Raw genomic sequence first — 230686 nt, 5'->3', positions numbered from 1 at the left:
CCTGAGACAGTTGTTTACAATGGTTTGGGTAGACGGAAGACTTCTGTAGCTAGGATCTATCTTTACCCAGGACAGGGTCGATTGACGATAAATGATAAATCTTACAGTTCTGCCGACGAGTATTTCAAGGATCAAGTGAGGGCAAGACAAGCTTTTGAACCGCTGGTTGTAACAAAAATGGATGGTAAGTTCGACATTTTGATAAGACTGGAAGGTGGAGGTCTTTCCGGTCAAGCCGGTGCTGTGAGACTTGCATTGGCTCGTGCGCTCATTAAGTTTGATCCAAGCCTTAGACCAGTTTTGAAATCCCAAGAAATGCTCACAAGAGATCCGAGAATGGTTGAGCGTAAGAAATACGGCCTCAAGAAAGCTCGAAGAGCACCTCAGTATTCCAAGCGCTGAACGATTGACGAGGATGTCATGGTTGACATCCTCGCTTTGTTGAACCGTTTTTTCTGTTGGGAAGTCAAATACATTTGGTATTAGACCTCGCAAGTTAGCTGCTTTTTTTCATCCGATGGGAGGAAGGTTTTCTGAAGATTTTCTTAACCCTTTGAACCTTCAAGATGGCGAGCAAAGAAATCATTGAAAAGATTAAGCGTGAGGTAGACATAGTTCAAGTTGTCTCACAATATGTCTCGTTGCAGAAGGTCGGTTCCAGTTACAGAGGATTATGTCCCTTTCACAGCGAGAAGACGCCTTCTTTTCACGTTAACCCTACATTGAAGCTTTACCACTGTTTTGGTTGTGGTGCATCTGGAGATGTCATAAAGTTCGTTCAGGAGATAGAACATATATCTTTCCAAGAGGCTCTGCAAAAACTTGGCCAGATGGTGAACATAAAGGTAGACACAGATGAGAGACATTCTGAAAAAGAGAGATATATATCTCTTCTTTCAAGAATTCACGAGGAGTATAAGAAGCAGTTGCGGCAAAACCCAAATGCCTTAGAGTATCTTTACACTCGGGGATTCAATCAAGAAGAGATCGAAGAATACGATTTTGGTTACTGCCCGACGAATTCAACCTTGGTGTTGCAGATCGCTTCGAAGATTTCTGTGCAAGTACCAAAGCTCTTGGAATACGGTTTGCTGAAAAAGACAAAAGAAGGGTATATCGATCTTTTCGAGGATCGTTTGATAATACCAATAAGAGATGAACTCTCGAGGATCGTAGCCTTTGGTGGAAGAGCAATCGCAAACAGAGAACCAAAGTATCTCAATTCACCAGAGACAAAGTATTTTGCGAAACGTTCTGTGCTTTTCTTGCTTGAAAGAGCAAAGAAGGCTATAAAAGGTGTTGATTTTGCTGTAATAACAGAAGGATACTTCGATGCAATAGCCTTTCACAGAGCTGGCATAAAAAATGCTGTGGCAGTCTTGGGAACTAATCTTTCTAAAGAGCATTTGATAAAATTGGGATCTTTGAGTAAGAACATAATTCTCTGTTTTGATAGTGATGAAGCAGGGCAAAGAGCGACTTTGAAGTCTTTGAAGACACTTATAGATTCATCTTTTGATGTAGCCGTTGCATCTTTTTCTGAAAAAGACCCAGATGAGTTGTACAGAACAGAAGGTTCAGAGGCCTTGAAGAAAGCGTTGAAAAATGCAGTTTCATTTGAAAACTATTTGGTGGATTTCTACTCTAAGATCTTCGATCTATCTTCAACATCTGGTTCGGAAAGATTCTTGGCTCAGATGAAGATCTGGGTGGATTCTTTGCTGAATACTCAGAGAATTGAGAGATATGACAATTTGCTCAAAGTTATCTCTGAGAGAGTAAAGCTTTCGGTTGCTCAGTTGTCCGATTATTTCAGAAGAAGTACTTTTGAAAAACCAGACGCTGGGAAGGTAAATCTTCCAAGCGATGAAGATTATCTCATCTATCTGTACATAACCCAGCAAGATCTGAGAAAAGAGTTGGAAAGAATAGATCGCACAGTGATGAGTGAAAAAACAAGAAGGATAATAGATCTACTCGAAAACAATTCCAACATTGCTGAACAAGATGTGGACATCAGAAAGTACGTTTTCGACCTGATGTCAAAGATACCACCCGGTGATCCGTTGAAGATGTTAGAAGACATAAGAAAGCGTTTTGCAAGAAAAGCAATTGAAAAGCGTTTGTCACAGATAGACGGTAAACTTGCCAATTGCAAGAGTGATGAAGAAAGGGCACAACTCTTGAAAGAGAGGTTGAGGTTGATCGCTTCGATTGGAAGAATCGGAGGTGACCAAGGTGGAAAATGAAGAAGTCATCAAAGAAGAAGAGGAGAAATTAGAAGAAAAAAAGGCTATGACGGGTAAGGAGATCGAGGAGAGAATAAAGAGTTTAATAAAGACTGGGAAGAAAAAAGGATTCGTAACCTACGATGACATAGACAGGGCTTTCCCTGCGGATTACGAAGGGTTCGACACCACTTTGATTGAGCGTATATACGAAGAGCTTGAGAAGAACAAGATCAATATTCAAGACACCGAGCCGGAAGCAGAGGCTTTAGAAGATTTAGAAGAAATCGCTACAGAATCGGAAATTCCAAGCCTCTTAGAAGAAGGACGAGAAGTTTATGACAACGTAGCACTGAAAGACCCCATAAAAATGTATCTGCGCGAAATAGGCAAGATACCTCTGCTGACTCCGTCACAGGAACGAGAACTCGCAAGACGTGCACAGGCTGGAAATGAACGTGCAAAACGAAAGCTCGTTGAGTCAAATCTCAGACTCGTGGTAAGCATAGCAAAGAGATACATAGGTCGTGGTTTGCCATTCTTGGATTTGATCCAGGAAGGTAATATAGGTTTGTTGAAAGCAGTTGAGAAGTTTGACTGGAGAAAAGGTTACAAATTCAGTACCTACGCAACCTGGTGGATCAGACAGGCTATAACTCGAGCGATTGCAGATCAAGCAAGAACTATAAGAATACCAGTGCACATGGTCGAGACCATAAACAAACTGAACCGTCTAACGAGGGAATATTACCAAAAACACGGTGAGCAACCTTCTATGGATGAACTTGCCAAATTGATGGACAGACCAGTTGACAAGATAGAGGAGATACTTCAGGCTTCAAAGGAAACAGTTTCTCTTGAGTCACCAGTTGGTGAAGACGAAGATTCGACTGTTGGCGATTTTGTGGCAGATGAAAATATCGCATCACCAAAGAAAGAAGCAATGAGAATGTTGATGCGCGAAGAACTTGAAAAGGTTCTCAAGACCTTGAACCCACGTGAAGCTATGGTGTTGAAGATGCGGTATGGATTACTCGATGGAAAGGCGAAGACGCTTGAGGAAGTTGGTCAGTATTTCAACGTCACCAGAGAAAGGATAAGACAGATCGAGGTCAAAGCCCTTAGAAAGTTGAGACATCCTTCAAGGAGCAAATATCTCAAGTCTCTCTTCTCTTTGCTCGATCAACAAGGCTGATGTAATATAATTGTGGAGGTGATGTAGAGCTGGCGTCGAAAACTATTGAGGTTCCCGAGAACATAGATATGGTCGCTGTCTTGGGTCAGTACGACAATAGACTCCGTTTTTTGAGGAAAAGATTTTCCGTTAACATAGACGTCTCAGATAAGAGAATCGTTGTAGCTGGTAACGACAATTCTGTTGTTGAAATTGTTGAGGGTATTATTTCACAAGTAGTTACAGCCGCCAAGAAAGGTTATGTGATGGACTGGAATGAATTTGAATCGTTAGTTGATCTCTATTCTTCGTGGGACAGACTCTCAGCTCAGACCACTCAAGAGAGTATCCTATCGGGTAAGATTCGTCCCAAGACAAAAGGTCAGGCAGAATATCTGGAGGCGATGAGAAAATTCGACGTTGTTTTCGCCATAGGTCCTGCTGGCACAGGGAAAACATACCTTGCCGTGGCGATGGCGCTGGATTATCTGAAATCAGGAGCAGTACAGAGGATCATACTCACGAGGCCTGCTGTTGAGGCTGGTGAAAGGCTTGGATTTTTGCCGGGCGATTTGGTAGAAAAGGTAGACCCGTATCTCAGACCAATTTACGATGCGATAATGGATATGATGCCGGCTGAGAAATTTTACACCTATCGACAGAAAGGTGTAATAGAGATTGCACCATTAGCATTCATGCGCGGCCGAACATTGAACAACTGTTTTGTAATACTCGATGAGGCACAGAATGCCACTCATCAGCAGATGAAAATGTTTCTAACGAGAATTGGCTTCAATTCAAAAGCGGTGATCACAGGAGATGTGACTCAGGTGGATATTGACAGAGGGAGTTCAGGGTTGATAGAATGCGAAAGTATACTGAAAGGAATTGAAGGGATATCTTTTGTTTATCTTTCTGAATCTGATGTCGTGAGACACCCTGTTGTAAAACAGATCATAAAGGCATATGAAAACTATGAAAGGAACAAAAATGAAAAGAATAATTGATTTCTTTATGCACAATTGGTTTGACGTTATAGTCGTCCTTCTGTGTTTTCTTGTGCTCTTGTATCCAGCTTTACCCACCTTCTTCGTCTTGGCAAATGGTTATATTGCAACGCTGGTTTTGTGGTTCGTTCTCGTTAAGCCCAAGATAGGGGAAAAACCGTTCAATTTGCACAAATCTTACACGATATTGCTCTACTTCATCGTGATAGTTGGAAGTTTTCTTTCGCGGTTGTTGGTGAAGCAATTTGGCTTTTACTCGTCGCCGTTGTTCATTCCAGTTACCTTAATTGCTCTTTTTTACAACAAAGAGGTTACTTTAATGACATCGGTCTTCTTAGCCGTTCTGTTTTCAACTGCCTTGACTTTCAACGGACTGGGATTTGTTCTGATGCTGACCATCTGCGTTATCAACGCCGTTCTCAGTTCTCAAATTGAAAAACGAATGCAGGTTGCAAGGTCTGCCTTTTTCACGGCTCTGGTCTCGATATTCTTCTATCTGTTGCACGCTAAGATACAAGGTGTAAGACCAGATTTATTGCAGATTGTTACCGCGTTCTTTCTGCCTTTGATTTCGTCTGTTGTCTGCATCGGTCTTCTGCCGTTCATAGAATATGCGAGCATGATATATTCAAACATCGACTTGATAGAACTTGGCAATCTGAACAACCCATTGCTGAAGACTCTTTCTCTTAAGGCACCTGGAACCTACTACCATTCTTCGATGGTCGCCAATCTTGCTGAGGCAGCTGCACAGAGGATAGGAGCGAATGCTGTGCTTGCAAGAATGGCTGCCTATTTTCACGACATAGGTAAGTCGAAAAGACCATATTTTTACACCGAGAACATCTTTGAGAAAAACCCACATGACGAACTGAGTCCTAAGCTGAGCCACCTGATTATCCAAGATCATGTCAAATCAGGCTTGGAGATAGCGAGAAAAAACAGATTACCTTTGCTCATACAAGACGTGATACCCCAACACCACGGTACGAGAGTACAAAGATATTTCTACCACAAGTCGAAGGAATTGGGGGAAAATCTGAGTGAAGATGAGTTCAGATATGTTGGACCAAAACCTCAGTTCAAAGAAGCAGGTATAATAATGCTTGCGGATGCAGTTGAAGCGGCGGCAAGGAGTTTAAAAAACCCGACGGCAGGACGTGTGCAAGCGATGGTTGAAGAAATCGTCTCTGGAATATACAACGAAAGAGAGTTGGACGAATCGGGTTTGACATTGAAAGACCTTGAAGCAATCGCAGAAGAGTTCACAAAGGTCTTGTTGAACATGTTTAAGATGCGCATCGAGTATCCAAAGGAAGAGATAAAGAAGGTGATCAACCTTGCTCAAAATTTCGATAATGAACAGATCAAGAAGTCAGATTAACGAACTCTTGGTCAAAAGGATAGTTAGAAAGATTCTAAAACAGGAAATAGGTGAGGTGCCTGTCAACATTGTTTTTGTTGGGGAAAGGCGTATCAGAAACTTGAACAGGATCTACAGAAAGATCGACCTTGCAACAGATGTTCTCACATTCGTTTACGGCGAGCAAGATCTTTTTGGTGAGATATTCTTGTGCCCAAAGCAGATTGAAAAGAATGCATCAAAGTTCAAACAGCCCTATTCAACTGAATTTAGAAGAGTTTTGATACACGCCTGTCTTCACTTGTGCGGTTATGATCATGAATTGACGGACAACAAGTCAACAGAGATGTTTACCAAGCAAGAAAGGTATCTAAAGGAGGTCGAGAATCTTGATCGTTAGACCATTCAGGGCGCTCAGACCTAAGAAAGACTTTGCTGCAAAGGTGGCTGTTAAGCCATATGATGTCATAAGTTCTGAGGAAGCAAAAAAGATAGTACAACAGAATCCTTATTCCTTTTACAAAGTGACAAAGCCAGAGGTCAACTTCCAAGAGCAGGTAGAATCAAGTAGTGATGAAGCGTTGAGAGTTGCAAAAAAGAACTTGCAATGGTTCATTGATTCAGGGGTATTTCTTCAAGATCGCGAATCTTTCTATGTCTACAAGCAGGTTGCAAAAGACCACACTCAGATCGGTTTGGTTGCAACTTTTTCTGTTGATGAGTATCTCAACGGTTCGATAAAGAAACACGAGCTGACCAGAAAAGACAAAGAAGAAGAGAGGACAAAGCACATATATCACTTGAGAGCTCAAACTGGTCCTGTCTTTCTCATGTATCGTTCCTCTGAAGAGATAGATGGCTTTATGAAAAGTCTTGCGCACGGCGAACCAGAGTACGATTTTCTCGATGAAGATGGAGTAGAACAGATCGTGTACTTGGTTCAGGACGCAGAGAAAATTGAGAAGTTGAAGAATTTGTTCAAGAGGGTCAACAGTTTTTACATTGCCGATGGACACCACCGTGCTGCATCGGCAGTCAGAGTTGCACAACTTCTCAGGCAAGAGAGCGTTTCTTACACAGGAGAAGAGGAATACAATTTCTTCCTTGCCGTTCTATTTCCTCACAAAGATCTACGAATTTATGATTACAACAGGGTCGTCAGGGATTTGAACGGGCTGAGTGAGCAAGAGTTTTTGAAAACGATCAGCCAATCCTTCGAAATAGAACCATCAGAATACAAGTACAAACCACAGGCGAGACACCTATTTGGCATGTACCTTTCCAGAAGATGGTACACTTTGAAGGCGAAGGAGAATCTCATCGACGAATCTGATCCTGTTAAGGCTTTAGATGTGTCAATCTTGCAAGACAATCTTTTGAAACCGATTCTTGGAATAGCAGATCCACGGACTGACAAGAGAATAGACTTCATTGGCGGTATACATGGCTTGGAAGCACTTGAGGAAGCTGTAGACAAGAGAGGATGGGCGGTGGCTTTTTCGTTGTATCCGACGTCAATAGAAGAACTCATGCGTGTCTCGGATGACGGAAAGATAATGCCACCAAAATCAACCTGGTTTGAACCGAAGCTCAAAAGTGGACTTTTTGTTCATTTAGTATGACAGTTTCAGTAAAATTTGAACGCTTGAAAAGAACAAAGTGTCTTAGGTTGAGGAGGTGAGAAAATGTTTTTCTATGACCCAACTTTTATAATTCTTGTGCCTGCTCTTTTATTGGCGATATGGGCGCAGATCAAAGTCAGTGCAGCCTTCTCTGAGTACTCAAAGATAAGGTCTCTCACTGGCTTCACAGGCAGCCAACTTGCCATGAGGTTGCTCGATGGTGCCGGTATCTATGATGTTCGTGTTGAATCGATGCCTGGTCATCTGACCGATCATTACGATCCTCGAACAAAGGTTGTGAGGCTTTCTTCTTCCACCTATGCCAGCCCCTCTGTGGCAGCACTCGGTGTTGTAGCACACGAAATAGGTCATGCAATTCAGCATGCCGAGAAGAACCCAGCTCTTGCTTTCAGAAATCTTCTCGCACCAGTTGCAAACTTAGGTTCTTCTCTTGCTTGGATTTTCTTCATAATCGGTCTTCTTTTTGCACTGCCTGCATTGTGGCAGTTTGGAATCGTACTCTTTGGGCTCGCCGTACTGTTCAGTTTGATTACGCTGCCTGTGGAGTATGACGCAAGCAAAAAGGCTCTGAAACTGCTCAGAGAGAATATCATGATGTCTGAAGAAGAACTCAAGGGCGTGAGAAAGGTTTTGAACGCGGCTGCCTTGACCTATGTAGCGGCAACAGCTATGGCAGTCTTGCAGCTGCTGAGAATGCTCTTGATCGCTGGCGCTTTTGGTAGAAGAGACTGAGACAAAGCCGTGGGGGGTTGTTTTTGAAAAAACTGACGATCAAAGACATCGCTCAGATGGCAGAAGTGTCAATTTCGACTGTTTCGCGTGTCTTAAATGGTAAGAGCAACGTGGATCCACTGCTTCGAGAACGAGTCATGCAGGTGATCAAAGATACAGGGTTTCAGCCAAGCAGTTTTGCTCGGCTTTTCAGAAAAAGTCATGCTCAGATTGGCGTAGTGCTCAATGGTTGGGAGGAAAGTTACCTTAGTGTCTTACAAGGAATCGTTGAACGGTTGTGTGAGAACGGTGTTTTGGTGAACTTGAAAGCGAATCTTGACAGTTCTGCCGATCCTGTTGTGGTGATCTCAGAACGATTCAAGGACCAAGTGAAAGCTTCATTGCTTGTTGGATATGATTCGGTAAGCTCCTCTGTGACCTTCAACCATTCTTCTGCGATGAACAAGATCGTTGAAAGAATGCTCAAGTACAACGCTCGTTCATTCGCGTTCTTGTGCGAAGATCTTTCTAATTACAAATCTTACATGCTCTACACATCGTTCATGAAAGCTATGTTCAACCACAAGATAGAAGACTATGACGTGAGAGTACTGAAAAAACCACAAGAATCGTATGACGCAACCAAGAATCTTTCAACCTTGCCCAACGTCATTCTTTGTAGCAATGATCACATAGCAGTTGGCGTTTTGAAAGCACTCAAAGATGAAGGAATCAAAGTACCAGATCAACTGTCTGTTTTTGGTTATGGAAATCTTTCCTTCTGTGACTTTTTGGATCCACCGCTGTCGAGCGTTGAGTACATGAACCGAGAAGTCGGAGAGATCTGTGCCAATCTTCTCATGAGAATAATCAATGGCGAAGAAATACCAAAGAGAATTGTCCTTGAGGCCAATCTTGTGAAAAGACGGAGTAGCCTATGATGAAGACAAAAGCCACAGTTCTCTTGTTGATCGTTACAGCAGTGTGGGGACTGACCTTTCCGATACAAAAGTTGATCTTGGTGGAAGCCAATCCTTTTTTCTACAACTCTTTGAGATTTCTCACAGCCTTTGTGTTGACTTTAATCTTCTTCAGAAGCAAAATCTCGTGGAAAAAAGCCATAGTACTGGGTCTTTTTCTGGGTGTTGCCTATGCTACCCAGACGAGTGGTTTGAAGATCACCACTTCGACTAAGAGTGGTTTCATAACATCACTTTACATACCGTTTGTACCTTTCTTTTCCTACTTGATAGAGAGAAAAAAACCAACATTTTTTCAGATAATATCTTTTTTAATCTCCGTTGTAGGACTTTACATGCTCAACGATCCAACGCATGATCCTTTCAATTTTGGAGATTTGCTCACTGTAATATGCGCTGTTGCCTTTGCAGTTCATGTTGTCATGGTAACTCATTTTACAGAGAACAATCAAAACGAGATCTCTCTGCTGGCACCACAATTTCTTGTAACCTCTCTCATCAATGGTGCGCTGGCACCGGTCTATGGGGATTTCAAGATAAACCTTGGATTCATCTTTGTGATGATCTTTACAGCGTTGTTTGCAACGATCTTTGCAGTCTGGGTGCAACTCAAATTTCAAAAGTACGTTGGTTCAAACACGGCAGCGCTCATATACGTTGGTGAGCCTATCTTTGCTGCAGTTTCTTCTTTCATCATACTCTCTGAAAAGATGTCTCGTGTGCAATTTTGCGGCATGATCCTACTCGTTAGTGCAATCATTTTGGGCGCGATCAGAAAGGTTTATAATTCCAAGGGGGAGTGATCTGTGTGAGCACGATCTATCAGAGGAGAAGTATAAGGAAGTATCAAGATAAAGATATCGAAGAAGAACTCATCTTGGAGGTTATCAGAGCTGCAATGCATGCACCATCTGCTGGCAACGAACAACCGTGGCATTTTGTTGTTATAAAGGACAGAGAAACCAAAGAAAAGATCGTTCAGTCACACCCTTATGCGAAGATGATCTTAAAAGCTCCCGTCGCTGTGGTAATTTGTGCAGATTTGACACTCGTGAAATTTGGAGAATTTTGGGTACAAGACTGTTCGGCGGCAACTCAGAACATGCTGTTGAGGGCAACCGAAGTTGGTTTGGGAGCCGTGTGGTGTGGTGTCTATCCCGATGAAGCAAGAGTAACAGCATTTGGAAGGATACTGAATCTCCCAAAGAACGTTGTGGCTTTTTCATTGGTTTGCATTGGATATCCTGCTGAAAACCCTGAACCTGTAGACAGATTCAAACAGGAGCGTATCCATTTTGAAAGATGGTGATATGGTGTTCAACAGAACAGTTGCCCTTGAGTCAACGGTTATTGCGCACGGATTACCAAAGCCAAAGAACGTTGAAACTGCGATGGAACTTGAAGCTGTTGTCAGACGGCATGACTGCACGCCAAAAACCATTGCGATTGTGGCTGGTGAGGTAAGAATAGGTTTGAGCAGTGAAGAGATACAGGAGATTGGAACAAGAGAAGACGTTATGAAGGTTGGAGTTTCAGAGATCCCAGTAGCAGTTGCCTTGAAAAGATGGGCTGCCACAACGGTGAGCGCGACAGTGCGTCTGGCTTATCTAAGTGGTATAAAGGTTTTTGCAACTGGCGGCATCGGAGGTGTTCATTCTACGAAAGATTGGGACGTCTCACAAGACTTGATCGAACTTTCACGAACAAGGATGATCGTCGTCTGTGCGGGACCAAAGTCTATCTTAGACCTGAGATCAACTGTGGAGATGCTCGAAACCTTTCAGGTCACGGCAGTTGGCTACAGAACCGACAGACTGCCTGCCTTTTACTGTCGTTCTACGAGCATTCCCATCACAAAGGTTGAAAGCGTTGAAGAAATCGTTTCTATTTTTCTGAGCAAAGAATCCTTTGATTTGCCAGGTTCAGTGCTTGTTTTTAATCCTATACCCGAACGGTACGAGATCGACGAGGTTGAATTCAAAAAGTGGCATCAGTTGGCTGAAAAAGATCTTGAGTGGTCCAATGTGAAAGGCAAGGATCTCACACCGTTTTTACTCTCAAGGTTGGCACATTACTCTGATGGAAGAACAGTTGAGAGTAACATCGAACTTCTTAAGAACAACGTGAATTTGGCATGCCAAATCGTTGATCAACTTTCAAAGATGCAGTAGGGCTTCTTCTGAGTCTTAGCACAGTACATCGCCCTGTCTGCATTGCGCAAGACCTTTTCAAAGTGATCGCCATCTTTGGGATATTCAGCAATCCCAATGTTGCCAGAGATTGTAAAGCTTGCTACATCGATGATTATGGGAACTTCAATCTGCTGAATGATTCTTTGTGCAAATCTTGTAGCTCTCTTTGCAGAGGTATTGGCGAGCAAGAAGACGAACTCGTCTCCCCCTATTCTTGAAACGAAGTCGCTTTTCCTGGTAGATTTCTTCAATCTCTTGGCTATCTCAACCAAAACTCTGTCTCCAATTTCGTGGCTGAAATTATCGTTTATCTGCTTGAAGTTCAGAAGATCTAGATAGAGGACACTGACAGCTTCCTTTCGTCTGTCCGAAGAGGCAAGGATTCTTTCGGCTTCTTCTTGAAGATATCTTCTGTTTGCAAGACCTGTGAGTGGATCGTGGTATGAAAGAAAGCGCATCTGCTGTACTTGATTTTTAATCTGCTCTTCGAGTCTCAGCCTCTCGAAGATCACTCCCAACTGTGCAGCAAAGATCTTCCCCATTTCGATCGATTCGTCATCAAAGATCTTTGAATCTTCAAAGTTGTCGAGGTTGAAAAATCCAACTGTTTGTTCTTGAACGACAATGGGTATGCTCAGCATGACTTTGATCTGCCTGAACTTTCCTGCATCTTCGAGTATCTTTCTTCTTGTTTCATCCAGTTGTTCATTCGCGGAAAAATCAGTGACTATCATGACGTCCTTCGCAAGATGCTGAACTAACTCTTTTTCTTTGAAATGTATCTTTGATAACTCAGAAAGATCATAGCCAACAGCGGCTTTGTAAACAAAAACACCTTTTTCTCTCACCAAAACACTACCTGCCTGCGCTCCTGGAACCGTTTCTACAGCCTTCTCTAACAAGAACTGGTATAGATTCTCGACATCATCTTTGAGAACCTGCGCAACTATCTTCATCACAGCATCTTGGCACTTAGTTTTTCTTGAGAGCTTCTCTGCGATTTTTTTGAATTCAGTCACATCTACCAAGGAAACCAGAAATCTTTTCCCATCAGGAGTTGCTCTTATCCTCGCGATAGTTTCCTTGTGCTGTCCTTCTGAATTCACCAAAGTCAAGTGAAATTCTTTGACCAACTTGTTTTGTTGAAAATCCTCTAACTCTTGAAGATCTTTAAAGTAGAGAAAATCAAGAAAAGATCTTTTCTTTTCTCTGAGCTGTTCTTCTGAAAATCCAAGCAGCCCAAACGCCTCTTTGTTGATCATCTGTATCTTCAACTCTTCATCGAGCACCAAGATCGGAAATCCAGATAACTCAAGAAGTACCAAGAGAAGCTCTTCTGAAAACTCCAGCATTTGAGATCTCCCTACTCTACTGTATGAATCTTCAACATATTCGTCGTCCCAACTATACCGCATGGTGCACCAGAAGTCACAACAACGGTGTCGGAGCTCTCGACATATCCAAGAGATTTAACTCTCTCTACGGCAACATGGATCATTATATCGGTCGAGTGAACTTCAGGAACGAGTATGGGAATGACTCCCCAGACGATCGACAGTTGATTGAAGGTGTTCTGATTGGGCGTTGTGGCTATGATTGGACAGAATGGTCTGAAATGTGACACTCTCCTCGCCGTACTGCCGGAGGCTGTGGAAGTTATGATTGCCTTCGCACCGGTTTCTTTGGCGATGCAGTAGCAAGATCTTGCTATTGCCTCTGAAGGATCTTCAGTTTTCTCAGAGTGTCTTTGCCAGAAAATGAATTCGTGTTCTTTCAGGAATTCTTCTGCATCTTCTATGATTTTGTTCGCCATTTCGACAACTTGAAGTGGGTAATTCCCAACAGCGGTCTCTGATGTAAACAAAAGTGCATCTGCACCATCGAAGACGATGTTTGCCACATCGATGACCTCTGGGCGTGTGGGTAGTTGATCTTCAGTCATTGAACTGAGGATCTGTGTTGCTACGACAGTTGGAACTCCATACTTTGAAGCCACTCTTAGGATCTTTTTTTGAGCAACGGGCAACTGCTCAATGGGGATTTCGACGGCAAGGTCTCCCCTCGCAATTATAATTCCATCACTGTTTTGACAGATCTCTTCAATGTTCTCTAAAGCCTTTTTAGTCTCTATCTTTGTAAGCACACCAGCCACTGGTTCGATTGATTCAATGAATCTCCGTGCTTCCTTCACATCTTTCGCTGATTTCACGAAAGACAAGCAAAAGAAGTTGACCCCTGTTTTTGCACAATTAGATATTATCTTCTTGTCTTCATCAGTCAAGGCTGGAATTGAAAGCTCAGATTCCGGTAGATTAACGCCACTGTTTTTCTTGAACCTTCCGCCCACCTCTACGACACACTCGATCCTCTTGGCAAAGATCTTTGTAACCCTCAACCTTATCTTCCCGTCGTCTATCAGAACTGGATCATCTATTTTGATCTCCTGTGCAAGTCTTGGATAATCAACGCTTATTAACCCCTTTGAAGATAGATTTTCTTCTGTCGTTATGAATACTTTCTCACCTTCGATTAACTCTATGAACTCTTCTTTCTGCTCTCCTGTACGCAGTTTTGGTCCTGGTAAATCGACGATGATTGCAACGGGCAGGGTCATATCTTCTCTGAGTTCTGTGAGTTTTTGAATGAGTTCTCTCAGTTTGTCGATCTTATAGTGAACAGCACTAAGTCTGAAGGCGTTGACGCCTGAGTATATCAGTTTTTTTATCATTTCTATATCTTCTGTCTTTGGACCGATCGTGCATATTATCTTTGACTTTCTCATCCGCACACCTCAAGACAGTAAATGTACCAGATTATACAAAGACATATCTAAGGTTTTTTTCTCTTTGAGCACTTCGGCGATCGGTACTCGCACGATCTTGCCAAGTTGCAATGCAGTCATGACACATTTTTCGCCGTCTATTAAGGCTTTCACGGCTTCCGCACCCATTCGGCTTGCGAGTATTCTGTCGAACACAGTTGGGCTTCCCCCTCTTTGAATGTGACCGAGTATAGACACTCTTGTTTCATAACCAATTCTGTCTTGTAGATTCTTTGCAACCTGGAAGGCTCCTCCCGCACCTTCAGCAACAACTATGATGCAGTTGATCTTCCCTCTCTTTCTCTCTTCGAACAATCTTGTCGCGAGTGCATCCCAGTCAACTGGAATTTCAGGTATAATTACAGCTTCTGAACCTGTTGCGAGGGCACAAGCAACTGCTATGTAACCTGACGATCTACCCATGACTTCAACAATGAAAGCACGCTCGTGTGATGTTGCGGTATCTTTGAGTTTCTGAATGGCTTCAACGACGGTGTTCAAACATGTGTCCACGCCGACACACATGTCGGTGTGTGAGATATCGTTATCGATGGTACCCGGTATTCCGACAACAGGAATGTTGTGTTCTTCATACAACAGTTTTGCTCCTGTTAGGCTTCCTTCCCCTCCTATGACCACAAGTCCCTCTATGCCGGCTCGGTTCATTTGTTGTACTGCCTTTGCTCTACCTTCAGGTGTGTAAAACTCACCACATCTGCTTGTTCTCAGTACAGTTCCGCCCCTTTCCATGATTCCTGCAACATCCGAAAAGCGCATTTCTTTAAAGGCACCATCTATTAGACCGCAGTATCCTCGTTCTATGCCGATTACTTTCAATCCGCTCTTGACACCAAACCTAACGACAGCCCTGATAGTTGCATTCATGCCAGGTGAATCTCCGCCACTGGTCAGCACGCCTATGGTTTTCACTTTTCACACCTCCTGGTGTAGAATTAATACTGAACTGATTATACAACGGGAGGAAGTCACATTGTGGGAAGTTTTGATTGAAGAAGTAGATCTGGCGACGGCCAACATCATCAAGTCTTTGCTTGAAGAAAATGCAATAGAAGTTTTGATAAAACCAGGAAGCTTTGACCCAGTTATCTTTGGACAAGGCGGAATGGTTAAGATACTGGTGATGAAAGATGATTTAGAAAAAGCTCGTCAGATCATCAAGGAGGCGCTTGAAAGTGAAGAGAACCCCTCTGTATGAAAGTCATCTTTCTCTGAAGGCAAAAATGGTGGACTTTGCGGGCTGGGAAATGCCATTGCAGTATGAAGGTATCACTGAAGAAGTCTTGGCTGTAAGAAAGAACGTCGCAGTTTTCGATGTCTCGCACATGGGAGAGATCTTCATCGAAGGGAAGGACACGATCGATTTTGTCGATTTCTTAATGACCAATTCTTTTGCATCTCTGAAGGTTGGTCAAGTCATGTATACGACCATGTGCAACGAAGACGGTGGTATTATAGACGATCTTTTGGTTTACAAGCTGGGTGAAAATCGAGCGATGTTAGTTGTCAATGCAGCCAACACGGAGAAAGATTTTCGGTGGATCCTCAGCAAGGCTTCGACTTATGATGTGAATGTTTCAGATTGTTCGTCACAGTATGGACTTATCGCGATACAGGGGCCTACAAGTGGAGAGTTTTTGAGAAAGTTCGTCCCTGATGTAACGACTTTACCTTACTACACTTTCAGCAGTTATGTGATCTTTGGCAAGAGTTGCATGATTTCTCGTACTGGTTATACAGGAGAAGATGGTTTCGAAATTTACTGCAAATGGAATGACACTCCCTTGATCTGGGACGAACTTCTGTGGCGCGGAGAAGCTTTTGACATCAAACCAGCAGGTCTTGGAGCGAGAGACATTTGCAGGTTAGAGGCTTCTTATATGCTGTATGGGAATGACATCGACGAGGGTACCACACCCTTAGAGGCAGGCTTGTCTTGGGTTGTGAAATTTGAAAAAGACTTCATCGGCAAGGAGAAGCTCTTGAAACAAAAAGAAAGTGGCGTTCAGAAGAGAATAAGAGGCTTAGAAGTCTTAGACAGAAGAATACCACGACACGGTATGGAAGTTTTCAAAGAAGGCAAAAAGATTGGTGTAGTCACCAGTGGAACATTTTCACCAACCTTGGGTAAATCGATCGCACTTGCGATGGTTGATAGTCAAGTGAAGATTGGGGATGAACTTGAAGTCGAAGTGAGAGGAACGAAGATCAAAGCAAAGGTCGTGAAATTACCCTTCTACAAGGGTTCAGTGAAGAGTTTATAGGAGGTGGCGAAGATGAAAAAATACGCAAAGACCCACGAATGGGTTGTGGCAGATGGAAAGATCGCGATTGTTGGCATTACAAATCATGCTCAAGACAAGCTTGGAGATGTGGTCTATGTTGATTTACCTCAAGTTGGCAAGGCTGTCAAAAAAGGTGAAGCTATGATGAGTATCGAGTCAGTAAAAGCCGCGAGCGACATCTATGCACCGGTGAGTGGCAGGGTTGTTGCAGTCAATGAAAAACTGAACAATCAACCAGAGCTCGTGAACAAAGATCCAGAAGGAGAAGGATGGCTTGTCAAGATTGAAATGACAAGCGAATCTGAACTCAATGAACTGTTGAACGAGGAGGAGTACAAGAAACTCTGCGAGGAGGAAGGATGATGCATCCGTTTATTCCTCACACCGATGAAGAAATAAAACAGATGCTGCAAACCGTTGGTGTCAAATCGATTGATGATCTTTATGAAGATATTCCTATTACCGTTAAAGAATTAGATTTGCCAAAGGGTTTAGATGAATTCACCGTACTTTCTTTGTTGAAGACTCTTGCCGCAAGAAACACTGTTGTGGAAAAAAGTAACATATTCATGGGGGCTGGCATCTATGCGCACTACATACCCCAGGTTGTGAGAGCTCTCGCTTCTCGTCCTGAATTTGTCACCGCGTACACGCCATATCAAGCTGAGGTCTCTCAAGGAACATTGCAAGCGCTGTTCGAATATCAAACTATGATATGTGAACTAACGGGTATGGATGTTGCAAACTCTTCGATGTACGATGGTGCTTCAGCACTTGCGGAAGCAATATTAATGGCTCACAGAATAAATGGTAAACGCACCTTTTTGATAAGCGAGGCGGTTCATCCAGAGTATGTTCAAACGAGCAAGACTTATGCGTCTGCACAGAGATTTGTCTTCAAAACAATACCGCTGACACACTCTGGTATGACCGATCTTTCTGCTTTGAGTCAGTCAATCGATGAAGACAGTTGTGCTGTTGTGGTGCAGTATCCGAATTTCTTTGGAATAGTTGAAGATTTGAAGGCGATAAAAGAAGTGATAAAAGATCTTGTCTTCGTAGTCGTTGCTGAGCCATTTGCACTCTCGGTCTTGGAACCACCAGCCACCTTTGGTGCCGACATAGTTGTTGGCGATGGACAGCCGTTGGGTATTGCTATGAACTACGGTGGTCCAACCGTTGGATTTTTCGCAACTCTTGAAAAGCACGTTCGCAAAATGCCAGGTAGGTTGATAGGTGAAACAAAAGACGCCGATGGACAGAAGGGCTATGTGATGATATTACAAACAAGGGAACAACACATTAGAAGAGAAAAGGCAACGTCGAACATATGCACGAACCATGCACTGATGGCTGTTACAAACGCGATATTCATGAGTACTCTTGGACCGAATGGAATGAGACAGGTCGCACAGAGAAGTTATTCGAATGCTCACTATCTTGCTGAGAGATTGATGCAAAAAGGATTCGACTTAGTCTTCGATGGACCGTTTTTCAATGAATTTGTCGTCAAAGTTGGCACTGATTACGACAGAGAATGGAGAAAGATCTTCGAAAAGGGTGTACTTGGTCCACTACCTCTGAGTTGGTATTTTGACAATTACAAAGACTGTGCCCTTGCTTGTGCAACAGAGGTCAATACGAAAGAGAGTATAGACACACTGGTAGAACTCATGGAGCGTGGTGATCTATGACGGTCTTTGAAAAATCCGTTGCCGGTAGAATTGGTTTCAGACTGCCTGATTCGCAGATTGAGGAAAAGAACTTCGATTTTGCCACGCATCTATTGAGAAAGAAATCTTTGGAACTACCTGAACTGAGTGAACCTGACGTGGTCAGACATTACACCAACTTGGCGAGCAAGAACTACTCTGTTGACAAAGGATTCTATCCACTTGGTTCTTGTACAATGAAGTACAATCCCAAGATAAACGAATATGTGGCAAGTATGAAAGGTTTCACCGATATACATCCATATCAACCCTGGGAATTCACACAAGGCGCACTTTCTCTGATGTATGAACTGAAAGAATATCTGTGTAAGATAACTGGCATGGATGAGATGTCCTTGCAACCTGCCGCAGGTGCTCATGGAGAGCTCACTGGTATGTTGATAGCGAGGGCTTATCATCTGTCTCGCGGTGATCTGAAAAGGCACATCGCACTTGTTCCAGACTCTGCCCATGGTACTAACCCAGCCTCTGCAGCTATGGCAGGTTTTGATGTTGTTGAGCTTAAGTCAACACAAGATGGACTTGTCGATCTTGCAGAACTTGAAAGACATTTGAGTGATGAAGTTGCAGTTCTCATGCTTACAAACCCGAACACACTCGGATTGTTTGAAAAAGACATCATGAAGATCTCTCAGATGGTTCATAGCGCAGGTGCACTGTTGTACTACGATGGAGCAAATCTCAACGCAATAATGGGTAAGTTCAGACCAGGAGATATGGGCTTTGACATCGTTCATTTGAATCTGCACAAGACCTTCTCTGCCCCTCATGGGATGGGAGGACCTGGAAGCGGACCAGTAGGTGTGAAAGCCTTCCTTGCAGAATTTCTCCCCATTCCAATAATACGAAAAGACGCTGAAAGGTACTATCCAGATTTTGGTTTACCAAATAGTATTGGCAGAATGAGAAGTTTCTATGGGAATTTTTCAGTGCTCGTGAAGGCTTACACATACATCCTTATGATGGGTAAAGATGGGCTCACCCATGCTTCAGAGATGGCTGTGCTCAACGCTAACTATCTGAGAGCGTTGATCTCTAAGATCTTGAAGATTGCCTCACCGAGAAGGTGCATGCACGAATTTGTAGTAGATGGCAGTCAGTTTGTCAAAGAGACGGGTGTTAAGATTCTCGACGTCGCAAAAAGACTCCTCGATTACGAACTTCATGCTCCTACCGTTTACTTTCCGTTGATAGTCCATGAAGATATGATGATAGAGCCAACAGAAACAGAGAACAAAGAGACCTTGGAGCGCTTTGCACGTGTTCTCGAAAAGGTTGTTGAAGAAGCAAGACACAACCCAGAGATCGTAAAAGGTGCTCCTCATAGGACACCTGTGAAACGACTCGATGATGTGAACGCGACAAAAAAGCCCATCTACAGATGGAAAAAAGAGAACAGCTTATAAGGAATGTCGTCTCTTGGCAAAAGATGGGGGCTGATGCCCCCTTTTTCACAGAGTGTCTTTTCTGTATGTCGTGTTGAACAATGAATCTGGACTGTAAGAAAGAGGTGTTTTGTGTGAAAGCGTTTCTGGTAGATTTTGACGGAACTCTTGCATCCGTTGACGAAAAGACTTTCACAGAGCAGTATTTTTCACAACTCAAAGCCTTTGCTCAAGAAAGATTCTCAGTTGCTATTTCTCCTGAGCAGATTCTCAGGTGTGTTGAACACATCACAAGGTTTGCCGACGGTAAGGTCAACAACTACGATAGATTTCTTTCATGTTTTCAAGCAGAGAGCAATTTACCCGATGTGAGAACGATCTTCAACGAGTTTTACCTCAGTGCGAGCTTCGACACACTCAAGAGGTTGGTGAAGCCAAACTATGGGGTTGTCGAAGTTCTTAAGAGAGCTAAGCAGAATGGATTGATCACAGTTCTTGCGACCAACCCCGTTTTCCCAAAAGTGGCGGTTGTTAAAAGACTCGGATGGATAAACCTCAAAGAAGAAGATTTTGATTTAATCACACACATGGAAAATTTCCATTTCTGTAAGCCAGATCCGAGGTACTACTTGGAGATATGTTCGACGATCAAAGTTAAACCAGAAGATTGTATGATGATTGGGAACGATGAACTCTTAGATAGAGCTTGTGAGCAAGTGAAAATTAGATACACAAAAGTTCAAGAGATTGGTAAAATCCAATTAAGGGGGTGAACAAGATGGTTCCTGCCTTGCTCAGCGAGAGGAAGGTCAACACGACTTTTGCAATCCTTGCGGTGGTTTTTTCGGTCATATCAGGTGTGATAGCAGCTGTTGGTGCTGGTAATTTTCTCATGGGTGCAGTTGAGGGCCTATTTGACTATGGTCATCCGTACGGAAGAATGATCGGAGGTATGGTGATTGTGGTTTTTTCAGGTCTTTTGGGAATACTCTCAGCTATTTTCACACTGATAGTACTCAATCAATGGAGTAGCACACTGAATGAAAACATTCAGAACTCGAAAATACTTTTGGATTACGCAAAGCAGAAAGTTGAAACAGAAAAACAGATGAATTTAGTTGCGCTTCAGAGTCATCTTTCAGTATTGACTTTGAATGTGTGGGCTTACTGGGCTTACCTAATCGTGTACGTGATATCCTTCTTCATACCGATGCTTTCGTTTGTCTTGTGGATCCTTGCAGTGATATTTCTCTCCATATACCTTCAGAGTGTGTTCACAGTGGCAAAAAAGTTGGAAGAGATAAAAAACATCATGTATCCAGTCTTTGGGATCTCTTCACCGATGATGAGCTATATCAAACAGAGGAGTATTGGGGTCTTTATTCTTCTTGTGATTGTGACGCTTGGTATATACTGGTGGTATCTTTTGATAAAGCTTTCTGATGAAATCAATCAGTACATCGATGCAGATCAAAAACTCAGGCAGGCGATAAATCTTTGAGAGTGATGATAGATGTCGATGATGTGTTGACGAACTTCAACAGAGCTTTTTTGAAACTTTGTCATGAAACCTTCGGAACACCAAACGATGTGCAAATCAGGGAATGGGACTTTTACAAATCCGTACCGGGCTTAACTTTTGAAATGGAACAACTGGTTTGGGAGAAGATCGAGCAGACGGTGAACTTCTATGAAACTCTGCCGGCTTATGGGTCGAAAGAAGATTTTCTATCACTCAGGAAGGCAATTCTAGAAGGTAAGCATGAGTTCTATTTTATTACTTCTCGTTTCCCAACAAAAGGAAAGAGTGTTGAAGAACAAACGTGTTCTTGGATTGAACAACACGTTGGTGTACGACCTGTGGTTTTAGTTACGCCAAGAAAGGGAAGGTTGTGCAAGGAACTGGGAATAGAAATCGCCCTCGATGATGCCCCACATCATATAGAAGATTTAGCAAGCCATGGTATCAGAACAGTTGTCATGGACTGGTCGTACAACAGGCATATCAAAGACTTACCACGTGTTAAAAGCCTCGGTGAGTTCATAGAACTTCTTGACGGTGTGAAAAGATAGCGTAGAGGTGATCATGTGATAAGCGCTGTTATCTTCGACATGGATGGTGTTTTGATAGAAACCGAGAGCATATACAAAGAGACATTCAAGACGATTCTTTCCAGATATGGTGTTAACTTCTCAGACAGAGATTTTGCTCAACTCACTGGAAGGACCTTAGAAAAGGGTGGGGCAAGAAATATCATCGATAGATTCAGATTACCGGTCGATGAAAAGACCTTCGTTCAAGATGTCTACAGGATATTCAACCAACTGTCGCGATCGATGAAGCCCAGAGAAGGGGTGGTTGAAGTTCTTGAACTGATGAAAGAATCCGGAGTGAAGATCGCTGTTGCCACGTCAACTGTCAGAGAGATCGCAACGACACGATTAGAAAAATCAGGCCTTGTTAGGTTTTTCAATACTATGGTCTTCGGTGATGAAGTTGAATTCAGCAAACCTGATCCACAAATATATCTTGAGGCTTTGAAAAGACTGGGTACACAGAGTACTGAGACAGTAGTTTTCGAAGATTCTGTCAGCGGAGTTAGGGCTGCCATTCAAGCTAATATACCCTACGTCTTTGGTGTATTGCACGAGCATAATAACGCAGATGATTTAGTGAAAGCTGGTGTCCTCTGTGCAGAGAGACCGCCAGAAATTTTCCACTTTTTCTTCAGGATATGTTGCAAATTAGGAAAAAAATAAGCTATACTCTTGAGTAAGATAGGGGGTGTGAAGATGCCTTGTGCAAAGAACCCGGGTCCAAAGAAACCTGAAGAAAAACCAAAGGAAACAAAAAAGGAAAAACCAAAGAAATGACAAAAACCCCGGCAACTGCCGGGGGTTTTTCATCAGATCTGTGTCACCCATTCATATCTGCTGATGAACTCTTCTGGACTCATCTTTGCAGCAGTTGAGAGTTTGGCAAGGATACTTGGGTTCTGTAAGTCTTTCTTGGTGAGTCTTATCATATAACCTCGTGCCACGCGGTAGTGTTCAGAGTTGATATCAACCATGCGTACCTTAGTGCGACCAGTTGTTGGGTCAGTGAGCTCTTCAAATGGCAAAACTCTTATTCTTCCACTCTCTAAGCAGATCATGCCTCCTGAAAGATTCTTCTCGAAGTCTCCCATCAAGAATCTGATAGCACCATATCCAAGGGTTCTCGTATAGTCAATGTCGAAAGGTACAGGTCTTGCACACCTCAATTCATAACCTAAAGTCACATCTATGATGTTTATCTTTTCACCTCTTTGAGCAAAACGCCTTTGAATCTCGCGCTTTAGGATAGTTGCAAGTGGTATCTCGCTGAGTCTAATATGTCCATGGGGATCTCGCTCGACTGTAACTCCAGGAATTTCCGCCAATTCCTGTGGATCGATCATCTCTCCAATACCTTCTGCTATTATCGCCAGACCATCATTTCTGCCGAGAATTCGTCTCTTCAGCATGGTTGTCTCGAGTATATCGCATACTTCACTCAGCGTTATTCTTTCCTTTCCGAATTCTTCACCAATTATAGTTAAAGCAGCGCTCGCCGACTTGCCAATACCGAGTGCCAAATGTCCTGCCTTCCTTCCCATCGCCACGACAAAATACCATCGGTTTGTTGTCCTTGAATCTTGCATCAAATTGTACACAAGCTCAGTACCTACATGGCGTGCTGTTTCAAAACCAAAAGTCGGCATGCCTCCGGGTAACGGCAAGTCGTTATCGATTGTCTTTGGAACATGAGCCACACGAATTCTGCCTTCGCTTGCTTTGGAAATCGTCGAGGCAGAAAAAGCCGTGTCGTCTCCACCTATCGTGACCAAATGGCTAATCTTCAGTTCATTAAGGCTTTTCAAAACATTCTGAATATCCTCAGTTTTCTTGGTGGGATTTGCCCTTGAGGTCCTCAGAATGGAACCACCTTCAATGTGAATACGCGAAACATCAGAAATGGTCAAAGGGCGGATCATATCAGTTCTGCCTTTCATCAGATGTTCAAAACCATCGTAGATGCCTATTACTTCGAGATCGTTGTTGATTGCTTCGATCGTCACGGCGTTGATGACACTATTGATTCCTGGTGCTGGGCCTCCACCTACGAGTATTCCAACTCTCTCAAGCATCTCAAACACCCCTTCTTGTAGATTTCCTTAAGGGTATTATAACCTATGCTGAGTTATCCTCCGAGCCTTCTTTTTAAATTCATAACTTCAGAGACCTCTTGTTAACAATTTCTTCAACGTTTCTTATTTGAATCTTCAGTCATGGTGATGGTTTGTCGATAGTATCATATTGTCAAAGAGGAGGAAATCATTTGATGATAACAGCAAGTCTTGTGAGACAACTTTCAATAGAGATTGAGAACGCTAAGAAGTGCAGCCGCCCGGTGATCACCCGAGGCGGTGTGCATGCGTTGTAGCACACAGCTTAAAGGGAAAAAAGATCACCGGGCTACCAAAAAGGTAGCCCGGTTTTTTTTAGGAAAACACTAAACTTTGGAAGGAGGAGTTCAGATGGCAGATCTTCAAGTACAGACCACAGATGTCAGCGAAGACCTAACGACAAACGCTATCATCGAATTGATCAGCAAATCGAAGAAAAGGACACCTGTTACCGCCTATGTAAAAGGTGATTTCAGAAAGACTGATTTCGGCAACCTGCAGTTTTTTGGTACAGACAGCTTTGGGATAATCTTCGCCGATTACGAAGAACTCAAAAATTTCCTAAAGCAGAACAGAAACAACATTCAAGACATTCATATCGAGGTGGTTGCAAGGAATTCTGCTCTTCCTTTGGCAGATCTCACAAAGTACAATGCAAGGATAGAACCTGGTGCTATCATCCGCGATCTCGTTCAGATCGAAGATGGAGCTGTCATCATGATGGGTGCTGTGATAAACATAGGGGCAAAGATTGGTGAGAAGACGATGATAGACATGAATGCGGTAATCGGTGGCAGAGCTGTTATTGGTAAAAACTGTCACATTGGTGCTGGAGCAGTTATTGCCGGTGTGATAGAACCACCGAGTGCAAAACCCGTTATCATCGAAGATGACGTAGTTGTTGGTGCCAATGCCGTTGTCTTAGAGGGTGTAACTGTCGGTAGAGGCGCTGTTGTTGCCGCGGGAGCAGTGGTGATAAACGATGTTGAGCCTTTTACCGTTGTTGCAGGTGTTCCGGCGAGGTTCATAAAGAAGGTTGACGAAAAGACAAAGGAAAAAACAAAGATCGTCGAAGCTTTGAGAAATCTGCCAACGGCACAACGGGGGGCATTCTTGTGAATAACTTAGTCGGAGTGTACAAACCTTTTGATCTTCAGATTGATCATGCGAAGGGAATACACATTTATACCAAAGATGGAAGAAGGTTTATCGACACTTTCTCAGGTATTGGGGTACTTGCTTTTGGTCATGCAGATCGAGAGATACAAAGTGCAATGATCAACAAACTGCAAAGATACACACATATCTCGAATTTCTTCGAAGACGAAGATGCACAGACAGTTGCTCAAAAACTTCTGAACATCGTGAAAAGATCTGGAAAGGTTTTCTTTTCAAACTCTGGAACTGAAGCGAATGAAGCAGCAATCAAAGCTGTTAAGAAGATTAGGAAAGGTGCGATCATTTCCTTTGAAGGTAATTTTCACGGTAGAACCCTTGGCTCACTTTCAGTAACTGGTTTTTCAAATCTCAGAGACCAATTTCTTCCACTCTTGCCAGATGTTGTCTTTCTGCCTTTTAACGATCACGATGCCTTCAGAGAATTTGTTCAAGCCAATCAAACAGCAGCCGTTTACGTTGAGTCACTCTTGGGCAGTGGTGGGCTCAGATCGATCACGCAAAAGATGGCGAGGACCATCATGGAGATGAAAGAACGATATGGCTTTTACTTGATCGCAGACGAAGTGCAATCGGGTTTGGGAAGAACGGGGCGTTTCTTTTGCTATGAACACTTTAGTTTAAGACCAGACATTGTCACCGTTGCAAAGTCACTTGGGGGAGGATTACCACTTGGTGCAACTATCTTTCTGGACGATCTTTCTAATGTCTTTGCCTACTCTGAACATGGATCTACCTTTGCGCCCAACCCAGTTGCTCTGGCAGCGGCAAAGGTTGTTCTGGAAAAACTTAACGATCAATTACTTTCAGAAGTCAGGCAAAAAGGTGAATATCTAAAGAACGAACTCAAATCGATAAACAATGGTTTGATAAGAGATGTCAGAGGCCTTGGTTTGATGATTGGTGTCGAGGTGAACGTTGATCCGCAAAGGCTGAAAGAGATTTCCCTGAAGAATGGTTTACTCTTGAATATCGTTACCAAGAATGTCGTGCGTTTCTTACCGCCTTTGAACATCACCTATGAAGAGATAGAGATGATAGTAGAACTTTTTGAGAAAAGTATAAAGGAGGCGGATTTTGAAGGAAGTAGAACTGAGGCATTTTTTGCATCAAAAACCTGAACTTGCCTTTCATGAACATGAGACTCAAAGACTTTTAGTGGAGTACATACACCAGCTTGGATACACCGATCTCAAAGAGGTAGGCACAGGTATTGTCGTGATCAGGAGAGTCTCAGATGGTCCATTTGTTCTGTTGCGTGCAGAAATGGACGCACTACCAATAATCGAGGAAAATGAATGTGACTTTCGTTCTCTCAATTCCTTCATGCATGCCTGTGGACATGATTTTCACATGGCTTGTCTTTGTTATGTCATGCGCAGAGTTTTGGAAAATAACCTGAGAAAAAACTGCGTCTTTGTATTCCAACCTGCTGAAGAGTCTGGAGCGGGGGCAATCGAGATACTGAAATATCTAAAACAGGTTGGACTAAAGATATCTGCGGCAATAGCGATGCACGTCAACGATGAGTACGAAACAGGAACGATTGCTTCGAGAGCTGGTGTGCTCTTCAGTGCTTCTTGTGAAGTAGATGTTGTTTTTAGAGGCATGAGTGCCCATGCAGCCTATCATAAGAAAGGTAGAGATAGCATTCGGGCAGCCGTAGAGTTTCTAAGGCAGACCTATCAAATGAATTGGGATGAGGATTTAGTGTGGTTTGGGAGGATCAACGGCGGGGTTGCCAGAAATGTCGTAGCTGAAAGAACAGTGCTTCAAGGTACAGTCAGATCTGTGAACCTCGAGCGAGTGAAGGAAAGGTTGAGAGATATAGAACTGCTCGCAATGAAGAGCGGTGAATCTACTGGGATCTTGCATGAGCTTCTTATTGGTTCCACTTATAGACAGGTTGAAGTTGACGAAGATCTTCTCTCAATACTGAAAAAGGTTGTCCAAGAAAAAGGTATGTCTTTTCTTGAGTGCGAAAGGAAGTTAACTGCCGAGGATTTTGGCTATTTCTCTGAATACTATCCAACGTTGATGTACTGGTTTGGCACGAAGAAGGAACGATCCTATGGCCTGCACCACCCGAGATTTCTACCACCAGATGAGCTCATCGAACCTGCTGGCGAGGTCATGTACGAAGTACTTGCTCGATTGGTGTGAATCAGATATCATATAACTATTAGGAAATCTTCGAAGGGGGTGCAGACTTTGCTGGCACTGTTCATAGTTGTTGCAATTGCAATAATCTATGTGATTTTTCTGACCTTCAAGATTCTGGATAACAGCCCTGGTAATGAACAGACCATACAGTTGTCAGAAATAATCCAGAAAGGAGCAAGATCTTTTCTAATACAGGAATATGTGGTTTTCTTGCCAGTGGTTCTCTCGTTAGCCTTCTGTTTGTTCATCTTTCTTGGTTGGGTTGTCGCTTTCTCATTTCTAACTGGTGCCCTTTTCTCTACACTCTCGGGATTCTTCGGTATGACGATTGCCACGAAAACCAATGCACGAACGAGCTGGGCAGCTCTATCTGGAATGTCGAGGGCTTTGAAGATAGCCTTCAGTGGCGGTGCGGTGATGGGATTGACCGTTTCGGCTTTGGGTTTGTTCGGTTTAGGATTTGTCTACGAATTGGCAAAGGATATGTCTGTCATCAGTTACTATTCACTCGGAGCCTCCTTTGTAGCACTTTTTGCAAGAGTTGGTGGGGGTATATACACCAAAGCTGCAGACGTTGGAGCAGATATAGTTGGGAAGACCGAGGCAAATCTACCAGAAGATGACCCAAGAAACCCTGCGGTCATAGCTGACAACGTCGGTGATAACGTTGGCGATGTTGCTGGAATGGGAGCTGATTTGTACGAATCTTATGTTGGCTCGATCTTTTCTGCTCTTGCTCTTGGGTCTTTTCTGGGAGACCGAAGAGCCATACAGGTTGTTCTATTTGTGGTGATCTCAGGTTTGGTGAGCTCTCTCTTTTCTGTGATCATCACTACTTTGACGACACAGAGATTCAAAGATTCTGCAACAGCTTTGAGGTTTGGTAGTATTCTGTCAAGTTCTTTGTTGCTGGTTTCGACCTTTGCCTATTCTTTATTCATTTCGTGGTTGAGTGTCTTCTTCGTTGTTTTCTTCGGAGTTATCGTCGGTGTTTTTGTTGGCCTTCTGACAGAGTTGTATACCTCTGGCAAGAGAATAACCAATCTCGCAAAAACAGCATTGACTGGCTCATCCAATATATTGATAAGCGGTCTTGCATTAGGTATGGAATCGACAGCTATCGTAACTGTATTAATAGCTGTTGCGGTGTTACTCTCCTATAAACTGCTCGGGCTGTTCGGGGTTGCGCTTTCTGCGGTTGGTATGCTTGCAACTCTGGGTATGAATCTTTCAATCGACGCTTACGGTCCAATAGCAGATAACGCTGGAGGAATAGCTCAAATGGCAAAACTTGAGGAGAAAGCCAGGCGTGTGACAGACCAACTCGATGCCGTTGGTAACACAACTGCCGCCATGGGTAAAGGCTTTGCCATAACTTCGGCTGCTTTGACTTCCCTCGCACTCTTTTCGAATTACGCCAGTACCACGCATATAGGAACCTTTGATATTAGACAACCTCAACTATTCGTTGGGGCGCTTGTTGGCGCGATGCTCCCATTTCTTTTCTCGGCTTTGACAATGAAGGCAGTTGGTGATGCGGCAGATGAAATGGTACAGGAGATAAGAAGACAGATAAAGGAAATCCCAGGTATCATAACTGGTCAGACACAGCCAGAGTACAACCGATGTATCCAGATAGCTACCAAAGGTGCTTTGAGGAGAATGATTCTTCCATCCCTGCTGGCAGTAATAGCTCCTGTGACAAGTTATCTCGTCTTAGGGGTGGCTGGAACTGCTGGTCTCTTGATAGGGTCCACCGTTTGTGGTGTCATGGTCGCTGTGTTCATGGCGAACTCGGGTGGAGCTTGGGACAACGCAAAAAAATACATAGAAGAAGGACACTTTGGCGGAAAAGGTTCTATCGCTCACATGGCTGCTGTGGTTGGAGACACCGTCGGAGATCCTCTTAAAGACACTGCTGGGCCATCTATAAACATACTCATAAAACTGATGGCGATCACATCGGTTGTCATTGCCACTTTGATGGGGAGGTAGTTCTATGAAGAGGATTGCCATTTTGTGTGTAGGAAATGACTGCCCCGGTTTGAATGCTGCGATCAGGGCAGCAGTGGTGAAGGGTACCGAAATCGGTATTGAGGTCATAGGAGTAAAGGATGGTTTCGAAGGGCTCTTGGCTGACAGAGTCGATGTCATGACGAAGAGTGATGTTTCTGGGATATTGCATCGTGGTGGAACAATTTTAGGAACCTCTCTTTTTGTTCCACAAAGTAATTTGGAGATTGAAAAGGTTGCAAAAAAAGTTGAACAGTATTCGATAACCTCCTTACTGATACTCGGTGGGAGGCTTGGAGCCAAATCGGCACTGAATTTGATGAAGATGAATGTACCATCTGTTCTTGTGCCAGCAACGATCGACAACGATCTATCGTTTACAGATTTCTCGATAGGTTTTTTCACGGCAATTGAACATGTACGTGAAGCGCTTGATGTACTTCACGCAACGGCTGAATCACACCACAGGGTTATGATAGTGGAAACTATGGGAAAGCCGGGTGGATGGATAGCAGTTACAGGTGGACTTGCCGGCGGTGCAGACTACGTTATAACAAATGCAGAATCAGTTGATCCAGATGATCTGCTGAAGAGAATTCGCACTCGATACGAGAGTCAAAAGAAGTTTTCGATAGTGGTTGTTGAAGGTGGAGTAGTCCTTCCCAAGGAGATGTATGAGATCAGTAACGCGAACGAGCAATTACCTCCCGCAGAGGTCGTTGGTATCTTCATTGAAAAACAACTCAAAGACATTGGTATTGAATGGAGGTATACGAACCTTGGTTATCTGCAAAGAGGTGGTAGTCCAGTGTGTATGGACAGAATCATCGCGACCCAAATGTCCACACATGCCGTCGAGATGGTCAAAGCCGCACGAGTATACCGCGCAGTCGGCATGAAGGGACTAACCGTTACGGAGATCCCATACTCAGAGACCATGGTTAACATCAAGATCATAGAAGAACACCTGAGAAATCTGGCTAAGCTTTTCTACTGAGGTGGTTGTGTGAATCTTCTGGAAATCATTGGTCCTGTGATGGTAGGTCCATCCAGTTCCCATACGCTTGGTGCAATGAGAATCTCGAAATTCGTCTATTCGATGGCTGGTGTGATGCCAAGAGTCGTTCAATTCTTTCTTCACGGTTCTTTCGCAGAGACACACAAAGGACATGGTACCGATAAGGCACTTCTTGCTGGCATTATGGGCTTGAAATACGATGATGAGAAGATTAAGGAGTCTTATTCCTTAGCCAGAATGAGAGGACTTGAGTTTTCCTTTGAAAAAGCTGATCTGGGTGCTGTACATCCGAACACCGTTAGAATAAAGGCGCAATGGGCAGGATATGAGAATGAAGTTGAAGGGTGCTCGATAGGCGGTGGAATGATAAAGATTACAAAGATAAACGGTGTTGACTGTGATCTGAATTGGCACTATGACACCTTGATAGTCGTCAACAAAGACGAACCAGGCGCCCTGTCAAAGATATTGAATTCTGTGAATGCCAACATAGCAAATCTTTATTTGAGGAGAATGAATCTTTTGCAATCAAAGGCATTAGCGATAATTGAACTCGATTCTCCAATTGACAAAATCTCTGACCTTCTAAAGGTAGATTCAATTCTCGAGTGGTATTTTGTGCCGAAAGATGATTTTGTATAGAATATTCATAGGATGGTGTAGATGAAATTTGCTGAATTGATAGATTTATACAGGAAAACCAATCAAAAGTTCGATGATGTGATCTTGATATCGCAGATGCTCGAAGATGGCTCAGATCCATTGCAAACCAGGAAGAACGTCGAGAAACTTCTAAAAACAATGCTCGAGATATGTGAAAAAAGTTATGGACGTTCCTACGAGACGTTGACTCATCTTTGCGGTAGCAATGGATTTTTACTGGCAGAACACGAAGCCCAACTCATGGGAGAGTTCAATTACGTGGCGACAGTCGCAGCATTATCTCTTGCTGAGTCAAATGCATCGATGGGCAGAATAGTAGCTTGTCCTACTGCTGGTTCATGTGGAGTTGTACCGGCAATCGTGTATGCCCTCAGAAAGATGAAAAAGATCGAAGAATCAGTCTTAATCGACAGCTTGATCGTAGCTGGTGCTGTGGGTTTATCTGTGGCAAGCACAGTTTCGATTTCTGGTGCTGTTGCTGGTTGCCAAGCTGAAATAGGCACCGCGACAGCCATGGCATCTTCGTTGGTTGTGTACAGTCTTTCGCAAGATCCAGAAAAAGTCTCTCATGCCGCTGCGTTGAGTCTCAAATCGCTCATGGGATTGGTTTGTGATCCAGTTGGTGGTTTTGTCGAGGTACCATGTGTCAAGAGAAATGCCACTGCGGTGAATGTTGCTATTTGTGTTGCTGAGATGGTGCTTGCTGGCATAAAAAGTGTGATACCCTTTGATGAAGTAGTTGAAGCGATGGCAAAGGTTGGTAGATCTATGCCAGAGGAACTTCGAGAAACAGGTCTTGGTGGTGTGGCTTCTACCAAGACGGCACAGCTTTTCACAAAACAGATAAGAGGTGAAAGATTTGAAAGCACAGAATGTTGAGATAACTGAACCAGTTGATCTGTGCCTTAGAAATGGAAAGCTGAACCCCTCGGCACTCGGTTGGTCGAGGAAGCCGATCATCCGTTGCAACCTGAAGGGACACCTGTTCAGAAAAAAGAAATGGAACTACTGGGCAGTTTTCAATGAGGAGTGTCTCTTTTCTGCGACTGTTTCAAATTTAGATTACATTGGAGTGGTATTCTGTTATTTTCTCGATCTCAAGAGTATGGAGTTCTTCGAGAAAACTGTTTCTGTGCCTTTCGGCATTGGTTGTCACTTGCCTGACTCAGTTGACGGTGATGTGTCTTTCAACTCAAAAAAGATGCGGGTCAATTTCAAGAGGCATTCAACTCAAACTTTGATTGAAGCAGAGTTAAAAGCGTCTGAAAACAGCGACTTCAAAGCACGCATTGAAGTCTTTCACGATGATTATGAGTCTCTGAACGTTGTGGTCCCATGGAGTTGGTATAGGTATCAGTACACCAGCAAGGAGTTCTGCTTGCCAGCACGTGGTGAGATCACCTTCAAGGGTAAGAATTATCTGTTGGATCTACAGAACACCTTTGCTGTACTCGATTTCGGTAGGGGTATCTGGCGTTATTCTTCTTTTTGGAACTGGGCGAGTTTTGCGACTCATCTCGCTGACCAAACAACTGTCGGAGTAAATCTTGGGGCTGGATGGACCGACAACACTGGAACAAATGAGAACGCAATATTGCTGAATGGGAAAATCACCAAAGTCTTGAGTGATGTAGCCTTCAAGTATGACAAAAATGATTTGATGAAACCGTGGCACATATACACCAAGGATTCCGATGAGATTGATTTGGAATTTCAACCGATCTTTCGCAGAGTTGCGAAGACAGATCTGCTTATACTTTCTTCTAAGGTGAACCAGATGATAGGTCTCTTCAAAGGTTTTGTCAGAGACGAAAACAGAAAAACTTACATCATCAGAGATGCCTTGGGTTGGGCAGAAGAACATTACGCAAAGTGGTGATCAATCCAGTAAGGCATCGACGAATTGTTTTGCGTCAAATGGTTTGAGATCATCTACACTCTCGCCGATTCCTATGAACTTTATTGGTAGACCAAATTCTTTCTTTATTGCTAACGCGATTCCGCCCTTTGCTGTGCCATCGAGCTTTGTCAGAACAACACCAGTTACGTTGACCATCTCCTTGAAGATCTTTGCTTGAATCAAACCATTTTGTCCTGTTGTTGCATCTATGACTAATAGAACTTCGTGAGGTGCCCCTTCAACGATCTTTCCAACAACTCTGTGCACTTTGCTCAGTTCCTCCATGAGATTTTTCTTAGTATGTAGTCTTCCAGCTGTATCGATTATGACCACATCTTTTTGCTTGGCTTTTGCGTGACTGACTGTATCAAAAGCCACGGCGGCTGAGTCTGCTCCCTCGTTGTGGCTTATCACAGTGCAGCCAATCCTGTTGGCCCACTCTACCAACTGTTCAATCGCGGCAGCTCTGAAGGTATCGGCTGCTCCGAGAACAACTGTTTTCCCAAGCGATTGAAAGTACGCCGCGAGTTTTGCCGCCGTCGTGGTTTTACCAGTTCCGTTTACCCCAACTATTGTGATGACAAATGGTTTTTGATCTTCGAAGTTCAGATTGCTCTCTCCTGAAAGGACTTCGACAAGTATCTCTTTGAGAGCCATAAAGGCATCGTCTGTGTCCTTTTCTCTCAGTTTATCGATTATGTACTGCGTCGTTTGGTATCCAACATCTGCTGCGATCAATCTTTCTTCGAGTTCTTCGATGACTTCATCGCTGATCTTCTTTCCTTTCAAAAGCTGTGAGAGCCCTTCAAAGAAAGTCTTTCTCGCTTTGGCAAGACCTGCTCTGAGCTTTTCAAAAAAACCCATTCTCTACACCTTCTTGTGTGGATCATACTCTTCAAGTATTTTCATCGTACTGCTGACAATTTCATCGATTTGAGCCTTCACAGGCAACTGTCTTGAAGAGTTTCTTGGTTTTATCTCGACGAGACCTTCTGCAAGTGTCTTTCCAAGGGTTATCCTCACAGGGAAACCTATCAAGTCGGCATCCTTGAACTTCACACCCGGTGAAAGATCTCTATCATCCAACAAGACTTCTACACCCTTTTCTATCAGCGTGTTGTGTATCATCTCTCCCATTTTCTTCTGCTCGGCACCTGCCATTGAAACGATCGTTATGATCACCTCAAATGGCGCCACAGATCTTGGCCAGATGATTCCATCTTTGTCGTGCAGCTGTTCTACAACAGCAGCCATTGTTCGAGAAACTCCCCATCCGTAGCATCCCATTATGAAAGGTTTCAACTCTCCGTTTTCGTCCATATACAGTGCATTCATCGATTTTGAGTATTTCGTGCCCAATTTGAAAACATGTCCCAATTCGATTCCTTTCGAACCTGTCAAAGGCGTCCCGCAAGCGGGACAAGGGTCATTTGGTTGAACAACTCTCAGATCTGTGTAAGAGTTCACAGAGAAATCTCTACCCAAGTTGGCGTTGATGTAGTGATAGTTTTCCTTCATACCACCAACCGCAACGTTCTTCATGTACTTGACACCGTGATCTGCGACTATGTAAAGGTTGTCGATCCCAACAGGACCTATGAAACCGATTGGCACTTTGAAGGTTTCAAATACTTCGATTGGTTCAGCGAGTCTGAGTGATTGATCGTTCATGTGAACCTTGAGTTTCTCCAGATTCAAATCTCTGTCTCCTTGAATCAATGCCATTACGAAACCATTTCTACCAACAAAGAGAAGTGATTTCACTATTTGATTTGGTTTAACCTTGAGAAACTCAGATACTTGATCGATTGTTTTCACGTTAGGTGTGTGAACCAACGTCAATGGTTTTTCAGTATCATCGCTTTTTTCATACTCACCTTTGTAAGGAGCCTGTTCGTCGTTAGATGAATAGCCACATTTTTCACATCTGAGCAGATTCGTCTCGCCAACGGGCGCAAAACTCACAAATTCGTGAGATTCGTTACCGCCGATGGCTCCTGAAGCAGCTTCGGTGATGACGTACTTCAAACCTATTCTCTCTGCAATCTTGCTGTAAGCTTTTCTGCAAGCTTCATAAGTTTCGTTCAACGATTCTTGACTGTCGTGAAAACTGTATCCATCTTTCATTATGAACTCTCTGGCTCTGAGTAAGCCAAACCTCGGTCTTATCTCATCTCTGTACTTTGGACCTATCTGATAGAGAAAAACTGGAAGTTGTTTATAGGAGCGAAGTTCATCCTTTATCATGTGTGTAAAAACTTCCTCGTGTGTGGGACCAAGCGTGAACTCTCTTTCGTGTCTATCTTTTAGTTTCATCATCTCTGGACCATAATCATCCCATCGACCAGTGATCTTCCACAGCTCTGCAGGTTGAATGATGGGCATAGAAACTTCCTGAGCTCCTATTGAGTTCATCTCTTCCCTAATTATCTTTTCGATCTTGCTGAGGGTTCTATTTGCCAAAGGAAGATACGAATAAACACCGGCTGCTATTTTTCTGATGAAACCAGCTCTGTAAAGAAGTTCATGACTCACCACCTCTGCATCAGCAGGGGCTTCTTTCAACGTAGGTGCATATATCTCGGAGAATCTCACATCTTACACCTCCATTCTTTGACAAATTATAACAGTTGTCTGTGATAAAATTACTCAGAGACGAGCACTCGGGGGTTATTTTTCTATGAATAAATGTCACGTTGGTGTATTGTCATTGTTGCTGGTTTATTTATTCCTGTCAACGGTACTTGGTGAACAAACTCTAATATTCGTGAGCGGAGATCACTATCCACCCTTTGTCTGGCAGGATGAAAACGGCGATATCGTAGGGATAACTGTTCAGATCTTAGAATTGCTTGAAAGAAAGCTTGGAGTCAAATTTCAAATAAAGCTGATGCCTTTCTCTGAAGCTTTGAAGAGCTTGCAGGATGGTGAAGCAGATATTATAAACTTCATCTTCAAGACGCCAGAACGCGAAAAGCTCTTTCTCTTTTCCAAACCCGTTCTCAATTTGGAAAGCAAGGTTTATTTCAGAAAGGCATTGAATGTAAAAGATTTTGCTGGTCTTACACCTCATTTGGTTGGAGCTGTTGAATCTGATGCGAATGCAGATTTACTGAGACAGAAGAATCCCTCTATCACATTCAAGTACTTCAAGAACAGCGAAGAGCTTATGAGAGCAGCAAAGAACGGCGAAATAGATGCTTTTGTAATGGATAACCTTTTGGCGGAGTATTTTTTGATAAAAGACGGCATATTCCATCAGTTTTCAACCTTACCATTCGTGTCAATTCAGCAAGTGTACTTTGCTTTTCCGCTCAACAAACCACAGGTTGCCGAGCTGATAAACGATGGGCTATCAAAGATCAGCAGAGAAGAACTTCGACAGATATTGGGACCTTTTGTCAAGCCGACCGTTCTCATCCCTGTTTGGGTTTGGTATCTTGTGGCAGCTGGCGGTGGCGGCTTTTTGATTGTGTTTTTGCTTTTGATCTTAATAAATCGTTATTTGGCAAAGGAAGTTGAAAAGAAGACCATAGAACTCAAGAAAAGAAATGAAGAACTCACCTCAGCCAACGAAGAACTCGATGCAATGAATCAAGAGCTCAGAGCATCTTTCCAAGAGATGGAGGCAATGAATGAAGAACTGAATGAGGCTAACAAGAATCTGGAAAAGAAAACAAATCAAGTCTTGGCTTTTCAAGGAGCTTTCATAAAGCTGTTAGATATTTCTTCAAAGATGACCTATGAGAGCATTCAGGAGAAGGATTTTCTCTTTGACTTACTCAGGATCTTCAAAGAATATGCAACGGGATTGAGACACCTTGGTGTAGCACTCAGATCAAGTGAGCAGGGCAAGACCCTCTTTGTGATATGCCATGATGATAGATTCCTTTCCGAAAGGATCGATGAAACAATAGACTTTCAAGACGTATCCTCACGTGAAGTTGTTTTGAGGATTACTTCGCGACTTTGTGGTGAAACAACCTTGCAGGAGAGCTGTCTGTTTCAGAATATAAGTGCACTCAACTCAGTTTACGGTGTTTTGTTCTACACTTTGAAAGATTCAATGGTTTCTGAAAGTGATTTGAGCAAGCTTGCTGGTCTTATCGGCACCTTTCTTTCAATGAGGAGCTACGTGAGAGAGCAAGGACTTTTGCACAAGAAGTTGTTGCTCGTAATGGTCAAGGCTCTGGAGTACTACGATTACTACACAAGGGGACATTCAGAGAATGTGGCAAACCACGCAGCGAATTTTGCAGAAAGATTGAAGCTTGGTAAGGAGTCAATTCGAAAACTTTACTGGGCAGGCTTGGTACACGACACAGGTAAGATCTTTGTTTCACAGCAAATTCTCAACAAGAATGGTTTTCTGTCCAATGAAGAGTATGAGTACGTAAAGATGCATCCAATCAAGAGTTATGAGTTGCTCATCGAAGTTGGTCTGGACGAACTTGCCCGCATTGTCAGGCACCACCACGAAAGATATGACGGTAAAGGCTATCCTGATGGTTTGATGGGTGAACAGATACCCTTTGAATCGAGAATACTGTCACTTGCCGATGCCTTCGACGCGATGACCACAACAAGACCATACAAGAAAGGCATGAGCTTGGCTGAAGCGATTGCTGAGATCAAGCGTTGCAGTGGTACCCAGTTTGATCCAAATCTTGCCAAAGAGTTTATTGCAATGATCGAAGAGGAAAAATTCAAAGAGAGACTGTGAGAAATCATTTAGGCACAATCTTGCCTGTCTTTCTATCCAAAGAGAACTGAGATGGTCCAACTTGATCTTTAATAAGCTCCGATACGATACCAATACCTATGCGCACATTTGGATGACAGATCCTCCTGACTTTGATCGTTGCTCCAAGTTTGACTTTCTCTGTGTTGACGCTCACTTTCAAAATGTTCAATGCATTGCGGACTTTGTGCAGCTGTTTTTCAAAGGCAAATTTGACAGTCTGAATCTTTTGCATAATTGTTCTGATAGATTCTCTTTTGTTCAAATCCTTTGTCTGGAGTAATTGCTTTCTGAAAGACTCTTCAGCAGTCGAGAGTTTGTTTATCTGTTTCATGATTTCCAGCAAGCTACTCTGAAGCTGAATGTATCTTGCTTGATGCTCGTAGTCCACGCCAGCTGACACCTCGGTGCGAATGCCCGTGTTGCACCCGATCTCGCTGGCTTCGATATTCCCAGAAGCTTTCACCACGCCGCCAACTATCACTCCCTTGCCAAATACCTTCACATCTCCATCGCAAACCACAGTACTGTTCATGATGTAATCTTCTATCAAAAGATTTCCCCTGCAGAAAACCTGTGCTTCGTTCAAGAACTTTGCAGTGAAATCCTTCTCGACCTTTATCACACCTTTGCCTCTTGCAAAAACTCCACCCTGAACCATCAGCGATCCAGAACAGTTCACCTGTACTTCCCCCAGCACACCCTGTATCAATACATCGCCCTTCGCATTGATCTTGAAAGGTCCCTCGGCGTTGCCGCGTATGACTACACTCGCATTGAAGTCGATGTTTCCCGTGTTATAGCCAAGATCGTTGTCAATGACAAGCACATTTCTCACATTTATCTTTGAGTTTTTCACATAAGGTTGTCCATCACAACTGGCAAGAATCTTAGTATGATCTGCCGACAGAGTTACATTTTCACCGATGAAACTTGCCAGATTTACATCCTTTGGTCTTTCGATTCTCACCATCTCACCCGTGACTGTCACTCCGTCTTGTCCATATACTGGTTCTTTCTTAACTGCGAGTACATCGCCGCTCTTGCAAGTGAAGATTTTGTAAAATGATGCAGGATCGAATCTCTCATCTTCGACTGGTTTTTCAATGATAAAGCCGGTAACGGGGAAAAGAAATTCAATCGATGCATCGATCGATGGGACTGGCTTCTTTCCGAAGGCGACGGGTACCTCCAAAAAGAGCTTTTGTTCCTTGACGATCTTTTCGATCGCCTCTTCGTCTATGCCGTAGACAACCTTTGCCTGTGCCAGAGCCTGCTTTATTTCTTCAACGGTTGGTAAGACCTTTGTAAACCCAGGAATTATGAAAACAGTCGCAGTCATCTTGTCTTCTGAGATATTCACTTGAACAACAGGTTGTGCATGTTGACTCCCCAACTCACCCAGTTCTGGCACGGAGATAGGTTTGATTTCTACTGAAGTTATTTCCTCCGAAGTTTTCGGTTCTACAGCTTGTATAGGCTTCACATTAGCCTCTATGTGCTCACGTGTTTGTGTTATTTGAATCGTCACCTTGTTGTACCAATCAGAACCATAGTTCTTTTCCAAGATCGCAAGAAGTTCTTCAATGGAATTTGCTATTAGCTTGCTCAATGCTTTCCCCCCCGTTGTTATTTTACAGTAGAATATTTTGTATAATGTCAACTCATCTTAGAGATTCTTTGCTGCGATTTACGGTAAAATATTCAGGAAACGAACTTCTCTGCCGGGAGGGAAGGTTTTGTATAGACTCTTGGTCTGGTTGGTAGTTCTATTCTGGGGCGTTTCGTTTGTTGCAACAAGGGTTGTTGTGTTGTCAATTCCACCGATAACAGCTGCTCTGATTAGATTTCTTATTGCTTCTGTTGCGTTGATGCTTACCACCAGGAAACTGCCAAGATTGAACAACTGGCACACCTTCTTTGCTGGTTTTTGGGGCGTAACGATGTACTTTTTCTTCGAAAACTCAGGTTTGGTCTACACATATCCTACGAATGCTTCGTTGATAGTCTCAAGCGCGCCCATTTTGTACACACTTTTTTCCCATGTGGTTCAAAAGAAGAGAACGACTGTGATGGAATACCTCGCCTCGATCATAGCATTCTTTGGAGTTGCAATCGTTATTCTGAACGGTAGATTCGTTCTCAAGATGAGCTTGAAAGGTGATCTGATGCTCTTAGGAGCAGCTTTTGCGTGGGTCTTCTACACCTATCATGTTGAAAAGATGCCTGAACCCGATTCGTTAACAGGTGTGATGAATATAACTGTGTGGGGTGTTCTAACACTCATTCCTTTTGCAGTTTTTGAAGAAAGACCACAAATCACCCTGACCTTGCCCGTTATCATATCGCTTCTGTACCTTGGGATAATCTGCTCTGGGTTGGCATATGTCTTTTGGAACTTGGGAATTATGCGTGTTGGAGCACGTTATACAACGAACACGATCTATTTCATACCCGTTGTCACGAGCGTAGCTGAAGCACTTCTTTTGAAAAACCTGCCGAATCTTTACACAGTTCTTGGGGGGATCTTGGTACTCTTAGGATTGTGGCTTTTCAACAGAGAGGAAAGGGGGAGAGAAAGTGAAAGCCTTTCTAAGGGTTAGAATGAGCCAGCAAGACGCACACTATGCAGGTGGTCTTGTAGATGGAGCTCGGCTACTTCAATTGATTGGCGATGTTGCCACAGAACTTTTGATCAGGCATGATGGCGATGAAGGGCTTTTTAGAGCCTACGATTCAGTTGAGTTCGTAAAACCTGTCTATGCGGGAGATTATCTCGAAGTTCATGGAGAGATCGTTGAAGTTGGAAATACTTCGAGAAGAATGAAATTTGAAGTCTACAAAGTGATAACCAACGCGAATATACCTGGACATGAATCGGCATGTGAAGTCTTAGACCCTCCACTTTTGGTCGCAAAGGCAAGTGGAACATGTGTTGTGCCAAAGGAGAGACAAAGGAAGGTGAGAAAAGATGGATAAACTCATCATAACGGTTGCAGTTTGTGGAGCCGAAGTCACGAAGAATGATACTCCTTATATCCCCTTGACACCCGAAGAGATAGTACAACAAACTTATGAGTCATATGTCGCAGGTGCAAGTATTGTTCATCTGCACGTAAGAGATGAACAAGGAAGACCTACCCAAGATGCTGGTGTTTTTACGAAGGTTGTGAAGATGATACGAGAAAGATGTCCTGGTATGATTGTTCAAGTCTCCACAGGTGGGGCTGTGTGGATGAGTCCAGAAGAGAGATTGCAGTCTTTACAAGCTCAGCCAGATATGGCTACCCTCACAACTGGTACGGTGAACTTTGGCAACGATGTTTTCATGAACAGCATGCCGATGATCGAAAGATTTGCTGCCGAAATGAAAGAAAGACAGATCATGCCTGAATTTGAATGTTTCGATTTGGGTCACATAAACAATGCGCTTTATCTTGTTAAGAAAGGTTTGATCGAGGGACATCTGCACTTTGACTTCGTGATGGGTGTACCAGGCGGAATAGCCGCAAATGCACGAAATCTTGTGACAATGGTTGATTCATTGCCTCAGGGTGCTACGTGGTCGGTCGCAGGAATCGGTAGGAATGAATTTCCGATGGCTGCAATGGCAATAGCCATGGGTGGACATGTGAGAGTGGGTATGGAGGACAACATATACATATCCAAAGGAGTTCTTGCCAAGTCAAACGCAGAGCTGGTTGAAAAGGTTGTTAGAATCGCAAGAGAACTTCACAGACAGGTTGCAACACCAGACGAGGCAAGAGAAATACTCAAACTGAGGTGAGTAAAGAGATGAAAGTTATCGTCGTCGATTATGGTTCACAGTATACTCAGCTCATTGCAAGGGTTGTCAGAGAATTGGGTTATTACAGTCAGGTAGTGCAGTTCGATGAGATGGTTGATCTTTCAGATGTTGGTGCTGTAGTTCTTTCTGGAGGTCCTGCGAGTGTTTATGAAGAAGATGCACCAAGATTGCCTGTGTGGTTTGATGACTACACCGGTAAGGTACTCGGCATATGCTATGGTATGCAATTGATCTGTCACACCTATGGCGGAGAGGTTGAGCCCGGAAAGGTAGCTGAGTACGGAAGAACTCAAATAGCGATACTGCAACACGATGAAATATTCTTTGGATTGGAAAAAGAACTGATTGTCTGGATGAGCCATGGTGATCATGTCAAAACTCTGCCAAAGGGATTCAAAGTCACCGCACTTTCCAAAGATGGAATCATCGCTTCTGCAACAGATGGGAAAAGATTCTGGCTCTTACAGTTTCATCCAGAGGTGCGCCACACAAATCATGGTAGAGAGATCCTGGAAAACTTTCTTTCTAAGATCTGTGGACTCACACCTGATTGGAATTTGGAAGATTTCCTCAAACAAAAGGTGGAAGAGCTCAAAAAAATATTGGCTGGTAAGAGGGTTATTGCCGCTCTTTCTGGTGGTGTAGATTCCTCTGTTGCATCTGTGCTTGTTCACAGAGCCATTGGAGACAACCTTTTGAATGTCTTTGTCGATCATGGACTTTTGAGAAAGAACGAGGAAAATGACGTTCCCAGAGTTTTCAGGGAAATGCTCGGTTTGAATCTCATCAAAATCGATGCAAGAAAACTTTTTCTTGAGAAACTCGAGGGTGTAACAGACCCTGAAAGAAAGAGAAAGATAATCGGCGAACAGTTCATAAGAGTCTTTGAAAAACAGGCTCAAGAGTACGGTGCAACCCATTTGGTTCAGGGGACTATCTACTCAGATGTCATAGAAAGCGCTCGATCAGGTAAGAAAACAGCTGCGATCAAGAGCCATCACAACGTCGGCGGTCTACCTCGACAGATGAATCTTGAGATCGTCGAACCTCTGAGAAATCTTTTTAAAGACGAAGTAAGAGTGGTGGGGGAAATGCTGGGTATCCCTCGCTCGATCATAAATCGTCAACCTTTCCCCGGTCCTGGTTTGGGGGTGAGGATACTCGGCGAGATAACAGAAGAAAAGTTGGAGATTCTCAAAGAGGCAGACAGCGTTTTCATAGAGGTTCTGAAAGAAACTGGCTGGTACGAAAAAACTTGGCAAGCTTTTGCAGTCCTTTTGCCAGTTCGTTCTGTTGGAGTGCGTGGAGACAACAGGGCATATGAGTATGTCTTGGCTCTCAGGTGTGTTGACAGCGTTGAGGGTATGACCGCAGATTGGTCAAGGCTTCCTTTTGAAGTGCTTGATCTTGCTGCACACAGAATCTTGAACAACGTTAAGGGTATTGGGAGAGTGGTCTACGATATCAGCACAAAACCCCCGGCAACGATCGAGTGGGAATAATCTCAGCCTTTTGACAGCATCGTTTTTCAGGAATTTCACTGTGATCAATTATGATATGTTGCTACAGTTTCGAATGAGAGAGCTTTCTATACCGCTTTTCTCAATTGGTTTTCTTTCCACGTTGAACAGCGGTGTTGGAACTATAGCATCACCTTTTTGGGGTGCTCTGAGTGATGAACTCAAAAGCAGGAAAAAACTTCTCTTGATCTTGTTGAGTATTTCGGCAGTGCTCTTGCCGCTGTATCCACTTGCTAGAAGATCCTATCATTTCTTTTTAATCGGAGCAGTTTTCACATTTCTCTCGTCAGTGTTCGAACCAGTTTGCACCGCTATGCTCATAGATTCTTCTCCAAGAAAGACCTATCTCGCGCTTACTCAGATGAACGTCTTCAACTCTCTTGGTCTGGGCTTAGGTCGAATTCTACTCTCTCCTCTGTTGAATGTTCTTAGTGTTAGTTGGGCGATGAGCAGTCTGTATCTTTTGTCCCTTCTGGTGATTCTTTTCGTTTTTCTGGCACCTGATATTGAGCACAAGAGATACGAGATAGTTCGAACGAATTTGCAGAGGATCTTCTCTGCTCTTACCGCAAAAAAGATTTTGAAAAAGAACAATCTCTGGGCTATGTACCTTGGTTCTTTCTTGAGACAGTTTGGAATTGGTGGTACCTTTGCCCTAATAGCTGTATATCTCACCGAAAACGTTGGATTGACCAGAGGGCAAACGGTCTTACTGGCATCTGCGAATCCGTTCTTGCAAATTCCATCGCACATAATCTTCGGTTGGCTTGTTGGAAAGATCTCTGCAAAGATGGTTGCTGTTTCTGGTATGCTCCTATCGGGATTTGGTTCTATGCTTTTCGCAGTATCGGGAGATTACAGAGTCGTTCTAATGGCGTATGCAGTCTCTGGCATGGGTTTTGGTGCTTTCATAAACGGTGCTACAAACTACGTTTCGCAGAATGTCCCAGAAAACAGACGGGCGGAGTTTCTTGGTTTGCTCACCTCCGCCCGTTCTTTTGGGAGCCTATTTGGGCCAATCGTTGCTGGTTCTCTTGCAGAAATCTCCTTTGTGTTCATGTTTGTTTTCATGGGTGTAGCAATGCTCTTCGGTGGTCTTCTAACATGGGTGTACTGTCAACGCTGATCAGGTCTTTCCTGCATTCGGAACATGTTGGTTCTTTCGTTGTCTGAGATCAATGTCTTTCTGCGGTGTGCAGCATTCAAAGCCATCCTCTTCAGGATTGCGGTGAGGTCGCTCTTTTTGAGAACTTCTTCACCCAAGATCTTTTCAAGAGAGGTCGAAAGGCGAAAGCCGTTTTCCGACTCTGGATCGAAGTAGATTTGATCGATATAATTGCGAGTGATTTGGGGATTGACCTTGCTCAAAAGACCGATTGCGAATTCGATGAAGATGTCTCCTGTCTCTTCTGGCCTCTTAGCGCTAGACAATTTCTCACGGTAGGCACTTTCGATTTCTTTTTCGAGTTTCACAAAGGAAAGAATTTTCTCGCCCTTTCTCATCGGATGGCCCCCTTTCATATTTTGAGATTCAAGAAAGTTGCCATTCCAGCCACAATGATGGCAGCTGTTTCAAATCTCAAGATCTTCCTCCCAAGGCTGAGAAACTCCCCACGCTTTTTGAGAAGCTCGATTTCTTCTTCTGTGAAATCTCCTTCTGGTCCTACAACAATTCTGATCTTTCCCGCGAAATCTCCGATCACTGCCGGTCTACCGCTTTGATGGAGTACTATGGTGCGAAATTCTTCGTCTAAGAAATCAAGGCTTTCTCGAATTTCAAGTTGCGGGAAAAGGTACCTTGCCGCCTGTTTGGCTGAATCTCTTATGACCAATTTGAGTTTGTCCTCTTTCTGCAAGTAAGATCTACTTCGACGTGATTTGTACACCACTACTTTGTCAACACCTATCTCAACTGCCTTTTCTACCAGAAGGCGGAGCCTATCCCAGTTCTCTGAAGCAACACACAGAATGACATCTTCTTCTCTGCGTTCTATCAGTTTAGACTGTTTGATGGTCGCTCGGGATCGATTCTTACCCACTTCAATCAATTCGCATTCGTATAAATTACCATCTCCATCGGTTATCAAAAGCTGTTGCCCAACTATCGCTCTCACAACCTTCAGATGGTGTGTCTCGTGTTCATCGAGTTCAACAGACTCACCAGCTGGTTTGCCATAGAAGAGATGCGGCAATCAACCAAGCACCTCGCAGCCAAGATATGGTTGAAGTGCCTTTGGTACATCTATCTTGCCGTCTACTCTTTGATAGTTCTCAACAATTGCAACCAAGGTTCTTCCGATGGCAACTCCAGAGCCATTCAATGTGTGCACAAAGGAGAGTTTTCCATCTTTTCTTCTGTATCTGATATTTCCCCTTCTCGCCTGGAAATCGGTGTCGTTACTGCAAGAGGAAATCTCTTTGTAAGCGTTGTAAGAAGGGAGCCAAACTTCCAAATCGTATGTTTTGGCTGCTCCAAAACCAAGATCTCCTGTGCAGAGCTGAATTACCCTGTAAGGCAGTTCAAGTCTTTTCAAAACTTCTTCAGCATGCGTGACGAGTTTTTCAAGATCTTCAAAAGAACGTTCTGGTGTCGTCAGCCAGACCAACTCAACTTTGTCGAACTGGTGTTGTCGGATCATACCACGTACGTCTTTACCATAGCTTCCCGCCTCTCTTCTATAACAAGGAGTGTAGGCGGTGTACAGCAGAGGCAATTCTTTTTCTTCGAGGATTTCATCGGACCTCAACGCAACAAGTGGAACCTCCGCGGTTGGTATCAAAAAGAGGTCATCTGAATCTATTCTGTAAGCCTCTTCTTCGAATTTCGGTAATTGTCCTGTTGTTGTCATCGTGCTTCTCTTCACCAAATGTGGTACCCAGACCTCTGTGTAACCATGTTCCTTTGTGTGCAAATCGAGCATGAAATTAACTAAAGCCCTTTCGAGTCTTGCGAAGTCTTTGTACATCACCGTGAACCTTGATCCACTCAGTTTTGCCGCGCGATCGAAATCTATCAATCCCAGAGCTGGACCGATATCCCAGTGCGCTTGAGGGGGGAATTCGAATCTTCTCGGTTCACCCCATCTACGCACCTCAACGTTCTGTGTCTCATCTTTTCCAACGGGAACAGAGCTATCTGGCATATTTGGGATAAACAGAACCATAGTTTCGATTTGCTGTTGTATCTCTTTGAGTTGAGATTCTATAGATTCTATCTGTTCACCTATTTTCTTGCCTTCGCTTACAAGTTGTTCAACGTCTTTTTCACCAGCAGCCTTTTTCTGCGCGACTTGTTTTGAAATGGCATTTCGCTGAGCGCGAAGCTGGTTCACCTGGTTTGTCAAACTACGAGACTTTGAATCAAGCTCGAGTACATCGTCCAAGATCTTGGTGCTGTAATTCCTGTTCAAAAGTGCTTGCTTGACCATCTCTGGTTTCTCACGTATCAATTTGATGTCGATCACTCTATCACTCCTCTACGATCAATTCAACTTTGGCATTCGTTGCAACCATTTTATCATCAGCAGTGGTTATCTTCACGTTGTCAGCCCACATCTTTATGTTTTTCTCGTGATCCACGAGAACAACGTCACCTGTGAGTTCTATCTGGCCGTTTTTCCTATCGTAGAAGAAACTCTTAGCGGTTGCCTCTATCTTGCCTTTGAATATCTTAACTGCATCTTTCGAACCACCTTTGAATACATCTTTGTCGAGATCTATTTCCAGCAGATCGCAGCTCATCAGAATCGTATCACTGCTCTCTTTATCTAATATCTTGGCTTGCACATCCTCTGTCATCGTTCCAGTCTTGAGCTTTATGTCGTATTTCAACTTTGTCGACGTAGCAACTCCATCTTCAAAAAACACCGTCGATTTGTCGGCATCCACCAATCTCCATTCGTTTTGGTATTTCGTCACCTTCATGGAACTGCAGTTGACCCTTATCTTGTCTTCTTCGATCTCCACCTTCACATTTCCTTCATAAAATGCCTGTTCCTTTTCCGGTTTCACATAATCTGCGACAATATGAACGGTTTTCGCAAAATACGAAGTTGCCACAAAACAGAGGATCAAAAGCAGAATTCTCTTCACTTTTTCCACCTCAAAATCCGCCCATGGCGAAGATCACGGCGATTAAACCAACCACAATACCGGCTCCGCCGAGTAGATACGCTGTCATGAGACTGCCTTCAAGATCTTTCTGCTTCAGTTCAAGTTCTGAAATTTTCCTTTGAAGCAAATCAACCTGCGTTCCCTCGATTCTCTGTTCAAGACTCTGCAGGTTCAGCTCAACATTTTCGACTTTCTTCGACACAGATGAAATGGCAGTTTGCAAAGCACTAAGTTCTTCTTTGCTCGCAAGCGTCTCGAGCATTTTCATATTCTGTCTGAGTTCGTCTACCTGGCTCTCAACAGCCATTAAGCTTTGTTCATAATCTGTCAAAGTCTTTTTCTGGATCGACAGTTCGTTCTGAAGACTCTTAGAGAGGATGTCCAACTTTGTCGAAAGATCCAACAGCTTCTGATCGAAGAGTTTTCCTTGAGCGTAGAGCTGAACATTCACATCGTCCTTGAGTTTCTGAATAGCTTGTGTGTTTGCGGAGATCTTTGAAGAAAGCTCATTTGTGTTATTTCTCATACTCGTCAAGGCATTTGACAATGCGGCAATATCACTCGACATACTCGATTGTGTCTGTTCTAACACAGAGATTTTGTTGTTCAAGAGATCCAGATTTTTGTCTGAACTTGCCAGTTGTTTCTGAAGGGATGAGACCAAACCTTCAACTGCACTCATTCTTGAGAACAGAGGTTCATATCGAGCGATTTCTGCTTTTTGATCTTTCAGAGCATCCTCGAATTCCTCGCGAACCTTTGCGTATATCTCTTGTGAAAGATGATCAAATTGATTCTGAATCTTTGTCAGGGCATTTTCAAAATCCTTCATTCTCTGCTCATATGTTTTGTAGGCAGCCTCGATCCCAAGAATCTTGGTTGAAAGTTCTTGCTGATCTTTCTCAAAACTACTCAATTTCTTTGATATGTCTATAAGCTGAAAGTTCTTCAAGATGTTGTACAGATACTGTGCAATGTCAAACCTCGTTGTCAACAGCCCGCCTCTGAAATTACCATTCTCATCCAGTTCCATGATCTTGTTTTCGATCATAAAAGAAACTTGTTCATAGATATCGAGAACTGGTGACACATCCTTGATCTTTATCTCTGCTCCAAAAGATATAACGACGATTACCAAGAAGACAAAAGCGATGGTTTTGCGCACCTTCGTCACCTCCAATTAACGAACGTTGGCAATCTGGCCAGCTTCGATCTGTATTTGGAATTCCTTACCTCCCACTTGCACGGTATAGGTTCCTGGTTTCATTGAATAGAATAACACAGGAGTTAATCCAATGAACTGACCATTAACATAGCATCTGGATACAGCTTCACTGAATATGTTGAGATAGCCATATTCTTCAGATGGCTTGACCAGTGCCAGCACACCTTCTTTGAATTCCAAGGTTCTTTTTAGCGAAGACTGAGAGTGTATTTCAATCGAATGGAATCCTTTCTGCAGATAAGTAATCGCAGGTGGATAAAAGGTAAGACCCTCCACAATGTACTTGACATCTTCCACCTTTGGCATTATGAGTGTTGCAACGTTGAAGTTCACCCTTACTGTATCTGTTTGAGCTAGATCGACTATCCCAGCCCAAGATCGCTCACCAAGCTTTGCTTCGACCCAGTGAAGATCTCCCGAAACTCTGATCTTACCTGAGCCTCTGCCAACAGACAAGCCATCAACACAGACTATGGCATCTTCCGGAGCTTCTATGGTCAAGGTTTTCACGGCTGGCTGTAACGAAAGATTCAGTTCATTCAGACCTTGTTTTGGAGTGAATTCGATCGACTGCTCTTCAAATCCCTCGGCGCTGATTTTCATGTGAAGTTTTTGCAGTGGAAGATTGGTAAAAATGGCAGGTTGAATCTTTCTTTGGTTCTCGTATTCAACAACAGCGTGGTTCGGTACTACGTTAACCTTGATAGTTGCACACGGTATGAGAATGAAGCTGAATAATTGATTTTGATCATTGGTCACATGTATTTCTTCAGTCAATTCAAAAAAGTTCTCTGCACTTAGCCTCAGGGTGTACCTTCCGGGTTTTAGTTCCGTCTGAACAGGAGTTTGACCGACCTTCTGGTTGTTCAGCCAGACCGTCGAAACTGGCTCAGAGTTTATCGTGATCTTAGGTGTTGTACTGAGCTGGTAGATAAGCTGTGTTTTCTCAAAAGGCAGGGCTTTTATGATCTCTGTCACTTTGCAGTATCCATCTCTTTCCAAGGTCAAAGTCTTCTCTCCTGGTTCTAAGACTGTTTCAAGAGGGGTCTTGCCGTAGAAAACACCGTTTATGAAAACGCTCGCCCCTGTTGGTTGTGTATCTATTGCAATTGTAGCTGCAGGTACCATCTGTACATGATAGGTCATCGACGCATCATTCAGCAAAACTTCCTTTGACAGATATCCTGGTTTTGAGAAAACCACGGTGGCTGGCAAGGTTGTTTCAAAAGAACCAAACCCGGTTCTGTCTGTGATCGTCAAAACCGTTTGCTGATATCTAATTTCAACATAACCTGGACTTGTCACCACGTTGATAGCACAGCACGTTAAGCCAAAAAGCAAGAAAACAACTACAAGCTTCTGCACTTTTCGATCTCCTCTTTAAACTTTTGGAGGATCTTGAGAAGCTCAAGTGAATTTGCCTCTCCCATTTTCTCTATAACCTTTCCTATGAACTCAACTCTTTTTTCTATAACGCTTTTCACGACAGTCTTTCCCACTTCTGTCACAGAGATCATGTAAACGCGTTTGTCCTTGCCGCGGACTCTGGAAAGATAACCTGTGTTTTCAAGTCTTTGAACGATGCCACTTAAAGTACTCTTGGCGATTCCAAGGCTCGTACTGAGTTCAGTCATTTTCATTGGTCCTTTGAAGTACAATCTCTGCAAGAGATCGAATTGGGCTGCGGTAATGGGATAATCTTTTAGAACCAGTCTACCCTCAACTTTCACTATGAAGCAGATATCTCTGAGGATCTTTTCGAGTTCGCGCTTCAACCTTCCTCCCCCTTTCTCAAGTTTATTGCTAAGGTCAACTCTCCTTTCGTCTCTTTGAAAGATTCTACAGCACAACTTGTCTTTCCTCTGAACAGCTGTTGAAAGACTTTTGTCAATTCTCTGCCGATAAAGATTTCTCTATCGCCCAAGATGTCAAGCGCTTCTTGCAAAGTTTCTCCTACTCGCATTGCTGATTCAAAGAAGATAAAAACCACATCGTTGTCTTTGAGCTCTCTGAAAAGTCTCCTTCTTTTCTTTCCGCGTGGCAGAAAACCGACGAAAAGCACCTTTGAGCAGTCAAATCCACAGAGCGCTACAGCACTCGTCAAAGCACTTGGACCAGGTACTATGTCCAGTTGAATGTTCTTTTTCCAGCAGGCATCGATCAGTATTCCTCCAGGGTCTGCAACAGCCGGCATCCCCGAATCTGTTACAAGGCAGAGGTGTTTGCCTTGCGATAGAAGGTTCAACAACTTCGGCAGCGATTTCTCTTGATTGTGCACACCATATGAGATGATCTGCCTTGGTTGGATGTGAAAGAATTTCAAGAGCTTCATAGTTCTTCGTGTATCTTCTGCGACTATCACATCTGCCTCTCTGAGTGTCTTAATCGCCCTTATTGTGATGTCCATCATGTTGCCAATAGGTGTGCCGACAACTGTCAATTTCCCTGCCAAATGAAGTCATCCTCTCTTTCAAAGGCAGCCTTCATGAGAGTTTTGTCTACTGACAATGGTTCACTCTTGCCAAAGAGTTTTTCAAACTCTTCTATTAGTCTATCAGCAAGCGCTTCAACGGAAACTTGGTGAAACTCGAACAAGCCAGCCATCTTTCCTCTGAGATTTTTGATGTCTAGATTCAAACAGTTTGCATATTCTTCTACATGTTGTTTCAAAACGATTGAACCGTGTTGGAGAACTGCTCTTTCATTTCTCATCTGAGCGCTACCAACCACTTTTTTGCCATCTACCGTTATTTCATAAGAAGATGGTGCATCAAAACAAGCGGCGGTATTGGATACCGATCTTTTGGTCGGTTGGATTTCTGCATCGTAACCAAAGTGACAAAGAGTGTTCTTGATGCACTCACTTATCATTAGATACGTTTTCAAAACACCTTCTTTTGCGTGAGGATCATCGATGGGTATAGCGACACTGTAAGTCAGCTCATCCCAGTGTAAAACAGCTCTGCCTCCAGTGGGTCTTACAACACAGTCTATGACCTTTTCTTTCATGAATTCGGTGTTCAAGCTCACAGAACGCTGGTGTTTTCCTAAAGACAATGTTGGACGAGCCCATGTGTAAAACCTCAGAATAGGTTCTTTACAGATCTGCGAGAGTACAAAATCTAGTGCCATATTTAACTTACCAGGGAAGTTCCAAGTTCTCAGTATCTTCACTTCTATCGCCTCACAGAGGTTTTTTCAAGATAGCTCCTGCTTTTCTGGGAAAGATCTCTGGCGTCTTTTCTACCTTGTTCAGCACGAGCAGTGTCCTTTTTTCGCCTGTTTTCAATGAATATTCAACCACATCCTGTAGCTCTGCACCGAGAATCTGCATTGCATTTTTCGAGAGCGCATATTCCTCTTTCCAATTTGGTCCTTTGTACAAGAGCAATCTTCCACCTACCTTGCAAAACGGCATACAGAGTTCCAAAAGAATTCTCATGGGTGCGACTGCTCGTGCAGTAACTACATCAAAACTTTCTTTCAACTGTCTTGGCAAATCTTCTGCTCTTGAGCAAATGACTTTTGCGTTGTCAATCTGAAGTTTTTCCACGATCTCTTGTAACCACAGTGCTTTTTTTCTTATAGATTCTACCAGTGTAACACTCACAGAAAACACTATCGCAAAAACAACACCGGGTACGCCACCGCCAGTTCCGATATCAAGGATCTCACCTTGCAGAGATTGAACCGGTATCAAGACATCGGCTATGTGTTTGTGCAAGGCTTCATGATACTTTTTAACCGATGTTAAGTTCATCGGTGCCGTTATGAGATACTCGAGGTATCTGTGGAGCTTTTCAGTTTTCCTTTCTTCGAGTCTTATGGCATATTCGTTCAGGATCTGGTCGATCTCTTTCATACGAAAAAGCTCTTTGTCAACTGGGCTTTGCCCATGTCGTAGGTTTGTCCAAGAGCCAAGACTAAGGCAAGTTCAACTGGTAAACCTGCTTTGACGATCTTTTCACATGTGGTCTTGAGTTCGTATCGTACTCTGACAAATTCGTAAGACAGAACACCTTTTTCAACTTTTATCAGTAGGTAACAAGCCTTAGGGTCGCCATCCTTCGGCCTGCCAACACTTCCCGCGTTGAAGATCATCTTGCCTTTCACATACTTTGCCATTGGTAGATGCGTATGCCCATTGATTATCACATCTGCGTTGACGTTTCTGATGATCTCTTCTAACCTATCTTCCTTTGTTTGTGGGGTTATATACTCGTTCAATTCATTCAACGGACTCCCATGGACCAGCAGGAATTTGAGACCTTCGAATTCTAGTTCCATTCTATGTTTGAGAGAACGAAGATATTCTTTGATCTCTTCTGACGTGTTCTTGATCGTCCAGTCCAGTACGATGTTACCGATCTCTGTTTCTCTACCAGGTCGGTAATCACAACCACAGCTGGATTTTGAATAACCAACACCGTCATCGTAGTTTCCCGCTATTGTTGGTATCTCTAACAGCCTTCTCACTACTTTTTCTGGATCTGCGCCATAGCCCACTAAATCTCCCAAACAGTATACTCTGTCAACATGGCGAGCCTTTATATCACTCATAACTGCATCTAGTGCTTCAAGATTTGCATGTATGTCTGAGATGAAAGCCAGAAGCATCTTACATCGCCCTCCTGAAGAATATTCTACACGACTGTTCACAGCTGACAGAGCGCGAGAAAAACGGTGGCTCAGCCACATTCCTGATGGATATAGGTTAGATAAGGAAACTGAATCAGAAGAGACTTATCTGCTCTTTTTCAGGTAAGCCCTCGAGCTCGACCAAACGCTTGAAGGTTTCCAGATGGGATTTATTGAGTTTGGTGCGCCTGGAGATATCTTCAAGTGAGCTGAAAGGTTTTTCCGCTCTTGCCAAGATTATCGATTCTGCGACGCTGTCACCAAGATTTGGTAATTTGTTGAAGGGTATTCTGAGTTTGCCATTCTCTATCAAAAAGATCTTTGCGTCCGATTTGTTCACGTTCACCGGTAAGAAAGAGTAGCCCCTCAAAAACATCTCAAGCATCAATTCAAGGGTGGTTTCTCTTGCCTTTTCTCTCACATCTTTGTCGATGATCGTCGAAAGTTCTGCCAATTTTTTTCTCACGATCTCTGGTCCTTGGAGTGCAGCCTCGATGTCGAACTCATCACCTTTTAAAGTGAAATAAGCAGAGTAAAAAGCCAGTGGATGATGTACTTTAAAGTATGCTATCCTGAACGCCATGCTCACATATGCCGTTGCATGAGCCTTTGGGAAAAGATATTTGATTCTTTTACAAGATTCGATATACCACTCGGGGACATTGAGTTCTCTCAAGTTCTTTTCATCCTCATCGGAAATACCCTTGCCCTTCCTGACATTCTCCATGATCTTGAAAGCCTTTGATGCATTCATACCCTTTTTTATCAAATAATTCATTATGTCGTCGCGGCAGGCAATGACATCAGACAGAGTCGCTTTTCTTTGCCTTATCCATTCTTGAGCGTTGTTCAACCACACGTCGGTTCCATGAGACAGTCCTGAGATTCTCACAAGCTCTGCAAAGGTTTTGGGCTTTGTTTCGGTCAGCATACCCCGAACGAATTGCGTACCAAACTCTGGAATTCCAAAGGTGCCAACATCTGTGCCGATCTCTTCAGGTCTTATGCCGAGTGGTTCAAGGCTTGAGAAAATCTCCAAAGTTTCTTCATCGTCCATAGGAATCTTCATTGGGTCAATACCCGTTAAGTCCTTTAGAAGCTTTACAAAAGTTGGATCATCATGACCGAGTGCATCTATCTTGACAAGATCATCGTGAATGGACTCGTAGTCAAAGTGGGTCGTTAGAACCAACGCCTCTCTTGTGTTAGCAGGGTACTGTATTGGTGTGAAGTCATAAACCTCGTACTCTTTTGGGATTATCATCAGACCACCTGGATGCTGGCCAGTAGTTCTCTTGACACCTGTTATTGCATTTGCAAGTCGCTCGCTTTCCGCTTTTCTCACCTTTCTGGCAGATTTTTCTTCGTAAGCCCTCACAAAGCCATAGGCAGTCCTTGAAGCTATCGTGTTTATCGTTCCAGCACGATATACGTGTTCTTTACCAAACAGTGTTTCTATGAACCTGTGTGCCTCGTCTTGATAATCACCTGAGAAATTCAAATCAATGTCAGGGACCTTATCTCCCTCGAAGCCCATGAAGGTTTCAAAGGGTATGTCCTGCCCATTTCTGTTGAGTGGCTCTCCACAACTTGGGCAGTCCTTGAAAGGTAGATCATACCCTGAGCCATAACCGTTGTTCTGCACAAATTCTATGTAGTGGCATTTTGCACAGTAGTAGTGTGGTGGTAGTGGATTGACCTCCGTGATGCCCATCAGGAAGGCGACGAAGGAAGATCCTACAGATCCTCGAGAACCTACAACGTAACCATCACTCAAGGATTTGTCGACCATCTTCTTGGCGATGAGATAGAGAACTGCATATCCATGGTTGATTATCGCATCAAGCTCTTTCTGCAGTCTCTTTTCGACGATCTCTGGTAATGGGAAACCGTATAACTCAAGTGCCCTTTGTGTTGCGATCGATCTTACTTGGTCCTCTGCACCTTCTATCTTTGGAGTGTGAAGTTTTTTCTCTAACGGTACAACCCCTTCTATGCCAGAGGCTATTCTATTGGGATATTCCACAACAACCTTGAATGCTTTTTCATCGTCTTGGAAGATTTCTCGTGCTGCTTGAAGCATCTCCTCTGTTGTTCTCAAGTACGCTGCTGGTTGTTCTGGTATGTAGTCTTGTTGAGGAGCCTGAAGAACTGCCCTTATTTTCTCGTCTTCTGGATCGAGGAAATGTACGTCGCCTGTCATAACAACTGGAATGTTTATCCTTTCACAAAGTTGATAGAGTTTCACATAGATCTCCTTGAGTTTTTGTCGGCTCAAACCAAGGTCGTTGTTGATCGGTAGAAGATCAAGAGGCATGATCTCAACGAAATCGTAGAATGCCATTTTTTCTTCTATTTCACTTTCATTGGCACCACCGAGGATCTCTTGGATCAATTCACCACCAACACAACCGCTACCAATTAAAAGTCCATTTCTCAGTGACTGCAGATCACTCTTTGGAATTCGTGGAACGTTGTGGAAATACTTCACATGAGCGTTTGACACGAGTTTGTACAGGTTCTTCAGTCCGTCTTTGTTTTGGACGAGCAAAGTGGCATGAAAAGGCTTCGACTGTCTGAGGATTGAGTCTTTATGGAACGTCTCTATTTCCTTGAAGCTGTTGACATTCTTATCTGCGGCGATCTTTAACAACTCGAGGAAGATCTGCGCCGTGACCTTTGCATCTTCGAGAGCTCTGTGGTGTGAGAACGGACCAATCTTGAAGTGATTTGCGAGTTTTTCGAGGTTGTAATTTGCCAATCTCAAGAGTCTCTTTGCGAGTGCGAGTGTATCCACAACAGGCAACTTCCAACTGAGTTTCATTACTTTGTCGATCCAATGCCGGAGAAATCTGTAGTCGAAGTTCGCATTGTGTGCGACTAAGACGCTATCTCTGCAGAATTCGATGAACTTTGGCAGAACCTCTTCTATTGGGGGTTTGTCTCTTAACATCTCATCGGTTATCTTTGTGAACTGAACGGTGAAAACATTGAGTTTTTCTCTTGGTTTTACGAGGCTTTGGAAACTCTCAGTTATCTGTCCGTTTTCGATCGCTACAGCGCCTATTTCGATTATCTCTGAGAACATCGGGTGAAGCCCTGTGGTCTCGATGTCGAGAACAACAAACCTCTTTGTGTTCAAGTTGATATCATGATCGATGCCGAGTACTATTGGTTCTGAATCGTTTACAATATATGCTTCCAGACCAAATATGGCTTTAATACCCGTCTTCTTACAGGTTTCGTAGAAATATGGTATTCCTTGAACCACACCGTGATCGGTCAGCGCAATGGCTTTCCAGCCCCAAGATGCAGCCCTTTGAACATAATCTTCTATATCGAGAACGCTGTCTAAGTCACTGAGTTTCGAGTGAGCGTGCAACTCAACTCGCTTTTCTGTACAGTTATCAACACGAATCATAGGCTCCATCTTCTGGAATTTCTTGATGTGTAGGACAGGTTCTCCAGATTCATCATACCTCAGCGCACCTTCGAAGAGAGCCCAATCTTTTTCCTGGAAATTCTGAAGAACTTCATCGACTACGCTGTTGAACGCCAGACAAGTGAGTGAATCTTTCTTGTCGGTCAAGTACAGACTCAAAAACCTCTTCTTTCCTTCTCTCAGTTCCATCTTGAATATCTGACCTACGACTTTAGTGTTTTCAGAACTCTCCGGCAGATTAGATGGTGTACAGAAATGTTCCGTCTTTTTTGTTACTCTCTTGTGTTCTTGCTTCTTCACTTCAATCTTTGGTTCTTCCAAAACAATCTTTGGTTCCTCAACCTCTATTTGTATTTGCAAATCCTTACCGAGCAAATCGTTCACAACCCTTTTCACTTGCCCCATCTTGCTGTTGACTCTGTCTTTACCGAACTCGCCGGATACCTTTAGTACAACTTTGTCCTCCTGAACTGTTGCAGACTGAACATAAGGAAAGGCTCCGTTCAGCTCTTTTCTCAGCAATTCGATATCAATGTGATTTCTCAGTGAAGCGGTATGCTGAAAGGTTACGGAGACTTCGAAGAACTCCTCTAATGCAGTTTTAAGCTCCTTAGAGATCTCGATTGGTTTGTCTGTTGTCATCACCAAGGTGTTAGTAATGCAGTCGAAAGAAACCGATCGAACAACACAGTCACAAGAGATTTCAAAACCCATCTTACCGAGAATATCGCTGAGGTTTACGTTCAGATCTTCAAGGCTGACCCTTTTCATTCTTTGAACCTCCGTACGAAGTTCCTCGTAACTGCATGACAATAGGCGATTGCCAGAGCATCAGCAGCATCATCGGGTTTGGGAATCTCCGACAAGTTCAACAAGATCTTCATCCAGTTCTGGACCTCTCTCTTCGTAGCTCTGCCACTCCCAGTGACAGCCTTTTTCACTTCGTGTGGAGCGTATTCATGAATCTCTAAGCCCTTTTGAGCGGCAACGAGCAAGACAATTCCTCTTGCCTCTCCGACGGAGATCGCTGTCGTGACATTTCGAGAAAAAAACAACTTCTCCATGGCAATCTCCTCTGGACTGAATCGATCTACCAACTCGATGAGTTTTTCATATAGAAATTTCAGCCTCAGTGAAATCTTTTCCTCTTTCTTGGTCTGCAACGTTCCGTGACAAAGAGATTCAAAGATATTTCCACTTGCTCTCAGAACGGCGTAACCCAAGATGCCAAAGCCAGGATCTATGCCGAGAATTGTCAAAACCCACACCTCGATTTCTTTGGTAGGCAAACCACATTATAGACCCATATCGGTTGTTGTGTTGTTACTCAACCTTTAAAAATTCTGTGTAGATTCCAAATTCATGGAAAAAATGCTGAGCTTTCCTATTCTCATAACGGTATTGATCAAAAGATAAAACAGAGTTTTTGGACTTCTGCCAAACCAGATTGGTGTTGTGCACAAGATTGTGCAATGAGGATGCGGGCAGATGGTAAAATCATCGTGAATGTTTTCCACACAGTGCCTGATCTATGAATTTGCTCTTTGTGAACGTTGAATCTGTTGGAGGTGTAAGACTTGAAGGCTATCAAATTATCATCGGCCGAAAAGCTCGAGAGAATTACCGAAGGCTTACACGCCAGAAAGATTACGATCAGCGGTCCCTCGACTGGCAAAGCAGAAGCTCATGAATTTCAACACGATCTGTACCTTGCTATAGGTGGCAAAGCCACTGTACAGCTTGGTAAACTGACTGGACAGGTGGAAAAACTGTCCGAAGGCGAATTTCGAAGTAACGAGATGCAGATAGAACAAGAAGTAGTTCTACAGGTCGGTGAGCTGTTGCTGATACCAGCTGGTTTAGGTCACAGGGTCCTTGTCGATGAGTTCTATCAACAGTGGGTTCTAAAGATTGATGCTAAGGGTTGAGGACTAACCTTCGATAACTCGCCACATCTCTTCATCTTTCATAGAACTTGATAAAAGACCGGTGAAAACACGGTACTTTTTCGTGTTGGAAAATCTAATACTTCTGGAAAAAAGACGCAAAATATATTCGACTAAATCGGTGATATAATTCACACAGTACAGTTAATTGGAGGTGCTTGGTTGCAAACCTTTTGGGAACAAGAGTTCAAGTGTCCTGTTTGTTCGAAGAAATTCCATACTCTTCGTCTCTTCAGTAATGCAATCAAAATAAGGGATCGAGACAGTGATATGAAGCCAACCTATGATGGAGTAAATGCACTTTTGTTTCAACTGGTGACCTGCCCAGAATGTTTTTATACAACCTTCGAAGGTGATTTTGAAAATCCTGTACCTCCAGAAAAGCAAAAAATGGTTTCAGAGCTCTGTGAGAGATTGAAGAAAATGATCTCTGTTGATCTCTCAGAGAACAGAACGCTGAAAGATGGTGCGAGTCTGTTCACTGTGGCTGCAGCGATTTATGCGTTGCTTGGTAAGCACTTGAAAGCAGCAGAAGCCTATCTGAAACTTGCATGGCTTTTGAGGGATTTGAATAACTCTGAGGAAGAAAAGAAGGCTCTTTCGGGTGCATTAAAGCATTTCACAGAGAGCTACATGAACGAGGAACTTTCTGAGCAACAACAGATAATGGTTATTTTCTACCTTGGAGAGTTGAATGCACGGCTCTCGAATAAGAGTGAAGCAATCAAGTGGTTCTCGACCTTGATACAGAAGTTTAGCAGTTCGAACTCTGCGTATGTAAAACTTGCACGTAAAGAATGGCAGGAAATTTCAGCGAGGAAGTGAATTATGAAAAAACTGGTATTTCTGCCTTTGATTGTGATTCTTCTGTTTGCGTGCAATCCTTACAATCAGGACCTGATTAACCAGATCAACAGGCGATTGGATGATCTTGAGTACAGGTTATCGCAGATTGAAAGGAACACTATGAACAACCAAAGAGATCTCCAAAACCTGCAGAAAGAGATCTCGAAGATAAACAGTGATGTTGCTGCTGCCAAGCAAGCGATAAACGAACAGAAGAGTATGCCGGTGGTATCGCAGGACGACTTGAAAAACATCTTGGCAAGAATTACTTCACTTGAAATGAGATACAGCCAACTTTCAGCCGCTTTGAACGTCTCAGACATAAGAGAACTCATATACAGATTAGGCGATGTTGAAGTCTCTCAAAAACAACAACAGATGGCATACGAGAGATTTGTTCAACAAACCACACAGCTTCTTGAACAGGTTGATGCCAAACAAATAATCTCAAGGTTGAACAGCCTTGAGAACTCCGTTTCATCGATTTCGAATCAGCTGTCGCAGGCTGTGGAACTCACAACGAGAATAAGGTCTATCGAAAACACCATAGAGAGATTGGCATCTCAAACACCTCAAACGCAATCTTTTGCGGATTTATCCTTTATAGAAACGGAGATTGGTCAGCTGAGATCTGCTTTGAAGGAAACGGAGAGTTCTCTCAGAAGAGATTTTCAAAGATTGCTGGAATCTCAACCAAGACCAGTAGCTGTTGGCTCTTCTGCAGAGTTACAGCAGTACGTTGCCAATACTACAGCATTGGTCAGACAACTTGCAACAGAGCTTGAAGCATTACGTGGTGTTGTACGTGAATATGACAGAGACAGGTTTTTGAAACTCGATCAAGGGTACATAACCTATATCGTCAAGAGCGGTGACACACTCTTAGGCATCTTGCAAGCTTATGGCTTGAAGCAGGACAAATTGAGACAGGTCATGGAATTGAATCAAATTCAAGATGCAAACAGATTGATCGTTGGTCAGAGAATAAAGATTCCCATTGAAGATACGAGTGCCTTGTTCAGATACCCACTGAGTGCCCCGTTGAACCCTCAGGAAGTTGTAGGAGTTTTCTCTGAACCTGCTGGTGGAGGAGTCAGAACAGGTGTAGATATCAAGGTGACTGAGGAAAGAAAGGTTCGTTCAATTCTTCCTGGAAGAGTTACGAGTATCATTCAAGATCAATATGGCTATCACGTCAGAGTAGACCACGGGAATGGAATACTGGCAGTCTATGGGAATCTCAGCCTTATCGAGGTTTCTCAGGGTCAGTGGTTGATGGCAGGGCAGAGTATTGGAACGGTGGAAACTGTTTTTCATTTCGAAATCTGGATAGATGGAGAGCCAAGAGACCCGTTGAGAATCCTCTTGAAGTATGCCGGGAAATTCGAGGCGACGTATTATTCAGAATGGGAAGACGGCAAGTTGCCTGAGCATCCAACCTTTCGGGTAACAGCAACTGGAACGACTCCGAAAGATTGGTGGACGATTGCAGCAGATCCATCGGTTATTCCTCTTGGAAGCATCGTTTATATTCCACAGTTTTCAAATAAACCGAATTATGGCTTCTTCAAAGTTGAAGATACCGGATTAGCCATCAAGAACGATAAGATAGATATTTACACGAGTAGCTTGAAAGAGGCTCTTGTGAACATGAGATCTTATGTAGATGTTTACGTTGTTGCGTCTCAGATCAGATGAAATGGAGGTAGAAGGCATTGGGAATAACGATCAAGAGTGAGTATGCCTTTAAGATTCTTTTAGAGATTGTCGGTTGTGAGAATGTTGAACCACTCTCATTGGCAAGAATACTCACCAAAGTCAAAGTACCTAAGGAGTTTGCAGAAAAGATCATGGTCGAACTCAAAGGTGCCGGAATAATAGAATCAACTCGTGGAAGGAAAGGCGGTTATCGTTTGACTCGACCGGCGGAGAGTATAACTGCTCTTGATGTTGTTAAAGCCGTCGATGAACCAGATAGAATCATAAAATGCACCTTAGATGAAAACTGTTGTGAAGATCCTTCAACGTGTGTTATCCGCAAGATGATCTGGGAAAAACTCAGGGAATCTTTGCAGAAAACACTTGAATCTGTGACGCTCAGAGATATGATAGAAAACTGCCAGAAAGGGTTAAGATCATGAGAAGTATTGTACAAAACATAGCCGATGATTTCTTTGAACTGCTCAGATATGACAAAAAGGATTGGTATTCATACTGGAAAGTCTATCGAGAGAAGCACAAGCCTATTATTGAAAACTACGAAAAAGCATTGAATCTCTCAGAAGAGGAAATCAAAGCACTTCTCTTGCAATTTAGAAGACCAACGCTCGATGCTTTAATGCAATGCTGGCACGAAAAATCTCGAGATCAGAAACTCTGTTGTTCCAAACTCATCTCTCACAGGCATGAACTCTTTGAACTCAACAAAGAGGATTTTTCCATCGTTCTGACCGGTTTGCTTGGAGTCAAAGATTGGGCTGTGGTAGACGGCAATACCGAAAAGGTGATTCTGGTAGATTTGGTGGCACTGTACGAGAAGGGAATAATCGATAGAGTTTGTGAAGTTGCTTTTCAGTCCGTAAAGTCTTTCAGAGATGGGAAGATGTCTGGTAACTATATCTCGAAGCAAGACCTCTTTGAAGACCTCTTGAACCAGATAGAAGAGATATTGAAAGAAGCAGACCTCAACGAATCAATGAAGAGGATCTGTGGACTTTTGTATGGCAACGTTGCGTACTATGATTGGGTTGGTTTTTATCTGGTTGACGAAAACAAGAAAGACGAACTCATACTCGGACCATTCGTTGGAGAACCAACCGAACACGTTAGGATACCCTTCGGCAAAGGCATATGTGGGCAAGCTGCGGCAAGGGGCACAACTTTTATCGTGCAGGATGTTTCCAAAGAAACGAACTACCTTTCTTGTAGTCCGAAGGTCAAGTCTGAGATAGTTGTGCCGATAAAACTGGCTGGAGAGATCTACGGAGAACTAGACATAGACAGCCATATCTTAGAACCATTTGACGAAGAAGACAATCGATTTTTAAACGCCATATGTGAAAAAATATCTCGCAAGATGAGAGGTGATAAAGAGTGGAGTTAAACGACGTTGTTCGGAAAGCCGCAAGAACGCTTGAAACACCGTTTCTGCTTGTCGACTTGGACATCGTAGAGGAGAATTACAAGAAGCTTGCAAAAGCCATACCTGGATGCAAGATCTACTATGCTGTGAAGGCGAACAGTCATCCAAGAATAATCGAAAGATTGAGAGACCTTGGCAGCAACTTTGACGTGGCTTCAATAGGAGAGATAAGAAAGCTACTCGATCTGGGTGTCACGCCGGACAGGATGATCTTTGCAAATCCCATAAAGCGAGAGAAGGATATTGCTGCAGCTTACGATGTTGGCTTAGACCTCTTTGCTGCAGATTCTACTATGGAGCTTGAGAAGATAGCTGAAAATGCGCCTGGTTCTCAAATAGTGATACGTGTTGCCGTTGAAAACACACACAGTGATTGGCCCCTGTCGAGAAAGTTCGGTGTAGACATGTTGGTTGCAGTTGATCTGATTGCCTATGCACAGAAACTCAGGTTAGTACCGGTCGGTGTGAGTTTTCACGTCGGATCGCAAAACTACGATCCTCACAGCTGGTCCAATGCCATTGAAAGGGTTGCGAAGATTTTCTACTGGGCTGACAGGAATTTTGGCATAAACTTGAAGGTTCTCGATATCGGAGGCGGCATACCCGTGAAACACGTCAAACCAATACCAACCGTTGAGGAGATAGGCAATATAGTTCAACAGAGTGTTGGTGAATATCTCTATGGAGTGAAGGACCTTACGATCTTCGCTGAGCCAGGTAGATCGATGGTTGGTAATTCAGCAGTATTAGCCACCAAGGTGCTTTTGAGATGTCAAAGAGGTAGTGAGGAATGGGTCTACATCGATGCTGGTGTCTTTCACGGCTTGATGGAAACGATCGAGAATTTCAGATACGAACTTGTCGTTGATGGAAAGGAAACAGAACAAAAAATACCATTTGTTCTGGCTGGACCAACATGTGATAGCGTTGACAAAGTGTATGATGATGCGATGCTTCCTTACAATATTACACTCGATGATATAATCTATTTCATCAACACCGGTGCCTACACAGTTGAATATGGCACCAATTTCAACGGAATACCATCACCCAAGGTGTATTTCGTGCAAGATCTCAAGTAGTTGAAGCTGGAAGAATCTGCACTAAAACCGTTCTGACTCTGGGACCATCAAATTCACAGAAGAAAACCCTTTGCCAGGTACCCAGAGTCAGTTTCCCATTACTGATTGGTAATGCAAGCGAAGAACCAACTAAGGTTGCTTTTATGTGGGCGTCGGCATTCCCTTCAAGGTGTTTATAGTCTTGATTTCTCGGTATCAGATCAGAGAGTTTGTCGAGTAAATCAACGGCAACCGAGCTATCAGCTCCTTCGTTTATAGTGATAGCAGCAGTTGTATGTGGAACAAAGATTAGACAAATACCTTCTTTCACATTAGACTCATCGACTAGCCTTTGGACATCGTGTGAGATATCCAAAAGTTGTTCTCTCTGAGAAGATTTGACGGTGAAGTTTCTCATACCCTCACCTCATTCAAAGAGAACGTTGGTGATTATGACAATGTACCCATTGTGTTCCTCGAACTCTACCTTCACCCTGTCTTTCTGAACCTTGAATGTATCGCTCACCCAATCCACAATTCTCTCTTTTATCTTCTCTGAGTTTTCCTCGAATTCACTTTTCGGAATTATCTCGGTCACCGCAACGGGTCGTCTGCGTTCTAAGATGGTTTCCAATCTCTTATAAGCTGTTTCTCTACTCTTCTCGCGTCTTCTTCTTTTGAACAATCCAAAGAACCACACGGATCATCATCCCCTTTTCCTACCGAAGAGATTCTTGAAGAACGCAACGAACCCTTTCTCGGTCATCTGTGAAATGTCTTCATCTAATGGCAGTGTTTCTCCTTTGAGACGCCGAGCGATGTTTTCAAAGACTTTGGATACGCTCATATCACCGTTCAAGACAACAGGAAGCCCCTTGTTCGTAGCTATTATCACCTCTTCGGAATCAGGAACTACTCCAACGATCTCCAGTGCCAATGTAGACTCCACGTCTTGCTGAGTGAGCATTTCACCGGCTTTAACCATCTTGATTTTGAACCTGTTGAGTATTACTTTCATAGACTTGTCGTTGAAACCGAAGTTTTCGAGAAGACCTACGACTCTATCGGCATCGGAGATTGCTGGCAGTTCAGGTGTTGTGACTATCAGGGCAAGCTCAGCGGCGGCAACGGCGTTTCTGAAACCTCTCTCGATGCCAGCAGGTGAATCGACCAAGATGTAGTCGAAGACAGGATAGAGTGATTTTACAATTGTTTTCATATCTTCAGGAGACACCATCTCCTTGGTCGCAACTTGCGAGGCAGCAAGCAAATAGAGATTTCTCATCTGTTTATGTCTCACCAAAGCTTCTTGAGCGCTCACCTTTCCGTTAACCACATCCAATAGAGTGTACACAACTCTGTTTTCCAAGCCGAGAACGACATCGAGGTTCTTCAATCCGATATCGGCATCTATCAGGCAAACCTTTTCACCAAGCTTTGCCAACGTACAACCAAGGTTTGCAGTTATCGTAGTCTTACCCACACCACCCTTTCCAGATGTCACTACAATGACCTTTGCCACTCTTTCCACCACCTTCCGAGTGTTGCCAAAAACAGATCTTTTGACTAAATTTTACCACACAGAAAAGTTGCACCCGAAAACGATCTGAATCTTCTTTCAGTTATAGTCATCGAACTCTTCAAAGTCATCGTAATCTTCGAGATCTTCGTAGTCGTCTGCGTCGACAAGTTTTTCGATCTCACCGTCTTCTTCCTCTATATAGTAGTCGCTGTCAATGAGTTCTTTGAGCTCTTCCACACTTGCTTCGGTGAATTCATCTTTGTCAATCAGGAGTTCTTGGACTACATAAGGAACTCCATGCTTTTTCTCATAACCGATGGCGATCAACCGCACCTTTCCCTCATCGGTAAACTTCAATATTTCATAGTCACCGTATGGTTCAAGATGTTCAGAATTCTCAATCAACTCTCTTACGAAATCATCACCAAAGGTGTTTTCAAGATCACTGATCTCCCCACTCTGCAAAAGCTGTTTGAGCAATTTTCTCTCGTCTCTTGTCGTTACATACTTTTCCATCCAAGGTTGCATATGCTCACCTCCATTTAAGGCAAGTATTCCAGCTTACTCAATAGACTTCACACACCTTTATAACGGTTCAACATCGCAAGTAAATTAAACCACAAAAACTCATTTACTTCCACCTTCACTTTAATTAAGGTTTCAAAGAAAACAACAACGACAATTCTGATATGACATAATAACACCACAAAACATATGTTATAGTATTTTCTGAGACAACCACAAAGGAGTGTTTGTTGTGAGACTGTTCATATTTGACGTAGGCGGAGTTCTGTGTAACAACACCTCTGTTGTCCCTTTTATATGCGATTACCTCGGAATGTCCAAGCAGGAATTTCTGAAGTTTGCAAACCAATCAGGTTTAGAGGAAATCCAGACTGGCAAGATCACACCGCAAGAGTTTTGGCAGAGATTTTCTCTTTTAACTGGGAAGATCGTCACAGAGGATCTGTGGGCTAAGTTTTTCAATCCCACGTTGAACCTTGACACAGTCAAAATAGTGGAAGACTTGTCAGAAAATCACAGAGTAGTAGCTGGAACCAACACGATTGAGTCACATTACAATATACACGTAAGACGGGGGGATTATGAATTTTTTCAAGCAGTTTATGCCTCACATTTAATCGGTTTTATGAAACCAGATCAGAGGTTCTATTTGCATATTTTGGAAAAGGAAGGATTTCAACCATCACAAGCAGTTTTCATCGACGATACCAAGGAGAATGTAGAGGCTGCTTCAAGGCTGGGTATTGAGTCGATTCTTTTCATCAACGCAGAAGAACTATGGCAGAAGCTGGAAAATCTTCAGTTCCTGCCAATCAATAGAAAGGGGAGGTCTTCATGAAGCTGAGTTGGAAGATGCTCATGGTGGTATTGCTGCTGGCTGCAACCTTTGTGTTCCCAGCGAAGATCACGATCACCTGGTGGATCAATCCTTGGAGAATAGCACCTCCGGGTCATCCAGCTGACAAACCTCTGACAGGTGAGGAATTCCCCAAGTGGATCTCCGAAGAGTTTATGAAATTGCATCCAGATGTTGAGGTCAAGTATGTTCTTGTGACGAATCAAGAGTATTCACAAAAATTGGCAGCAGCGATAGCAACAAAGACACAACCAGATTTCTTCAAAGGACCTGTCTGGGACAGTCGTTGGGCAAAGAGCGGCTTGTTGGAACCTATCGATGACTATCTTTCCGCAGAAGATTGGGAAGATTTCTATGATCAGTGTCTGAAGGCTGGTTATATCAACGGTAAGCATTACATTTGGCCCTGGGTCTACGGAACGAATGGTATGGGCTCGACGATGCTCTTGTACACACCCGACTTTGAAAAGGCAGGCATAGACTGGCGAAAGATAGTGAACGAAGGCTGGACAATGGAGGAGTTCATCGAAGCTTGCAAGAAATTGACCTACGACAGCGATGGTGATGGACAGATTGATCACTATGCTATAGCACTTGGTGCAAAGGGAGACATGGTTCACAACGTTTTGAACTTCATCTATGCACACGGTGGTAGATTGACCAACGAAGATGAGTCTGAAGTGATCATCAACAGTCCTGAAGCGGTAGCAGGGCTTCAATTTGTTCTTGATCTCATAGAGAAGCACGGAGTTGCCCCAAAGGGTGCCGAAGCTCTTGATATCTACGGTGTCATAAGTCTCTTCCACACCCACAAAGCGAGTATAGGTTTTGGTGGTCCATACGAGATAGGCAGAATCACTCGATATGTCAAGGAAGGGCGTATCTCTGAAGCCTTCTACCCAGTTGTTGCACCGTTCCCACATCTTGCTGGGAAAGACCCAGTTGCCTACGCTCGTGGAAGTGGCTTTATAGTTTTCAAGCAGAGTGATCCGAAGAAAAGGGAAATGGTCTTTGAATTTCTCAGATTCATTACCAATCAGCAGAACATAGCTCTCTTGGAGACACTTCAATACCTCACCGCCAGAAAGTCAGTCAACGAACTTCTGTACAAAGACGATCCATACATGAACGAGCAAGTTAGGAGGTACGCACAGATCATGGACAAATACGGAATTGAATTCTTCGGAAGCGAAGAGTTCCCATGGTCTCAGATGAACGCACACTTTGTAGCTGCACTTGAAGCTACATTTGCAAAAACGAAAACACCTCAGAAGGCTTTGGATGATTTCGTTATAGAGGCAAACAAGATCCTCAAGAAGATCAAATGAAGATGGGACGACCACACGGTCGTCCCTTACATTCTTGCGTGAGGTGATACCGCTTGAGCTTGTTCAAGAGAATTTACAAGAACAGATATGGTTATTTCTTTTTGCTTCCTCACTTTGTCTTTTTCTTCATCTTTTTTCTCGTTCCGGTTGGAAGCGGAGTATATCTCAGCCTGTTCGATTACAATGTTTTCTCGAAGACATTTATTGGTTTGGGAAACTACAAGGAGATTTTCAGCGACTGGTTGTTCAAGAAAGCACTCATCAACACCTTTATCTACACCTTTGGGGTAGTTCCTCTATGGCTTGGCAAGGCGTTGCTTGTCACAGTTCTCATATATCCCTTTCGAAAACCGATTAAGACCTTTTTCAAGACGGTGTTCTATCTTCCCCATGTCACTTCTTCGGTCATTATTTCTCTGATATGGTTGTGGATCTTCAACCCAACCTTTGGTTTGCTGAATTATCTGATGAAATTGTTGGGACTCAGCCCAGTAATCTGGCTTGGGAACAAATTGACAGCGATGCCTTCTCTAATAGCAATGCAAGTGATCATGGGTGGGGGTTCTACAATTGTTTTACTCTCTGCCGCTATGGCTTCGATACCAGAGTACTATTTTGAATCGGCAAAGTTGGAAGGGGCGAATTCGTGGAAGATCTTCACGAAGATCACCATTCCGCTGCTCAAACCAACGATTCTGTATGCATTGGTAATGGGCATGATTGCCAATTTTCAGACCTTTTCAAATATCTACGTCATGACTCAAGGTGGTCCGGAGTTCTCAACGATAACGGTAGCATACCTTGTTTACACTACGGCATTCCGAGACTACAACCTCGGATTGGCATCGGCGATGTCAATGGTGATGTTTGTAATACTCGTTGGACTTGGTATCATTCAATTCAAATGGCTTGGCTCAAATGTTCAATACTGAGGTGATGAGATGAGTAAACTCAATCGAAAAAGATTCGTCAAGAACACAATTTCTCTGATCATCCTTTCGGTACTTGGCTTGATGGCTTTCATACCACTCTATTGGATGATCATAACTGCTTTGAAGCCACCGACTTTGGTTTTGAAGTTTCCTCCAGAAGTCTTTCCTAAGAATATCACCCTTATGAACTTCAAGCAGTTGTTCCAAAGACCGTATGTTCTGAGATGGACGATCAACAGCTCTGTCGTTGCCGGTTCTGTAACGGTTATCAGGATCATTCTGTGCGCGATGGCTGGTTATGCCATCGCAAAGAAAAAATTCCCAGGTGCTAAGATCTTTTTCTGGATATACATCGCTTCGATGATGATACCCAATCAAGTGACCTTGATTCCTCTGTACATAATCGTCTCCAATTTTAAAATGATAAACACCTATTGGGGACTGATCTTACCTGGCATAGCGGCACCATTCGGTGTGTTCTTGATGAGACAGTTCATGGTGACGCTTCCTGATGAGATCATTGAAGCCGCGAAAATAGATGGGGCTACAGAATTTCAAACCTTTTGGAAGATCATCTTTCCCATCTCGAAGCCTGCCATAGCCGTTCTTGGAATCTTCACTTTTGTAAACGAATGGAATGACTTTCTCTGGCCATTGATAGTTACCAACACAACGGCGATGAAGACGCTTCAGGCTGGCCTTGTGATGATCAGAGAGGAAATTCCCATGGAATATGCTCTGCACATGGCGAGTGCAACATATGCCGCTATTCCGATGCTGATAGTCTTCTTCGCCTTCCAAAGGTATTTCTTGCAGGGGATAACTGTTGGAGCAATAAAGTGATTTTGGAGCTTGAGACCTCCAACTGAACAACGGGAGGTCTCATCCTTTTATACCACTGCTCACCAAAGATTTCACAAAAAGATCTTGCAGTGCAAAAAACAGTACGAGTGTTGGAGCCAAAGCTATAACGGTTCCTGCCATTATGATGCCCCAGTTGTTTGAAGACTCCGCGTTGATGATCATATTTATCGCAACTTGAACGGTTTTCATCTTGTCTTCCATTGCAACAATCAGTGGCCATAGGTACATGTTCCATGCGTAAGTAAAGTTTATTATTGCAGCACCTGCAATGATCGGTCTTGAAAGAGGTAGTATAACCTTCACAAAATACTGCATAGAGGTCGCTCCGTCTATTCTTGCGGCATCTTCAAAATCCTTTGGAATAGTTTTGAAATGTTGCTGCATCAGAAAGGTGTTTGTTGCGCTTGCCATGAATGGTACTGTCATCGCCCAGTAAGTGTTAGTCCAGCCAAACCGCGAGACGATCTTGAACAACGGCACAATTAAAACTATCTCAGCGGGGATGAAGAGTGTGGCAAACAAAATGTAAAAGGTTATCTTTGAGCCTCTGAACTGAAAATTGGCATACGCATAGCCAGAAAGGGCGCCGGTAAACAATTTGCCCAGAGTTATCAAAATGGCAATTATTGCACTGTTGAGAATCATTCTTGCAAAGGGGACTATCCTAAAAGCGTCAAGATAGTTCTTTAGATAAACGCCCGCAGGAAAGAACTTTGGCGGGTAAGAAAAAACAAACTCAGGTGGCTGAATACTCATGAAAACAGCCAACAGAATAGGAGCAAAGATCAGCAAGCTTGATAAAATCAAAAGTATTTCAACCACATATGTCTTGATTTTATTCTTTGTAGATCTCTTCACGGTACCACCTCATTGATAGTGAACACGTCTTTGTCCATAGACAAAGTAAATGATTGTGACGATCATCATGGCGGCAAAAAGTACGACATTCTCTGCCGAAGCCAAGCCTGTCTTTTGAAATCTAAAGCCATCCATGAACAATTTGTAGATCATGTTGGTCGTGTACCCACCAGGACCTCCTTTTGTCATGACATCGATGATCGCAAAGGACTGAAAGGTTGAAGAAATAACACTCATGATAACAAGATAAAAGGTTATCGGAGAAACCAATGGAAAGAGTATTTTCCAGACACGTGTCCAGGAATTTGCACCATCTATGATACTTGCCTCGATCACTTCTGAAGAAATACTCTGTAGAGCTGCCAAGTAAAAGATGATATTGAAAGGCAGGGTTTTCCATATCGAGGCAAAGATCAAGGAATAAGCGGCAAAAGGCCTGGTTGTCAACCACTGGGTTTGTATACCGAAGAAGATTCGCATGAGATAATTCACGTGCCCCACAACGGGGTTCAAAAGAAATCCCCATAAAGCACCGGCTACTGCGTGAGACACAGCATAAGGTGCAAAGATCAAGGTTCTGTAAATCCTCGAACCTGGGACCTCTTGATCAAGTAACAAAGCCAAAAAGAAAGACAGAAAGATCGACACGATGACAGTTGTTGTCGTGTAAACGAGTGTGAAGTTCACTGCCATAAGGTAATCTTTATCACTCAGCAAAGAAAGATAATTCTGAAAACCGATGAAGATCCTTCTATTCCCAAAAACCGATACTTTGAAAAAACTCGAATAGAAAGAATCGTATGCAGGCAAGTAAATAAAGATCACTATAACCAAATAAGTTGGTATCAAGAGCAAATACGGTAACAACTTTCTGCGCACTAAGCCACCTCCAAAGGCGGCTCAGAAGAGCCGCCCTTTTCTGAGTACTCAGAAGTATTCCTTTATAGCTTTGTTTGCGTTCTTTTCTGCCTCATCGAGTGCTTGTTTTGGCGTTAAGGTCCCCGAGATCATCTTTTCTACAGCTGTCTCTATCGCGTCTCTGACCTCTGGGAAAGCACCTATAATAGCCCCGTTTGTGTTGTAATTCTGAACACTTGTGAGTAATTGCAGAATGGCGGTCAGATGGTGTGTATTGTTCTTATAATAACCCTGGACTTGAAGCTTCTGTATAGCATCTACCCTGATTGGGAAATAACCCGTTGCTTGATGCCAAATGATCTGTGGTTCGGGCTCAGCAAGGTATTTTACGAGTTTCCATGCCGCCTCGACTTCTGCTTGGTTTTTCTGTTTTATAATCCACAGACTTCCTCCACCGATCACAGCACCACCGCGCGCTGCACCATCGGGCAACGGTAGGAAGGCAGTACCAAGTTCAAAACCTTGCTTTGTAGATTCAGTTATCAGAAGCGCAACATCAGAAGTTGACGAAATCAACATACCAACGGTTTGCGAGATGAATAGTTGTCTTGCTGCTGTCCAGTCTGCGCGTTTTGTGTTGATCATCAGCCCTTCCTTAGTAAGGGTGTTCCAAAGGTTCAAGAAATTCAATGCGGCCTGATTGTTGAAGACCACTTTGGTTGCTTTGGCTGTCCTTCCATTGTTGTTGTCAACGAGCGCTTGATTTTGAAGTGCCATGTACTCTTCGAAGAACCAAGCATACAAGGGCCAAGTAATTCCAGTTCTGATGACATTGCCCTTGTCATCTTTTTTCACCAATTTCCGACAGGCATCGATCAATTCCATGTAGGTTTTGGGGGGATTGTCAGGATCGAGTCCCACTTCTTTGAAGAGAGTCTTGTTGTAATAGAGTAAAGGAGTCGAGCTATTCCAAGGCATCGAATAGAGTTTTCCGCTGATTCTGTAGTAATTTAAGACCTGAGGAAGGAACAGTCCAACATCAAAAGATGGGTCCTTATCAATCAGATCTTGAACAGGCACTATGACCCCGCTGTCGACCATCTTTTGTGTACTTATCTCGTTTAGTTGCACGACGTGTGGTGGGGTACCTGCCTGAACTGCCGCAACGGTTTTTGCCAGTATTTCTTCGTAACTGCCAACGTACTGTACCTCGACTTCAACTTCAGGGTTCAGCTTCATGAATTCATTCACCATGTTCTGAATGACTTCAATGCGCCAACCGCCCATCGCATGCCAGAACTGGATCTTGACCTTTGCGAAAGACACAACTGTCATCAAAATCAACAGCAAAACAGTTACCTTTTTCACCTCATCCACCTCCTTATGGGTATTCAGATTTTCCCGCAAAGATTCAAAAATGCTGTTAAATCTTTTTAAGGTGACTTGAAGCTACGTCATTTCGAGTTGTTCAAATTACTCTCAGGCAAGCCAAGTTTTTCCAAAACAAAGAAGCTTTATTAGCAAGAATGTTTGCCGGAGTTAGAGAGTCTTGTCATCGCTTTCTGAGTTAGAAGCAAAAAACCATACCCCAACATGGGATATGGTTTTCTCCAAGTCTCCACCACATCCACACGGTGTTCTTGATTTTTTAATTATTATATCACACTTGTACTCATAATGTCAATATGTTTATCATATGTTGACAATATCTCGTGATTTTTCACAATCCATTTGGAATAGAAAAAGGGCGAGGTTTAACCTCGCCCTTATACATTTCAACGATTTCACATCTTGACAGTCTCAAGCGTTGAGGATTTCTTCTTCGATCTGTCTACGTAAGTTGTGTGCAGTAGTTCATGAGACACATGACTGAGTGGGTGTTCTAAGAATTCTTCGTACAGCTTCTTGATGGACGGATTTTCGTGTGATTTTCTTATTGTACTTCGTTCGTCTATGGTATAGATGGCTTGCATTCTTTTTGTCAAAACGTCTTTGTCCAGACTCTTGGGTTGTCCACCGCCACCTATACACCCTGTTGGACAAGCCATTATCTCGACAAAATCGTAATACACTTCTCTTGAAGCAATCTTATCAAGCAATTTTCGAACATTTGCACCACCGTGTGCGACTGCTACTCTCAGTGGCTTTCCGTCAAAGTCAATTGTCGCTTCTTTGATACCCTCAAAACCACGAACGTTGTTGAATTCGATCTTTGGTAGTGGTTTGCCCAATCCCAGTTCATACGCTGTTCTCAGTGCCGCTTCCATCACACCACCGGTGACTCCAAAGATTGCAGCAGCACCCGTCGATTCACCGAGTGGATTATCGTATTCTTCATCTGGCAGAGATGCATACGGTATTTTCTTCGTCTTTATAAGTTTGCCGAGTTCACGAGTTGTCAAAACTATATCAACACCAGGCATTTCTTCCACCATGTGTTGTGGTCTTGTTATGTCATCCTTCTTTGCCGTGCACGGCATGATAGAAACGACCAAAATTTTCTCTGGATCGATGCCTTTTTTCTTTGCGAAATATGTTTTCACAAGAGGCCCGAGCATCTGATGGGGAGATTTACACGATGAGAGATTTTTCAAAAACTGTGGATACAGTTTTTCCGCCAAGTTTATCCAAGCTGGGCAACAAGAAGTGAACATGGGGAATGGTCCACCCTTTTTGAGTCTTTCCAAGAATTCAGAACCTTCCTCCATGATTGTGAGGTCTGCTGCGAAATTCGTGTCGAAGACATAATCAAAGCCAAGTCTTCTCAAAGCGGCAACCATCTTTCCTGTAGAGATGCTTCCTGGTTCAAGACCGAATTCTTCTCCGATAGCTACCCTTGTTGCTGGTGCTGTTTGGACTACGAGTACTTTGTCGTGTCTTTCCAGTTCTTCAAGAACTTTTCTTACATTGCTGTTTTCTGTGATTGCACCAACGGGACAAAACGCCGAACACTGCCCACAGGCAATACAATCTGTTTCATAAAGTGGCATTTCAAAGGCTGTTTGAGGTAGTGTTTCAAAGCCCCTGTCAACCATTGAGTAGATATCCATGCCTTGGAGTTCGGAACAAGCCCTGACGCATCTGCCGCACAAAACACATTTTTCAAGGTCTCTCACGACTGCTGGTGAACTGTTGTCGTAAATGGCACTGATTCTCTCTTCAGTGGGAAACGCATCTTTGACATCGTAGCGATAGATGAGATCTTGAAACTCACATCTGCCATTTGCCTCGCAGGTCATGCAGTCCTTCGGGTGTCTGGAGAGCAGCAGAGAAAGGTTAAATTTCACTGCCTTTTCGACTCTATCTGTCTTTGTTCGAATTTTCATACCATCTTGTACCTTTGTTGCGCAAGCTGGTTGCAGGTTTCTTGCTCCTTCTACCTCCACGACACAGACACGACATGCACCTGTGGGCTCAAGTCTTGGATGGTTACAAAGAGTTGGGACGTAAACACCTGCCAGATTGCAAGCTTCTACTATCGAAGACGTTGAAGGTACTTCGTACTTTCTTCCGTTGATCTCAACAACTACGTTAGCCACAATGAACCCTCCTCGCGAGCAGTTTGTTAAAGGATTCACATATATTATAACACAAAGAGGCATCCAATTGGATGCCTCTTCACTCAATGAGCTCCAACGATCTGCTTCTCAAGTTGCTCTTTCGCTATTTTCACATACTCGACAAAGGCATTCGGGTCATTCACGGCGAGTTCTGCAAGCATTTTTCTGTTAACTTGCACATTTGCCAGCTTCAAACCGTGTATGAGCTGGTTATACTTTAATCCATGCTGTCGCGCTGCGATGTTTATCCTGGTAATCCACAGACTTCTGTAATCTCTTTTCTTGATCTTTCTTCCGACGAACGCGTACCATCTTGCTCTATAATAGTGTTGCTTCGCAAGTTTATATCTTCTGCTTATTGCTCCTCTATATCCCTTTGCCGCTTTCAAAAATTTCTCTCTTCTTTTCTTCTTCGCATGCAACGATCTCTTGATTCTCATATTCTGTTTCCTCCTCTCATCTCAAAGCGAGCAATTTCTTGATCCTTTTTTCGTCGCCTTTCCTCAAAACATCTTTCTTTCGCAAAACTCTTAGCGCAGATCTTTTCCTCTTTCCCGTTGTATGCCTGGTTCGAGCGTGATTGTAAAGGACCTTGCCGTTCTTTGTCACTCTGAATCTTTTTGCAGCTGTCTTGCTGACCTTCATTTTAGTTTTTGCCATGAACAAGACCCTCCTTCAAGTATTCTTGGGCTTTAGTTGCATCCACATGTCTCTTCCCTCGAGCTTAGCCTCAGCCTCGACAATGGCTATGTCGTTCACATCGTTTGCAACTTTATCGAGAATCTGTTTTCCTCTGTCTGCGAAGGCAATCTCTCTTCCTCTGAACATGATCGTAACCTTGACTTTGTCTCCATCCTCGAGAAATCTTCTGATGTGCTTCAACTTAGTTTGGTAATCATGTTCATCGATTTTAAGCCGAAATTTCATCTGCTTGATTTCCTGTTGTTTTTGTCTTTTCTTTGCTTCTTTTTGTCTTTTCGACACCTGATACAAGTATTTTCCGAAGTCCATGATCTTTGCCACAGGTGGATCGCTGTTTGGTGATACGAGTACCAAATCTAGTCCTTGTCTTCTCGCAGTTTCAATCGCTTCTCTGGTTGGTAGTACACCGATCTGTTTCCCATCAGAATCTATTACCCTGACTTTGGGATGTTTGATTTGTTCATTTTTCAACATGACCTGTTCCTTTTCTATACTCCCGACCTCCCTATGAGAAATGGCGGGCAAAAAGCCCGCCTCCCGAATTGGATTCGACCAATTTACTGAACCCCTTCGACTGCGTCTTGGGGTGGGAAGCGAAGCTTCCGCTTTGCTGGTGGGCCGTGCAGGATTCGAACCTGCGACCCCCTGATTAAGAGTCAGGTGCTCTACCTGCTGAGCTAACGGCCCGATCTGTCTGGTGCCCCTGGGAGGAATCGAACCTCCATTTACGGATTAGGAATCCGCCGTTCTATCCTTTGAACTACAGGGGCACCGCTTTTTCATTTTATCATTTCGCATTGCGGTTGTCAACACTGTCGAAGAAATCTTATCGTCAGATCAAAAATGAAAAACCCGGGGAACCCCCGGGTTCACAAAGATCGATTCTCATTACTCTTCCTTCCACAGGTGATAGTAATCCTCGCCAGACCTCATAGCGTTGTGGAACCAACCTTTCACCCAGCTTCTCCTGACACTGAAGCCCATGCCTTCGTACAGAGGAACACCAAGGATATTCTTAATTGCGAATGCCTGGACTTGCTCGTAGAGCTTCTGCCTCACTGCTGGATCTGGATGTGTAGCAGCTTCTTCAATTATCTCATTGCAGCTGCGGCCTCCAAGATCTGGGTTTGGTGTTGAGACGAACTTCTTGAAGTTTTCACCTTGAGCGAAACCGTATGTTCCGGCTGAGTGATAGTATGTCTGTATAAAGTTGTGTGGGTCTGGATAATCTGCATGCCATCCTATGATAAATGCAGGCAGATAACCATTTTTGTAAGAAGTCAGATATGTTGGCCATTGCTCACCGCGAACTTCGATTTTGAATTTCGGGTTGATCATTTCGACGTATGTCTTTATCATTTCTGCAACTGTTCTTCTGACTTCATTACCAGTGTTGTACAGCAACGTCAATTTGAATCCTTTCTTCCAAACTTCTCCATTCCATGCCTTCTTGAACTCTTCTGTCGCCTTGGCTATACTGAACTGATAGAGTGGGAAGTTAGGATTGTATCCGATCAAACCTGCTGGCAGGTCAGTCGGTATTCTCTTGCCAAGTCCTCTGAGTACGTCCTTTATAACAGCATCGTAGTTGATGACGTATGCAAAAGCCTTTCTCAGATGTTCATCAGAGAAGAAATCAGGTGGTATACCTTCACCGTCGAGCTTACCAGAACCTATGTATTTACTATCTGGCCTGACATTCCAGTTGAAGTGCAGTGAGTGAACTGTGAGTGTTGAGAATGGTTTTTCTACCACAATGCCTTGAGCATTTTCGATTTGTGGCAGATACAGTGTTGGTACTGCTGCTATATCTGCATCGCCCTTCTCGAGCATGGCTTTCATCGTTGACCATTCACCGACGTTCCAAATGATCACTTTCTTGACCTTTGCTGGACCTCTCCAGTATTGATCAAATCTTTCAAGTGTCACTCTCTGCTGTGCTCTGTCCCACTCGACTACTTTGAACGGACCTGTACCATTCGTTTTTGCGTACAGTGGGGACTTTTCTTTTGGTAGATCATGGTATCTCCACCAGCTGTCTGGTTTGCCATCCCAACAACCCTGTGCGATTGACCATTCTTTGTTCAGGATGGAGCTCCAGTAGCCATAATGACAAATTATGGATAGGAATGGACCAAATGGTCTTGGCATTCGGAAGACCACGTTATCTCCATCAACTTCAATAGCTGGGTCAATGTAGTCTGTGTAGATCTTGATTAAGGTATCTTTGTACTGTGGCAGTGGCTCACCGGTGTTAGAATCGATCATATCGCTGTAAGCTTTACCTGCAATTTTTTCAACGAACTCTTCAAGTGAGTAGACTTCAAAGAGAGCTTCCCACATCATCCACATTGGTCCGCCAGCTGGGTCGAACAAAAGACCTCTCTCAAAGCTGTATTCGACATCTTCTGGCTTGAGTTCAGCACCGTTGTGGAACTTTACGCCTTTTCTGATCGGGAACACAAATGTCTTACCATCGTCCTTGATGAGACCGTTTTCCAGAGTAGGTACCGCCGTGGCAAGTCTTGGTTCATATTCTGTGAGGCTGGAACCTTTGTACTGAATGAGACACTCGTAGACCTCGTTCAAAACTTCACCACTTGCAGTGTCATATGCAAAGTGTGGGTCAAAGGTGTCTGGCTCGCCGGCAAGGTTTAGCTTCACGATAGTGTCTGGATTCTTCACTTCTGCGAATGCCAGCAAAGCTGCCAGAATCAAAAAGAGCGCCAAAAACTTTCTCATCTTCATACCCCCTTGTGATAGGTTTTTCACAACACAAGTATACACCCACTTGAATGAGAATTTCAAGAGAACAGTTTTTGTTGTGGTATTCTATTGAGAAAGGGAGGTTAGAGAGTGATAGCTTTTCTGACAGATTGGTCGTTGAAGAGTTACTATGTAGGTGTCGCAAAGGCAGTTATGAAAAGGATAAACCCAAACGTGGACATCATTGATATCACGCATGATATCAAGCCTTTCGATGTGAGAATGGCTGCCCATGTTCTTCTTAGGGCATCTGCGGATTTCCCGGAGGGTACGATTTTCGTTGCTGTTGTCGATTACGGAGTTGGAACGGCTCGAAAAAGTATCTGCATGAGAACGAAGAACGAGCAGTTCTATGTGGGTCCTGACAATGGCATCTTCACATACGTTGCCCTCCTGTATGGAGTGAAGCAAGTGAGAGAATTGGACAACAAATCCTATCATTACGGATCTTCGAATACCTTTCATGGTCGAGATATCTTTGCTGCAGTGGCCGCACATCTGTCAAGCGGTGTGGCTTTCGAGAAGATAGGCAATGTCCTTCCAAACTACATTGTTTTGCCGGTGAAGATCGCGCAAATTGAAGGAGAGTCAGTTTTGGGAGAAGTGGCTTTCTGTGATGGTTTTGGAAATGTTGAGACAAATATACCAGCCGCTTTTGTGAAGAACCTTGGTTGGGATATCGATGACACTATTGTGCTGAATGACACCTTTCAACTGAGCTATGTCAGGGCTTATGGTGATGTAGAGAAGGGTAAGGCACTCGTTCACATAGACAGTTCTGGGTATCTTGAAATATCGATAAATCAGGGTTCTGCAGCTGAAGTTTTCAACTTAGAAGAAGGAGCTCAAATAAAACTCAGGAGGAGAAAACTTGAGACTAATCGTAGGTCATAAAAACCCAGACTTTGATTGTTTTGCTTCGTGTATAGCGGCTAAGAAACTCTTTCCAGATCACACTGTTCTGCTGAGCGGTATTCCCCAACAGAATCTTGCTCAGTATCTCTCGATATATGAGGAGAGATACCCTTTTCTCACCGAAAGAGATCTTTCAGAGGAGGTTGTTGATTCGCTGATCGTAGTTGACACGGCTTCGAAAGAAAGGTTGGGCGAGAGAGTTCAGATGATTCTGGAGAAGGTTTCTGAGTTGAGAGTGTTTGATCATCATCCTGACATTAAGGAAATATCGATAAAAGGTGAGAGAAAAATAGAGAATGTCGGCGCAACGGTTACTCTGTTGCTCGAAGAGATCAGAAAGAGAAACATTCAAATTGATTCGATTGAGGCAACACTTTTTGCGATTGCGATATACGAAGACACCGGCAATTTGCTCTATACAACTACAACCGTTCGCGACATAGAGGCAATCAAATATCTGTTCCAGAATGGTGCAAATTTGATCGAAGTCTCTGATTTCATAAAGTATGATCTCAATTATGACCAAAAGATGATTTTTGAATCGCTGATATCAAATCTTGAGACCTTACAGATAGATGGAGTCACGGTGAATGTGAGTGTTGCTGAAACCGACAAGTTTGTGGGCGGGCTCAATGCGGTGACCAGCAAACTTTGGTATCTTGAAGGTGTAGAGACGTTGATCTGTATCATAAGAACTGGGAAGAAAACTCATGTTATCGGTAGAACATCGTCTAATGATGTTGATATCGGTGGTCTGATTTCAGAGCTGGGTGGCGGAGGTCATCGAAAAGCGGCAAGCTGTACGCTCAACACACAAGACCTTTCAGAGGTTAAAAGAATCGTCTTGGAATCGTTGAGGAAATATCTCAACACCGGGTTGTGCGCGAAAGATATGATGTCTTTCCCTGTCAGGGTAGCTTATGCCGAAATGACTACAGGTGAAGTCAACAAAATAATGGAGAGAACAGGACACAATGGAATGCCGGTGATTGAGGGAAACAAATTAGTTGGCATTGTGACAAAGAAGGCTGTAGACAGGGCTATGAATCATGGTTTGCAGAATGCGCCAGTAAGATCGATAATGTCAAGCAAACTTGTCGTTGTTTCACCAGAGACGCCCTTGAGCAAGGTTAGGCAGCTTATGATCGAAAACGATATAGGTAGAATACCAGTTATTGATCACGGCATACTCGTTGGAATAATCACGAGAACCGATATCATGAGAGCGAGTTTTTCCGATGCAGTTAAGCGCTTGCCAAGAAAGACAGTTCATGAGAGTACTCAGATAATTTTTTCAGATGTGAGAGAGCTTTTGATAAGCAATCTCCCAAAACGAGTTACAGATCTGCTGCGCACACTTGGGAGGTTTGGTGATGAGATCAAGTTGCCTGTCTACATAGTGGGCGGTTTCGTACGCGACTTGCTCATGGGTAATCCAAATTACGACATGGATATAGTTGTTGAAAGAGATGGACTGGCTTTTGCAGAGTACGCGGCAACTCAACTTGGTGCGAAATTAGTCAAGTATGAAAAATTTCTCACGGCTTCTTTGTTTTTCAAAGATGGTTTCAGGATCGATGTAGCCACAGCACGAACGGAGTACTACGAATCTCCAACGGAACTACCGCAGGTTGAAGTTAGTACGATAAAGAAGGATCTTTATCGAAGAGACTTCACGATAAACGCTATGGCGATAAAACTCAACACACAGAGTTTTGGTACTTTGATAGATTTCTTCGGTGCGAAGAGGGATTTGGAGAGCAAATTGATAAGGTGCCTTCACACGCTCAGTTTTGTGGAAGACCCAACCAGAATTCTTAGGGCGGTGAGATTTGAAACCCGCTTTGGTTTCAAAATAGAACTCCAGACAAGTCAATTGATGCTACAAGCTGTGCAACAAGGTTATTTGGAAAGGGTGACGGGTCAGAGACTCAGACAAGAGTTCGAAAAGATTCTCAATGAGAAAGATCCTCCTGTCGCGCTGAAGAGACTCTCTGAATTTGAGGTCATAAAGAGAATGTTCCCAGGTGTTTTCTACACGTCTGCGATGGAAGAGAAGCTCAGGTCAGCCTTCTATTTCATTCCATGGGCTGAAGATTTTTTTGGCTCGATCGACAGGTTTTACGTCGTTATGTTCGTGTTTCTGGAATACCACGGTGATACGGCTCTTGATCAGATCAAGGAAAGATATGGTCTTTCGAATTCATTCATCACTGAACTCAAGTTGGTGAGAAAGATGATCGTACCTTTATCTAAGATAGTCTCTTCGAGATTGAACTTCTCTGACATCCACAAGATTTCAAAAGACTTCACACCTGAGGCTTACTGCTATCTCAGTTCATATCTCGATATGGAGTCTCAAGCTTATCTGAAAGAGTTTCTCCAAAGAAAGAAAGCAACGAAGACAAAGATCGATGGACATTCTCTTGTGAAGAACTTTGGTTTGAAAGCTGGAAGGATCGTCGGTGAAATACTTGAAGAGCTGTTCTGTGCAAAACTTGATGGTATCATCACCGACGATCAGGAAGAGGAATTCGTCAAGAAATTCATCAACGAGAAAACTTCCTCAAAAGCTCTTGAACGATGAAATTGGCGACATCGCTCGGTGTAGTGCCAGCACCGAAACCAGCATCATACCCGAGTTCTAGAGCGAGTTCGTGTGTGATCCTTGGACCACCGACGATCACCAACAAATCTTCTCTCAAACCTTCTGCATAGAGAAGATCCATTAACTCTGTAAGGTGTCTGATATGGATGTTTCTCTGGGTAACAACCTGGGAAACGAGGACTACATCTGCTTGAACCTCACGTGCCTTTTTCACGAGTTCAATCGGAGGAACTTGGGCACCCATGTTGTAAACCTTGAAGGCATGATATCTTTCTAAACCGTAGTCGCCGTGGAAACCTTTCATGTTCAGAATTGAATCGAGTCCAACCGTGTGTGCGTCTGTTCCAACGGTTGCACCAACCACAACTATCTGTCTGTTGAACTCTCTTTTCACTAGATCATCCAGTTGCTCACGTGTCATCTTCTTGAACTTGGGTGCGACGATCTTTATCGCTGAAGCATCCACAGAGATTGTCGTTTTCGCATAGACGACAAAAAAGGTGAAGTTTTCTCCCATGTCCTCCATTGTTGCCACAGTGACATCTTGGAAGCCCAATTTCTCACAAAAGTGCTTGGCTACCTCACGTGCAAGTGGACCACATTCCAATGGAATGGTGAAAGAAAGCTGTACAGCTCCATCTCCCATCTGGTCTCCATAAGGTCTAATGCTCCTCAGATCTATCATCCTTTCACCCCCAGTCGCCTTTCCAGCTCTTCTTGTATGGGATTACAGTAATTTTCGGACTTCTTGAAAACACCTTCAAGTCCTTTTCCGGCATCTCTTCTTCGAGATATATCGGCAAACTGACCTTCTTCTATTGCCTTGAGAAGCCCAACTTCTCTTGTGTGTTCAAGCAATTTGACAGCCTCTTTGAGTACCTCGTTCGCGCGTCTCTCTATGAAACCATCTTCTTTGAAGAGAATTTCTCCGCCAAGATGGCGCGCATTGTTAAAGACATAGTTAGCGTTGACCAAGGCGAGATATCTGTCCTGCAGATATGGTGTGTGAATTGCTTCAGTGAGAATGCCAAGCAGTTGTATGCCCTGACCGGTCATCACCGAAACCAGATTGTACAGAGTTTCCACGGCATAGCCTTTGAATATATTTCCAGTCATGAATTTCGTCGGTGGCATGTACTTAATGGGGTAGTCTGGGAAGAGCTCTCTTGTAAGCATCGCGTGTGCTATTTCATAGAGCAAACCATCTTCAATATCCGGATTTATCTCGAAGGCATGCCCAAGTCCCATCAATGCAGGTTTCATTCCAGCCTTAAGTGCGAACTGTTCGTTGATCAACTGAGAGGCTGTAACAGTATGTGCCTTTTCTATGGCGTCTGATGTTGTCAAATAGTTGTCTTCTCCGGTGTTTATCGTTATCCCCGCGAAAGCACACAACAATCTGGAGGTGTACTGATCTGTGAAGGTTCTGATCATGTTTATATCCCTGAACAGAATGCCGTACATCGCATCGTTCAAAAGTATGTCGAGTCCCTCCAGGGAAGCAATAGCGGCAATTTCTGGCATACACAAACCCGAAGCGTAATTCACTTGTCTGATGTACCTACCGACTTTCTTAGCTATTTCATCAAGTGCTTGCCTCATTATTCTGAAATTCTCCTGTGTTGCATAGGTTCCACCATAACCTTCGGTGGTTGCACCGTACGGTACGTAATCGAGCAAACTCTGCGCCGTCGATCTTATAACGGCGATGATATCTGCACCTTGATTTACGGCAGATCTTGCCTGCGCCACATCTTCATAGATATTTCCAGTTGCAACGATGAGGTATTTGTAAGGTTGAGGTGGATCGCCCAGTTCCTCAAGAAGGCTCTCTCTTTCTTGACTCTTCCTTTCTATACTGTCGAGTGCCTCTGCTGAGATTTCTCTCATCATTTGTGAGATCTTCTCCTCTGGTGCGCGGGGTAAAGATCTCAGGTCCAGACCATCTACAATTGCTTCACATACGGTTTGGACATCTTTGTCTAATACGATCATCGCGTTTGTGATTGTTCTTGCCGCGCCATCTTCGAGCATATGCCATTCTTTGAGCTTGTCGACCACTGAATTCACAATGGGTATTTGATCGTCTGTGACTCCGTCGACTCCAAAAAGCCTGAGAACCGTTCTCTCGATGGAGACAGTTGAATGTTGTTGGATCATTTCCTGAATTTCATCGGTGATCTCTTTTGCAAGCTCTCTCGCATAATCGACAACCTTCTTATCCAACTTGATTCTCGGGCGATCCATGTACACACCTCCATGAAAATCGTACCACATCGCGCGTAAACAACAGTTTTATCACGTTGAGGTTGCAAAAAAACATCTCTTGACTTTGAACAACCGAACCGTGTTGACAACTTAGCAGAGATGTTTTATCATACATGAAATTCTCAAATGAGGAGGTGTTCTGATGGCAGAAAGTATCGCGTTAACCAATGCAGTTATCATCGATGGTACTGGTAAGGAGCCATTCAAAGGAACTGTTTTTATTCAAGACAGCAAGATAGTGGAGATCACTGAAGGGAGTTTCACGCCTACACAGCATGATTTCAAGGTTATTGATCTTCGAGATGCATTTCTTATTCCAGGTCTGATCGATGCTCATCTACATTTAACGGGTTTTAGAAGTGGAGATCTTTTGAAAGAATCGCTTTTGGTACCTTATGAAGTTCTTGTTGCAAGAGTTGTCAAAGACTTGGAGGCTTTGATCTGCTCGGGGTTTACAAGCATAGGAGATGCTGGAGGATCTATTGCCGTGGGTGTCAAGAAGGCTGTCGAAGAGAAAACCATCTTGGGTCCAAGGATATCGGCTGCTGGTCACACTCTCTCGCAAACCTTTGGTCATGGCGATGAACATTATCTGCCGATACAGTACGTCGATCCCAGAGAATCGAGGTTCAAAAGTTCTCTTGGTGCTCTCATCTGCGACGGCGTAGAAGAGTGTCAGAAGGCTGCCAGATACGCACTCAGATGTGGTGCTGATTTCATAAAGGTTTCAGCAACTGGTGGCGTTCTCTCTGAAAAAGATAGGCCAGAGTACACACAGTTCACTATCGAGGAGCTCAAAGCGATAGTCCAAGAGGCAAAACACGCCAAAAGATTTGTTCACGCACATGCTCAAGGAACAGAAGGAATAAAGAACTCGCTCTTGGCTGGTGTGAAGGTGATAGCTCATGCGATTTTCATCGATCAAGAATGCTGTGATCTTGCAAAGGAAAAAGATGCAATAGTCGTGCCAACTCTTTCTATAGTCGAACACATCATGAGATATGGAAAGCAGATCGGTATACCGGAGTGGGGCTTACAGAAATGTGAGCAAGTCTACAAAATACACATCGAGAACATAAAGCTGGCTTACAAATCTGGTGTAAAACTTGCAACAGGTACTGACTTCCTTGGAGGTACAAACGCTTTCAAACATGGACAAAATGCGCTGGAAATCGTGTTGTTTGTAGAGAAAATAGGTATGAGCCCTATGGAGGCGATCGTTGCCGCAACCAAGAATGCCGCCCAGGCTGTGGGCTTTTCTGAGATCACTGGTACTATCGAGGCAGGCAAGATGGCTGACATTGTCGTTCTAAAGGAAAATCCTCTTGAAAACGTTAGAACTCTTATGGAACCATCGAATATACTCATGGTTTTGAAAGAAGGTGCCGTTGTTAAAGATTTGCTGAAGTGTTCTATGAAATAAACTCTTGAATATCACCGATCAAATTCTTTGGTGATATTTTCTGTAGGTGATCCCACAGTTGTTGGTCTTTCAACGTTATAATAGCTATGGCTTTCAAGATGAACGGCTTTGCTCCTTTGAGCTGTTCATCTTGATATGCCTTCACAAGACAATCCAACGCTTTTGCTGTCGGAATATGAGAAAGTGCCATGGCAACTTGCTCGGCGAGTTCAGTTCTGTATTCGTCTTCCAGCATCAAATAGGACAGAATGTCGATGACCTTTTCCCCATCTCCTAATTTCGCAAGTGCTTCGTATATTACTATCTGCGCGTTTTCATAATCGTACTTGTTGAGCAACTGGTAGAGATCTTTTTTTATGCTTTTTTCTCCCATGTCGGAGAGGATATCCACTAGGTAAAGGGTCAGCACATCGTTCTTAGTCGATTCAGCCAGTTTTTCTCTGAACTTCTTCAGCAGTATTTGTTTAGCTTCATCTCCGAATCTGTGAATCGTTTGTAGAACGATTTCTCTGACTTCTTCGTTCTCGTCGGTGAGTAGTTCCAAAAGTTTGGGAATCGCCTGTGCTCCTTTTTCTTGAACGATTCTCTCTATCAGTGATTGATATTCTTCTACTGCCACCTCACCACACCACCTTTTTCGACGATCAGCTTTCTTTCAAAGTAATCTGCAAATTGCTGATCATGTGTGACGAATCCAATCACTTTGTTGAGTTTCTCCATTTGTTTCAAGGCGTTCGCTATGCGCAATTTGTTCTCCTCGTCCAATGATGAGAAACCTTCGTCTATGAAAAAGGCCTCCATTTGCCCTGCTGTGGTCTCGGCAATCGATATTGCCAAAGCGAGTGAAACTATAGTTTTTTCACCACCGGACAGACCACTTGCATCTCTTTCTATGCCTCCATCGGTTATGACAAAACCGTTCTCATTGACTCGGATCTTGAATCTGCCATCGGTGATGGTATCGAGAATATCGTTGGCTCTTACTCTGATTTCATCAAGGACTATGTTGGTGACAAATGATTGAAACTCTCTCGCCGAAAGAGTTTCCTTGACTGCTTGGGCGATTCGATACTCTGCATCAATCGATTTGTACTCTTTTTCGAGTATCAGTTTTTGTTCTTCAATGACTTTCAACTCTTGCAGTACATGTTCCAGCACAGCCTTCTGTTTGAGATTTTCTTCTCTTTCTTTCTTGAGCTGCTCCAATTCGATTGACAGTTTCTTGTATTCTTTTTCACACATTTCAAAATCCATTTTCACCGCTTCTCGCAGTTGGCTTAGTTTTTCTACGTTTCTTTCAATTTCCAGCTCTATCTTTTGAAGAATCTGTACAGCGCCTTCTTGTGGTGGTTGTTTTGCACGATATATCTCAAATTCTACAGGAGTAAAACCTATCTGCTTCAGTTTTTCGTGGAACTCTTTTTCTGCCTCAATTAAATTCTTACTGATTTGTTCCAACTCACTTGAGATTTGATGCTCTTCTTTACTGAGCTCTTCGATTCTCTTTGAAGACTGCTCGGTGAGTTCTTCGAGTTTCGAAACTTTGGATTGAATTTCAGTTCTTTGTTGTAAGGTCTTTTCTATCTTCATTGAGACATCCTGTATCTTGTTTCTGAGTGAACTCTCAAAGCCCAGTTTCGTAAGCTGTTCTTTGATTGATTCAATCTTTTGTGTTTTCGCCAAGAGGTCTTTTTCTGTCTGGTTCGCACGCGCCAATGTTTTCTCCTTTTGTTCAAGAAGGGACTTGGTCTCCAGTTCTGCTTGCTGTATCTGTTTTTGGACTTTTTCCATACTTTCTTTTAGTTGTTGATATCTCCGTGCATCACCTTCGACTTTGTCTATGTAGATCTTTCGAAAAGTACTCCCACACACTGGGCATCTATCACCATCTTGAAGGTTCTGAGCTATTTCGTGAGCCATCCACAATAAGCTCTTTTCTTTTACCGAATCAAATTCATCCTCTAACTTTCGAATCTCAGCACCTTGTTTCTGTAGTATTTGCTGCTTCTCAGTCAGTTGTCGGTCGAACTGGGACAGACTATCATGTAATTCATTTTTCTCTCTTTCCAAAAACACAACCGCTGTTTCGAGTTGGCTCAGTTCGTTGATTAAAGGCTCACTCTGCAGTTCGATCTTATGGAATCTCTCTCTATCTGTGTAAAGGATACTCAATTGCCTTTCAAGTTCGTTTTGCTTTTCGCGCAGCTTCTTGAGTTCACCTTGGGCTTGAAGGAGACCACTTCTGTAAAGCTCCATCTGTTGTGTTGATTTCTTCTTCTCTTTTTGCAGGTAATCGACTTTTTCGCGAAGATTTGCCAAAATCTGAAACTCTCCATTCAGAGATCTCGCAAGACTTATCTTTTTTTCTTCTTCTGCCGCTTCAATGAGTTTCAATCTCTCTGCTTTCAAAGTTGTCAGAGTATTTTCAATTTGTTTGATCTGTTCCCACAATTGCCTTTCTTGTTCTACTACCTTCACTGCTTCTTGCTTAGACTCGATCTCTTTGTAGAGTTGGCTGAGTCTGTTGTTGAGAAATGCAATTTTTTCTGCTGAAACCTGTTGTGATAGTTTGTCAGACCTATCTCTGAGATCTGACAATCTTGCTTGTCTTTTTTCACTTTCTGCATGAAGGTTTTTCACCAGTTCATTGACCTTTTCCTGGACAACTCTCAGCACCTTTTTTGGAAAAAGTATGTCGAAAACTATGTCGTTGATCTCTGATCTCTTTGCCGTGAGCAAGTATGTTGCTCTGCCCTGTGGCAAGAAAAAGGTAGCAATGAAACTGTCATAAGAGGTGTCGAAAATTCTTTGCAGTTCTTTATCCACATTACTCCTTTGGGTTGCAACCACAGAGTCGTTTTCAATCAGTAAGGCCTCTGTACCTCCAGAGCTCTTCACACGTCGGAGTACTTCATACTTCTTGCCGTTTCTGAGAAAACAGAACCTAACCTGGCAGTCCGATCTACCCGAGTGCAGGTAATCAGCAGGGCTTTTCCTTCCATATCTGACACCAGTTCCATACAGAGCGAAAACGATTGCTTCGAGCAAGGAAGACTTACCTGCCCCGTTCTGACCCAGGATGAGAAAAACACCTTCTTTGAAGTCCACTTTGCAATCTTCAATCCCCAGAAAGTTTCTTATCTCAATACTGATTGGTCTGATCTTCTTCAACCTCCTTGAGAATCTTCTTCACCAGATCAACCATCAAGACTTCGGTTTCACCGAATCTACCCTTCACATACTTATCATACAGTTGCAGAATATCCACCTTTTCTCTTGTTACAATGCTTGGTTGTTGACTTTGCCTTTCACTTTTCTTGAACTGCACTTTCACAACACATTCGAAGTTTTCCATCAAATACCTGCGTACTTCATCTGATGGATGGCTGTCGAATATCACGCGAGCATAACCGTCAAAACTCTTGAGTTCTTTAGTCAACGATCTGAGAGCGTCTTCAGAATAATCCAGCACAGAGAAGGTTTTCAAAGACTTTCTCGGTGTGTTTATCTGATGAACTCTTACCCTGTCCTTTTCGAACTCCACGACGATAGCACCCTTGTTGTCTTTTTCCTCTCCGAAGTCGAGTGCTATTGGTGATCCTGCATAGCAAGTCAGCGGTGATTGCTGCACAACAGACCTGTTGTGTATGTGACCGAGTGCAACGTAATTCAAACCAGTGGGAATCACGGATTTCTTTATCTGTACACCTATGGAACTCTCTTCATCAGATTCGATCAATCCTTCGATTAAGAGATGTCCAGCAAGTATGTTGATCTTCGTTTCATCTATTTGATTACGGACTTGTACTAAGAAGTTGTTCAGATACTCCCCGGCAGCAGCTAAGGGATCATCCTTCATCCCGAGCAGTCTCTGAGGATCGACATAGGGCAAGAAGAAGATCTTTATCTTCTCCAGAGTGACTTGATCTGGGCGGTCAACCACGAAAAGATTCTTCACCGGTAAGTTGTTCCATGTCTTAAGTCCTTGCCAGTCGTGGTTGCCCATCACGAGAAAGGTTGGAGCGATTCTTGCGAAAGAAGAGACGATCTCTGAAAGTACATTCAAAACCTCGATTCTCGGAGCATTCTTTTTGTGTAATACGTCCCCTGTGATCAAAACAACTTCAACCTTTTCTTTTTCTGCTATCTCCACAAGGTGAGAAAGAGAATTCTTTGTCTCTTCAAGCCTGTCCACCGCTCTTGAACCCATCCAAGATTCCAAACCCAAGTGCCAATCAGAGGTGTGCAAGATTTTCATGATCCTCCACCAGCTTTGAAAACGTTTTCTTCTGATGGGAAGGTACGACTGCGCACCTCGAGAGCATATTTCTGTACAGCTTCTAATGATGTCTGATAGAGATTTGCATATCTCTTTGCGAATTTCGGAAGAAAGCTTGGGTTCAAACCGAGCAGATCATGCAGTACCAGAACTTGTCCATCACAGTATCGGCCAGAACCTATACCGATCGTCGGTACAGTTAGATTTTCCGTAATTCTCTTTGCCGTTTCCTCGACTACCATTTCCAGTACTATCGAAAATACACCAGCCTTTTCTATTGCCTTTGCTTCTTCAAGGAGGTATTCTGCGCTTTTCTCAGTCTTACCTTGCACTTTATAGCCACCAAAGAGATTCACCGATTGGGGAGTCAAGCCAAGATGCCCCATGACCGGTATGCCGGCTTTTACCAATCTCTCTATCAGAGGTGCATAGAAGGAACCTCCTTCGAGTTTCACAGCGTTTGCGCCAGCTTCCTTCAAGAATCTTCCAGCATTTTTCACAGCTTCATCGTGAGAGCATTGATAGGACAGAAAAGGCATATCTGCAATGATAAAAGCTTCAGGTGCTCCGCGCCTAACGGCTTGAGTGTGACGTATCATATCCTCCATCGTTGCAGCTAAGGTATCTGAGTAACCAAGAACGTTGTTTGCAACAGAATCACCGACCAGTATTGCATCTACACCAGCTTGGTGAACGATATTGGCAAAAGGAGCATCATAAGCAGTGATCAAGACGATCTGTTCTTTACCTTTCATCGACATGAATTTCTGAACGTTCATCTTCTCACCCCTTTACTGATATCTCTTAGGAGATCTACGAAAATTCTGTAAATTTCTCGATACTCTGGAAATGATTTCTCGAAAAGAACTCCTTCCGCTTCTACGACTGCCCAGTCACCTCTTGCAACTGGTCCAGTGAGAGAATCCTCAACACCAAGTCTTGAGATATTCTCAACTGTATTCAGCATCAACTGAGGTATGATCTTCTCAAAACCTTCTATTCGATGAAGCTCATAGATCTTCTTTGCAAGGTACGCAAGTCCGACACCGAAATTCGATGCTACCACTGCAGCGAGATGATAAGCGCCTTTTGCACCTTGAGGAATTTCAATCCAGCATCCGGATATCTTCTTCACCATTTCTCTTGCGAGAGAAAGACCTTTTTCATTGCCCTCTATGCCAAAACAACAACCTTTGATCATTTTGAAAGCCACTTCTTCATCTGCAAAGGCAAGATTAGGATGGATCGAACCTCTTCCTGTTGCGCCTTCGAAAACCTCTGAAGAGAAAAATCCACTGAAGTGATAGATCAGTGCATCTACATCTATTTTACTCTTAAGTTGCTGATAGACATACCTGATGACGCTGTCTGGAACAGCTATGAAAACGATATCTTTCAAGACAAACTCATCTTCGTAATTCACTGGAGTTCCTGCACCAAGTTTTTGCACGAAGGAAATGGCTCTTTCCTTAGAGCGCGAAATGACATAACCAACTGAGAAGTCATTATCTTCGATCAAAGTTTTGCAAAGAACTAATGCAACCTTACTCGTGCCTGCGATGTTTATGACCATACAGATCCACCATTTTAATTAAACCACATAATGATAAAATGATCTTGAAGGAAGTTCTTAGGAGGTTACTGGATGAAGTGCAAGAAATGTTCCAAAACTGCCGTCATCAGGCTCATTCAACACAACACTGCTTTCTGCGCCGAACACTTCATCGAGTACTTCGAGAAATGCATTCAGAGAACTATCACCGAGTACTCGATGATTCAGAAAGATGACAGAGTTCTCGTGGCAGTTTCTGGCGGCAAAGACAGTATGACTCTCTGGTATGTGCTGAACAAACTGGGTTACAAGACTTCTGGTTTGTTGATCGATACAGGAATTGGTGAACTGAAAAGCAATGTGATTTCTGATTTTGCGGTAAAGATGTCAAGAGAACTAATGATCGTGGATGTAAAAGAGTATTTATCAGGACTTACGACACCAGAAGTAGCCAAATTGATAAGAAGGCCGACATGTTCTGTTTGTGGTTTAATCAGAAGATATCTTATGAACAAAGTTGCCTATGAGAACGGCTATGATCTACTGGTCACAGGTCATAATTTAGACGATGAGGTCTCATTTTTACTTGGTAATCTCTTGAACTGGAACTTGGAATACCTGCAAAGACAGGCTCCATTCATGCCAAAGACTCACAAGAGAATCGTGGCTAAGGCAAAGCCACTGGTTTGGTTAACTGAGAAAGAGATCTACGTCTATGCGATGCTCAACGAAATACCTTTTGAAAGCGAAAGATGTCCTTTCTCTAAGGATGCGAGCTCTCTGAGATACAAGAGTTTACTCAACAGACTAGAAATCGATCAACCTGGTACAAAATTGAGATTCTATAAACAATTTCAAAGGCTTAGTCTATTCCAACGTGATGCTATTTTGCTGAATGAATGTGTCACTTGTGGTTATCCAACGACGACTGATAAATGTTCTTTCTGTAGGATGAGAGAGAGGATAGAGAATGCCATGGGAGAACAGGCGAATTGATCTTTTCATACCAATAATCGTTGCCTTGCTGATGGTCGTAGGACTCTTAGCCATATACAGTAGCACGAGGGCCTACGGAACAAGCTTTGTGAAAAAACAGGTGATCTGGGACATTTTGGGTATGGCAGCACTCTTCTTGACGATGCTGCTCAGAGAGAGAGATTTGCAGAGGTTGAGTTGGTTTTTGTACTTTTTGTGTTTTCTCAGCCTTGTGTTAGTCCTTTTCTTTGGTACGGTCTCTGGAGGTGCCCGCCGCTGGTTTGATTTGAAGGTTGGATACTTTCAGCCATCTGAGGTTGCTAAGATATGTGTGATACTGATCACTGCCACGATATTGATGAGGAAAACTATCAAAAATCTGATCCTCTCTTTTCTGGTGGTTACTTCAATGGTGCTATTGGTGGCAGTTGAGCCAGATCTTGGCACAGCGATACTGCTTGTCGTTCTGTGGTTCTCGGTGGTCTTTTGTTCTCGAATGTCGTTGAAGCCTGTTCTTTTGATCATGATCATTCTACTCGCACTGCTGCCGGTGTTGTACTTCTTTGGGCTCAAAGAGTATCAAAAGGAAAGAATTATCTCATTTCTATCACCGTCAACCTTCAGGCAGAGTAGTGCATACAACGTAACACAATCTGTTCACACGATTGGTTCAGGTGGTCCTACGGGCAGAGGTTATCTGAAAGGTCCATCGACTATTTGGAGGTATGTCCCAAAGAATCATACTGATTTCATTCTGTCAGTCATAGGAGAAGAATTCGGATTTATCGGAATATCTCTGTGCATAATACTTTACTCTCTGCTGGCCTTCAGAATAGCGAATGTGATAAGGCTTGCAAAAAATGAATTCTGGCAGCTCGTAGATGTGGGAGTTATGACGATCTTTGTTCTGCACGTCTTTGTGAACATGGGAATGGCTATGGGAATAATGCCTGTGACTGGTATCCCCCTGCCTTTCATAAGTTATGGCGGATCGTCGACATTGTTCTTCTGCATCAAACTTGGTATGGTTGAAAAATCTTATGCAGTGGGTAGGACGGGTAAGGAAATGGAGGGAGGTCAACTGTGGTGAGAAAGAGGCGGGAATTCTTGGTGAGTTTTCTTGTTTTTCTCTTCATAGTTGCTCTTGTGTGTGGATCGGTTCTATCTATCTTCTCTTTCGTGTACTATCTCAAACAGAAAAAACAACAAGATGCGGTTGTTTCAAGTCTTGAAAAGAAGATAAACATGCTGAATGACAGGATATCAAAACTTGAATCCTCTTTTGGACCGAATTCTGTTTTCGACAAGTACATCTCGGCAGCGAATTTCCTTTCGAATACCTCTACAGACCTCGAAAGAATTGTCGAGGAACTCTACGATGATCCAACCACTGGATACTTGAGACTGTTCGTGATGGGACAAGAAAGCGTCTGGGTAACCTTTAGAAAAGGTGATACTGTTTATTTTTCGAGGGAACTAAAACCGGGATTGGCTCCGTACAAGTTCTACTACTTCAAAACTCCTCCAATACAAACACAGTATTCTCTTCAGGTACCAAGGGATTGCACCATTGTGATAGGCAAGCCTGGGATGGTGAGTTTCTTGATCTACGGTGTTGGAACGAAACAACATCCGACTAAGGTTATCACATGGAAAGATGCGAGGGTGAACAACTTAGAGTCAGATTTTTCTCTGTACATACCGAAATAGAATGAGGAGCCTGCTTGCGCAGGCTCCTCAGGCAGCTTGGTTCCATCCAAGGGGGGATAGGGGGGTCGCTGTCCAAGAAAATAATAACTCGAAAAATGTTACATGTCAATGACAGAAAATAGCCAGAAGTTGCACTGATTCTTAGAAATGTGTGAGAGATAGTTCTAATTGCTCTTTGAAAACCTGTCGCAGAGTGAACTGCCACCATTTATAGAAGTAGTGGCTTCGTGGTCAAGGCAACTACTGTTACCGAATTCCACACGCTCAAAGGGCTTCCCCGAAATATCAATTCATCTTAGCCAAACTCTTTACTTGGATAGTGTTATCATAACCGAAACTGAGTATCTATCAGCGGCAATTCATCTCCATCTTACAGAAGATGAAGACTTCTTGTTGAGGTACTGTTAAAATGGATAGAGCAGATTCTGAACGTCGAGTGAATCAAATGAAACCGAATAATAGATATCATCTTTTCAGATCAGGTTCACTGCTAATGCATGAAATCATTTGTTGCAGAAATTATCGGTTCTAAATTCTTAGCTGGAAACTCAGGCTCTGGCATAATCAGTTGTTGAAGAGAAGAACTGAGAAAGAAATCTTGAATTTTTTTACAGGAGGTGAAGTGTTTGAAGAATCAGATTCTCAGAAAAACAAAGTTAGCACCACAAGTGTACGATTTCGTTGTTGAAAATCCAGAGATAGCCAAAAGGGCAAAACCAGGACAATTCATCATAGTTCGTATAGGTGAAAGGGGTGAACGGATCCCTTTGACCATTGCGGATATCTATGAAAACAGTTTTCGAATGGTGGTACGTGCTGTTGGGAAAAGTACCTACCAATTGTGTATGATGAACGAAAACGATCTGTTGACAGATGTTGTTGGACCTTTGGGAAATCCAAGTGAAATCAAACACTTTGGTAATGTCATGCTGGTTGGTGGTGGTGTGGGTATAGCGACCTTACTTCCGATCGCCAAAGAGCTGAAGAGACACCAAAACAGACTCTTCATAGTTCTGGGTGGTCGCAGCAAAGAGTATGTGATCATGTTGGATGAATTTCAAAATCTTGCTGATGAGTTGGTCGTAACCACCGATGATGGTTCATACGGAGTCAAAGGTGTGGTGACAGATGGTATAGATATGCTTGTAAATAACTTCAGAATAGATATTGCCTGGGCTGTGGGACCAACCGTTATGATGAAATTCTGTGCCTTGAAGGCAAAGCAACTGGGACTAAAGCTATGGGTTTCTTTGAATCCAATAATGGTGGATGGCACAGGTATGTGTGGTGCTTGCAGGGTAACCGTTGATGGTCAGATGAAGTTTGCGTGTGTCGATGGCCCAGAGTTTGACGGAACGAAGGTGGATTGGGAGGAATTGCTCATCAGGTTAGCTCAATACCGCGAAGAAGAGCAGAAAAGTCTTAAGGTCTTCGAAGAAAGTGTCGGTGATCTGTCATGGCTGTGAGACCAAACCCCAAGAAGACTTTGATGCCAGAACAAGAACCCCACGAAAGGATTAAGAATTTCTCAGAGGTGGCGCTTGGTTATACCGAGGAGCAAGCACTAATCGAGTCACGAAGGTGTTTACAATGTCCAACGCATCCATGTGTCAGTGGTTGTCCTGTGGGAATAGATATACCAGGTTTCATAAGAGAAGTCAAAGAAGGGCGTTTTGACGAAGCGGCAAGAATCTTGAAACTGTACAACAACCTACCAGCTGTGTGTGGCAGGGTCTGCCCTCAAGAGGTTCAGTGCGAGGAAAAATGTGTCGTTGGTAAGATACCTGGTTCAGAGCCAGTGGCAATAGGAAGACTTGAAAGATTTGTTGCAGACTGGGAAGCTACCAATGTAAAAGATCCAAGGATAGAGATTGCTCCGTCAAAAGGTGGAAAGATTGCCGTCGTTGGTTCTGGTCCTGCTGGTTTGACAGCTGCAGCAGATCTCGCCAAAAAGGGTTATTCAGTTGATGTCTTTGAGACTCTTCACAAACCCGGTGGCGTCTTGGTCTACGGCATACCAGAGTTCAGGCTACCCAAAGCGATAGTTGAAAGAGAGGTTAAGTACATAGAATCTCTTTCTGTCAAAATTCATCTGAACACACCCGTTGGGAAGTCGATCTCCGTTGATGAACTTTTGCAAGAATACGATGCCATCTTTTTGGGAATTGGTGCTGGTACACCCAAATTCATGAAGATCGAGGGCACGAATCTGAATGGTGTCTATTCGGCAAATGAATTTCTCACGAGAGTGAACTTGATGAAGGCTTATCTGTTTCCCAGCTATGACACACCAGTGAAAAAGGGTTCGCAAGTTGTAGTTATAGGTGGAGGAAATGTTGCGATGGATGCAGCAAGAAGTGCCCTAAGGCTTGGTGCCAAACAAGTGAAGGTCATCTACAGAAGAACAGAGCAAGAGATGCCAGCACGTCGTGAAGAGTACCTGCATGCTGTTGAAGAAGGTATTCAATTCATGTGGCTCACACAACCGATAAAGTACATAGGAGATGAGAGAGGTAGGGTACTCGGAGCCGAATGCATAAGCATGGAGCTGGGTGAACCAGACGAATCAGGAAGGCGTAAGCCAATTCCAATCGAAGACAGCAGATTCATCGTCGAGGCAGACATGATAATCGAGGCAATAGGTACAGATGCAAATCGATTCCTACTGAGTGAGTTCAAAGGTTTGTCTCTGAACAAATATGGTTATATAATCGCTGACAGCGAAACTGGTGCAACAACCCTGAAAAAGGTCTTTGCGGGTGGCGATATCGTGACAGGTGCTGCAACTGTAATCGAAGCTATGGGCGCGGGTAAAAGAGCCGCTTATTGGATAGACAAATTTCTCTGCGGGGAATATAACCCTTGGTGATTAAAGAGTAGAATACAACTTGGGTTTCAAAAGGCGGCTACTGCCGCCTTTCATTTTTGATAGACTATATCACCGTCAATGAATACCTTTTCAACGACTGCTTTCATGTCGAATGGATGAGCTGACCAAACAACCAAATCAGCATCTTTCCCTGGCTCAATCGAACCAAGTCTTTCTGATAGACCGAGAATCTTTGCTGGGTTTATAGTTAACATCTTCAGCAACTCTTCCTCTTTCATACCGTATCTCATCGCTGCAGCTGCCTGAACAGTTGCAAATTCAAGTGGGATCACCGGATGATCACACATCAAGGCTACCAATACACCTTTTTGTACCAGAATGGAAAGACTTTCCATCGTCATGTCCCTCAATTCCAATTTCGTAGCAAAGGTGAGAAGAGGACCAGCGACAACGGGTACCTTCTTCTCTGCCAGCAGGTCAGCGACCTTGTACCCTTCTGTACAGTGTTCTATCACAAACTTCAGGTTGAACTCTTCTGAAATTCTTATAGCCGTCAAAATATCATCGGCTCTGTGCGCATGTATTCTTGCAACAAGCTCTCTCTTGAGGAGTTTTTCCCCAACCTCATACTTTGGATCTGTCTCTGTGAATTCCTTGCCCTCCTTGTTGGCGAGTTCTTTCTTTTTCATATAGTCTCGCGATTTCAAAAGAAAACTTCTCACAACGGCAGCCGTACCCATTCGCGTCGTGGGCATCGTCTTTTTCTCCGAATAGACTCGCTTAGGATTTTCTCCAAATGCCATCTTCACACCTTCAGGATTGACGATGCACATTTCTGCTGCCGTTCCCTTTTTGAATTTTGCTATGAAACCCTGTCCTCCAACTGGATTGGCACTGCCCATGACAACAAATGCTGTTGTCACACCACCGCTGAGTGCTTTTCTTATTGCAGTGTCATCTGGATAAAAAGCATCCAAGGCAAATAAATGGGCTGTCACTGGATCTGTCATTTCATTGCCTTCACTCTCGGTATTGCCCAGACCCTCTGGGTAGAGTCCTATGTGCGAGTGTGCATCGATGAAACCTGGAAAAAGGTACTTCCCTTCTAAATCAATCACATCGGCACCTTTGGTCGCTTTGATACTCTGAGCAATCTGTTGAATCTTGCCACCTTCAATCAGAAGATCACCTTTGAACGGCTTTTTCACAATTGAGAAAATCAATGCATTCTTGAGTAAGATCTTCACACAGTCACCTCCACTTAGTTAGTAGTACGTACTTTGAGTTTACCATAACTGCTATAAATGTATTATTATTTATTTATCAGAAAGCCTGGAGGTATTCTGATGAAAAAGGCTGGGGTAATTTTTCTCTTAGCGGCAGTTATCTTTGTAGTATGTATCTTCATCTTCTACAACTTGAACTTGAGGAACTTCAAAGAGAGAATTCAAACTGCAGAAGCTGTTATTGATGGAGCTGCTAATTTCATTGCTTTAGCGTTGAGTGAGAACTTATTTACTTCAGATCAAATGTATGAAGCTGCTTTGAATGATGCACAGAGTTACATTCAGTCCAAGCTTCAAGAGATAAAGACAAAATACCTTCATGTGTTGAGTGCATCAATAAAACAAGCAAGTGCACAGACGGTTGAAAAGATTAAAGATTTTCAGATAAATTTCACATCCAAGAACCTTGAAGTGGTATTGAAGATCTACGATGAAAATCGTCTTAGGCATCTTACGGAAAAACTTGCCTTCGTTGTCATCGATCTGGAAGGGTTGCTCAGCTCGCTTGGTTTCACAGATATCGTATTGTGCGAAGAGAGCAAATTAACCATTCACGGTATCGGATGTAAACCTACAACTGCACTCCTCAGCTCTGGAGATTACCTTTTTTCCTTTCTTGTTTCAGTGACATCGGTTGTGTTCATAAGATGGCTAAGTGTCAGAAAAATGGTGCAGTTGGAAAGAAAGTACAAAGATGAACTGCTCAAACGAACTCAGTTGCACGAGGCACTCTTGAAATTTACAGAACTCATCTTGAGTGGGAATACCGAACAAGCCTCTCAGTTTATTCTTGAGAAGGCTGTTGAGTTTGTTCCGGGTGCACAGGCTGGCAGTCTGTTGATGAAAGAGCAGGATCATTTTGTCTTCACCAATGTCTGTGGTTATGATCGCAAGTTTGTCGACAGAATGTTCTTCAAGGTTGAAGAGCTTGCACAGGGCATGAATAAAGAGATTAAGATCATTCGTAATTTGCATCAGTTGAATGAGCAGAGTCTTGACCAAGAGCGAAAGAAACTTTTGTATTCGGACGAGCGTGTTGGTCAAATAAAGGTTTTGTTGTCGGTACCAGTTGTTGTACAAAATGAGACGATAGCCTTTTTCAATCTGGACAACTTTGAAACCGAGGACGCTTTCGACGAAAGATCTATTGAGATTGCACTACTGCTGGCAGGACAGGTTGGCTTGCTTTTTGAAAGAATCAAGCTTGAAGAAGAACTCAAAAAACAGAAAGAAATGCTTGAGTATCTTTCTTATCACGATTCACTCACTGATTTGCCAAATAGGAGACTACTTGAAGAATGCGCCGAGAAACTCTTTGCGCTCGCTCGAAGGGAAGAGAAATCAATCTCTTTGGTCTTTGTTGATTTGCACAAATTCAAAGAGGTGAACGATACCTTTGGTCATCCAGTTGGTGATCAGATTCTTAAGATAGTCGCTACGCGTGCTCAACGAGTTGTCAGAAAGAACGACATCTTAGCAAGATTGGGCGGAGATGAATTTGTTTTCTTGCTCTACAATTCTACTTCCGAAGAGTCTGCGGCTTTTGCAAGGCGCCTGCTCTTCATAATTCACGAGCCGATTGTAGTTCAAAATATTACTTTCTCAATCTCGGCGAACATGGGTATCGCTTTCTACCCAACCGACGGAGATAATCTTGAAACGCTTTTGAGAAATGCTGATATGGCTCTGTACGTTGCAAAGAGGAAGAAAGTGCCGTTTGCGTTTTATAAGGAGTCAATCTGAGCCACTACTGGAAGAAAAATCTGTTCAGTGATCTCGACTCTAAGATGACACGAATATTACGTGTTTATGAACCTCGACAAAGATTACTTGCTCGGGAAAGGCTCTATGAATGCAATTTTGCACAATGTGGTATGCCGAAGAGAAACCAGACCACAGGGTAATTTTGCCTCTTGATTGTACAAACTGTTTGTCCGAACCTTCACCAACGCTCTATCATAATGAAAAAATGACAAGTGCCCTGAATATATTAAAAAAACAAACACAACTTTCTAACAGAGTAAAGAGGTGGTTTGACCACCTTTTTCTTTGCTCGGTATAATGAACGAAAAAGGAGGTTGTTCTAATGCGTCGAGTAGTTGTTACCGGCATGGGAATCGTTTCACCAATAGGTGTTGGAAAGAGCGAGGTTCTACAATCTCTGAAAGATTCGAAGATAGCAGTTGATCAGATAAAAAGCTTTGATGCCAGCAATCTCCCAGTGAGAATCGCCGCTGAGGTTGCAGATTTTGATCCAGAGGCTTTCATTGACAAGAAACTCGTCCGTCGAACCGACAGATTTGTACATCTTGCCCTTGCAGCAGCAAAAGAAGCAATCGAAGAGTCACAGATAGATCTAAAGAGATACGCAGATCGTGCAGCGGTGTTGATAGGTTCTGGCATGGGTGGATTTATCACACTCGATACCGAAAACAACAAATTTCTTTCGCAAGGTGCGTCGAAGGTGAGCCCATTCTTGATACCCATGCTTTTGATAAACATGGCTTCGGGAATTGTGGCAATCGAGCATGGTTTGAAGGGTGTAAACTTTGCACCAGTGAGCGCCTGTGCTGCGTCTGGTCATGCCATAGCACTTGGAACGTTACTCATCAGGCATGGATATGCTGATCTTGCAATTGTAGGTGGTGCAGAAGCAACGATAGCACCACTTCCAATTGCAGGTTTTGCAAACATGAAGGCTTTATCAACTCGAAATGACGATCCAAAAAGGGCTTCAAGACCATTTGACATTGCCAGGGATGGATTTGTCATGGGTGAGGGTGCTGCCATCTTGATCCTTGAATCAGAAGAAGTGGCAAAGAAAAGAGAAGCTCAGATCATTGCCCAGATAAAAGGATTTGGCATGAACGATGATGCTTATCACATGAGCGCACCAGATCCCAATGGTGCTGGTGCAGAAGCAGCGATGCGCATGGCTTTAAAGGATGCGCAAATTGAGGCAAATGAAATCGACTATGTCAGTTGTCATGCGACGAGTACGCCCGCAGGAGATATTGCAGAGGCGAAGGCGATAGAGAGAATCTTTCAAGATAGGGTTCTTGTCAACAGCACCAAAGGTTTAATGGGGCACTTACTCGGTGCGGCAGCGGCTGCTGAAGTTGTTGTGGGAATTCTTCAGATGCAAAATGGATTTCTGCACGCAATGCCCAACCTTGATGAAAAAGATCCAGAAGTGAAGGTCAACGTCGTCGGCAAAAGGATAGTTCCTCTACAGATTCGCAACTTTATCAAAAATTCTTTCGGTTTTGGTGGGCACAACGTTTCACTGGTCGTTGGGAGGTATGAAGGTTGAGGATCGACGAGATAATGAAAATACTGCCACATAGATTTCCGATGCTCTTAGTTGACAAGATCATCGAAAAGACAGAAGATCATGTCTTAGCAGTCAAAAACGTAAGTATCTCTGAGATATTCTTTCAAGGTCACTTTCCAAAATACCCAATCTATCCAGGTGTATTGATCATTGAAGGGCTTGCTCAGACGGCAGGAATAATGTTACTGAAACCTGATCAAGACACAATACCTTTATTCCTTGGCATCGATGAAGCCAGGTTTAAATCAGAGGTCAGACCGGGCGATCTTTTGATCTACGATGTCAAACTGAAGGAATCAAGACTTGGCGTTTTCAAGGTGAGCGCAGTTGCAAGGGTTGAAAACAGAGTCGTTGCAACGGCGACGTTGTTACTCGGGGTGAAGAAAGATGACAAACAGAGTGACTGAACTTCTGAAAATTGAGTATCCAATCTTGATGGGCGGTATGGCTTGGGCAGGTACAGCAAAGCTCGCCGCTGCCGTCTCAAACGCAGGTGGTCTTGGGGTAATAGGTTCTGGTGCCATGAACGCAGATCAGCTTTTGGAAGCGATACAAACCTTGAGAAAACTGACAGATAAACCATTCGGTGTGAATATCATGCTTGCTTCACCATACGTTGATGAATTAGTGCAAGTGGTTTTGAGAGAAAGTGTTCCAGCAGTCACCTTTGGTGCTGGTAACCCAGCGAAATACATTCCAACTTTGAAAGAAAAAGGTATTGTCGTGATGCCTGTAGTTGCTTCTGACTCGCTCGCAAGGTTGCTTGAAAGGTCAGGCGCCGATGCCGTTATAGCGGAGGGCATGGAGTCAGGAGGGCACATAGGTGAAGTTTCAACACTTGTTCTCGTTGACAAGGTTGTGCGTTCGGTGACAATACCAGTCATCGCAGCGGGCGGAATCGCAGATGGCAGGCAAATGGCAGCGATGTTTGCATTAGGAGCAGAAGGCATACAGATGGGTACAAGATTTCTTGCCACAGTTGAATCACAGGTTCATGAAAACTACAAAAGCAGGATATTGAAGGCTTCCATAAGAGACACGGTGATTACCGGAGCTGCACTTGGACACCCCGCAAGGGTTCTGAAAAGTCCATTTGCAAACCACATACGTCAACTCGAGGCGAAAAGCCCATTGGAGGCTGAACAGATTCTTGTAGGCAGTTTGAGACGCGCTGTTTTAGAAGGCGATCTGGAATCGGGTTCTTTCATGGCAGGTCAGTCGGCAGGTTTGATAGAACAGATTTTGCCTGTCGAGAAGGTGATTTCTGAGGTTGTGCAAGAATTCTTTCAAACCGTTGAAAGGTTGTGCAAGGAGGTGCTAAGATGAAGGCTTTCATCTTTCCAGGTCAAGGTTCTCAATACTCTGGGATGGGAAAAGATTTTTCTGTTTATCCAAGAGCATACTTCTTTTTTGAAAGAGCTCAAGATGTTCTGGGAATTGATATGTACAGACTGATGAACGAGGATGAAGAGATTTTAAAACTGACTGAAAATGCTCAACCAGCCATCTACTTGGCGAGTTACATAGCCTTTGATGAACTCATGAGAAACGGTTATCTTCCTTCGGTGTTGGCAGGGCACAGTCTGGGAGAATACACAGCTCTTGCGGCGGCAGATGTCTATGACTTCGAGTTGGGATTGTACATAGTCAGAAAGAGGGGGGAATACATCTCTCAAGCTCTCGTTCCAGGACAAGGTACAATGGCAGCAGTTGTTGGTTTGAGTTTTGCCGAAGTTAAAAGGCAGATCTCGGGTGTAGAAGGAGTCTGGATTGCGAATCACAACGCAGAAGATCAAGTTGTTATAAGTGGTCTAAGGGAAGGCGTTTTGACTGCCATGCAGTTGCTCAAAACGAAAGCGAAGAGAGTCGTTGAACTGAAAGTCAGCGGACCTTTCCACACACCTCTGCTCGAAGTGGCAAAAGAAAAGATGGCGCGTGAACTTGAAGACGTCAAGTTCAGAAAACCACGCTGGCCCATTGTCATGAATTGTACGGCACGAGAAACAACCGACCCACAAGAGATAAAACAGTACGTATTAGAACAAATAACTTCGCCTGTTCTGTGGTACGATTCGATTCTCACTATAACGAAAATGAGAATTCTCAACTTCATCGAAGTTGGACCAGGCAAAGTCTTGACAAATCTTCTGAAGAGATCTGGTAAGATCTCCTGTCAACATTTCACAGAATTCATTGCACAACAGAGTACAGTTGAGGTGGTGCAAGTCTGAATGAAAGTCAAGGTTCTTGCTTTTCTTTAGCTGGGTTTAGCGGGATCTTTTGATCAGCCATTCCGACCAAGGCATCGTAAATTGGTTCGCTTTTGAGAAATCCAGACACGATGTAGGACACAACCGAAACCAAGATCGTAGGTAGAAGATGACTGAGCGAACCAAAAAGTTCTGCCGTAAGAACGATACTCGTTAGAGGCGCCCTGATGACAGCCGTTAAAAAAGCTGCTACTCCAAGGATTGTGAAGTTCGGTAAATGGAAAGAATCTATATTGCTCAAAAAAGCAATCGACTGTGAAAAAAGAGTTCCTGTCATTGCACCCATAGATACCATCGGCAAGAATATGCCTCCTGGGGCTTTTGAGCTGTAACTGATCAGAGTGAAAAGAAATTTGATCGTAAGCAAAATCACGAGAGTCTTTATGGGAAAAGAACCAGCTAAACTGTGAACGACCAATTCGTGACCACCGCCGAGCACTTCTGGCAAGAAAAGGATAAGGAAGCAAGCAACGATGGTCGGGATGATCACAACGATATATCTCGAATTCCTTGAAAGAGCGACGCAACGCAAAAGAGACTTTTCAAAGACCCAGCCACCTATCGCTGCAACTATTCCCAGGAGGATGACAAACGAATAGTATTTCAGTGGTAAGACGTTATTGATTTTCACTGGGAATACCGGGTTCATTCCAAAAGCAGTCTTAGAAATAAGATCGGCAACAATTACGGCAATCGAACAGTTTACGATGGCGAACATTGAAGGGATCATCCGTAGTTCTTCAATAGCAAAGGCTATGCCAGCCAATGGTGCGTTGAACGCAGCAGCTAATCCAGAGCTCGCACCTATTATTATGAACTGTTCCTTAGTTATGCTCTTGTGTGGTATTGTTTTGTTCAGCCAATGTCCTACCGAAGATCCGATCTGTATCGAAGGACCCTCTCTACCAAGAGAGAAACCGTTGAATATCGCCAAAATACCTCCGATGAACTTGTAAAGCAAGACTTTCAACGGATCGTAGTCGATCTTTCCCAAGATGAGCATTTTAACCTGTGGTATGCCACTTCCACTGGCAAACGGTACTTTTTTTGCTATTTTCGTCAGAATCAGCATGATTGGTATTGTGAGACTTAACCAGAGAAAAAACTCGCTGTATGAGTCGATAGATTTTCTCAGGATTTCAACTCTTGAAATAGAGAATCTGTAAGCAGTTACGGTGATGCCGACTACTAAACCAATGAGCGCACTCGAAAACAAGGAACGCATTTCTTTCAACTGTAATCCCACCCAGTAGATTTCCATATTCTTCTCAACATGATAAGTACAGATCTTTTCACCAAATAGACGATTAGGTAAAGGCATGTTCATGATGGATTTGAAGAGATACCACGTGATTTTCAAAGAAAACCGACAGGAAAATTAGCAACAAGGCGAATCTGACTGATAAAGGTAGATCATCGCCGCCTTTGAAGATATATGTGCAGATATGAAGCCAAACGATATTTGACTCAATAGTTGACTTTTGGTATCCTTTGAGTGAAATACTTAGTCAAACGATTGACCTACCGTAAATAAGAGCTTTTCTGTCACTTTGTAATCTTGTTTTCAAGGCAAATGTGTCTTCTCTCAGAACTCCAAACTGTTCGTGAGAATTTATGGTCGCTTCAGCGACCTAAATAGAGGAGGTGGAGTATGAGAAGTTTCAAAGTGTTAGTCCTGTTATTAGCCTTAGTCATAGCTTTTGCTTCCATCGTTGAGGCTAAGAAGTTGGTCTATGGTTATGTAACACCTGGTCCCGACACTTGGTACAGGAAGGATGTAGAAGGTTTTGTCTATGCGGCAAATCTTGCAGGTGTTGAAGTCGTTGTTCTGAACTCTGATTACGATGTAGAGAAAGAGATTTCCAACATTCAAACGCTTGTCAATATGAAAGTCGATGGCATGTGTATTTTCTCATTCAATCCCAATGGTGCCTTCATTGCTGCAAGAGAAACTGCAAAAGCAGGTATACCCCTTGTGGTGACCGACAACGTAGGTGAAGTTTTGAGAGCAAAAGATCCCGTTGTCGCTTGTATCGATTTCAACTGGGATGCCATGGGAAAGGACATAGCACAGTACATCGCAACCAATTATCCAGGTGAAAACATAGCCGTCATAATGGGAAGATTAGAACACGTACCAGTTCAGATGTTCCTAAAGTCCTTCGAACCAGCCGTGAAAGAGCTCGGAAAAAACAAGATAGTTGCAATCAGAGATGGGCAGTACATCCCTGACGAAGCGGTGAAGCAAGCTCAAGACTTGGTTGAATCTGGATACAAGTTCTCCGTTCTGTTTGTTTTCAACGAAGAAATGGGTGCTGCGGTGGTTCGAATGCTCAAATCCAGAGGCTTGCTCAACAATCCTATAAAGGTTATCACGACTAACGGTGCACCTTATGGAATTGAATTGATCAAGGAAGGCAGCATCAAGTACTCCATTTCAAGCTCTCCAGGATGGGAAGGTTTTGTCTCCTTCTTGGCGTTGCACTCATATGTAACCGGCAAGATAAAGGCATTGAGACAGTGGATCTTCTTGCCTATCACACCTATAACTCCAGAAACGATCGATGACAAGACGAAGGTTGTCCCGTGGGACATAGATCCAGTGTGGATCCAACTCACGAAGGAATACTTCCCAGAGTACAAAGGCTTGTTGGACGTTCTCAACTGATAAAGCCATACGACTGGGGATGAGTTAATCTCATCCCCAGTCTTTCGATCTTTGGAGATGATCAGAATGGACAAAGAAACTGTCGTTGAGCTGAAAAAGATAGTGAAGATCTATGGTGAACACAAGGTTCTAAAGAATGTTGACTTTGACCTGAGATCCGGTGAAATACACTGTCTTGTGGGGGAAAATGGTGCCGGAAAATCCACTCTCATAAAGATTCTGTCTGGTGCGGTTACACCAGAATCTGGAGAGATCTTCATTCTTGGGAAGCATACAAGAGGGCTGAATCCAAGGCTCGCCATCGAACTTGGAATTACAACAGTCTATCAAGACGCTGAACTTGTTGACTCTTTGACGGTTGCTGAAAATGTTTTTCTGGGTAATGAACTGAACTCAAGCATACCCTTGAAGATCAATAAACGCAAGCAAGTAGAAGAGACAGAGAGAATATTTAGAAGGCTTGGCATAAACTTGAATCCCGACGAATATGTTGCCAACCTTTCTACCGCACAAAAGCAGATGCTACAGATCGCAAAGGCATTGCACCGCAGCGCTAAGGTAATAATCATGGATGAGCCAACAAGCTCTCTGGGCTTAGAGGAGACAAAAGCACTTCTGAATCTGCTGAAGAATCTCAGATCGCAAGGTCTCGGAATAATATACATTTCTCATTATCTGAACGAAATCTTTGATATTGCCGATAGATTAACAATCCTAAAAGATGGTGAAAAAGTGGGGACGTACTCTGCTACGGAAATCGATGTGAATACGGTTATTAAAAAGATGGTTGGCAGAGACACCGCATTGTTCTTTCAAAGAAGACCTGTTCAAATCAAAGAGGTGCTTCTCAGGGTGAATAGGCTCACCAAGAAAGGAATTGTGAACGGTGTGACCTTCGATGTTAAAAGAGGTGAGGTTTTCGGTATTGGTGGTCTGGTTGGTTCGGGTAGAACCGAATTGGTGAGCATGATTTATGGTGCCCTGAGACCAGATGACGGGGAAATTTTCTTGAAAAACGAAAGAATAGAACTTAAGTCTCCGTTAGATGCTATGAAAAAGGGCATTTGCTTTGTTTCTGAGGATCGAAAAAAATTGGGTATGTTTACTGGTAGAAATTTAGTTGAAAACTTGGTGATTGCCAAGAACAATTTGTCTAAGAGATTTCTGCTCAACTTGAATCAAGAAGTCATACTATCGACAGAGATAGTGAGAAAGCTTTCAATTGCTGTAGCCGATAGAGATCAACTGATTGAGGAGCTATCGGGTGGTAACCAGCAGAAAACCATAATTGGGAGATGGCTTTTGAACACAGATGCCCTGCTCTACATCTTCGATGAACCCACAAAAGGAGTAGACATTGGTGCAAGAGAGCAGATATATGAGATAATTCTACAGCTTGCAGAACAGGGAAAGAGCATAATAATGGTTTCTTCAGACATGCCTGAACTTTTGTCGATGAGTGACAGAATTGGTGTAATGAGAAATGGTGAGATGACTCACATTCTGGAGAACAGAAATGTGAAAGAAGAGGATTTGATGAAGCTTTTCATAGGTGTTTAACTTTGGGAGGTTATCGGCATGGTTGAGTTGAAGAGCTCAAACAACGGAGTGTTACCCAAGGGGAAGAAACCGATCTACAGAAATCAATGGTTCTTTTTGTTGCTCGCTGAGATTGTCCTTGCGATTATCACCGGAAGCATAAATCCACGATTCTTCGGAATCAGTAATATGACCAATATCCTTGAGCAGATAGCCGTTCTTGGAATACTCGCTTCGGGTATGACAATGTTGATAATCTCAGGCGAGATAGATATATCGGTTGGTGCAAACATTGGTTTAGTCAGTTGTGTGATTGCGATGATGATCAAGAATGACGTGAGCTACTTGTGGATAGCAGTAGTAGCCTTGGGCTTGGCGGCTTTCAACAGTGTCTTGGTTGGTTCTTCATCACTTATCTTCAAAGCTCCTTCGTTCATAACTTCACTGGGTTTTTTGAGTGTCTTCAGAGGAACAGCATATGCAATAACAAAGGGAGTTTTTCAAACTATCTACGGCAAATTTGAAGCGCTTGGTTTGACACGAATATGGAATATATTACCACTCGGCTTCTTGATAGGCATACTGATCTATTTTGTATCCCACTTTCTCTTGAAATACACCAAACTCGGTAGGCACTTTTATGCAGTAGGCAGCAACCCCGCAGCAGCGTATTTGTCAGGGATTTCAATCTTCAGAACGAAGCTACTCGCTTTTCTGATCAACGGTTTACTGGTTGGTCTGGCATCGATGATACTATTATCGAGGGTTGGAGCAGCTCAGCCAACAACCGGTTCAGGACTGGAACTGAGGGCAATTGGTGCGGTAGTGATTGGAGGGACACCGCTTTCAGGAGGTAAAGGAAATATCTTAGGAACCTTCTTCGGTGTTCTTCTGATGGGTATAATCTCCAATACCTTGAACATGTTGAGAGTCAATCCATACTTTCAGGAAGTTGTCTTCGGAATCTTTATAGTGGCATCTCTTGCCGTGAGTGCTTTCAGTGCATATGCTGGTAAGGGTATATTCAAGAAACGTATTGGCTGAGAATCCAAGGAGGGATAAATATGAAAATAGGCTTTCACACAGATGCGTTCAACTCGGCAGTTTTCAGTTTTGAAAAAACTTTGCAGTGGGCAAAAGATCATGATGTGCATTACATCGAATGCGGCGTGATCGAGAGTCTTTCGTGGATACACGGCCTTGGCTACTTTCCACATATATCCTTGTCTGAGGATCCTTTGAAGATGAAGGAGAAGATGGCTAAGTATGGTGTGAGGTTTTCCCAGTTGGATGCCGCATACCCGCTCTCAGGAAAAGATGGTGTGTATTTTGGGGTGCAGTACGTTCAAAAGACGCTCCCTTGGGCAAAGCTGATCGGTTGTGAAAACATAGCCACTACCGACGGATTGAACAAACCTGAAGATCTTTCAGAAAAAGAAGCCATGGAACTGATGAAGATGTCTTATTCTTACCTCGTAGATCTTGCAGAGCTGTACGATATCAATATAAATATAGAAATACACGGCTACTTCACCACAAAACCTGAAATGCTTGAAAAGATGCTTGATTTTGTGAAGAGCGAAAGACTTGGGCTGAATCTTGATACTGGGAATACCTACATAGCAGGACAAGATCCTGTTGAATTCTGCAAGAAATTCATAAAGAAGATAAAACATGTGCACATAAAAGATGTGTCTGAAAGTCTCGCGATGAGCTTGAGAGGTAAGGATACCGGCATAGGTATAAGCCACTGCGCCGTAGGGGAAGGTGTCAATGCTGAAAATATTCGAAAAGTTCTGCAAATACTCAGAGACAACGGTTACGGTGGAACTCTGAGCATAGAGTGTGAAGGGAAAGGCGGTATACTACTCGAAAAGTCACTCCTTTGGTTGAGAAACACCTTGAAGGAACTGGGCATTCAAGAAGAAAAGTAGAGAGGTGTTCAGATGAAATTGCAGAATTTTCAAGCCAAGAAAGTTGAGATAATGAAGAGTTTTCTCGAGTTCAAGAGAAAGTACCCACAGAAATTGGAGAGAAGATTCGACCTGTCATGGAGCATCTGGATGTTCGGTCGAGAACCAGTTGAAAGATCTTTGAAAAGACTGAAAGAGAATGGCATCGATTACGTAGAGTTAAAGGGAGACAGCTATACTCATGATCTTCATCAGAATTTTGAGCTGATCAACAAATGGCTTGAAGATTTTCAAATGCAGGTCTCTGGGATTTGTGGGCTGTATTCAGATTACAATGATCTTTCGAGCATTAATCCATACGTGAGACAGGCAGCCATTGACTACATCAGAAGGCAGATAGAATATGCCCAACTCGTTGGTGGTAGGTATCTCATAGTGGTACCAAGTGCCGTTGGAAGAACAGTACCGCAGGATGACTATGAGCTGTACAGAAGTGCCGAAACTTTGCGGCTCTGTGCCGAATACTTTGAGCAATCCAAAGTTATTGCAGCTGTTGAACCGATAAGATCTGCCGAGGTGAGTCTGGTTCACACAGTTGAACAGGCTTTGAAATACATAGAATTGGTGAATCATCCTGCGATTTACTATGTAAACGGCGACATTTACCACATGCTGTGTGAAGAGAAAAACATCGCACAAGTAATTCTTTCATGTGGAGATAGGCTCATAAACTTACATATAGCAGACAGTAATCGCGATGGACCTGGGAAGGGTATGATTGATCTGGATTTGGTGATCATGGCGGCGTACTTAGTTGGTATGAATCAAGAAGGTAGGTTCATCACCTTTGAACCACTTGGACCATATACGAATCCATATGTGCTTGCAAACTCTGTACCAGATGAGTCCATGATGAACAAATTGGTCAAAGAGTCCGTTGAATATTTCAGAGAGAGAGAAGAGATAGTCAGAGAAATGACTGAGTCAGACCTCGCTGCTATCACTTTCTGAGTCAATTCTTGAAGGAGGTTAGCAGGTGACCAAACTCAAAGAGATAGCACACTTAACAAAGGTGTCGGTCTCGACTGTATCAAGGGTTCTGAACGGTAAGGGTCAAGTCAGCGAAAGGAAACGCAAGGAGATCTTACGTGTGGCTAAGGAACTTGGGTATACACCAAATTACCACGCCAGAGTCATGGCAAAGAAGACAAAGATCACTTCGATAGGTCTCATTGTGCCAGATATCGTGAACCCATTCTTCGCACGTCTTACACGAGGTGTTGAAAAAGCTTGTGGCGAAGACACACTGGTCGTTCTTATGGATTCTTTCAGAAATCTGGAGAGAGAGGAAAAGCTAATAAGAAATGCACGATTTCACGGAGTCGATGGAATCATAATAGGCAACTCCCGCGTCAGTGATGATTTGGTGCTCGAGGTTTCTTCGTACATCCCCGTTGTCGTGTTCGATAAGGATTATAATATGGAGAACGTTGTCTCAATTGTGCTGGATAACTTCTACGGTGCCTACTGTGCCACAAAACATTTGATAGAAAGCGGTTGTGGAAAGGTCGTACATTTGGGTGGAACTCATGAGCTGTACGTCTCACTCCTAAGGCTTGAGGGTTATCAGGCAGCTCTTAAGGAATTCAATTTGCCACCATCTGCCTATGCCGTTGGTTATGATGAAGTTGCTGGTTATGAACAGATGAAGAAGATTCTTGCCTCTGGGCACATCGTAGATGGTGTCTTCTGTATGAACGATCTTGTGGCAGTTGGTGCCATGAAGGCGATTAGAGAATTCGGTTTGAGTGTGCCACAAGATATAGCTGTCGTTGGTTTCGACAACGACGAGGAACTTTGTGAAATCATCTCACCATCTCTTTCTTCTGTTCATCAACCTGTTGAAGAAATGGGTGAGATCTCGGCAAAATTGCTCTTTGAATTGATCAAAGGTAACACAAAGGTGAAGAGATATGTTTTCTCGCCAAGGTTGGTTGTGAGACAGTCGAGTCTCAAGAGAAAGGACTGATGATTCTGAAGAAAATTCTTGTTGTTTCAGCTCACAGCGATGATTCAGTCATAGGCATGGGTGGAACCATAAAGAGATTCACATTGAATGGTCATGAGGTTCATGTGATCAGCGTTTGTGGTGACAGAATAGTGGGGTTTGAGGACGCAATGAAGCTGCTCGGGGCAAAACCGATGTACTTTCAATACTCGTATGGCAAGATAAACCAGCACCAGCTGTCAGAAGATCTTAGGAAGGTCTTTCAAGAATTAGATCCACAAATTGTTTTTACGCATTGGGATAAAGAGATCCTTTATGATCATCAGATAGTCTCTGAGCAGACGGTGAGATTGGCAAGAACTTTCGAAAAACAGATCTATCTTTTTGAGATACCAGCCTCGAGTATAGATTTCGACTTCGATGTGGCTGTTGACATAACGCAGTTCTTTGAGTTCAGGAAAAAGGCGATAGAGCTCATGAAGGATGCCTTTGAAGAGAAAGTCTATTTGAAAGAGATATTGCCGTCTATTGTCTATGCACCTGGTTTCAGAGGCATTCAAGTTGGTTGTGAGTTTGCAGAAGTTTTCAAATACTGCGGCTCAAGGTTTCCTTTGGCTCCTTACAGGAAAAAACTTTTGGACATCGCTTCGATTTGAGGAGGTGTGTATCGTGAAAAAAATGGGAATAGGTGTCATAGGCGCTGGGAAGATTTCCGAGGTGTTGCACATTCCCAATACTCTTTACTCTGAATATGCTCGACTCGTTGCGATATCTGATAGCAACGAGCAAAGACTGAACTTCTTCAGGGAAAAATTGAAAGACGAAAAAATAAGCTTCTATTCAGATTACACACATTTACTTGAAAGAGACGATATTGACGCTGTGATCGTTGCCCTGCCAAATTACCTTCATGCGAAGGTAGCGATAGAAGCTTTGAGAAAGGGCAAACATGTGCTCGTTGAAAAGCCTATGGCGACAAACTCTCAAGAGGGGGAAGAGATGGTTAAAACTGCCCGGCAAGTGCAAAAGGTGTTGATGACTAACCATTCTCAGAGATTTTTCCCTCACCACCAGAAAGCCAAGGACATAGTTGCCTCAGGGTTAATTGGTCAAATAAGACTTGTAAAGACTATGTTTGGTCATTCCGGACCTGAGAATTGGTCACCGAAAGCCGCTTGGTTTTTCCAGAAAGATTCAGCGATGTTCGGAGCTTTGGGAGATCTCGGGGTTCACAAAGTCGATTTGATAAGATACCTGACTGGCTTAGAGATAACCGAGTGTACTGGGATGATCGGAACTCTTGAGAAACAAGGTACTGTGGAAGATGTAGCAAGTGCTGTTTTGAAACTTTCGAATGGGGGAATTGCAACACTCGATGCTAACTGGATTACAAAGGGTTTAGAGGAGAACTATTTCGTTATATACGGCGAAAAGGGCACCTTAAAGATTGGTCAGACTGATCCATCGAAGATCGATATCTACTTATCAAAGCCAGTGACGATGCACGGTGAGATCATTATGAAACCACTTTTCACCAACGAAGATCCATACTGGAAGATGCCTGTCATAGATCATTTTGCAAAGGTCTGCCTGGAACTTGAAGAACCAATCGTCAAACCAGAGGATGGTCTAATAGCGGTGAAGGTTGTTGAGAAGATCTTTGAATCCTCAAACAGAGGAGGAGCCATGAAGATCAATGAGTGATACGATCGTTCTATCTGGAAAGAACATATGCATGGACTTTTCTTCTGTGAGAGTCTTGCACAACGTTGATGTGCAGTTTCAAAGATCGAAGATCTACGGTGTAGTAGGAGAAAACGGTGCAGGGAAGTCCACTTTGATGAGAATTCTTTCTGGGTTCTTACAGCCAAGCGATGGTGAAGTCTTTGTTGAAAACCAACGGGTCTACCTCAATCCAATCAAAGCCAAGTCGATGGGCATAATTCTCATACCACAGGAACTCAATCTGGTAGACACACTGAGGGTGTATGAAAACATCTTTCTTGGAGATGAGATTGAAAAGAATCTCTTCCTCAAGAAGAAAGAGATGATTGAGAAAACACAGCAGTATCTGAACAGATTTGGTTTGAAAATAGAACCAAGACTCTACGTCTCAGAGCTTTCTCCAGCACAGAAACAGATGGTAGAAATAATAAAAGCGATATCGAAACAAGTCAAGGTTTTGATAATGGATGAACCGACTTCTTCTTTGAGTGAAGACGAAATCGGTAAACTCTTCGAAGTCGTAAGGAGTATGAAGATTTCAGGTGTCACGGTTGTTTTCATCTCTCACAAACTCAGGGAGATCAAATCGGTCACCGATGATCTGATAGTGTTGAGAGATGGAAGAAAGGTCTACGAAGGAAAAACAGAACAGCTTACAGAAAAGCAGATAGCAGAACTCATGATCGGAAGAAAGTTGGAAGAACTGTACCCCCCAAGATCCAAGCCCACAGAAGAGGTGGTCTTGGAGGTTAGAAACCTCACCGCAAAAGATGGAACCTTCAGAAATCTCAGTTTCAAAGTCTTCAAGAAGGAAGTGCTTGGCTTCTACGGTCTTGTGGGTTCTGGTCGTACTGAACTGATGGAGACGATAATAGGTATTAGAAAGTTAGAAGCCGGTGAAATACTGCTGGATGGAAAAACCGTTAACATCAATTCACCCCAAAGTGCAAGAGATTTGGGGATTGCGTATCTTCCTGAAGACAGAAAGACCGCTGGAATAATCCTTTCTCTTCAAAGTTTCATGAACACCACGCTCATGTCACTTGAGAAATTTTCGAAGATACTCCTCAAGAGGAAAGATGAGATCAAGACCTTTAAGAATTACCAACAAAAATTCGACATAAAAGCCAGAACACCATTTCAACTTGCCAAAACCCTGAGCGGTGGCAATCAACAGAAAGTGGTGATCTCCAAACTGGTCCTCACAGGCGCGAAGGTTTTTATCTTCGATGAACCTACACGTGGTGTGGATGTAAACGCAAAGTACCAGATATATCAGATCATGCATCAAATGATCGAGGAACTCGGCGTCACCTTCATCGTGGTTTCTTCTGAATTGCCAGAGATCATTGGGCTGTGCAACAGAGTCATAGTTATGAGAAACGGAAGAATAGTTGGAATTGTAACTGGTGAAGAGATAAACGAGAAGAATCTCATTTATCTTGCTACAGGTTTAGAGGAAGGTGATTCTTATAACGGCTAAGAAAACTTTCAGAAGTATCAATCTATCAAAATATCTTATAGTTTTCATTCTGATTGGTCTGATGGTTTTCTCTGGAATTCTGAGCCCTGCGTTTCTGAAACCAAGAAATATACTGAACATATTCTGGCAGACATCTTATGTTGGAATCATCGCCATTGGTATAACCTTTGTGATGATAGCGGGGGGCATAGACCTTTCCGTAGGTTCAATGCTCGCCTTATTGGGTGCTGTGGCGATCCAGTTGGTGAACAAATTTGGTGATAGAACATCTTCTGTGATTCTTTCGATCTTGATCACCTATGCAGTGGCAGTGCTCTTAGGCTTTGGTATAGGGCTTCTGACAACAAAGGGTAGAATACCAGCCTTTGTTACAACGCTCGGTGGTATGGCAATCTACAGATCCTTAGTTTTGAACTTTGCCAACGGTGGAGTCTACATGACTATGTCGCAGAGATACACCAGTATAGGAATGAAGTTCGTCTTTGGGTTACCTTTACCGATGCTTGTGTTCATCGTCTATGCCATTGTAGCTTACATCTTGCTCGATAAGACCAAGTTCGGTAGGCATATCTTCGCCGTGGGCGCAAATGAGACGGCAGCGATGTATTCGGCGATCAATGTAGATATGGTCAGAACCTGGACCTATGTAGTGAGCGGTATTTCTGTTGCAACATCTGCAATCTTGTTGTCTTCAATGATGAGTGCGGTGAGTTCGTCCTCTACAGGAAATGGCTTTGAGCTCGATGCAATCGCTGCTGCGGTGATAGGAGGCACAAGTCTCAGCGGCGGTAAGGGTAGTATTTTCGGCACATTCTTTGGTGCCTTAATCTTGGGAGTTATAAACAACATGCTTGTCATGCTCAACGTGGCAGTGTACCTTCAAGGCACGGTTAAGGGTTTGATCATCATCGGAGCGGTAATACTGCAAAATCTGAGAAAAGAATAAACCCCATTTTGGGGGTAATTTCAAGGGAGGTGTTTTTGTGAGAAAGTTTCTTGTTATCCTGTTTGTAGCCATGGTAGTACTGAGTTTTGCTCAGAAGCTCAGAGTAGGTGTGGCAATTCCTGCAGCAGACCACGGTTGGACTGGTGGAATGGTTTGGTGGGCGCAATATGCGATCAAGCAGTATCAGAACGATCCGAACGCTGAGTTCTACCTGGTCACAGCGAAAGAACCAAGTGAACAGATCGCTCAAGTACAGGCACTTTTGGCAAAGGGCATCGACGCACTTGTGATCAACCCGTACGAATCGGCTCCACTTACACCAATCTGTGTTCAAGCTTTCAGACAAGGTGTATTCACAGTCATAGTGGACAGAGGGATAAACTCTGAAGAGTACAACACCTACATCGCTGGTGACAACTACATGTACGGCTATCTCGCAGGAAAGTACATCGCCGAGAAGCTCAAAGGTAAAGGAAATGTCGTGGTTATCAGGGGTATACCATGCAGCATTGACGATGAAAGAGTCAAGGCTTTCAAAGATGCCATAAGCCTGTACCCAGATCTGAAGATCATTGCAGAACAACCGGGATACTGGAGCAGAGAAAAGGCTTTTGAAGTGATGCAAACGCTTTTGACAAAGTTCCCAACGATCGATGCTGTCTGGACAGGCGACGATGACATGCTCCACGGTGTTCTTTTGGCACTCAGACAAGCAGGAAGAGACAAGAACATAGTTTTGGTTGGCGGAGCTTGTGAGAAGAACATGGTCAAAATGATCATGGATGGTCATCCACTCATAGGTGTTAACTTCACCTATCCGCCGAACATGATCTCAACGGCGATTAATCTCGCGGTGATGGCGTTGAAGAAACAAGATCTCAATGGTTTCTACCAGAGAGGTATTCCAAGAAAGATAATACTGGCAACAGAGACAGTCACAAAAGAGAACGCAAAAGACTACTACTTCCCAGAATCGGTCTTCTGAGTCTCAGGGTCAGGCTTCTGCCTGACCCTGCTCTTATCTTATTCGAGGGAGGCAATCTTATGAAAGTGGGATTCTTGACGGTTGCACTTGGAAAGATGAAATTTGAAGAGATTGCAAATTGGGCTTGTGAAAATGGCTTTGAAGCATTGGAAGTTGCAGCATGGCCAGTTGTGAATGAAAGAGATTTTTCATCGACGACCATAGATGTCGAGCAGTTTGACGAAGAGAAAGCTGAAAAAATCAAAAGTTTACTCGAGAAAAAGGGGTTGAGTATTTCTTCTCTTGCTTATTATGATAACAACCTTGACGCGGATTTAGAAAAACGCAGGAGAGTCAATGAACATTTAAAAAAGGTTATAGACGCTGCAAGTTTGTTGAAGGTTGAATTGGTTGGCACCTTCATTGGTAGAGACATAAGAAAATCTGTAGAGCAGAATTTCGAGGAATTTGAAAAAGTCTTCAAGCCATTGATCTCTTACGCTGAAAGGAAAAATGTTAAGTTGATGATAGAAAACTGCCCAATGGTTGGTTGGCAAGAACCTGAGAAGATAGGTAATATCTTTTACTCGCCACAGCTTTGGAGGGAAATCTTCAGAGTAACACCCGATTCTTTCGGTCTGAACTATGACCCTTCACACCTTTACTGGCTTGGTATAGACTATGTAAAAGTAATTCAGGAGTTCAAAGACAGAATCTTTCATGTTCATGCAAAGGACGTGGAAATCGATGATAGCCTGTTGGACGATCAAGGTATCTTTGGACATTTTGGGACGAACCTGCACGGTAAGAGCTGGTGGAGTTACAGATTACCAGGTTTCGGAGAAATCGATTGGGAGGAATTCATACTCGCTTTGAAAAAGATTGGATATGACTTTGTTATAAGCATAGAACACGAAGATCCGGTGTGGTTCGGCACCGTAGAGAAATCGAAAGTTGGTTTAAAAATGGGTCTTGAGCACCTTAGAAGATTTGTCTAAAAAGTTTACTGCTCTTCCTCGCCGATCTTTAACAGCGCGAGGAAGGCTTCTTGTGGTATTGTCACTTGGCCTATCTCTCTGAGTTTTTTCTTTCCTTCTTTTTGTTTTTCGAGCAGTTTCATCTTTCTGGTCACATCTCCACCGTAACACTTTGCAAGTACATCTTTCCTAAGTGCCTTTATATCAGCTCGTGCGATGATTCTCCCGTGCGCCTTTGCTTGAACGGGTATCTCAAACTGATGGCGCGGTATTAACTCCGAAAGTTTATCGACCAGCTTCTTTGCAACGTTGTAAGCTTTGCTCTTGTGAACGATCGTTGCCAGAGCATCTACAGGTTCCTTGTTAACGAGTATTGATACCTTCACCACATCTGATTCTTCATATCCCAGAAATTCGTAGTCCATCGAGCCATAGCCGTGACTTATTGCCTTTAATTTGTCAAAAAAGTCTGTGATGATCTCTGAAAGAGGTACCTTGAACTGCATTATGACCCTGTTCTTTCCAGCATTCTCTGTGTGTAGCAGTGTTGCCCTTCTCTCGTTTTGAAGATTTGTGAATATGTCTCCAACATAGTCTGTGGGGGTTATCACCGATAATTTCACAAAGGGTTCGTAGACCTTTTGAATAGAATCTTCGTCTGGGAATTTCGCTGGGTCGTTTATCAGAACGGTATGCCCATCGCTCAAGAGTATCTTGTATTCCACGTTGGGTGCTGTCAAGATGACAGCCATCTCGTACTCTCTCTCGAGTCTTTCCCTGACTATATCCATGTGCAGAAGTCCAAGAAAACCACAGCGGAAGCCAAAGCCAAGAGCCGGAGAATGTGTTGGTTCGAAGGTCAGAGCCCAGTCGTTCAATTTGAGCTTCTCAAGGGATTTTTTCAGCTCTTCATAATACTCGGGCAAGCCTGGGAACATACCAGCATAGACCATCGGTTTTACTTCTTTGTACCCCGGCAGAGGTGATTCGATTGGCGTTAGAGCATTGGTAATGGTGTCACCAACCTTTGCATGGCTCACTTCCTTTATACCGGCGATTATATAGCCAACTTCACCAGGTCCAAGCTGATCGATTGGTTTCATATCTGGCGTAAAGATTCCAACTTCTATTACTTCGTATTGTTCATTGGTAGACATTATGGCGATTTTGTCTCCTTTTTTGATTACACCATCGAAGATCCTTACATAGACTATCACTCCACGATACTTATCGTATTTCGCATCGAAGATCAGAGCCTTTAAAGGTTTCGACGAGTCTCCTTTAGGTGGACGAATTCTCTGAACTATCGCATCAAGTACATCTTTAACGCCTTCGCCAGTCTTGGCACTCATCTTCAAGATTTCGGATCGATCTACACCAACCAGATTGACCAACTCGTCTGTTGTTTCATCGATATTGGCATGAGGTAGATCAATCTTGTTCATCACAGGAACAAGATCAAGATCGTTTTCAATTGCCAGATATGTGTGAGCAACGGTCTGTGCCTCAACACCTTGAGAGGCATCGACGAGCAGGACTGCTCCTTCACATGCAGCCATGCTACGGCTGACTTCGTATGAGAAATCCACATGACCAGGTGTGTCTATGATGTTTATTTCGTACTCTTTATCGCCATACTGGTAAAGAACCTTCACAGGCTGTGCCTTTATGGTAATGCCACGCTCTCTTTCGATCTCCATTTGATCGAGGAATTGCTCGTGCATCAGTCTTGGATCGACGCTCTTTGTCAGTTCCAATATTCGATCAACGAAGGTTGTCTTACCGTGATCTATATGAGCGATGATACAGATGTTTCTTATCAGTTCGGTGTCTTTCAAAATCTGTCCCTCCTGCTACATTCTATCACCCATTCGGTTGGCATTGCTGTTGCGCTTCCCAAAAATCCATTCACCGTTTCTGCACAGAATAGAGCGTCACATATGGCTTCATAGGTACATTCGACGACTGCTCTGAAGAGTGAATCGAAGTTCTCCCTTGTCTCCTCTGTCGTTCCTTTTGAAGTACTGAAGGCTATGCAGATGTCGCCACTTGAATGATAACCCGGTGCACCGAGCATTCCCAGGGCAAGGAATGAATGCCTTGCAATTCGTTTCAACTGTCTCGAATCGAGTGGCATATCAGTTGCGACTACGATTATGATTGAGCCACTTTCTTCTTTTCTTTCTATCCCAGCTCTCACATACTCTGATGCCCTCGAGCCAAGAATGACTAAGTCTTCGTAAGAACCAAAGTTTGCCAAGACGAGTACGCCCATTCTGAAATTGTCCTTCAACTTTCTTGATGAACTACCTATGCCTCCCTTGAAGCCAAAGGTTGTCATGCCAGTTCCTGCACCAACACTACCCAGTTCGAAATCTTCAGAAGCCAGTTCAATGGCTTTAAAGACATCTTCTGGTTTCACAGCAGGATAGAGTATGTCGTTGAGAAAACCATCGTTGCATTCACAAACCACAGGGTTGAGCGTTCTGAATTTATACTTAGTGCTCATGTAGTGAACCACGCCTTGAAAAACCGTTCCAACACTCAAAGTGTTCGTCAAGAGAATGGGAGTCTCTAACTGTCCAAGTTCTTCCACCTGCAGCAACCCGACAGATTTGCCAAAGCCATTCAATACAGCACATGCAGCACTCAACGGTCTTTCAAAAACATTTTCTGGCACGATTGCAGTCACACCAGTTCTCACGATCGAAGGTCTATCGTAACAGAGTGTCACGTGGCCTACTTTGATTTTTCCAACGTCTGTGATAAGATTCTTTTCTGCAGGCTGAAGCCTGCCAAAACTCAAACCAAGTTCTCGAAATCTTTTTCGCACGGTGATCACCCACGAATATTATCACAGAGAAAGAGGGTAGAGTGATGAACTGTCAATCTGTTGTAACAAGATGTGGCGCTCTTTGTATTTGTGAAGAAGACGGGTATGTTGTGAGGATAGAATTCAACAGAACGTGCGATGGAAAAATTGACAAGATGATCTTTGAACAGATTTTAGATTATCTTCGCGGTGTGAAGAAGGATCTGACTTTTCAAGTGAAGGTATCAGGTACAGAGTTTCAGAAAAGAGTATGGTATGCGCTTAGGAAGATACCGTATGGCCAAACGATTACTTACAAAGACTTAGCGATCAAACTTGGAACTTCACCCAGAGCGATTGGTCAAGCACTTAAGGCAAATCCTTTGCCTGTATATTTCCCATGTCATAGAGTAGTTGGCAAGAACTCCTTGGGTGGCTTCACGGGTGGTTTAGACTGGAAAAAAATGTTGCTCGAGACAGAGGGGTGCAGTCTGTGAGGAAGATAGCCTTTTTTCTGGGAATGGTCATATCTTTGGTTGGGCTTTGGGCAGGTTACTCTCTGAGTGTGAAAGACCTTGAACCACCTGAATCTCGACTCCCCACGGGACTCATCATCTTCTACAGAGACGGCTCGCCTGTTGTTCTTTCCAGATCTTTCTGGAAAGATATATCTCAGGTACCACCTGTTCTGATAAACGCACTCTTCGCCTCTGAAGACAAAAATTTTCTATCACATTTCGGGATCGATTTTTTTGGAATCACAAGGGCTTTTATTCAGAATATGATCAGTGGCTCAATAACTCAAGGTGCCAGTACAATCACCCAGCAGGTTGCAAGAACTCTTTATCTTTCAACGGAAAGAACTTGGGAGAGAAAGATCAGAGAAGCTTTTATTGCTCTATGGCTTGAGAGAATTCGAACCAAGGACGAAATTTTGCAGATGTACCTAAACTCGGCTTACATGGGGAATGGTTTGTATGGTCTTGCGAGTGCCTCCAACTACTACTTTGGAAAGGATCTTTCTGAAATAGGTCTTGAGGAAAGCTCGATTTTGGTCGGTACCATAAGATCACCTGAGAATTTCAACCCATATAAAGATCCTGAGCTTTCCAAAAAGAAGGCGAAAACAGTTTTGAACAGGATGATTGAAGATGGATATCTGAAAGAGGAGGAATTACAAGAGGTCTTTTCAAATCTTGAAAAGATGGCATTCAAGGAAAAACCTGTGCGAAATCTCGACGAAGAAGTGTTTTGGAGAGTCGTCAGAGAACTGAACTCGATCGGTTTGGGACTCAGCGAGGTCAGACAGGGTTACAAGATCTACACCACGCTCGATCCAGTGCTATCGAAGAATGCATCTCAGTTTGAACAGAATACTGTTTTGGAGGCACTCGATCCATTTAGTGGCGCCGTCTGTCTTTACAAAGGTGTGGGTTTGACGTATCCTGAAGGTAAGAGATTGGTTGGTTCCTCGATAAAGCCACTCTATTACTATCTGGCTTTGCTCGAGGGTTGGACCGCCGACAGTAAGCTAACAGACTTGCCAATTCGCATAGGTGACTGGGCTCCGGAGAACTTTGATAAACAGTTCAAAGGCACTGTGAGTTTTGCACAGGCACTGATAGAATCGAGAAACATACCTTCAGTGAATCTTTTCATGCAGTTGGGCAGAGACAAAATAGTACGCTTTTTGCAACAAGAGCTTCGGCTGAAGGGGTATTATCCAGATGATCTAACGGTAGCCCTTGGAACCGTTGAAAGCGCACCCGAAGAGCTTCTCAAAGCTTATGCCGCAATCTTCAACGGTGGAGTTGTTCTGCAACCGTACATAATAGATAGAATAGAAGATCCATTTGGCAGAACCATTTACAGGGCTTCACCAAGAGTTCTCAACGTCATCAAAGCCAGAAAAAACGATACGATAATCGCCAGTTCAATCATGTTAGATATAATGAAACGTGTTGTAGATCAGGGAACAGGTGTTTACGCAAGACAGAAAGTACCAGTGGCTGGCAAAACAGGTACATCTGACAAAACCGCATGGTTTATCGGTGGTGACAGCCAAATCCTACTCGCAGTAGCCGTCGATGGGGCGAACTTGACTGGTGGTCTCAGTGCAGCTCCAGTTTGGTCGAAAGTCATCGCTTCATATTCTTACAGCGGTGTTTTGCCGAAGTGGAATGTCTTGCTGAAAGGTAGACCAAGGGCCACATATGTCATGCCAACCCTTGATGTTGAAAAGATTATACAGTGGTTAGGCGAAGGGAAACTAACCGAAGAGACTCTTATCGAACTGACTAAACAGATGACCAACGAGATGGTACTCGACCTTTTGAGTTCACTGAACCAGAGTGATCAAGAACTGGCACGTAGATTGTGGGAAAGACTCAAGGACACACGTTCCTGGTGATCACCCCTTCGATGATGCGTTGTTCTGCTCACCACTCTTGTAAGGGGCTGGAATGTACTGAACAGAGGGTCTGCGCTGTTCCGTTTGTTTGTACAACTCCATCAGTCCATAGATCTCCTGAGGCATTTGATCTGAAACAGGAAGGTTCATTTGTTTGAGTAGATCCATGGTTATCGGATAGTCATGTGTCCATTGCCCACCACAAAAAGTTTCTGCAAGTTCTTTAGCTTTTTCTTCATTCACCTTTTCCTTGAGCAAGCACGTGACGAAATCTTTCATTTGCTGCGTAGCTTTTTTGGCCACATCAGCCAATATGAGCGTCTCATCGTCTATTTCGTTAATATCTTTCTTTTCAAGCACGCTGAGTATAGATGGTGCCGGGTAACCACCAATCTGCGGATCAAGTGGCCCCAACACTGCATTTGGATCCATGACTATTTCATCCGCAGCAAGGGCTATCAGTGTCCCACCAGACATTGCGTAGTGTGGCACGAAAACGGTCACCTTTCCACGGTGCTTGACTAAAGCTCGTGCGATCTGTTCTGCTGCCAAAACCAGCCCTCCAGGGGTGTGTAAGACTATATCTATTGGCATTTCGTTTGGAGTTAACTTGATAGCTCGAAGTATCTCTTCGGAGTCTTCGATGTTTATGTACCTACCAAATGTCAGTCCAAAAAAGCTCATTGACTCTTGTCTGTGAATCAATGTTATAACTCTACTCTTTCTCTTTGTTTCGATCTGTCTTATCAGTGCTTCTCTCATAGATCTCTGCATATTCGCACGAATAAAGGGTATGAAAAAACTCAGGATCAAAATCATCCAGAAGATTTCGAATATGAAAGAAGACCACATCTTTTCACCTTCTCTCCAAAATCAAGAGGTCTGGTCTTTTCATAGTTGTGCCTTCTAATTTAAATTCAAGATATGGCCAATCACTGTCTTCGAAATAACTTATTATCTTAAGCCCTTCTTGGGTCAGAGCGACAGTGTCTTCCGATTTTGTTCCCGTGACCGTTGGATTCCAGGCAAGGACGTTGCCTATCCTCAACTCATAATCTGTTGATTCGTTTGCCACAATCTCCCTTGCGTTGTACCCCGCGAGACCACCTTGGTGGTGGAGCATCCATTCATAAGGTCTGCCAACCTCTGCATAAGCTTGCTTGATCTTCTCAAAAACTGTGCTGAGTTTCACGCCAACTTTTGAGTTTGCAATTGCAACTGCGTCCACATAACAATTCTGCTTGTGTTGTTCGATCAAACTTTGATCTTTCTCGAACAGAACAGACCTTGTCAGAGAGACAACCAACCCTCTTTTTCGCGCACAGATGCTCACAAAAACTTTCTTTCCCAGAAGGACATTCCGCGGAAGGTTATGTCTATAAAGTTTCGCACTTTCTTCACCGCTGACCATTACGAAGATCGGTTCGATACCTTCTCTTGCAAGTGATCTGTAGACCATGCCTTGGACCTCGAGTTCTGTCATCTTGGGGTTCAATTCCTTCATCTGCTGGTTTAAAACGTGGTCACAAGTTCTTCCAAGATCCTGATAGACATTCAGTTCGAATTCAGTGAGTGTGTATCTCAGCTGGTCGATCTGTGCTTTGCAGTTCACTGTATCGAGCATACCTGTGTCAGAAATGATCTTCTTACCCGCGGTGAAGGGTTTGAGAACTTCAACCATATTCTTCGACCATAGGTATTCGGCAACCTCGATTTCCGAAAGAATATCTTCGTGGAGTTCTTCTGTTTCAATGCGTTTTCTTTCAATGTTATTAGTGAGAAGGTATACACTCTCGTCGTTTACAAATATATGGGCAGATCCTACCTCTGTGTTGAGAGTGATATGATTACGTGCTCCAAAGGTGAACCAGGCAAAGTTGTCACATCTGCTTAGAAGTATGCCATCAAAACCTTTTTGTTTAATGAAGTTCCTCAGAAGCTGTACTCTTGCTTTGAACAAAGCCCTTACCATTTACATCACCCAAAGATATTATACTGCATCGTAGCCGAATTGTTAGCTGAAGACTACAGATTTCCAAAGCCACTTAGTACAAAGCCGCGGATGTAATATCTCTGCAGGTACAAGAACAGAACAACCATTGGGATCACTTGATAGACGAGTGCCGTTAATATCAAATGTTGCGTTTCTACCGTGGAGAATGCCAATGACAACCTTGATATACCCACAGGTAGAGTCATAAGTCTTTGAGCTGTTGATGTGACTATCAGTGGCCACAAGAAGGAGTTCCACTGACCGATGAAGGTGAGTATCGCAAGCGTTGCCAAGGCTGGCTTAATCAAAGGCAGGATTATTCTCGTGTAGATTTTGAATTCTTTTGCACCATCTAATCTTGCGCAATCTAACAGTTCATCAGGAATGGTCATTATAAACTGTCTCATCAAAAATATTCCATAACCACTGACCGCAAAAGGAACAATGAGTGACAAATAACTGTTCAACCAACCAAAGAGTTTCATGAGGTAGTATACGGGTATCAGAAATATGAAGACAGGGAACATCATAGTTGAAAGGACGAAACTGAAGAGAATCTTTCTGCCGAAAAACCTGAGTTTTGCGAAGGCAAAACCTGTCATGGAACTCGTGAGAATGACGAGTAATGTCACGGAACCGGCAACTATGAGGCTGTTTCTGTAATAAGTCAGTATCGGTATCTTTTTCAGTACTTGTAGATAATTACCCCACTGCGGTTTTTCGGGCAGCCATTTTGGAGTATCAGACATCAGTTCTTGGGGAGTCATGAGAGAGGCTGAGAACAGCCAAAAAAACGGCAGTATCATCCAAAAAGCGCCAAAAACTATGATCACGTATCTGACTATCTCGAGAAAGATTTTCATCGTCTTTTTTCTATTCATATCCTTTGATACCTCCACGCCTGAAAACCCAGAGAATGAACAACGTGAAACCAAAGATCACACAAAAGAGCAGGAAAGCCCCAGCAGATGCCCTTCCCATCCTCAACGACTGAAATGCTGTTTCATAGACATACCAAGACACTGTCATCACACTTCTTGCAGGTGCGTTCCTCCCCATCGTAAACGGTAGATCAAAGACCTGCCAAGCTCCTATGAACCCCGTCGCAGTTAGAAAGAGTAGGGTAGGAGATAGTAAAGGGACGGTAATATGAAAGAACTGTCTGAACGGTCCAGCACCATCGATCTTGGCAGCATCGTAGTAGTCTTGTGGTATATTTTTCAAGCCTGCAGTTATGATCAACATCGAGCCGCCAATACCCGCCCATATTGCTGTGATAATTATCGATATGAGAGCTACATTTGCGTCTGTTAACCAGTAGATCGGTCTAATGCCAAAGATTTTGAGAATCGAGTTGAAAAGACCATTGTTTGGCCTATAAAGATAACCCCAGATTGTGCCTATAGCAACCTGTGGAGTTACAACTGGTGCAAAGTAGATGAACCTCCAAAGAACTGACAGTTTTGCATTGTTTATCAAAACCGCAAGAATGAGAGCAATAACTATTGTGAGAGAAACTGTTGCCAAGGCATACAGGAGTGTATTTCCCAAAACACCCAAGAACATCTGATCCTTCAGCAAATAGGAGTACTCTGAAAACCCCACAGTTCGTGCCCTTGACAGTGGGACTAACATATTCCACCTCTTCGTCGAGACAACGAAGGAAAAAAAGACAGGATAGATGAAGAAAAGCGAGTAAAAGACCAAAGCAGGGGCAAGGAACATGTGCCCTGCCCCTGTTCTTCTTTCAAGAGTTCTTTTAGAAGAGCTTTTACGCATCTTGGAAGATAGGTGAGTCAATTTGAATGCTCCTCTCATTTGTAAAACTCTGCCAGGATTTTGTCAATTTCCTTCTTTGCATCGCTCAAAGCTTTTTCGGCACTCTTTCGTCCATTCCAGGCTTCGATGATTTCCCTCATTAGTATTGTCTTAATCTCCTGCCCTTGTGCGACATTTGGCTCTTGATAAGTGTTCTCAAGCTCTTTGACAAAGACAGAAGTATACAGATCGTTCAGCTCGTTCTTGAAGAAAGCAAGATCCAATTTGTTCGGCGTAATTGACCCGATATTCTTAGCCATGAGTTCTCCAATTCTGGTAAAGCCACCAACATCTTGCAAGGTCATCCATCTTATGAAATCCCAGGCTGCCTTTTTGTTCTTCGATGCACTGTCAACGGCAATGAACCAAGTGTATCCAGCCGAGGCTGGCTTCTTCAGGTATGGTATGGGAGCTACACCGACTGTCTCTTCGTATTGATCTTTGAATCCCAGTTTCAACGCCGTCTCATACCATGGAGCCATTATCATCATGGCTACCTTGCCCGACGGGAAGCCCCACACACTTGCAGCAGGATCTGTTGCTCCATTCTTGAACAACTTTAGCTCTGCTTCAAGTGCTTCGATTGCTTCCTTTGAAGTCAGCAAAGATTCGGTGAAGTCGTCTTTGAATGGTTTGCCACCGTTGCTATGAAGCAACGCCAAGAAAGGATGGACCACAGCGGAATCCCAACCTGAAAGGAAGGCAAAACCATACTGTGCTACAGTGCCATCTGGATTTCTCTTGGTGAGCTTTGGAGCCATCGCAACCAGTTCATCCCACGTCTTTGGTGGCTCATTGAAACCTGCTTCTTGCAACAACTTTTTGTTGTAGACGAGTGCGTAGTTTGCAACTTCGACTGGTACACCCCATATAGCCTTGTCGATCGTTGCACCGTCGACTGCTACTCTGACGAAGTTGGCTTTGACCTTGTCGGCAATGTCTTTTGGAACTTGATCGAGTATACCTGAATCAACCAACTGAACACCCCAGAGTGAGTACAATACATATATGTCTGCTATAACCCCAGAGGTGTGACTGATCAGTATACGTTTCAAATAGTCGTCGAACGGCACCGACTGTATCTCGATCTCAACGTCTGGGTTCAGTTTTTGATACTCTTCAACGTACTGTCTGAGCCCCTTTACCGTGACATTACCATTTTCGTCCTTCACTCCCTCGACCTGGTAGTCCGACCAGTGCACGGCGAAGATCAGTTTGGTTTTTCCAAAGGCGCTGAAGCTGAGAAAAACACAGAGAATGACCACTAACAGAAGTAACGACTTTTTCATCCTTCACCCCTCCCATCTAAGGTTTCAAGATTCTCATTCAAGCAGAAAAACAACTGTTTCTCCGCCATCCATAGCGATATCTGTTATCACTGTAAATTCATTTGTGTCTTCTAATCCAACGTTCTTTGAGTGATTCAGGGATGTCACTCTTTCAAAGGTGCGCTCAGAAAGGTTGTTGGGTAGAGAAAGAGCAAAAGAACATTTACTGTCTTGGTGGTTGAACACAAAAATGAGAACTTCACCTGCAGGTGCTGTGGAAAGACGAATTTCCAAACCGCTCGTATCACCAGTTCTTGCATGAATCGAGTATTTTCTTTGAACACCACATTCGAATGCAATTCTTCTTACCAGCTCGAGATTATCAAGATTTCCCGTTTCTTCATATCCAACACCGAGCAGTGTTCCAACCATGATTGCCTTTCCCGAGAAGTAGTCGTTCTCGACTATGATTGGTTGGTCTTGAAAGAAAGCAACTCCATTACCAGTCGTTACTCTATATGTTGAAAGATACCGGCAAGCGGAGATGGTCAGATCTTTTTCTTTGAAAGTTGCCCGCTCCTTCAGTTCTTTCATCCACAGTTCCTCGCAGCCAAACAGCTCGTGCAACCCCAACCCGGGAATCTTCTCGCACAGAGAACCGTCTTCTTTCATCCATCCAATTCGACCGTCCGCCAGAACGGTTCCACCGTTGGCAACATACCTTTTTATTGCTGTGGCACTCTGCTCGTCTAACGCGATCGAGAAGGGTATGAGTATCAATTTGTACTTTGACAAATCTTTTTGCAGATCACTGATGTGCAAAAAATCGACGTTCACACCTACATCCATGAGCGCCTTGTACATCCCAAAGATGTCTTTTCTAATCAGTTCGGCGCTCTCTGCTCTCAAACACGCAAGGGCTTTGTGAGACTCAATGTTGTAAAGTATTGCTACTTCTGCTGCCAAGGGTTTTGAGTTTAAAAAGACTTCCATCTTTTCAGTTATCGTCCTCGCCACTCTACCGGCAGCTATCGATCTTTCGTTTGTTGAACCATCGTACTCAGTAAGACCAAATCCAGAGACTTCGTAACCACAGCTCATGGGTAACCACGCGTAATAGTTCAAGCCTTTTGCATTTCTTGAAACGGCAAGCCATGCCCATCTCTCGACATCGTTCTTGTCAACGGGCTCACCAAATCTCAGACCCGTTACCCCATGTCCAGTTTGAAGCTCACCTATCCAGAATGGCTTTCCTCGGCTTTCACAGGAAGATCTACTCGCATCCAAAGCTACTCCCATATGATGAGCCTTCAATGGCATCCAGGAACCTGTGTGTTTGGGATAGAATGAGGTTCCCCATACATCTACCTTCTCTGAAAGTTTCCAGTCATCTGAGGCACCATAACCTATGCCGGGTATTCCGTAGACACTTGATATAGCAGCATGACTCGATACTGCGTGGCTGCTATCTACCTTCTTGATAGTTGTGACCTTCCAGTGTAGATCTTCTGCTATCTTCTCAGTGTTGAACTGGATCCAATCGAGCAAATCTTTGAAGCTCGACAGGGAAACATACCTGGGTGCTATGACCTCTTCCCAACTTTCGTGCTTTCGATACCACGAGTCGTTCAAAGCCTCAATCGTTTGATATTTCTTCTTAAGCCAATCGATGAATCTCCTTTGAGAGTGTTCACAGTAGCAGAACCAGGGGTCTTTTATGTAATCAATCCAAGACCATTGCACGATGTGGGGCTCTGACCAAATATCCCATGCGTAAAAAGATTCGTGCGGCGCCACGACTGCTGCAAGTTTCTGCAGAAATACCTCTATGTGTTTTCTCACTTGCGGATGGTCTGAACAATACCCTGGCGATGCTTGAGAGTGTATGAGCAAACCAGATCTGTCCACAAAAAGTGAGTCTGGATAATCTCTTTCTACCCAGTTTGGTGCAGAATCTGTGTACACCTGAACGATCGCCTTTATTTGCAAGCTGTCTGCCACTGCAAGCAGTGTGTCGATGGTTGAAAAATCCCACTCTCCTGGCTTTGGTTCAGCGGCTGCCCAGTCGTACCAAAACCTGACCGAGTTGAATCCAAGAGATTTTATCGTGGTGATGTCCCTTTCGATCTGCTGGACGGATTCGATCTTTGCCACCATGGGTGCTCGTGATCTGTGAGGACCGTACCACACCGATACAGGAAAGAAACCCTTCAAGTTCATCACTCCCCGTAGATTCTCTTGTAATGTTCATTCATTGTCTTCTGGTGTTCGTCGAAGATCTTTATGTTGTAATCCACGCCGAATCCTTCAACGTTAGGAGAAACAAAGATCTTCAGATCCTTACCCCTCTGGTGCAAGATACTTCCTGTCTGAGCAACGAGAGACATGGTGATCGCAACCGCAGCAACTGTGGAAGAAGCCGCTAACCTTTCCTTTCTGCCTTCCAAAGGAACAACAGCGTCTTCAGGCGGTACGCAGTTGTCTATGATCAGGTCAGCGATATCAGAGAGTTTTTTACCACTACTGTGTGTTGGCACTGCAAGAGTCTGATTCTGCACCGAAAGAACCGCAATGACACTCGCTCCGACCTTTTTTCCATAGAGTGCAGCCTCAACTGGTGCGGCATTCACTCCGCCGTGTGAATAGACAACCAAGACATCTTCCTTTGCAAGCGGTTGGTATCTCAAATAACCATCTTCGATGTATCCTTCCTTTCTTTCGATCAACAACAATCCAGGAGCACTCGCAGGACCTGTAGGGCTGAACCACATCAAGCGAGGATCTGTGAGAGGGTTGAATCCAACAAAACTTCCATATCTGGGAAATGCATCCAAAACTGGAATTATCGAGTGACCACTGCCGAACATGTGAACCAAGCCACCCTTTGAAATGCAGTCTGCCATCAAGTTCGCTGCCTTCAGGATATTGTCTCTCTGTTCTGTCTTGATCTTCTTTAGAATGCTTTGAATCTTCTCAAGATATACCTCAAATGCAAACAATTTTGCCACTCCTTTCATCGGATTGAGAGTAAGTATTTGGTACAACCAAGAAGCTGAGCATCCTCTCCAAGGTTGGAAATCCTCACAGGTGGTCGCTTGATAGAAGGACTGATGTTCTGTTTGAGTACCTCGATGGCTTCATCTTGAAACACATCCCATTGAAGTGCCAGACTCCCAGCCAAGATTATGATTTCGGGGTTGAAGATATTCACAAGGACACTCAAAAGATAACCAACAACTTTAGAAGTGCTCTGGACAAGATGCCTCACACAATTGTCTGCCTCTTGTTTGTACAGACGGAAAATTTCCTCCGGGGACGAGGCAGAGTTTTTGCAAACTGTGTTGAACCTTTTTAGAATGCCTGGACCAGATATCGTATTTTCAACGGTGTCGATCCTACCTGTCAGTGGATCGATCACTCTTATCCACCCCACAGAACCTGCCAATCTTTCTGACCCAGAGACCACTACACCATCAATTAATATTCCCAGCCCAACACCAGTTCCGATTATTAAGTACAGAACATTCTTCTTAGAGACTGCGCAACCTTTGTAAATCTCTCCCAACAATCCTGCTGTTCTATCATCGATCACGTGAACCTCGATACCCGAAAGAAGGTTCTGAAGATCCTCGGCAACTTTGAGTCTTTCAAGGCCAAAGAGATTTGGCAACCACACCTCCTTGTTTTCAAGAACGGCACCTGCTACTGAAATGCAACAACCACAGATGTGGAATCTCTTTGAATTCTCTCTAAATTGGTCTTCAACTGTTTTCAAAAGCTCATCGTAATTTCTTGGAGTAAGAACTCTGTGCTTGTTCAGTATTGTCCCATTGAGATCTGTGACAGCCATTCTGAGATTTGTACCACCTATGTCACACACGAAAAACACCAAATCACCTTCTCAAGTGAACTTGGACTGAGTACTTGTCACTCCTTATGACAGACTCCGTGTACTCAACAGTACTGCCGCTCGCATCGAAAGCAATACGCTCAACAATGAATCCCGCAAAGGGCCAGCGCACGTGTAACAACTTGCATTCGTATTTGTCAAGTACAGTGGCAAAGTATTTCTCGTAGGCGGATCTTATGACTATTCCGTATTTGGTCTCGAGAAGTTTGTAAAGCGACTGAGTCAGATCATTTTCAAGGAAACCAGGGGCTATGTATTCTGCAACGTAGAAGGTTTGAATGCCAAGCGGCTCATCGTTTGCAAGCCTCAATCGCTTGACCATTATTACTTTTGTCTTGGGCTGCAGTTGAAGAACCTTAGAGATCTTTTCATCAGCTTCTTTGATACCCTTTTCGAGGACTATTGAAGATGCTTTCAAACCCATTGTGGACATCTCTTCACTGAAACTTGATAGCTTTCTTGGTCCCTGTCTGACTCTCGTATCGACCACGAAAGTACCCTTGCCTTGTCTTTTGACCAAGAAACCCTCGTCAGCCAGTAGAGAAACAGCCTGTCTTACAACAGCTGTGCTAACTTTGAAACTTTCAGACAATTCTCTTTCAGTGGGTATCTTTTCACCAGCCTTCCACACACCAGCAAGAATATTCTTTCTTAGGATCTCTTTGAGTTGGTAATAAAGAGGTTCTGTAGAATATGGGTCGATCAAAGCACCACCCCCAGTTACTATAATCATTATAATGATTATAATCATACCATGTCAAGCAAGAGTACAAGAGCGAGAAAAAGCTTTCCAAGAGGGTCTTTACCAAGATCATTTGTTAATCACTCTCTGTGAGAGTTTTTCCAAGGTGTGACACTATGAGAGATCTCTATAAGAGAGGATTTCTGAAAATAAGCCTTTGCAGATCTACGTGTTAACAAAACCAGTGTCTTTTGGTACCCCAATTCTTGCACGACATTAGTTTTGTCAACACTTTGACAAGACTACTCTTCAAAAACATTAGCAAAAGAGTAAAAGGATAAACCATTCAACCTTCATGAGGCTTTTGGTTCATCACATGTTGAGCAATCTAAGTACCGAAAGGCGTGACAGATTCGAATGACTCAGCGCACTTATACTAGATTGAGTCATGAGTTGTGACCGAATGAACTCCATCATCGTTCTTGCCATATCTGTGTCTGTGAGGTTGCTCACAGTAGTTGTGAGGTTTATCATCGTATTTGAAAGTTCCTTGGCGGCAGAACCAAGTCTGTTAGTTGTGGCTCCTATGTAAGAACGCAGGTTGCTCGTTTGTTCCAAAGCTTTGTCTATCTCTTCGATAGCACTTTGGGCATTCTGGGGTGTGCTCAGATTGAGATTCTCGACGCCGAGTGTCCTTGCATTGACAGGACTTATCGTTATTGACATCTTCTGCCCCTCATTCGGCCCTGTCTGCACTTGAAAATCTCTCACTTCCTGCAGAACTTTTGTGTTGTTGTACTGAGTCTGTTCAGAGGTCTTGTTTATCTGTTGCTGAAGTTGACGAAACTCTTCTGCAAGAGCGGCTCTGTCTGAGGAACTCAGCGTACTATTGGAAGCTTGAACAGCAAGTTCTCTCATTCTCTGCAAATTTGACCTGATAGAGTTCAAGCCACCTTCGGCTACATTCATCATACCGATGGCGTTGTATACATCGCTCATAGCCTGCTGGTATCCTGTGATCTGTGCTCGTATTTTCTGCGATATGGCACCTGCTGAGACATTCGCACTGAATGGTATGGTTGCTTGACTGAGCTGGGTTGAAAGGTTGCGCTGCTGATTCTGTAGAAAGTCGAGGTATCTAACCATCCACGCATTTGTAATATCGTTGATCCTCATGACGACCCCTCCGCTTTTATAATATCATTTTTTCGAAAAAACTCAAGATGGTTGTGAAACTGCTTTCTCATTTTTGTGCTTCACTGAGCTTTTGTATTCAATGAATTCATAGCCTACTATAAATATGAACAACAAAGATCGCTTTGTGATAACATAGTACTGCATGCGAAAAAAGGAGGTGCTGAAAAAGTGAAGTTTTCACCGAAAAATCTCTGGTCTGTGAGGGATAGAGGGCAGATTGAATCTTTCACAGAAGAATATGCAAAATTCATTGATTTGTCAAGAACAGAGAGGATGGCTATCAGAGAATTTGAGAAAATGCTCCAAGATGCCGGATACATATCGATAGAAGCCTTTGATGGCAAGGCAACCAAAGTCTATGCAGTCAATCGTGGAAAGTCTCTGATAGCGCTTCAACTTGTTGGTAAACTTGAGAATGGTCTGAATTTGGTAGCGGCACACATCGATGCACCAAGGCTCGATCTGAAACCTCAACCGCTCTTTGAAGAGGAAGAGATCGCACTTGCGAGGACTCATTACTACGGTGGTGTGAAAAAATACCAGTGGCTCAGCCTTCCTTTGGAACTTCACGGTTATGTTGTCAAGGACAGTGGTGAGATCGTCGAAATTCATTTAGGGCAATGCAAAGATGATCCAGTTTTTGTGACTCCTGACTTGCTACCACACCTTGACAAGAAGGATGCTCTGCTCAGTGAGAAATTCGATGCTGAAAAGCTTTCAATTGTCCTTGGCACCATCCCACTTGCTGGTGTGCAAAAAGAGGCTGTGAAAACCTACATTCTGAAGTTGTTAAACGACAGATACGGTTTGAAAGAAGAAGATTTCGTAAGCGGTGAGTTTGAACTCGTACCAGCACTGAAAGCAAGAAGTGTAGGTTTAGATGAAAGTTTGCTTGGAGCATATGGTCACGATGATAGAATCTGCGCTTATACTGCCATAAAGGGGCTGATCGAAGTTCAAAATCCTGTCAGGTCATGCGGAGTTATTCTCTTCGATAGAGAGGAAACTGGCAGCGAAGGTAACGCGGGAGCGAAAGCCAATTTCTACGTGATGGTCTTGAAAAAGATTCTCAAATCTCAAGGTTGTACCGATACCTCACTTGGCGTAGACGAGCTTTTCTCAAAAACTAACATAATCTCTGCAGATGTTTGTCCAGCAATCGATCCTATGTTCAAAGAAGTGCACGATCTTAACAACGCCGCAAGGGTTGGATATGGTGTTGGACTTGTCAGGTACACAGGCAGTGGTGGAAAATCTGGCTCCAGCGAAGCACATGCAGAGTTCGTTGCTAAGGTGAGAAAGGTGTTAAACCAAGAAGGTGTTGTCTGGCAGGTTGCCACGATGGGAAAGGTAGATCGCGGCGGTGGGGGTACAGTTGCGAAGTTCCTCGCCGAAAAGGGTGCCTGCGTCTTAGACATGGGTCCTGCTTTACTCGGTATGCATTCGCCTTTCGAGCTCGTCTCAAAGGCAGATCTTTACGAAACTTACAGGGCATACAAAGTGTTGTTGGAAAAACTCAGCTAAAATAAAGGGGACCTTCTGGTCCCCTTCTTGTTAGATTAGAAGCACGGTGCTATTTAGAACTTCGTATCGAAACTCAATATGAATCTTTGTTCACCCATAAGACCTGCGAAATTTGAATACTCGTAGACATACGCTGCAAAACCAATCTTTACAAAAGGTATATCGAGCTTCACACCACCTGTGAGCCATCCTGCATGCAATCCACCGTAAAGTTTTGCAAAACCAAAGTCTGTCATCAAACCAAAGTTGAGTTTTCTGAAGATTGTCTTTTGTTGATTGAGAATGTCTTCGAGTTCTGCTGCAACGGTCAAAAATTGCCACGTGTAGGAAACTCCAGCCGAAAGGACGTACCTTGGGCCATTGGAAAGGATGTCGTTGAAGTTGGCAAAAAAGCTCATGCCCAGCCTGACGTTTTCTATATCATAGGCAAGACCAGCACTTGCTATGAAGAACGGTTTGTTTATGGCTGCAAGAATCTTTGATGGATCATCCGGCAGAATGCCTGCAAATGGATCTGAACCAAGGAGGTTGACCTGCGCAGGAAACTCAGTACCAGTCGCGGGAATGATAAATCCAGCCATTCCTCCACCGAAGGCTGCACCAACTCTTATATTTTCAAATTTCAGCGCACCACCAACAACCCCGAAATAATCCATCCATGCTCCAAGTTCAACATCATCAAGTTTCATCAGAGAAAGATTCCAAAATGCAGAAGCTTGAAATCCTCCCATGCCTCCAACTAAGAAATTACCTATTTGCATTCCATAACCAGCGGCTAAGTTCAAATCGTAGTTGTGAACACCCTGGAGTGCGGTTAAAAGTGCTGTGTCCGTTGCAAGATCCGTTATTGAAGCTGGATTTGAAATGTAAGGAATTAATTTTGTAATTTCAGCAATGTTGTTTGAAAGACCAGGCGAAAACTTCAGCTCAAAACCACCAGTGAACAGTGCCGGATTTAGTATCAATGCATTTATTCCATCCACTGTTGTTGTGTAGACACCACCCATTGCCAGACTCTCAACGGGTTTGAAAAACCCCGGGAAAACTTCCCACTGGTATGAAACTCCCAACACGGCAAGAATTGATAACAGACAAATGATTATCTTTTTTTTCATTCTTCACCACCTGCCAGAATGTTGAAGAGATCTGATAACTTCTCGGTACCGTACAGATCTGTTGTGGCTGGTAGATCTGGTAATGTCAGATCAGCACCAATTATTCCAATCACTTCGTTCATAATCTCATAAGCCCAGACAAATTCATTACATGCCGTTTCATCGTGGTACAAACCACTTGTTGCATTGCTTGTCAACTCTACAAAAGAGGCAGGGTTTGTTATAGTGCTTTTTATCAGTTGTTCATCTGTTATCTTTCCGTCGTTGTCTGTGTCGAAGATGAGATTGAGCATATAACCAAGATCGTACCATGCACAGAAAGCCGCATACATAGGACTTGAGTCAGCTGTTTGTGTCGCGGTGGCAAGCGCGTAATAACCGCTTGTCAAGAATTTGAGAAGCTGTGCATCGTCGAAAAACTTGGAAATCGTTGATACAATCGTTCCTGCGTTTGTCTCAATGATCTGCCAAAAATCTTCTTGTTCGTTGTTCTTAGATTTTGGCAGAAACTCTGAAATATCTAAGCCCAGCTCTTGTGCAATGTCTTCTAAATCAGAGATCACATCAGCGATACTCTTTTCAGATTCTGCCGCAGCTGCTTCAAGTATGATCTTCACAGCTTCGATCGCTTGGTCGTTCAATTCGTCCTTCTTTTCATAAAGAGCTTCAGCAAAATCATATAGCGTACTCGTTGAATCGAGCAAGTTCATCAGCTGTTCATTGGACAGATCTAAACCCAGCAATTCATTCAAAACTGAGCCTGCGAGTGCTATGGCTTTGTCGTAATCTTTGCTGCTCAAAGCACCTGATGCAGCAACCAACTTTTGATCTGTCTTTTCGGAGTTCAAAAGGTTTTGAAGCTCAAGATCTGCAAAGAGATTGAAGGCACACGAGGACAAAAGTAACCCAGCGAGCACAATAGCCCAGATCATTATCAAGTTTTTCCCCTTCACAGTCACCACCCCTTTCTTTATCTCAATTATACAACAGAAAGGGCAATCCTGAAGATTGCCGCTACTGCGATTTTGAAAGATTTAAGCTTTCAGATCGATCTGATGGATTGCTCCTGGCTTACCATCTTCTGTTAGGTAGAGACTGCTCGATGCGAGTCGTCCCTGAAGTTCTTCTCCATCGTAGAGACTGAACTTTGTCGGCACAAATCCAAGATATATGGCACCAACATTCATCTCTTTCAAAGAGAAGAGCCTCTCATCACCATTTTCATCTACAAACCAAATCTTCAACCTTGCAAAGATTGGATCAGCTTCATCGATCCATTTGTTTCCGTCTGCATCATACTTTGAGAGCTCTTTGAAACCATTTCCCGTAGTTGGTCCAAACAGCTCCTTACCGCTGTCGATCTTTCCATTTTCGTTCAAGTCCAAAGCCAGAAAACCAATTTTCGATGAAAAAGCTTGTAAACGATCTAATGCTCCATCTAAATCAAGATCTATCCTTATTTCCTTAGGAGAAAGGGTTGGTGGCAAATTGTCAAAGTTGAGAACAATCGGGTCTTTCAAAGCCTCTCCAACTCTCAACTGAAAATTCTCTTCAAAATAGAAAGATCTTTCCATCTTCAGCGAGAGACTGAAATCGATCGTCCTGCCATCCTTTGTTTTTACCGTTCCTGCTGTCGAAAAGGTCATCTTTTCCGATTCAAAATATCTCTGACTGCTTTCGTAGATCATGCCAAAACTCGGTCTTGCCTGTGATTGGTTTTCTGTTTCTTGGGCTTGGGATGAGTTGTCTTCTTCCGAGAGCTCTAACGCCAACAGTCTTACCTTTTTTCCTGTTAGCTTCTCGAGTAGATACTTTATAAGCTTGAGCTTCGCCTTCTCTTCGTCAGAGAGTTTCAGCACCGGTTCTTTGCTCTGTTCGACAGAAACAGTTTGTGTGTTGTTGTTGTTCGAAGGGTTGTACCAAACTTGCAATTTCTCAGTTCTTTCATAGATTTTCTCAAAACTGTAGTAACTTCCTGATTGTATTGAATAACTTTCTATTCTCATACCTTCCACCTCGTTCAATATATCGGCAGAAAACGCAAAAACAAAAGGGCGATCTTCGATCGCCCTTTGCCATCATGAAAATCTCTCAGCGCGCTGTTTTAAAAGCCCAACCTTTTCTGATCGTTTGAGACAATGCAGCCAAGCCTACCAGAACAAATCCAGTTAGATCTGTTACCAATCCAGGGAAAACCACCATTATACCACCGATGCTGTAGAGTAAACCTTCCAGTGGCTTTAGGCGTCCAACGAAATAACTGGTCAACCCACCAGATAGGACTATCAGTCCAAAGGTTGTAGTGAGTAAGGGCCAAATCAGTGACAATGGATCCTTCATCCCAATCAACAAAATCTGCGGATAGTACACAAAGACATACGGAACCAAAAAGGCTGCGATACCAATCCTTGTAGCGGTTACACCTGTTTTGAACGGGTCTGACCTGGCTATTCCAGCACCAGCCATAGCTGCAAGTGCTACAGGTGGTGTGATGTCTGCAATGACACCGAAGTAAAAAGCAAACATGTGTGCTGGCAGAACCCAGACTCCCAGTCTGAGAAGAGCTGGTGCTGCTATTGTAGATGTGATGACGTAATTCGCCGTTGTTGGTACACCCATGCCCAAGATCAAACTCGTAAACATCGTGAAAATCAAAGTGATCAAAAGATTACCCTGTGCAAGATCGACAAGCGCTGTGCCAAGTTTCAACCCAACGCCTGTGACTGTGACAACCCCGATGATTATACCCGCACAGGCGGTTGCAGCGACAACGCTCAACGCCCCTCTTGCTCCCGCTTCGAGTGCGGCAGGTATGTCGATAAGTTTCATCCTCGTTCCCTTTCTGATCATCGAAGTTATTACAGAAACCACTATTGCGTAGAAAGCAGCCCGAACCGGCGTAAAACCTGTCACCAAGAGGTACAGAACGATAACCAACGGCAGAAGCAAGTGTCCCCTTTCGACAAGAACCCTTCCAATCTTCGGAAGCTGTTCCTTCGACATGCCTTTCAACCCAATTTTCTTTGCCTCCCAGTGGACTGCCATCCACACAGCGAAGAAATAGAAGATAGCCGGAACCATTGCAGCAATGATGATCTTTCCATAAGGTATGCCTGTGAACTCTGCCATGAGGAAGGCTGCAGCACCCATGACAGGCGGCATGATTTGACCACCAGTGGAAGCAGTTGCCTCCACTGCAGCAGCAAACTCTGGTCTGTATCCCAATTTCTTCATCATTGGTATGGTGAAGCTGCCAGATCCCACGGTGTTTGCGACCGAACTTCCCCCTATAGTTCCTTCCAGTGCGCTGGTGAAGACAGCCACCTTCGCAGGTCCACCGGAAGCCCATCCAACCAGAGCGTTCGAAAGATCGATGAAAAGTTGACCAAGCCCAGTTCTTTCAAGAAAAGCGGCGAGCAATATGAACAAGAACACGAAAGTTGATGACACACCGAGTGGTATTCCGAAGATGCCTTCGGTGGTAAAAAACAAATGTCCTATGAGCCTCTGAAGAGAGATCCCACGGTGTGCCAAGGCACCTGGCATGTATCTGCCAAAGATCGCATATGCGATGAAAGCACTTGCCACGATGACCATTGGTATACCAACTATTCTTCTAACCGCCTCCAAAATGAGTATCAAGCCGAGCACTCCAACGACAAGATCGAGTCTTGTGACTGTGCCAGCCCTCAAAACGAGTTCTTTGTAATTGATCACAATGTACATGGTGGTCATGGGAGCTAAGATGGCGAGCGCCAGATCCAGAGGGTTGATCTTGTCCTTTCGCCACTTTTTACTCGCAGGATAGAGTAAGTAAATCAAAGTCAAGCCAAAGGTCAAATGTATCGATCTTTGTATCATGGCATCAAGGACCCCAAAGGCAGCTGTGTAGAGCTGAAAGACAGAGAAGGTTATAGCTATCGCTGCAACCAGTCTTGCAAAGAATCCTTTGTATTTTCTGTAGGCTGATTCTCTATCGTATTTCTGCAATATCTCTTCAACTTCCTGCTGGGAGATCTTCTCCTCGTCCAAATTTTTCACCCCTTACTCAAATTTGGATCTCAAGACTGTGGAAGATATCGTTAGCAGTTCGTTTACCTCTGCAATATCTTTGAACATGAGATTAGAACCATCCTCAAAGATCAAACCGTGACCATCTAAATGAGAAACTCGAAGGGAGATTTCTTTGAAAACTCGAGATACACGAACTTTGAAAAACCCATCTTCGATCTCAAATCCCCCTTCGATATCTGACGGAAGACCTGCTCCTAAGGAACTGTACCAGCTTTCATACAGATGAAGAGTACCGTCGTCTTCAATTTCGTACAGTTCATAGACTGTGGTCTTTTCTACAGAGTGAACGAATGTCAGTATGAATTTCCCGCTCAAAACCTCTTTACAGTAAACGGTTTCACCGTTTTTTTTGATCAGCAGTATAGGTACTCTCTCAACTCTGACTGTTGCAGAAAGACTAACAACTATTGCCAGAGTCAAGAACAAGAAGCGCATTGATCATTACAGACCCATTTCTTTGAAAAATCTCTCAGCACCTGGATGCAGTGGTATGGACATTCCCTCTTTACCAGTCTCTGGGAGTATCATTTCACCTTTTGCATGTGCTTCGATCAACCTTTTTTGGTTGGCGTACATCGTCTTGAGCATCTCATAGACAAGATCTGCCGACAAATCTTCTCTAACTGCCAACATTGCTTTGACTGCAACTGTTTCAGTGTCTCTGTCAACACCTTTGTAGGTACCAGCAGGTATGACGATCTTTGTGTAGAATGGGTAGTTCTTCTGTAGGATCTGTACGATCTTCTCATCAACAGGTATGATGGTTATTTTCTTAACAGCCGCCACGTCTATTATCGCTGCCGTTGGGTGACCTGCAGTGACAAATGCTGCGTCTATGTTCTCGTTTTTCAGGTTGTCTGCGGCTTCGGCGAAGCTCAGATACTGCACTTTGATATCGCTGTAGGTTATACCAGCAGCCATCAATATATGTCTTGCGTTGACCTCTGTACCACTTCCCGCAGCACCAACGGCGACCCTCTTACCCTTCAGATCGTACACGCTGTTGATTCCCTTATCAGCGAGTGCAACAATCTGAATGGTTTCAGGATAGAGCGTTGCCAGTCCACGAATACTTTTATAGGGGTTGTCCTTGAAGAGCTCGATACCAGAGTAAGCATAGAAGGCGACGTCATTTTGCACAAAGATCACATCAACGTCTTTGTTCTTCAGAAGGTTTACGTTTGCAACCGAAGCACCAGAACTCTGAGCCGACGCGTTCACATTCTTCAAGTTCCTCGTCCAGATATCTGCCATCGCCGCTCCGAGTGGGTAGTACACACCTGCAGTACCACCAGTCGCAATTGTCAAAAAGGTTGCACAGAATGTGGAGACGCTCAAAACTGCCAAGACCAGACCAACAACTACCTTTTTCACGCCAAATCCCTCCCCTTGAAATGTGTGGTTTTAACACAAAAATTATACCACGGCAATGATCTTTGCAGTGAAGTGAGTTAAATCTTAAGAAAGTATTATGTTAGTAACCCTTCACTCTTTCAGTTGATCAGTACTTTGAAGGTTCTTTAACGTCTCCTCAAAGGCAGATCGTATGTGTATTTTCTTCAAAACAACACTTATACTTCCACTCAAGCTTATGAAAGAGCAGTTTTTGAAATTGATCAAAGGTTACTGTCTGTGAATCGACCTTATCTCAACTCACGTTGGCACTCAGTGCTGCACATGCTCTAAAGACTCTGTAAGCCTCGGTGTAACTGCCTGCTTTGTAAAGCAAGGTTCTTGCATCCTTTCGAAGAATTCCTGGTATCAAAAGTGCCATTTCTGCCATTGCTGACCTGATGAAGGCTATCTCCAACTCAATAGGCTCCTGCTCCACAGTTGGTTTGAATCTCTTTATGTTTTCAAGGGCTTCTTTAACACCTTTTCTCAAAAGCTCTTTGACAACTTCAAATGGATATATCTTTGCAGAATATCTTCCGTATGCTTCCTTTACAGCTACACCAACAAAATCGTTGAGCTCTTGTCTGGCACATTCTATGGTTGTTTGATCACCTGTGATCAGTACAACAGGCACGCCAAAAGATCCTGCAAGTCTTGCATTCAGTCCTGCTTCGCTCATCAACTTGTTGTTGACCTTTGCGTACAAAACCCTGCCTGTGTAGGTGTGATCCATGATAGCTTCAGTGCTTCCAGCTCTTGCATGATATCCGACAAAGAAAGCAGCGTCAAAGCTTTCATCGATTCCCTGCATCATGCTCCATGGCTTTGGGCTACCGCTTATCAAAACAGCTCTCGGGTGAAGTTCCTCGATCAAAATGTTGTCCATGTTGTTGTGTGAATCGTTCACAACAACCTCTGTGGCACCAAATTCATATGCCGCCTCCACAACTGCGTTGACTTCCTTGGTCATCAGCCTTCTGAAACGCTCGTATTCCTTGGTATCGGGTTCTACATGAGATGTAGAAACTACACTTGAAATGCCTTCCATGTCCACAGAGATGAAAATCTTCATTTCTTCTTCCCCTTTCTACAGCTCTCCACGAATGCCTCAAAGAGCTTCAACTGTTCTGGAAAGCTCTCAACCATCCTCTCTGGATGCCACTGAACGGCGAGGATAAAAGCCTCATCGTCAACTCTTTCTATGGCTTCGACTATCTTATCTTGTGCGTGCGCGACAGCTTTCAAAAGTGGTGAAACTTTTTTAACAGCTTGGTGGTGGAAACTGTTCACCGAAAGTTCATCTTTACCGAAAAGCTTTTGGAGAAAACTATCTTTTTGAAGGTAGATCTTGTGTGTTGGGTAAAAATCTGGGGCATCTTGAGAGTGTTTTAAGGTATTTTCACACTCTGAATATATGTCCTGGTACAAACTGCCGCCGAGTGCAACGTTGATCAGTTGTATTCCTCTGCAGATACCAAAGATGGGTTTCTTGATCCTGAAGAAAACCTTGCAGAGCTCTATTTCTTGTTCATCTCTCGATGGAGTTATCGTTCCAAGTCCTCTTCTCGGCTGCTCGTCATACCATTTTGGGTCGAGATCAAAACCACCCGAAAAAATGATACCATCGAGTATCTCGGCAAGACGTTGAAGGTTCTGTTTATCGGCGTAAAGTGGTATCATGAAAGGGAGCGCCCCAGCCTTTTCTACGGCTTTGTAATAAGTTTCATTCAATTTTGATGAATTCTCGTCTACAGAACAAGTTATTCCTACCGTTGGCTTCATAACCTGAATTATACTATTCATTGGTGCGAAAAAGTCAACTTTCGCTCAAGATGAATTAATACACAAAACTAAGATGTTGTAAGCCGAAACTGACACAGTACAAAAGGAGATGATCTATGTGTTCGATTTGTTGATTCTCAACGGGATGATAGTCGACGGAACATCCAATCCTTGGTTCTATGGTGATGTTGGTGTTGTTGGAGAAAAGATCTCAAAGGTGGGCAATCTGAAGAGATACAAGGCAAAAAAGGTAATAGACGCCAAAGGGTTGATTGTCTCACCAGGCTTCATAGACATTCACAGCCATTCGGATTTCCAAGCAATAGTTGATTTCAGGTGTGAAAGTAAGGTAAGACAGGGTGTGACAACTGAGGTTGTTGGGAACTGTGGTTATTCGTTGGCTCCATTGATAGGTTCTGTGCTTGAAGAATCGAGAAGAACACATCTCGAGATCTATGGTGTCGAAGCAGGATGGCAGAGCGTTGAAGAATATTTGCAGGTTCTGGAAAGTTCAAAACCTTCAATAAACTACGCAACATTGGTTGGACACGGTACTATTAGAAAGTCTGTGATGGGTTATGAAAGAAGAAAGCCCACCGAAGAAGAACTTTCTAAGATGAAACAACTGCTCGACAGGTCGATGAGACAAGGAGCCTTTGGCATGAGCACTGGTTTGATATACTCACCCGGCTCCTTCGCAGAAACCAAAGAACTGATAGAGCTGTGCAAAGTTGTGGCAAGAAGAAATGGGATCTACACAACGCATATGAGAAGTGAAAGTGAGCACTTAGAAGAATCGGTTGCCGAATCGATTGAAATAGGTGAAAAATCTGGTGTGCCAGTACAGATCTCTCACCACAAAGCTTGTGGCAGAAAGTACTTTGGCAAGGTCAACAAGACACTCGAGATGATAAAAAGTGCAAGAGACAGAGGCGTCGATGTAACTTGTGATGTCTATCCTTACACCGCCACTGCGACAGATCTGGATGCAATCTTGCCAAACTGGGTTCACGAAGGGGGTGTTGAGAGACTCTTAGAAAGGCTCAAAGACCCCAAAACAAGAGAAAAAATCAAGGAAGAGATAGACCCAGTTCAACAGGCGATGAGTGGCTACGAGAATCTGTACATCACATATACCTTCACAGAATCGAACAGGCGATTTCAGGGAAAGAGCCTCGCAGAAATATCCAGAATGCTGAACAAAGATCCGCTCGATGCAGCCTTCGACTTGATAATCGAAGAAAGGGCAAAGGTTGGCATGATGAGATTTGCAATGGATGAAGAGGATGTCAAGAAGGTTCTCAAAAGTTCCTTTTCTATGATTGGCTCAGACGGTAGTGCTTTGTCTGTCGAAGGTGTACTTTCCCATGGACATCCTCATCCGAGGAATTTCGGTACCTTTCCAAGAGTGATCACTCGATATGTGAAAGATCTCAAACTCTTCTCGCTCGAAGATGCAGTTCACAAAATGACTTATCTTCCGGCAAGAAGAATAGGTCTTTTTGATCGTGGTATCATTCGACCTGGTGCCTTTGCTGATATCGTGATCTTTGATTTTGATAAAATTCAAGACACCGCAACCCACGACAATCCCAAGAGATATCCGCAAGGCATAATCCATGTGATAGTGAATGGAACTATCACAATCTACGATTCAGAACACACCAATGCCCGTTCCGGCAAGGTGTTGAGAAAGAAATAATATCAATAAGAAGGTCAAGCGATACAGATCAACAGTTCTCTAATGATCTTCGCCGCAAGAAGAGATGTTCTTTCGGAGAAATCTAATGGCGGTGAAACTTCGACAAGATCAAACCCAACTATCTCGAGTTCTCTGAAGGTCTTTATGATCTCAAAGACCTCCTTCGAGGTGCAGCCTCCAGGTTCTTGGGTGCCTGTTCCTGGTGCATAGGCTGGGTCTATCACATCGATGTCGAAGGTTATGTAGATTGGGAAGCTTTTTAGTTCTTCCAAGACCTTCAGAAAAGGTTCCTTAACATCGATCAAGAAGGTGTTCGCATGATCTTTGGCAAAATCGAACTCCTCTTTCACCCCAGATCTAATACCAAATTGATACAGATGCTTATCCTCAATGCATTCGCAGACTCGCCTGAGTACGGTAGCATGAGAGAGCCTTTCACCGAAGAAACTGTCTCTTAGATCTGCGTGAGCGTCGAAATGAAGAACCTTCAATTTTGGGTACTTGGAGACTACCTGTTTGATCACAGGATAAGTGATCAAATGTTCTCCGCCGATGAAAAATGGGATCTTACCATCTTCGAGGATCTGCTGTGCTGTTTGTTCGATCATTTCAAGGCTCTTGTTCAAATTGCCAAAGGGTAGTTCGATGTCTCCAAGATCGTAGAAATTCTTTTCATTCAGAGAATCATCCAAATATGGGCTATAGTCTTCTAATCCGTAGGACAGTTCTCTGATCCTCCTTGGTCCGATTCTCGTGCCAGGTCTAAAGCTTGTCGTTTGATCCAAAGGTGCTCCAACAATGACAACCTTACTCTCTTCATAGTTCTCTTTTGACCTGAGAAAGTTGCATTGATTCAAAAATTGTACTTTCGTCTTCATCACAAAACCTCCTTAATCTTGAACCTTTTCAACACTCAAAATCCTGTCTGTCCTGAAGGTTCTCATTTCCTTTCTCTCAAGACAATAGGCGCGAAGCCCATGAAAGCTCTTACCTTGGAATGAAAACTCACCAATCTCTACAGGTTTGACTACTCTACCTGTGGTTTGATTATTACGATCCAGATAGACTATTCTTATGTACTTTTTCTCTTTCATCGCTTCATCAATCAGCTTCAGCTTAGCACTCAAGGGTATCTGCTTGTGCCAACACCGTTGCTGGAAACTGCTGAGAAAATAGACGATCCTCCTGTCGACCATGACATCTGATCTTCTCACCTCTTGTGTTAACGAAATGCCATCCAAAGATCTGCATCTGCTCAAGGCTACGTACAGCTGTCCTGGGGCGAAAAGCCTCTTTGAAAGGTCTATTATCACGTTGTCGAAAGTCTTGCCCTGACTCTTGTGAATGGTGACTGCCCATGCGAGTTTCAACGGGTACTGTTTGAAAGAACCAACGATCTTTGTTTCTATCTGTCTTTTTCTTCTGTTATAACTGTAGTGGAAGATATCCCATTCATGAGGTGTTACTTCCTCGATTCTCTGATCGGGAAATTGAACCAAGATGTGATAACCATCTTCACTGAGCTGAACACCAGTGACTTTGCCGACAGTGCCGTTGACCCATCGCCCATCGGCATCGTTGTTGAGCATCATGATCTGAGCACCCTTTTTCACAAGGAGCTTGTAATCTGCGGGAAAGGAATCTTCATCGAAATTGCCAACGATCTGTGCATGGAATATGTAGAGTCGTCCATTCAATTCACTGAGCCTCTGCTCGTTTATCTTCCTTGCGGTCTCGTTGTGAGCTGTCAAACAGACGGTGTAACCACCTCTGCCCAACCGAGCACCAACACGACTGTTCAAGATTGAAAGGCTTTCATCACTGACTGTGTTGTTTCTGATCTCGTTCAAGATTCTTATGAACCGCTGGTCTTCTTGTCTGTATATCTTCTTCAGCTCAATGAATTCCCATTCAACACCTCTGAATGCATCTGAATCGAAAAAGTACTTACTCTCGTAACGTTCTGTGAACAACTCCTTTTCCTTCTGCTTAACCACCGGTGGAAGTTGATAAAGATCACCTATCAAGATCATCTGAACACCACCGAAGGGTTTATCTTTGTATCTGGCGTTGAGCCGCAAGAATCTGTCAATGCAGTCAAACAGATCAGCCCTCACCATGGAAATTTCATCTATCACCACTGCATCTATATGTTTGTAGATCTCCTCGTCTGCTGATTGAACTTTCTCGAGTGTAATATCAGGCTTGAAACCAAAGAAAGAGTGAATCGTCTCGCCATTCACATTCAAAGCAGCGACACCAGTCGGAGCGAGCACGACTATTCTTTTCTTTGTCTTCTCACGGAAATACTTGAGCAGAGTTGATTTTCCAGTCCCAGCTCTGCCCGTTATGAAAATGTTCTTGTTTGAATCTTCCATCAGTTTCAATGCATTCAGAAACTCTTCGTTCAGTTCTATCTTTTGCATACTTTTATATTAACACTATTTGAAGCATTGACCAGAGGGACCAGATCATATATAATTTACCTAAACAAAGGGAGTATGTCGATGAAAAGATCTTTGGTTGTTCTAATTCTCACCTCATTGGTAATCCTCAGTTTTTCGCAGATCAGTCTTGATGAAGCAGCTCCAGTCATTCAAAAGCTTGGCATCTTGAAAACCATCGACGATTCAGTTCTGAGTTACGATGAGTTTTATTCAGCGGTCGCAAAGGCATTTCCAGGGAAAGAATCTTTGGTGAAGAAGGGTTCAGATCCTGTACTGCGCAAAGATTTCATCATGATCTTGGTAAAGGTACTTGGTCTTGAAGGAGAAGCTGCGAAATTCACAGAAATCTGCACACTTGCAAATGATGAAGATAGAGTTCCAAAAGAGGCGGTCGGTGCCTTCACATTGGCTTTCAGGAGTGACAGGCAGTTGTTAGACTACCGCTACGGTCATTTGCTTGAACCACTTTCTCCAATCACAAAATCTGAAGCAGCACGATCTCTTTACATGGCACTTTATCCACCAAAGCGCGGTGGTACGATCGTAACAGCCGTTGGTGCCGATCCAAAAGGATTCAACACACTGTTCACCTCAGCGGGATTAACTTGGACGATCTGCAACATCATCGGTGATGGCTACACAGGTACCGACGACAACGGTTTTTATCACCCAAGAATGATCAAGAGAATGCCTTCTTTGGAGAACGGTCTTGTGAAGATCAACTCAGATGGTTCGATGAGTATAACCTTCGAACTGCGCAAGGGTATGAAGTGGCACGACGGCTTTCCTGTAACGGCTCGTGACGCGAAGTTCCAGTGGGAAGTTATGGTCTCTGAAGCCCCTGTGACATCGAACTACTTTGAAAGAATGGTTGATCGCGTTGATGTGATCGATGATTATACCTTCACGATTCATCTTCCAAACCCAGCACCAGGGGCTGAACTTGGTTCTTCCGTCTACGCATACTACTACGGTTGGTTCCAGTTGCCAGAGCACCTCTTCAGAAAGGATTTCGAAGAGGCAAAGCAGACAGGCAAGTGGGACGAATTTGTGCAGAAGGTCACCTTCAACCCTGTCATGACAGGTCCCTACAAATTCAAAGAATACGTCGAAGGGCAATACATTGTTCTTGAGGCTTTTGATGGATACTACATGGGGCGTCCCAACATCGATCAAATAGTGATGCGAATAATTCCAGACAGCGATGTTGTGTTTGCTTCTGTTTTGAAGGGCGAAATAGATTTTGGCAGGTACACACTTGACCTTAAACAGAGTTTGCAACTTCAAAAAGATAAAGGCGATCTGTTCAACGTGTATTTCACTCCAAACGTGGCAGAGTGGACACTCGATCTGAACTTCAGAGATCCGCAAGATCTTTCAAAACCTCACCCAATCTTCTCTGATATCAGGGTAAGACAAGCCATTTTGTACGCAATCGACAGGCAACAGATCAACAACGTGGTCTTCTTTGGAAAGGGTCAGGTCGTTGATACCTGGATCACAGAGGTTCACATGATGAGAGACGCTCTCAAAGGTGAGCACATAAAGAGATATCCATACGATCCAAAGAAGGCTGAAGAGTTGCTCGCACAAGCCGGATGGAAGAAGAACAAGCAGGGTGTGTTAGAAAAAGATGGCAAGATCTTTGAATTCACACTGATAGCTGGAGCAGGTTCCAGCCAAAACGAACTGATGACACAGTTGATTCAAGGTATGCTCAAGAAGGTAGGTATTTCTGTGAAAATAGAGCTCAAGCCGGCTCTCGTGATCTGGGACGAAGCACCCATGGGTAAGTTCGATGCCTGGTTGACAGGTTGGGGTTATGGAGTGAGCGATGAAGCCTTGAACTACTGGGGCAGTGACATGATACCGTCAGAAGCAAACAACTGGGGTGGAACCAACTACACAGGTTGGTCCAATCCTAAGAACGACGAGATACTCGCCAAGATGGCAACAGAGATAGACTATGCAAAAAGAGTTCAGCTCTACAAAGAGCATTTTGCTCTGTGGACGAACGATCTTCCAGTACTGCCGTTGATCTCCGATCCAACTCCGCATTTTGCGAAAAAGTACATAAAGAGCTTCAACTCCACTTATGACAGTGGGCTTGGTTGGATCATCTACAACTGGTACATAGACACAGAGAAACGATGAAGGCTGGGGGTATTCCCCCAGCTTTTTTCAGCAAGGAGGCATAAGATGGATTTTCACACTTTGATCGAGAAGATCCCCAATTACCAAAGATTTTTCTATGTTGACGAATTTGACGAAAGAACAGATCATCTTGCGAAGAAATATCCTAAGATCGTGAAGGTTTACCAGATGGGAAAGTCAAGAAAAGGTCATCCGATAAAGGTCATTCAGATTGGTAATGGTTCTAAAAGTGCTTTACTCTTCGGTTGTCCACATCCGAACGAACCAATAGGGGCAATGATGCTGGATTTTCTTGCCCAAGAACTTGCCGAAAACGAAGCCCTGAGATCTCATTTTGATTACACATGGTATCTGATAAAGGTCATCGATCCTGATGGTACTAAGTTGAACGAAGGATGGTTTTCAAATCCGCAGTCGATAGAATCTTATGCAACCAATTTCTACAGACCACCAGGATTCAAGCAGGTGGAATGGACCTTTCCGGTAGATTACAAGACGCTCCACTTTCACGATCCACTGCCAGAGACGCAGGTTCTGATGAAAATAATCGAAGAGCAAAAACCTGCCTTCATGTATTCTCTTCACAATGCAGGTTTTGGAGGTGTTTATTACTATATCAGTGAAAACTCACCACAGCTTTACAAAGATTTTCACCAAATTCCTCACAGCTTCAATGTGCCGCTTGCCTTAGGTGAACCAGAGGTACCGTATTTGAAAATGCTTTCACAAGCTGTCTACAAACTCACTCCTATAACTGAAGAATATGACTATTTAGAGAAAAATTCAAAAGTCGATCCTGCGCAGATCATCAAGGCTGGAGCGAGCTCCGATGAGTATGCAAGCCGCGTTGCAAACACCTTTTCTTTGGTCTGTGAAGTGCCGTACTATTACGATCCGAGGATTGAGGATTCTTCACAGAGTTCTATTACAAGAAAGGAAGCCAGAATGATGGCGTGGGAAAGTTCCACAGAGAATGCCAAGATCATTCAAGAGATCTTTGAGAGAAGTCGAAGGTTTGCAGATGAGAACTCTCCCTTCTTTGAGGTCTTTGCAAACTACGTTGAGACGGTGCCGAAGTACCTGGAGGCAGAGAGAAATTGGATAGAGACAGATCCTGAGCTTTTACGAAAGGCAACAGTTGCCGAGGTCTTCGACAACACGTGTGTCACGCAGTTCTATCAGTCGCTGTCACTTGGAATGCTCAGACGATTACTCGGTGAGATTTTGGCTAAACGGCAAGACAATCAAATTGAAGAAACAAGAGAGAAACTAAACGATCACTTCAAAAAGAAGATCGAATATCTAAAGAAGAATCTGAACTACAAAGCCATTCCCATAAAGGATCTTGTGGCGATACAACTGCTCGCAGGACTGATAACAGCCGATTATGTGCAGAGATCTTAGGAGGTCATTTCTTTGAAAAGATACTTGATCGTTCGACTCATAGAGCTCATTCCCATATTCTTCCTGATATCTTTGATAATATTCACCATACTCAACGCAATGCCAGGAGATCCCCTTTTGTACAGCCGTTTGGAAAACCCTCGAGCCGTTTTGAAAGATCCTGTGAAGATTGCCGAACTCAGAAAATACTACCATTTGGACGATCCGCTGATAGTCAGGTACTTTTTCTGGCTCGCAAATTTCCTGAAGGGCGATCTTGGTTTTTCGTCGATGTACAAACAGCCTGTTTTGGGAATAATCGTTAAAAGGTTGCCAAACACATTGCTTTTGACGGTCACTGCATGGCTTATAGGATTGGTTGTAGCCTTTCCAATCGGCATATACTCAGCTGTAAAGAAGTATTCTTTCTTCGATTACTTTTTCACTGTTCTTGCTTTTGTGGGTATCTCATTACCCACCTTTTGGTTTGCCTTGATGGCGATAATAATCTTCTCTGTTGTGCTTGGTTGGTTTCCCATCTCGGGTGTGCAGACCTATGGCATTACAGGTAGCTGGAACATCTTCGCCGACAGAGTACGGCATTTAATTCTACCGTCCTTAGTCCTTGGATTGGTTCAGGTTGCGTACTGGGTCAGGTACATAAGAACCTCGCTTTTGGAGGTGCTCGATCAAGACTACATAAGAACTGCTTATTCGAAGGGGGCTCAGGAAAGAAGAGTCATACTGAAGCATGCCCTGAGAAACGCTATGATACCCATCATAACTATCATCGCGTTGGATATACCGTATTTCTTCGGCGGTGCTCTGATAGTCGAGACTGTCTTCTCCTGGCCCGGCATGGGTAGGCTCATATACGAAGCAGTTTTAGCGAGTGATTACAATCTGGCTATAAACTGCTTGATGTTCATCACAGTGATTACCCTGTTCTCCAACCTCTTGGCAGACATACTCTATACTGTTGTCGATCCAAGAGTCAGACTCGGTGCAAAGGCGGTGTAACAGGTGTTTTTTGTGAAGAAGAAATACGAACAATTGCAAGACAGCGCTGTAATACCGATCGGAAGTTACTGGCAACTCGTTAGAAGGAGGTTTTTGAAGCATCGGTTGGCATTCGTTGGGCTGGTCACGTTGCTGCTCGTTGCCATTTTCAGTTTGGTCGGACCTTTTCTGGTTAAAACTACATACGATGAATTTGACTTAACGGCGATCTTTGCACCGCCATTCTCACAACATCATCTTTTTGGTACCGATGAATTGGGCAGAGACGTGTTGGTAAGACTCATGTACGGTGGAAGGATATCTCTGTTCGTGGGCTTTGTCTCTTCTTTGATCACCACAGGCATAGGCTTGTTGATAGGTTTACTCTCTGGTTACTTTGGCGGAATAGTTGACAGATTGCTCATGAGATTTGTCGATGTTATGCTTTCTGTACCACTCTTTCCTGTTCTGCTCATACTGACGATGGTCTTTGGTTCTGGCTTGACAAACACAATTCTTGTTCTTTCGGTCTTCGGATGGATGGGTGTTTCAAGGTTGGTGAGGGGAGTTGTTCTGTCTTTGAGAGAGAGCGATTACGTGATGGCTGCGCGCGTACTTGGTACAAGCAGAATAAAGATTCTCTTCAAGCACATACTCCCGAACGTGATGCCGATAACGATCGTCTCGGCAACGCTCAATCTTTCTTATGCAATACTTTCTGAATCTTCTTTAAGCTATCTTGGACTTGGCATACAACCACCAACGCCTTCCTGGGGTAACATGCTTCAGAGATCGATGAACTACATACTCTCGACGGGTCATTCCTCAGTTGTACCGTGGTGGCTTGTTTTCTTTCCAGGGTTCATGATCTTCATAACGGTGCTGAGCGTTAACTTTCTTGGTGACGGACTGCGTGATGCCTTGGATCCAAAGTTCGTGAGCGAAACCTGAGGTGATTTGATGCTCTTGAAGGTGGAAAACCTCAAAGTTGGGTTCAGAACAAACATGGGAAGGATAGTACCAGTGGACGATGTGTCCTTTGATTTAAAAGAAGGTGAAGTTCTTGGGATCGTTGGTGAATCCGGCTGCGGCAAGACTGTGACAGCCTATGCGATCACAAGACTCTTGCCAAAGAATGCCTTCATCGATGAAGATTCACACATATGGTTTAACAACGTAGATCTGTTGAGACTACCGAAAGATGAACTTTACAAAATGAGGGGAAAAGAGATATCGATGATCTTTCAAGAACCGATGTCTTCTTTGAACCCTGTTTACACAGTCGGTTGGCAGATAGAAGAAGTCTACGAGTTGCACGAGAGATCAGACAGAGAAGAAAGAAAGAAGAAGAGTGTAGAAATGTTGGCGAGTGTGAAGATACCTGAGCCACAGAAAAGGTACGAACAATACCCAAATCAACTTTCCGGTGGAATGAGACAACGTGTGATGATAGCGATGGCATTGGCGTGCAACCCAAAGCTCTTGATAGCCGACGAACCAACAACTGCGCTTGACGTGACCATACAGGCACAGGTGCTCAAGTTGATGCTTGATCTCAAAGAGAAATTCAACACTTCGATACTTCTCATAACACACAACCTGGCAGTTGTTGCCGAAATGTGTGATCGAGTTGTGGTGATGTACGCAGGGCAAGTCATCGAAAGGGCTACCGTTGACGATATCTTTGAAAATCCACTTCATCCATATACAAAGGCTCTGTGGAATTCTGTTCCTAAGATAACGCATCAAGAATCCAAAAGAGAAAGGTTAGCATCGATAGAGGGTATGGTGCCACACCCAGCAAGATATCCTTCTGGTTGTCGATTTCATCCAAGATGCTCCTACAAGATGCCGATCTGCTCTGAACAGAAACCTAAGGACATATCTTTTGGGTCTGATCATTACGTGAAATGCTGGCTTTATTCGAACGGTGAGGGGAAAGAGGATGCGTGAGATTCTTAACGTCACAGATTTGAGCAAATGGTTCGCCGTGAAAAGATCGTTTAGAAAGAGATCATACTTGAAAGCCGTCAACAACGTTTCTTTCAATGTCTTTCGTGGAGAGACCTTTGGTTTAGTTGGTGAATCTGGTTGCGGAAAGACAACGCTTGGCAGATTGCTCGTTAGACTTTATGAACCAACATCAGGAAAGGCTATCTACACAGAAGAAAAAGAACCCGTGGATTTGTTCTCTCTCGATGAAAGAACTTTTAGACCATACAGAAAGAAGATTCAAATGATCTTTCAAGACCCTTACGGTTCATTGAACCCAAGGCTCACTATTTTTCAAATAGTCACCGAGGGTCTATCTGAGACACCTTTGAACGAGAAAAGAGAGATAGTCTTTGAGGCTCTCGAAAGCGTCGGTTTGCGAAAGGAATACGTCTACAGATATCCACATGAATTCTCGGGTGGACAAAGACAGAGAATTGGTATCGCGAGAGCTTTGGTTATGAAACCAAGACTCTTGATCTGTGATGAACCTGTCTCGGCACTCGATGTCTCCGTTCAGGCACAGGTTATAAATCTGCTGATCTCACTCAAAGAGAAGTACGATCTTACCTACATCTTCATAGCGCACGATCTGGCAGTTGTGAAGTACGTGAGCGACAGAATAGCCGTTATGTACCTGGGCAAGATCGTCGAACTGTCGAGTTCAAAGGATCTCTTCAATCGTCCCATGCATCCTTACACTCAAGCGTTGATATCCTCTGTTCCAGTCGCAGACCCCAAGGCTCGCAGATTGAAAAATACACAGCCAATAGAAGGTGAGATCACCTCTCCAATCGATCCACCGGAGGCGTGTTTGTTTGCATCACGGTGTCCGTACGCGATGAAAAAATGCCACGAAAGCGTGCCGCAGCTCAAAGAGGTCGACACGCTACACCAAGTTGCTTGCTTTCTGTACGAGTGACTCTATCAGTAAACTCACCTGCAGCAGGAACGACTCATTACAAGAACGCGAGACCAGCTGTACTCCGACCGGTAGTCCTTCGACCTTACCAGCTGGTAAAGAGACTGCTGGCAGTCCTGCGATGTTGAAAGGTGCTGTGAATCTGGTCAATCTTCTTGCCATCTCGACTGCCCCTTCACCGCAGATGGGTGGTGCAGTTATGGGCACCGTCGGAAGCAAGAGAAGGTCGTATCTTCTGAAGAACTCTTCGAAACGCTTCTTGGTGATACTCTGTGTGTACCTTGCAGCCGCATAATCTACACCTGTTGTGGAAAGTCCTTCGTTCAATCTCTGCCTTACATCCTCTGAAAACCATTCGGGTCTTTCTTTGAGCCTCTCTCTATGAAAGGCAGCAGCCTCTGTTTGTGTCATCAATCCATTCGCCACAGCCGCATCTCTGAGCCAGTCCATCTTTTCCATTTGCACCGTTGCTCCAAGCTCTTCAAGCTTTCTTGCGACCTCATCGACTACCTTTAGGATTTTCGCATCAGCCTTTTGGAAGAACTCTCCTACTGCCTTTGCCACCCGCACGCCAGAAAGGTCTGTCGTTGTCTGCAGAAGATCTGTTCTCTTGACCTTGAAGCTGAATGGATCTTTTGAATCATGACCTTCTATCGCCTTTAACAATATCAACGCATCGATCACAGAGTTTGTTATCGGCCCGACGTGGTCCAGATGCCAGGCAAGAGGTATGACGCCTCTGAGGCTAACCTTCCCGTAGGTTGGCTTCAACCCAACGACTCCACACAGTGCAGATGGAATCCTTATCGAGCCACCTGTGTCTGTGCCTATCGCTCCGAGTGCCATACCGGTTGCCACCGCCACAGCAGAGCCGCCCGAAGAACCACCAGAAACCTTCGTCGGATCATATGGATTTCTGCACGGTCCAAAGTGTGGATTGTTGTTCGTCACACCTAATGCAATCTCGTGCATGTTCGTCTTTCCTATGATGATCGCTCCAGATCTTTTAAGCCTTCGAACGATAAAAGCATCTTCCTCTGGTATAAAATCTTTCCAGAAAAGACTTCCTGCCGTGGTTCTCATTCCTTTGGTGTAGATGAGATCTTTCAAAGCGATCGGTATTCCGAACAGTAGTGGTAATCTTTCCAGATTGGCTGTTTTGAGCATTTCATCTTGTCTTTTTGCTTCTTTCATCGCACCGTCGATATCTAAGGTTATGAAAGCGTTCAGATCCTTGTGTTCTTCGATCCTTTCCAAGCATTCTTTGAGAATCTGTGTTGGTCTGAGCTGTCCATTTCTGATAAGCCTTTGTGCTTCAAATATCTTCATCTTCTCACTTCCTCGCCAGCATACTTGGTCCATCTTGGATGAACTTTCCTTTGAATCTCTCTTCTTTGAGCATCAGGTGGCTGTCAAGATCACAAAAGTCAAAGGCGCCGGTAGCAAGTGCAAAGTGAACACTTTGATTTATACCAAGACTTGACTCTGCCATACAGCCAATCATCAATCTCAAGTTGGCGCTTTTTGCAAGCTCTACGATCGACAGAGCATCGCTTATACCAGACTTCATCAATTTTATGTTCACATAATCTACGGCTTCTTCCTTGATCAATCTGAGCACGTCAAACTTTGTCTTTGCGGACTCGTCCGCCGCAACGGGAAATGGAACGTTGGATCTCACAAATCTCAGTCCATCAACATTAGTTGCATGAACTGGCTGCTCGAAGACGGCGATCTCTATTCCAGCTGCATAAACTCGATTGGCAAACTCAACTGCCTGCTTCGGCGTGTATCCCATGTTTGCATCGACTATGTACTGTGCACCTTTGGTGACTTTGTAGATCTCCTGCATTGCTTCGATGTCTTCTTTCAGATTCTCTCCAACCTTGATCTTGATCACCTTGAAACCAGATTCAAAGATATCTTTTGCATCCTTCACTCTGTTCTCGATACTGTCTATGCTCACCGTCTTGTCAGTCTCGATCTTTTTTAAAGCACCTCCAAGTAACCGATAGACCTCCAACCCGACCTCTTCAGAAAGTGCATCGAGTACGGCATACTGAACGGCTGCTTTGAGACTTGGAGTTGCCAAAAGTTTGTCTGTAACTTCAAAGATCTTACGGTACTCTTCAACCTCCATTCCCAGGAGCAAACCTTTGACAAACTCTTCAAGAGCCATTATCATCTCTGGCTTCTCACCGTTGACTCTGAAGGAAGGGGAAGCCTCACCAAAACCTTGAAAACCGCTCTCTGTGAAAATCTGCACCTCGATGTTCTTCGCTTCAGATGAGATACTTCCTGTGATATGAAAAGGTTTATCGTACTCATAGCGCTTCAATGAAAACTTCACATCGATGATCTTGCTCATCTTCAATCCTCCTCACAGTTCCTCAAAGGATACAACCTCGATCTTTGTGTGCAACTTGATCTTTTTCTCTTCACTCTCAGCCTCACCAACTTGGTTGTCTGTGGGATCTTCTCTGTAAAAGTTGGTCTTTGGCTCAAAGTCTCTCATAAAGCCAGAGTTGGCAACCATTCTAAAGCCGTCCAAGTTACCATAGTAAAAACCGCGAAAACCTTCGTTCTCCCTCCTTGCACCGCCGAAGGATGGATCTGCAGGTAGCCAACCGTACGGTTTCACGTAGAACAAAGCCCAGTCATGCGAAGATGCGTACACGGGGTTGGCATACCAACCAGACTGCCACCTTGCCGGTACACCAGCAATCCTGCACATGGTTATGAACAAGATCGCTTGAAAACCACAATCGCCCTTCAGGTTTTCCGCAACGTACTTGGAGATGTTTTCAAAGGTTGCGTAAGGTCTAACGAAGGAATATCTCACGTGTGTCGTTATCCAGTCGTAGATTCTTTTCGCCTTCAGATAGTCATTTGACTCACCATCGACAACCTCTCTGGTGAGCTTTCTCAAATAGGGGCTAAAGACGATGTGCGGCGGTTCTTCGCCAAGATGGTCTTCAAGATCGCATTTTTCAACCATCTTTGGATCTACTCTGTTGACCCATTCTCTGACTGTGTATTCGAACTCGACATAGTAATCTTTGTCTTTTGATCTGAAGTATATCGTTCTCTGGGGCACACAGTTTTCTGAAACAATGTACTCTTCGTGGCTTGTAGATATCAGCTTCACATCGCTGATTTGAAGCTCTTCCTTTGGGAAAGGAAGCCACACGTGGAACACTTTACCTTCTTCATCTATTCTTGCACTGACCTTGATTCGCACTCTAAAACTTTTGGGCACACCTTGGTTCAAGAGTTCCTTCAGCCTCTCAGCCAGCAGTTGTCTTGCCTTTTCTGAATCTTCATCCTTCTTCATTCTTTCTTTGTACTGCGGCAGCGCAAAACCTATGTTCTGTACAAATCTCTCTTGAAATCTTCTCTTACCATCGACGAGTATGTAGTCTACGTAACCATTTTCGAGTAATTCATAGAACTCTTCGTACTTGAAATCCTTGATCATCTCCTTTGCTTTTGCTATGGCTTGATCTTCTTCAAATGGATAGTTTTCAAGAAGCATATTGATCCTAACCTTTTCATACAAAAGTCTTTCTTTCTGAGTCTTTGTGATTCTCTCATCTTTCAGCCACCTGTCGATCAGCTTCAGCGCCGCGGTGAAATTCCCAAGATTTTCTTCTCTCTCTATTTCTTCTGAAAGACCACAACAAAGAAACTCCATTTGATCACCTCGTTTTACAATTCTACCAACTTTCAAAGCCAAGACAAAATTAAGCACTCTCAGCAGGATGAAAGACACCTTTCTTGAGAATGAACAGTGGGCATCTGACTTAAGGTTCATCCTCAAAGAGCTTTACTTCAGACATGGTTTGTGATATACTTTTATCAAAATAAAACATTGTCTTCATACCAAAAAGTTTATTTTAATTAACCAGTATGAATTTCTGCTAAACAAGGCTTTTGTAGATCTCTGTAAAGGGGGTGTGTTCATGAAGGTGAAATGGTTACTCGTTCTGGCTCTCGTTGTGCTACTCTATTCATGTTTTGGACCCATCAACCAATTGCCGCAGGTTTCTTTGATCTCACCGCAGGATGGTGCGCAGGTGGCAGTTCTCGCTTCGACAAAATCCGTGACTTTGAAATCGACAGCGACAGATCCAGAAGGACGAGCTTTGACCTTCGAGGTGTACTTGGGAACCAGCCCTGGGAACCTTTCAAAGATCACTACAGTGAATGTGCCGCAGTACACCGTTAGCAATCTGACACCGGGACAGACTTACTACTGGAAGGTCGTTGTTTCAGATGGTGTTCAGTCTGCAGAAAGCCCTGTCTGGAGGTTCACCGTTGGAGAGAATCTCTCTGTAGTGAAGGTTCTTGATTTCACCACAGGCAGTGCCACCGTTGGCGCGACGGTGCAGATCTTGCAAGATTCAGAAGAGATAATTTCAACAACGACCGATGAAAATGGGCACGCAAAGTTTTACCTACCAGATGGAAGATACGATATCAAGATCACAGGTGAAGGAAAGGCAACGAGCGTTGTTGAAAACTACGATCCAGAGATTTTGCCTACGATCGAAACATTTTCGAGAAGGGCGATGACCGATTACGATGTCGTACCAGAAGTCACGGTAGAACTCTTCACAACAGAGGGAACACCGATAACCGATCCAGAAGCCACTACGATAACCTTTGATTCTGTAAAGGTCAAAGTCACAAGCTCAGAACTGATGTATGTGCTGTACATCGGTTTGGACTATGTTCCAAGTGCTGTGGCAAGAGATTACGCTGCCTCTGACGTGAAGGAATATCAAACCACAGTATCGTTAACAAGGTTCGACGGTGTGACAGTCCCAATGCATGTTGTGGTTTACACGCCGAACGATACGAGGCTCGACAAGATCATCTACTTGACGATCGATAGAACTCCACCAGAGGTAACTTCAAGAACTCCTCCGACAGGCTTGTGGTACGCCGGCTGGACGAGCGATGCTGATGTAGAGTATTACAATCTGCCGAACCCAATAAAACAACTGCTTGAAAAACGGCTGACAAAGGAGATGATAGAAGCTCTTAAGAACTACAGACCAGAGCACAACATACCTGAGACGAACATCTTTGTACAACTTGCCTGGACTCATGCACCAGCAGAAAACCGTGTAGGTTACAATATTTACAGATCGACCGATGGAGAAAACTGGGAAAAGATCGCTTTCACGACTTCCTATTACAGATTCGACAGAGGCTTTGACCTTGAACCCGGTAAGAAGTACTACTATACGGTTAGAACTGTTTACAGAGATGGTAGTGAATCAGACAACAGCAACGTGATAGAGGTAGTTCCGCTCGATCTTTTCAAGGTCAAACTCATCTCACCGGCAGACAACGAAACGAACGTCTCAAGAACTCCAACCTTCAGATGGAAACCTGTTGACTGGAGAGATCAAAGTTCAACACCTCACATAGGTGGGGATCTGATAGATGATGAGGATATCTATTTCATCTACGAAGGTAGTCCATGGATCTACGACATGGTCGTGAGTGAACAACACATATATTACGATTCTATAATTGCAACTATGGGACCGCAGGAAATTATTCTGCCTTTCGATCCCATTTCCGATCCAAACTGGGTTAGGATCACTCCAGAGGAGGATGATATCCCACAAACCGAACCACTTGAAAAGTTCAAAACCTACGAATGGGGCTTGGACGCCGCAGTAGCCTACTACGAGGCTGAAGATGGATACTGGATCTCCTGCACCATAGACTATGGGTATGATTGGGACAGATGGACAAACGAGGCAGACTACTTCAACAGGTTCACAACCGGTGAGTGAAAAGGGGGTGAGTGAAGATGAAAAGACTTCTTATTGCAGTTGTTTTGGTAGCTTTGTTCTTAGCCGGTTGTATGAGCAACATTCCAAAGAACAACGTCAGTGAAAAGACCTTCGAAGAGATAGTCGCCCCCATCGAAAAAGATGCAGAAATCATGGAAGGCATAGTCATCGTTGGCTACAAAGATTCAATCGATGATGCGATAAATCTTGTCAAATCGATCGATCCAAGCGCAGAGATAAGGGTGAAGCTCGAAAAGATCAATGCGGTGAGCTTTAGAACAGTGCTCAGTTATGCAGAGATGAGGGCGCGAATCATTGAAAAGCTCAAGCAGGAAAAAGAACTGAGGGAGAAGATATCCTACGTTGAGCCCAGCTACAAGAGATACCTGATAGAACCCGTCAAGAACGATAGCTGGAAAGACTCTCAACTTTTGAGCAAAGCGGTGTACGCAGATCAACAAGAAGAGTTCTTCGAAAAATACATGTGGGGTTTGAGAAAGATTAAGGCTCCTGAGGCTTGGAACCTTGAATACACCGGTGAAGGTGTGATCGTGGCAGTAGTCGATACCGGTGTCGATGGAACTCATCCTGATCTGCAGGGTCAACTTGTGACAGGCTATAGACCTACCACAGGTGAAGAACTCGATCCAAGCGAAGATAGCTCGTTCGACCCACACGGCACACATGTGGCAGGAACGATCGCTGCGCTGAACAATGACATAGGCGTAGTAGGAGTGGCACCCGGTGCGAAGATAATGCCTATAGTGATATTCGAACCTGGGTACGTTGGAGACGATTATGTTGCAAACGGCTTTGTCTGGGCTGCAGATCACGGTGCAAAGATCTTTTCAAACAGCTGGGGTGGAAAAGGTTACTCCATAACGTTGGCACACACGATAGCTCGTATAATGGAAGAGTATAAAGGTATCTTCGTAGCCTCTGCTGGCAACGGCCACACAGACGAGATTCACTATCCGTCGTGCTTTCCAGGTGTGATAAACGTTGCGGCAAGTACAGCAGTAGATGGAATAACGCACTTTTCAACACGTGGAAGGTGGATAACCGTCGCTGCACCTGGTGATTTTACAATCCTTTCCACGGTACCACTTTGGGATGAGGAGGAATTCTTCGACGGAGAAAATCCGTACGCCTTCTACGGTGGTACGTCCATGGCGACACCGCATGTTTCGGGTGTGATCGCGCTGCTTTTGGAAAAACTTGGTGAAGAAGAATACACGCCTTATCAGATCAGAAAGCACATAGCCAATACCGCCGACGACATCATGGCAGCTGGTTTTGATCACGACAGCGGTTGGGGTAGGGTGAACGCCTACAAGGCTCTAACACAAAGCCTGCCAACGGACACTGGTGCGGATGTTTACTTTAGCTTTTACGTGAGAGATAACGAAGATGAAGTGTTCTATGCACCTGAAGTCTACGTGACGATGTATCCAGAAAGCAGCACAGTTCCAGTGTACTACGGTAAGTCTGATGATTGGGGCTTCTTGCCGTTCGTTGGTATTGAGCCAGGTGTCTACGATGTCTACATGGCTTTCGGAGATGCATTCTACTTGGAACTTCCAACGAACTGGCAAAAGACTCACTACATGAAAATAACAGTTTCAAACGGTGACAATCCATTTACGCACGTCTTTGAAGTTGAATTTGATCTTGAGCCTGCTGGTTGATTTTGACGTTGGTGCTGCTTGGTCGAATCGATAAGATTTGATTCATCGTGAAAAACGTGATATAATTCACTTGAAATCTTCTGAGGTGAAGGAGTGAATCTGACACCGAGGAAAGGAGGCTGAGTACAGGGTTCAATCTACCCCCTTTCCTCGGTGAGAGGAAGGGGGTTTTCTCTTTGGAGAGGTTTTACATACTGAACATCGTGGTGGAGGACAGGCAGAATGCATACAGACAGGTGAACGAGCTTCTGCACGATTTTGCAGAGTTAATAAAACTCAGAATAGGTTATCCTGTCCCAGATGAAAAGATGGCAATCATACTCTTGATCGTCAAGACTAACAATGACCTGATCGGTAGTTTGACAGGAAAACTCGGTCAAATCAAGGGTGTCAAGGTCAAGACGATGCCCATAAAGTGAGGTGAGAATCTTGATTCTGTTGAAAAAGATCGAAAGTATCGAAGATCATGAAAGTTTTGTCCACCACTCTGAGATAGAACAGCTGTTGAATGAAACAAAGAACCCCGAGACAAAGTTGGTCGAAGAGATCGTCGAAAAGTCTCTGAAAAAGGAACGGCTCTCTGTGAAGGAAACAGCTACACTTCTGAACGCAGAAAAGCCTGAACAGATCGAAATGATTTTCCAAGCCGCGAGGAAATTGAAGGAAGAGATCTACGGTAACAGGATAGTCCTCTTCGCACCACTTTACGTTGGAAACTACTGCATAAACAACTGTTCGTATTGTGGCTTTAGAACCGAGAACACACAGGTGATCAGAAAGACGCTGAGTGAAGAAGAACTGGAAAGAGAACTCTACGCACTCACTTCAAAGGGACACAAGAGGTTGATCGTTGTTTTTGGAGAAGATCCTCTCTACTCACCTGCTTTCATAGCAAAGACGATTGAAAGAATATACAGCTACAAGAATGCTCATGGGGAAATAAGGCGCGTGAATGTGAATGCGGCACCGCAGACGATCGAAGGCTACAAGATCATAAGGCAGGTGGGCATAGGCACTTTTCAGATCTTCCAAGAGACTTACCACTTGCCCACCTACAAGAAGTACCATTTGAAAGGTCCCAAGGCTTCCTATCTGTACAGACTCTTCGGTTTGGACAGAGCGATGCTCGCAGGTATAGACGACGTCGGCATAGGTGCTCTCTTTGGACTCTACGATTGGAAGTTTGAGGTCATGGGTTTAATGTACCACACGAAGCATTTGGAGGAAAGGTTTGGTGTGGGACCGCACACCATATCGTTCCCGAGGATCGAGCCTGCGTTGAACACGCCGCTTGCCCAAAGACCGCCCAAAGCTTTGAGTGATGAAGAGTTCAAACGTTTGATTGCGATCATAAGGCTCTCTGTTCCCTACACAGGTATGATTCTCACAGCCAGAGAAAGTCCAGAGATAAGACGCGAAGGGCTGAGGCTTGGTGTGTCTCAGATAGACGCTGGCTCGAGCATAGGTGTTGGTTCGTATTCCAACGAAGATCCGGAGAAGGTAAAAAAGAGCCAGTTCATCTTGGGTGATACCAGATCTCTCGATGAAGTGATGAGAGAGCTTGCTCAGAACAACTACATACCATCCTTCTGTACGGCGTGCTACAGGGCTGGCAGAACAGGTCAGCACTTCATGGAGTTCGCCATACCTGGTTTTGTGAAGGAGTTCTGCACTCCAAATGCCCTGTTGACCTTTAAGGAGTACTTGATCGATTACGCTTCGAAAGAAACGAAGACTATAGGAGAAAAGCTCATTCAAAACGAGCTTGGAAGAATGCCTGAAGAAAAAAGAAAGATCGTAGAGAAACTTCTGCAAAGGCTCGAGGCAGGAGAGCGCGATGTCAGGCTGTGAAAAGCTTCTAAAACAAATCGCACAAATATTCAACTGCAAGATCTGGGTGTGTGAAAAGGTTGGAAGAAGGATCTCTCACATTCCAGGTTTGAGAGCAGGTGAGGAGAGGTTTGTTCCACCTCTGGTGGCATTCGAAGATGAGGAGTACGTAGTGTTCGCTCAACTGGATAGAGTGAGTGATCAACTCAAACAGATGTGCAAGAAGGTGATCGATTGTGTACGGAGTGATCGAAAAGATCGTTAACCATCGAGAAAGTGTGACAGTTGAAGAGCTTGCTTGGGTGATTAAAAACAACGAGCTGAACGAACGACTCTTTGCAGTTGCTGATGAAGTCAGGCAGAAATACTTGGGCAGAGAGGTCTATCTACGTGGCATCATAGAGTTTTCTAACTACTGCAAGAACGATTGTTTGTACTGTGGTATCAGAGCATCGAATAAAAAGATCAAACGCTACAGAATGAGCGTCGATGAGATCGTGGAGCGCGCGAAACTCATAGCGCAAATGGGCATCAAAACTGTGGTTCTTCAGTCAGGAGAAGATCCTTACTACACCAAGGAAATGATCTCTGAAATGATTCAAATGATCAAGCGATTCAAAGTAGCGATAACACTCTCTGTAGGCGAAAGAAGCTTCGACGAGTACAAGTGCTGGAAAGAGCTTAAAGCAGACAGGTATCTTATGCGCCACGAAACGGCAGACGAAGAGCTCTACAAGAGATTGCATCCAAACGATTCTTTCGAAAACCGCAAAGAACATCTCTTCAAACTCAAAGAGCTTGGTTACGAGACTGGTGCAGGCTCAATGGTGGGGCTTCCAGGTCAAGACGAGCTATCGTTGGCAAAAGATATCTTGTTCGTGTACCAACTCGATGCAGACATGGTGGGTATTGGTCCGTTCATACCGCATCAAGATACACCTTTGGCAAACTGCAAAGCAGGAGATCTGACTGAAACTCTCAAAGTGATCGCACTCACCAGGCTGTTCTTGCCCGATGCCAACATTCCGGCGACCACAGCACTGGGAACGATAGATCCTTTTGGAAGGCAGCTTGCACTCAAATGCGGTGCGAACGTGATCATGCCGAACTTCACTCCATCACCTTATCGGGCACAGTACACACTCTATCCAAACAAGATATGCATCTTTGAAAACGATCTTGCCTGTGGTGAGTGTACAAAGAATTTGGTCAGATCGGTTGGTTACAAGGTCAGCAATGATTTTGGATACAGGAGGAAAAGACATGAACACTTCACATGCGGGCTTTAGAAAGTACATCGCGATCATAGGTAGAAGGAATGTTGGAAAATCTTCCTTGATAAACGCGATCGTTGGTCAAGATGTAGCAATCGTGAGCGACGTACCTGGTACTACTACAGATCCAGTTTTTAAGACTCTTGAGCTACATCCACTCGGTCCAGTAACGTTCATCGACACGCCTGGTTTGGACGATGAAGGTTTTCTTGGGGAAAAGAGGGTCGAACGTGCCAAAAGAGCTCTGTATCGTGCAGATGCAGCGATACTTGTTGTTGATGATCTGCCGAGCGAACATGAACACTTTGCAGCAGATCTTTTAAGGCAGCTCGAGATACCTTTCATCATTGCTGTGAACAAGTTTGATTTGAAGAACGGTTTGAGAAAATTCTACACACATTTCGATGTACCGATCGTAGAAGTATCCGCAAAGACAAAGGTCAACATTGCAGCACTTGCCCAAACGATAGCGAAGATCATTCCCAAAGAGGAATCAAAAACACTCCTTGCTCACCTTGTGGCTGAACACAAAACTGTCGTTCTTGTCGTGCCCATAGACACAGCTGCCCCAAGAGGAAGACTCATCATGCCTCAAGTTGAGGCAATAAGGGAAACGATCGATTGTGCTGCAACAGCGGTAGTGACCAGAGACACAGAGCTTGCTCAAGCTTTGGAAAAGGTGAACTTCAAAGTTGATTTGGTGGTGACTGATTCACAGGCGATCATGAGAGTTGAAAAGATCGTGCCAAATAATATTCCATTGACCACCTTTTCGATTCTCGAGTCGGTCAGCAAAGGTGATATAAAGCAATTCATGGAAAGCATTGAGACACTCAAGAATCTGAAAGATGGCGATACGGTCGCCATCGTTGAAGCGTGTTCTCACATTCCAACCTGCGATGACATAGGTCGAGTCAAGATTCCGAGCTGGATATCTGAAAAGCTCAAAGTGAAACTCAATTACAAATTCTTCGCTGGAAAGGACTTTCCAGAGATAGAGGAATTATCTGACTGCAAGCTGATGATTCATTGCGGTGGTTGTGTGTTGAACAGAACGGCGTTCATGAGGCGCATGAAGTTAGCCAAGAGGTTAGAGATTCCTGTTGTGAACTATGGAATGCTCATATCTCACTTGCACGGAGTTTTAGAAAGGGTTTTACAACCAATCCTTGTGAGAAAGTAGCATCCCATTGGTGGGTTTCTCAACCAGTACCTGAGGTGGATCGCAAGGAAGTCAGCCTACCTTGACGGATTCACGGTCAGAAAGGATTTCCAGTGATAAGTGTTGCTAACCTCAAAAGAAAACTCAGTTGCGTGCGAATGAGAAACAAGCTTCTACAAACCTTCTGGACTCACTCTGCAGTTGAAAACTCTTGTCTTACTGTGAAAAGAAAGTACCTCCGTTTTGAAGAGAAATGTATCCTCTTGTGGTATAAATAACATAAAGAAGGTGAGGCTAATTCTTAAATTATTGATCTTAAAACTTTTAGAGTCTATTGCAAAAGTGTTTTACAGAGTGGACAGAAATCTGGTGACACTCTTTTTCGCAGGAATCTCAGGCAGTAATCTAATGCCAATCTTGGAAGCACTCGAAAGAGGAGAAATAAGAGATTGTAAGTTCAAGGTCATAGAGTTACCAGAGAAGCCTTTTGAATCACTCTGGGAGAAGTTTCTTTTCAGTTGGTACGTGATCAAATGGAGGACCAAGAGCAAGGTGATCGTCACAACCCACGGTGGAAGAAAGTTACGCAGAAAAACGATTCACATAGAGCTTTGGCATGGCTTTCCCACCAAGAAGGCTGGACTGATGGACAAGAGAGTCGAAAGATACAGTTACAAACCAGATGTCTTTTGTTCCTACTCAGATTTCGGTACAGTTTTGAGAAATGCTTGCTTGGGCTTAGCTGTCAGTAGCTATATTATCACGGGTGCACCGAGGAACGATTATTTGTTAACAGAAGATGGTAGAAAAAACCTGGAGAAACTCTTTGGAGTGGATCTTAGAACAAAAAGAATCGTTATATTTGCTCCAACTTTCAGATTTGGGTATAAAGACTTCGTGGAGGGAAACAAATCGTACGACAACTTTTTTGGTTTCAAGGAATTTGATCTACAAGAATTTTTGCGCTTTCTTGAAGAGAACGACATCGTCTTCTTTTTGAAACTCCATCCTCTTGAGGAGCGACTCTTTTTGGATCATTTCAAGCGTTTTGAAAGTGAGTGTGTAAAGATCGTAGAGTCCGAGGTTCTGAAACGTGAAAGAACCGATTTCTACAAAGTTTTGAATGGGGCAGATTTGTTGATCACTGATTACTCATCTATCTACTTCGATTGGTTGTTGCTCGACAGACCCATCGTTTTTACACCAGTCGATTTCAAAGAGTACAAAGACACACGTGGAGGATGGTTACTTGACTACGATCTCTGGACTGCGGGGCCAAAGTGTGTAGATCAAGAATCTTTGCAAAGAGAAGTGAAGAAGAGTCTTGAAGAACCTGATTACTACAGAAAAGAAAGACAGTTTGTGCTGAATTTGACTCACCAATATAAGGATGCCAATTCCACGAAAAGGGTGCTTCAATTGATTGAGAAAGCACTCTATAGGGGGAAATTACTATGAAAAAGGTTCTAACTTACGGCAGTTTTGACCTTTTCCACGTTGGGCATTTGAATTTTCTTCAGAAGGCGAAGAGTTATGGTGACTATTTGATCGTTGGGGTGGCGACCGATGAATTCAACCTTGAGAAAGGAAAGGTCAGCTTGTTCAGTTACGAAGAAAGATCGAAGATCGTTGAAAACATAAAGTGCGTCGGTGAAGTTTTCCCAGCAAACAGTTGGCAGGAAAAAATCAAAGATATTGAAAAGTACAAACCGGATATCATTGTTGCAAGTGAAGAGTGGAGGGAAAAATACGAACCACTGAAAAAGTTTTGCCGCATCGAATTTCTTCCCAGAACATCTGGTATAAGCAGCTCGAAGGTTCAGCATTTGCTCAACTCGATAGATGAACTGTGTTCAATTCTACAACCATTGCCCTTGGCTGAGAGACAGACGATGCTGAAGTTGATCGAACAAAAACTCAACGATCGTGGTTGACGATGGACTATCGATATCTCTTGAAGCAGTTCTTCACTTTCTCTTTGGGCACGTGGATCAACGCACTGATTTCCTTTTTCACAACACCGTTGATTAGTTACCTATTTGCACCGCAGGAGTTTGGAAAGGCAATGATGTTCTCCACGGTGTACAACATCTTGGTGATAATAGTAGTCTTTGGGACAAACAGTAGTTTTGTGAGATTTTTCTACCAAGTCGAACCTACGGAGAGAGTAACTCTTTTCCAAAGCTGCCTCTTTGTGCCAAGTTTTTTGGGAGTTGTTGTGAGTTCTTTGTTGTTAATCTTTTCTGAACAACTTTCTTTCATGTTGATTGGCGACAGAGATTCGACCTTCTCAAGATTGTTGGTCTTAGCGCTACTAACAGGAGTTGTGCAGAATTTCAACCTTCAGAGTATTCGAATGAGAAAGAAAGGTCTTGTGTATTCAGCTATTCAAGTTGTTCAGTCTGTTAGCAACGTAGGTTTCATAATCGTGTGTGCATTCTTTTTCAAAAGAAACTTCCACACGATCATCTTGGGGCAGGTAGTTTCAAATGTCGTTGCTCTCTTGGTAGGTGTCGTTGTGGATCACGAGTATTGGTTGCCTGTCAGACTAAGCAAGAGAATCATCAAGGAAGTTGTCAAGTACGGTCTTCCATTTGTTCCTGCCTCGATCATCTGGTGGCTCTTCACCTGGATGGACAGGTTTGCACTCAGAATCTTTTCAGATTTCACACAGATGGGACTCTACTCTGCCGCTTTCAAGATCGTCTCAGTGATGAATCTGTTTCAAACGGGCTTTGTGAATTTCTGGCAGCCTGTCGCATACGAAAGCTATGAGGCAAAGAAGGCAGACACGAAATTCTTCGAGCAGATGGCTTTGCTGGTCAGTTGTGTAATGTTCCTCCTGTGTGGCTTGGTTTTGATCAGTAAAGATGTGATTTTCTCCTTGCTGGCTCCAAGCTATCGCAAAGCTTCACAGATAGCACCATTTCTGGTGTTGATGCCTGTGATGGGTACCATATCACAGATTACCATGCGTGGAATAGATTTTGCAAAGAAGACTCACTGGCACATGATAAACACTCTTGTTGCCACTCTTTTCAACTTTGTGGGGAACTTAATATTGGTTCCGAGAGTTGGTGCAAGGGGAGCTGCTCTATCAACAGGTCTCAGTTTTCTTGTCCTATTCATCATGAGAACTAAAATCTCGCAGAAGTTCTACTCGGTGAATTACCCGCTCAGGAAGATATACATCTGTACGGCAGTTGTGGTTCTTTTGTGCTTCTTCATGACATTTGCCGATAACCTCTTGTGGAACATCCTACTTGGTTCGATTGGGTTTGGAGTGATCACTGGAATATACAAACAGACAATTGTGAAAACGATCTCTCTTGTGATGTTAAGAAAGAAGTAACTTCTGGAGAATGTAAAGCAGATTGACGATGCTTCAGTGCATTTTTTGCGTGGAAACTGTTCAAATCTTTGAAAGATCCTTCGAGCCGATGGTCGTGATCACTTTTGTAACATTTTTCGACACCAATAAGGTGTAATATTAATTTAGGTGGTTTGTTTTTCATCCAGTATGGGTGTGGTGATGAGATATGCCAAGAACCTTCCCAATCTTGGTCGCTGTCCTGGTCTTTTTACTTGTACTTGCTACAGTGTATCTTCACGACAGGGCGAGCGCACGACTGCATGCCAAGGAATCGGCGAACAACTTGATCAGATTTGTGGATGACTACGCAAGAAATGTGAGTTTGTCTCAACTTCATGAGTCTGTCGTTTACGAAATATTGAGCTTTGGCTCATCAGAGAAGATCGACTTTTGGCTTGAGGAGTTCAAGAACTCTTTGCCACTGGTTGAGGCAGTTGAAGTTGTTCATTTTTCAGATGATTTTGGTGCCGTAAGAATCCTATCTGCAAGCAAGAAGATTCTAATACATCTTGGGGTTTACGACGATTCTGGCAAGATCCGTTCAGATTCTGTTGTTGTGCTTCTGACTGTGGATGCTCAAAGGGTACTCGATTTACTCGGTATCAAAGATCTGCGTATTGCTTCTGAGGGTGAAGATTTTGCCTACGGCTTGAAGTACGCTTTCACAGAACCTATCATGAATGGTTCTTCCGTTCTTATGTCTGCACTCGTAGGACTTGCTTCCTATTTAGTAATTTTGGCAATCGATTTCAGGCGAAGGCTTTCTGCGGAAGAGAAGTTGAGAAATCTCAACGAGGCTCTGATCTCAATTTCGGCACATTTTTTGAGCGGGAAGGATAGGCAGCAACTTTTTCAGTTGATTTTGGAAAAGGCTTTGCAGGTTGTACCAAACTCGCAAGCCGGTAGTATTTTAATAAAAAACGGCGACAAACACTTCTATGTCGCTGCAATAGGGTACGATATCGAAGAACTTTCAAAGATAGAGTTTTCTCCCTCTCAGCATTCAAAGTGGTTGGAAAAGCCTATAAAGAAAAGGAATGATCTGCTCAGAATTGATAAGAGTAACGTGGGGTTATTCGAGGTTCTGAAAAAGGCAGGCAGGATAGATGAGATAATGTGTACACTGAGCGTAGGATTTAGGATCGAAGACGAGATTGTTTTGACTCTCAATCTGGACAACTTCGACAGAGAAAATGCCTTTGACAAAGATTCACTTTTCATCGCAACACTCTTTGCGAACAATCTTTCGGAAGTCTTTACCAGATTGAGATACGAGGAAAGGATTTTTGAGCAGCAGAGAATGATGGAGTATTTCTACAATCATGATCCACTCACTGGTTTGCTCAACAGAAGGGGATTTGCGGAATACGGAGAGAAACTTCTGTCATTGGCAAAGAGGGAAGCCAAGAGAGTAGCGGTGCTGTTCTTAGACTTGTCCAACTTCAAAGCGATTAACGACAAATTCAGCCATCAGATGGGTGATTTTGTTTTGAGAACTGTTGGTTTGAGATTGATGAAAGCTTTGAGACAGAGTGATTTGGTTTCGAGATTTGGCGGGGATGAATTCGTGGTCTTGCTCTATGACTTTGATGAATCTAATACAGATCACTTACTGGGGAAGATCTTTCAAACGATAGAAGAACCTATGGCGGTGGACGAGAAGGTTTTCAATGTTAAAGGGAATGTAGGTGTTTCTGTCTATCCAAACGATGCCTGTGAACTCGATCAACTGGTCAGAATTGCCGATGCTGCAATGTACTATGCAAAGAAGAACAATCTGAGGTACGTCTTGGCAAGTAACAATAAGACATAGATCTTCCCACCATCAACCCACCACAAGATAGAATTCTCATGCCAGAATCTCTTTGCAACGGCATGCACACTTATAACTAAGGTGTGGCAGTACCAAAGGGGTAGACCTATGCCTATTACGTGGTCTTTCTTTCACCAAGATCTTGGTAGGCGCCTTTTTGTTCCAATATATAATATACGAAAATGCAAAAAACTAACACTCGGTGCAAAAGCTTTGTTAGAGAGAAAAATCTATCGATAACTTGAAGATCTTCACTCAGAAAGCTTGAAATAGAACTTATACAAGACTAACATGGAGAAACTCAAAAAGCTTTAAATCCCTATTTTCAGCCGAAGCGAGAGCTTGCTTGAGAGTTTAAAGAAGCCCGAGATGGAACTCGGGCTTCTGGTTCAAATTTTAAAGGTCCTGACCTGTTCAGCTAAAGTTTGCGCAATCGAACTTAGCTCTTCTGAAGCACCGCTCACATTTTGACTTGAGTCTGCTTGTTGTTTCACAGCCGCTGTCATCTCTTCTACCTGCTGTGCTATCGCTGTTATCGATTTTGTAGCTGTGTCCATCGCACTGCTCATCTCTTCTGCCGCTGCACTCTGCTCTTGTGAACTTGCCGCCAAACTCTCTATCTGACTCGTTATACTCTCTACTTGCTTTAGTATGTTCGTTAGCCTTTCACTAACTACCTCTGATTGTTCTGCAGCCTTCTCTACTACATTCACCGTCTCGTTCGTCGCTACACTCGCCTGCTGTGCCCCTTGTTGTATCTGATTCAAGATCTGCCCTATCTTGTCTGTTGCCTTTTTACTCTCCTCTGCAAGCTTTCTTATCTCGTCTGCTACTACAGCAAAGCCTCTTCCTGCTTCTCCTGCCCTCGCTGCCTCTATCGCTGCGTTCAACGCCAATAGATTCGTCTGCTCTGCTATGGAGTTTATCGTCTGTACTATCTCTCCTATGTTCTTTGCCCTCTCACTCAGTTCTTTGACTGCCTTCTCTGTCTGCTGTGACTTTTCCTTCGTCTGTGCGATTATCTGTACTATCGACTGTACTGCCTTTTCCCCTTCTTTCGCTGCATTGTTCACCTGTGAAGCTTTCTCTGTCAATTCTTGTGCAGACTTTGATACATTCTGTGCACTGGCTGCCACTTCTTCTATTCCACTGGTTACCTCTTGTATCGATGCAGATGCGTTCTGTGCAGATTTGTTCACCTCTTCCATCTGTGAGGCAAGTTCTTCACTCGTAGCGCTGACTTCATGGGAGGTTGATACGAGTTCTTCAACTGATGCTGAAACCTTATGTGAGCTGTCAAAGATGGTTTTCACCAAAGCTGTGAGTTTTTCACTCATATGTGTGAGTTCTTCAGCTAGTTTAGTGAATTCTTTAGTTCTGAAATTCTTTGATATACGATAGTTCAGATCGCCTTGAGAAACTTTCTCAACAGTATGAGATATGATTGCAAAAGGTTTTATCAAAATGCTGTTCATAAGGAAAGTTGCTGCAAATGAACCTACAGCTGCCAAGATTACGATGAGCAAGATCGACCTTTGAAGGAAATCGTTTCTTGCCTTTAGAATGAGCGCATCAATCTCGCCTTTGGGTGTTCCTACGAAGAAGATACCTATGACATTCCCTTTCTCGTCTAAAATAGGATCATAACACGTTGCATAGTCTTTTCCGAGTATTTTCGCTTCTCCGAGGTATCTTTGCTTTTGAACAATGGGTTTGTACGCGGCGCTGTCCTTTCCAAGGTATGTTCCAATTGCCCTTGTGCCGTCGTCTTTTCGAATGGAAGTGGTTACTCGCAGAAAATCATCACCTTGAGCCTGAAAGATCGTTGCAACTACGTTCATCTGTTTGCTTATTCTGTCAACGGCTTCGAATCTGTCTTTGATGGGTTTACCGTCTTTGTCAACCAGTTGTGAATCTTGCAGGCGCAAAGTGCCGTATTCGTACTTTGCGTATTCTCTCAAGACCTCTACTGCACCGTTGAGCTTGTCTTTGTACATTTTTTCAGTGAGTTGACTTGCAAGATCTTGAGTGCTCTTCAATGACACAGAGAAAAACAGAAAAACTGGCACTACAATCAGCAAGACACTCAAGATCAGCACGTACCATTTCAAAGACAGTTTCATTTTATCAATCCTCCCATATTTGATAATACACGCATATTTTATGACAAACTCTGTGCGAGTTATTATGAACTATGTGTGAACACCTTCTTAAAGACGATAGATCTACGAGATTTTCCGAGTTATTTTGGTTAGATTTGTCTTGGTGCATGCAAGATGGTACAATTTTGTTGCAATGTCGCAGGAGGTGATTGTTTTGTACGATGCAGTTGTGATTGGCGCAGGTCCTGGTGGATACGTGGCTGCAGTGAAACTTGGACAAAGGGGTAAGAAGGTTGCCCTGGTAGAAAAATCGTTCGTTGGTGGTACCTGCACCAACTGGGGTTGCATCCCAACAAAAGCGCTCCTGAGTAGCGCACATCTTTATTCAGAGATCGTCGAGAAGTCAAGGCAGCTTGGTATAAACGTGGAAGGTGTGTCTTACGATTTCACAGCAATCAAGAATCACATGAACAAGGTTGTCACCATGTCCAGAAAAGGCATTGAATATCTACTGAAGAAATACAACGTTGAGCTCATAAACGGTGAGGCAACTGTCGAGTCACACAATCTTGTGAGAGTGGCAGACAAGTTGTTCGAAACGAAGAACATAATCATTGCAACTGGTTCTTACCCATCGCTGATATCTCCCTTTGACAAACTGGATGGTCTTTGGACCAGCGATGATGTCTTTACAATGGAAGCACTTCCTCAGAGCATCTTGATAGTTGGTGGTGGAGTGATAGGTGTCGAGTTTGCAACCTTTTTCTCCACTCTGAAGATACCCGTTACGATCGTCGAACTCATGGAACACATACTCCCTACCGAGGATAAGGATGTAGCTGAAGTAGTCGCCAAGACTCTTAGAAAGAGGGGAGTAGAGATATATGAGTCTTCCAAGGTGATCGATGTCGAACCAGTGGACAATGGTTTCAAATGTGTTGTAGAAACAGCGCAAGGAACGATCGAGAGAACAGCGCACAAGGTTCTGATATCTGTTGGAAGAAGGCCTAAGATAGGTGAAGATCTCAAGGCACTTGGCATCGAGATACAGAGAGGTATAAAGACAAACAACAAGATGCAGACGAATATTCCTAACATCTATGCCATTGGTGATGTGAGAGGACAGATAATGCTCGCACACGTCGCGATGTACGAAGGTGTTGTGGCGGCAAAGAATATCTGTGGAGAAGAAGCACAGATGGATTATTCAGCCGTACCCAGTGTGATATTTTCGAATCCAGAGGTGGCGAGTGTTGGGTTACACGAAAAAGATGTTGATCCTTCGAAGATCAAGATCTTCTCATTCCCGCTGAGCGCCAACGGCAGGGCAAGGACGATTCTTGAAAAAGATGGTTTTGCAAAGGTTATTGCCGATAAAGAAACTTTGAAGGTCCTTGGAATGACGATCGTTGGTCCTGCCGCAACCGATATGATAATGGAGGGAGTTGTGGCAGTACGCAATGGTCTGAGCGCAAGAGAGCTTGAAGAGTCGATACACCCGCATCCAACTCTGAGCGAGATGGTGCTCGGTGCCATAGAAGGTGTTGTCGAAAGACCAATACATCTGTAAAAAAGGGGGCTCTGGTCCCCTTTCAAATTCTTCAAAGAGAGGTGGTGCCTTTGCGCAGGATTGAAGCTCATCCAATTTTGGAAGTTGGAAAACCAAAGGTGTTGAAGTTCTACTTCGAAGGCAGAGAAATGGAGGCCTTCGAAGGTGAGACGATAGCCGCTGCGCTCGTTGCGAACGGTGTTGATGTTTTTGGAAAAACAGAACATTCAAAACCAAGAGGCTTTTACTGTGCGATAGGCAAATGTTCTTCGTGCTTGATGATTGTCGATGGAGTTGCCAATGTTCGAAGTTGTATCACACTTGTGAAGGAGGGAATGAAGGTCAGAAGGCAGATCGGTAGAGGTGAAGTCACATGGTGAAGACAGATTTCTTGGTGATCGGAGGCGGACCGGCAGGGTTGTGTGCGGCGATTGAAACGAGCAAGAGAGATGTAAAGACTTTGATTGTTGATGAAGGTGTTGAATTGGGTGGGCAGTTGGTTAAACAGACACACAAGTTCTTTGGACACGAGGGATTTTACGCTTCAGTCAGAGGTTTTGAGATAGCCAAGAAATTGATCTCTCAGTTGAACGAAAATGTCACCGTCAAAACTCAGACAACGGTGACAGGGATCTACGAAGATATTATCACCGCCTACGATAGAGAGAAAGATTTAGTTTTTGAGATAGAACCCAAATACATTCTCATTTCAGTTGGTGCGAGTGAACGTTTTATTCCTTTCAAAAACAACCACCTTCCAGGTGTTTACGGTGCTGGAGCTGTGCAGACACTGATGAACCAGTTCAAAGTTCTCCCAGGTAAGAGAGTTCTGATGATTGGTTCTGGAAACATAGGTCTCATTGTCTCGTACCAACTGCTGCAAGCAGGCGCAGAGGTCAAAGCGATCGTGGAGATAGCAGACAAGGTTGGTGGATACGATGTTCATGCAAGAAAGGTGAAAAGGCTTGGCGTTCCCATACTTCTGAGACACACCATCAAAGAAGCGATTGGAGAAGAGAAAGTTGAAGGTGCCGTCATAGCTCAAGTTGATGAAAAATACAACATAATCGCTGGTAGTGAGAAAGAATTTGCTGTTGATGTAATCTGCGTTGCTGTTGGTCTTGTGCCTTCGATTGAGTTAGCATCGATGGCAGGTGTACAGATCCAATATATTCCAGAACTCGGAGGATATGTTCCATATAGAGACAGAGAGATGAGAACGAATGTCAAGAATATCTTCGTGGCTGGAGATCTTGCAGGTATTGAAGAAGCAACAACGGCTATGATAGAGGGTAAGATTGCCGGGTTGAAAGTTGCTGAAGAGATTACAGGGCAAAACCTTGATTCAGAGATCGAGAGGATGCAAGAAGAACTGGTTGAGTTCAGATCGGGACCATTCTCAGAAAAGGTTCGAAAGGGTTTGGAGAGGTTCTTTCCCCAAGAGATGATGAGTTACTCCAAGACATCACAACAAGACCTTGGTCCTGTTGGAAAACTTAGGCCTGTTATAGAGTGCTATGAGAATATTCCCTGTAACCCATGTCAGACATCTTGTCCTGCGGGAGCAATCACAGTGCCGGAGAACATAAACAGCTTACCGATCGTGGATTATTCAAAGTGCACTGGTTGCGGCATTTGCGTGATGAAATGTCCTGGGCTTGCGATCTTTTTGGTTCAGGAGAATTTTCAACCCGACAGAGATCTGGTCATAATGCCATATGAGTTTCTCCCTCTACCCGAAAAGGGACAAGAGGTCATCGCTTTGGACCGTGAGGGAAGGGAAGTTGCTCGAGCACAAGTTGTGAGAGTAGTGAAATCAGCCAATAAAACGTATCTCGTTCATCTGAGTGTGCCTGCTGGCATGGGTGAAGTTGTTAGGAGTTTTCGCCTTCCAAAAGAGACTGAATCATTTGTATGCAGATGTGAAGAGATCACAGTTGATCAAGTTGAGAGAGCTATAGAAGAAGGTTTTACAGATTACGAAGAACTAAGAAGATATTTGAGAGTCGGTATGGGACCGTGTGGTGGGAGAACTTGCAGATCGATCGTGCTTGGAATACTTGCAAGAAAGACAGGCAAAACTCTGAAGGAGATTGGCTTTGGGACATTCAGACCACCCTCAATGCCCGTGAAATTCGAGTCGATCGTAAAGGGAGAGATCGAGAATGAAAAGTGAATATAGAGTGGCGATAGTTGGCGGAGGAATAATTGGTTGTTCAATAGCCTATCACCTTGCCAAGTTTGGCGAGAAGGACGTTGTACTCTTTGAAGCAAACTATCTGAGTTCTGGTTCAACCGGTAGGTGTGCTGGTGGCATAAGACAGCAGTGGAGTTCTGTTAACAACGTGCTACTGGCAATGAGAAGCGTTGAACTGTTCGAAAGAATGTCACAGGAGACAAGCATGGACATAGAGTACAAACAAGGTGGATACTTAGTTCTTTCCTACGACGAAAAAGAAGCTGCTGAGTTTGAGAAAAATGTTCAGATGCAAAAAGAGCTTGGACTCGATGTTCAGATACTTTCACCTAACCAAGTCAAAGAGAGATATCCATACTTGAAAGTAGATGGTGTGAAACTGGCAACTTTTTGTCAAACAGATGGACATGCAAACCCACATCTTGCGAACTTTGCTTATGCAAAGGCGGCACAACGGCTTGGAGTTGAGTTATTCACACACACGAAAGTTGTCGCAGTAGAGGCACTCGGTGACCACTTTGAAGTTCTCACGAGTAGAGGGACTGTAAGATGCCAAATCTTGGTGAACGCTGCCGGAGCTCACTCAAAAGAGATAGGAAAGATGGTTGGTGTTGATCTTCCGACTGAAAGTTATAGACATCAGATACTTGTCACCGAAGCTGTAAAGAGCTTTTTTGATCCAATGGCTATAAGTTTTTCGGGAAACTTCTACATGAGGCAGACCAAGCATGGGCATTTCATAATGGGTCAGGGTGATCCGGACGAAAAACCTCAGATCAACTACAACGTTACTTACAGATTTGAAAAAGACATGGCGAAAAAGATGACAAAAATCTTCCCGTTTTTGGGCAGATTGAGAATTGTGAGACACTGGTCTGGCCATTACAATATGTCACCTGATGCACAGCCTATCATCGGTGAAGCGCCTAATCTACCAAACTTTTACTATGCAGTGGGTTTCAGTGGCCATGGTTTCATGCTCGCACCAGCGGTGGGAGAGGCGATAGCTCAGATGATAATTCACGGCAAAACCTTGAACGTAGACATAAGTGAACTGAACTTGCAAAGGTTTGAAAAAGGAATTGTACGCGAGAGGAATGTCGTTTAGGAGTGAGAGTTTGCATAAGAAGATCACTTTATTTCTACTGTGGTTGTCTTTGTCAACGGCTGTTTCATATTTCTTGCAACTTTTTGGTGTGCCGCTTATAGAGCGATGGCTTTTGCCGAATATCTTCATAGTTTTAACTGCCACGCTGCTTCATGGTCCGATCGTTGGGAGCTTAGTCGCCGCCTTTGGAGCCATGACAAGCTTTATGGCAGTTGGATCACCTGAGATTGGTTTCTTAGGACCCGTAATCTTGGAAGCCCTGACTGTTAGCCTTTTGACATCGTTCCTTTACAGAAGGAACAAAAATCTTCACTTGGTGATCTTGTTAGACTTTTTTGCTTCGAAGATTGTCCTATTGGTCTCGATATGGCTGTTCAAGGCACCGATCAGAATTTCAGTTGACTTTCTCTCCGGACTTGTTGGTTTGGGATTGCAACTGATTTTTGTTCCCATGATTTACACAGTTCTGGTAAAATCATCTAAGGTTGAAAATTCAAAAGGAGGTATTTGAGGTGAACATACTCTACAGTGCAGCACCAGGTGCGACTGGTAGTGCTCCAACTTCAACAACGGCAACAGGTTCTGGTTTTAGCTTTATCTTTCTGTTGGTTATCCTCTTTGCGATGTTCTATTTTCTCATCATACTGCCTCAGAGGAGACGAGAAAAGCAGTTCCGTGACATGGTCTCTAACATGAAACGTGGCGACACAGTTATCACTGTTGGAGGCATAGTTGGGAAGGTCATAGACATCAAGAAAGACACAATCAAGATCAAGACAGCCATGACGACTGAGCTTGAGATCACAAAAAGGGCAATAGCAACGGTTTTGAAAGAAGAAGCAAAGCAAGAGGAGAAAGGACAGGAGGAAAAAGACAAAGACAAGGAACAAAACTGAGGAGGGAACATCACAATGAGAGCAGACAGGGTGAGATTGATAGTCGTAATCGCTGTTATATTTGCGGCCTTTTTGGCACTGCTTTGGCCAAGTAAAGGTCAGACCTATAAAGGCTTGGCTGCAATCTTTCAGCGTATACCTTTGGGACTTGATATCAAGGGTGGGGCTCGTTTGGAGTACAGAGTTGACGTAGAACAAGGTGTAGAGAATCCAAGCGAAGTTGTAGACAATGTTTGGACGGTCTTGAGAAACAGGCTTGACGCCGCAGGTTACACTGAAGCCACTGTGAGAAAGGCTTTTAGGGAGAACAACTCTTTCATAGTGATAGAGATTCCAGCTGCAACTGACACGACAAAGGCTGAAAAACTTTTAGGTTCAACCGGTGTCATGTACTTTGGACAGGTTTTGGAGGAGACTCAAGTTGATCCACAGACTGATCCAACTTTGAAAGATTTGGCAAGGGTGAAGAGGGCAGAATGGCTTCCTGCAAGAGAAGGAAAGATATGGTATCTCGTTAGGCAGGAAATAATGCTCGTCAAAGACTTGAAGTTGATCTCACCACAAATAGTGACGGCAAGTCCTGTACCAGAAACACGTGCAGGAAGATTTGGTTACAAAGTGACCTTTGAATTGGCAAGCAAAGATGCTGAGATGTTCAAGAAAATCACGCAACAATTGGTTGTTCCAGAGGGTTCTATAGGCAGTGCAGCTGCCAGAGAGAAACGGCTTGCGATAGTTCTGGACAACGTTGTGCAGTTTGCTGGTTATGTTATCTCTGTGATACCAGATGGTAAAGCGGAGATCACTGGGAATTTCTCGATTGAGGAAGCAAGACAGTTAGCTGCGATACTGAGAAGTGGTGCATTACCGGTGCGACTTGAAAAGGTTTCAGCAGGTTGGGTGGCTCCTTTGCTTGGTTCGGACATCGTGAGGACTTCACTCTTGGCAGGAATCGTTGGGTTGATAATTGTGTTCATCTACATGATAGTCTTCTACGGTATACAAGGTGTTATTGCAGATATAGCACTGTTGTACAACACCTTCTTGTTGCTTGGTGTGCTCGCTGCTACGCGATCGATACTGACACTTCCAGGTATTGCAGGTATTGTCTTTACGATAGGGACAACTGTTGATGGGAATATCATTATTGCCGAGAGAATCAAAGAAGAGTTAAAAGCAGGGAAGTCCGTTAAAGCAGCCATAGCAGCAGGATTTGGCAGATCTTTCATCACCTTGTTCGACGCAAACTTAACGACTATCATAGCTGGTCTTGCCTTGTATTATTTCGGTACTGGTACTGTGAAAGGTTTTGCCACAACACTCATCATAGGTGTGGTTGGAAGCTTTTTTGTGAACATAGTCCTTTCGAGACTCTTGACAGATGCTTTTAGTTCTTTGCTACGTAAACCAGTCGTTGAAACAAAGGGGGCTCAGCAATGATGCACATGGACTTCGTAGGCAAGCGAATGATTTTCATAACGATCTCCCTGATCTTGGTTGCTGCAAGTGTTATTTCCATCTTTACGAAGGGATTCAATTTTGGTGTCGAATTCTTGGGTGGCTCTGAGATCATCTTGAGAGTTGAATCGTCAACCTTTGTAGAAGCCGATGTGCGAAGGATTTTCAACGAGATTTCTAATGATTTTTCATCGGCTCGGGTTACGAGAGTTAGATCTGTTGGTGATCCCGAGGGTGTGACAAAGTTCTCAGTAACGGTGACGAAAACCTTTGATGTGACAGAAAAGGACGCTCTTCAATCGACGATAGAGAAAAAACTTTCTGATAGCAACGTCAAAGGACAGGTAGTTTCTTTCAACGAAACTGGAGGTTCAGCCGCTGAAGAGATCAGAAGGTTGACCTGGAGAGCAGTACTGATAACGTTGATAGCTATACTTGTCTACATCACCCTGAGGTTCAATTTCGTTTTTGGTATCGGTGCAACTCTTGCTTTAGTACACGACGTTGTGATAACGCTTGGTTTCTTTTCATTCTTCAGCTATGAATTGAATGTGCCGGCAGTCGCTGCGCTCTTAACGTTGATCGGTTATTCTTTGAACAACACCATAGTTGTCTACGACAGAATAAGGGAGAACATGAAAAAATACAGAGGCAAAGAAATTGCTGTTACTGTGAACAACAGCATAAATCAAGTCTTTACAAGGAGTATAAACACGTCGCTGACAACCTTTATCGTGGTTTTCGTGTTGCTTCTGTTTGCAGGAAATGCTATAAAACCTTTTGCTTTTGGTATGACTGTAGGCTCAGTGGTTGGAACATACTCCTCCATTTACATAGCGAGCCCAATGGTTATACGTTGGGTGAAAGTCAAATAATAGAAAAGCCCCCTGCGGTGGGGGCTTTTCTAAAATTGAATGAAGCTCAGATCTCCTACGACTAATCTTGCGACCTTTGGCACACCACCATTTTGAATGACTTTTGCACCTTTGCCGAGAATGGATGAATCTATCCTACTTGTGACATTTGCCACATTACTCAAATCCATAAGAATGGAGTTTTCGATCTCACAGTTTTCGAGAGACACGCTGTTACCAATAGCCGTATATGGACCAACATATGAGTTGATCACCCTGCAGTTTTCACCTATCACAGCAGGTCCTCGGATGACTGAACCTGCGATGATCGTGCCCTTGCCAATACTGACTCTACCTTGTATGGAACTGTTCCTTTCCAAACTTGCAAGAACTGCAGTTTGCTTCATGTTGTCTAATATCTTTCTATTGGCTTCAAGTAAATCCTCTGGTTTTCCGGTGTCCTTCCACCATCCTGTTATCACATGTGCCTTAACAGAATAGTTGTTCTGAACGAGGTAGCCTATGGCATCTGTAATTTCAAGTTCGCCTCTCCAAGAAGGTTTGATGTTCTCTATGGCTTTGAAGACATCTTTTCTGAACATGTAAACGCCTACTATCGCAAGATCACTCGGTGGTTCTTTGGGTTTCTCGACAACGTATTTTATTCTGTCGTTCTCCAGAACAGCAACGCCGTAAGACCTCGGGTCTTCAACCCGTGCCAAGAGGACAACAGCATCTGTCTGGGTGTTTAAGAACTGCTCAACGGTTGGTTTTATATCCTCAAAGATCAAATTATCACCAAGAACCATTAAAAAGGGCTCATCTTTCACAAATTCCTTTGCTTGATATGCGGCATGTGCTATGCCCTTTGGTTGTTCTTGGACTATGTACTCTATTGAGATGCCGAGAGCTGCACCGTCTTTCAGATTTTCTTTAAAGAGCTCTTTGTTTTCTGGGCTCACTATTATTGCCACTTCTCTGACACCGGCATCCTTCATAAAATCGAGCGTGTACTCGATCACAGGTCTATTTGCCACAGGAATGAGATGTTTTGCCGTAGTATAGGTCAAAGGTCTGAGCCTTGTCCCCTTGCCAGCACAAAGAACAAGTCCTTTCATCGCTTCACCTCCTCATAGATTCACATCGAATAAAGATGATAGATCAAATCCGATGAATGGTTTTTCACCAACGAATCCAAATCTAAAGCCCACCGTCAGTTCTCCAAGATACTCTGGCAGATCTTTAAAGGTGTAAGCAACCCTACCTTTGAAGGAAAACTGCGATGTCAGTTCTCCGACAAGCCAATGTGTGCCCGATGGTATCGTTCCATCGTGCCAGGGCTTTTCAGGTGTCCTTGTGCCGTATATGAGCCCTTCATAGAGAGTGCTTATAGACCAGCCATTGTTGGAGTATTCCAGAGCAATCGAACACGCGATGTTGTTTTCACCATGTAGATAGCCGATCATGTTCTTTTCGATTGGCAGATTGGAACCTTCAAAGTACACATACTCGTAAGGTCTGCTGAAGGTTGATCTTTCAAAAGTGAAGGCAGTTGCACCTGCAACTTCAAAGGTCACTTTATATGGTCCACTTTTTCCAGTAAAGCCAACTAAGAAAGCTATCTTGTCTGGGTTTTGAAAACCTTCCGGGTTCAGAAATCTGTTCATGTTGATGTCGTCCAAGAGTATTTCACCGTAGACAGAGTATCTGTTGTCTGAGTATTTGACGTAAGCTCCAACCATGGAATTGTCATCGAGTTGTGTTGTTGAATACCCCCAAGGGGCGTTCAAATGCCAAAACTCCTGTATACCGGGAATTGGTATTGGGACCAAAAAATAATATGGATCGAAAAATCTGTGCAAATAAAGGACAGCATCTTCGTAGGCTATCTCGAGTCCCTCAACAGGAAAAAAGGCAAGAGATCTGTAGTTAAGTGCTTTGACAGGTTGTGAAGCATTCTCGAAAAGTCTCAAGCCGCCCCACAATGTCTCGACCTTGAATTTCTCACCGCTTGCAAGCAAACGCACAGTAGGATAAGAAAAGTCCTTTTCTTCAAGAAAAAGTTTGTATGTATTGCCCGGTCCTGCAGAGTTGCGCTTGACACCTAATTGTACTCCCATCTGTCCGTAAGACCAACTCAAAAAACCTTCATCGAAATACCAATAGTTGTTCCACAATTTATCAGCGTAGGGTGGAATCACCAAGTTGTCTCTTTTGAATCCGCCACTGGTTGTGAACTCAACGTTGAAGGATGACACATTCACTGTGAACTTTATCACGTCTGTTGGTTTGTCAAAATCGTATTCAATCCATCCATCGAATTTGAAGGTAAAACCAAAACATAGCACACTCACAAGAAGTGAAGCGATGATCAGTTTGTTCATTCTTTTCTCTCCAGTCGAAAGTTATCTCTTCGTCTTGATATGTTCTACAAAACTTCCAACGTCGTTGGTGATGACAGCGTCTATCTTATCTTTGATCCTTTCATATTTTTGTAGATCGTCCAGTGTCCAGATGAAGATCTTCACGCCTTGGCTCCTCACCAGATCACATATGAGGTTGAAGTATTGAGGATAGTCAGCCAGCTGATGTGGTAGGTGCATCGAGTATGGCTTATACTCTAACAAGGTTCTGATGAGCTGAACTGGGTCATTTTTCAACTCTTCACCAACTAAGAAGCCGAAGTTCATATGAGGGTATTGTTTTATCAATCTGGCTATCAAGTCATGATGAAAAGATGAAATAACCGTTTCCTTCTGCAGGGAATATTCTCCGATCAACCTTATTGCATCTTCAGCCACTTGAGGTTCTTTGAGCTCTGCATTCAACAACTTCCCCTTGGGAACAATCGAGAGCAACTCTTCGAAGGTTGGGATCTTTTCACCTTCTTTTGTATAGCTTTTCAGCTCGCTCAGAGTCAACTCACAGATTCTCTTTTTCACGCCGAAGAGCCTTTCTAAGTCTTCATCGTGTATGACTACTATATTTTTATCTGCCGTCATTCTCAGATCGAGCTCAATGCCATCTGCACCAAATTCAAAAGCTTTCTTGAAAGCCTTCAAGGTGTTTTCAAGAAACTTTGCAGAATAACCTCTGTGTGCGATGATCACCATCTGCTTGCCCCTCCTATTCTCGCAAAGACATCCATCAATTCGTTTGCGAACTTCTCAGCATTTGAAGAAGATTCAACTACGAACAACCATACATCTCTCCACCAAGCAACGACGTACTTGCCTTCCTTTGCAACGCTGTACAGACCACTGTTTGGGAGATCTATGTAAGTGCGTGAATTCCAAGTTCCATATTGTTTAGTCACCTTTTTCCAATAATCCTTTGGTGACTCTCCGAGAAACTTAAAACCGTAGAGCAGGTAACTTGAGTCTCCCCTGATATAACTTGCGACCAAACCTTTTTTCGCAATCGGACCATATCCATCTATTTCTTCAAGAAAGATAAGAGCATAGCCATTTTGAGCCAATCTGAGTGCTGATGTCAGAGAGTAAGCACTCGGTGGCACATAGACTGGTCTGAGCATGCAACTTGAAAGCGAAAGCACAACGAGCAGGAGTAAGATTTTTCTCATATTGAAGCCTCCTTGAGAAAATAGTTCTTCTCGAAAAGATCTCCGACGAAGCCTAATTCCATATGACCAGGGAGCACAAAAGCTTTTTGATCGATTTCTTTGAAAATCCTTGCCAGTTTTCTTAGGCTTTCAAAGATCTTGTTTTCGTCAGATTCAGGAAAATCTGTTCTACCTATGCTTTCCATGAAGATTGTATCACCGGTGAAGAAGAATTTCTCAGTTGCGTAGACTACAGACCCCATCGTGTGTCCCGGTGTCTCTATAACTCTGAAATGCCATTCACCAAGCTCTATTTTTTCAGACAGTATCTCACACTCTCCGTTGTAAGAAAAACTGCGTCTGAACAGATCTGACTTGTTCATCCTTGGATCGCGTAAACCGTTCAGATCAGCCCTGCTGATGTAAACTTTCAGCGGTTTGATTTCCTCCAGACCGCAGATGTGATCAAAATGCATGTGCGTCAAAAGGACAATACATTCACCCCTAACGAACTCTTTCACACCATAACCAGGATCGATGACGATCATAGGATCATTCTTCAGCACATAGGTGTTTGTTCCTATCGGTCCTGTCAGTATATGGATTATGCGTTCATCTATTACATTCACCATCATATCACTCCTGTATAATCGGTGTTGATGAGTCGATATCGAGCAACCCTAATTCTACTGTCAATGATATCATTTGTGGCTTTGGGCATAGAGGTTTTCTTCACTCCTCTCATGTCCAGTGATGTGGTTGTTAACCAGATCAACAGTGCGCAACAGATCATTTCTCTATGCACCTTTTCTATAGATGAGCCAAGGATAGTGGAAGCTCTTGAAAATGCTGTGAGACGCGGCGTAACAGTTAGAATAATCAGTGAAAATCCTTTGACTAATTCTCAAATACCTGCGAAGATCGATGCTGAAAGTTCTTTGTTCCACATGAAGGTAATCGTGATCGATGAAAAGGTTCTGTTGCTCGGTTCTGCAAATTTCACAGTTCACAGTCTTTTTCAGTCATTCAACGATTTTCTCATCTTGGAAGACGGTGATATTGCATGGGTTTTTCAGCGTTTCTTTGATGATCTATGGGAAGGCAGAAACACAGGACTGAAACTGAGTAATTCAAAGATTTTCATCACCAACCTCTTCATCGCTGATACTGTACTGCGTGAACTTGGCAAGGCAAAGAAGACCTTGGATGTGGCGATGTATGCATTGACTCACCCACAGGTTTGGGCAATGCTTAAGATACTCTCCAGTAGAGGAGTTCGAGTGAGAGTCTTGATCGACGAGTGGTTTTTCAAGAATTCGACCTTGTCGAAACTGCCGTTTGGTGGTATAGATCTAAGGGTAATCAGAGACTTCACTCTTCACAGCAAGTTGTTCATAATCGATGGGAGAACGGTGTTGACAGGTTCGGCAAACGCGACAAAGAGTGGTTATACTAGTAATGCAGAGCTTTTGGTAGTTCTCAAGGATAAACACATTACTCGTCAATACAATGAGTATTTCGAGAGACTCTGGATGGAAGGAGAGATACCTTGAAGATCTTTGTTTTTGACTTGGACGGTACTATTCTGCAAGACACACACAACATACACCCGGCGAATGTTGAAGCCATTGAGAAGTTGATGAGAATAGGGAAAGAGATCGTTTTCGCGAGTGGTCGTATGTTACCATCGATAGTCAAATTGTTGCGTCGATACTTTCAAAAGGACTTTCCATTGATCGCATACAACGGCTCTGTAGTGTGGCTGCCAGAAGCTGGCAAGGTACTCGATGTGAAGATAGACCCAGCGACAGCTCGGGCGGTTGTAGAATTTCTCAGGAAAGCCGAGATGCACAGACAGGCGTACATCGATGACAAGCTCGTTGTCGAAGAAGAAAATGAATTTGCAAAAGCTTACAGCGATCATTCTCAGATTGAGTTGACGGTTGTTTCAGATCTTGCCAGAGAAGTTGGTGAAAAAGGAGCTACCAAACTGCTGGCAATAGACGATCCAGTCAAGCTTGATTCAATCATAGGTGAACTCAGAGCAACCTTTAAAGGACTTTCGATCTTCAAGTCTTTCGCCAACTATCTGGACTTTGTTCCATCGCAAGTTGACAAAGGCGAAGCGCTTAAACTGATCGCAAGATGCAATAACTGGGATTTGAAAGATGCTGTTGCCTTTGGTGATAACGACAACGACATCCCGCTGCTCAAGGCGGTGGGTTTCAAGGTGGCAGTTGCCAATGGCACACAGGCGCTGAAGGAGGTTGCAGATGTCATCGTTGAAGAAAACACAAAGGGTGGTCCTGGCATCTTTATTCTTGATATGCTCCAACGTGGTCTTATCGGCTGAGATCTTCTTTGATCTGCAAAGAGTTTCGGGTGATTCGATACTCCTAATTCCTTTAGAGAGATTGGTAGATGATGTCAGCTTGCTGTGCCTTGGTTGCAATCAGAATCTCGAGATAGCAAGAGATGTTGGCTTTGTTGCAGGAATGGTGGCAAGATCTCACGGTTTTCATTATTTAGTCTTTGGCACTGTTGACACACTTGACGAGTCTGACACAGATCCTCTTGGGAAGATCTCTCGATCTGCTTTCATAACGAGTCAAGTACTCACCTATCTTGCTGAAGGTTTGTTCAACAGTGGTGTTGTACCGATATTGAACGGTCTTGGCAATGTGGATGTGGATGTCATCAGATCACTTATCAGCAGAAAAGCCATCTATCCAGTTCTTGTAGAAGATGAATCAAAGATCAAAAAGCTGACGGATTTAGGTTACGAGAGCGTATTTGTCTTTGCCGATGGTAGAGTAACTGGTAAGCTGCCAAGAAACAACGTCGATTTGAAGGTAGATCTTTCAACCCTTCAAGAGGTTCGCCGAAAGGCACTCGAAGGTGCTGTTGTCCTCCTTGGAAAGGCTGAGAGGGCGATAAACGTCAATCAACCATTCAAGAGAAGTGGTGTCTTAGTTTTCTCGGATGAAGAATGGCTGTTGAAAATAGCCCAAGAAGTACTCGAAGGAAAGAGATCTTCAATTGGAAGAGTTCCGTGAAATCAAAGACACTGCTGTTGCTGAGATACCTTCTTGTGATTCAAAGCCAAGGCCATTTGAACTCTTGAATTTGATCCCAACGCAGTCTTTTGGTATTCCAATAGTTCGTGAAAGATTTTCGATCATCTGGTCTCTGTACTGAGACAGTCTAATCAAACCTGTAACAACTATGGCATCGATGTTGACAATTTGCCAACCATGATCTTTAAGCAACTGAATTGTTTTTTCAAGCAATTTTAGACTTGAGACATCCTTCCACTCGTTGGTTTCTGGAAAGTGACTGCCTATGTCTTCTAATGATGCTGCACCAAGAAGAGAATCTATTATCGCATGAGACAGAACATCTGCATCAGAATGGCCATCAAGACCGAGAAAGAAATCTATCTCAATACCGCCAAGAACTAATTTTCTACCCTCCTTGAAAGGATGTCTATCGATGCCAATACCAACGCGTAGGTTAGTCATTCTCTGACCACCTGTTCGACTTCATAAAATGAGGCAGTCTTTGGTTCAAACATGAGCATCACCGTTCCTATTGGTCCATTTCTCTGCTTTCCTATGATTATCTCTGCTTCATGAGGCTCATGGATACGATCACTCTTCTTGTAATATTCATCTCTGTAGATGAAAATCACCGTGTCTGCATCTTGTTCAATAGCGCCAGATTCTCTCAAATCACTCAGCCTTGGTCTTTTATCCTCTCTTGCCTCTACAGCACGAGAGAGCTGAGAGAGTGCTACCACTACGATGTTCAGTTCTCTGGAGAGCAGTTTTAGAGATCTTGAGATCTCAGAGATCTCCTGTTGACGGCTTTCGGAAAATCCCCCGCGTACGTGCATTAGCTGAAGATAGTCGATGAAAATTGCGTCGACGTTGTACTCCCTTTTCATTCTCCTGGCTTTGGCTCGAAGTGTTCTTGGATCGAGTGAGGGTTCATCATCGACGATGAGGTTTGCTTTGTAAAGAAGCGATGCCCCAACCGTCAATCTCTCCCATTCATCGTTGGTCAGAAAACCGGTTCTGAGTTTATGAAGGTCAACTCTCGACTCTGTGCACAGCAGCCTCTGAGCCAGCTGCTCCTTCGACATCTCAAGGCTGAACAGGCCAACAGAAAGGTTGAACTTCACAGCCATGTTTCTCGCTATTGTGAGAGCAAAGGCAGTCTTACCAACCGAAGGACGAGCAGCCACGATGACGAGATCTGATTTGTGAAATCCTGTTGTCTGTCTGTCCAACGACTTCAAGCCAGTTGGCAGCCCACTCACCACCGCACCCGGTTCTAAGACATTTGTGCTCCTGGTTCTCATCTCTTCGAGATTTTCAAAGACTTGGTGCATAATAGCGCCTATGTGTTCATAAGTTTTAGTTGTCCGCGATTCTGCTATGTCAAAAACTACACGTTCGGCTTCATCGAGGATTTCATCGACTTCTTTTTCACCATAAGCTGATTCAACTATGTTTCTCCCTGCCTCGATCAGACTGCGTAATATAGATTTGTCTCTCACTATTTTCGCATAGTGCATAACATGCGCAGAGGTTGGCACAGTTTCTGCCAGTTTTGCAACATCAAGATCACTGCCCACGAACTTCATCTGTCCGCTCTTTTTGAGTTCCTCACAAACTGAGAGTATGTCTATCGGGTCTCCTCTTTCATAGAGTCTTTCCATCACTGTGAAGAGAGCCTGATGCTTCTTTGAATAGAAATCGTTGTTCCTCAAGATTTCCATCACATCGTTTACAACACTTGGGTCGATCAATATGCTTCCTAAAACAGCTTCCTCAGCTTCAAGGTTGTGAGGAGGGATCATCTGCGTCACGTGTATCACTCCCAAAAGGAACTTTAACACAAAAACGGAGCCAAAAAGCCCCGTTTCTGGTGGAGCCGATGGGATTCGAACCCACGGCTTCTACCTTGCGAAGGTAGCGCTCTCCCAGCTGAGCTACGGCCCCGTCACAAAAAAGATTATAAACTTTTGTGTTCAGAGTTTCAACTCTCTTTTATCAAACCCCGTAGGATGAGAGTTTGTATCGCTTCGGTGGCAGAAGAGCCACTCATTGCTTGCGCAATCAGCTTTGCAGCCGCTCTTGAGTCAACGTCGGGGTGAACGACTTTGTTTTCCTTGCCCTCATCTATGAGTTTCGCAACCTTCTCGACGAATACATCATAACGCTCCTTGAGTCGAAACCAACTCGTGTTGCTATCCTCGTTTGAAGCACTCAGCACCGCCGGTCTTTCCCTTTCGATAACGCTCGAAAGGATTTTTCTGCTGGTTACAAAGTCTATATACGCCTTCAGAAATCTCTTTATCTTTCTGATGTAATAACTCTCGCCTTCTATCTCTTTGAAAATATGCCTTTCGAGTTCCTCAAGCGCGTTGTTCCAGACCTCCTCAAAGAGGACTTCTTTGCTTGGAAAATAATAGTATATCAGTGCCTTGCGTACGCCAGCACGCTGAGCTATTTCCTCAACACTGACTCCTTCAAAACCTCTTTCTGAAAATGCCGCCCTCGCAGCCTCCAGGATTCTTTCGCGTGCGTCAGACATCCTTTCACTCCCTGCCTTGGCAAGGAAGTGAGGGAAGACCCTCACTTCAATTTCTTATCGACCGCTAGAGCCTCTTCTTTGTTCATGTACCGCTTCATACGTGTTTCATAGTTGTATATTCCCCTGTTAACTGGGTATCTATCGACATACCCTTGTTCGTACCAGAGTTTGTCTGCGTAAACCTTCCATTCTTCTGCAAGCTTGTCGATTTCCTGTGCGAGATCTTCGACGACTCTCTCAGAGCCTTCGTGCTGCGGTATGGCGTTGAAATGCTTTACCATTGCTCTGTAGACCTTTGGATTGTCTATGATTGGGCACGGTCTGAACAAGTTGTTCGAATAGGGCACCATTCGTTTGTAAGATTCGAAGAACGGTGATTTGAGTATTTGCAGAAGAGATTTTTCTCTGATGCTGTCAACGGCATACTGCTGAAAGACACAAGGTTCAACATAACCTTTGGCATTCACATGGAAGTACTTCGAACCGGCTGCAAGACAACCGTGTGTCAGAAAACCGTGGTTCCAGAAATCTGCCACAAAGGCGAACTTTCCGCCGAGTCTGACTTCATCTGTTTTGAAGAACCTTTCATACCTCTGCTGTGGCGTCGGGACAAGATCCATGGATGCGTTGATTCCAACGGGCATGTATTGAAAGACCCAGGCATAAACTACCTGTTGCTCTTCGAGGAACTTCCAAAATTCATCTTTCATCAACGTATCGTGGTTCATTCTGGTTGCGGTGATCGAGGCTCCGAAAGGCACACCGTATTTCCTGAGCCTTTCCCAGGTCTCCATAATGCTCTTGAAGACGCCTCTTCCTCGTCTCCAATCTGTATCGAGTTCAAAACCTTCCACAGAGATCGCAGGGGTAGCATTACCAAGTTTTGCCAGCTTCTGTGCAACCTCATCGGTTATCAGAATACCGTTGGTGTAGATCAAGAAATAGTTGTCGTTGAACTCTTCGAGTATCTCCAACAGATGAGGCCAGTAGAATGGCTCTCCACCGGTGATAACCCAGAAGTAGATACCCAATTCATTTGCCTCGCGTATGACCTTTTCGACCTCTTCCTTCGTGAGCTCATATTTGCGTCCGTACATTCCGGCATAACAGCCAACACAGTTTAGATTACAGGCATAGGTCGGGCTTATCACACCGAGTTTTGGCAGAACTACTTTGTGTTCTTGCATCTTCTGCTGTCTCATGGGTTCTCCAATGGCAAATTCGTTGATTATGAGGTTGTTTATGATCTTCTCCACACACTTAGGGCTCGATCTTCTGAAAACGTTAACCCAACTCGTTATCATTGGGTGTTTTTCCTTAGCCATGATCGCCAACTTCTTCAGACCGCTCTTCGAGGGTTCCTTTGTGAATGCACTCAGTGTAGAGAAAAGTTTGTACAGTCCTTCTTCGTCAGTGTGCTGAAGAACCGTCGAGACAAGCTTTCCCGCTTGCCTGTAGATGACACCTTTAATTCCTCCCACCACTGGCATAATCATACCTCCTTTACTGACTGGTCGGTCAAATTATGATCGATCAAAATGACTTTTGCATTACTGTAAAGTAACTTATTGGTTTCGCAGGATGTTCAGTTTCTCAAGAACGACTTTCGTCGCACGTGTATCGTCTTCGTTATAATCGAGGACGACTTTCAGATAAGAGTCATCATGGGTGTTCAGCCAAAGCTGAAAGTACCTGGAAGCTTTCAAGCCATCCAGTTTTGTTCGCCAGTTGAAACCGTAGAAACGTGCAACACTTTTCAATGAGTAAGTGAACAAAGGGAGAGCCACGTGTTTGGTGAGAATTTGATAGAGATCGACAAATCTCCTCTTGATTTTTTCGCCGAGAGGTTTCAAATCAGTCCACTGCTGAATGAGGCTTGAGAAACGTGAAGGTTCGTAAGGACAGTAATGGTAGATCGGTCCATCTGTTTGGTCAAGAAATTCAAGCAAACTGGTGAAAACTTTGTATTCTTCGTTTTCATTTTCACTGAGGAATGGTACGTATTTATCATCGACGAGCACGCCGAACAGATAGTCAAATTCTCTGAGGGTATGAGACTCTATGTCTAAGAAAACTCCATTGGACAACTCCTCGTACTCTGAAAGAATCACTTCTCTTTTGTCAAGAAGTGAGATCGCTTTCTTTTTCATCTTCTCGAAACTCTCCTTAGAAATATCCTTGATGTCCTCGCTATGAGCTAAATCCAGCAAATTACCTATACCGTTTTCTATCAACTTCAGTCTTGTCTTTTCGTTCAAACCGTGTATGGCAAGCAGATCTTTTTTCTGAACCAAAAGCTCTGTGCAATTCAAAACATACTGACAACTTTTGCACTGTGAAATTGGTTTTGGATCAGGAGGATCGTTCATCCTAAGCTGGACGATACTTTCGATCACCGAAAAAAGACGAGTCAGACCATCTCTCCAGTCGATTTCCTTAACGAAGTATGGAGTGTCTATTATTACCTGTGAGACTATAAATCCAGCACTCGAAAACACATAGCCGTGGAATGCTGCTTCCAGATAGTATTTGTTCTTGAAGTGCTTAGCGCTTTTTTTCAGCACGATCTTCCATCTATCACCATCGGGAACTACCAGCTGAGGATCAGAGATCAATGTTTTGCCGAACAACTCAACAGCTATAACGGGCTTTTCTACCGAAAATCCTGCCTTCATCATGTCCTTTGTTTCTTGCTCGAAGACAGTCTTTTCCCACTTTGAAGTAATTTCTTCCCTTTCGAGGTAGTATCTCCTGGGACAAATCAAAAACTGTTCGAGATCGTCGAACCACAGACTTTCATTCATATTCACTCCACCAATCACGTGCTACAGATTTGACTTTGCTTTCCAAGAAAGAGCGCACCCTCGAGAACTGATCTTGTAGGTATGCATCTTCTTGGGTCTCTTCAAGAAGTGGTGTGATTTGTTCAGCAACTTTCTCGTTCGCTGCAGAAGATTTCAGTGGGTGTCGAAAATTCAAAGCTTTCACAGCGCACATCAGCTCAATGGAGAGTATTGAGACGAGGTTTTCCAAGATCTTCAAAGTCTTCAAACAGGCATTCATTCCCATACTCACATGGTCTTCCTGATACGCACTGGTTGGTATCGTATCAGCAGAAGCAGGATGTGATAACACCTTATTTTCATTGCAGAGTGCAGCAGCTGTATACTGCCAGATCATGTACCCAGAATTCAAGCCACTGTGCTGGGCAAGAAAGGCAGGCAAGCCTTCGTTGACTTTTGGATTCAAGAGCCTGTCAATTCTTCGTTCGATCATATTTCCAAGATCTGTCAGTGCAATCGACAGAAAATCTGCAGCCAGCGCGATAGGCTCGCCATGAAAGTTCCCCTGTGAAAAGACTCTATCTTCGTATACAAGAGGATTGTCAGTGGCTGAATTCATCTCCAGTTCGACGATCTTCTTGACGTAGATTATCGTATCGAGAATGGCTCCGTAAACTTGTGGTATGCACCTGATAGAGTAGGCATCTTGGACTCGAGGACAATTCCTGTGTGATTCTCTTATTTGACTGCCTTCTAGTAGAGTTCTGAGCAGTCTTGCAATCACCTTCTGCCCGAAATGTGGTCTTGCAACCCATGATATATCTTCATAGGCATCCGTTGAAGAAAGTAATACATCAACACTCAAAGCAGAAACAGCTGTAGCCAAGTGTAGGAGATTAACAGAGTCGTTTATCGCCAATGCGAGAGATGCAGTCATCGCTTGTGTGCCATTCACCAAACTGAGCCCTTCCTTCTCCGCTAACTGGATGGGTTCGAAGCCTTTTTCACTCAGGATCTTCATCGATGGTACTCTCTCATCGCCTTCGAGCACATGACCCTCTCCTATTATTGGCAATGCCATGTGTGCGAGTGGTGACAGATCACCGCTTGCACCAACGGAACCTTTTGATGGTACATAAGGAACAATTCCCTTGTTGAGCAGCTCGCAGAGTTTTTCGACTACGACAGGTCTTACACCGGAAAAACCCAAAGCCAGCGAGTGTGCTCTTATCGCCATCATGGCACGAACTATGTCTTTGCTCAGAGGATCTCCTACGCCACACGCATGTGACAAGAGTATATTTCTCTGAACTTTGAGAAGATCTTCCCTTGAGATTCTCGTTGTCGCGAGTGCTCCGAAACCTGTGTTCACACCATAGACTGTCTTGTCGCTGTCTAAGATCTTCTCAACAACGAGCCTACTCCTTTTCATTCTTTCGATTGCTTCTGATGAAACACAGACAGACTGTTCATTTCTGGCTATTTCAACGATATCTGGAAGAGCTATACTCTCACCGATTACTTTCACACAATCGCCCCCAAGATTAGCCTATCATTCATAGTATAGCCAAAAAAACGATCTGTTTGTGGTATACTTTATTTCCAAGGGGTGAGGGTTTTGGACAAACTCGACGAGCTTGAAGCTTTGGTTGATAAATTCCTTCAAGATTACAAGAGGTTGAAAGACGAGAACGAACAACTTTGGAATCAGATGAATGAAGCACTGAGCAGGATCGAAAGATTGGACAAGGAAAAAAGAGAGCTTGAGACACTCGTAGAGAGCTATCGAAACTCATTGGGTTCTCTGGTTGAAAAACTCCAAGGTATGATAGGTTTTGCGGAGAGTGGTTATGACGAAAAGCATCACGATTAGACTGGGAGAAAGGACGTACGATCTCACAACCGATTCGACAGAAGAAGAACTTGTCAATGTCTTGAATCAGATTCAGACCCAGTATTCTCAGATCAAGAACGCTGTGCAGGACGCGCAGACAGATGAGATTCTTATTGTCATGCTTGCCAACGCATTACTGGACAAATTGAGATATGAAAGAGCCATCTCACGTATGGTCTCTAAGTTCAATGAAAGTGCTTCAAAGAGAGTGGTGAAGTGATTTGAAGATAGGGCTTTTTGATTCGGGCATCGGTGGTCTAACCGTTTTGGCGCAACTTGTGAAACGCATGCCCAACGCTGAATATCTCTACGTTGCAGATACGAAGAATGCACCGTTTGGAGTCAAGAGTCGGGAAGAGATACTGAGAATATCCACAAGGGTGATAGATTTTCTCGCAAAACAGGGTGCTGAATGTGTTGTGACTGCATGCAATACAGCAGATGCATCTATTAGAATGTCAGGATGCAACTTTCGAATACCGTACTTTGGAATACTCGATTTTGAGTTACCTGAAAGTTTTGAAAAAGTTGTGGTCATTGCAACAGAGTTCACCGCCAAGAGCGGTGTCTACGGGAAGATTCTCAGAACCAAGGGAGTTAAAGAATGCCTCGAGTTGCCTTGCCAAAGTTTTGTGAAGATCGTCGAAGATGGTTTGACGAAATCATCCCTTGCAGATCAAGAAATCGAGAAATGTTTGAGTCCGATCAGAGATATAGACATACAAATTCTGGTATTTGGTTGTACACATTTTCCGTTTTTGGCAGAAAGGATAAGGCTTCATTTTCCAAACCTCAGATTTTTTGATCCTGCAGAAAGTGTTGCAGAAAAGGTTGCACGAAGTCTTGCAAAAGACTCCTTCAATGACGGCAAGGTGAACTTCTATGTCACCGGTGATCTTTCAAGTTTTGTCAAGAAGGTTGAGAAACACAAGAGTTTCTTCGCTCTTGATTTCTGTGTTCAGAGTATTGACTTGGAGGCTTAGAAAAGGTGAAAAGAGTACTGATACTTTCAGGGCTTTCTGGAGCAGGCAAGAGTACCGCGATAAAGGTTCTCGAAGATATGGGTTTTTTCTGCATAGACAATCTTCCGCCCGCACTTTTGAATGATTTCATGGCGCTTCTTGCCAGTTCATCTGTGGACAGAGTTGCACTCGTCGTCGACGTCAGAAGTGCTCAACTCGGTGACGCAGTTCAGGCAACCAAAAGGCTAATCGAGATCTACGATGGTTTGGTCACCGTTATCTTCCTCGAAGCAACTGTTGAAGAACTGCTCAGAAGGTTTGCAACAACGCGTAGACGTCATCCATTAGAAGGAGTACTGAATCTGCAACAGGCGATTTTGAAAGAGAAACAGATGCTTCAAGAGATGCGAGAACTCTCTATTGTCATTGACACCACCGATTTGGACATACATTCTTTGCGTGAGAAGATAGGTTCTCTCTTGCGTGAAGAAGAGCAATTTGTCATAAGAATTAGAAGTTTTGGGTTTAAATACGGTGTCCCACTCGATACAGATTTCGTAATAGACACTCGTTTTTTACCGAACCCTTTCTATGACAAGGAATTGGCACCACTTAATGGCAGAGATGAGAGAGTAGCAGAGTTCTTCAAAAGATATGACGTCGTGAGGGAGTTCATCGAATGCACGGCTAAGATGGTGTCCTTAGCGGCTCAAGGGTACATAAAGGAAGGAAGAGCGGCGATGACCGTGTCGGTGGGCTGTACCGGCGGTAAACACAGATCGGTTTACGTCGTTGAAAGGCTCTTAGAGTTACTCAGCGATGATTTTACAGTTCACGTGGAACACAGGGATGTGAATAAATGAAGGTTGTGGCCATCGGTGGTGGTACAGGCCTCTCAGTTTTGTTGAGAGGCTTAAAAAATCATAATTTGGATCTCTCGGCAGTCGTTGCTGTGACAGATGAGGGTGGAAGCTCTGGAAAGCTGAGGGAGGAACTGGAGATTCCACCACCTGGTGATATCAGAAACAATATCATCGCATTGGCGGAAGATGAGAGTCTGATGAGTCGTATCTTTTCTTATAGATTTCAAAGTAATGGTACTCTTTCCAATCACAGTGTTGGAAATATCATTTTGGCTGCACTGACCAGAATGACGGGGAGTTTCAGCACCGCTGTTAAGTTGGCTTCGAGTATCCTTGCCATAAAAGGGAGAGTCTTACCAGTCAGTGAAGAATTGGTCAGACTTGTTGCCACTTATGAAGATGGTACGACGATTGTGGGAGAAACACAGATTACTCAGTACAATTCGAAGATAGTTTCTGTCAAGCTGAACAAACCTGCTAAGGTGCTCGCTGAGGTCTTTCAAGTGCTTCAAGAGGCAGATGTGATTGTACTCGGACCGGGTAGCCTTTACACAAGTGTGATAACCAATCTACTCGTGGAAGGTGTGCCTGAAGCCATATGCAGCAACAGGAAAGCGTTGAAGATCTACATTGCTAACCTGATGACTCAGCCTGGTGAGACATTGAAGATGAGCCTGGAGGATCATGTTCAAGAGATAGAAAAGTATCTGCACGTTTCTTTGGATTTTATCATTGCAAATAACTCAGCTTTTCCAAGGGAGATAATCGAGTCTTATTCGCTGCAAGGCGCGGAACCAGTCAAGCCAAAGGGGTCAGTTGATGAGAGATATATCTTCAAACCCCTGATGAAGACGACCTATGAGGCCAATGATCCACGACTCAAAGCCAGGCACGATAGTGATCTACTCGCTCAAAGTATTCTCCAGATCTGTGAAAGGAGAAGCTGAATGAATGATGTGAGCTTCTCTGAGAGAGTCAAGTATGAGTTGTGTTCTTTGGATATCTCTAACGTCTCTGAGGCAAGAGCAGAACTAATGGGTTTCATAAAAGCTCGAGGTGTTCTGAGGCTATCGAAAGAGAAAAGTACTGTCTCTGTAGCTTTGCCAGACATCAGAGTGGGGAGGAGATTTTTGAAGCTCATGGATTATCTTTCGGTCGGTGAACACGAGACAGCAATTGTGCAACCAAGACGCCTGTGGAAGCAAAAGACTGTGGAGTTCAATTTGCCCATAGACTCTGCTGGGATTTTCAAAGATAACTTAGCTCAGCAGTTGCCAGCAGTGATTTTGGATGATGCGGTACTTTTCGGTACTTTTCTTAGGGGAGTTTACTTGTCGTGTGGTTCGATGGTCGATCCGTCTATTTCTTATCATATGGAGATCAGCAACAGTTCGCAAGAGCTTTTGGAACAAATTCGTGATTGCTTAAAAGCAAACTTTGGAATAGAATCGAAGACAGTGCGTTTCCGAAATAGTTATAAACTGTCCATAAGAAGGGCGACAGACTTGATCGAATTTCTCAATTTGATCGGCGCCGTCGAGGCAGCTTTGAGAGTCGAGGAGATTGTACAGAAGCGTTCAGTGGCATCTGATGTTAACAGAAGTATGAACTTTTTGTCTGCAAATGCTGATAGAATAGGAATTAGTACTGTCAAACAAGTAAGGGCAATTGAGGTAATCGATAGAACGTTGGGAATAGATTCATTGGAAGACGATCTGAAAAATCTCGCAAGGTTGAGGATTGAAAACGAAGATCTGAGTTTGAGAGAACTTGGAGAGATGATGGAACCAAAGATGAGTAAATCAATGGTTTACGCGAGAATGAAAAAGATCATACAGCTTGCCGAGAGAATAGAAAGAGGGCAGAATAGGTGAAATGCCCTTTTTGTGGTTATCCAGACAGCAGGGTCTTGGACTCAAGGCCAACGCTTGATGGAACTGCGATAAGAAGGAGAAGAGAATGCCCTGAATGTGGCGCAAGATTCACAACATACGAAAGGTACGAGTTGCTGCCACTCATAGTTGTGAAAAAGGACGGTAGAAGAGAGGCGTTCGATCGATCAAAGCTACTGAACGGAGTTTTGAAGGCTTGTGAGAAAAGGCCCATATCTTATGAGACACTGGAAAAACTGGTTGAAGAGGTTGAATTAACTCTACAGAGGCAGGGAACGGCTGAAATACCTTCGAAGCTCATAGGTGAGTTGGTTATGGGAAAGCTCAGGCAAATAGATCAAGTCGCATACGTGAGATTTGCGTCTGTCTACAAAGATTTTCGCGAGATAGACCAGTTCCTTGAAATTGTACGTGAATTGAAAAAAGATCAGGAGGTGTGAAAGTGAACAAGAAAAATGTGATTCACTTGACGAAAGAAGGTTACGAGGAGCTAAAACAGGAACTTGACACACTGAAGCAAAAACTCATGTACGAGGTAGCAGAAAGGATAAAGGAAGCTCGTGAACTTGGAGATCTTTCAGAGAACACAGAGTACGATGAGGCTAAGAATGAGCAGGGCAGAATAGGGAGCAGAATAGCAGAACTGGAGCAAATTCTGAACAATTCCGAAATCATCGAGAACACAGATTCGAGTCAGATTTCAGTTGGCTCATGGGTTTTGATAAAGAATCTCAACACGAGTGAGGAACGCTCGATAAGGCTTGTTAATCCGCAGGAAGCAGATGTCTTTGCAAACAAGATTAGTATCGATTCGCCTATCGGTAGAGCCCTCGTTGGCAGGAAGGTCGGTGAGGTAGTGAAGGTGGCAACTCCTGCCGGTCCAGTCAAGTACGAGATTATTGGCATAAGCACAAGATCATCTGAACAAGAATGAGGTGGTTATGTGATCGAAGAAGTGCGCAAGCAACGCGCAAAGGAAGTTGAAGAACTTAGAAAGCTCGGAATAAATCCTTATCCGTACAGATTTGAAAAAAAGCAGAGTACTAAAGAAATTTTAGAGAAGTACGGTTTCCTTGAACCTGGTCAGACTTTGGAAAAAGAAGTGATTTCGATAGCGGGACGAATCATGACGATTAGGCTGCACGGTAAATCCTGTTTTTTCACTTTGCGCGACTTCGATGGAAGAATTCAAGCTTACATACGGCAAGAAGAGGTATCTCAGTCAGGGTACGAACTCTTCAAGAAATACGTCGCACCTGGTGATTTCATTGGAATAACTGGCTTTCCTTTCAGAAGCAAGACAGGTGAACTGACCCTATACGTCAAAGAATATCAGATTCTGAGCAAAGCCAGAAGACCTATGCCTGAAAAGTGGCATGGTTTGAAGGACAAAGAGATTGCCTATCGCCAGCGATATGTCGACATGATCGCAAACAATTCAACCCTTGAGAGGTTCAAAATTCGTTATAAAGCCATTTCTTTCATAAGGGCATTTCTGACCAACAGGGGATTTGTTGAAGTGGAAACACCAATTTTGAACTTCATACCTGGTGGAGGAGCCGCAAAACCTTTTGTGACAAGGCTCGAAGCACTTGACTGTGAGATGTACTTGAGAATAGCACCGGAATTACATTTGAAAAGATACATCGTCGGTGGATTTGAAAGAGTCTTTGAGCTGGGGAAAAACTTCAGAAATGAAGGGATTTCTTACAAGCATAGCCCAGAGTTTACGTCGATCGAGATCTATCAAGCGTACGCAGATTACCACGATATGATGGAACTCACTGAGACTTTGATATCAGAACTGGTCTATCACTTGTATGGTACTTACAAGTTGAATTATCAAGGCAGAGAACTTGATTTTACCAGACCTTGGAGAAGGTTGAAGATGAGAGAGTTCATAAAGCAAGAACTCGGAGTTGATATACTGGAAGACAGAGACGAAGTTTTGCACGCTGTCTTGAAAGAACGTGGTATTGAGCTCGATTCACACACGAGGGCGAGAATGATAGAAAAGCTCTGGGATTTAGTTGAAGACAAAGTTATTCAGCCGACATTTCTGATGGATCATCCTGTTGAGATCTCTCCACTCGCCAAAAGACACAGAGAAGATCCCAGGTTGACTGAAAGATTTGAACCGATCATCTGTGGAATGGAGTTGGGCAATGCTTTCAGCGAGCTTAACGACCCAGAAGATCAAATGGAGAGGTTCAGATCCCAAATGGAGCTGAGAAGTGCTGGCGATGAGGAAGCCCACAGAATGGATCTGGATTTCATCAGAGCCCTTGAATATGGACTTCCTCCCACTGGTGGTCTGGGCATAGGTATAGATAGATTGATGATGCTTTTGACTGATTCTCCATCGATAAGAGATGTGATAGCCTTTCCACTTGTTACTGAAAGCGATGATGAAGATGACATCGAAGGGAGTGCTGCGGAATGAGAGAATGGTTTAAGAAGCGACAAAAGATTATCGTCTGGATTCTCGCGGTGTCTTTCATAGCCGGTATTGCCTGGTGGTCGGTTGCCAGTTATCTTTCATCTAGACCATCGACTACCCAGACATCACTTGATCAAGCCATTGGCTACATCAAGATCAGTGGCAGTCCTCTAAACGATTCACAGACATGGGTTTTACCAGCAGAACTTGAAAACGAATACAGTAAGTTGCTGAGCAGTTATGGTATTGGTTCACTTGATCCACTCTTTCAAGAGCCAAGACAGAAGGCAGGGCTACTCGCAGAATTGCTCAGAGAAAAGGTAATGATACACTATGCGAAAGAAAACAAATTGATGCCGAGTAAGAAGGAGATCGAAGAGAAACTCAAAGAGTACAGAAAACAGATAGAGAGTAACCGCTCTTTGGTAGAGTATTTCACGAAGTACTACGGTGGTGTCGATGCCTATATCAACAAGATTCTGAAGCCGTCTGTCGAAATATCACTCATGCAACAAAAGGTGATTGACACAGTTGCAAAGGTGGACAGTGAAGAGATGAAAAAGTACTTTGAGGAAAACTTAGACCAACTGAGAGCAAAATACGACAAAGCAGATGTGAGATTGGTCTCTTTCCAGGGTGAAAAAGAAGCTCAGAGTTTCATAGCAGATCTGGTGAAGATGGACTTTGACTCGGCGGCGAGTGCGATGAATCTGAACGCGCAGGATCTACCAGGTTTAACAAGGGGAATCTTCGACGAGAAATATGAAAGTGACATATTCTCGGGTGCAACGGGTACCGTTATAGGTCCTATATCGCTGGGCAGCTCTTGGTATGTTTTAGAAGTGCAGGATGCAACAGTCATAAAGGATTTCAACTCCTTCACTCTTTCAGAGGGCTACGAAACAGAGAGAAACACGCTTCAATCTAAGAAAATGCAGGAATGGTACGATAGCTACCTTAAGGCGAAGAACGTTGAACTGTTCTTTGCGAACGAAATCTATGATACATGGCGAAGGATTGACCAGGCTTCGACTTCTACCGAGTACGAACAACTGTATAAACAGCTGAAGCCAAAGGTTTTCAGCCAGGATGGAACAATTCTTCCAGAGTCTCCTGATGCCATGAAGAGTGCCTGCATAGTTCTGATTGAAAAGATGGAGGATCTGCTTGATCAAAACGAACCAGCTAATAAGGAGAAGATTGAAGAACTCAATAAAGATAAGGCTACTTTGGTGAAAAACCTTTACGAACAGTATCCTTCTTCCTTAGAAATAAGCCGTCGTATGTACGAGATCGACAAGGACAACCTTCAGGTCAAGTACGGCTATTTCACCTTACTCTATTCAGAGATCAAACCATACCTCTATCCTGAGTACCTGCAGTACCTCTTGCAGAGCATCATCGAAGTTGAGGCGGGATTTTCCAGCATAGCGCTTGATACGAATGCTTCAACGGAGATGCGAGCCAGTTCTTATTACAACTTGTACGATTTGAGTAAAGCACTTCAAGATGCTACGAGTGCGAAGTTTTACTTAAATGAACTCAGAAAGATTGAGCCGAATTATATCGATTTCGAAGCGGCTCTTAACGAACTAAAATGATCTCGATCAGACTATAATAAAAAGCGGGCAGAAGCCCGCTTTTTGTTTGGCTGGGGCGGGAGGATTCGAACCTCCGAATGTCGGATCCAAAGTCCGATGCCTTACCAGCTTGGCGACGCCCCACCGTGATATAATTTTACCATTGCCAAGTGTCGGCGTCAACATTTAGGAGGTGATGGTTTGAGAGAACTGAGGTTAATGATGACTGATACGGGTGAAGAAGTGACAGTCTCTCAAGGTGAACGGCTTACAGATTATGCCTCCAAGTATGCGAAATACCATAAAACACCAATCTTAGCTGCCAGAATAAATAACAGTATTGTAGAACTCAACAAACCTCTCGATAGAGGCGGAACAATTGAATTCATAGATCTATCGACCCTGGACGGTTTGAGGATCTATCAAAGAGGTGTCCTCTTTCTTCTGCACATGGTTTTGAAGGAATACTACAGAGGATACCAACTATGGGTGCTTCATTCAATAGGCAATGCTCTGTACTGTGAACTGAGAAAGAATGGGGAAAGGAAAAACTTCACAGATGAAGAGATTCAGAGAATCAAGATGAGAATGCTCGAGCTCGTTGAACAGAACGTACCATTTGAAAAACAAGAATTCTACAAAAATGAAGCCTTCGAGATCTTTTCGAATCAAGGTGATGCAGATAGAATCAGACTTTTCAAGTTCAGAAAGAAAAAGACGATAAAGCTCTACAAATGCCTCAATTACTACGACTATTATTATGGCTACATGCCCCCGAGTACCGGCTGTTTGAAATACTTCGATCTTGCCAAAGAGAAAGACGGATTCTTGCTCATCCTTCCCGATCGATCAAATCCACAAAGTGTTACCAAACCTAAGCCACTACCAAAGTTGTCGTCCGTTTTTCTTGAATATGCCAGATGGCTCGATGTAATTGGAATTAACACAGTTGCAGACTTGAATGAACTGATTGCTGCTGGTGAGAGAGCCGTTGTCGAATTGATGTTACTGAGTGAAGCGCTCCACGAGAAAAAGATAGCCCAGATTGCTGAACAGTACGCAAACAGCGGAGCTCGACTGATTTTGATCGCCGGTCCATCTTCCTCGGGAAAAACAACCTTTGCAAAGAGGCTGATGATTCAACTCAAAGTCTTCGGTTTTCAACCTCTCAGTATTTCACTCGACGATTACTTTGTCGACAGAGAAAAGACACCAAGAGATGAATCTGGGAACTATGATTTCGAAGCTTTGGAAGCGATAGATATAGAGCTTTTCAACCGGCATTTGGCCGATTTAATCGACGGCAAAGAACTCTGCTTACCTCGTTTTGACTTCAAATCTGGTAAGAGAAGTTGGTCTGACAAAACAGTTCGTTTGAGGAAAGATCAACCAATAGTGATAGAAGGCATACACGGTTTGAACGAGAAATTGACGCCTTCTATTGACAGGTCTTTCAAATTCAAGGTGTACGTGAGTGCGTTGACACAGCTAAACCTCGACGCACACAACAGAATAACTACAACTGATACCCGCTTGCTTAGAAGGATCGTACGAGATTACAAGTTTCGAGGTCATTCCGCCTTAGACACGTTGAGGATGTGGCCTAATGTTAGAAGAGGCGAAGAAAAGTATATCTTTCCGTTTCAAGAAGAGGCAGATGTGATGTTCAATTCGGCAATTGTATACGAACTTGCGGTACTAAAGATCTTCGCCGAGCAACTTTTGGTACAAATCTCTCCAGATGAAGCAGAGTATTCTGAAGCCTTGAGATTGACGAAACTTTTAGACTATTTCTTGCCCATCACCAACATAGAGGACATTCCAAGGAGTTCAATTCTCAGAGAGTTTGTGGGAAGGAGTGTATTCAAGTATTGAAGAGAACGTTGTTGTTATTGCTGATATCACTTTGGAGTTTCTGCTTTTCCTTTGATCTTTACATCGGGGATAAGTTAATCTACTCGTCGGCAGATCTTCAGAATACGATGAGCTGGTCTTCTTTTGTTTCGTTCTTTGAAGAGTACACAAAGATCCTGGGGATCGACAGCCCATCCACAGGACAGATAGGTGATTTTCAGTATTTGGTATGGGCTGGTCATACGATAGGTTTTGACAAGAATGCCGATGTCTTCATAATCGACGGGATTACGAAGAAAAGTAAGGTAGTGCCATTCAAAGATATCCTTTCAGCCTTTCAGCTGCTGTTTATCGAGCAAGAATCGAAGATCGTATTACCCGACATGGTGATCGACAAAGTCTCTCAGATGGGTGATATAATCGAGATAACCTACGAAGGTATTAACAGACTGGTCTTTAAACAAGAAGAAGGGCTCATAACAGTTCTGAGTAAAGGTTATGTTATAGCAAATGGAAGTGTTTACAAGCCTGGTCAGTTAGTCCAAAGCCTTCCAACCGACAGAAAGATCGAGCAAGAGATTCAGATGCCGGGTTTGATTCGTCTCGTACTCGTACCTGAAGGTTTTTCATATCACAATTTAGTCGTGGCGAGATTGGGGCAATCCTTGGAGGCCTCGAAAAGCGATGTTGTGGTTTTTTATTCGAATGGAGATGACAGGATCATCATCAGGCCATATGCACCGGAATTCGAGGGCTCCGACTGGCCTTTTTATGCGCATACGAAAAGAATTGCACAGCAATTGGCAGTTCGGTTTGATTTGAAGCTGGAAATATGTCCTATTTACGATCTGCCTGTTGGAAAGATAGCGATGGTTCTACTGCTCTCAGACGAACAGAGATTGCTCGAGATTGAGGAGTATCTAAAGGAGTTGCTTCGGTGAATGAGAAAGTTGGTTCTTTTAGTGATTCTCTTGCCTGCAGTTATCTTCTGCAGAACTTATACGGTGTTCTACCTTGATCAATCTCTTTCTCCAATAGCGGTTAACGTGAGATACGATGGAGAGGATGTACTGAATTTTTTGTTTGAGAAATTATCGCAACCCGAAGCAGGTGCGCTCACTTTTGTTCAGAAGAATCTTTTGAGGGCGTACTTCTTTGTGGAAAAGTCGTTGGTTATTGATTTGAGATCCTTGGCAGTAGCTGGTTTTAACTTTCAGGAAGAGAGGTATCTCATTCACCAATTGCTCAGGACGATCTTTGAGAATTTCAAGGCAATAGACTCTGTATACTTTGTAGTCGATGGCAAGAGAAGAGAAAGATTGCTGAACTATGTGGACATACGGTATGGCTTTGTGAGAGATATCTGGTCCAGCTGGCCTATAGAGGGAGGATCATGAGCGAGAAAGACCTTGTCAAAATCGGTGACAGAGTTATGTTGGTTTTTGATGATGGCTCAGAGTTTATCGTCCAGGTTCAAGACGCGGCTTTTGGTACTCATAAAGGAATCGTAGAGCTCGGTAATCTAGTCGGCAAAGCTTATGGAAGCAAATGTGAATCGAGAAATGGCAACTTTTTCAGGGTCATGCGACCAAGGTTGATCGACGAGATTTTCAAGATGAACAGAAGAACACAAATCGTTTATCCAAAGGACATAGGTTACATACTCATGATGCTCGATGTAAAGGAAGGGGACTGTGTAATAGATGCCGGCGTTGGTAGTGGCGCTATGTGCGCCGCACTTGCGAGAGCCGTTGGTACATCTGGTAAGGTCTTTGCTTACGAAAAGAGAGAGGATTTCAAAATGCTGGCAGAGTCCAATCTCTCAAAATGGGGAGTATTGGAAAGAGTTGAGATCAAACTGAGAGACATCCAAGAAGGCTTTGATGAAATAGTGGATGCGATTTTCTTAGATGTCCCCGATCCTTGGAACTACATTGAAAACTGTTACAGAGCACTGGTTGGATCTGGTAATTTGGCGATCGTTTGTCCAACGACCAATCAGGTACAAATGGTTCTTGCACAGATGGAAAAATGTAATTTCATAAACTTGGAAGTCTGGGAAAGTCTTTTCAGACAGTACAAACCTGTTTCAGAGAGGTTAAGACCATTCGACAGGATGGTGGCACATACTGCCTACATGATATTTGGCCGTAAGGTGAATGAAGAGGAGTGATGAAAATGAAGAGAAATTCCCTGATCTTTGTTATCGTGATGGCGATCTCGGTAATTGTAGCAAGTCTAATTCTTTCAGCGGCTGTCACAACAAAAGATGTGAACAAAGCCCTTGAGCCTTTTTATCAGACTCTGTCCTACATTTTGAACACCTATTATCAAAAGGACGATATCAATTTGAACAAGCTCATGGATTCAGCAATAGACGGATTGGTGAAGGGTTTGGGAGATGATTTCTCATATTATGAAAATCCAGAAGGTGTGGAGGAAAAACAGATAGAGATGGAAGGCGAGTATGGAGGTCTTGGTATCGAAGTCACATATGACAGCGAATACAAAGCCGTGAAGGTTGTCTCGCCCATGTACGGTACCCCTGCCTGGAGGGCAGGCTTGAAGGCTGGCGACAGAATAGTATCGATAGACGACCAACCAGTAAGCGAGATGGAGTACATGGAAGCCGTCAGAAAGTTACGTGGTAAGCCTGGTACAACGGTGAGAATAAAGATTTTGAGAGAAGGTGTTGATACACTTTTAACTTTCGAATTGATCAGGGAGAAGATACAGATAATTCCAGTCAAACACGCGTTTATAGAAACCTCCAAAGGTCGAATTGGATACACACTCATAACCAGATTTGGAGCAAAGACCTCAGAAGAGATGGCAGAGGCTTTGAACGATATCTTTGCAAGAGGTGTGAAGGGTTTGATACTGGATTTGCGAGATAACCCCGGCGGATATCTCAACAGCGCCATAGAGGTTGCGAGTTATTTCATAGATAAAGGTGTGGTCGTTAAAACGAAAAATGCGTACGGAATAGAAGAAGTTTATGAATCCAAAGGCAACAACTATCCAAATGTACCGATAGTTGTTTTGGTGAACAAAGGATCGGCCTCCGCATCTGAGATACTGACCGGAGCGCTCAAAGATTATGAAATAGCGAAGATTGTTGGCGAGAAAACTTTTGGAAAAGGTTCTGTCCAGACAGGATTCCCTTTGAGCAACGGTGGGACTCTGTACTTGACCACAGCCCATTACATGACTCCATCCGGAAAGGACATACACAAGATAGGCATAGAACCAGATGTTTATGTGGAAGAAGCGACAACGACGAAGCGAGAATCTGCTGCCGTTGATTATACCAAGAAGATCATAGATATCGATATGAGCGACCCTTACTTAGTTAAAGGATTGGAGGTCCTTCTGGGGATGATCAAATGACCTCTGCGGGAATGGCTGTAGTATCTTTCCTGATCTGCTTCGCCGTTTCTTTGGTTTTTCTTTATGCAACGAGCGATCGGGATGAACTTTTCATCGTTAACCCATTCCCGCGTGTTGTTATCTCTTCACCTGTTGAAGAGTTGGTGAGTGAACTAAAAGTCATAGCAGAACAGATTATTCTGTACAGAAAGGCTCTTTCGATGGGTCAGAGGGTGACTGTGAAAATCCCGTTTCGTAGCTCGGTCATTCGTGTGCAGTCACTGGCAGCGTACGAACAAATGCTCGATGAAGCAACGAGAAAGACAGGTGCTAAACCCGATGAGAGAAAGGTCTATTTGAAGGACAATTACTACGAATACCTCATATACGCATCTTTTACCTACAAAGATGTGTTGTTTTTGTACAAGCCCAGAATAACTTTGACTGATTCTGGTTATGCGCTCCGTGATCACTCTGATGTTGCAAAGGTGATCCTGATGGCTCTGAATGGTGAAGGACCAAATCTCAACTTTGAGCAGAGTGACGAAAGACTGATAAGTCCTTTGATACTGCTGTCACAGAGGTATGGTGTAGAGGTGATAGAAACCAGATGAACTACTTTGAACTTCTCTACTCAGCTAAGAGAATATCAAAAGTTGCTGATTACTGGACGCTTCTTGTGCCTTTCATTCTGGCGAATGTTCTGTGGTTTTCAATGCTAGATCTACTGAAATACGTGCTCTTGAACACAAATTATACATTCAAGTACATCGAACTGAACATTTTCATGTTCATCTATGTGATTATTCTGAGTGGAGTTGTTGCGCTCTTTGAAAGAGATATCAGAAAAGCCCTATCTTTACCTTTGTTCTTCATTCCTTATTTCTTCTTGCCCGTTTATTTTCGAATCTTGGGAATGTTACAGTTGCCACCGATGCTTTCCATAGCAATTAGTTTCACGCATTCGGTGATGATTTCCGCTGGTTATTACAGGTGGACGATTCAGATCATCAGGACTGCGGCGTGTATAATGGTCATGCTGGTGGTGAGACGTTGGCTGTTGGTAACTTTGTGATCAAGAATCGCCTTTTCATTGTGGTTGTTTTCTTAGTACTTGCAATAGTATTCGGATATTACGGACTAGCAGGTTTATCGGTGAACTCCGATTTGGCAAGCCTTGCTCCTAAGGATGCTACATTCTACGCAGAACAAATCGACTTCTTAGCTGAGAAGCTTTCTTCCAATACTCTAACTGTGATTGCCTATACCGAAGGAAATATCGAGAAGACGAAAGACGCTTTAGCGAAGCTTAAAGATCGATTCGAACAGACTGAGTACATAGTGGAAACCATGAAACTCGATAATCCAGAAGTTTTCATCAAGTATGGTTTCCTTGCGATAGATTCAACAAATCTGAGGAAGATCGAGAATTCTTTTACCTTGAACACAAACAATTTGTTGGACTTCTCTGAGTACAGAAGGATGGCACAATCTCTTGTAACAGTTCAGCAATTGTTGGAAGAGTATGAGAAGCGAAAGGGAATAGAGCAGTTCATAATGATTTCGCCAGATCAGCGCGTGGTGATTATAAACTTCGTTTTGAAAGACAGTTTCATAGATGTCAACAGGGTAAGTCAAGCCGTACAGAACCTGAAAAGAATCGCCCAGCAGTTAACCAAAGAGAGTGGAGTTAGATTTCTTTTCACTGGGACCTCAGTTGGCGTTTATGAATCGAACGAGCAGGTGAAAAAAGACTTTCTACTGACAACAACTTTGTCGCTGGTTGGCATATGTGCTGTAATCTATCTTGGTTACAGAAGTTTTTCTATGCTAATGATGTTGTTCAGCTCAATGATCGTTGCGATGTTCATGACCTTGGGTATAACAAAGTTCTTTTTAGGAGAAATAAACATCGTGACTTCTTTCGTCAATGCGATGGTTCTTGGTTTGGGTATCGACTATGGGTTGCACATGATCACAAAGATCACAGCACATGCGAAAGAAGAGAAAATCTGTTCAGATGACGTGTTAACAGCAATAGTAGAATTCATAAAGCCTTCTTCTGCTGCTCTTCTGACGACTGTTGGAGCTTTCTCCTCTATGTTCTTTGGCCTCTCAAAACCATTTATGCAAATGGGAGCCTTTGCGATTATAGGTGTCTGTATATTTTTCTTAACGATGCTTTTCTTTCTTCCATCTCTGGTTTTGGTTTTAAAGCCAAAGATTAAGAAGGGAGCACAGGAGCAGGGTTTTCTGTTTTTCTTCAGAGGGAAAGCCAAGCGAATCATAAGAGTGATAACAGTAGCGGTCATTCTCATCTTCGTGCCCATTGGCTTTCTAAACCTCAAGAATTACTGGTACACACCATCGGGACTGGTCTCGGAAAAAGCTGAGTCGTCTATAGCCTTCGAAGAGGTGAAAAGGAGTTTTCAAAAGGTCGGTTTCGGTGAGATTTGTATTTTGGCAGAGAATCTGGAGGAACTCAGAAAGATAGATTGTCTCATCAGAGATTCTGGTTTCCTGACACCACCGCTTTCGGTTCTGAGTATTTTGGAGTATGCTTCCGAAGATGCTGTGAAGACTTTGCCAAATATGTATTCAGATCTCTTTCAGGTTGTGAACAATCCATTTCTGGTTGCCGTCTTTAAAAGAGTGGGTATGTACGGTCAGATACTCGAGATGCTTTCAATGGTGAAGAACTCCAAGAACATCGAAGACGTTTTGGCTGAACTTAAGAAAGATGTTCCGATGTTCTTCTACGACCAAGGTGGCAAGACTAAGTTTGTGTTGTACACCGATACAGTTCAAGATCTCTATAAGGAAAACAGGATAAAGGAAGTTTTCAACTTTTTCCAGCGCAATGGTGTCAAATCCTATGGCTATCCTACGATCTTGTACAGCGTGATGAAAGACATGAAAGGAACGATCTACTGGCTTTCGTTTTTCGTCTGCTTGGGTGTGTTCATTATGTTGATTATAGACTTGAAGTCAATCAGAGGAAGTTTGTTGATTCTTTCCTCAGTGATCATTTCCATAGTTGTTACTTTTGGTATCGGTTCGATCTTTGACATTCATGCTACCTTCATGACTCTGCTTTTGATACCGATACTCGTTGGTACAGGCGTTGATGGTTTGATTCACATGAAGCATGCTTCAAAGAGCTCTGACAGTCTTCAGCTCGCCAGAACATTGAAGTCTGTTACTTTTTGCACCTTTACAACGGTTGTGGCTTTCGGCAGTTTCGCGTTTGCAGAGGGTAAGCTCTTACAGGAATTCGGAATACTAATGGCAGTTGGATTGGCCTCGGCTTGGTTGATAACAGTCTTTGTAGCGGAGTATTTTTTCAAAGGTGGTGATATTGTTGAAAATCGCGATGTTCACTGACACATATATACCCCAAGTCAACGGGGTAGCAACCTCTGTGAGTCTGTACAAACGTGCTCTTGAAAAGCTGGGGCATGAAGTTTATATCGTTGCTCCAATTGGACCAAAGGATGAGACAGTCTTTTCTTTAGGTGGGATTCAGTTCAAGTGGGAAAAGAACCACATCATTCCCAGAAGTGGTCGAATTTTGCCTTTGTTGAACTTCATCAGACAAAAGAAGATAGAGGTTATTCACAGCCACGCACCGTTCGCTCTTGGTTTTAGGGCTTTGACGGTTCAAAGGCGTTTGCAGATTCCTCATGTTCACACATATCATACCCTGTTGGTGGAGTACAGACACTACATTCCAAAGCCATTAACACCCTCCGCAAAGAGTGTGGAAGAGTTTTCTGCATGGTTTTGTAACATGGTCAATCGAGTCATTGCGCCAACAGAGAAAATAGAAAAAGAACTACTGAGATATGGTGTGATCAAGCCAATTCATGTGATTCCAACTGGCATGGATGTTGAGCTCTTTGAAGCTCCAAATGAATTTGACATAAGAGAACGTCATGGCATAGACAAGAGAACAAAGATCTTGCTGTTCGTAGGCAGGCTGGCAAAGGAAAAGAACGTAGCGTTCATCGTTGATCTCTTTAGAACGTTACTCAAAAGAAGGTATGATTTACACCTGATGATAGTCGGAGATGGTCCTGAGAGATCGTCATTGCTGCACATGGTCAGAGAATTTGGCATAGATTCGCGTGTCACCTTCACCGGTTATATGTCCAGAAGTAGACTTGCCAATTATTACAGACAAGCCGATCTCTTTGTCTTTGGCTCTGAGAGTGAGACCCAAGGACTGGTGGTACTGGAATCTCTTGCTGCGGGCACACCAGTTGTTGCCGTTGCAAAGATGGGTATAGCCGATGTCTTGGTCGAAGGACAAGGTGCGTTGTTGGTCAAAGAACCTGTTTTAGAGGAGTTCGTCGAAAGAGTTGAACGGTTACTGAACGATTTAAGCCTCTACGATCAAATGAAAAAAGCTGGAAAAGAATATATAATGAAAAATTGGTCGATCGATGCAAAGGCGCTTCTGATGGAAGATGTGTACAGACGCGCTGCCGAGGAAGGTGCATCTACACACGATTTTCGTGATAACGTTTGGATTGAAATTATTGCGGAAAAGGTCAAGAGCATTTCGGCAAAGATATTCGAAAATGCCAACACAGGAGGTGCAAAGAATGTTACCACTGAACGTTTTACTCGGTCACGTCGTGGCTGATCACGCTTTTACCAATAACGCAAAGATCAGAACCTATTCCGGTACCAAGTTAGTTGGACATATAATCTGGTCAGCTTTGGCAATCCTCGCCTTCACCTTTGATACGTTGTTAAAGTCTTCGACAGGCATTGTGATTTTGGTTGTCTTCTTACTTTTCCACAGCATTCTTGACCTTCTACGGGTGAAATGGTATCGTGAAAAGAAAAGGAAAATCGTCGATCTTGTTGAGTTATCTGGAATTGTCTTGGCGCTTATTGCAAACCTGTTGTGTATTGGCTCTCTTCAAAGCTCATATCTCTCACCCGAGTTTGTTATGTACCTGATGGGGATGAGCGTTGTGTCTGTAGGTATCACCTATGTCTTTCGAAACTACTATCCAGCAGATGAATTTCTGCCAGATGTGGACGGTATATCTGAAAGATTGGCTGTCTTTGTTTTCCTCCTGGCTTCTAAGCCACTCTTTGTTGTTGCAAGTATCGTCATTGCCTTTTTGTACAGATTGATATTTGTTAAGAAGGTCAACCACACATGGTGGATTAGTCCAGTCAGCGCAGTTGTTATAAGCTTCTTGTGGAAGTGGATGCTCTATAGATGATTGGCGAAAGAACTATCTGGGTAGCAGCTTTACCGTCGACCAATCAATTTTTGAAAGAGAACTGGCAGAGGTTGCCAAATGGGACCGTTGTTGTTGCAGAGTATCAGAGCGCAGGCAGAGGTAGGTACAACAGATTCTGGCATTCACCAGAGGGGGGATTGTGGTTTTCAGTGCTTTTCAAACCCAGAAAGCAGATCAAACCAATTTTTTTCACAAAACTCTGTTCTGTGGCAATCGTTAGAGCTCTCAGCTCTATGAAGATTGATGTGAGGATCAAGTGGCCCAACGATCTATACTACGACAAAAAGAAGCTGGCAGGTATCTTGACTGAAGGTATCTTTGAAGAAAACACTCTGAGAGCCGTTATCGTGGGTATAGGAATTAATGTGAACAACGACATCCCTAAGGAACTGAAATATAAGGCGATAGCTCTTTCTCAAATCCTTTCTCGAACTTTCGATCTAAAGGTATTATTGAAAATGATTTTAAAGCAGGTCAATCAATTACTGAAACGTTATTGGAGTAAACCCGAAGCTCTGACAAGAGTGTGGAAAGGTTTACTGTTACAAAAAGAAGGAATGGAGGTATCCTTCATTTACGAAGATCAGGTGAAAACAGGCAAGATTGTGAGAATAGAAGACGACAAAATACACATACTCACAGAAGGGCAAGAACTCTCGGTAAGTTCCTTAGAAATTCTGGATTCTTGATTGACTGAGTATCTCGTATTCGGAATCTGAAACAACACGAACGGTGATTTCCTTAAAAGGATGTATGATCTTCAAAATGTCTCCTACCTTGATCTCGTACGACGGCTTGACCTCTCTGTTGTTCACCAAGATCTTTCCGTGTGACAACATCTGTTGTGCGACTACTCGTCTCTTTATGAGTCCTGTTGTTTTGAGGTACTTGTCGATTCTCACCTTTCATCCCTCAATCGTAAATTATACTCTGATATTTTTATCCTGTCCTCCTTCTCGACAGATCACGATGTTATAATCTCTTAGAAAAGGTTCGACTCTGGGGGATAAAATTGATGCGGTTGTTGAGTTTCTTGCTGCTTTTGATCTCTTCTTTATGCCTCTCAATCACCATAAAGGTGGGGGTTTATCACAATCCTCCTTTGATAGATTTTGAAAATCAAAAGGCATCTGGTTTGTATGCCGAGATCGTTGAGCAAGTGGCTCTGCAGAACAACTGGGAAGTTCAATATGTTTTCGGTGAGTTCTCCTGGTTAGTAGAACAACTCAAAGATGGTCAGATAGATTTGCTGACGGCTATAGCGTACACACAAAGTCGAGCGGAGATCTTTGATTTCAACAATCAAGCTGTGATAATCAACTGGGGAGTTCTATGCGCCAAAAAGGCTGTGAACTCTCTTTTAGACCTACAAAACAAGATCATTGCTGTCATGGTTGGTGATGTTTACGCCGAATCTCTGAAAAGACAGATCGAAGATTTCAAACTAACGGTTCGGTACTTTAACGTAGAAGATTACGAAAAAGCGCTTCAAGCCGTTCAGAAAGATATGGCCGATCTTTGCGTTGTCAGCAGGATCTTCGCCCAGAAAAATGTTCCACGTTACTCCCTTCAGATGAGTGGTATAGTCTTTTCCCCGGTAGAGCTCAGATTTGCTTTCACAAAGAACACAGAGAAAAGCCAAATGCTCATAGAGGCATTTGATAGATATTTGTCAAAGATGAAATCAGATCAGTCCAATTACAGCCTCTTGCTCAGCCGCTATCTTGGAACACATGAAGAGAAAAGAGTGTTGCCATTGTGGTTGTTGTTCATGTTGATCTCATCGGGTATTGTCATCTTGATATTCTTGCTTTGGGTATTTCTGCTGAGAAAAGCAGTTGCAACGCGTACAGAACAGTTGGGTAAGAGCGTAAAAGAAATCGAAGAGAAGAAGGAAGAACTTCTCGCGGCGAATGAGGAAATCAGTGCTCAAGCTGAGGAGCTTGAAAGATTGAACAAAGAACTGGAAATGATGTTTGAAGGGCTTAGAACAACTGTGCAGAGGTTCAATCATTCAATTGATCTCTTTGGTCAAATAGCTGCTGTCACAAGTGATGAGGAGTTTTTCTTGAAGTTTCTACTGCTTGTAAGGTCGATAGTGCCGGATTGCTCGGCTGTTTATGTGCACGGGGATATCTGTTACGGGCGAATCAAAGACAATGGAATGGAGTTCATAAGTGTGAAGAGAATGCAAAGAAGTCAAACTCTCCCCATCGGTAGGTTTCAAAATATCCCAAGTCAAATTGAAATCACCTTCAACAACAGGGTCTATGAGACGATCTGCCTTGCTTCAGAAGATAAAAGCCACCTCATGCTTTTCAACCATAGAGAGCTTCCCTTAGAGGGAGAGATTATCGAACTGGTAAAGGCAACACTGAATATCACTAAAGTTTTCATGAAGATGAAAGAGTACGAAGAACGTCAGAGGAACTTCTTCAGGAAGATCAGCGATGTCTTGCTGACTGTTTTGAATTACCATGAATCTTACACTGCTGTTCATTCAAGTCGAACAAGTGAGTATGCAACTAAGATTGCTCAACGCCTACTCTCAAGGGATGAGAGCGTCGAAAAAGTCTACTGGGCAAGCCTCGTTCACGATATTGGTAAGATAGCGATTCCAAGAGAGATTTTGTGTAAACCATCAAAGCTTTCACCAGAAGAGTATGAAATGGTAAAAGTACACCCGACCATCGCTTCTGAATTGCTTGCGAAAGCTGGGCTTGACGAACTGGCAAAGATCGTGAGACATCACCATGAAAGGTTTGATGGGAACGGGTATCCAGATGGATTAAAAGCAGAGCAGATACCGATTGAATCACGAATTATAGCCGTTGTGGATGCATATGATGCAATGACAAGTGATAGACCATACCGAAGGGCGTTATCAGATCAACAGGCGATTGAAGAACTGAAGAGAAACGCAGGCACTCAGTTTGATCCACTGATTGTGAATACATTTGTTGACATACTCAAAGAGTCATAGAAAAGGAGTGAGCACTTTGGTCTATTTTTATCTGGTGGCAACACTTTTGTTTTGGTCATCTATGGAAGTTCTCACCAAACCTTTGATGAGTCAAGTCGATCCTTTTTTCCTCACCTTTTTCAGATTTCTCGTGGGTGGAATCTTTCTACTCGTCTTCGCTCGTAAAAGAATTGCCCCAAGAGACATGATGTTGATTTCTATCATAGGTTCAATTAACGGTGTTTTGTCGATGTCCCTTTTACAACTCTCTGTGAAGTTCTCAAATGCTTCAACGGCAGCGACACTTGTGGCTACAAATCCTTTGTTCGTGAGTGTTTTTTCATTGCTGCTTGGAAAAGAAAAACTCGATTTCAAGAGAATTCTAAGTGTTTTTATAGGGTTAATAGGAGTTTTGGTACTCTCTTATGGCAGGCTTGAAGGCGATAGTTTAGTTGGTCTGATATGTGGAATCGGTGCGGCGATAACCTTTGCCCTTTATATTGTACTGATGAGGGATTTCACACTCAAATATGGTTCGCTGAACGCCACAGCGGTTTCAATTCTCTCAGCGGGTCTTGTTTACGGTGTCCTGCTCTTTGTCACCAACAATCTGAGATTTCCAGTCATCAACATCGGGCAATGGATGATCTTACTCTACGCCGGTGTCTGTGTAACAGGGCTTGCGTATGTCACTTATTTCAAAGCCATGGAGAAACTCGGGCCAACTCGAACGAGTATCGTGTTTTATTTGAAACCAGCAGTTGCAAGTTTTCTTGCGTTCTTGGTTTTGTCAGAACCTGTTGGGATCTTCAAAGTGGTTGGTACTGGTGTCATCGTGCTGGCACTTTTTTTGAGATGATCATTCTGGGGAGGTGACGATGTGAAAACGACACTTTCTGTCTTCTTTTTGGTAATACTGATGGTGCTTTTGAATGCCGATCAAATGGTTATGTCCCCAACTATAGGAATGATAGAAGAAGAGTTCAACGTAACCGACGCCCACATAGGTTTCGTCGGGGCGCTTTTCACAGTTGTTGGTGCTCTCATAAGCCTTGTATGGGGCTATTTGTCCGACAAGTACAACCGAAAAAACCTTTTGATCTACTCCATTCTTGTCGGAGAAATTCCTTGTTTCATGACCGCCTTTTCTACATCCTTTGGTCAGCTCTTCTTCTGGCGTGTGCTGACGGGAATCGGTGTTGGTGCGAGTTTTCCTATAGTCTATTCTCTTGTGGGGGACATGTTTGACGAGGTGAGCAGAGGAAAAGTGGTAGCCCTCTTGGCATCTGCGATCTCTGTCGGTTCAATCTTAGGGATGATCGTCGGAGGTTTCTTGGGTTCTACCTTTGGCTGGAGAATTCCTTTCATCTTGGTTTCACTGCCAAATGTGGTACTCGCGTTGATCGCATTCTTCGTGTTGAAAGAGCCGAAACGCGGCGCTTTTGAAAAAGGAATAGGTGAGCTCGTTCAGGCTGGTTATAGCTACCCCAAGTTACCCAAGCTCGAAGATTACGCCAAATTGGTAACGATCAAGACAAACCTCCTTCTTTTCCTTCAAGGTATCCTTGGAACGGTTCCCTGGGGAGCTATACCGTATTTCCTGGTCGAGTACTTTCGCAGAGAGAGGAATTTGTCCGTGGAGACAGCTACAGTCATCTTCCTGATCTTTGGGATCGGGAACATCTTAGGTACGATCATAGGTGGCTGGGTAGGAGCAAGACTGTACAAGATATCAAAACCATCCGTGCCGATTTTCTGTGCAACCACTACTGCACTTGGAGTTTGGCTCACAGTTCTCACTATAGACTATTCTGCTGTGGGGTCAAAGGGGCTTTTGATTCTTGGAATGCTCGGTTTAGCTGCAGCTTTGATGGACAGCCTCACCGGTGCAAATGTGAAGTTCATGCTTTTGAACGTCAACGAACCGCAGGATCGAGGACGAATCTTCTCGATCTTCAACCTCACAGACTCTCTTGGAACCGGTGTTGGTAGATGGATCGGTGGTTCTCTGTCTGTGTTACTCGGTTCTCTTGGCGCGGCGATGAAGGTATCGGCGTACTTTTGGTTTGGGTGTTCGATTTTCTTGTTTTTGTTAGCTCTGTACTTTGCAAAAGACGTGCAATCACTCGAGCAAAAGATGATTGCTCTAAGAGAAAGGGGGTAAGTTCATGTTTCCAAAAGACTTTTTGTTCGGTGCATCGATGGCTGGTTTCCAGGTAGAGATGGGCTATGCAGGTGAAGATGTAGATCCTAATACAGACTGGTTTGTTTGGGTAAGAGAACCGGAAAATCTCATCACGGGTGCGGTGAGTGGACATTTGCCAGAGTACGGTGTTGGTTATTGGAATAATTTTCCCGTCTTACACCAACTTGCTGTGGATTTTGGCATGAATGCACTTAGAACAAACATAGAATGGTCAAGAATCTTTCCAAACCCAACCTTCGAAGTTCAAGTCAGCGTTGAAAATCAAAACGGGATCACAAAGGTCTCAGTGACGCAAAAGGATCTTGAAAAACTCGAAAATCTGGCGAACAAAAACGCTGTCGAACATTACAGACAGATCTTGAAGGACATGAGAGATCGAGGATTGAAGGTTATACTCAATTTATCTCATTTCACGCTCCCTATCTGGATTCACGATCCAATCGCCGTTCACAGAGGTCAAGCGACCGAGAAGATGGGGTGGGCAGACGATCGAACCGTTGTGGAATTTGCGAAATTTGCAAGCTATGTTGCCTGGAAGTTCGACGATCTTGTGGATATGTATTCAACAATGAACGAACCGAATGTGGTGAGCCAAATGGGGTATGTGATGAGCAGATTTGGTTTTCCTCCCTCTTACTTTAGTCACGAGTTGTACATCAAGAGTCTTTTGAACCAGGCACAAGCTCATGCACGAGCGTACGACTGTATTAAATCTCTCAGCAAAAAACCAGTTGGAATAATCTACTCTGCATCTGTCTATGAATCGGTTGGTAAGGACAGAGAGATCGAAGAGAATGCGACCTATCTGATGAACTACCTGTTTTTAGATGCAGTCATCTTCGGGAAAGTGTTTTTCCAGGAGCGGTCAGATCTAAAGAATAAGACAGATTTCATAGGTATCAACTACTACACCAGAACGATGATCGATAGAATACCGGCGATCAACCTGGGAGCCTTCTCGCTCGAATGGACGATAGTCGATGGATACGGTTACAACTGCCCTGCAGGTGGTTTCTCAAAAGATTCCAGACCAGTGAGCGATTTTGGTTGGGAGACATACCCAGAAGGACTTCTGAAAGTTCTTAGATCGATCTACAACAGGTACAGACTACCCATAATCGTGAGCGAGAACGGTGTGGCTGACTGTAGAGATTGGCTCAGACCATACCACTTGGTTGGACACCTTTACGCAACAGAAAAGGCTATTGAAGAAGGTATAAATGTGCTTGGTTACTTACATTGGTCGATCGTTGACAATTATGAATGGGCAAGAGGATACCATATGCGTTTTGGGCTTGCCGAAACAGATTACCAGACAAAGCAACTCGTTCCAAGACCATCGTTTTTTATCTTCAGAGAGATTGTTAAGAACAACAGTTGCGAAAGATTTTACAGATATCTCAAATCACCTTACGATATATGGAGAGTTTGAAGGTGGGCTGTTCAACCCACCTTTCCTTTAAAGAAGAGTATTCTTGTTGAGTTGAGTGTGCACAGCAGTGCTACACCGGTGTCTGCGAAAACACCTTCCCACATCGTTGCTTTTCCAGCTATCGCAAGGACAATGAAAAAGACTTTTGTTGCTATCGCAAAGATTATGTTCTGCAAAACAATTCTCCTTGTGAATCTTGCAACCTCTATTGACTGCACGACCTTGATCGGCTCTGAGCTCATTACTACGACATCTGCTATCTCTATGGCAGCATCGTTTCCAAGTCCATTCATCGCTATACCAACATCTGCCCTCGCGAGTGCCGGAGTGTCGTTTATTCCATCGCCAACGTAGGCAGTTTTCCCCGTCTTCATTATCTTATCCTCCAAAAGTGTGAGTTTGTCTTGGGCGAGCAGCTGCGCGTGGTACTTAATGTGGCTTAGTCTTTCCGAAATCCTTGCTGCCTTCTTTTCATTATCGCCCGTGAGCATATAAACATCTATGCCCTCTTGCTGAAGGTTCTTCACAGCTGACATTGAGGTTTCTTTGAGTCTCTCGGTGAGCTGAATATTACCCGCATATTCCTTGTCTACAGCTACGTGCACTGCAGAATCCGCATCCATACTGCACACAGTTTGCGGATGTGGGATTTGTTCAAGATGAAGAAATTTGTCGTTTCCGACATGAACTGTCTTTCCATTCACCGAACATTTGACACCAAAGCCACTGAGTTCATGAAAATCTTTCACAACTGAATGGTTGATCTTCTGTGACGATCTAACAATAGATCTGGCAACTGGATGGTTTGAATTGACCTCTGCATGCGCAGAATACATCAAAACTTCGTCTTGTGAATAACCGTTTGTGTTTTCTATCTTGGTTATCTCGAATTCGCCGCTGGTTAGAGTACCTGTCTTGTCAAAGACAACATTCTTGACAGCAGCAAGAGTATCGATGAAGGTTGATCCCTTAATCAAGACGCCTTCCTTTGAAAGTCTGCCAATCGCTGCAAAATAAGCCAACGGCACTGCTAATACCAGTGCGCACGGACAAGAGATCACAAGCAAGATCAAACCTCTACTGATCCAAATACTCATCCTCTGCGCTGTGAGGATTGGCACTATGAAGGACACGAAGACTGTCAGCAAAACAACGGCAGGTGTATAATATCTGGCAAAGGTTGTGATGAATTTCTCTGACTTGGCTTTTCTTTCTGAGGCATTTTCTACCAATCTGAGTATATTCGTCATTGAAGAATCTTCGAAATTCTTCAGAACACGCAGTTTCACAGGTGCTCCTTTCACTATAACTCCTGCCTGTATGGTTTCAGAGGCGCTTGCGTATCTTGGCATAGATTCACCAGTCAGAGGTGAAGTGTCGATAATGGTACTTCCTTCTAAGATAACTCCATCTACCGGTGCTTTCTCACCACTCTTCACCAAGATTATCTGCCCTACTTCAAGATCTCTGGGATCAACCTTTTCAAAATGATCTTCTTTAACAAGCCAGGCATGTTTTGGCATACTCTCAACGAGCTTTTTCACAGATCTTCGTGATCGATTCACAGCCATATTCTGTAGTAACTCACCGATTTTGTACAGAACCATCACAGCAGCAGCTTCTTCGTACTGTTTCAAAAAGATAGCACCAATCGTTGCAATACTCATAAGGAAATTCTCGTCAAAAACAGCTATCCTTCTGAGATTACGAAAGGCTTTCAACAGCACATCATAACCCACCAGAAGGTATGAAAAAACAGCCAAATACCATAGGTGAAGAACAAAGGAGGAAACCAGCAAGACAGATGCCATTAACAACAAAATCAGTTCAGAGAATTTTCTGTTGTCGTTTTCAGAGACTTTCACGTTGCTTTCGATTGAGTGGATGATCTTTTCAACATTCACTTCGCGGTCGCTTTCAATATCGAGTGTACCGAGAGTGAAGTTCAAACTCACTTTCTTAACGCCTTCTGTCTGAGACAGGGCTTTCTCTATCTTTGCGGCACAGTTCGCACAGTGCAGATTCTCCAGCTGATAACGTTTTCTCATCTTCATCTCTCCTTTACGTGTTCGAGTGCTGTCTTGAGGAGCTTTAACACGTGTCTATCGGCGAGTGAGTAGAAAATTTGCTTTCCTTCCCTCCTGCTCTTGACTAAATTAGCCATCTTCAATATTCTCATCTGATGAGACACAGCAGACTTTGTAGCTCCAGTTATGGCGCAAAGATCACAACCGCACAGTTCCATCCTCTCAAGTGCTAAGAGAATTCTCAACCTCGTTGGATCTGAAAAGGTCGAGAATAGACTTGCCATCCTCTCTGTTGTTTGTTCATCCTCAAGGTTCTTGCAAACGTCTCTAACACGTTGTGAGTGAATCTTGTCAACCGAGCACATGAATTTGTTCACAATATCACCTCAACAGTTGAACAATCGTTCAACTCTATTCTAATCCTCTTTTCTCATTTTGTCAAAGATACTGCTATAATACTTGTAGTTTTCCTTTTAGGGGGATTTCATGCAACTTTTGCAGGCTCAAGAGTGGCAGTACGATCAGCTCTTTGATTCAATGATGAAGTACACCTCAACTTACCTTCAGAACGTCATGAACAGCTTAGGAGTTTCTGCTGAACAATTCAAAGAACTTTTCAAGAAAACTGGAAAGATCCAAGTAGTGTACCTTCAAGAGCGTATCGCAGGTTTTTTCTGGACAGAGAAGCGAGACGAAGTTCTCCACATTCATGCGCTGATAATCGAAGAGGAATTTCAAGGTAAAGGACTTGGTAAAAAAATCCTTCAGACGATTGAAAAGGAATACAATGAGGGCGCAAGAGTCTTAGAGATTGGCGTTCATCTTTCCAACAACAGAGCCATTAAACTCTATGAAGATTTTGGATTTGTCAAAGTTAAAGAACTCAACGAGATTGGCTTCATAGTCATGCAAAAACAGTTGAGTGACTGATCCTTCATTTTTCGCGTTTGGCGACAACGGCGCGTAGTCCGTTTGAAAAGTATTCAGAGTCTATGATCTTGAAACCAAGTGAGCGAAGCTCTTCTTTGATCTTTGCCGTCGTTCTCAGGACACGAAAAGCTGGATAGTACCAGACCATGTCGTTATCTTCTGAGATACTCGGCGTTCGGTAGAAGACAGTAACCTGTTCGGCATCTAAAACTATGTTTTTCATCTCTGTCGTTTGTTCGACACCAAAGAGCACGAGCAAGTTCTTTGACCTTTCGTTTACTGTGATCTCAAGTTCTGAAAAAACACCCTTCATGTTCTCGTACTGACCTGTTACCCTCAGCTCATGGCAGTCAAGTCTTGAAAGCACTCTACAGAGCTCGTTCGGTTGAACCCTCATCGGTACGGGTGTGTAAGCTTCTTGTTCGAATTTCTCGTACGCTTTGAGTGACTCATCTGTGGGGTAAGGTTTTGCATAGATCAAACCATTCTTGCTCTTGTACCAAGCCCTCACAGGATGAATCACCCCGAAGGTGCAGAACTTCTCTGATAAGTTGCCAACCCACAGTAGCTCGTCCTTATCGTTGAACCAGTTGAGAGTGATATTCGGGTAGAGCCCTGTATAGGGAAATCTTCCGCCAACTATGTCTGCGAGCCTTTCGTTTTCCTCAACGGCTTTTACATGGTAAGACAACGATTTCCTCTTGTCTATCTTTGAGTAGAATTTGGCGAGCCTATAATAATACATTGGGAAATGTTCAGGTTGTCTTATTCTTTCGAGCAATTCAACGGCTTTTGTTTCGTTCTGGCTGTGAACTGCAGAAGCATAGAGTGCAACATCGCTGTCTGAGAGCAGGTGTATTTTGTTTACACCGTTTCCGAAATATCTCTTGAAATCGACCAAGAACTCCTTCTGCCTCGAGTAGAATTTGTACAACTCCTCGTATACGCCTTCTATAGTTGAATCCAATCTGGTCTTCAGATCTTCGACAACTGGCTTAACGAACTGCGAAAGTTCTGGTACAAGCTGTATGGCATCTCTATAAAGCCTTATTGCTTCCAAAAACTTCCTTTCTTTGATAAGATGATCTGCCAGTATTGCCTTTGCAACTCCACGAACTACTGTGTCTTCATCCTCGACGAAATTCTCCACCAAAGACTTCTTCTTAGAATCTTCCAAGAGTGAATAAACTAAGAGTAAACCGCCAACACCATTTTCCTTGACTATGTTCTGCAAATTACCTGAACTCATAGATTCTAAAAGAAGATCTCTGTTAGTATCTATCCTCTGAAGCAGAGCAAAGCTCATCGGGGACACATCTTTCACAACGATATCTTGCAAGCTCACGTGAATGTGTTTCTCGGCGATTCTTTCGTACACAGGCTGCATGTTCACCCTCAGTTCTTTCTTGTTCACCAGTTTTGTCAAATACTTGAGGGTTGGCAAACACTTTTCTATATCTTTCTCGGCGATTTTGTTGATCAAGTGTTGAATCCAAGCTGTGGGAAGATCGCTGTCACGCTCAAAGAGATCGCGGGCAATCTCGTTTAGTTTTTCATACTCTTCAAGTTCGATGTAAGCAATCATTGCCATGAGATCTGCTGCTGGAATATCTTTGAAAGACATTATAGTCCAGCCGAATTTCTCAATATTCTTTGAAGCGCTTTCGACGGCTTTTTTGAACCTTTCATGCAGTTCGACTACCTTGCTCCATTCTTGTTTTCTGAAGTGTACATTGAGCAGAGAAAAATAAGGATCAGGGTACTGTGGAGTTGCTCTTATTGCAGCCTCGGCAAGTTCCATTGCAAGATCGTACAAGCCTGCGTTGATTAGATCGAATGAAAAGATGTACAGAAACTCCAGACCAATCGCCGGTATCGAAGTCATCGGTCTGAGCAACTTTAGAACCTGCCAACCAACCTCTGCCGCCTGATGAACCTTACCACCAGTTTTTTCAGTCTTGTAAAGTTGAACAAGGTAGTAGATCTTCTCTTGGTCGTTCTTACACTGCTCCAAATGCTTTCTTATGAGTGTTGCTGTCCTTTCATATTTTTGCTTCCTGAGCTTTCTGGTCCAGATGTAACCGTAATGATAGATCACGAAATTTGCATTCACAACTCTGGGTTTGTATATTGCCTGATTGTGAACGATGTTCTCGTAGTGGACTGTACCATTTCTAAAGATTCGTGGTGTAGAAGCTGTTTCTGTCCTTTTGAAATCCCAATCCATGTAACTGATGGTTGGGAGGTAGATTGTATTGACATCCCTCGGCAGTGAACTGAGAAAATCTCTTATCCCATCTCTGAACTCTTGCGAGGCTTCTTCATCGGCATCGAAGATCAAAACCCACTCGCAGTTGACGTATTTGAGCGAGTTGTTCCTCGCTTCTGAGAAATCGTTTTTCCATGGGTGAAAGTACAGTTTGTCTGTGTATTCTCGAACGATATTGGGAGTGTTGTCACTTGATCCTGTGTCGACCACCACTATTTCATCCACAACATCTTTTATACTGTCCAGAGCTCTTCGAATGTTGTGCTCTTCATCTTTGACGATCATCGCAACAGAAAGTAATGGTTTATTCAGAATAGATTCCCCCAATCTCTAATTTATTTTATTATATCCTGAATTTGCCGACCAATTCATTCAGTTTCTTTGAGAATTCAACTAATCTCGAACTTTCCAAGCTCACTTGTTGGTTGATCTGTACTTGTTCCTTGACAACTCTATCGAGTTCCTCAACTCTATCGGAGATATTCGAAATTGAGAAATTCAGACCAACGATAGCTGCATTCATTTGCTGAGCAGTAGCGCTTTGCTGCTGTGAATTTGCAGCCAGCTGATCTGTCATATCCGCGATCTCTCTGACTGATCTGTCCCAGTACGTTGATGAGAGAATTTCTCACTGTGTCAGATTGTTGTGTGACTTTCTCGACAGCACTAACAGCCTCCTGCGTCACTGAACTGGCTTTTTCTGCGCCCTGTCTTATGTTATTCAGTATCTGGTTTATTTTCTCGGTGGCAACTTTGCTTTGTTCAGCGAGCTTTCTTATTTCGTCGGCAACAACAGCAAACCCCCTGCCAGCTTCACCAGCTCTTGCAGCTTCGATGGCAGCATTTAGAGCAAGCAAATTTGTCTGTTCAGCGATTGAGTTTATAGAATCAACTATTTCTCCAATGTTCTGAGCATTCTTGGATAATTCACTGACAGCCAATGCTGTGAATGTAGCTTTGGCTTTGGAGTCTTCAATCGACTCGTGAATCATATCAAGTGCTTTCTCGCCGTCTCTTGCCGCGTGTTCCATCCTTTCAGATCTGTTGGCAAGATCTTGTGCAGCCTTTGCTATATTCTGTGCACTTGCTGCAATTTCACTGATACCACCAGTGAACTCTTTAGAGGATTTTGACGCCTTCTGAACGGCTTGGTTTATATCTATAGTACATCTGTTCAAGTTGGATCCAGAAACTCTTAGCTGCTCAGAGATATCTCCTAAGTTGTCGGCTGAGCTATCTATACTCAATGAGAGATCGAGGATATCCCCAACAGTTGACCTCAAACCTGCAGCCATGTCGTTCAATGCATGTGCGATTTGAGCAACCTCATCTCTGCCCTTTGTTTCGAACTTTGTTGTCAAATCGCCTTTATCGAGTTTATTCACACTGTGAGCCAGCATCGTGATAGGATTGGATATCGAAGTAGCAACGATGAAAACAATTACAGCAATCACCACGATCAAAAGGACAAACAGACCAATAACGATGTAATTAGTCCTTCTGGCATCCTTAAGAACCTCATCTGCCGGCACAACTATACCCAGTGACCAACCAGGCGACGACTCAATAGGGGTGAAAAACACGTAGTGTACAACTCCTTTGTTGTCTGAGTATTTACCGTAACCACTCTCTTGAGCAACCATCCTTTTCCCTATTTCTGTAAGCCCTTTGTAGGCAAGTTTCTCATCTGATTCGGCGATATTCAAATTCATCACTTGCGCAGCATCAGAATGGACCATGACTGTGCCTTTAGATGTTACGACTATCGGAAAACTTCCCTTACCAAGCTGAATACCCTTTATCATATTGGAAAGCGTTTCTAAAGGAATAGTAGCTCCGTACAATCCCATTGTCTGTCCTTGATAGTCCTTGAAAGCAGCTGCCACAACGAAAACAGGGATAGATGAAAATACAGAGATATCGGGTTCACTTATGACCAAATCTTTTCCTTCAAAGATCTGCTTGAAGTATGATTTTTGAGATATGTCGGCTTCCTGAGCTTTTGTTGACCGAGCGATGCCTTCTGACCAAGATACGAAGAGATCCTCTGCTCCCTCGAGTGTGATTTGTGCGATTACTTTTTTCTCAGCCAGAACTTTGATTCTGTCTACAACCCTGAGGAGCCATTCACTCACGACTCTGCTACCAAGATTGACAATTCCCTGCGCAGCGGTCTCTGCCATGTGAATTGACGACTTCGAAACATTCGAATAAACCACAAAAGCTATACCTGTCGAAAGCAAAACAACCGGTATCAGAAACCATACAAGCATTCTTGAGCGAAGTTTTTTCATTTGTACACCTCCAGCACGTCAAAGAAAAAAGTGTTTTTGAAGGTTGATCCGAACAAATTTTATCACCAGATCATGCTATTCTTACTCCATTTGCTCTACATAGACAAAAAAAGCCAAGGTGTGCTACACCTTGGCTGAATTTTTCGTACAGATCATTCTACCCAATGATGTTAAGAAGTCTGTTTTGTACGTAATGCACCTTCTTTGGTTCACCACTGAGAAACTTTGTGACCTTCTCACTCATCAAAGCAATTTGCAGCACTTGGTCTTGATCTGCGTTAACTGGAATCTTGATTCTGTCTCTGAGTTTGCCATTCACCTGCACGGCTATCTCGATCTCTTCGACGGTGAGTGCATTTGGATCATACTTGGGCCAGTTTTCTTTCATTATCGATGTATCTTTTCCCATTCTGTGCCAGAGTTCTTCGGCAAAATGTGGCGCAAATGGAGATATCATCAGAAGAAATTTCTCGGCAAACTCTTTCAGAACACCGGTATTCCAGTCTTCCTGGGGGATCTTGTCCATGTAATCAGAGACAGTGTTTGTCAGTTCCATCAGACTACTTATGGCGGTATTGAACTTGAAGCCACCCTCCATGTCCTGTGTGATCTTTTTAAGTGAAGAATGCAATTTTCTTCTGAGCTCTTTTTCTTCCTGTGTTAATTGACCATTTGCACGATCCGGTATCGATATTATCTGGTCAATCAAGTTCCATGCCTTTTTTATGAAACGGTGAACGCCTTCTATACCTGAATCATTCCATTCAGCATCTTTTTCAGGTGGTCCCATGAAGAGAATGTACAATCTCAATGTATCAGCACCGTATTTCTCAATCATATCATCCGGTGAGACAACATTGCCTTTGCTCTTCGACATCTTGGCACCGTCTTTGTAGATCATGCCTTGGGTGAAGAGATTTTCAAATGGTTCATCGAAACTCAAGTACCCCAAGTCGTGCAAGACCATTGTTATGAACCTTGAATACAGAAGATGCAATATTGCGTGTTCCACTCCGCCGACATACTGGTCTACTGGCAACCAATAATCGACATCTTCCTTTATGAATGGCACATCGGTGAGTGTTGGATTGACGTACCTCAAGAAATACCATGAAGAATCAACAAAAGTATCCATTGTGTCCACATCTCTGAGTGCTGGTCCACCACATTTAGGACAGGTGGTCTTTCTGAATTCCTCACTCAACATCAACGGAGACTGACCTGTTGGGAGAAACTGGACGTTGTATGGCAGTCTTACGGGTAGGTCTTTCTCTGGTATAGGAACGACTCCACAATGATCGCAGTACACCACAGGTATGGGTGCACCCCAGTAGCGCTGCCTAGAAATCAACCAGTCTCTCAACTTGTACTGTACAGCCCGCTTACCCAATCCTCTTTCTTCAAGCCAAGACAGAACCTTTTCCATGCCATCAGGAACTGGCGTACCGGTGAGTTCACCACTGTTGATCATGGTTCCTGGTCCATCATACGCCTTTCCCACAACTGCATCCTGCAGTGGTTTTATGACTTGCTTTATGGGTATACCGTACTTACTGGCGAACTCATAATCTCTTTGGTCGTGGGCTGGGACTCCCATAACAGCACCTGTTCCATACTCCATAAGCACATAGTTGGCAACGTAAATGGGAACCTTCTCACCATTCACAGGGTTGATCACATATCTACCGGTGAAGAAACCTTCCTTTTCGACATCGGCAGAACCTCTTCGAAATCTATCTTGTTGACCAACCTTTTCCAGAAACTTCTCAAGGTCTTGATGGAACTCAGGAAGTACTATGTGCTCAATCAGGGGTGATTCGGGTGCGAGTGCCATGAAGGTTACTCCCCAAAGCGTGTCAGGCCTTGTTGTGAAAACTTCGATCTGCATCTCTGATCCGTCCACTTTGAATCTTATCCTTGCACCTTTGCTTTCACCTATCCAGTTTCTTTGCATGGTTTTCACGTGTTCGGGCCAACCAGTCAACTTGTCTAAATTTTTCAAGAGTCTCTCAGCATAGTCGGTTATCTTGAAAAACCATTGCTCCAAATGTTTTATGGTAACGGGTGTGTCACATCTTTCACATTTGCCATCTTTAACTTGCTCGTTTGCAAGAGAGGTCATACACTTCGGGCACCAATTGACAGCAGCTTTCTTTTTGTAAGCCAGACCGGCCTCATAGAGCTTCAAGAAGACCCACT

At 43.6% G+C, this 230686-nt stretch carries 211 protein-coding genes and 4 tRNA genes (2 of these 215 running past the window's edge); 127 read left to right on the top strand and 88 right to left on the bottom strand.

Translation table 11 applies throughout. From position 1 onward, the window contains the following. The 12 genes from rpsI to ACSFC1_RS08430 all read left to right on the top strand — a co-directional run. On the top strand, positions 1-402 hold the 3' portion of the coding sequence (rpsI, locus tag ACSFC1_RS08485) for a 30S ribosomal protein S9 (RefSeq protein WP_435565668.1). It extends 3 nt beyond the left edge of the window; only the last 402 of its 405 coding nucleotides appear in the window; its start codon lies off the left edge, out of view; it ends in the stop codon at positions 400-402. A 164-nt stretch (positions 403-566) separates the two neighbouring features. Continuing rightward, a complete protein-coding gene (gene dnaG, locus ACSFC1_RS08480) occupies positions 567-2249 on the top strand; it encodes a DNA primase (protein WP_435565667.1) in 1683 nt (560 codons plus the stop codon). 46 nt (positions 2250-2295) lie between these two features. Beyond that, entirely contained in the window at positions 2296-3423 is a 1128-nt protein-coding gene (gene rpoD, locus ACSFC1_RS08475) for an RNA polymerase sigma factor RpoD (protein WP_435566019.1), read from the top strand. Positions 3424-3491: 68 nt separating this feature from the next. After that, positions 3492-4409: a PhoH family protein gene (locus tag ACSFC1_RS08470; RefSeq protein ID WP_435565666.1), complete on the top strand. Its 918-nt coding sequence runs from the start codon at positions 3492-3494 to the stop codon at positions 4407-4409. After that, positions 4393-5793 (top strand): HDIG domain-containing metalloprotein, encoded by a 1401-nt coding sequence (locus ACSFC1_RS08465; protein WP_435565665.1) that lies wholly within the window; start codon positions 4393-4395, stop codon positions 5791-5793. Before ACSFC1_RS08470 ends, ACSFC1_RS08465 begins: the two co-directional genes overlap by 17 nt. Continuing rightward, a complete protein-coding gene (ybeY, locus tag ACSFC1_RS08460) occupies positions 5750-6172 on the top strand; it encodes an rRNA maturation RNase YbeY (protein ID WP_435565664.1) in 423 nt (140 codons plus the stop codon). The genes ACSFC1_RS08465 and ybeY overlap by 44 nt, the downstream gene beginning before the upstream one ends. Beyond that, on the top strand, positions 6162-7394 hold the full coding sequence (locus tag ACSFC1_RS08455; RefSeq protein WP_435565663.1) for a DUF1015 domain-containing protein: 1233 nt from the start codon (positions 6162-6164) through the stop codon (positions 7392-7394). The genes ybeY and ACSFC1_RS08455 overlap by 11 nt, the downstream gene beginning before the upstream one ends. 63 nt (positions 7395-7457) lie before the next feature. After that, complete coding sequence (locus tag ACSFC1_RS08450; protein ID WP_435565662.1) at positions 7458-8147, top strand: zinc metallopeptidase; 690 nt, start codon at positions 7458-7460, stop codon at positions 8145-8147. Positions 8148-8170: 23 nt separating this feature from the next. Then, a complete protein-coding gene (locus tag ACSFC1_RS08445; protein ID WP_435565661.1) occupies positions 8171-9067 on the top strand; it encodes a LacI family DNA-binding transcriptional regulator in 897 nt (298 codons plus the stop codon). Continuing rightward, positions 9067-9909, top strand: coding sequence for a DMT family transporter (locus tag ACSFC1_RS08440; protein WP_435565660.1), 843 nt, complete (start codon positions 9067-9069; stop codon positions 9907-9909). The genes ACSFC1_RS08445 and ACSFC1_RS08440 overlap by 1 nt, the downstream gene beginning before the upstream one ends. Before the next feature lie 5 nt (positions 9910-9914). Further along, positions 9915-10415, top strand: a complete 501-nt coding sequence (locus ACSFC1_RS08435; protein WP_435565659.1) for a nitroreductase family protein — start codon at positions 9915-9917, stop codon at positions 10413-10415. Beyond that, on the top strand, positions 10402-11277 hold the full coding sequence (locus tag ACSFC1_RS08430) for a pseudouridine-5'-phosphate glycosidase (RefSeq protein WP_435565658.1): 876 nt from the start codon (positions 10402-10404) through the stop codon (positions 11275-11277). Before ACSFC1_RS08435 ends, ACSFC1_RS08430 begins: the two co-directional genes overlap by 14 nt. On the opposite strand, the gene ACSFC1_RS08425 is transcribed toward ACSFC1_RS08430, so the two are convergent. The 3 genes from ACSFC1_RS08425 to pfkA are packed head-to-tail and all read right to left on the bottom strand — an operon-like array spanning position 11256 to position 15049. Next, positions 11256-12650, bottom strand: a complete 1395-nt coding sequence (locus ACSFC1_RS08425) for a diguanylate cyclase domain-containing protein (RefSeq protein ID WP_435565657.1) — start codon at positions 12648-12650, stop codon at positions 11256-11258. The two genes, ACSFC1_RS08430 and ACSFC1_RS08425, sit on opposite strands and share 22 nt — an antisense overlap. Positions 12651-12661: 11 nt before the next feature. Beyond that, positions 12662-14080, bottom strand: a complete 1419-nt coding sequence (gene pyk / locus ACSFC1_RS08420) for a pyruvate kinase (protein WP_435565656.1) — start codon at positions 14078-14080, stop codon at positions 12662-12664. 9 nt (positions 14081-14089) lie between these two features. Next, positions 14090-15049: a 6-phosphofructokinase gene (pfkA, locus tag ACSFC1_RS08415; RefSeq protein WP_435565655.1), complete on the bottom strand. Its 960-nt coding sequence runs from the start codon at positions 15047-15049 to the stop codon at positions 14090-14092. 61 nt (positions 15050-15110) lie between these two features. On the opposite strand from pfkA, the gene ACSFC1_RS08410 reads away from it, so the two are divergent. From ACSFC1_RS08410 to ACSFC1_RS08370, 9 genes are all read left to right on the top strand, one after another. Continuing rightward, positions 15111-15335, top strand: coding sequence for a DUF2007 domain-containing protein (locus ACSFC1_RS08410; RefSeq protein ID WP_435565654.1), 225 nt, complete (start codon positions 15111-15113; stop codon positions 15333-15335). Further along, positions 15313-16401, top strand: coding sequence for a glycine cleavage system aminomethyltransferase GcvT (gcvT, locus tag ACSFC1_RS08405; RefSeq protein WP_435565653.1), 1089 nt, complete (start codon positions 15313-15315; stop codon positions 16399-16401). The genes ACSFC1_RS08410 and gcvT overlap by 23 nt, the downstream gene beginning before the upstream one ends. Before the next feature lie 12 nt (positions 16402-16413). Continuing rightward, positions 16414-16785: a glycine cleavage system protein GcvH gene (gene gcvH, locus ACSFC1_RS08400; protein WP_435565652.1), complete on the top strand. Its 372-nt coding sequence runs from the start codon at positions 16414-16416 to the stop codon at positions 16783-16785. Continuing rightward, complete coding sequence (gene gcvPA, locus ACSFC1_RS08395) at positions 16785-18116, top strand: aminomethyl-transferring glycine dehydrogenase subunit GcvPA (RefSeq protein WP_435565651.1); 1332 nt, start codon at positions 16785-16787, stop codon at positions 18114-18116. The genes gcvH and gcvPA overlap by 1 nt, the downstream gene beginning before the upstream one ends. Next, entirely contained in the window at positions 18113-19561 is a 1449-nt protein-coding gene (gene gcvPB / locus ACSFC1_RS08390) for an aminomethyl-transferring glycine dehydrogenase subunit GcvPB (RefSeq protein ID WP_435565650.1), read from the top strand. Before gcvPA ends, gcvPB begins: the two co-directional genes overlap by 4 nt. Before the next feature lie 113 nt (positions 19562-19674). Beyond that, positions 19675-20313: an HAD family hydrolase gene (locus ACSFC1_RS08385; protein ID WP_435565649.1), complete on the top strand. Its 639-nt coding sequence runs from the start codon at positions 19675-19677 to the stop codon at positions 20311-20313. Positions 20314-20318: 5 nt separating this feature from the next. Beyond that, positions 20319-21041: a DUF4234 domain-containing protein gene (locus ACSFC1_RS08380; protein WP_435565648.1), complete on the top strand. Its 723-nt coding sequence runs from the start codon at positions 20319-20321 to the stop codon at positions 21039-21041. A gap of 5 nt (positions 21042-21046) precedes the next feature. Beyond that, entirely contained in the window at positions 21047-21613 is a 567-nt protein-coding gene (locus ACSFC1_RS08375; protein ID WP_435566018.1) for a 5' nucleotidase, NT5C type, read from the top strand. Between the two features lie 15 nt (positions 21614-21628). Then, entirely contained in the window at positions 21629-22300 is a 672-nt protein-coding gene (locus ACSFC1_RS08370; protein WP_435565647.1) for an HAD family hydrolase, read from the top strand. Positions 22301-22446: 146 nt separating this feature from the next. On the opposite strand, the gene pfp is transcribed toward ACSFC1_RS08370, so the two are convergent. Continuing rightward, the gene (gene pfp, locus ACSFC1_RS08365; protein WP_435565646.1) at positions 22447-23709 is read right to left on the bottom strand and encodes a diphosphate--fructose-6-phosphate 1-phosphotransferase; all 1263 of its coding nucleotides are present in this window, start codon (positions 23707-23709) and stop codon (positions 22447-22449) included. 390 nt (positions 23710-24099) lie between these two features. Here pfp and dapD point away from each other — a divergent pair, with 390 nt between their 5' ends. The 8 genes from dapD to ACSFC1_RS08325 are packed head-to-tail and all read left to right on the top strand — an operon-like array spanning position 24100 to position 32660. Further along, positions 24100-24867, top strand: coding sequence for a 2,3,4,5-tetrahydropyridine-2,6-dicarboxylate N-acetyltransferase (gene dapD / locus ACSFC1_RS08360; protein WP_435565645.1), 768 nt, complete (start codon positions 24100-24102; stop codon positions 24865-24867). Next, entirely contained in the window at positions 24864-26045 is a 1182-nt protein-coding gene (locus tag ACSFC1_RS08355) for an aspartate aminotransferase family protein (RefSeq protein ID WP_435565644.1), read from the top strand. The genes dapD and ACSFC1_RS08355 overlap by 4 nt, the downstream gene beginning before the upstream one ends. Then, positions 26002-27087, top strand: coding sequence for a M20 metallopeptidase family protein (locus ACSFC1_RS08350; protein ID WP_435565643.1), 1086 nt, complete (start codon positions 26002-26004; stop codon positions 27085-27087). Before ACSFC1_RS08355 ends, ACSFC1_RS08350 begins: the two co-directional genes overlap by 44 nt. Positions 27088-27135: 48 nt before the next feature. Next, entirely contained in the window at positions 27136-29082 is a 1947-nt protein-coding gene (locus ACSFC1_RS08345; protein ID WP_435565642.1) for a sodium-translocating pyrophosphatase, read from the top strand. Between the two features lie 4 nt (positions 29083-29086). Beyond that, positions 29087-30097, top strand: coding sequence for a 6-phosphofructokinase (locus ACSFC1_RS08340; RefSeq protein ID WP_435565641.1), 1011 nt, complete (start codon positions 29087-29089; stop codon positions 30095-30097). A 9-nt stretch (positions 30098-30106) separates the two neighbouring features. Further along, positions 30107-30760, top strand: coding sequence for an L-serine ammonia-lyase, iron-sulfur-dependent subunit beta (sdaAB, locus tag ACSFC1_RS08335; RefSeq protein WP_435565640.1), 654 nt, complete (start codon positions 30107-30109; stop codon positions 30758-30760). Positions 30761-30781: 21 nt separating this feature from the next. Continuing rightward, the gene (locus ACSFC1_RS08330; RefSeq protein ID WP_435565639.1) at positions 30782-31660 is read left to right on the top strand and encodes an L-serine ammonia-lyase, iron-sulfur-dependent, subunit beta; all 879 of its coding nucleotides are present in this window, start codon (positions 30782-30784) and stop codon (positions 31658-31660) included. Continuing rightward, positions 31641-32660: a DUF2804 domain-containing protein gene (locus ACSFC1_RS08325; protein ID WP_435565638.1), complete on the top strand. Its 1020-nt coding sequence runs from the start codon at positions 31641-31643 to the stop codon at positions 32658-32660. Before ACSFC1_RS08330 ends, ACSFC1_RS08325 begins: the two co-directional genes overlap by 20 nt. Here ACSFC1_RS08325 and ftsY read toward each other — a convergent pair whose 3' ends face one another. Further along, positions 32661-33545, bottom strand: a complete 885-nt coding sequence (gene ftsY / locus ACSFC1_RS08320) for a signal recognition particle-docking protein FtsY (RefSeq protein WP_435565637.1) — start codon at positions 33543-33545, stop codon at positions 32661-32663. A gap of 3 nt (positions 33546-33548) precedes the next feature. After that, positions 33549-35276 (bottom strand): proline--tRNA ligase, encoded by a 1728-nt coding sequence (locus tag ACSFC1_RS08315; protein WP_435565636.1) that lies wholly within the window; start codon positions 35274-35276, stop codon positions 33549-33551. 85 nt (positions 35277-35361) lie between these two features. Between ACSFC1_RS08315 and ACSFC1_RS08310 the strand changes: the two genes are divergently transcribed. Then, entirely contained in the window at positions 35362-37404 is a 2043-nt protein-coding gene (locus ACSFC1_RS08310; RefSeq protein WP_435565635.1) for an HD domain-containing phosphohydrolase, read from the top strand. Between the two features lie 4 nt (positions 37405-37408). Here the strand turns inward: ACSFC1_RS08310 and ACSFC1_RS08305 are convergent, their stop codons facing one another. After that, the gene (locus tag ACSFC1_RS08305; RefSeq protein WP_435565634.1) at positions 37409-39034 is read right to left on the bottom strand and encodes a DUF342 domain-containing protein; all 1626 of its coding nucleotides are present in this window, start codon (positions 39032-39034) and stop codon (positions 37409-37411) included. A 127-nt stretch (positions 39035-39161) separates the two neighbouring features. Here ACSFC1_RS08305 and ACSFC1_RS08300 point away from each other — a divergent pair, with 127 nt between their 5' ends. Genes ACSFC1_RS08300 through ACSFC1_RS08280 form a run of 5 tightly spaced genes read left to right on the top strand, consistent with a single transcriptional unit; the run spans position 39162 to position 43876 of the window. Then, entirely contained in the window at positions 39162-40025 is an 864-nt protein-coding gene (locus tag ACSFC1_RS08300; protein WP_435565633.1) for a DMT family transporter, read from the top strand. Then, positions 40003-40401 (top strand): hotdog domain-containing protein, encoded by a 399-nt coding sequence (locus tag ACSFC1_RS08295; RefSeq protein ID WP_435565632.1) that lies wholly within the window; start codon positions 40003-40005, stop codon positions 40399-40401. Before ACSFC1_RS08300 ends, ACSFC1_RS08295 begins: the two co-directional genes overlap by 23 nt. Further along, entirely contained in the window at positions 40394-41209 is an 816-nt protein-coding gene (locus ACSFC1_RS08290) for a 3-keto-5-aminohexanoate cleavage protein (protein WP_435565631.1), read from the top strand. The genes ACSFC1_RS08295 and ACSFC1_RS08290 overlap by 8 nt, the downstream gene beginning before the upstream one ends. Before the next feature lie 8 nt (positions 41210-41217). Further along, positions 41218-42732, top strand: coding sequence for a glutamine-hydrolyzing GMP synthase (gene guaA, locus ACSFC1_RS08285; RefSeq protein WP_435565630.1), 1515 nt, complete (start codon positions 41218-41220; stop codon positions 42730-42732). Next, positions 42674-43876: an MFS transporter gene (locus ACSFC1_RS08280; RefSeq protein WP_435565629.1), complete on the top strand. Its 1203-nt coding sequence runs from the start codon at positions 42674-42676 to the stop codon at positions 43874-43876. The genes guaA and ACSFC1_RS08280 overlap by 59 nt, the downstream gene beginning before the upstream one ends. On the opposite strand, the gene ACSFC1_RS08275 is transcribed toward ACSFC1_RS08280, so the two are convergent. The 13 genes from ACSFC1_RS08275 to ruvC all read right to left on the bottom strand — a co-directional run bounded on the left by ACSFC1_RS08275 (position 43867) and on the right by ruvC (position 57427). Beyond that, positions 43867-44253, bottom strand: coding sequence for a hypothetical protein (locus tag ACSFC1_RS08275; RefSeq protein WP_435565628.1), 387 nt, complete (start codon positions 44251-44253; stop codon positions 43867-43869). The genes ACSFC1_RS08280 and ACSFC1_RS08275 overlap by 10 nt on opposite strands. 14 nt (positions 44254-44267) lie before the next feature. Beyond that, positions 44268-44942, bottom strand: a complete 675-nt coding sequence (locus ACSFC1_RS08270; protein ID WP_435565627.1) for a 16S rRNA (uracil(1498)-N(3))-methyltransferase — start codon at positions 44940-44942, stop codon at positions 44268-44270. Further along, on the bottom strand, positions 44943-46214 hold the full coding sequence (serS, locus tag ACSFC1_RS08265) for a serine--tRNA ligase (RefSeq protein WP_435565626.1): 1272 nt from the start codon (positions 46212-46214) through the stop codon (positions 44943-44945). A gap of 4 nt (positions 46215-46218) precedes the next feature. Continuing rightward, positions 46219-46842 carry an LPS export ABC transporter periplasmic protein LptC gene (lptC, locus tag ACSFC1_RS08260; protein ID WP_435565625.1) on the bottom strand — a complete coding sequence of 208 codons (624 nt, stop codon included), beginning with the start codon at positions 46840-46842 and terminating at the stop codon, positions 46219-46221. Positions 46843-46852: 10 nt separating this feature from the next. Then, positions 46853-48028, bottom strand: a complete 1176-nt coding sequence (locus ACSFC1_RS08255) for an S-layer homology domain-containing protein (RefSeq protein WP_435565624.1) — start codon at positions 48026-48028, stop codon at positions 46853-46855. A 15-nt stretch (positions 48029-48043) separates the two neighbouring features. Beyond that, positions 48044-49453 (bottom strand): PEGA domain-containing protein, encoded by a 1410-nt coding sequence (locus ACSFC1_RS08250; RefSeq protein WP_435565623.1) that lies wholly within the window; start codon positions 49451-49453, stop codon positions 48044-48046. Further along, entirely contained in the window at positions 49438-49863 is a 426-nt protein-coding gene (locus ACSFC1_RS08245; RefSeq protein ID WP_435565622.1) for a MarR family winged helix-turn-helix transcriptional regulator, read from the bottom strand. Before ACSFC1_RS08245 ends, ACSFC1_RS08250 begins: the two co-directional genes overlap by 16 nt. Continuing rightward, positions 49860-50498 carry a 16S rRNA (cytidine(1402)-2'-O)-methyltransferase gene (gene rsmI / locus ACSFC1_RS08240; RefSeq protein ID WP_435566017.1) on the bottom strand — a complete coding sequence of 213 codons (639 nt, stop codon included), beginning with the start codon at positions 50496-50498 and terminating at the stop codon, positions 49860-49862. The genes ACSFC1_RS08245 and rsmI overlap by 4 nt, the downstream gene beginning before the upstream one ends. Positions 50499-50524: 26 nt before the next feature. After that, positions 50525-51262, bottom strand: coding sequence for a lipoate--protein ligase family protein (locus tag ACSFC1_RS08235; protein WP_435565621.1), 738 nt, complete (start codon positions 51260-51262; stop codon positions 50525-50527). A gap of 10 nt (positions 51263-51272) precedes the next feature. After that, complete coding sequence (gene rsmG, locus ACSFC1_RS08230; RefSeq protein ID WP_435565620.1) at positions 51273-51950, bottom strand: 16S rRNA (guanine(527)-N(7))-methyltransferase RsmG; 678 nt, start codon at positions 51948-51950, stop codon at positions 51273-51275. Beyond that, on the bottom strand, positions 51947-52705 hold the full coding sequence (locus ACSFC1_RS08225; RefSeq protein ID WP_435565619.1) for a metallophosphoesterase family protein: 759 nt from the start codon (positions 52703-52705) through the stop codon (positions 51947-51949). The genes rsmG and ACSFC1_RS08225 overlap by 4 nt, the downstream gene beginning before the upstream one ends. A 115-nt stretch (positions 52706-52820) precedes the next feature. Next, the gene (locus tag ACSFC1_RS08220; RefSeq protein WP_435565618.1) at positions 52821-56939 is read right to left on the bottom strand and encodes a PolC-type DNA polymerase III; all 4119 of its coding nucleotides are present in this window, start codon (positions 56937-56939) and stop codon (positions 52821-52823) included. After that, complete coding sequence (ruvC, locus tag ACSFC1_RS08215) at positions 56936-57427, bottom strand: crossover junction endodeoxyribonuclease RuvC (RefSeq protein WP_435565617.1); 492 nt, start codon at positions 57425-57427, stop codon at positions 56936-56938. Before ruvC ends, ACSFC1_RS08220 begins: the two co-directional genes overlap by 4 nt. Before the next feature lie 318 nt (positions 57428-57745). Between ruvC and ACSFC1_RS08210 the strand changes: the two genes are divergently transcribed. From ACSFC1_RS08210 to ACSFC1_RS08185, 6 genes are all read left to right on the top strand, one after another. Beyond that, positions 57746-58096: a hypothetical protein gene (locus ACSFC1_RS08210; RefSeq protein WP_435565616.1), complete on the top strand. Its 351-nt coding sequence runs from the start codon at positions 57746-57748 to the stop codon at positions 58094-58096. A gap of 180 nt (positions 58097-58276) precedes the next feature. Continuing rightward, positions 58277-58939 (top strand): DUF2225 domain-containing protein, encoded by a 663-nt coding sequence (locus tag ACSFC1_RS08205; RefSeq protein ID WP_435565615.1) that lies wholly within the window; start codon positions 58277-58279, stop codon positions 58937-58939. Positions 58940-58942: 3 nt separating this feature from the next. Then, the gene (locus ACSFC1_RS08200) at positions 58943-60658 is read left to right on the top strand and encodes a peptidoglycan DD-metalloendopeptidase family protein (protein ID WP_435565614.1); all 1716 of its coding nucleotides are present in this window, start codon (positions 58943-58945) and stop codon (positions 60656-60658) included. A 17-nt stretch (positions 60659-60675) separates the two neighbouring features. Then, the gene (locus tag ACSFC1_RS08195) at positions 60676-61101 is read left to right on the top strand and encodes an RrF2 family transcriptional regulator (RefSeq protein WP_435565613.1); all 426 of its coding nucleotides are present in this window, start codon (positions 60676-60678) and stop codon (positions 61099-61101) included. Then, on the top strand, positions 61098-62063 hold the full coding sequence (locus tag ACSFC1_RS08190; RefSeq protein WP_435565612.1) for a GAF domain-containing protein: 966 nt from the start codon (positions 61098-61100) through the stop codon (positions 62061-62063). Before ACSFC1_RS08195 ends, ACSFC1_RS08190 begins: the two co-directional genes overlap by 4 nt. Next, positions 62054-63184, top strand: a complete 1131-nt coding sequence (locus tag ACSFC1_RS08185) for a type III PLP-dependent enzyme (RefSeq protein ID WP_435565611.1) — start codon at positions 62054-62056, stop codon at positions 63182-63184. The genes ACSFC1_RS08190 and ACSFC1_RS08185 overlap by 10 nt, the downstream gene beginning before the upstream one ends. Here ACSFC1_RS08185 and ACSFC1_RS08180 read toward each other — a convergent pair. The 4 genes from ACSFC1_RS08180 to ACSFC1_RS08165 form a co-directional block, all read right to left on the bottom strand. After that, a complete protein-coding gene (locus ACSFC1_RS08180; RefSeq protein ID WP_435565610.1) occupies positions 63177-63581 on the bottom strand; it encodes a secondary thiamine-phosphate synthase enzyme YjbQ in 405 nt (134 codons plus the stop codon). The genes ACSFC1_RS08185 and ACSFC1_RS08180 overlap by 8 nt on opposite strands. Before the next feature lie 9 nt (positions 63582-63590). Further along, the gene (locus tag ACSFC1_RS08175) at positions 63591-63863 is read right to left on the bottom strand and encodes a hypothetical protein (protein WP_435565609.1); all 273 of its coding nucleotides are present in this window, start codon (positions 63861-63863) and stop codon (positions 63591-63593) included. Between the two features lie 6 nt (positions 63864-63869). After that, on the bottom strand, positions 63870-64685 hold the full coding sequence (gene minD / locus ACSFC1_RS08170; RefSeq protein ID WP_435565608.1) for a septum site-determining protein MinD: 816 nt from the start codon (positions 64683-64685) through the stop codon (positions 63870-63872). A gap of 96 nt (positions 64686-64781) precedes the next feature. Next, complete coding sequence (locus ACSFC1_RS08165; protein WP_435565607.1) at positions 64782-65213, bottom strand: hypothetical protein; 432 nt, start codon at positions 65211-65213, stop codon at positions 64782-64784. Positions 65214-65442: 229 nt separating this feature from the next. Between ACSFC1_RS08165 and ACSFC1_RS08160 the strand changes: the two genes are divergently transcribed. The 4 genes from ACSFC1_RS08160 to ACSFC1_RS08145 are packed head-to-tail and all read left to right on the top strand — an operon-like array spanning position 65443 to position 69169. Beyond that, the gene (locus tag ACSFC1_RS08160) at positions 65443-66048 is read left to right on the top strand and encodes an HAD family hydrolase (protein ID WP_435565606.1); all 606 of its coding nucleotides are present in this window, start codon (positions 65443-65445) and stop codon (positions 66046-66048) included. Further along, on the top strand, positions 66045-67394 hold the full coding sequence (locus ACSFC1_RS08155; protein ID WP_435565605.1) for an ABC transporter substrate-binding protein: 1350 nt from the start codon (positions 66045-66047) through the stop codon (positions 67392-67394). The genes ACSFC1_RS08160 and ACSFC1_RS08155 overlap by 4 nt, the downstream gene beginning before the upstream one ends. A gap of 53 nt (positions 67395-67447) precedes the next feature. After that, positions 67448-68326 (top strand): carbohydrate ABC transporter permease, encoded by an 879-nt coding sequence (locus ACSFC1_RS08150; RefSeq protein WP_435565604.1) that lies wholly within the window; start codon positions 67448-67450, stop codon positions 68324-68326. A 9-nt stretch (positions 68327-68335) separates the two neighbouring features. After that, a complete protein-coding gene (locus ACSFC1_RS08145) occupies positions 68336-69169 on the top strand; it encodes a carbohydrate ABC transporter permease (protein WP_435565603.1) in 834 nt (277 codons plus the stop codon). A 39-nt stretch (positions 69170-69208) separates the two neighbouring features. On the opposite strand, the gene ACSFC1_RS08140 is transcribed toward ACSFC1_RS08145, so the two are convergent. From ACSFC1_RS08140 to ACSFC1_RS08095, 10 genes are all read right to left on the bottom strand, one after another. Then, on the bottom strand, positions 69209-70048 hold the full coding sequence (locus ACSFC1_RS08140) for a carbohydrate ABC transporter permease (protein ID WP_435565602.1): 840 nt from the start codon (positions 70046-70048) through the stop codon (positions 69209-69211). Between the two features lie 9 nt (positions 70049-70057). Then, positions 70058-70927: a carbohydrate ABC transporter permease gene (locus ACSFC1_RS08135; RefSeq protein WP_435565601.1), complete on the bottom strand. Its 870-nt coding sequence runs from the start codon at positions 70925-70927 to the stop codon at positions 70058-70060. 48 nt (positions 70928-70975) lie between these two features. After that, positions 70976-72274: an ABC transporter substrate-binding protein gene (locus tag ACSFC1_RS08130; RefSeq protein ID WP_435565600.1), complete on the bottom strand. Its 1299-nt coding sequence runs from the start codon at positions 72272-72274 to the stop codon at positions 70976-70978. A 416-nt stretch (positions 72275-72690) separates the two neighbouring features. Further along, positions 72691-74445 (bottom strand): NADH-dependent [FeFe] hydrogenase, group A6, encoded by a 1755-nt coding sequence (locus ACSFC1_RS08125; RefSeq protein ID WP_435565599.1) that lies wholly within the window; start codon positions 74443-74445, stop codon positions 72691-72693. 83 nt (positions 74446-74528) lie between these two features. Then, positions 74529-74906 (bottom strand): 50S ribosomal protein L20, encoded by a 378-nt coding sequence (rplT, locus tag ACSFC1_RS08120; protein ID WP_435565598.1) that lies wholly within the window; start codon positions 74904-74906, stop codon positions 74529-74531. A 16-nt stretch (positions 74907-74922) separates the two neighbouring features. Continuing rightward, positions 74923-75126, bottom strand: coding sequence for a 50S ribosomal protein L35 (gene rpmI / locus ACSFC1_RS08115; RefSeq protein ID WP_435565597.1), 204 nt, complete (start codon positions 75124-75126; stop codon positions 74923-74925). A gap of 15 nt (positions 75127-75141) precedes the next feature. After that, the gene (infC, locus tag ACSFC1_RS08110) at positions 75142-75693 is read right to left on the bottom strand and encodes a translation initiation factor IF-3 (RefSeq protein WP_435565596.1); all 552 of its coding nucleotides are present in this window, start codon (positions 75691-75693) and stop codon (positions 75142-75144) included. An 86-nt stretch (positions 75694-75779) separates the two neighbouring features. After that, positions 75780-75855: transfer RNA gene (locus ACSFC1_RS08105), tRNA-Lys, on the bottom strand. 8 nt (positions 75856-75863) lie between these two features. Continuing rightward, positions 75864-75938 (bottom strand) — tRNA-Arg (locus ACSFC1_RS08100). A 118-nt stretch (positions 75939-76056) separates the two neighbouring features. Beyond that, on the bottom strand, positions 76057-77910 hold the full coding sequence (locus tag ACSFC1_RS08095; RefSeq protein ID WP_435565595.1) for an ABC transporter substrate-binding protein: 1854 nt from the start codon (positions 77908-77910) through the stop codon (positions 76057-76059). A gap of 114 nt (positions 77911-78024) precedes the next feature. Here ACSFC1_RS08095 and ACSFC1_RS08090 point away from each other — a divergent pair, with 114 nt between their 5' ends. After that, positions 78025-78828, top strand: a complete 804-nt coding sequence (locus tag ACSFC1_RS08090) for an SAM hydrolase/SAM-dependent halogenase family protein (protein WP_435565594.1) — start codon at positions 78025-78027, stop codon at positions 78826-78828. Then, positions 78806-81436, top strand: coding sequence for a CBS domain-containing protein (locus ACSFC1_RS08085; RefSeq protein ID WP_435565593.1), 2631 nt, complete (start codon positions 78806-78808; stop codon positions 81434-81436). Before ACSFC1_RS08090 ends, ACSFC1_RS08085 begins: the two co-directional genes overlap by 23 nt. On the opposite strand, the gene ACSFC1_RS08080 is transcribed toward ACSFC1_RS08085, so the two are convergent. Continuing rightward, positions 81399-82142: an OAM dimerization domain-containing protein gene (locus tag ACSFC1_RS08080; protein WP_435565592.1), complete on the bottom strand. Its 744-nt coding sequence runs from the start codon at positions 82140-82142 to the stop codon at positions 81399-81401. The two genes, ACSFC1_RS08085 and ACSFC1_RS08080, sit on opposite strands and share 38 nt — an antisense overlap. Continuing rightward, entirely contained in the window at positions 82139-83704 is a 1566-nt protein-coding gene (locus tag ACSFC1_RS08075; RefSeq protein ID WP_435565591.1) for a lysine 5,6-aminomutase subunit alpha, read from the bottom strand. Before ACSFC1_RS08075 ends, ACSFC1_RS08080 begins: the two co-directional genes overlap by 4 nt. A gap of 163 nt (positions 83705-83867) precedes the next feature. On the opposite strand from ACSFC1_RS08075, the gene ACSFC1_RS08070 reads away from it, so the two are divergent. Then, positions 83868-85148, top strand: a complete 1281-nt coding sequence (locus ACSFC1_RS08070; RefSeq protein ID WP_435565590.1) for an amidohydrolase family protein — start codon at positions 83868-83870, stop codon at positions 85146-85148. Here the strand turns inward: ACSFC1_RS08070 and ACSFC1_RS08065 are convergent. Genes ACSFC1_RS08065 through ACSFC1_RS08045 form a run of 5 tightly spaced genes read right to left on the bottom strand, consistent with a single transcriptional unit; the run spans position 85138 to position 91000 of the window. Continuing rightward, positions 85138-85767 (bottom strand): HEAT repeat domain-containing protein, encoded by a 630-nt coding sequence (locus tag ACSFC1_RS08065; RefSeq protein WP_435565589.1) that lies wholly within the window; start codon positions 85765-85767, stop codon positions 85138-85140. The genes ACSFC1_RS08070 and ACSFC1_RS08065 overlap by 11 nt on opposite strands. Next, positions 85758-88319: an AAA family ATPase gene (locus ACSFC1_RS08060; protein ID WP_435565588.1), complete on the bottom strand. Its 2562-nt coding sequence runs from the start codon at positions 88317-88319 to the stop codon at positions 85758-85760. The genes ACSFC1_RS08065 and ACSFC1_RS08060 overlap by 10 nt, the downstream gene beginning before the upstream one ends. After that, positions 88291-89406: a metallophosphoesterase family protein gene (locus ACSFC1_RS08055; protein WP_435565587.1), complete on the bottom strand. Its 1116-nt coding sequence runs from the start codon at positions 89404-89406 to the stop codon at positions 88291-88293. The genes ACSFC1_RS08060 and ACSFC1_RS08055 overlap by 29 nt, the downstream gene beginning before the upstream one ends. Further along, the gene (panB, locus tag ACSFC1_RS08050) at positions 89403-90206 is read right to left on the bottom strand and encodes a 3-methyl-2-oxobutanoate hydroxymethyltransferase (RefSeq protein WP_435565586.1); all 804 of its coding nucleotides are present in this window, start codon (positions 90204-90206) and stop codon (positions 89403-89405) included. The genes ACSFC1_RS08055 and panB overlap by 4 nt, the downstream gene beginning before the upstream one ends. Then, the gene (locus ACSFC1_RS08045; RefSeq protein ID WP_435565585.1) at positions 90203-91000 is read right to left on the bottom strand and encodes a Rossmann-like and DUF2520 domain-containing protein; all 798 of its coding nucleotides are present in this window, start codon (positions 90998-91000) and stop codon (positions 90203-90205) included. The genes panB and ACSFC1_RS08045 overlap by 4 nt, the downstream gene beginning before the upstream one ends. A 72-nt stretch (positions 91001-91072) precedes the next feature. Here ACSFC1_RS08045 and ACSFC1_RS08040 point away from each other — a divergent pair, with 72 nt between their 5' ends. The 5 genes from ACSFC1_RS08040 to gltA all read left to right on the top strand — a co-directional run bounded on the left by ACSFC1_RS08040 (position 91073) and on the right by gltA (position 96533). Then, positions 91073-91975, top strand: a complete 903-nt coding sequence (locus ACSFC1_RS08040) for a TIGR00269 family protein (protein WP_435565584.1) — start codon at positions 91073-91075, stop codon at positions 91973-91975. Continuing rightward, positions 91950-93044, top strand: a complete 1095-nt coding sequence (locus ACSFC1_RS08035; RefSeq protein WP_435565583.1) for an FtsW/RodA/SpoVE family cell cycle protein — start codon at positions 91950-91952, stop codon at positions 93042-93044. The genes ACSFC1_RS08040 and ACSFC1_RS08035 overlap by 26 nt, the downstream gene beginning before the upstream one ends. Next, positions 93041-93664, top strand: coding sequence for a hypothetical protein (locus tag ACSFC1_RS08030; protein ID WP_435565582.1), 624 nt, complete (start codon positions 93041-93043; stop codon positions 93662-93664). The genes ACSFC1_RS08035 and ACSFC1_RS08030 overlap by 4 nt, the downstream gene beginning before the upstream one ends. Before the next feature lie 626 nt (positions 93665-94290). Continuing rightward, positions 94291-95130, top strand: a complete 840-nt coding sequence (locus ACSFC1_RS08025) for a sulfide/dihydroorotate dehydrogenase-like FAD/NAD-binding protein (RefSeq protein ID WP_435565581.1) — start codon at positions 94291-94293, stop codon at positions 95128-95130. Continuing rightward, positions 95121-96533, top strand: coding sequence for an NADPH-dependent glutamate synthase (gene gltA / locus ACSFC1_RS08020; protein WP_435565580.1), 1413 nt, complete (start codon positions 95121-95123; stop codon positions 96531-96533). Before ACSFC1_RS08025 ends, gltA begins: the two co-directional genes overlap by 10 nt. A 50-nt stretch (positions 96534-96583) precedes the next feature. Here gltA and ACSFC1_RS08015 read toward each other — a convergent pair whose 3' ends face one another. Then, positions 96584-97741 carry an amidohydrolase gene (locus ACSFC1_RS08015; RefSeq protein ID WP_435565579.1) on the bottom strand — a complete coding sequence of 386 codons (1158 nt, stop codon included), beginning with the start codon at positions 97739-97741 and terminating at the stop codon, positions 96584-96586. 99 nt (positions 97742-97840) lie between these two features. Here ACSFC1_RS08015 and ACSFC1_RS08010 point away from each other — a divergent pair, with 99 nt between their 5' ends. The 5 genes from ACSFC1_RS08010 (at position 97841) to fabD (ending at position 103345) form a co-directional block, all read left to right on the top strand. Continuing rightward, entirely contained in the window at positions 97841-99523 is a 1683-nt protein-coding gene (locus ACSFC1_RS08010) for a diguanylate cyclase domain-containing protein (RefSeq protein WP_435565578.1), read from the top strand. A 343-nt stretch (positions 99524-99866) separates the two neighbouring features. Next, entirely contained in the window at positions 99867-101093 is a 1227-nt protein-coding gene (gene fabF, locus ACSFC1_RS08005) for a beta-ketoacyl-ACP synthase II (protein ID WP_435565577.1), read from the top strand. Beyond that, positions 101090-101521, top strand: coding sequence for a 3-hydroxyacyl-ACP dehydratase FabZ (fabZ, locus tag ACSFC1_RS08000; protein ID WP_435565576.1), 432 nt, complete (start codon positions 101090-101092; stop codon positions 101519-101521). Before fabF ends, fabZ begins: the two co-directional genes overlap by 4 nt. Then, on the top strand, positions 101502-102440 hold the full coding sequence (gene fabK, locus ACSFC1_RS07995) for an enoyl-[acyl-carrier-protein] reductase FabK (protein WP_435565575.1): 939 nt from the start codon (positions 101502-101504) through the stop codon (positions 102438-102440). The genes fabZ and fabK overlap by 20 nt, the downstream gene beginning before the upstream one ends. Beyond that, on the top strand, positions 102437-103345 hold the full coding sequence (gene fabD / locus ACSFC1_RS07990; RefSeq protein ID WP_435565574.1) for an ACP S-malonyltransferase: 909 nt from the start codon (positions 102437-102439) through the stop codon (positions 103343-103345). Before fabK ends, fabD begins: the two co-directional genes overlap by 4 nt. 7 nt (positions 103346-103352) lie before the next feature. Here the strand turns inward: fabD and ACSFC1_RS07985 are convergent, their stop codons facing one another. Continuing rightward, on the bottom strand, positions 103353-104609 hold the full coding sequence (locus ACSFC1_RS07985; RefSeq protein ID WP_435566016.1) for a ClC family H(+)/Cl(-) exchange transporter: 1257 nt from the start codon (positions 104607-104609) through the stop codon (positions 103353-103355). A gap of 426 nt (positions 104610-105035) precedes the next feature. On the opposite strand from ACSFC1_RS07985, the gene ACSFC1_RS07980 reads away from it, so the two are divergent. From ACSFC1_RS07980 to ACSFC1_RS07925, 12 genes are all read left to right on the top strand, one after another. Continuing rightward, positions 105036-106052 (top strand): sugar ABC transporter substrate-binding protein, encoded by a 1017-nt coding sequence (locus ACSFC1_RS07980; protein WP_435565573.1) that lies wholly within the window; start codon positions 105036-105038, stop codon positions 106050-106052. Positions 106053-106118: 66 nt separating this feature from the next. Then, positions 106119-107612: a sugar ABC transporter ATP-binding protein gene (locus ACSFC1_RS07975; protein ID WP_435565572.1), complete on the top strand. Its 1494-nt coding sequence runs from the start codon at positions 106119-106121 to the stop codon at positions 107610-107612. Positions 107613-107630: 18 nt separating this feature from the next. Then, the gene (locus ACSFC1_RS07970; protein ID WP_435565571.1) at positions 107631-108635 is read left to right on the top strand and encodes an ABC transporter permease; all 1005 of its coding nucleotides are present in this window, start codon (positions 107631-107633) and stop codon (positions 108633-108635) included. Positions 108636-108655: 20 nt separating this feature from the next. Beyond that, on the top strand, positions 108656-109525 hold the full coding sequence (locus ACSFC1_RS07965; RefSeq protein WP_435565570.1) for a sugar phosphate isomerase/epimerase family protein: 870 nt from the start codon (positions 108656-108658) through the stop codon (positions 109523-109525). 12 nt (positions 109526-109537) lie between these two features. Next, on the top strand, positions 109538-110515 hold the full coding sequence (locus ACSFC1_RS07960) for a sugar phosphate isomerase/epimerase family protein (RefSeq protein WP_435565569.1): 978 nt from the start codon (positions 109538-109540) through the stop codon (positions 110513-110515). A gap of 25 nt (positions 110516-110540) precedes the next feature. Next, positions 110541-111533, top strand: coding sequence for a LacI family DNA-binding transcriptional regulator (locus ACSFC1_RS07955; RefSeq protein WP_435565568.1), 993 nt, complete (start codon positions 110541-110543; stop codon positions 111531-111533). Next, positions 111533-112168: a PIG-L deacetylase family protein gene (locus tag ACSFC1_RS07950; protein WP_435565567.1), complete on the top strand. Its 636-nt coding sequence runs from the start codon at positions 111533-111535 to the stop codon at positions 112166-112168. The genes ACSFC1_RS07955 and ACSFC1_RS07950 overlap by 1 nt, the downstream gene beginning before the upstream one ends. Before the next feature lie 22 nt (positions 112169-112190). Beyond that, a complete protein-coding gene (locus ACSFC1_RS07945; protein ID WP_435566015.1) occupies positions 112191-113216 on the top strand; it encodes a Gfo/Idh/MocA family protein in 1026 nt (341 codons plus the stop codon). Continuing rightward, entirely contained in the window at positions 113209-114720 is a 1512-nt protein-coding gene (locus ACSFC1_RS07940) for a sugar ABC transporter ATP-binding protein (protein WP_435565566.1), read from the top strand. The genes ACSFC1_RS07945 and ACSFC1_RS07940 overlap by 8 nt, the downstream gene beginning before the upstream one ends. Next, complete coding sequence (locus ACSFC1_RS07935) at positions 114701-115666, top strand: ABC transporter permease (protein ID WP_435565565.1); 966 nt, start codon at positions 114701-114703, stop codon at positions 115664-115666. Before ACSFC1_RS07940 ends, ACSFC1_RS07935 begins: the two co-directional genes overlap by 20 nt. 37 nt (positions 115667-115703) lie before the next feature. Beyond that, the gene (locus tag ACSFC1_RS07930) at positions 115704-116651 is read left to right on the top strand and encodes a substrate-binding domain-containing protein (RefSeq protein ID WP_435565564.1); all 948 of its coding nucleotides are present in this window, start codon (positions 115704-115706) and stop codon (positions 116649-116651) included. Positions 116652-116710: 59 nt separating this feature from the next. Beyond that, positions 116711-117628 carry a sugar phosphate isomerase/epimerase family protein gene (locus tag ACSFC1_RS07925; protein ID WP_435565563.1) on the top strand — a complete coding sequence of 306 codons (918 nt, stop codon included), beginning with the start codon at positions 116711-116713 and terminating at the stop codon, positions 117626-117628. A gap of 5 nt (positions 117629-117633) precedes the next feature. On the opposite strand, the gene lepA is transcribed toward ACSFC1_RS07925, so the two are convergent. After that, a complete protein-coding gene (gene lepA / locus ACSFC1_RS07920; protein ID WP_435565562.1) occupies positions 117634-119445 on the bottom strand; it encodes a translation elongation factor 4 in 1812 nt (603 codons plus the stop codon). Next, positions 119442-120440: a P1 family peptidase gene (locus ACSFC1_RS07915; RefSeq protein WP_435565561.1), complete on the bottom strand. Its 999-nt coding sequence runs from the start codon at positions 120438-120440 to the stop codon at positions 119442-119444. The genes lepA and ACSFC1_RS07915 overlap by 4 nt, the downstream gene beginning before the upstream one ends. A gap of 44 nt (positions 120441-120484) precedes the next feature. Here ACSFC1_RS07915 and ACSFC1_RS07910 point away from each other — a divergent pair, with 44 nt between their 5' ends. Both ACSFC1_RS07910 and ACSFC1_RS07905 read left to right on the top strand, forming a co-directional pair. Continuing rightward, positions 120485-120916: a methylated-DNA--[protein]-cysteine S-methyltransferase gene (locus ACSFC1_RS07910; RefSeq protein WP_435565560.1), complete on the top strand. Its 432-nt coding sequence runs from the start codon at positions 120485-120487 to the stop codon at positions 120914-120916. Then, entirely contained in the window at positions 120913-122829 is a 1917-nt protein-coding gene (locus ACSFC1_RS07905) for a transglycosylase domain-containing protein (protein WP_435565559.1), read from the top strand. The genes ACSFC1_RS07910 and ACSFC1_RS07905 overlap by 4 nt, the downstream gene beginning before the upstream one ends. On the opposite strand, the gene ACSFC1_RS07900 is transcribed toward ACSFC1_RS07905, so the two are convergent. From ACSFC1_RS07900 to ACSFC1_RS07855, 10 genes are all read right to left on the bottom strand, one after another. Further along, on the bottom strand, positions 122830-123681 hold the full coding sequence (locus tag ACSFC1_RS07900; protein WP_435565558.1) for an SDH family Clp fold serine proteinase: 852 nt from the start codon (positions 123679-123681) through the stop codon (positions 122830-122832). It lies immediately after the preceding gene. 4 nt (positions 123682-123685) lie between these two features. Next, positions 123686-124801 (bottom strand): M24 family metallopeptidase, encoded by a 1116-nt coding sequence (locus ACSFC1_RS07895; protein ID WP_435565557.1) that lies wholly within the window; start codon positions 124799-124801, stop codon positions 123686-123688. A gap of 53 nt (positions 124802-124854) precedes the next feature. After that, positions 124855-125703, bottom strand: a complete 849-nt coding sequence (locus ACSFC1_RS07890; RefSeq protein WP_435565556.1) for a carbohydrate ABC transporter permease — start codon at positions 125701-125703, stop codon at positions 124855-124857. Further along, the gene (locus tag ACSFC1_RS07885; protein ID WP_435565555.1) at positions 125696-126640 is read right to left on the bottom strand and encodes a carbohydrate ABC transporter permease; all 945 of its coding nucleotides are present in this window, start codon (positions 126638-126640) and stop codon (positions 125696-125698) included. The genes ACSFC1_RS07890 and ACSFC1_RS07885 overlap by 8 nt, the downstream gene beginning before the upstream one ends. Next, positions 126637-127929 carry an ABC transporter substrate-binding protein gene (locus ACSFC1_RS07880; RefSeq protein WP_435565554.1) on the bottom strand — a complete coding sequence of 431 codons (1293 nt, stop codon included), beginning with the start codon at positions 127927-127929 and terminating at the stop codon, positions 126637-126639. The genes ACSFC1_RS07885 and ACSFC1_RS07880 overlap by 4 nt, the downstream gene beginning before the upstream one ends. Positions 127930-127962: 33 nt before the next feature. After that, positions 127963-130122 carry a beta-galactosidase gene (locus ACSFC1_RS07875; RefSeq protein ID WP_435565553.1) on the bottom strand — a complete coding sequence of 720 codons (2160 nt, stop codon included), beginning with the start codon at positions 130120-130122 and terminating at the stop codon, positions 127963-127965. 5 nt (positions 130123-130127) lie between these two features. Then, positions 130128-130907, bottom strand: a complete 780-nt coding sequence (locus ACSFC1_RS07870; RefSeq protein WP_435565552.1) for a sugar isomerase domain-containing protein — start codon at positions 130905-130907, stop codon at positions 130128-130130. 14 nt (positions 130908-130921) lie between these two features. Beyond that, entirely contained in the window at positions 130922-131797 is an 876-nt protein-coding gene (locus ACSFC1_RS07865) for an ROK family protein (protein ID WP_435565551.1), read from the bottom strand. 4 nt (positions 131798-131801) lie between these two features. Beyond that, positions 131802-132524 (bottom strand): GntR family transcriptional regulator, encoded by a 723-nt coding sequence (locus tag ACSFC1_RS07860; RefSeq protein ID WP_435565550.1) that lies wholly within the window; start codon positions 132522-132524, stop codon positions 131802-131804. A gap of 348 nt (positions 132525-132872) precedes the next feature. Beyond that, on the bottom strand, positions 132873-133676 hold the full coding sequence (locus ACSFC1_RS07855) for a flagellin (protein WP_435565549.1): 804 nt from the start codon (positions 133674-133676) through the stop codon (positions 132873-132875). 189 nt (positions 133677-133865) lie between these two features. Between ACSFC1_RS07855 and ACSFC1_RS07850 the strand changes: the two genes are divergently transcribed. Beyond that, positions 133866-135221: an aminopeptidase gene (locus tag ACSFC1_RS07850; protein WP_435565548.1), complete on the top strand. Its 1356-nt coding sequence runs from the start codon at positions 133866-133868 to the stop codon at positions 135219-135221. A 53-nt stretch (positions 135222-135274) separates the two neighbouring features. Here the strand turns inward: ACSFC1_RS07850 and ACSFC1_RS07845 are convergent, their stop codons facing one another. From ACSFC1_RS07845 to ACSFC1_RS07810, 8 genes are all read right to left on the bottom strand, one after another. Then, complete coding sequence (locus ACSFC1_RS07845; protein WP_435565547.1) at positions 135275-136336, bottom strand: hypothetical protein; 1062 nt, start codon at positions 136334-136336, stop codon at positions 135275-135277. Then, positions 136333-137289 (bottom strand): hypothetical protein, encoded by a 957-nt coding sequence (locus ACSFC1_RS07840; RefSeq protein ID WP_435565546.1) that lies wholly within the window; start codon positions 137287-137289, stop codon positions 136333-136335. The genes ACSFC1_RS07845 and ACSFC1_RS07840 overlap by 4 nt, the downstream gene beginning before the upstream one ends. Before the next feature lie 81 nt (positions 137290-137370). Further along, positions 137371-138342, bottom strand: coding sequence for a hypothetical protein (locus ACSFC1_RS07835; RefSeq protein WP_435565545.1), 972 nt, complete (start codon positions 138340-138342; stop codon positions 137371-137373). An 85-nt stretch (positions 138343-138427) separates the two neighbouring features. Then, positions 138428-140368 (bottom strand): TRAP transporter permease, encoded by a 1941-nt coding sequence (locus ACSFC1_RS07830; RefSeq protein WP_435565544.1) that lies wholly within the window; start codon positions 140366-140368, stop codon positions 138428-138430. A 12-nt stretch (positions 140369-140380) separates the two neighbouring features. Then, positions 140381-140845, bottom strand: a complete 465-nt coding sequence (locus ACSFC1_RS07825; RefSeq protein ID WP_435565543.1) for a DUF1850 domain-containing protein — start codon at positions 140843-140845, stop codon at positions 140381-140383. Positions 140846-140851: 6 nt separating this feature from the next. Further along, on the bottom strand, positions 140852-141784 hold the full coding sequence (locus ACSFC1_RS07820) for a TAXI family TRAP transporter solute-binding subunit (RefSeq protein WP_435565542.1): 933 nt from the start codon (positions 141782-141784) through the stop codon (positions 140852-140854). 274 nt (positions 141785-142058) lie between these two features. After that, entirely contained in the window at positions 142059-142877 is an 819-nt protein-coding gene (locus tag ACSFC1_RS07815; protein WP_435565541.1) for a M55 family metallopeptidase, read from the bottom strand. Further along, a complete protein-coding gene (locus tag ACSFC1_RS07810; protein ID WP_435565540.1) occupies positions 142874-143587 on the bottom strand; it encodes a gamma-glutamyl-gamma-aminobutyrate hydrolase family protein in 714 nt (237 codons plus the stop codon). The genes ACSFC1_RS07815 and ACSFC1_RS07810 overlap by 4 nt, the downstream gene beginning before the upstream one ends. Positions 143588-143705: 118 nt before the next feature. On the opposite strand from ACSFC1_RS07810, the gene ACSFC1_RS07805 reads away from it, so the two are divergent. Continuing rightward, positions 143706-145289, top strand: coding sequence for an N-acyl-D-amino-acid deacylase family protein (locus tag ACSFC1_RS07805; protein ID WP_435565539.1), 1584 nt, complete (start codon positions 143706-143708; stop codon positions 145287-145289). A 14-nt stretch (positions 145290-145303) separates the two neighbouring features. Here the strand turns inward: ACSFC1_RS07805 and speB are convergent, their stop codons facing one another. Together speB and ACSFC1_RS07795 are read right to left on the bottom strand one after the other, a co-directional pair. After that, the gene (gene speB / locus ACSFC1_RS07800) at positions 145304-146167 is read right to left on the bottom strand and encodes an agmatinase (protein WP_435565538.1); all 864 of its coding nucleotides are present in this window, start codon (positions 146165-146167) and stop codon (positions 145304-145306) included. A 12-nt stretch (positions 146168-146179) separates the two neighbouring features. Beyond that, complete coding sequence (locus ACSFC1_RS07795; protein ID WP_435565537.1) at positions 146180-147715, bottom strand: AAA family ATPase; 1536 nt, start codon at positions 147713-147715, stop codon at positions 146180-146182. 81 nt (positions 147716-147796) lie between these two features. On the opposite strand from ACSFC1_RS07795, the gene ACSFC1_RS07790 reads away from it, so the two are divergent. The 6 genes from ACSFC1_RS07790 to ACSFC1_RS07765 are packed head-to-tail and all read left to right on the top strand — an operon-like array spanning position 147797 to position 155186. Next, on the top strand, positions 147797-149890 hold the full coding sequence (locus tag ACSFC1_RS07790) for a peptide ABC transporter substrate-binding protein (protein WP_435565536.1): 2094 nt from the start codon (positions 147797-147799) through the stop codon (positions 149888-149890). Positions 149891-149935: 45 nt separating this feature from the next. Beyond that, entirely contained in the window at positions 149936-151294 is a 1359-nt protein-coding gene (locus ACSFC1_RS07785) for a M14 family zinc carboxypeptidase (RefSeq protein ID WP_435565535.1), read from the top strand. A gap of 12 nt (positions 151295-151306) precedes the next feature. After that, on the top strand, positions 151307-152293 hold the full coding sequence (locus tag ACSFC1_RS07780) for an ABC transporter permease (protein ID WP_435565534.1): 987 nt from the start codon (positions 151307-151309) through the stop codon (positions 152291-152293). 12 nt (positions 152294-152305) lie between these two features. Further along, complete coding sequence (locus tag ACSFC1_RS07775) at positions 152306-153223, top strand: ABC transporter permease (RefSeq protein ID WP_435565533.1); 918 nt, start codon at positions 152306-152308, stop codon at positions 153221-153223. A gap of 9 nt (positions 153224-153232) precedes the next feature. Continuing rightward, positions 153233-154225 carry an ABC transporter ATP-binding protein gene (locus ACSFC1_RS07770; protein ID WP_435565532.1) on the top strand — a complete coding sequence of 331 codons (993 nt, stop codon included), beginning with the start codon at positions 153233-153235 and terminating at the stop codon, positions 154223-154225. Then, positions 154218-155186, top strand: a complete 969-nt coding sequence (locus ACSFC1_RS07765; protein WP_435565531.1) for an ABC transporter ATP-binding protein — start codon at positions 154218-154220, stop codon at positions 155184-155186. The genes ACSFC1_RS07770 and ACSFC1_RS07765 overlap by 8 nt, the downstream gene beginning before the upstream one ends. Here ACSFC1_RS07765 and ACSFC1_RS07760 read toward each other — a convergent pair. From ACSFC1_RS07760 to ACSFC1_RS07750, 3 genes are read right to left on the bottom strand one after another with little or no spacing between them, the layout of a single operon-like run. Continuing rightward, positions 155154-156515 (bottom strand): amidase, encoded by a 1362-nt coding sequence (locus tag ACSFC1_RS07760; protein WP_435565530.1) that lies wholly within the window; start codon positions 156513-156515, stop codon positions 155154-155156. The genes ACSFC1_RS07765 and ACSFC1_RS07760 overlap by 33 nt on opposite strands. A 4-nt stretch (positions 156516-156519) precedes the next feature. Beyond that, positions 156520-157554, bottom strand: a complete 1035-nt coding sequence (locus ACSFC1_RS07755) for an L-Ala-D/L-Glu epimerase (protein ID WP_435565529.1) — start codon at positions 157552-157554, stop codon at positions 156520-156522. A gap of 12 nt (positions 157555-157566) precedes the next feature. Continuing rightward, a complete protein-coding gene (locus ACSFC1_RS07750) occupies positions 157567-158880 on the bottom strand; it encodes a transglutaminase-like domain-containing protein (RefSeq protein ID WP_435565528.1) in 1314 nt (437 codons plus the stop codon). Positions 158881-159148: 268 nt separating this feature from the next. Here ACSFC1_RS07750 and ACSFC1_RS07745 point away from each other — a divergent pair, with 268 nt between their 5' ends. The 10 genes from ACSFC1_RS07745 (at position 159149) to ACSFC1_RS07700 (ending at position 172139) form a co-directional block, all read left to right on the top strand. Further along, positions 159149-160999 carry a hypothetical protein gene (locus ACSFC1_RS07745; RefSeq protein WP_435565527.1) on the top strand — a complete coding sequence of 617 codons (1851 nt, stop codon included), beginning with the start codon at positions 159149-159151 and terminating at the stop codon, positions 160997-160999. Positions 161000-161016: 17 nt separating this feature from the next. Next, positions 161017-162687, top strand: a complete 1671-nt coding sequence (locus tag ACSFC1_RS07740) for a S8 family serine peptidase (RefSeq protein ID WP_435565526.1) — start codon at positions 161017-161019, stop codon at positions 162685-162687. 176 nt (positions 162688-162863) lie between these two features. Continuing rightward, the gene (locus ACSFC1_RS07735; RefSeq protein ID WP_435565525.1) at positions 162864-163106 is read left to right on the top strand and encodes a TM1266 family iron-only hydrogenase system putative regulator; all 243 of its coding nucleotides are present in this window, start codon (positions 162864-162866) and stop codon (positions 163104-163106) included. 16 nt (positions 163107-163122) lie between these two features. Beyond that, on the top strand, positions 163123-164538 hold the full coding sequence (hydG, locus tag ACSFC1_RS07730; RefSeq protein WP_435566014.1) for a [FeFe] hydrogenase H-cluster radical SAM maturase HydG: 1416 nt from the start codon (positions 163123-163125) through the stop codon (positions 164536-164538). A 215-nt stretch (positions 164539-164753) separates the two neighbouring features. Next, a complete protein-coding gene (gene hydE, locus ACSFC1_RS07725; protein ID WP_435565524.1) occupies positions 164754-165806 on the top strand; it encodes a [FeFe] hydrogenase H-cluster radical SAM maturase HydE in 1053 nt (350 codons plus the stop codon). After that, entirely contained in the window at positions 165781-166974 is a 1194-nt protein-coding gene (gene hydF, locus ACSFC1_RS07720; RefSeq protein ID WP_435565523.1) for a [FeFe] hydrogenase H-cluster maturation GTPase HydF, read from the top strand. Before hydE ends, hydF begins: the two co-directional genes overlap by 26 nt. Before the next feature lie 333 nt (positions 166975-167307). After that, on the top strand, positions 167308-168411 hold the full coding sequence (locus ACSFC1_RS07715) for a CDP-glycerol glycerophosphotransferase family protein (RefSeq protein WP_435565522.1): 1104 nt from the start codon (positions 167308-167310) through the stop codon (positions 168409-168411). After that, positions 168408-168887, top strand: a complete 480-nt coding sequence (locus ACSFC1_RS07710; RefSeq protein WP_435565521.1) for an adenylyltransferase/cytidyltransferase family protein — start codon at positions 168408-168410, stop codon at positions 168885-168887. The genes ACSFC1_RS07715 and ACSFC1_RS07710 overlap by 4 nt, the downstream gene beginning before the upstream one ends. Positions 168888-168889: 2 nt before the next feature. Continuing rightward, on the top strand, positions 168890-170305 hold the full coding sequence (locus ACSFC1_RS07705; protein ID WP_435565520.1) for an oligosaccharide flippase family protein: 1416 nt from the start codon (positions 168890-168892) through the stop codon (positions 170303-170305). Positions 170306-170492: 187 nt separating this feature from the next. Continuing rightward, positions 170493-172139: a sensor domain-containing diguanylate cyclase gene (locus ACSFC1_RS07700; RefSeq protein ID WP_435565519.1), complete on the top strand. Its 1647-nt coding sequence runs from the start codon at positions 170493-170495 to the stop codon at positions 172137-172139. Positions 172140-172528: 389 nt separating this feature from the next. Here ACSFC1_RS07700 and ACSFC1_RS07695 read toward each other — a convergent pair whose 3' ends face one another. Beyond that, the gene (locus ACSFC1_RS07695; RefSeq protein WP_435565518.1) at positions 172529-174262 is read right to left on the bottom strand and encodes a methyl-accepting chemotaxis protein; all 1734 of its coding nucleotides are present in this window, start codon (positions 174260-174262) and stop codon (positions 172529-172531) included. A gap of 193 nt (positions 174263-174455) precedes the next feature. Here ACSFC1_RS07695 and lpdA point away from each other — a divergent pair, with 193 nt between their 5' ends. Genes lpdA through secF form a run of 8 tightly spaced genes read left to right on the top strand, consistent with a single transcriptional unit; the run spans position 174456 to position 182324 of the window. After that, positions 174456-175811, top strand: a complete 1356-nt coding sequence (gene lpdA / locus ACSFC1_RS07690; protein WP_435565517.1) for a dihydrolipoyl dehydrogenase — start codon at positions 174456-174458, stop codon at positions 175809-175811. 50 nt (positions 175812-175861) lie between these two features. Beyond that, positions 175862-176170: a (2Fe-2S)-binding protein gene (locus ACSFC1_RS07685; protein ID WP_435565516.1), complete on the top strand. Its 309-nt coding sequence runs from the start codon at positions 175862-175864 to the stop codon at positions 176168-176170. Next, complete coding sequence (locus ACSFC1_RS07680) at positions 176164-177966, top strand: FAD-dependent oxidoreductase (protein ID WP_435565515.1); 1803 nt, start codon at positions 176164-176166, stop codon at positions 177964-177966. The genes ACSFC1_RS07685 and ACSFC1_RS07680 overlap by 7 nt, the downstream gene beginning before the upstream one ends. Further along, positions 177956-179095, top strand: coding sequence for an NAD(P)/FAD-dependent oxidoreductase (locus ACSFC1_RS07675; protein WP_435565514.1), 1140 nt, complete (start codon positions 177956-177958; stop codon positions 179093-179095). The genes ACSFC1_RS07680 and ACSFC1_RS07675 overlap by 11 nt, the downstream gene beginning before the upstream one ends. Positions 179096-179105: 10 nt before the next feature. Further along, the gene (locus ACSFC1_RS07670; protein WP_435565513.1) at positions 179106-179606 is read left to right on the top strand and encodes a hypothetical protein; all 501 of its coding nucleotides are present in this window, start codon (positions 179106-179108) and stop codon (positions 179604-179606) included. Between the two features lies 1 nt (position 179607). Continuing rightward, positions 179608-179991: a preprotein translocase subunit YajC gene (yajC, locus tag ACSFC1_RS07665; protein ID WP_435565512.1), complete on the top strand. Its 384-nt coding sequence runs from the start codon at positions 179608-179610 to the stop codon at positions 179989-179991. A 15-nt stretch (positions 179992-180006) separates the two neighbouring features. After that, a complete protein-coding gene (gene secD, locus ACSFC1_RS07660; protein ID WP_435565511.1) occupies positions 180007-181431 on the top strand; it encodes a protein translocase subunit SecD in 1425 nt (474 codons plus the stop codon). After that, positions 181428-182324 carry a protein translocase subunit SecF gene (gene secF, locus ACSFC1_RS07655; RefSeq protein ID WP_435565510.1) on the top strand — a complete coding sequence of 299 codons (897 nt, stop codon included), beginning with the start codon at positions 181428-181430 and terminating at the stop codon, positions 182322-182324. The genes secD and secF overlap by 4 nt, the downstream gene beginning before the upstream one ends. Positions 182325-182353: 29 nt before the next feature. Here the strand turns inward: secF and ACSFC1_RS07650 are convergent, their stop codons facing one another. The 5 genes from ACSFC1_RS07650 to ACSFC1_RS07630 are packed head-to-tail and all read right to left on the bottom strand — an operon-like array spanning position 182354 to position 186497. After that, positions 182354-183421 carry a glucose-1-phosphate thymidylyltransferase gene (locus tag ACSFC1_RS07650; RefSeq protein WP_435565509.1) on the bottom strand — a complete coding sequence of 356 codons (1068 nt, stop codon included), beginning with the start codon at positions 183419-183421 and terminating at the stop codon, positions 182354-182356. 12 nt (positions 183422-183433) lie between these two features. Further along, the gene (locus ACSFC1_RS07645; protein WP_435565508.1) at positions 183434-184687 is read right to left on the bottom strand and encodes a hypothetical protein; all 1254 of its coding nucleotides are present in this window, start codon (positions 184685-184687) and stop codon (positions 183434-183436) included. 21 nt (positions 184688-184708) lie between these two features. After that, complete coding sequence (locus ACSFC1_RS07640) at positions 184709-185416, bottom strand: glycerophosphodiester phosphodiesterase family protein (protein ID WP_435565507.1); 708 nt, start codon at positions 185414-185416, stop codon at positions 184709-184711. Then, the gene (locus ACSFC1_RS07635) at positions 185410-185886 is read right to left on the bottom strand and encodes a DUF3242 domain-containing protein (protein WP_435565506.1); all 477 of its coding nucleotides are present in this window, start codon (positions 185884-185886) and stop codon (positions 185410-185412) included. Before ACSFC1_RS07635 ends, ACSFC1_RS07640 begins: the two co-directional genes overlap by 7 nt. After that, a complete protein-coding gene (locus tag ACSFC1_RS07630; RefSeq protein WP_435565505.1) occupies positions 185883-186497 on the bottom strand; it encodes an MBL fold metallo-hydrolase in 615 nt (204 codons plus the stop codon). The genes ACSFC1_RS07635 and ACSFC1_RS07630 overlap by 4 nt, the downstream gene beginning before the upstream one ends. A 27-nt stretch (positions 186498-186524) precedes the next feature. Here ACSFC1_RS07630 and ACSFC1_RS07625 point away from each other — a divergent pair, with 27 nt between their 5' ends. From ACSFC1_RS07625 to ACSFC1_RS07615, 3 genes are read left to right on the top strand one after another with little or no spacing between them, the layout of a single operon-like run. Continuing rightward, complete coding sequence (locus ACSFC1_RS07625; RefSeq protein ID WP_435565504.1) at positions 186525-187418, top strand: phospholipase D-like domain-containing protein; 894 nt, start codon at positions 186525-186527, stop codon at positions 187416-187418. Continuing rightward, positions 187415-188218, top strand: a complete 804-nt coding sequence (locus ACSFC1_RS07620) for a Cof-type HAD-IIB family hydrolase (protein ID WP_435565503.1) — start codon at positions 187415-187417, stop codon at positions 188216-188218. Before ACSFC1_RS07625 ends, ACSFC1_RS07620 begins: the two co-directional genes overlap by 4 nt. Beyond that, the gene (locus ACSFC1_RS07615) at positions 188139-188921 is read left to right on the top strand and encodes a hypothetical protein (protein ID WP_435565502.1); all 783 of its coding nucleotides are present in this window, start codon (positions 188139-188141) and stop codon (positions 188919-188921) included. Before ACSFC1_RS07620 ends, ACSFC1_RS07615 begins: the two co-directional genes overlap by 80 nt. Here ACSFC1_RS07615 and ispF read toward each other — a convergent pair. The 7 genes from ispF to hutH all read right to left on the bottom strand — a co-directional run bounded on the left by ispF (position 188901) and on the right by hutH (position 195777). Then, entirely contained in the window at positions 188901-189386 is a 486-nt protein-coding gene (gene ispF / locus ACSFC1_RS07610) for a 2-C-methyl-D-erythritol 2,4-cyclodiphosphate synthase (RefSeq protein WP_435565501.1), read from the bottom strand. The two genes, ACSFC1_RS07615 and ispF, sit on opposite strands and share 21 nt — an antisense overlap. Continuing rightward, positions 189383-190729 carry a replicative DNA helicase gene (gene dnaB / locus ACSFC1_RS07605; RefSeq protein WP_435566013.1) on the bottom strand — a complete coding sequence of 449 codons (1347 nt, stop codon included), beginning with the start codon at positions 190727-190729 and terminating at the stop codon, positions 189383-189385. Before dnaB ends, ispF begins: the two co-directional genes overlap by 4 nt. A 66-nt stretch (positions 190730-190795) precedes the next feature. Then, a tRNA-Ala gene (locus ACSFC1_RS07600) sits at positions 190796-190871 on the bottom strand. Positions 190872-190908: 37 nt separating this feature from the next. After that, complete coding sequence (locus ACSFC1_RS07595) at positions 190909-191466, bottom strand: TetR/AcrR family transcriptional regulator (protein WP_435565500.1); 558 nt, start codon at positions 191464-191466, stop codon at positions 190909-190911. A gap of 41 nt (positions 191467-191507) precedes the next feature. After that, positions 191508-192956 carry a radical SAM protein gene (locus ACSFC1_RS07590; protein WP_435565499.1) on the bottom strand — a complete coding sequence of 483 codons (1449 nt, stop codon included), beginning with the start codon at positions 192954-192956 and terminating at the stop codon, positions 191508-191510. A 75-nt stretch (positions 192957-193031) separates the two neighbouring features. Then, complete coding sequence (locus tag ACSFC1_RS07585) at positions 193032-194270, bottom strand: TM0106 family RecB-like putative nuclease (RefSeq protein WP_435565498.1); 1239 nt, start codon at positions 194268-194270, stop codon at positions 193032-193034. Then, complete coding sequence (gene hutH, locus ACSFC1_RS07580) at positions 194263-195777, bottom strand: histidine ammonia-lyase (protein ID WP_435565497.1); 1515 nt, start codon at positions 195775-195777, stop codon at positions 194263-194265. Before hutH ends, ACSFC1_RS07585 begins: the two co-directional genes overlap by 8 nt. Before the next feature lie 81 nt (positions 195778-195858). Here hutH and ACSFC1_RS07575 point away from each other — a divergent pair, with 81 nt between their 5' ends. Genes ACSFC1_RS07575 through ACSFC1_RS07530 form a run of 10 tightly spaced genes read left to right on the top strand, consistent with a single transcriptional unit; the run spans position 195859 to position 203901 of the window. Then, positions 195859-196122: a hypothetical protein gene (locus ACSFC1_RS07575; protein WP_435565496.1), complete on the top strand. Its 264-nt coding sequence runs from the start codon at positions 195859-195861 to the stop codon at positions 196120-196122. Further along, on the top strand, positions 196100-196363 hold the full coding sequence (zapA, locus tag ACSFC1_RS07570; RefSeq protein ID WP_435565495.1) for a cell division protein ZapA: 264 nt from the start codon (positions 196100-196102) through the stop codon (positions 196361-196363). The genes ACSFC1_RS07575 and zapA overlap by 23 nt, the downstream gene beginning before the upstream one ends. A 1-nt stretch (position 196364) precedes the next feature. Next, positions 196365-197126, top strand: coding sequence for a glutamate racemase (murI, locus tag ACSFC1_RS07565; protein WP_435565494.1), 762 nt, complete (start codon positions 196365-196367; stop codon positions 197124-197126). A gap of 5 nt (positions 197127-197131) precedes the next feature. Beyond that, complete coding sequence (gene rapZ, locus ACSFC1_RS07560) at positions 197132-197968, top strand: RNase adapter RapZ (protein WP_435565493.1); 837 nt, start codon at positions 197132-197134, stop codon at positions 197966-197968. Then, positions 197965-198915: a gluconeogenesis factor YvcK family protein gene (locus ACSFC1_RS07555; RefSeq protein WP_435565492.1), complete on the top strand. Its 951-nt coding sequence runs from the start codon at positions 197965-197967 to the stop codon at positions 198913-198915. Before rapZ ends, ACSFC1_RS07555 begins: the two co-directional genes overlap by 4 nt. Next, entirely contained in the window at positions 198916-199842 is a 927-nt protein-coding gene (whiA, locus tag ACSFC1_RS07550) for a DNA-binding protein WhiA (protein ID WP_435565491.1), read from the top strand. Continuing rightward, positions 199839-200300, top strand: coding sequence for a transcriptional regulator NrdR (gene nrdR / locus ACSFC1_RS07545; protein WP_435565490.1), 462 nt, complete (start codon positions 199839-199841; stop codon positions 200298-200300). Before whiA ends, nrdR begins: the two co-directional genes overlap by 4 nt. Before the next feature lie 2 nt (positions 200301-200302). After that, the gene (gene greA, locus ACSFC1_RS07540) at positions 200303-200794 is read left to right on the top strand and encodes a transcription elongation factor GreA (protein WP_435565489.1); all 492 of its coding nucleotides are present in this window, start codon (positions 200303-200305) and stop codon (positions 200792-200794) included. 9 nt (positions 200795-200803) lie between these two features. Then, a complete protein-coding gene (gene lysS, locus ACSFC1_RS07535) occupies positions 200804-202303 on the top strand; it encodes a lysine--tRNA ligase (RefSeq protein ID WP_435565488.1) in 1500 nt (499 codons plus the stop codon). Then, on the top strand, positions 202300-203901 hold the full coding sequence (locus tag ACSFC1_RS07530) for a peptidyl-prolyl cis-trans isomerase (RefSeq protein WP_435565487.1): 1602 nt from the start codon (positions 202300-202302) through the stop codon (positions 203899-203901). Before lysS ends, ACSFC1_RS07530 begins: the two co-directional genes overlap by 4 nt. Before the next feature lie 47 nt (positions 203902-203948). On the opposite strand, the gene ACSFC1_RS07525 is transcribed toward ACSFC1_RS07530, so the two are convergent. Then, positions 203949-204024 (bottom strand) — tRNA-Gln (locus ACSFC1_RS07525). A gap of 57 nt (positions 204025-204081) precedes the next feature. On the opposite strand from ACSFC1_RS07525, the gene ACSFC1_RS07520 reads away from it, so the two are divergent. The 11 genes from ACSFC1_RS07520 to ACSFC1_RS07470 are packed head-to-tail and all read left to right on the top strand — an operon-like array spanning position 204082 to position 215056. After that, positions 204082-205755 (top strand): nucleoside kinase, encoded by a 1674-nt coding sequence (locus ACSFC1_RS07520; protein WP_435565486.1) that lies wholly within the window; start codon positions 204082-204084, stop codon positions 205753-205755. Continuing rightward, the gene (locus tag ACSFC1_RS07515) at positions 205752-206675 is read left to right on the top strand and encodes a DUF4941 domain-containing protein (protein ID WP_435565485.1); all 924 of its coding nucleotides are present in this window, start codon (positions 205752-205754) and stop codon (positions 206673-206675) included. Before ACSFC1_RS07520 ends, ACSFC1_RS07515 begins: the two co-directional genes overlap by 4 nt. Next, complete coding sequence (locus ACSFC1_RS07510; RefSeq protein WP_435565484.1) at positions 206676-207131, top strand: GerMN domain-containing protein; 456 nt, start codon at positions 206676-206678, stop codon at positions 207129-207131. Continuing rightward, on the top strand, positions 207128-207907 hold the full coding sequence (locus tag ACSFC1_RS07505) for a tRNA (adenine-N1)-methyltransferase (protein ID WP_435565483.1): 780 nt from the start codon (positions 207128-207130) through the stop codon (positions 207905-207907). Before ACSFC1_RS07510 ends, ACSFC1_RS07505 begins: the two co-directional genes overlap by 4 nt. A gap of 5 nt (positions 207908-207912) precedes the next feature. Beyond that, positions 207913-209124, top strand: coding sequence for a S41 family peptidase (locus ACSFC1_RS07500; RefSeq protein WP_435565482.1), 1212 nt, complete (start codon positions 207913-207915; stop codon positions 209122-209124). Then, positions 209121-209717 carry a hypothetical protein gene (locus ACSFC1_RS07495; RefSeq protein ID WP_435565481.1) on the top strand — a complete coding sequence of 199 codons (597 nt, stop codon included), beginning with the start codon at positions 209121-209123 and terminating at the stop codon, positions 209715-209717. Before ACSFC1_RS07500 ends, ACSFC1_RS07495 begins: the two co-directional genes overlap by 4 nt. After that, positions 209714-210178 (top strand): hypothetical protein, encoded by a 465-nt coding sequence (locus ACSFC1_RS07490; protein ID WP_435565480.1) that lies wholly within the window; start codon positions 209714-209716, stop codon positions 210176-210178. The genes ACSFC1_RS07495 and ACSFC1_RS07490 overlap by 4 nt, the downstream gene beginning before the upstream one ends. Beyond that, positions 210157-212487, top strand: coding sequence for an efflux RND transporter permease subunit (locus ACSFC1_RS07485; protein ID WP_435565479.1), 2331 nt, complete (start codon positions 210157-210159; stop codon positions 212485-212487). The genes ACSFC1_RS07490 and ACSFC1_RS07485 overlap by 22 nt, the downstream gene beginning before the upstream one ends. After that, positions 212465-213751 (top strand): glycosyltransferase family 4 protein, encoded by a 1287-nt coding sequence (locus ACSFC1_RS07480; protein ID WP_435565478.1) that lies wholly within the window; start codon positions 212465-212467, stop codon positions 213749-213751. Before ACSFC1_RS07485 ends, ACSFC1_RS07480 begins: the two co-directional genes overlap by 23 nt. Next, entirely contained in the window at positions 213711-214346 is a 636-nt protein-coding gene (locus ACSFC1_RS07475) for a hypothetical protein (protein ID WP_435565477.1), read from the top strand. The genes ACSFC1_RS07480 and ACSFC1_RS07475 overlap by 41 nt, the downstream gene beginning before the upstream one ends. After that, entirely contained in the window at positions 214343-215056 is a 714-nt protein-coding gene (locus tag ACSFC1_RS07470) for a biotin--[acetyl-CoA-carboxylase] ligase (protein WP_435565476.1), read from the top strand. Before ACSFC1_RS07475 ends, ACSFC1_RS07470 begins: the two co-directional genes overlap by 4 nt. Here ACSFC1_RS07470 and ACSFC1_RS07465 read toward each other — a convergent pair. Beyond that, positions 215036-215269, bottom strand: coding sequence for a S4 domain-containing protein (locus ACSFC1_RS07465; protein ID WP_435565475.1), 234 nt, complete (start codon positions 215267-215269; stop codon positions 215036-215038). The two genes, ACSFC1_RS07470 and ACSFC1_RS07465, sit on opposite strands and share 21 nt — an antisense overlap. 113 nt (positions 215270-215382) lie before the next feature. Between ACSFC1_RS07465 and ACSFC1_RS07460 the strand changes: the two genes are divergently transcribed. The 4 genes from ACSFC1_RS07460 to bgaS are packed head-to-tail and all read left to right on the top strand — an operon-like array spanning position 215383 to position 220967. Beyond that, on the top strand, positions 215383-217350 hold the full coding sequence (locus ACSFC1_RS07460; RefSeq protein ID WP_435565474.1) for an HD domain-containing phosphohydrolase: 1968 nt from the start codon (positions 215383-215385) through the stop codon (positions 217348-217350). A 16-nt stretch (positions 217351-217366) separates the two neighbouring features. Continuing rightward, positions 217367-218188, top strand: a complete 822-nt coding sequence (locus tag ACSFC1_RS07455) for a DMT family transporter (protein WP_435565473.1) — start codon at positions 217367-217369, stop codon at positions 218186-218188. Between the two features lie 60 nt (positions 218189-218248). Continuing rightward, on the top strand, positions 218249-219493 hold the full coding sequence (locus tag ACSFC1_RS07450) for an MFS transporter (protein WP_435566012.1): 1245 nt from the start codon (positions 218249-218251) through the stop codon (positions 219491-219493). Positions 219494-219497: 4 nt separating this feature from the next. Continuing rightward, positions 219498-220967, top strand: coding sequence for a beta-galactosidase BgaS (gene bgaS / locus ACSFC1_RS07445; protein WP_435565472.1), 1470 nt, complete (start codon positions 219498-219500; stop codon positions 220965-220967). An 11-nt stretch (positions 220968-220978) separates the two neighbouring features. On the opposite strand, the gene ACSFC1_RS07440 is transcribed toward bgaS, so the two are convergent. After that, positions 220979-223015 carry a heavy metal translocating P-type ATPase gene (locus ACSFC1_RS07440; RefSeq protein WP_435565471.1) on the bottom strand — a complete coding sequence of 679 codons (2037 nt, stop codon included), beginning with the start codon at positions 223013-223015 and terminating at the stop codon, positions 220979-220981. A 2-nt stretch (positions 223016-223017) separates the two neighbouring features. After that, positions 223018-223371: an ArsR/SmtB family transcription factor gene (locus ACSFC1_RS07435; protein ID WP_435565470.1), complete on the bottom strand. Its 354-nt coding sequence runs from the start codon at positions 223369-223371 to the stop codon at positions 223018-223020. A gap of 109 nt (positions 223372-223480) precedes the next feature. Between ACSFC1_RS07435 and ACSFC1_RS07430 the strand changes: the two genes are divergently transcribed. After that, entirely contained in the window at positions 223481-223924 is a 444-nt protein-coding gene (locus ACSFC1_RS07430) for a GNAT family N-acetyltransferase (protein WP_435565469.1), read from the top strand. Between the two features lie 4 nt (positions 223925-223928). Here the strand turns inward: ACSFC1_RS07430 and ACSFC1_RS07425 are convergent, their stop codons facing one another. From ACSFC1_RS07425 to leuS, 3 genes are all read right to left on the bottom strand, one after another. After that, positions 223929-226478 (bottom strand): tetratricopeptide repeat-containing glycosyltransferase family 2 protein, encoded by a 2550-nt coding sequence (locus ACSFC1_RS07425; RefSeq protein ID WP_435565468.1) that lies wholly within the window; start codon positions 226476-226478, stop codon positions 223929-223931. A 185-nt stretch (positions 226479-226663) separates the two neighbouring features. Further along, positions 226664-228487 (bottom strand): methyl-accepting chemotaxis protein, encoded by a 1824-nt coding sequence (locus ACSFC1_RS07420; RefSeq protein WP_435565467.1) that lies wholly within the window; start codon positions 228485-228487, stop codon positions 226664-226666. A 157-nt stretch (positions 228488-228644) separates the two neighbouring features. Next, positions 228645-230686, bottom strand: partial view of a leucine--tRNA ligase gene (leuS, locus tag ACSFC1_RS07415; RefSeq protein WP_435565466.1) — the 3' portion only. It continues 406 nt past the right edge of the window; only the last 2042 of its 2448 coding nucleotides appear in the window; the start codon falls outside the window, past its right edge — the gene reads right to left on this strand; its stop codon occupies positions 228645-228647.

Source organism: Pseudothermotoga sp. U03pept (assembly GCF_051235805.1).
Classification (GTDB): domain Bacteria; phylum Thermotogota; class Thermotogae; order Thermotogales; family DSM-5069; genus Pseudothermotoga_B.
The sequence above is the reverse complement of the archived record's forward strand: the minus strand, read 5'-3'. Positions and strand labels throughout refer to the sequence as shown.

What these genes read in the sequence shown, in the direction of transcription:
- dnaG (WP_435565667.1), top strand. Translation starts at nt 567, where the DNA reads ATGGCGAGCAAAGAAATCATTGAAAAGATTAAGCGTGAGGTAGACATA.
- rpoD (WP_435566019.1), top strand. Translation starts at nt 2,296, where the DNA reads ATGACGGGTAAGGAGATCGAGGAGAGAATAAAGAGTTTAATAAAGACT.
- ACSFC1_RS08470 (WP_435565666.1), top strand. Translation starts at nt 3,492, where the DNA reads ATGGTCGCTGTCTTGGGTCAGTACGACAATAGACTCCGTTTTTTGAGG.
- ACSFC1_RS08465 (WP_435565665.1), top strand. Translation starts at nt 4,393, where the DNA reads ATGAAAAGAATAATTGATTTCTTTATGCACAATTGGTTTGACGTTATA.
- ACSFC1_RS08450 (WP_435565662.1), top strand. Translation starts at nt 7,458, where the DNA reads ATGTTTTTCTATGACCCAACTTTTATAATTCTTGTGCCTGCTCTTTTA.
- ACSFC1_RS08440 (WP_435565660.1), top strand. Translation starts at nt 9,067, where the DNA reads ATGAAGACAAAAGCCACAGTTCTCTTGTTGATCGTTACAGCAGTGTGG.
- ACSFC1_RS08425 (WP_435565657.1), bottom strand. Translation starts at nt 12,650, where the DNA reads ATGCTGGAGTTTTCAGAAGAGCTTCTCTTGGTACTTCTTGAGTTATCT.
- pyk (WP_435565656.1), bottom strand. Translation starts at nt 14,080, where the DNA reads ATGAGAAAGTCAAAGATAATATGCACGATCGGTCCAAAGACAGAAGAT.
- gcvH (WP_435565652.1), top strand. Translation starts at nt 16,414, where the DNA reads ATGAAAAAATACGCAAAGACCCACGAATGGGTTGTGGCAGATGGAAAG.
- gcvPA (WP_435565651.1), top strand. Translation starts at nt 16,785, where the DNA reads ATGCATCCGTTTATTCCTCACACCGATGAAGAAATAAAACAGATGCTG.
- gcvPB (WP_435565650.1), top strand. Translation starts at nt 18,113, where the DNA reads ATGACGGTCTTTGAAAAATCCGTTGCCGGTAGAATTGGTTTCAGACTG.
- ACSFC1_RS08380 (WP_435565648.1), top strand. Translation starts at nt 20,319, where the DNA reads ATGGTTCCTGCCTTGCTCAGCGAGAGGAAGGTCAACACGACTTTTGCA.
- ACSFC1_RS08375 (WP_435566018.1), top strand. Translation starts at nt 21,047, where the DNA reads ATGATAGATGTCGATGATGTGTTGACGAACTTCAACAGAGCTTTTTTG.
- pfp (WP_435565646.1), bottom strand. Translation starts at nt 23,709, where the DNA reads ATGCTTGAGAGAGTTGGAATACTCGTAGGTGGAGGCCCAGCACCAGGA.
- dapD (WP_435565645.1), top strand. Translation starts at nt 24,100, where the DNA reads ATGGCAGATCTTCAAGTACAGACCACAGATGTCAGCGAAGACCTAACG.
- ACSFC1_RS08340 (WP_435565641.1), top strand. Translation starts at nt 29,087, where the DNA reads ATGAAGAGGATTGCCATTTTGTGTGTAGGAAATGACTGCCCCGGTTTG.
- ACSFC1_RS08330 (WP_435565639.1), top strand. Translation starts at nt 30,782, where the DNA reads ATGAAATTTGCTGAATTGATAGATTTATACAGGAAAACCAATCAAAAG.
- ftsY (WP_435565637.1), bottom strand. Translation starts at nt 33,545, where the DNA reads ATGGGTTTTTTTGAAAAGCTCAGAGCAGGTCTTGCCAAAGCGAGAAAG.
- ACSFC1_RS08310 (WP_435565635.1), top strand. Translation starts at nt 35,362, where the DNA reads ATGAATAAATGTCACGTTGGTGTATTGTCATTGTTGCTGGTTTATTTA.
- ACSFC1_RS08290 (WP_435565631.1), top strand. Translation starts at nt 40,394, where the DNA reads ATGGATAAACTCATCATAACGGTTGCAGTTTGTGGAGCCGAAGTCACG.
- guaA (WP_435565630.1), top strand. Translation starts at nt 41,218, where the DNA reads ATGAAAGTTATCGTCGTCGATTATGGTTCACAGTATACTCAGCTCATT.
- ACSFC1_RS08275 (WP_435565628.1), bottom strand. Translation starts at nt 44,253, where the DNA reads ATGAGAAAGGGCGAGAAAATTCTTTCCTTTGTGAAACTCGAAAAAGAA.
- rsmI (WP_435566017.1), bottom strand. Translation starts at nt 50,498, where the DNA reads ATGATGGACATCACAATAAGGGCGATTAAGACACTCAGAGAGGCAGAT.
- rsmG (WP_435565620.1), bottom strand. Translation starts at nt 51,950, where the DNA reads ATGAAAGAGATCGACCAGATCCTGAACGAATATGCCATAAGACTCGAA.
- ACSFC1_RS08225 (WP_435565619.1), bottom strand. Translation starts at nt 52,705, where the DNA reads ATGCTTCTGGCTTTCATCTCAGACATACATGCAAATCTTGAAGCACTA.
- ACSFC1_RS08220 (WP_435565618.1), bottom strand. Translation starts at nt 56,939, where the DNA reads ATGAAAAGGGTCAGCCTTGAAGATCTGAACGTAAACCTCAGCGATATT.
- ACSFC1_RS08200 (WP_435565614.1), top strand. Translation starts at nt 58,943, where the DNA reads ATGAAAAAACTGGTATTTCTGCCTTTGATTGTGATTCTTCTGTTTGCG.
- ACSFC1_RS08190 (WP_435565612.1), top strand. Translation starts at nt 61,098, where the DNA reads ATGAGAAGTATTGTACAAAACATAGCCGATGATTTCTTTGAACTGCTC.
- ACSFC1_RS08180 (WP_435565610.1), bottom strand. Translation starts at nt 63,581, where the DNA reads ATGAGAAACTTCACCGTCAAATCTTCTCAGAGAGAACAACTTTTGGAT.
- ACSFC1_RS08165 (WP_435565607.1), bottom strand. Translation starts at nt 65,213, where the DNA reads ATGCAACCTTGGATGGAAAAGTATGTAACGACAAGAGACGAGAGAAAA.
- ACSFC1_RS08155 (WP_435565605.1), top strand. Translation starts at nt 66,045, where the DNA reads ATGAAGCTGAGTTGGAAGATGCTCATGGTGGTATTGCTGCTGGCTGCA.
- ACSFC1_RS08145 (WP_435565603.1), top strand. Translation starts at nt 68,336, where the DNA reads ATGAGTAAACTCAATCGAAAAAGATTCGTCAAGAACACAATTTCTCTG.
- rplT (WP_435565598.1), bottom strand. Translation starts at nt 74,906, where the DNA reads ATGAGAATCAAGAGATCGTTGCATGCGAAGAAGAAAAGAAGAGAGAAA.
- rpmI (WP_435565597.1), bottom strand. Translation starts at nt 75,126, where the DNA reads ATGGCAAAAACTAAAATGAAGGTCAGCAAGACAGCTGCAAAAAGATTC.
- ACSFC1_RS08095 (WP_435565595.1), bottom strand. Translation starts at nt 77,910, where the DNA reads ATGAGAAAGTTTTTGGCGCTCTTTTTGATTCTGGCAGCTTTGCTGGCA.
- ACSFC1_RS08080 (WP_435565592.1), bottom strand. Translation starts at nt 82,142, where the DNA reads ATGATAGATCTGAGGAGCATTAGACCTTATGGAGACCAGATGGGAGAT.
- ACSFC1_RS08075 (WP_435565591.1), bottom strand. Translation starts at nt 83,704, where the DNA reads ATGGATCGCCCGAGAATCAAGTTGGATAAGAAGGTTGTCGATTATGCG.
- ACSFC1_RS08070 (WP_435565590.1), top strand. Translation starts at nt 83,868, where the DNA reads ATGGCAGAAAGTATCGCGTTAACCAATGCAGTTATCATCGATGGTACT.
- ACSFC1_RS08055 (WP_435565587.1), bottom strand. Translation starts at nt 89,406, where the DNA reads ATGAAAATCTTGCACACCTCTGATTGGCACTTGGGTTTGGAATCTTGG.
- panB (WP_435565586.1), bottom strand. Translation starts at nt 90,206, where the DNA reads ATGAACGTTCAGAAATTCATGTCGATGAAAGGTAAAGAACAGATCGTC.
- ACSFC1_RS08045 (WP_435565585.1), bottom strand. Translation starts at nt 91,000, where the DNA reads ATGGTCATAAACATCGCAGGCACGAGTAAGGTTGCATTAGTTCTTTGC.
- ACSFC1_RS08040 (WP_435565584.1), top strand. Translation starts at nt 91,073, where the DNA reads ATGAAGTGCAAGAAATGTTCCAAAACTGCCGTCATCAGGCTCATTCAA.
- ACSFC1_RS08035 (WP_435565583.1), top strand. Translation starts at nt 91,950, where the DNA reads ATGCCATGGGAGAACAGGCGAATTGATCTTTTCATACCAATAATCGTT.
- gltA (WP_435565580.1), top strand. Translation starts at nt 95,121, where the DNA reads ATGGCTGTGAGACCAAACCCCAAGAAGACTTTGATGCCAGAACAAGAA.
- ACSFC1_RS08010 (WP_435565578.1), top strand. Translation starts at nt 97,841, where the DNA reads ATGAAAAAGGCTGGGGTAATTTTTCTCTTAGCGGCAGTTATCTTTGTA.
- fabF (WP_435565577.1), top strand. Translation starts at nt 99,867, where the DNA reads ATGCGTCGAGTAGTTGTTACCGGCATGGGAATCGTTTCACCAATAGGT.
- fabK (WP_435565575.1), top strand. Translation starts at nt 101,502, where the DNA reads ATGACAAACAGAGTGACTGAACTTCTGAAAATTGAGTATCCAATCTTG.
- fabD (WP_435565574.1), top strand. Translation starts at nt 102,437, where the DNA reads ATGAAGGCTTTCATCTTTCCAGGTCAAGGTTCTCAATACTCTGGGATG.
- ACSFC1_RS07985 (WP_435566016.1), bottom strand. Translation starts at nt 104,609, where the DNA reads ATGCGTTCCTTGTTTTCGAGTGCGCTCATTGGTTTAGTAGTCGGCATC.
- ACSFC1_RS07980 (WP_435565573.1), top strand. Translation starts at nt 105,036, where the DNA reads ATGAGAAGTTTCAAAGTGTTAGTCCTGTTATTAGCCTTAGTCATAGCT.
- ACSFC1_RS07975 (WP_435565572.1), top strand. Translation starts at nt 106,119, where the DNA reads ATGGACAAAGAAACTGTCGTTGAGCTGAAAAAGATAGTGAAGATCTAT.
- ACSFC1_RS07970 (WP_435565571.1), top strand. Translation starts at nt 107,631, where the DNA reads ATGGTTGAGTTGAAGAGCTCAAACAACGGAGTGTTACCCAAGGGGAAG.
- ACSFC1_RS07965 (WP_435565570.1), top strand. Translation starts at nt 108,656, where the DNA reads ATGAAAATAGGCTTTCACACAGATGCGTTCAACTCGGCAGTTTTCAGT.
- ACSFC1_RS07960 (WP_435565569.1), top strand. Translation starts at nt 109,538, where the DNA reads ATGAAATTGCAGAATTTTCAAGCCAAGAAAGTTGAGATAATGAAGAGT.
- ACSFC1_RS07950 (WP_435565567.1), top strand. Translation starts at nt 111,533, where the DNA reads ATGATTCTGAAGAAAATTCTTGTTGTTTCAGCTCACAGCGATGATTCA.
- ACSFC1_RS07945 (WP_435566015.1), top strand. Translation starts at nt 112,191, where the DNA reads ATGGGAATAGGTGTCATAGGCGCTGGGAAGATTTCCGAGGTGTTGCAC.
- ACSFC1_RS07940 (WP_435565566.1), top strand. Translation starts at nt 113,209, where the DNA reads ATGAGTGATACGATCGTTCTATCTGGAAAGAACATATGCATGGACTTT.
- ACSFC1_RS07925 (WP_435565563.1), top strand. Translation starts at nt 116,711, where the DNA reads ATGAAAGTGGGATTCTTGACGGTTGCACTTGGAAAGATGAAATTTGAA.
- ACSFC1_RS07910 (WP_435565560.1), top strand. Translation starts at nt 120,485, where the DNA reads ATGAACTGTCAATCTGTTGTAACAAGATGTGGCGCTCTTTGTATTTGT.
- ACSFC1_RS07900 (WP_435565558.1), bottom strand. Translation starts at nt 123,681, where the DNA reads ATGTGGTCTTCTTTCATATTCGAAATCTTCTGGATGATTTTGATCCTG.
- ACSFC1_RS07895 (WP_435565557.1), bottom strand. Translation starts at nt 124,801, where the DNA reads ATGGTAAGGGCTTTGTTCAAAGCAAGAGTACAGCTTCTGAGGAACTTC.
- ACSFC1_RS07890 (WP_435565556.1), bottom strand. Translation starts at nt 125,703, where the DNA reads ATGAATAGAAAAAAGACGATGAAAATCTTTCTCGAGATAGTCAGATAC.
- ACSFC1_RS07885 (WP_435565555.1), bottom strand. Translation starts at nt 126,640, where the DNA reads ATGAGAGGAGCATTCAAATTGACTCACCTATCTTCCAAGATGCGTAAA.
- ACSFC1_RS07880 (WP_435565554.1), bottom strand. Translation starts at nt 127,929, where the DNA reads ATGAAAAAGTCGTTACTTCTGTTAGTGGTCATTCTCTGTGTTTTTCTC.
- ACSFC1_RS07855 (WP_435565549.1), bottom strand. Translation starts at nt 133,676, where the DNA reads ATGAGGATCAACGATATTACAAATGCGTGGATGGTTAGATACCTCGAC.
- ACSFC1_RS07845 (WP_435565547.1), bottom strand. Translation starts at nt 136,336, where the DNA reads ATGAAAAAAAAGATAATCATTTGTCTGTTATCAATTCTTGCCGTGTTG.
- ACSFC1_RS07835 (WP_435565545.1), bottom strand. Translation starts at nt 138,342, where the DNA reads ATGAGAATAGAAAGTTATTCAATACAATCAGGAAGTTACTACAGTTTT.
- ACSFC1_RS07825 (WP_435565543.1), bottom strand. Translation starts at nt 140,845, where the DNA reads ATGCGCTTCTTGTTCTTGACTCTGGCAATAGTTGTTAGTCTTTCTGCA.
- ACSFC1_RS07815 (WP_435565541.1), bottom strand. Translation starts at nt 142,877, where the DNA reads ATGAAGATTTTCATCTCTGTGGACATGGAAGGCATTTCAAGTGTAGTT.
- ACSFC1_RS07810 (WP_435565540.1), bottom strand. Translation starts at nt 143,587, where the DNA reads ATGAAGCCAACGGTAGGAATAACTTGTTCTGTAGACGAGAATTCATCA.
- speB (WP_435565538.1), bottom strand. Translation starts at nt 146,167, where the DNA reads ATGAAGACGAAAGTACAATTTTTGAATCAATGCAACTTTCTCAGGTCA.
- ACSFC1_RS07795 (WP_435565537.1), bottom strand. Translation starts at nt 147,715, where the DNA reads ATGCAAAAGATAGAACTGAACGAAGAGTTTCTGAATGCATTGAAACTG.
- ACSFC1_RS07790 (WP_435565536.1), top strand. Translation starts at nt 147,797, where the DNA reads ATGAAAAGATCTTTGGTTGTTCTAATTCTCACCTCATTGGTAATCCTC.
- ACSFC1_RS07785 (WP_435565535.1), top strand. Translation starts at nt 149,936, where the DNA reads ATGGATTTTCACACTTTGATCGAGAAGATCCCCAATTACCAAAGATTT.
- ACSFC1_RS07770 (WP_435565532.1), top strand. Translation starts at nt 153,233, where the DNA reads ATGCTCTTGAAGGTGGAAAACCTCAAAGTTGGGTTCAGAACAAACATG.
- ACSFC1_RS07765 (WP_435565531.1), top strand. Translation starts at nt 154,218, where the DNA reads ATGCGTGAGATTCTTAACGTCACAGATTTGAGCAAATGGTTCGCCGTG.
- ACSFC1_RS07760 (WP_435565530.1), bottom strand. Translation starts at nt 156,515, where the DNA reads ATGAAGATATTTGAAGCACAAAGGCTTATCAGAAATGGACAGCTCAGA.
- ACSFC1_RS07755 (WP_435565529.1), bottom strand. Translation starts at nt 157,554, where the DNA reads ATGAGCAAGATCATCGATGTGAAGTTTTCATTGAAGCGCTATGAGTAC.
- ACSFC1_RS07750 (WP_435565528.1), bottom strand. Translation starts at nt 158,880, where the DNA reads ATGGAGTTTCTTTGTTGTGGTCTTTCAGAAGAAATAGAGAGAGAAGAA.
- ACSFC1_RS07745 (WP_435565527.1), top strand. Translation starts at nt 159,149, where the DNA reads ATGAAGGTGAAATGGTTACTCGTTCTGGCTCTCGTTGTGCTACTCTAT.
- ACSFC1_RS07740 (WP_435565526.1), top strand. Translation starts at nt 161,017, where the DNA reads ATGAAAAGACTTCTTATTGCAGTTGTTTTGGTAGCTTTGTTCTTAGCC.
- hydF (WP_435565523.1), top strand. Translation starts at nt 165,781, where the DNA reads ATGAACACTTCACATGCGGGCTTTAGAAAGTACATCGCGATCATAGGT.
- ACSFC1_RS07710 (WP_435565521.1), top strand. Translation starts at nt 168,408, where the DNA reads ATGAAAAAGGTTCTAACTTACGGCAGTTTTGACCTTTTCCACGTTGGG.
- ACSFC1_RS07705 (WP_435565520.1), top strand. Translation starts at nt 168,890, where the DNA reads ATGGACTATCGATATCTCTTGAAGCAGTTCTTCACTTTCTCTTTGGGC.
- ACSFC1_RS07700 (WP_435565519.1), top strand. Translation starts at nt 170,493, where the DNA reads ATGCCAAGAACCTTCCCAATCTTGGTCGCTGTCCTGGTCTTTTTACTT.
- ACSFC1_RS07695 (WP_435565518.1), bottom strand. Translation starts at nt 174,262, where the DNA reads ATGAAACTGTCTTTGAAATGGTACGTGCTGATCTTGAGTGTCTTGCTG.
- ACSFC1_RS07680 (WP_435565515.1), top strand. Translation starts at nt 176,164, where the DNA reads ATGGTGAAGACAGATTTCTTGGTGATCGGAGGCGGACCGGCAGGGTTG.
- ACSFC1_RS07675 (WP_435565514.1), top strand. Translation starts at nt 177,956, where the DNA reads ATGAAAAGTGAATATAGAGTGGCGATAGTTGGCGGAGGAATAATTGGT.
- secD (WP_435565511.1), top strand. Translation starts at nt 180,007, where the DNA reads ATGAGAGCAGACAGGGTGAGATTGATAGTCGTAATCGCTGTTATATTT.
- secF (WP_435565510.1), top strand. Translation starts at nt 181,428, where the DNA reads ATGATGCACATGGACTTCGTAGGCAAGCGAATGATTTTCATAACGATC.
- ACSFC1_RS07650 (WP_435565509.1), bottom strand. Translation starts at nt 183,421, where the DNA reads ATGAAAGGACTTGTTCTTTGTGCTGGCAAGGGGACAAGGCTCAGACCT.
- ACSFC1_RS07645 (WP_435565508.1), bottom strand. Translation starts at nt 184,687, where the DNA reads ATGAACAAACTGATCATCGCTTCACTTCTTGTGAGTGTGCTATGTTTT.
- ACSFC1_RS07640 (WP_435565507.1), bottom strand. Translation starts at nt 185,416, where the DNA reads ATGGTGATCATCGCACACAGAGGTTATTCTGCAAAGTTTCTTGAAAAC.
- ACSFC1_RS07635 (WP_435565506.1), bottom strand. Translation starts at nt 185,886, where the DNA reads ATGAGAAAAATCTTACTCCTGCTCGTTGTGCTTTCGCTTTCAAGTTGC.
- ACSFC1_RS07630 (WP_435565505.1), bottom strand. Translation starts at nt 186,497, where the DNA reads ATGGTGAATGTAATAGATGAACGCATAATCCATATACTGACAGGACCG.
- ACSFC1_RS07625 (WP_435565504.1), top strand. Translation starts at nt 186,525, where the DNA reads ATGAGTCGATATCGAGCAACCCTAATTCTACTGTCAATGATATCATTT.
- ACSFC1_RS07615 (WP_435565502.1), top strand. Translation starts at nt 188,139, where the DNA reads ATGTCATCGTTGAAGAAAACACAAAGGGTGGTCCTGGCATCTTTATTC.
- ispF (WP_435565501.1), bottom strand. Translation starts at nt 189,386, where the DNA reads ATGACTAACCTACGCGTTGGTATTGGCATCGATAGACATCCTTTCAAG.
- dnaB (WP_435566013.1), bottom strand. Translation starts at nt 190,729, where the DNA reads ATGATCCCTCCTCACAACCTTGAAGCTGAGGAAGCTGTTTTAGGAAGC.
- ACSFC1_RS07595 (WP_435565500.1), bottom strand. Translation starts at nt 191,466, where the DNA reads ATGTCTGACGCACGCGAAAGAATCCTGGAGGCTGCGAGGGCGGCATTT.
- ACSFC1_RS07590 (WP_435565499.1), bottom strand. Translation starts at nt 192,956, where the DNA reads ATGCCAGTGGTGGGAGGAATTAAAGGTGTCATCTACAGGCAAGCGGGA.
- ACSFC1_RS07585 (WP_435565498.1), bottom strand. Translation starts at nt 194,270, where the DNA reads ATGAATGAAAGTCTGTGGTTCGACGATCTCGAACAGTTTTTGATTTGT.
- zapA (WP_435565495.1), top strand. Translation starts at nt 196,100, where the DNA reads ATGACGAAAAGCATCACGATTAGACTGGGAGAAAGGACGTACGATCTC.
- ACSFC1_RS07555 (WP_435565492.1), top strand. Translation starts at nt 197,965, where the DNA reads ATGAAGGTTGTGGCCATCGGTGGTGGTACAGGCCTCTCAGTTTTGTTG.
- whiA (WP_435565491.1), top strand. Translation starts at nt 198,916, where the DNA reads ATGAATGATGTGAGCTTCTCTGAGAGAGTCAAGTATGAGTTGTGTTCT.
- ACSFC1_RS07530 (WP_435565487.1), top strand. Translation starts at nt 202,300, where the DNA reads ATGAGAGAATGGTTTAAGAAGCGACAAAAGATTATCGTCTGGATTCTC.
- ACSFC1_RS07510 (WP_435565484.1), top strand. Translation starts at nt 206,676, where the DNA reads ATGAGAAAGTTGGTTCTTTTAGTGATTCTCTTGCCTGCAGTTATCTTC.
- ACSFC1_RS07505 (WP_435565483.1), top strand. Translation starts at nt 207,128, where the DNA reads ATGAGCGAGAAAGACCTTGTCAAAATCGGTGACAGAGTTATGTTGGTT.
- ACSFC1_RS07500 (WP_435565482.1), top strand. Translation starts at nt 207,913, where the DNA reads ATGAAGAGAAATTCCCTGATCTTTGTTATCGTGATGGCGATCTCGGTA.
- ACSFC1_RS07495 (WP_435565481.1), top strand. Translation starts at nt 209,121, where the DNA reads ATGACCTCTGCGGGAATGGCTGTAGTATCTTTCCTGATCTGCTTCGCC.
- ACSFC1_RS07490 (WP_435565480.1), top strand. Translation starts at nt 209,714, where the DNA reads ATGAACTACTTTGAACTTCTCTACTCAGCTAAGAGAATATCAAAAGTT.
- ACSFC1_RS07475 (WP_435565477.1), top strand. Translation starts at nt 213,711, where the DNA reads ATGTTACCACTGAACGTTTTACTCGGTCACGTCGTGGCTGATCACGCT.
- ACSFC1_RS07470 (WP_435565476.1), top strand. Translation starts at nt 214,343, where the DNA reads ATGATTGGCGAAAGAACTATCTGGGTAGCAGCTTTACCGTCGACCAAT.
- ACSFC1_RS07460 (WP_435565474.1), top strand. Translation starts at nt 215,383, where the DNA reads ATGCGGTTGTTGAGTTTCTTGCTGCTTTTGATCTCTTCTTTATGCCTC.
- ACSFC1_RS07450 (WP_435566012.1), top strand. Translation starts at nt 218,249, where the DNA reads ATGGTGCTTTTGAATGCCGATCAAATGGTTATGTCCCCAACTATAGGA.
- bgaS (WP_435565472.1), top strand. Translation starts at nt 219,498, where the DNA reads ATGTTTCCAAAAGACTTTTTGTTCGGTGCATCGATGGCTGGTTTCCAG.
- ACSFC1_RS07440 (WP_435565471.1), bottom strand. Translation starts at nt 223,015, where the DNA reads ATGAGAAAACGTTATCAGCTGGAGAATCTGCACTGTGCGAACTGTGCC.
- ACSFC1_RS07430 (WP_435565469.1), top strand. Translation starts at nt 223,481, where the DNA reads ATGCAACTTTTGCAGGCTCAAGAGTGGCAGTACGATCAGCTCTTTGAT.
- ACSFC1_RS07425 (WP_435565468.1), bottom strand. Translation starts at nt 226,478, where the DNA reads ATGATCGTCAAAGATGAAGAGCACAACATTCGAAGAGCTCTGGACAGT.
- ACSFC1_RS07420 (WP_435565467.1), bottom strand. Translation starts at nt 228,487, where the DNA reads ATGAAAAAACTTCGCTCAAGAATGCTTGTATGGTTTCTGATACCGGTT.